The organism is Promicromonospora sp. NPDC019610, from assembly GCF_044389365.1.
GTDB lineage: Bacteria > Actinomycetota > Actinomycetes > Actinomycetales > Cellulomonadaceae > Promicromonospora.
This window is the reverse complement of record NZ_JBIRXX010000002.1, coordinates 682914-908245: the sequence shown is the minus strand read 5'-3', so window position 1 is coordinate 908245 and position 225332 is coordinate 682914. Positions and strand designations below refer to the sequence as shown.

Annotated in this window: 214 protein-coding genes and 1 riboswitch (1 of these 215 only partly in view); of the genes, 92 read left to right on the top strand and 122 right to left on the bottom strand. The window is 73.2% G+C overall.

Annotated features, from left to right (window positions below; genetic code table 11):
- From ACH45N_RS15740 to ACH45N_RS15730, 3 genes are all read left to right on the top strand, one after another.
- Nucleotides 1-262: the 3' portion of an NADP-dependent oxidoreductase gene (locus ACH45N_RS15740; protein ID WP_397395439.1), read on the top strand. It extends 644 nt beyond the left edge of the window; the window shows 262 of its 906 coding nt (coding positions 645-906); the start codon falls outside the window, past its left edge; it ends in the stop codon at nt 260-262.
- 36 nt (nt 263-298) lie between these two features.
- Complete coding sequence (locus ACH45N_RS15735; RefSeq protein WP_397395437.1) at nt 299-1036, top strand: alpha/beta fold hydrolase; 738 nt, start codon at nt 299-301, stop codon at nt 1034-1036.
- Between the two features lie 199 nt (nt 1037-1235).
- Nucleotides 1236-2378: a Gfo/Idh/MocA family protein gene (locus ACH45N_RS15730; protein WP_397395435.1), complete on the top strand. Its 1143-nt coding sequence runs from the start codon at nt 1236-1238 to the stop codon at nt 2376-2378.
- 116 nt (nt 2379-2494) lie between these two features.
- Here the strand turns inward: ACH45N_RS15730 and ACH45N_RS15725 are convergent, their stop codons facing one another.
- The gene (locus ACH45N_RS15725; RefSeq protein WP_397395433.1) at nt 2495-3598 is read right to left on the bottom strand and encodes an iron-containing redox enzyme family protein; all 1104 of its coding nucleotides are present in this window, start codon (nt 3596-3598) and stop codon (nt 2495-2497) included.
- A 278-nt stretch (nt 3599-3876) separates the two neighbouring features.
- On the opposite strand from ACH45N_RS15725, the gene ACH45N_RS15720 reads away from it, so the two are divergent.
- The 6 genes from ACH45N_RS15720 to ACH45N_RS15695 all read left to right on the top strand — a co-directional run bounded on the left by ACH45N_RS15720 (nt 3877) and on the right by ACH45N_RS15695 (nt 7532).
- On the top strand, nt 3877-4275 hold the full coding sequence (locus ACH45N_RS15720) for a CBS domain-containing protein (RefSeq protein WP_397395431.1): 399 nt from the start codon (nt 3877-3879) through the stop codon (nt 4273-4275).
- Nucleotides 4272-4790 carry a hypothetical protein gene (locus ACH45N_RS15715; RefSeq protein ID WP_397395429.1) on the top strand — a complete coding sequence of 173 codons (519 nt, stop codon included), beginning with the start codon at nt 4272-4274 and terminating at the stop codon, nt 4788-4790. The genes ACH45N_RS15720 and ACH45N_RS15715 overlap by 4 nt, the downstream gene beginning before the upstream one ends.
- Nucleotides 4787-6016: an NRAMP family divalent metal transporter gene (locus tag ACH45N_RS15710; protein ID WP_397395427.1), complete on the top strand. Its 1230-nt coding sequence runs from the start codon at nt 4787-4789 to the stop codon at nt 6014-6016. The genes ACH45N_RS15715 and ACH45N_RS15710 overlap by 4 nt, the downstream gene beginning before the upstream one ends.
- Nucleotides 6013-6390, top strand: a complete 378-nt coding sequence (locus ACH45N_RS15705; protein WP_397395425.1) for a hypothetical protein — start codon at nt 6013-6015, stop codon at nt 6388-6390. Before ACH45N_RS15710 ends, ACH45N_RS15705 begins: the two co-directional genes overlap by 4 nt.
- On the top strand, nt 6387-6797 hold the full coding sequence (locus tag ACH45N_RS15700) for a PRC-barrel domain containing protein (protein ID WP_397395423.1): 411 nt from the start codon (nt 6387-6389) through the stop codon (nt 6795-6797). Before ACH45N_RS15705 ends, ACH45N_RS15700 begins: the two co-directional genes overlap by 4 nt.
- A gap of 309 nt (nt 6798-7106) precedes the next feature.
- The gene (locus ACH45N_RS15695; RefSeq protein WP_397395421.1) at nt 7107-7532 is read left to right on the top strand and encodes a DUF6098 family protein; all 426 of its coding nucleotides are present in this window, start codon (nt 7107-7109) and stop codon (nt 7530-7532) included.
- A 120-nt stretch (nt 7533-7652) separates the two neighbouring features.
- Here the strand turns inward: ACH45N_RS15695 and ACH45N_RS15690 are convergent, their stop codons facing one another.
- From ACH45N_RS15690 to ACH45N_RS15665, 6 genes are all read right to left on the bottom strand, one after another.
- Entirely contained in the window at nt 7653-9824 is a 2172-nt protein-coding gene (locus tag ACH45N_RS15690; protein WP_397395419.1) for an alpha/beta hydrolase-fold protein, read from the bottom strand.
- Nucleotides 9825-10320: 496 nt separating this feature from the next.
- Nucleotides 10321-11028 carry a TetR/AcrR family transcriptional regulator gene (locus tag ACH45N_RS15685; protein WP_397395417.1) on the bottom strand — a complete coding sequence of 236 codons (708 nt, stop codon included), beginning with the start codon at nt 11026-11028 and terminating at the stop codon, nt 10321-10323.
- Nucleotides 11029-11176: 148 nt separating this feature from the next.
- Nucleotides 11177-11995 carry an SDR family NAD(P)-dependent oxidoreductase gene (locus ACH45N_RS15680; RefSeq protein ID WP_397395415.1) on the bottom strand — a complete coding sequence of 273 codons (819 nt, stop codon included), beginning with the start codon at nt 11993-11995 and terminating at the stop codon, nt 11177-11179.
- A gap of 68 nt (nt 11996-12063) precedes the next feature.
- A complete protein-coding gene (locus ACH45N_RS15675) occupies nt 12064-12816 on the bottom strand; it encodes an SDR family NAD(P)-dependent oxidoreductase (RefSeq protein ID WP_397395413.1) in 753 nt (250 codons plus the stop codon).
- Nucleotides 12813-13880, bottom strand: a complete 1068-nt coding sequence (locus tag ACH45N_RS15670) for an aldo/keto reductase (RefSeq protein WP_397395411.1) — start codon at nt 13878-13880, stop codon at nt 12813-12815. The genes ACH45N_RS15675 and ACH45N_RS15670 overlap by 4 nt, the downstream gene beginning before the upstream one ends.
- Before the next feature lie 176 nt (nt 13881-14056).
- Complete coding sequence (locus ACH45N_RS15665) at nt 14057-14698, bottom strand: TetR/AcrR family transcriptional regulator (protein ID WP_397395409.1); 642 nt, start codon at nt 14696-14698, stop codon at nt 14057-14059.
- Nucleotides 14699-14772: 74 nt separating this feature from the next.
- Here ACH45N_RS15665 and ACH45N_RS15660 point away from each other — a divergent pair, with 74 nt between their 5' ends.
- Nucleotides 14773-15654, top strand: a complete 882-nt coding sequence (locus ACH45N_RS15660; RefSeq protein WP_397395407.1) for an oxidoreductase — start codon at nt 14773-14775, stop codon at nt 15652-15654.
- 288 nt (nt 15655-15942) lie between these two features.
- A complete protein-coding gene (locus ACH45N_RS15655) occupies nt 15943-16701 on the top strand; it encodes a hypothetical protein (RefSeq protein WP_397395405.1) in 759 nt (252 codons plus the stop codon).
- Here the strand turns inward: ACH45N_RS15655 and ACH45N_RS15650 are convergent.
- On the bottom strand, nt 16698-17072 hold the full coding sequence (locus tag ACH45N_RS15650; RefSeq protein WP_397395403.1) for a TraR/DksA family transcriptional regulator: 375 nt from the start codon (nt 17070-17072) through the stop codon (nt 16698-16700). The two genes, ACH45N_RS15655 and ACH45N_RS15650, sit on opposite strands and share 4 nt — an antisense overlap.
- Nucleotides 17069-17803, bottom strand: a complete 735-nt coding sequence (locus ACH45N_RS15645; RefSeq protein WP_397395401.1) for an NUDIX domain-containing protein — start codon at nt 17801-17803, stop codon at nt 17069-17071. The genes ACH45N_RS15650 and ACH45N_RS15645 overlap by 4 nt, the downstream gene beginning before the upstream one ends.
- A gap of 48 nt (nt 17804-17851) precedes the next feature.
- Between ACH45N_RS15645 and ACH45N_RS15640 the strand changes: the two genes are divergently transcribed.
- Nucleotides 17852-18610, top strand: a complete 759-nt coding sequence (locus tag ACH45N_RS15640) for a DeoR/GlpR family DNA-binding transcription regulator (RefSeq protein WP_397395399.1) — start codon at nt 17852-17854, stop codon at nt 18608-18610.
- A gap of 26 nt (nt 18611-18636) precedes the next feature.
- On the opposite strand, the gene ACH45N_RS15635 is transcribed toward ACH45N_RS15640, so the two are convergent.
- The gene (locus ACH45N_RS15635) at nt 18637-19680 is read right to left on the bottom strand and encodes a zinc-binding dehydrogenase (protein WP_397395397.1); all 1044 of its coding nucleotides are present in this window, start codon (nt 19678-19680) and stop codon (nt 18637-18639) included.
- Between the two features lie 58 nt (nt 19681-19738).
- Nucleotides 19739-20941 (bottom strand): multidrug effflux MFS transporter, encoded by a 1203-nt coding sequence (locus ACH45N_RS15630; RefSeq protein WP_397397477.1) that lies wholly within the window; start codon nt 20939-20941, stop codon nt 19739-19741.
- 139 nt (nt 20942-21080) lie between these two features.
- Between ACH45N_RS15630 and ACH45N_RS15625 the strand changes: the two genes are divergently transcribed.
- Nucleotides 21081-21956, top strand: coding sequence for a helix-turn-helix transcriptional regulator (locus tag ACH45N_RS15625; protein ID WP_397395395.1), 876 nt, complete (start codon nt 21081-21083; stop codon nt 21954-21956).
- 18 nt (nt 21957-21974) lie between these two features.
- On the opposite strand, the gene ACH45N_RS15620 is transcribed toward ACH45N_RS15625, so the two are convergent.
- Nucleotides 21975-22700, bottom strand: a complete 726-nt coding sequence (locus ACH45N_RS15620) for an SDR family NAD(P)-dependent oxidoreductase (protein WP_397395393.1) — start codon at nt 22698-22700, stop codon at nt 21975-21977.
- 596 nt (nt 22701-23296) lie between these two features.
- Here ACH45N_RS15620 and ACH45N_RS15615 point away from each other — a divergent pair.
- The 16 genes from ACH45N_RS15615 to ACH45N_RS15540 all read left to right on the top strand — a co-directional run bounded on the left by ACH45N_RS15615 (nt 23297) and on the right by ACH45N_RS15540 (nt 44304).
- Nucleotides 23297-25048: an HNH endonuclease gene (locus ACH45N_RS15615; RefSeq protein WP_397397475.1), complete on the top strand. Its 1752-nt coding sequence runs from the start codon at nt 23297-23299 to the stop codon at nt 25046-25048.
- A gap of 163 nt (nt 25049-25211) precedes the next feature.
- Complete coding sequence (gene phnD, locus ACH45N_RS15610; protein WP_397395391.1) at nt 25212-26150, top strand: phosphate/phosphite/phosphonate ABC transporter substrate-binding protein; 939 nt, start codon at nt 25212-25214, stop codon at nt 26148-26150.
- A gap of 2 nt (nt 26151-26152) precedes the next feature.
- Nucleotides 26153-26932, top strand: coding sequence for a phosphonate ABC transporter ATP-binding protein (locus ACH45N_RS15605; protein ID WP_397395388.1), 780 nt, complete (start codon nt 26153-26155; stop codon nt 26930-26932).
- Nucleotides 26913-27806 (top strand): phosphonate ABC transporter, permease protein PhnE, encoded by an 894-nt coding sequence (gene phnE / locus ACH45N_RS15600; RefSeq protein ID WP_397395386.1) that lies wholly within the window; start codon nt 26913-26915, stop codon nt 27804-27806. The genes ACH45N_RS15605 and phnE overlap by 20 nt, the downstream gene beginning before the upstream one ends.
- The gene (locus ACH45N_RS15595; protein ID WP_397395384.1) at nt 27803-28636 is read left to right on the top strand and encodes a tyrosine-protein phosphatase; all 834 of its coding nucleotides are present in this window, start codon (nt 27803-27805) and stop codon (nt 28634-28636) included. Before phnE ends, ACH45N_RS15595 begins: the two co-directional genes overlap by 4 nt.
- Nucleotides 28637-29284 (top strand): TetR/AcrR family transcriptional regulator, encoded by a 648-nt coding sequence (locus ACH45N_RS15590; protein ID WP_397395382.1) that lies wholly within the window; start codon nt 28637-28639, stop codon nt 29282-29284.
- Nucleotides 29285-29383: 99 nt separating this feature from the next.
- Nucleotides 29384-29758: a YciI family protein gene (locus tag ACH45N_RS15585; protein ID WP_397395380.1), complete on the top strand. Its 375-nt coding sequence runs from the start codon at nt 29384-29386 to the stop codon at nt 29756-29758.
- Nucleotides 29759-29777: 19 nt separating this feature from the next.
- Nucleotides 29778-30371: a TetR/AcrR family transcriptional regulator gene (locus ACH45N_RS15580; protein WP_397395378.1), complete on the top strand. Its 594-nt coding sequence runs from the start codon at nt 29778-29780 to the stop codon at nt 30369-30371.
- A 37-nt stretch (nt 30372-30408) separates the two neighbouring features.
- Nucleotides 30409-31302: a universal stress protein gene (locus ACH45N_RS15575; RefSeq protein WP_397395376.1), complete on the top strand. Its 894-nt coding sequence runs from the start codon at nt 30409-30411 to the stop codon at nt 31300-31302.
- A gap of 136 nt (nt 31303-31438) precedes the next feature.
- Nucleotides 31439-33031 carry a pyridoxal phosphate-dependent decarboxylase family protein gene (locus ACH45N_RS15570; RefSeq protein ID WP_397395374.1) on the top strand — a complete coding sequence of 531 codons (1593 nt, stop codon included), beginning with the start codon at nt 31439-31441 and terminating at the stop codon, nt 33029-33031.
- A complete protein-coding gene (locus ACH45N_RS15565; protein WP_397395372.1) occupies nt 33028-34473 on the top strand; it encodes a lysine N(6)-hydroxylase/L-ornithine N(5)-oxygenase family protein in 1446 nt (481 codons plus the stop codon). Before ACH45N_RS15570 ends, ACH45N_RS15565 begins: the two co-directional genes overlap by 4 nt.
- Nucleotides 34470-36995, top strand: a complete 2526-nt coding sequence (locus ACH45N_RS15560; protein WP_397395370.1) for a GNAT family N-acetyltransferase — start codon at nt 34470-34472, stop codon at nt 36993-36995. Before ACH45N_RS15565 ends, ACH45N_RS15560 begins: the two co-directional genes overlap by 4 nt.
- 22 nt (nt 36996-37017) lie before the next feature.
- Entirely contained in the window at nt 37018-39669 is a 2652-nt protein-coding gene (locus tag ACH45N_RS15555) for a GNAT family N-acetyltransferase (RefSeq protein ID WP_397395368.1), read from the top strand.
- 9 nt (nt 39670-39678) lie between these two features.
- Nucleotides 39679-40446: a dimethylargininase gene (gene ddaH, locus ACH45N_RS15550; protein ID WP_397395366.1), complete on the top strand. Its 768-nt coding sequence runs from the start codon at nt 39679-39681 to the stop codon at nt 40444-40446.
- 106 nt (nt 40447-40552) lie between these two features.
- Nucleotides 40553-42448 (top strand): ABC transporter ATP-binding protein, encoded by a 1896-nt coding sequence (locus ACH45N_RS15545; protein ID WP_397395364.1) that lies wholly within the window; start codon nt 40553-40555, stop codon nt 42446-42448.
- The gene (locus tag ACH45N_RS15540; protein WP_397395362.1) at nt 42445-44304 is read left to right on the top strand and encodes an ABC transporter ATP-binding protein; all 1860 of its coding nucleotides are present in this window, start codon (nt 42445-42447) and stop codon (nt 44302-44304) included. Before ACH45N_RS15545 ends, ACH45N_RS15540 begins: the two co-directional genes overlap by 4 nt.
- A gap of 49 nt (nt 44305-44353) precedes the next feature.
- On the opposite strand, the gene ACH45N_RS15535 is transcribed toward ACH45N_RS15540, so the two are convergent.
- On the bottom strand, nt 44354-45682 hold the full coding sequence (locus ACH45N_RS15535; protein WP_397395360.1) for a PLP-dependent aminotransferase family protein: 1329 nt from the start codon (nt 45680-45682) through the stop codon (nt 44354-44356).
- A gap of 133 nt (nt 45683-45815) precedes the next feature.
- On the opposite strand from ACH45N_RS15535, the gene ACH45N_RS15530 reads away from it, so the two are divergent.
- A complete protein-coding gene (locus ACH45N_RS15530) occupies nt 45816-46607 on the top strand; it encodes a pyridoxamine 5'-phosphate oxidase family protein (RefSeq protein ID WP_397395358.1) in 792 nt (263 codons plus the stop codon).
- 130 nt (nt 46608-46737) lie between these two features.
- On the opposite strand, the gene ACH45N_RS15525 is transcribed toward ACH45N_RS15530, so the two are convergent.
- Nucleotides 46738-48603: an HNH endonuclease gene (locus ACH45N_RS15525; protein ID WP_397395356.1), complete on the bottom strand. Its 1866-nt coding sequence runs from the start codon at nt 48601-48603 to the stop codon at nt 46738-46740.
- A 429-nt stretch (nt 48604-49032) separates the two neighbouring features.
- Between ACH45N_RS15525 and ACH45N_RS15520 the strand changes: the two genes are divergently transcribed.
- Nucleotides 49033-49941 carry a DMT family transporter gene (locus ACH45N_RS15520; protein WP_397395354.1) on the top strand — a complete coding sequence of 303 codons (909 nt, stop codon included), beginning with the start codon at nt 49033-49035 and terminating at the stop codon, nt 49939-49941.
- A 9-nt stretch (nt 49942-49950) separates the two neighbouring features.
- On the opposite strand, the gene ACH45N_RS15515 is transcribed toward ACH45N_RS15520, so the two are convergent.
- Nucleotides 49951-50937, bottom strand: a complete 987-nt coding sequence (locus ACH45N_RS15515; protein ID WP_397395352.1) for a hypothetical protein — start codon at nt 50935-50937, stop codon at nt 49951-49953.
- A 250-nt stretch (nt 50938-51187) separates the two neighbouring features.
- On the opposite strand from ACH45N_RS15515, the gene ACH45N_RS15510 reads away from it, so the two are divergent.
- Nucleotides 51188-52102, top strand: a complete 915-nt coding sequence (locus ACH45N_RS15510) for a class I SAM-dependent methyltransferase (protein WP_397395350.1) — start codon at nt 51188-51190, stop codon at nt 52100-52102.
- Nucleotides 52099-52701, top strand: a complete 603-nt coding sequence (locus ACH45N_RS15505) for a DinB family protein (protein WP_397395348.1) — start codon at nt 52099-52101, stop codon at nt 52699-52701. Before ACH45N_RS15510 ends, ACH45N_RS15505 begins: the two co-directional genes overlap by 4 nt.
- Nucleotides 52702-52751: 50 nt before the next feature.
- Here ACH45N_RS15505 and ACH45N_RS15500 read toward each other — a convergent pair whose 3' ends face one another.
- Nucleotides 52752-53210, bottom strand: a complete 459-nt coding sequence (locus ACH45N_RS15500; RefSeq protein WP_397395347.1) for a hypothetical protein — start codon at nt 53208-53210, stop codon at nt 52752-52754.
- A 93-nt stretch (nt 53211-53303) separates the two neighbouring features.
- Nucleotides 53304-54224, bottom strand: a complete 921-nt coding sequence (locus ACH45N_RS15495) for a LysR family transcriptional regulator (protein WP_397395345.1) — start codon at nt 54222-54224, stop codon at nt 53304-53306.
- Between the two features lie 95 nt (nt 54225-54319).
- Between ACH45N_RS15495 and ACH45N_RS15490 the strand changes: the two genes are divergently transcribed.
- Genes ACH45N_RS15490 through ACH45N_RS15480 form a run of 3 tightly spaced genes read left to right on the top strand, consistent with a single transcriptional unit; the run spans nt 54320 to nt 57450 of the window.
- Entirely contained in the window at nt 54320-55402 is a 1083-nt protein-coding gene (locus ACH45N_RS15490; RefSeq protein WP_397395343.1) for a threonine/serine dehydratase, read from the top strand.
- Between the two features lie 10 nt (nt 55403-55412).
- Nucleotides 55413-56033 (top strand): L-threonylcarbamoyladenylate synthase, encoded by a 621-nt coding sequence (locus ACH45N_RS15485; RefSeq protein ID WP_397395341.1) that lies wholly within the window; start codon nt 55413-55415, stop codon nt 56031-56033.
- A gap of 10 nt (nt 56034-56043) precedes the next feature.
- Complete coding sequence (locus ACH45N_RS15480; RefSeq protein WP_397395339.1) at nt 56044-57450, top strand: UTP--glucose-1-phosphate uridylyltransferase; 1407 nt, start codon at nt 56044-56046, stop codon at nt 57448-57450.
- Nucleotides 57451-57553: 103 nt separating this feature from the next.
- Here ACH45N_RS15480 and ACH45N_RS15475 read toward each other — a convergent pair whose 3' ends face one another.
- From ACH45N_RS15475 to ACH45N_RS15450, 6 genes are all read right to left on the bottom strand, one after another.
- Nucleotides 57554-60151 carry an alpha-N-acetylglucosaminidase TIM-barrel domain-containing protein gene (locus tag ACH45N_RS15475; RefSeq protein ID WP_397395337.1) on the bottom strand — a complete coding sequence of 866 codons (2598 nt, stop codon included), beginning with the start codon at nt 60149-60151 and terminating at the stop codon, nt 57554-57556.
- Nucleotides 60076-61560, bottom strand: a complete 1485-nt coding sequence (locus ACH45N_RS15470; protein ID WP_397395335.1) for a Gfo/Idh/MocA family protein — start codon at nt 61558-61560, stop codon at nt 60076-60078. Before ACH45N_RS15470 ends, ACH45N_RS15475 begins: the two co-directional genes overlap by 76 nt.
- On the bottom strand, nt 61557-62405 hold the full coding sequence (locus tag ACH45N_RS15465) for a carbohydrate ABC transporter permease (protein WP_397395333.1): 849 nt from the start codon (nt 62403-62405) through the stop codon (nt 61557-61559). Before ACH45N_RS15465 ends, ACH45N_RS15470 begins: the two co-directional genes overlap by 4 nt.
- Nucleotides 62406-62427: 22 nt before the next feature.
- Nucleotides 62428-63432, bottom strand: coding sequence for a carbohydrate ABC transporter permease (locus tag ACH45N_RS15460; RefSeq protein WP_397395331.1), 1005 nt, complete (start codon nt 63430-63432; stop codon nt 62428-62430).
- Nucleotides 63429-64844 (bottom strand): ABC transporter substrate-binding protein, encoded by a 1416-nt coding sequence (locus tag ACH45N_RS15455; RefSeq protein ID WP_397395329.1) that lies wholly within the window; start codon nt 64842-64844, stop codon nt 63429-63431. Before ACH45N_RS15455 ends, ACH45N_RS15460 begins: the two co-directional genes overlap by 4 nt.
- A gap of 94 nt (nt 64845-64938) precedes the next feature.
- A complete protein-coding gene (locus ACH45N_RS15450) occupies nt 64939-65616 on the bottom strand; it encodes an IMPACT family protein (protein ID WP_397395327.1) in 678 nt (225 codons plus the stop codon).
- A gap of 89 nt (nt 65617-65705) precedes the next feature.
- On the opposite strand from ACH45N_RS15450, the gene ACH45N_RS15445 reads away from it, so the two are divergent.
- Nucleotides 65706-66311, top strand: a complete 606-nt coding sequence (locus ACH45N_RS15445) for a tyrosine-type recombinase/integrase (protein ID WP_397395325.1) — start codon at nt 65706-65708, stop codon at nt 66309-66311.
- Between the two features lie 110 nt (nt 66312-66421).
- Here ACH45N_RS15445 and ACH45N_RS15440 read toward each other — a convergent pair whose 3' ends face one another.
- Entirely contained in the window at nt 66422-67054 is a 633-nt protein-coding gene (locus tag ACH45N_RS15440; protein ID WP_397395323.1) for a GNAT family N-acetyltransferase, read from the bottom strand.
- 131 nt (nt 67055-67185) lie between these two features.
- Here ACH45N_RS15440 and ectA point away from each other — a divergent pair, with 131 nt between their 5' ends.
- The 3 genes from ectA to ACH45N_RS15425 all read left to right on the top strand — a co-directional run bounded on the left by ectA (nt 67186) and on the right by ACH45N_RS15425 (nt 69619).
- Nucleotides 67186-67704 carry a diaminobutyrate acetyltransferase gene (gene ectA, locus ACH45N_RS15435; protein WP_397395321.1) on the top strand — a complete coding sequence of 173 codons (519 nt, stop codon included), beginning with the start codon at nt 67186-67188 and terminating at the stop codon, nt 67702-67704.
- Nucleotides 67705-67808: 104 nt separating this feature from the next.
- A complete protein-coding gene (ectB, locus tag ACH45N_RS15430; RefSeq protein ID WP_397395319.1) occupies nt 67809-69224 on the top strand; it encodes a diaminobutyrate--2-oxoglutarate transaminase in 1416 nt (471 codons plus the stop codon).
- Entirely contained in the window at nt 69221-69619 is a 399-nt protein-coding gene (locus tag ACH45N_RS15425; RefSeq protein WP_397395317.1) for an ectoine synthase, read from the top strand. The genes ectB and ACH45N_RS15425 overlap by 4 nt, the downstream gene beginning before the upstream one ends.
- Before the next feature lie 118 nt (nt 69620-69737).
- Here the strand turns inward: ACH45N_RS15425 and ACH45N_RS15420 are convergent, their stop codons facing one another.
- From ACH45N_RS15420 to ACH45N_RS15390, 7 genes are read right to left on the bottom strand one after another with little or no spacing between them, the layout of a single operon-like run.
- Nucleotides 69738-70250, bottom strand: a complete 513-nt coding sequence (locus tag ACH45N_RS15420; protein ID WP_397395315.1) for a Dps family protein — start codon at nt 70248-70250, stop codon at nt 69738-69740.
- 50 nt (nt 70251-70300) lie between these two features.
- A complete protein-coding gene (locus ACH45N_RS15415; protein WP_397395313.1) occupies nt 70301-70930 on the bottom strand; it encodes a hypothetical protein in 630 nt (209 codons plus the stop codon).
- The gene (locus ACH45N_RS15410) at nt 70927-72297 is read right to left on the bottom strand and encodes a DUF58 domain-containing protein (RefSeq protein ID WP_397395311.1); all 1371 of its coding nucleotides are present in this window, start codon (nt 72295-72297) and stop codon (nt 70927-70929) included. Before ACH45N_RS15410 ends, ACH45N_RS15415 begins: the two co-directional genes overlap by 4 nt.
- The gene (locus ACH45N_RS15405) at nt 72294-73325 is read right to left on the bottom strand and encodes an AAA family ATPase (protein WP_397397473.1); all 1032 of its coding nucleotides are present in this window, start codon (nt 73323-73325) and stop codon (nt 72294-72296) included. The genes ACH45N_RS15410 and ACH45N_RS15405 overlap by 4 nt, the downstream gene beginning before the upstream one ends.
- Before the next feature lies 1 nt (nt 73326).
- On the bottom strand, nt 73327-73920 hold the full coding sequence (locus tag ACH45N_RS15400; RefSeq protein WP_397395309.1) for a hypothetical protein: 594 nt from the start codon (nt 73918-73920) through the stop codon (nt 73327-73329).
- Nucleotides 73917-74669: a DUF4129 domain-containing protein gene (locus ACH45N_RS15395; protein WP_397395307.1), complete on the bottom strand. Its 753-nt coding sequence runs from the start codon at nt 74667-74669 to the stop codon at nt 73917-73919. The genes ACH45N_RS15400 and ACH45N_RS15395 overlap by 4 nt, the downstream gene beginning before the upstream one ends.
- A gap of 20 nt (nt 74670-74689) precedes the next feature.
- The gene (locus ACH45N_RS15390; RefSeq protein ID WP_397395305.1) at nt 74690-75862 is read right to left on the bottom strand and encodes a DUF3866 family protein; all 1173 of its coding nucleotides are present in this window, start codon (nt 75860-75862) and stop codon (nt 74690-74692) included.
- 34 nt (nt 75863-75896) lie between these two features.
- On the opposite strand from ACH45N_RS15390, the gene ACH45N_RS15385 reads away from it, so the two are divergent.
- From ACH45N_RS15385 to lnt, 8 genes are all read left to right on the top strand, one after another.
- Nucleotides 75897-77027 (top strand): helix-turn-helix transcriptional regulator, encoded by a 1131-nt coding sequence (locus tag ACH45N_RS15385; protein WP_397395303.1) that lies wholly within the window; start codon nt 75897-75899, stop codon nt 77025-77027.
- Entirely contained in the window at nt 77020-78027 is a 1008-nt protein-coding gene (locus ACH45N_RS15380; RefSeq protein ID WP_397395301.1) for a helix-turn-helix transcriptional regulator, read from the top strand. Before ACH45N_RS15385 ends, ACH45N_RS15380 begins: the two co-directional genes overlap by 8 nt.
- A gap of 11 nt (nt 78028-78038) precedes the next feature.
- On the top strand, nt 78039-78371 hold the full coding sequence (locus tag ACH45N_RS15375) for a hypothetical protein (RefSeq protein ID WP_397395299.1): 333 nt from the start codon (nt 78039-78041) through the stop codon (nt 78369-78371).
- Nucleotides 78372-78523: 152 nt separating this feature from the next.
- Nucleotides 78524-78814 carry a Sec-independent protein translocase subunit TatA gene (tatA, locus tag ACH45N_RS15370; protein ID WP_397395297.1) on the top strand — a complete coding sequence of 97 codons (291 nt, stop codon included), beginning with the start codon at nt 78524-78526 and terminating at the stop codon, nt 78812-78814.
- Nucleotides 78815-78850: 36 nt separating this feature from the next.
- A complete protein-coding gene (tatC, locus tag ACH45N_RS15365; protein WP_397397471.1) occupies nt 78851-79591 on the top strand; it encodes a twin-arginine translocase subunit TatC in 741 nt (246 codons plus the stop codon).
- 72 nt (nt 79592-79663) lie between these two features.
- A complete protein-coding gene (locus ACH45N_RS15360) occupies nt 79664-82609 on the top strand; it encodes a DEAD/DEAH box helicase (RefSeq protein WP_397395295.1) in 2946 nt (981 codons plus the stop codon).
- 93 nt (nt 82610-82702) lie between these two features.
- On the top strand, nt 82703-84499 hold the full coding sequence (locus ACH45N_RS15355; RefSeq protein WP_397395293.1) for an amidohydrolase: 1797 nt from the start codon (nt 82703-82705) through the stop codon (nt 84497-84499).
- Between the two features lie 67 nt (nt 84500-84566).
- The gene (gene lnt / locus ACH45N_RS15350) at nt 84567-86312 is read left to right on the top strand and encodes an apolipoprotein N-acyltransferase (protein ID WP_397395291.1); all 1746 of its coding nucleotides are present in this window, start codon (nt 84567-84569) and stop codon (nt 86310-86312) included.
- 124 nt (nt 86313-86436) lie between these two features.
- Here the strand turns inward: lnt and ACH45N_RS15345 are convergent, their stop codons facing one another.
- Complete coding sequence (locus ACH45N_RS15345) at nt 86437-86781, bottom strand: RNA polymerase-binding protein RbpA (RefSeq protein ID WP_026365682.1); 345 nt, start codon at nt 86779-86781, stop codon at nt 86437-86439.
- 341 nt (nt 86782-87122) lie between these two features.
- Between ACH45N_RS15345 and ACH45N_RS15340 the strand changes: the two genes are divergently transcribed.
- The 6 genes from ACH45N_RS15340 to ACH45N_RS15315 all read left to right on the top strand — a co-directional run bounded on the left by ACH45N_RS15340 (nt 87123) and on the right by ACH45N_RS15315 (nt 93582).
- Nucleotides 87123-88277 carry an LLM class flavin-dependent oxidoreductase gene (locus tag ACH45N_RS15340; RefSeq protein ID WP_397397469.1) on the top strand — a complete coding sequence of 385 codons (1155 nt, stop codon included), beginning with the start codon at nt 87123-87125 and terminating at the stop codon, nt 88275-88277.
- Nucleotide 88278: 1 nt separating this feature from the next.
- Complete coding sequence (locus ACH45N_RS15335) at nt 88279-88974, top strand: FMN reductase (protein WP_397395289.1); 696 nt, start codon at nt 88279-88281, stop codon at nt 88972-88974.
- A gap of 196 nt (nt 88975-89170) precedes the next feature.
- Nucleotides 89171-90070, top strand: a complete 900-nt coding sequence (locus ACH45N_RS15330) for a hypothetical protein (RefSeq protein ID WP_397395287.1) — start codon at nt 89171-89173, stop codon at nt 90068-90070.
- A 500-nt stretch (nt 90071-90570) separates the two neighbouring features.
- Nucleotides 90571-91155, top strand: a complete 585-nt coding sequence (locus tag ACH45N_RS15325) for a hypothetical protein (RefSeq protein WP_397395285.1) — start codon at nt 90571-90573, stop codon at nt 91153-91155.
- A gap of 97 nt (nt 91156-91252) precedes the next feature.
- Nucleotides 91253-92056 carry a ChbG/HpnK family deacetylase gene (locus ACH45N_RS15320; protein WP_397395283.1) on the top strand — a complete coding sequence of 268 codons (804 nt, stop codon included), beginning with the start codon at nt 91253-91255 and terminating at the stop codon, nt 92054-92056.
- A gap of 14 nt (nt 92057-92070) precedes the next feature.
- Nucleotides 92071-93582, top strand: a complete 1512-nt coding sequence (locus tag ACH45N_RS15315) for an MFS transporter (protein WP_397395281.1) — start codon at nt 92071-92073, stop codon at nt 93580-93582.
- Here the strand turns inward: ACH45N_RS15315 and ACH45N_RS15310 are convergent.
- The 5 genes from ACH45N_RS15310 to ACH45N_RS15290 form a co-directional block, all read right to left on the bottom strand.
- Nucleotides 93572-95005 (bottom strand): CehA/McbA family metallohydrolase, encoded by a 1434-nt coding sequence (locus tag ACH45N_RS15310; protein ID WP_397395279.1) that lies wholly within the window; start codon nt 95003-95005, stop codon nt 93572-93574. The genes ACH45N_RS15315 and ACH45N_RS15310 overlap by 11 nt on opposite strands.
- Nucleotides 95006-95360: 355 nt before the next feature.
- Nucleotides 95361-97160, bottom strand: a complete 1800-nt coding sequence (locus ACH45N_RS15305; protein WP_397395277.1) for a DUF222 domain-containing protein — start codon at nt 97158-97160, stop codon at nt 95361-95363.
- Nucleotides 97161-97275: 115 nt separating this feature from the next.
- Entirely contained in the window at nt 97276-97701 is a 426-nt protein-coding gene (locus ACH45N_RS15300) for a VOC family protein (protein ID WP_397395275.1), read from the bottom strand.
- Nucleotides 97702-97809: 108 nt separating this feature from the next.
- Entirely contained in the window at nt 97810-98760 is a 951-nt protein-coding gene (locus ACH45N_RS15295) for a DNA-binding protein (RefSeq protein ID WP_397395273.1), read from the bottom strand.
- 330 nt (nt 98761-99090) lie between these two features.
- Entirely contained in the window at nt 99091-100332 is a 1242-nt protein-coding gene (locus tag ACH45N_RS15290; RefSeq protein WP_397395271.1) for an erythromycin esterase family protein, read from the bottom strand.
- A 92-nt stretch (nt 100333-100424) separates the two neighbouring features.
- Here ACH45N_RS15290 and ACH45N_RS15285 point away from each other — a divergent pair, with 92 nt between their 5' ends.
- Nucleotides 100425-101177: a TioE family transcriptional regulator gene (locus ACH45N_RS15285; RefSeq protein WP_397395269.1), complete on the top strand. Its 753-nt coding sequence runs from the start codon at nt 100425-100427 to the stop codon at nt 101175-101177.
- On the opposite strand, the gene ACH45N_RS15280 is transcribed toward ACH45N_RS15285, so the two are convergent.
- The 4 genes from ACH45N_RS15280 to ACH45N_RS15265 form a co-directional block, all read right to left on the bottom strand.
- The gene (locus ACH45N_RS15280) at nt 101143-102342 is read right to left on the bottom strand and encodes an RNA polymerase sigma factor (RefSeq protein ID WP_397395267.1); all 1200 of its coding nucleotides are present in this window, start codon (nt 102340-102342) and stop codon (nt 101143-101145) included. The two genes, ACH45N_RS15285 and ACH45N_RS15280, sit on opposite strands and share 35 nt — an antisense overlap.
- 35 nt (nt 102343-102377) lie before the next feature.
- The gene (locus ACH45N_RS15275; RefSeq protein WP_397395265.1) at nt 102378-102794 is read right to left on the bottom strand and encodes a YciI family protein; all 417 of its coding nucleotides are present in this window, start codon (nt 102792-102794) and stop codon (nt 102378-102380) included.
- A 156-nt stretch (nt 102795-102950) separates the two neighbouring features.
- Entirely contained in the window at nt 102951-104423 is a 1473-nt protein-coding gene (locus ACH45N_RS15270) for a tyrosine-type recombinase/integrase (RefSeq protein ID WP_397395263.1), read from the bottom strand.
- 105 nt (nt 104424-104528) lie between these two features.
- Nucleotides 104529-105782 (bottom strand): MFS transporter, encoded by a 1254-nt coding sequence (locus ACH45N_RS15265; protein ID WP_397395261.1) that lies wholly within the window; start codon nt 105780-105782, stop codon nt 104529-104531.
- 179 nt (nt 105783-105961) lie between these two features.
- Between ACH45N_RS15265 and ACH45N_RS15260 the strand changes: the two genes are divergently transcribed.
- Nucleotides 105962-106840 carry a redoxin domain-containing protein gene (locus tag ACH45N_RS15260; protein WP_397395259.1) on the top strand — a complete coding sequence of 293 codons (879 nt, stop codon included), beginning with the start codon at nt 105962-105964 and terminating at the stop codon, nt 106838-106840.
- A 48-nt stretch (nt 106841-106888) separates the two neighbouring features.
- Nucleotides 106889-107911 (top strand): UDP-glucose 4-epimerase GalE, encoded by a 1023-nt coding sequence (gene galE / locus ACH45N_RS15255; protein ID WP_397395257.1) that lies wholly within the window; start codon nt 106889-106891, stop codon nt 107909-107911.
- Between the two features lie 60 nt (nt 107912-107971).
- Here galE and ACH45N_RS15250 read toward each other — a convergent pair whose 3' ends face one another.
- A complete protein-coding gene (locus tag ACH45N_RS15250; RefSeq protein ID WP_397395255.1) occupies nt 107972-109390 on the bottom strand; it encodes a hypothetical protein in 1419 nt (472 codons plus the stop codon).
- Between the two features lie 205 nt (nt 109391-109595).
- Here ACH45N_RS15250 and ACH45N_RS15245 point away from each other — a divergent pair, with 205 nt between their 5' ends.
- Nucleotides 109596-109934, top strand: coding sequence for a hypothetical protein (locus tag ACH45N_RS15245; RefSeq protein ID WP_397395253.1), 339 nt, complete (start codon nt 109596-109598; stop codon nt 109932-109934).
- A gap of 79 nt (nt 109935-110013) precedes the next feature.
- Nucleotides 110014-110970 carry a ribonuclease Z gene (locus tag ACH45N_RS15240; protein ID WP_397395251.1) on the top strand — a complete coding sequence of 319 codons (957 nt, stop codon included), beginning with the start codon at nt 110014-110016 and terminating at the stop codon, nt 110968-110970.
- A gap of 138 nt (nt 110971-111108) precedes the next feature.
- Here ACH45N_RS15240 and ACH45N_RS15235 read toward each other — a convergent pair whose 3' ends face one another.
- On the bottom strand, nt 111109-111864 hold the full coding sequence (locus tag ACH45N_RS15235) for a hypothetical protein (RefSeq protein ID WP_397395249.1): 756 nt from the start codon (nt 111862-111864) through the stop codon (nt 111109-111111).
- Nucleotides 111865-112046: 182 nt separating this feature from the next.
- Between ACH45N_RS15235 and ACH45N_RS15230 the strand changes: the two genes are divergently transcribed.
- The gene (locus ACH45N_RS15230; RefSeq protein ID WP_397395246.1) at nt 112047-113195 is read left to right on the top strand and encodes a MerR family transcriptional regulator; all 1149 of its coding nucleotides are present in this window, start codon (nt 112047-112049) and stop codon (nt 113193-113195) included.
- Nucleotides 113196-113291: 96 nt separating this feature from the next.
- Nucleotides 113292-114044: a tyrosine-protein phosphatase gene (locus ACH45N_RS15225; RefSeq protein ID WP_397395244.1), complete on the top strand. Its 753-nt coding sequence runs from the start codon at nt 113292-113294 to the stop codon at nt 114042-114044.
- On the opposite strand, the gene ACH45N_RS15220 is transcribed toward ACH45N_RS15225, so the two are convergent.
- Nucleotides 114016-114570: a GNAT family N-acetyltransferase gene (locus tag ACH45N_RS15220; protein ID WP_397395242.1), complete on the bottom strand. Its 555-nt coding sequence runs from the start codon at nt 114568-114570 to the stop codon at nt 114016-114018. The two genes, ACH45N_RS15225 and ACH45N_RS15220, sit on opposite strands and share 29 nt — an antisense overlap.
- A 151-nt stretch (nt 114571-114721) precedes the next feature.
- Here ACH45N_RS15220 and ACH45N_RS15215 point away from each other — a divergent pair, with 151 nt between their 5' ends.
- Nucleotides 114722-116098: an NAD-dependent malic enzyme gene (locus tag ACH45N_RS15215; RefSeq protein ID WP_397395240.1), complete on the top strand. Its 1377-nt coding sequence runs from the start codon at nt 114722-114724 to the stop codon at nt 116096-116098.
- 127 nt (nt 116099-116225) lie between these two features.
- On the opposite strand, the gene ACH45N_RS15210 is transcribed toward ACH45N_RS15215, so the two are convergent.
- A complete protein-coding gene (locus ACH45N_RS15210) occupies nt 116226-116420 on the bottom strand; it encodes a hypothetical protein (protein ID WP_285104773.1) in 195 nt (64 codons plus the stop codon).
- 112 nt (nt 116421-116532) lie between these two features.
- On the opposite strand from ACH45N_RS15210, the gene ACH45N_RS15205 reads away from it, so the two are divergent.
- Both ACH45N_RS15205 and ACH45N_RS15200 read left to right on the top strand, forming a co-directional pair.
- Entirely contained in the window at nt 116533-117555 is a 1023-nt protein-coding gene (locus tag ACH45N_RS15205; RefSeq protein WP_397395238.1) for an LLM class flavin-dependent oxidoreductase, read from the top strand.
- A 91-nt stretch (nt 117556-117646) separates the two neighbouring features.
- The gene (locus tag ACH45N_RS15200) at nt 117647-118216 is read left to right on the top strand and encodes a carboxymuconolactone decarboxylase family protein (RefSeq protein ID WP_397395236.1); all 570 of its coding nucleotides are present in this window, start codon (nt 117647-117649) and stop codon (nt 118214-118216) included.
- Between the two features lie 34 nt (nt 118217-118250).
- Here the strand turns inward: ACH45N_RS15200 and ACH45N_RS15195 are convergent, their stop codons facing one another.
- Nucleotides 118251-118997 (bottom strand): AAA family ATPase, encoded by a 747-nt coding sequence (locus ACH45N_RS15195; RefSeq protein ID WP_397395234.1) that lies wholly within the window; start codon nt 118995-118997, stop codon nt 118251-118253.
- 435 nt (nt 118998-119432) lie between these two features.
- Here ACH45N_RS15195 and ACH45N_RS15190 point away from each other — a divergent pair, with 435 nt between their 5' ends.
- From ACH45N_RS15190 to ACH45N_RS15175, 4 genes are all read left to right on the top strand, one after another.
- Entirely contained in the window at nt 119433-120686 is a 1254-nt protein-coding gene (locus tag ACH45N_RS15190) for a hypothetical protein (protein WP_397395232.1), read from the top strand.
- Between the two features lie 147 nt (nt 120687-120833).
- Entirely contained in the window at nt 120834-121229 is a 396-nt protein-coding gene (locus ACH45N_RS15185) for a helix-turn-helix transcriptional regulator (RefSeq protein ID WP_397397467.1), read from the top strand.
- A 5-nt stretch (nt 121230-121234) separates the two neighbouring features.
- Nucleotides 121235-121666: a VOC family protein gene (locus ACH45N_RS15180; protein WP_377231276.1), complete on the top strand. Its 432-nt coding sequence runs from the start codon at nt 121235-121237 to the stop codon at nt 121664-121666.
- A gap of 183 nt (nt 121667-121849) precedes the next feature.
- The gene (locus ACH45N_RS15175; protein WP_397395229.1) at nt 121850-124321 is read left to right on the top strand and encodes an ATP-binding cassette domain-containing protein; all 2472 of its coding nucleotides are present in this window, start codon (nt 121850-121852) and stop codon (nt 124319-124321) included.
- A gap of 2 nt (nt 124322-124323) precedes the next feature.
- On the opposite strand, the gene ACH45N_RS15170 is transcribed toward ACH45N_RS15175, so the two are convergent.
- Nucleotides 124324-125013, bottom strand: coding sequence for a response regulator (locus ACH45N_RS15170; protein WP_397395227.1), 690 nt, complete (start codon nt 125011-125013; stop codon nt 124324-124326).
- 128 nt (nt 125014-125141) lie between these two features.
- Between ACH45N_RS15170 and ACH45N_RS15165 the strand changes: the two genes are divergently transcribed.
- The gene (locus ACH45N_RS15165; RefSeq protein ID WP_397395225.1) at nt 125142-126437 is read left to right on the top strand and encodes a sensor histidine kinase; all 1296 of its coding nucleotides are present in this window, start codon (nt 125142-125144) and stop codon (nt 126435-126437) included.
- A 62-nt stretch (nt 126438-126499) separates the two neighbouring features.
- Nucleotides 126500-127582 (top strand): fatty acid desaturase family protein, encoded by a 1083-nt coding sequence (locus ACH45N_RS15160; protein ID WP_397395223.1) that lies wholly within the window; start codon nt 126500-126502, stop codon nt 127580-127582.
- Between the two features lie 63 nt (nt 127583-127645).
- Here ACH45N_RS15160 and ACH45N_RS15155 read toward each other — a convergent pair whose 3' ends face one another.
- Entirely contained in the window at nt 127646-128515 is an 870-nt protein-coding gene (locus tag ACH45N_RS15155; protein ID WP_397395221.1) for an NmrA family NAD(P)-binding protein, read from the bottom strand.
- A 58-nt stretch (nt 128516-128573) separates the two neighbouring features.
- Nucleotides 128574-129497 (bottom strand): oxidoreductase, encoded by a 924-nt coding sequence (locus ACH45N_RS15150; protein ID WP_397395219.1) that lies wholly within the window; start codon nt 129495-129497, stop codon nt 128574-128576.
- A gap of 108 nt (nt 129498-129605) precedes the next feature.
- On the opposite strand from ACH45N_RS15150, the gene ACH45N_RS15145 reads away from it, so the two are divergent.
- The 3 genes from ACH45N_RS15145 (at nt 129606) to ACH45N_RS15135 (ending at nt 131170) form a co-directional block, all read left to right on the top strand.
- On the top strand, nt 129606-130265 hold the full coding sequence (locus ACH45N_RS15145) for a DNA-binding response regulator (protein WP_397395217.1): 660 nt from the start codon (nt 129606-129608) through the stop codon (nt 130263-130265).
- A 74-nt stretch (nt 130266-130339) separates the two neighbouring features.
- Complete coding sequence (locus ACH45N_RS15140) at nt 130340-130753, top strand: MmcQ/YjbR family DNA-binding protein (protein ID WP_397395215.1); 414 nt, start codon at nt 130340-130342, stop codon at nt 130751-130753.
- Nucleotides 130754-130762: 9 nt separating this feature from the next.
- Nucleotides 130763-131170 carry a YybH family protein gene (locus ACH45N_RS15135; protein ID WP_397395213.1) on the top strand — a complete coding sequence of 136 codons (408 nt, stop codon included), beginning with the start codon at nt 130763-130765 and terminating at the stop codon, nt 131168-131170.
- A 19-nt stretch (nt 131171-131189) separates the two neighbouring features.
- On the opposite strand, the gene ACH45N_RS15130 is transcribed toward ACH45N_RS15135, so the two are convergent.
- Together ACH45N_RS15130 and ACH45N_RS15125 are read right to left on the bottom strand one after the other, a co-directional pair.
- Nucleotides 131190-132227, bottom strand: coding sequence for an NAD(P)-dependent oxidoreductase (locus tag ACH45N_RS15130; protein ID WP_397395211.1), 1038 nt, complete (start codon nt 132225-132227; stop codon nt 131190-131192).
- Between the two features lie 72 nt (nt 132228-132299).
- Nucleotides 132300-132842 (bottom strand): GrpB family protein, encoded by a 543-nt coding sequence (locus ACH45N_RS15125; RefSeq protein WP_397395209.1) that lies wholly within the window; start codon nt 132840-132842, stop codon nt 132300-132302.
- 722 nt (nt 132843-133564) lie between these two features.
- Here ACH45N_RS15125 and ACH45N_RS15120 point away from each other — a divergent pair.
- Nucleotides 133565-134263 (top strand): TOPRIM nucleotidyl transferase/hydrolase domain-containing protein, encoded by a 699-nt coding sequence (locus ACH45N_RS15120; RefSeq protein WP_397395207.1) that lies wholly within the window; start codon nt 133565-133567, stop codon nt 134261-134263.
- A gap of 67 nt (nt 134264-134330) precedes the next feature.
- Here ACH45N_RS15120 and ACH45N_RS15115 read toward each other — a convergent pair whose 3' ends face one another.
- On the bottom strand, nt 134331-135377 hold the full coding sequence (locus ACH45N_RS15115) for an alcohol dehydrogenase catalytic domain-containing protein (protein ID WP_397395205.1): 1047 nt from the start codon (nt 135375-135377) through the stop codon (nt 134331-134333).
- Between the two features lie 41 nt (nt 135378-135418).
- Nucleotides 135419-136315: a TIGR03621 family F420-dependent LLM class oxidoreductase gene (locus ACH45N_RS15110; RefSeq protein WP_397395203.1), complete on the bottom strand. Its 897-nt coding sequence runs from the start codon at nt 136313-136315 to the stop codon at nt 135419-135421.
- Between the two features lie 216 nt (nt 136316-136531).
- Here ACH45N_RS15110 and ACH45N_RS15105 point away from each other — a divergent pair, with 216 nt between their 5' ends.
- From ACH45N_RS15105 to ACH45N_RS15070, 8 genes are all read left to right on the top strand, one after another.
- A complete protein-coding gene (locus tag ACH45N_RS15105) occupies nt 136532-137563 on the top strand; it encodes a tyrosine-type recombinase/integrase (RefSeq protein WP_397395201.1) in 1032 nt (343 codons plus the stop codon).
- 144 nt (nt 137564-137707) lie between these two features.
- Nucleotides 137708-138085 (top strand): response regulator, encoded by a 378-nt coding sequence (locus ACH45N_RS15100; RefSeq protein WP_397395199.1) that lies wholly within the window; start codon nt 137708-137710, stop codon nt 138083-138085.
- A gap of 37 nt (nt 138086-138122) precedes the next feature.
- The gene (locus ACH45N_RS15095; RefSeq protein WP_397395197.1) at nt 138123-141020 is read left to right on the top strand and encodes a response regulator; all 2898 of its coding nucleotides are present in this window, start codon (nt 138123-138125) and stop codon (nt 141018-141020) included.
- The gene (locus tag ACH45N_RS15090) at nt 141017-141580 is read left to right on the top strand and encodes a pyruvoyl-dependent arginine decarboxylase (RefSeq protein ID WP_397395195.1); all 564 of its coding nucleotides are present in this window, start codon (nt 141017-141019) and stop codon (nt 141578-141580) included. The genes ACH45N_RS15095 and ACH45N_RS15090 overlap by 4 nt, the downstream gene beginning before the upstream one ends.
- Complete coding sequence (locus tag ACH45N_RS15085; RefSeq protein ID WP_397395193.1) at nt 141577-142119, top strand: hypothetical protein; 543 nt, start codon at nt 141577-141579, stop codon at nt 142117-142119. Before ACH45N_RS15090 ends, ACH45N_RS15085 begins: the two co-directional genes overlap by 4 nt.
- A gap of 129 nt (nt 142120-142248) precedes the next feature.
- Nucleotides 142249-143478 carry a phosphatidylserine/phosphatidylglycerophosphate/cardiolipin synthase family protein gene (locus ACH45N_RS15080; protein ID WP_397397465.1) on the top strand — a complete coding sequence of 410 codons (1230 nt, stop codon included), beginning with the start codon at nt 142249-142251 and terminating at the stop codon, nt 143476-143478.
- A gap of 351 nt (nt 143479-143829) precedes the next feature.
- Nucleotides 143830-145626, top strand: a complete 1797-nt coding sequence (locus tag ACH45N_RS15075) for a polymorphic toxin type 24 domain-containing protein (RefSeq protein WP_397395191.1) — start codon at nt 143830-143832, stop codon at nt 145624-145626.
- Entirely contained in the window at nt 145623-146090 is a 468-nt protein-coding gene (locus tag ACH45N_RS15070) for a hypothetical protein (protein ID WP_397395189.1), read from the top strand. Before ACH45N_RS15075 ends, ACH45N_RS15070 begins: the two co-directional genes overlap by 4 nt.
- 92 nt (nt 146091-146182) lie before the next feature.
- On the opposite strand, the gene ACH45N_RS15065 is transcribed toward ACH45N_RS15070, so the two are convergent.
- From ACH45N_RS15065 to ACH45N_RS15025, 9 genes are all read right to left on the bottom strand, one after another.
- Nucleotides 146183-146872, bottom strand: a complete 690-nt coding sequence (locus ACH45N_RS15065; protein WP_397395187.1) for an MBL fold metallo-hydrolase — start codon at nt 146870-146872, stop codon at nt 146183-146185.
- 139 nt (nt 146873-147011) lie between these two features.
- Nucleotides 147012-147602, bottom strand: coding sequence for a MerR family transcriptional regulator (locus ACH45N_RS15060; protein WP_377229417.1), 591 nt, complete (start codon nt 147600-147602; stop codon nt 147012-147014).
- Between the two features lie 100 nt (nt 147603-147702).
- Nucleotides 147703-148209, bottom strand: a complete 507-nt coding sequence (locus tag ACH45N_RS15055; protein ID WP_377229424.1) for a bifunctional nuclease family protein — start codon at nt 148207-148209, stop codon at nt 147703-147705.
- A 165-nt stretch (nt 148210-148374) separates the two neighbouring features.
- Nucleotides 148375-149127: a MerR family transcriptional regulator gene (locus tag ACH45N_RS15050; protein ID WP_397395185.1), complete on the bottom strand. Its 753-nt coding sequence runs from the start codon at nt 149125-149127 to the stop codon at nt 148375-148377.
- Complete coding sequence (locus ACH45N_RS15045) at nt 149124-149597, bottom strand: FHA domain-containing protein (protein ID WP_020015374.1); 474 nt, start codon at nt 149595-149597, stop codon at nt 149124-149126. Before ACH45N_RS15045 ends, ACH45N_RS15050 begins: the two co-directional genes overlap by 4 nt.
- A gap of 223 nt (nt 149598-149820) precedes the next feature.
- The gene (locus tag ACH45N_RS15040; protein WP_397397463.1) at nt 149821-150792 is read right to left on the bottom strand and encodes a DUF881 domain-containing protein; all 972 of its coding nucleotides are present in this window, start codon (nt 150790-150792) and stop codon (nt 149821-149823) included.
- Between the two features lie 2 nt (nt 150793-150794).
- Complete coding sequence (locus tag ACH45N_RS15035; protein WP_285104718.1) at nt 150795-151127, bottom strand: small basic family protein; 333 nt, start codon at nt 151125-151127, stop codon at nt 150795-150797.
- Nucleotides 151124-152131, bottom strand: coding sequence for a DUF881 domain-containing protein (locus ACH45N_RS15030; protein WP_397395183.1), 1008 nt, complete (start codon nt 152129-152131; stop codon nt 151124-151126). Before ACH45N_RS15030 ends, ACH45N_RS15035 begins: the two co-directional genes overlap by 4 nt.
- Nucleotides 152128-152700, bottom strand: coding sequence for a CDP-alcohol phosphatidyltransferase family protein (locus ACH45N_RS15025; protein ID WP_397395181.1), 573 nt, complete (start codon nt 152698-152700; stop codon nt 152128-152130). The genes ACH45N_RS15030 and ACH45N_RS15025 overlap by 4 nt, the downstream gene beginning before the upstream one ends.
- Nucleotides 152701-153111: 411 nt before the next feature.
- Between ACH45N_RS15025 and ACH45N_RS15020 the strand changes: the two genes are divergently transcribed.
- Nucleotides 153112-155115 carry a DEAD/DEAH box helicase gene (locus ACH45N_RS15020; RefSeq protein ID WP_397395179.1) on the top strand — a complete coding sequence of 668 codons (2004 nt, stop codon included), beginning with the start codon at nt 153112-153114 and terminating at the stop codon, nt 155113-155115.
- A 75-nt stretch (nt 155116-155190) separates the two neighbouring features.
- Here the strand turns inward: ACH45N_RS15020 and ACH45N_RS15015 are convergent, their stop codons facing one another.
- The 10 genes from ACH45N_RS15015 to rpe form a co-directional block, all read right to left on the bottom strand.
- The gene (locus ACH45N_RS15015; RefSeq protein WP_397395177.1) at nt 155191-155679 is read right to left on the bottom strand and encodes a PH domain-containing protein; all 489 of its coding nucleotides are present in this window, start codon (nt 155677-155679) and stop codon (nt 155191-155193) included.
- Between the two features lie 5 nt (nt 155680-155684).
- On the bottom strand, nt 155685-156548 hold the full coding sequence (hisG, locus tag ACH45N_RS15010; RefSeq protein ID WP_397395175.1) for an ATP phosphoribosyltransferase: 864 nt from the start codon (nt 156546-156548) through the stop codon (nt 155685-155687).
- A 117-nt stretch (nt 156549-156665) separates the two neighbouring features.
- On the bottom strand, nt 156666-156929 hold the full coding sequence (locus ACH45N_RS15005; protein WP_108494143.1) for a phosphoribosyl-ATP diphosphatase: 264 nt from the start codon (nt 156927-156929) through the stop codon (nt 156666-156668).
- A gap of 115 nt (nt 156930-157044) precedes the next feature.
- The gene (locus ACH45N_RS15000; protein WP_397395173.1) at nt 157045-157734 is read right to left on the bottom strand and encodes a hypothetical protein; all 690 of its coding nucleotides are present in this window, start codon (nt 157732-157734) and stop codon (nt 157045-157047) included.
- Nucleotides 157735-158015: 281 nt separating this feature from the next.
- Complete coding sequence (gene ribH, locus ACH45N_RS14995; RefSeq protein WP_397395171.1) at nt 158016-158513, bottom strand: 6,7-dimethyl-8-ribityllumazine synthase; 498 nt, start codon at nt 158511-158513, stop codon at nt 158016-158018.
- Nucleotides 158510-159961: a GTP cyclohydrolase II gene (gene ribA / locus ACH45N_RS14990; RefSeq protein ID WP_397395169.1), complete on the bottom strand. Its 1452-nt coding sequence runs from the start codon at nt 159959-159961 to the stop codon at nt 158510-158512. The genes ribH and ribA overlap by 4 nt, the downstream gene beginning before the upstream one ends.
- On the bottom strand, nt 159958-160605 hold the full coding sequence (locus tag ACH45N_RS14985) for a riboflavin synthase (RefSeq protein WP_397395167.1): 648 nt from the start codon (nt 160603-160605) through the stop codon (nt 159958-159960). Before ACH45N_RS14985 ends, ribA begins: the two co-directional genes overlap by 4 nt.
- The gene (ribD, locus tag ACH45N_RS14980; RefSeq protein WP_397395165.1) at nt 160605-161786 is read right to left on the bottom strand and encodes a bifunctional diaminohydroxyphosphoribosylaminopyrimidine deaminase/5-amino-6-(5-phosphoribosylamino)uracil reductase RibD; all 1182 of its coding nucleotides are present in this window, start codon (nt 161784-161786) and stop codon (nt 160605-160607) included. Before ribD ends, ACH45N_RS14985 begins: the two co-directional genes overlap by 1 nt.
- A gap of 122 nt (nt 161787-161908) precedes the next feature.
- Nucleotides 161909-162045, bottom strand: a riboswitch (FMN riboswitch).
- A gap of 119 nt (nt 162046-162164) precedes the next feature.
- Complete coding sequence (locus ACH45N_RS14975; protein WP_397395163.1) at nt 162165-162899, bottom strand: DUF2306 domain-containing protein; 735 nt, start codon at nt 162897-162899, stop codon at nt 162165-162167.
- 284 nt (nt 162900-163183) lie between these two features.
- On the bottom strand, nt 163184-163846 hold the full coding sequence (rpe, locus tag ACH45N_RS14970; protein WP_020015391.1) for a ribulose-phosphate 3-epimerase: 663 nt from the start codon (nt 163844-163846) through the stop codon (nt 163184-163186).
- 35 nt (nt 163847-163881) lie between these two features.
- On the opposite strand from rpe, the gene ACH45N_RS14965 reads away from it, so the two are divergent.
- Together ACH45N_RS14965 and ACH45N_RS14960 are read left to right on the top strand one after the other, a co-directional pair.
- On the top strand, nt 163882-164310 hold the full coding sequence (locus tag ACH45N_RS14965; RefSeq protein ID WP_397395161.1) for a DUF1761 domain-containing protein: 429 nt from the start codon (nt 163882-163884) through the stop codon (nt 164308-164310).
- An 89-nt stretch (nt 164311-164399) separates the two neighbouring features.
- Entirely contained in the window at nt 164400-164924 is a 525-nt protein-coding gene (locus ACH45N_RS14960) for a hypothetical protein (protein ID WP_397395159.1), read from the top strand.
- Between the two features lie 45 nt (nt 164925-164969).
- Here ACH45N_RS14960 and ACH45N_RS14955 read toward each other — a convergent pair whose 3' ends face one another.
- The 27 genes from ACH45N_RS14955 to soxR form a co-directional block, all read right to left on the bottom strand.
- Nucleotides 164970-166487 carry an RsmB/NOP family class I SAM-dependent RNA methyltransferase gene (locus tag ACH45N_RS14955; RefSeq protein ID WP_397395157.1) on the bottom strand — a complete coding sequence of 506 codons (1518 nt, stop codon included), beginning with the start codon at nt 166485-166487 and terminating at the stop codon, nt 164970-164972.
- On the bottom strand, nt 166484-167455 hold the full coding sequence (gene fmt, locus ACH45N_RS14950) for a methionyl-tRNA formyltransferase (protein WP_397395155.1): 972 nt from the start codon (nt 167453-167455) through the stop codon (nt 166484-166486). Before fmt ends, ACH45N_RS14955 begins: the two co-directional genes overlap by 4 nt.
- A 48-nt stretch (nt 167456-167503) precedes the next feature.
- Nucleotides 167504-168469 (bottom strand): hypothetical protein, encoded by a 966-nt coding sequence (locus tag ACH45N_RS14945; RefSeq protein ID WP_397395153.1) that lies wholly within the window; start codon nt 168467-168469, stop codon nt 167504-167506.
- Between the two features lie 61 nt (nt 168470-168530).
- The gene (locus ACH45N_RS14940; RefSeq protein ID WP_397395151.1) at nt 168531-169166 is read right to left on the bottom strand and encodes an HAD family hydrolase; all 636 of its coding nucleotides are present in this window, start codon (nt 169164-169166) and stop codon (nt 168531-168533) included.
- A gap of 59 nt (nt 169167-169225) precedes the next feature.
- Nucleotides 169226-171805: a primosomal protein N' gene (locus ACH45N_RS14935; protein ID WP_397395149.1), complete on the bottom strand. Its 2580-nt coding sequence runs from the start codon at nt 171803-171805 to the stop codon at nt 169226-169228.
- A gap of 258 nt (nt 171806-172063) precedes the next feature.
- Complete coding sequence (gene metK, locus ACH45N_RS14930; protein WP_397395147.1) at nt 172064-173254, bottom strand: methionine adenosyltransferase; 1191 nt, start codon at nt 173252-173254, stop codon at nt 172064-172066.
- Between the two features lie 58 nt (nt 173255-173312).
- The gene (gene coaBC, locus ACH45N_RS14925) at nt 173313-174542 is read right to left on the bottom strand and encodes a bifunctional phosphopantothenoylcysteine decarboxylase/phosphopantothenate--cysteine ligase CoaBC (protein WP_397395145.1); all 1230 of its coding nucleotides are present in this window, start codon (nt 174540-174542) and stop codon (nt 173313-173315) included.
- Nucleotides 174543-174558: 16 nt separating this feature from the next.
- On the bottom strand, nt 174559-174894 hold the full coding sequence (gene rpoZ / locus ACH45N_RS14920) for a DNA-directed RNA polymerase subunit omega (protein WP_020015401.1): 336 nt from the start codon (nt 174892-174894) through the stop codon (nt 174559-174561).
- Between the two features lie 92 nt (nt 174895-174986).
- Nucleotides 174987-175583, bottom strand: a complete 597-nt coding sequence (gmk, locus tag ACH45N_RS14915) for a guanylate kinase (protein ID WP_397397461.1) — start codon at nt 175581-175583, stop codon at nt 174987-174989.
- A gap of 1 nt (nt 175584) precedes the next feature.
- Nucleotides 175585-175896, bottom strand: a complete 312-nt coding sequence (mihF, locus tag ACH45N_RS14910) for an integration host factor, actinobacterial type (RefSeq protein ID WP_020015403.1) — start codon at nt 175894-175896, stop codon at nt 175585-175587.
- Nucleotides 175897-176173: 277 nt separating this feature from the next.
- Nucleotides 176174-177034 (bottom strand): orotidine-5'-phosphate decarboxylase, encoded by an 861-nt coding sequence (gene pyrF, locus ACH45N_RS14905; RefSeq protein WP_397397459.1) that lies wholly within the window; start codon nt 177032-177034, stop codon nt 176174-176176.
- Nucleotides 177035-177096: 62 nt separating this feature from the next.
- Complete coding sequence (gene carB, locus ACH45N_RS14900) at nt 177097-180495, bottom strand: carbamoyl-phosphate synthase large subunit (protein ID WP_397395142.1); 3399 nt, start codon at nt 180493-180495, stop codon at nt 177097-177099.
- Nucleotides 180495-181817, bottom strand: coding sequence for a glutamine-hydrolyzing carbamoyl-phosphate synthase small subunit (gene carA, locus ACH45N_RS14895; protein WP_397397457.1), 1323 nt, complete (start codon nt 181815-181817; stop codon nt 180495-180497). The genes carB and carA overlap by 1 nt, the downstream gene beginning before the upstream one ends.
- Nucleotides 181818-181840: 23 nt before the next feature.
- Complete coding sequence (locus ACH45N_RS14890; protein WP_397395140.1) at nt 181841-182473, bottom strand: hypothetical protein; 633 nt, start codon at nt 182471-182473, stop codon at nt 181841-181843.
- Entirely contained in the window at nt 182470-183843 is a 1374-nt protein-coding gene (locus ACH45N_RS14885; RefSeq protein WP_397395138.1) for a dihydroorotase, read from the bottom strand. Before ACH45N_RS14885 ends, ACH45N_RS14890 begins: the two co-directional genes overlap by 4 nt.
- Nucleotides 183840-184907, bottom strand: a complete 1068-nt coding sequence (locus tag ACH45N_RS14880) for an aspartate carbamoyltransferase catalytic subunit (RefSeq protein ID WP_397395136.1) — start codon at nt 184905-184907, stop codon at nt 183840-183842. The genes ACH45N_RS14885 and ACH45N_RS14880 overlap by 4 nt, the downstream gene beginning before the upstream one ends.
- Nucleotides 184904-185572 (bottom strand): bifunctional pyr operon transcriptional regulator/uracil phosphoribosyltransferase PyrR, encoded by a 669-nt coding sequence (gene pyrR / locus ACH45N_RS14875; protein WP_397395134.1) that lies wholly within the window; start codon nt 185570-185572, stop codon nt 184904-184906. Before pyrR ends, ACH45N_RS14880 begins: the two co-directional genes overlap by 4 nt.
- A 150-nt stretch (nt 185573-185722) precedes the next feature.
- Entirely contained in the window at nt 185723-186253 is a 531-nt protein-coding gene (locus ACH45N_RS14870; protein ID WP_397395132.1) for an ArsR/SmtB family transcription factor, read from the bottom strand.
- Nucleotides 186247-186720 carry an SRPBCC domain-containing protein gene (locus tag ACH45N_RS14865; protein ID WP_397395130.1) on the bottom strand — a complete coding sequence of 158 codons (474 nt, stop codon included), beginning with the start codon at nt 186718-186720 and terminating at the stop codon, nt 186247-186249. Before ACH45N_RS14865 ends, ACH45N_RS14870 begins: the two co-directional genes overlap by 7 nt.
- A 122-nt stretch (nt 186721-186842) precedes the next feature.
- Entirely contained in the window at nt 186843-188156 is a 1314-nt protein-coding gene (locus ACH45N_RS14860) for an MFS transporter (RefSeq protein WP_397395128.1), read from the bottom strand.
- A 73-nt stretch (nt 188157-188229) separates the two neighbouring features.
- Nucleotides 188230-188646, bottom strand: a complete 417-nt coding sequence (nusB, locus tag ACH45N_RS14855; RefSeq protein WP_285104672.1) for a transcription antitermination factor NusB — start codon at nt 188644-188646, stop codon at nt 188230-188232.
- A 176-nt stretch (nt 188647-188822) separates the two neighbouring features.
- Complete coding sequence (gene efp / locus ACH45N_RS14850; RefSeq protein ID WP_285104671.1) at nt 188823-189386, bottom strand: elongation factor P; 564 nt, start codon at nt 189384-189386, stop codon at nt 188823-188825.
- A gap of 114 nt (nt 189387-189500) precedes the next feature.
- Nucleotides 189501-190154, bottom strand: a complete 654-nt coding sequence (locus tag ACH45N_RS14845; protein WP_397395125.1) for a hypothetical protein — start codon at nt 190152-190154, stop codon at nt 189501-189503.
- Nucleotides 190155-190244: 90 nt separating this feature from the next.
- Complete coding sequence (locus ACH45N_RS14840; protein WP_397395123.1) at nt 190245-191156, bottom strand: hypothetical protein; 912 nt, start codon at nt 191154-191156, stop codon at nt 190245-190247.
- 132 nt (nt 191157-191288) lie between these two features.
- Complete coding sequence (locus ACH45N_RS14835) at nt 191289-191747, bottom strand: type II 3-dehydroquinate dehydratase (protein WP_397395121.1); 459 nt, start codon at nt 191745-191747, stop codon at nt 191289-191291.
- Nucleotides 191748-191768: 21 nt separating this feature from the next.
- A complete protein-coding gene (locus ACH45N_RS14830; protein WP_397395119.1) occupies nt 191769-192404 on the bottom strand; it encodes a hypothetical protein in 636 nt (211 codons plus the stop codon).
- Nucleotides 192405-192584: 180 nt separating this feature from the next.
- Complete coding sequence (gene soxR / locus ACH45N_RS14825) at nt 192585-193073, bottom strand: redox-sensitive transcriptional activator SoxR (RefSeq protein ID WP_397395117.1); 489 nt, start codon at nt 193071-193073, stop codon at nt 192585-192587.
- A 135-nt stretch (nt 193074-193208) separates the two neighbouring features.
- On the opposite strand from soxR, the gene ACH45N_RS14820 reads away from it, so the two are divergent.
- On the top strand, nt 193209-194342 hold the full coding sequence (locus tag ACH45N_RS14820; RefSeq protein ID WP_397395115.1) for an alcohol dehydrogenase catalytic domain-containing protein: 1134 nt from the start codon (nt 193209-193211) through the stop codon (nt 194340-194342).
- The gene (locus ACH45N_RS14815; RefSeq protein WP_397395113.1) at nt 194339-195688 is read left to right on the top strand and encodes an MFS transporter; all 1350 of its coding nucleotides are present in this window, start codon (nt 194339-194341) and stop codon (nt 195686-195688) included. Before ACH45N_RS14820 ends, ACH45N_RS14815 begins: the two co-directional genes overlap by 4 nt.
- A gap of 92 nt (nt 195689-195780) precedes the next feature.
- Here the strand turns inward: ACH45N_RS14815 and ACH45N_RS14810 are convergent, their stop codons facing one another.
- Entirely contained in the window at nt 195781-196989 is a 1209-nt protein-coding gene (locus ACH45N_RS14810) for a DUF222 domain-containing protein (RefSeq protein WP_397395111.1), read from the bottom strand.
- On the bottom strand, nt 196953-197588 hold the full coding sequence (locus ACH45N_RS14805) for a DUF222 domain-containing protein (RefSeq protein ID WP_397397455.1): 636 nt from the start codon (nt 197586-197588) through the stop codon (nt 196953-196955). Before ACH45N_RS14805 ends, ACH45N_RS14810 begins: the two co-directional genes overlap by 37 nt.
- 250 nt (nt 197589-197838) lie before the next feature.
- Here ACH45N_RS14805 and ACH45N_RS14800 point away from each other — a divergent pair, with 250 nt between their 5' ends.
- Nucleotides 197839-198195, top strand: a complete 357-nt coding sequence (locus ACH45N_RS14800) for an iron chaperone (RefSeq protein ID WP_397395109.1) — start codon at nt 197839-197841, stop codon at nt 198193-198195.
- A 74-nt stretch (nt 198196-198269) separates the two neighbouring features.
- Here ACH45N_RS14800 and ACH45N_RS14795 read toward each other — a convergent pair whose 3' ends face one another.
- Nucleotides 198270-198647: a YrdB family protein gene (locus ACH45N_RS14795; RefSeq protein WP_397395107.1), complete on the bottom strand. Its 378-nt coding sequence runs from the start codon at nt 198645-198647 to the stop codon at nt 198270-198272.
- Between the two features lie 191 nt (nt 198648-198838).
- Here ACH45N_RS14795 and ACH45N_RS14790 point away from each other — a divergent pair, with 191 nt between their 5' ends.
- Entirely contained in the window at nt 198839-200050 is a 1212-nt protein-coding gene (locus ACH45N_RS14790; protein WP_397395105.1) for a sigma-70 family RNA polymerase sigma factor, read from the top strand.
- A 10-nt stretch (nt 200051-200060) separates the two neighbouring features.
- On the opposite strand, the gene ACH45N_RS14785 is transcribed toward ACH45N_RS14790, so the two are convergent.
- The 3 genes from ACH45N_RS14785 to ACH45N_RS14775 form a co-directional block, all read right to left on the bottom strand.
- A complete protein-coding gene (locus ACH45N_RS14785; RefSeq protein WP_397395103.1) occupies nt 200061-201524 on the bottom strand; it encodes an MFS transporter in 1464 nt (487 codons plus the stop codon).
- A 96-nt stretch (nt 201525-201620) separates the two neighbouring features.
- Nucleotides 201621-202955, bottom strand: a complete 1335-nt coding sequence (locus tag ACH45N_RS14780; RefSeq protein ID WP_397395101.1) for an alpha-hydroxy-acid oxidizing protein — start codon at nt 202953-202955, stop codon at nt 201621-201623.
- Between the two features lie 50 nt (nt 202956-203005).
- Nucleotides 203006-203968: an SDR family NAD(P)-dependent oxidoreductase gene (locus tag ACH45N_RS14775; protein ID WP_397395099.1), complete on the bottom strand. Its 963-nt coding sequence runs from the start codon at nt 203966-203968 to the stop codon at nt 203006-203008.
- Nucleotides 203969-204111: 143 nt separating this feature from the next.
- Here ACH45N_RS14775 and ACH45N_RS14770 point away from each other — a divergent pair, with 143 nt between their 5' ends.
- The 3 genes from ACH45N_RS14770 (at nt 204112) to ACH45N_RS14760 (ending at nt 206547) form a co-directional block, all read left to right on the top strand.
- Nucleotides 204112-204651: a TetR/AcrR family transcriptional regulator gene (locus ACH45N_RS14770; protein ID WP_397395097.1), complete on the top strand. Its 540-nt coding sequence runs from the start codon at nt 204112-204114 to the stop codon at nt 204649-204651.
- 111 nt (nt 204652-204762) lie between these two features.
- Entirely contained in the window at nt 204763-205734 is a 972-nt protein-coding gene (locus ACH45N_RS14765; RefSeq protein ID WP_397395095.1) for an alpha/beta hydrolase, read from the top strand.
- A gap of 39 nt (nt 205735-205773) precedes the next feature.
- Nucleotides 205774-206547, top strand: coding sequence for a glycerophosphodiester phosphodiesterase (locus ACH45N_RS14760; RefSeq protein WP_397395093.1), 774 nt, complete (start codon nt 205774-205776; stop codon nt 206545-206547).
- 42 nt (nt 206548-206589) lie between these two features.
- Here ACH45N_RS14760 and ACH45N_RS14755 read toward each other — a convergent pair whose 3' ends face one another.
- The 17 genes from ACH45N_RS14755 to ACH45N_RS14675 form a co-directional block, all read right to left on the bottom strand.
- Entirely contained in the window at nt 206590-207369 is a 780-nt protein-coding gene (locus ACH45N_RS14755; RefSeq protein WP_397395091.1) for an excalibur calcium-binding domain-containing protein, read from the bottom strand.
- A gap of 182 nt (nt 207370-207551) precedes the next feature.
- Nucleotides 207552-208487: a hypothetical protein gene (locus tag ACH45N_RS14750; protein WP_397395089.1), complete on the bottom strand. Its 936-nt coding sequence runs from the start codon at nt 208485-208487 to the stop codon at nt 207552-207554.
- A gap of 137 nt (nt 208488-208624) precedes the next feature.
- Entirely contained in the window at nt 208625-209782 is a 1158-nt protein-coding gene (aroB, locus tag ACH45N_RS14745) for a 3-dehydroquinate synthase (RefSeq protein ID WP_397395087.1), read from the bottom strand.
- On the bottom strand, nt 209779-210375 hold the full coding sequence (locus ACH45N_RS14740; RefSeq protein ID WP_397395085.1) for a shikimate kinase: 597 nt from the start codon (nt 210373-210375) through the stop codon (nt 209779-209781). Before ACH45N_RS14740 ends, aroB begins: the two co-directional genes overlap by 4 nt.
- A gap of 35 nt (nt 210376-210410) precedes the next feature.
- Complete coding sequence (gene aroC, locus ACH45N_RS14735; RefSeq protein WP_397395083.1) at nt 210411-211640, bottom strand: chorismate synthase; 1230 nt, start codon at nt 211638-211640, stop codon at nt 210411-210413.
- Nucleotides 211641-211842: 202 nt separating this feature from the next.
- Nucleotides 211843-212739, bottom strand: coding sequence for a shikimate dehydrogenase (locus ACH45N_RS14730; RefSeq protein WP_397395081.1), 897 nt, complete (start codon nt 212737-212739; stop codon nt 211843-211845).
- Nucleotide 212740: 1 nt separating this feature from the next.
- The gene (gene mltG, locus ACH45N_RS14725; RefSeq protein ID WP_397395078.1) at nt 212741-213766 is read right to left on the bottom strand and encodes an endolytic transglycosylase MltG; all 1026 of its coding nucleotides are present in this window, start codon (nt 213764-213766) and stop codon (nt 212741-212743) included.
- A 316-nt stretch (nt 213767-214082) separates the two neighbouring features.
- Nucleotides 214083-215222, bottom strand: a complete 1140-nt coding sequence (gene mltG / locus ACH45N_RS14720) for an endolytic transglycosylase MltG (protein ID WP_397395076.1) — start codon at nt 215220-215222, stop codon at nt 214083-214085.
- Nucleotides 215223-215229: 7 nt separating this feature from the next.
- Nucleotides 215230-215862 carry a Holliday junction resolvase RuvX gene (ruvX, locus tag ACH45N_RS14715; protein WP_397395074.1) on the bottom strand — a complete coding sequence of 211 codons (633 nt, stop codon included), beginning with the start codon at nt 215860-215862 and terminating at the stop codon, nt 215230-215232.
- 4 nt (nt 215863-215866) lie between these two features.
- On the bottom strand, nt 215867-218560 hold the full coding sequence (gene alaS, locus ACH45N_RS14710; protein ID WP_397395072.1) for an alanine--tRNA ligase: 2694 nt from the start codon (nt 218558-218560) through the stop codon (nt 215867-215869).
- A gap of 148 nt (nt 218561-218708) precedes the next feature.
- The gene (locus ACH45N_RS14705) at nt 218709-218963 is read right to left on the bottom strand and encodes a hypothetical protein (protein WP_397395070.1); all 255 of its coding nucleotides are present in this window, start codon (nt 218961-218963) and stop codon (nt 218709-218711) included.
- Nucleotides 218960-219412: a DUF948 domain-containing protein gene (locus ACH45N_RS14700; protein WP_397395068.1), complete on the bottom strand. Its 453-nt coding sequence runs from the start codon at nt 219410-219412 to the stop codon at nt 218960-218962. The genes ACH45N_RS14705 and ACH45N_RS14700 overlap by 4 nt, the downstream gene beginning before the upstream one ends.
- A 338-nt stretch (nt 219413-219750) precedes the next feature.
- Entirely contained in the window at nt 219751-220377 is a 627-nt protein-coding gene (rpsD, locus tag ACH45N_RS14695; RefSeq protein ID WP_182615637.1) for a 30S ribosomal protein S4, read from the bottom strand.
- A gap of 211 nt (nt 220378-220588) precedes the next feature.
- Entirely contained in the window at nt 220589-222004 is a 1416-nt protein-coding gene (locus ACH45N_RS14690; protein ID WP_397395064.1) for a replication-associated recombination protein A, read from the bottom strand.
- Nucleotides 222005-222013: 9 nt separating this feature from the next.
- Nucleotides 222014-222637, bottom strand: a complete 624-nt coding sequence (locus tag ACH45N_RS14685; protein WP_397395061.1) for a GNAT family N-acetyltransferase — start codon at nt 222635-222637, stop codon at nt 222014-222016.
- An 87-nt stretch (nt 222638-222724) separates the two neighbouring features.
- The gene (locus ACH45N_RS14680; RefSeq protein WP_397395059.1) at nt 222725-223918 is read right to left on the bottom strand and encodes an AI-2E family transporter; all 1194 of its coding nucleotides are present in this window, start codon (nt 223916-223918) and stop codon (nt 222725-222727) included.
- 79 nt (nt 223919-223997) lie between these two features.
- Entirely contained in the window at nt 223998-225251 is a 1254-nt protein-coding gene (locus tag ACH45N_RS14675) for an AI-2E family transporter (RefSeq protein ID WP_397395057.1), read from the bottom strand.
- Nucleotides 225252-225332: the final 81 nt, after the last annotated feature.

Here is a 225332-nt window from a genome sequence, read left to right as displayed (position 1 = left end):
TCCCGCCCTCGTCGATCTCCTCGGCGCCCCGGACCGGATCGTGACGCTCGCCGACCGTGATGCCGCACGGTACGGCGTCGCGTTCAGCCCGGGAGGCAGCGGGAATCGCGACCGCGGCCCTGTCCAGGAAGCCCTGAATCTGATCGCCGCCGGCGCATGGACCGCACGCATCGGCCGGAGCTTCCCGCTCGACGAGGCAGCGGACGCCCATCGCCTCGTCGCCACGGGCCACACCCACGGCAAAGTCATCCTTCTTCCCTGACCCGGCCGACCGGCCGTTCCACCACGACAACAATCAATGGGAGAGCTCGAAATGCCTGCAGTCCTCGTCCATGGTGTACCTGATACCCACCGGCTCTGGGACACCGTCCGTCCCTATCTTCGACGCGAAGATATTGTGACGATCGATCTCCCCGGGTTCGGCGTACCGCTACCAGCGGGATTCACGTCGACGAAAGAAGAGTATCTCGACTGGCTCATCAAGAAGATCGACGAAATCGGCGAACCCGTCGACCTGGTCGGCCATGACTGGGGGTCTCTGCTGACGGGCCGTCTCGCGTCCGTCCGACCAGATCTGGTGCGGACCTGGACAGGCATCAGCGGGCCGATCGACCCCGAGTATCCGTGGCACTACCTTGCCAAGATCTGGCAGACGCCGGGCGAGGGCGAGCAATGGATGGCGGACCTCGACCTCGAGGCGTTCGCAGCAAGCCTCAACGAGGCGCAGATGCCGCGCGACGCGGCAGACGAATCGGTCCGGCATCTCGATGCCACCATGAGGGCAAGCATTCTCGCCCTCTACCGCTCGGCGATCGAGGTCGGGGCGGAGTGGAAGCCAGATCTGAGCAACGTGACCGCACCGGCGCTGGTGATCTGGGGCCTGGACGATCCGTTCCTTCCTCACCGCTTCGCCGACGAGCTCGGTAATGCCACACGCGCACGCGCCGTCCTCAAGCTGCGCAGCTCGCACTGGCCGATGATAGAGCGCCCGGCCGATGTCGCGCGCGAGCTCGAGGCCCACTGGGCTCACGCGTAAGACCTGCGCCTGGGGCACTCGGGCTCAGACCCCGCGGCCGCTACGCGAACGGCAACAGTTGCTCGCCCGCCATGGCGAGCGAGCAATTGTTGCCGTTCGCCATGCGTGAGCCCGAGCGCTCACGCATCTGTTCGGAAACGAATCATCGTCACGCGGCCCGGAGAGCGTTGCCGGGGCTGCACAAGGCAGGAGCAACCTCATGACGAATTCAGCAGATACCCGGATCGGCGTCGGCCTTGTCGGGGCCAGCGCCGATCGGGGTTGGGGCGGAATCGCTCACGTCCCGGCGCTGCAGGCGCTCGACGCGTTCCAGATCCGCGCCGTCAGTACGACTCGTATGGAGAGCGCGAACGCGACCGCTCGTCGGCTGGGCGCCGATCTCGCCTTCGACACACATGAGGCCCTGGTCGTGCGACCGGAGGTCGACCTGGTGGTCGTCGCGGTCAAGGTGCCGGAGCACAAGCAGATTGTTTCCGACGCGCTGGCCGCGGGCAAGATGGTTTATTCTGAATGGCCGCTCGCAAGAAACCTGTCGGAGGCCGAAGCGCTGGAGGGGTTTGCCCGCGAGCGGGGGCTGCGGACGGTTGTCGGGTTGCAGGGCGGCCTGCACCCGCCGGTCCGCTTCCTTCGCGACCTCATCGCGCAAGGCGTGATCGGCAAGCCGCTCAGCACGAGCATCCGAGCGCATCTGGCCGACGACATGTGGGTCGGCCGATTTGACCCGCCGGTCGAGTACATGGCTCAGGCGAAGCATGGCGCCACGCTGCTGAGCATCATGCTCGGCCACGGGCTCGAACCGCTGGCGCGCGTGCTCGGCACGTTCGAGAGTCTGTCCGCCGTCGTCGCCAATCAGCGCGGTGACGGCGTCCGCCTCTCCGACGGCGCGCCGCTACCGAAGGACACGCCGGACGAGATCGTCGTCGCCGGCGTTCTCGAAGGCGGGATCGTCACCTCGCTGCACTACAGCGCCGGGCACTCTACCGGCACGGCGATGGTATGGGAGATCCAGGGCACCGAGGGCAGCGTGCGAGTGGAGTCGGCGTCGGGCTACCTCCATTTCACCGATTTCACCATCACGCTGCGCCGCGGCAGCGACCCTGTCCAAGTGCTACAGGTCCCTCCCGCTTATACGGCTCCCGACCGGCAGCTCGACGCACCCGCAGCGGGGGTCGCCCGCCTCTACGCCCAGCTCGCCGCCGACCTCCGCGACGGAACCGCCGATGCGCCGGATTTCGCGGTCGCGCTCGATCGCCACCGGGTGCTCGAGGCGATCACACGGGCGGCTGAAACAGGTCATCGACAGCAGCTGTCCCGCCCTGACCGAATGGACTCCGATCTTTGAACGTCGAAGAACACTGGCGACCGCGGGACCCCGCCCTCCATCCCTCTTTTTCGATGCGGCCCCGGCTTCCGGCCGTTGACCCGAACCTCGCGCCGGTCGCCCAACGCTGACCGGGGTCAGGGCCGTGCGCGACCCTGGTCCAGCAGGGCGGAGGCGCCCCTGGTCCAGTGGTCGAGGGCGAAGGTACCGACGTCGCCCTCGACCGCCAGGCAGGCGGTGGCGCCGAACAGGATGTCGTCCCGGATCCCTGGATCCTGCTCGGCCAGCCGGCCGGCGAGGTCGCGGCCGGCGATCTGCTCGTGCACCGCGTCAGCCTCGACGTGCTCGTCGAAGTACCGAGTCGTACCAGCATCGTGACCGAGGCGTCTGAACCCGTTGCCGTACAGCCTGCTGGGGATCGACGACGTCATCTCGTACGCGGCCAGGTGACCGACGATCGCGCCCCGGAGCCGGCGGTGCAGCCCGAACAGCGACATCGTGTTGAGCGCGACGAGTACCGGGGTGGGCACCGCGTCGACGTACCAGCCGTAGGTGTCGTCGAGCCCGGCTCCACGCATCGCACGCGCGAACAGCTCCGCGTGCATGTGGCCTGATTGCCCGCCGCCGTACTCATCGGCCTGAATCTCGACCAGCGCCGCCTTCGGCGCGCCGCTCAGCCGCGGTATGGCCCACGTGTGGGGGTCGGCCTCCCTGAGCTGGTAGAGCGACTTGAGCACGAGGTACTCGCGTGCCTGCTCGGCGTCGGCATGCTTGGCGACGTAGCGGGCCAGACTCGGCCCGTCGTCGCTCGCGGCGAGCTCGAAGAGGCGGCGGGCGACACCGGCGGCATCGCTCTCCGTGCAGGTGGGGTGGCCGGCGCGCGAGCGCAGGGCCGCCTCGAACGGGCGCTCCAAGGTGTGTCGGACTGCCAGCAGCGCCGGTTCCCACTCCCAGGCGTCGTCGACCTGGTGGACGCCCCGGTAGTGCAGTTCGTACAGCACGGTGAGCGCGAGCTGCAGGTCCGCATCCTGCAGCACGCCCGCCTCGTCGTCGCGTCCGGAGACGACATCCGCCGCAGCCTCGCGCGCACGGGCAAGGCGGTCATGCGTGTCGTCGGACGGAGGCCCGGCGACGAGTACCGCGAGCAGCTCGGCGCTCAACTGACCGCGAGGTCGTGGGAGCGGTAGCCGTTGCGTCCGGCGTGCCTCTGCCCGCGCGCCGTCGTCCGCCACGTCATGCATCCCCGGGGAAGTCGTCTCCGGAGAAGTCCTGGTGCTCGTGGAAGTCATCGAGGTTTCCCGTCGTGGTGAGGTGCGCGGCTGCCCATAGCGATGGTCGGCTCATCGTGTGCACGGAACCGTCAGCTCGCAAGGCGTTGCACGCCTGGTCGCGCCACGGTTGCGAGTGGCAGCCGTCGCCCTATGTTGGGCAGGTCGAGAGAGCGCGGCCGGAGCATCTCCGCACCGCGGTTCGACGGGCCTGCGTAGGCCGCGCCACCGCGACGAAAGAGAGAGGCGCCATGGATCATCCGTCCGTCGCCGACTTCATGACCCCGGCGCCGCCCGCGGTAGACGTGACCGACACGCTGCGGGCGGCCGCTCGCGCGATGGCCGAGCGGGACCTGAGAACGCTGGTGGTTCGCGCCGGGGCCAGGGCGGTCGGGGTCGTCACCGACCGGGACCTCGTGGTGCGCGGGCTTGCCGCCGGACTCGGCGCGGACGCCACCGTGCAGCGGGTCACGAGCGACACCGTCGTCACGGTCGGAGAGTCCGACCGCGTCGAGGCGGCGTTCGACGCGATGCGCGCCGCCAGGGTGCGCCGGGTCCCGGTCCTGGACGGGGACGAGGTGGTAGGACTCCTCACCTTCGGCGACCTCAACACCGAGCGCGACATCATGTCCGTCCCCACGACGTGGTGAGGAACATCGAGGTCATGTGGTCGACGTGGCGGCGGTGGGTGGTGCGAGGCGCTGTCGCCGCGGCCGTGCTCGCCGTGACCGCCTCGTGCACGGTCGCCAGCCGGCAGGAGCCGGGGCAGGCGAGCGCGGCGGTCGCCGACGCGTTGTCTCAGGCGGGCTCGGCGGCGGAGACCACGCGGATCGTCGTCGAGCAGCTCGCCCGCGGTCGGCTGACCGCCCCGATGGCCGACACCGCTCTGCTCGACCAGCTCCGCGTGCTGGACGACGCCGAGACCGCGCTGACCACCCTGGTCCCGCCCGACACCACGACGTCCGACCGGCGGGCGGCGGGGCTCGCGGCGATCGGCGACGTGACGGACGTCGTCGTGAGCGCACGGGAGTGGGACGCGGCGCGGGCCGGTGGTGACCTCGACGGTGCCGACTCGGTGCCCGCAACCGCCGACTCGCTGCTCGCTGACCTCGCGACGGCCACCGACGGGGTGGAGAAGGCGCTGGCCGAGGCGGGTGGGCCGTGAAGAAGGTCCTGGGTGTGGCCCTCGGCATCCTGACGGCCATCGGGGGCTTCGTCGACATCGGTGACCTGGTCACCAACGCCGTCGTCGGGTCCCGGTTCGGGCTCTCGCTGGTCTGGGTCGTGGCACTCGGCGTGGTCGGGATCTGCCTGTTCGCGAGCATGGCGGGTCGGGTGACCGCCGTGAGCGGCCGCGCGACGTTCGAGATCATCCGGGAGCGGCTCGGCCCCAAGGCGGCCGGTGCCAACCTCGTCGCGTCGTTCGCCATCAACCTTCTGACGCTGACGGCCGAGATCGGCGGCATCGCGCTCGCGCTCCACCTGGTCAGCAGCGTCGAGCCGCGGCTCTGGATCCCGGTGGCTGCGCTGGCGGTCTGGCTGGTCCTGTGGCGTGTGAAGTTCCAGGTGATGGAGAACGTCGCGGGGCTGATGGGACTGCTGCTGGTGGGCTTCGGCGTCGCGCTGTTCCTGCTGGGCCCGGACTGGGGCGAGCTGATGCGGCAGGCCGTGCCGCCCTCCCCGCCGTCCACCGAGCACCCGGCGGCGTACTGGTACTACGCCGTCGCGCTGTTCGGTGCCGCGATGACGCCGTACGAGGTGTTCTTCTTCTCCTCGGGCGCGGTGGAGGAGCGCTGGACGGCGAAGGACCTGACGATGAACCGTGCGAACGTCCTGATCGGGTTCCCGCTCGGCGGCCTCCTGTCGGTGGCGATCGCGGCGTGCGCGGCCGTGGTGCTCCTGCCCGCGGGGATCGAGGTCTCGTCGCTCTCCCAGATCGTGCTGCCGGTGGCGCAGGCAGGGGGAGTGCTCCTGGTGGCCCTGGTCATCATCGGCATCGTCGCGGCGACGTTCGGCGCCGCCCTGGAGACCGCGCTGTCCAGCGGGTACTCCCTGGCCCAGTACCTCGGCTGGTCGTGGGGCAAGTTCCGCAGGCCGGCCCGCGCGGCGCGGTTCCACGTCACGATGATCGTGGCGATCCTGCTCGGCGTCGGCATCCTGATGACCAGCGTGGACCCGATCGCGGTGACGGAGATGTCCGTCGTCTTCTCGGCCGTCGCCCTGCCCCTGACCTACGTGCCGATCCTCGTGGTGGCGAACGACCCGCAGTACATGGGCCGCCACGTCAACGGCCGGGTGGTGAACGCCCTGGGCACGGTCTACCTGGTGATCGTGGTCGTGGCGGCCGTCGCCGCGATACCCCTGATGATCGCGACGGGAGCCGGCTCATGACACGCGAGCGGATCGTCGACGCCCGGCTGCACCTGCTCAGCCGGCAGGTGCTCGACGCGGGCGGCGAGCCCGTCCGGGCCGTCGACGACCTGGAGCTGACGGGGCCTGACGGGGCGCCGGCCCGGGCCGGCGCGGAGGTCCGCGTCGGGGCGATCCTGGTCGGCCCGGTCCTGTTCGTCCGGGTCTTCGGCGGGGCGGTCCCCGCCTCCCGGCAGCCTCGGATCGCGTGGGAGGACGTCGGCCATGTCGGCACGGCGATCGAGCTCACCGTGCCGTCCGACCGCCTGGACGCCGACTGGGTGGAGCACTGGCTGCGCGACCACGTCGTGGGCCGCATCCCCGGGGGACGCCACGACCCGGAGGCGGACGGATGAATGTGGGTGACCTGCTCGACGCGCGCGTCCTGGGGCCCGACGGCGCCACGCTCGGCGTCGTCGTCGACGTGCGGTTCGCGCTGGAGGTCGTCGACGAGCCGGACGACCAGGCGCGGGAGCAGGACCGGGAAGACCCGGGAGCCCCGCTCCGCGCGCAGCTCGGCCGGGACGCGGTCGGTGGGGCCCGGCTGGTCGGGTTGCTGGTCAGCCCGCACAGCGGGGGCTCCTTCATGGGGTACGAGCGGACCCAGGTGCGCTCGCCCTGGCCGATCGCCCAGCTGGTCCGCCGCCGCCATCGCGGCACGTTCCTCGCCGACTGGTCGGACGTCACCGAGGTCAGCACCGACCGGTCACCGGCAGTCGTGCGGCTTCTCGCCGGCTTCACGAGGGGATCGCCCGAGCTGTGAGCTGCTTCGCCCAGCCCTTGTCCGTGCCCTGCGGCGACGTCGCGGACGTTCCCTCACCTGCCCGAAGAAGTTGGCGATCTCGTCGGTGCCCGCGTTGCGGGCGTCACGTACGTACTCGCCGTGGTCGTGGCCGGTGAGGATGCCCGCCGGGCGGACAACGCTCCTGCTGATGCGGGTCGTTGCGCCCGGGGCGAGGCTGGGAGGGACGCTCGACGATCGGACGAGGAAGATGAGACACCTGGGTGGCGGGACCGGGACGGATCCGAACCTGACAGGCCCCGAGCTGGTCGTGCGACCGGGACGCGTGTCGTGACCGGTCTCCCGCCCGAGGTGCCGCGGTTGGGGTCGCTCGCCGAGGCCACCGAGCTGGTCCAGGTGCTCGCGCCCGCCTACGTGCGGTTCAGCGCGGGACCGGAGGCAGACCGTGTCGCGGTCAGCCGGGACCACGAGAGCGGGTGCCTGATGCCGGGCCTGAGCGTCAACCCGATGACGCCGGAACCCTGGTGGACACGGCCCGTCGAGCACTGGGTCGCACGCCAGCTCCGCCAGTACGCCCACCTCATGGTGCGCGACCGCTTCCCGTGGCTGCTGACCGGCGAGATCTCCGCGCGTGGTCCGGACTGCGAGCCGCTGCTCGTCGAGGTCACCCCTCTCGCGTTCCTCGCCCCGTCCGTCGTGCAGGAGGCGGGGTCGCTCTACCGCCAGGTCTTCACACCGGGGGACGACGGCACCTGAGAGCCGCCGGTGGCCACGGGACGTGCGGTCCCAGGCGCGGGACCTGATGGCTTGACGGCGTCCGGGCCGTGGCGCGGCCGACGGGACGGACCCGTCGGCCGCACCGGGTGCGAGGCTCCGCTACGCGGCGTCCTCCGTGAACAGCCGGGGGAGGAAGTCGATGAGCGACTTCTGCCACACGTCCCAGCTGTGCGGACCCGGGACGATCGGCGCGAACTCGTGGTTCACGCCTCGGCTCTCCATGGCGGCGACGAGCTGCAACGTCGCGCCGTAGGTGAAGTCCTGCACGTCGCCGGAGTAGACCCGCAGCAGCTTCGTACCCTCGTTGATGGCCTCGACGTCGGCGGTCGCCGGCGGCGCGCCGAACGCCGACATGGCGCCGATGTACCCGAACTCGCCCGGGTGCGCCCAGAGGGTGTTGAGCGTGTGGCCCGAGCCCATGGAGAGGCCTGCCAGGGCGCGCTGGTCACCTCGGGAGCTGATGTTGAACTGGTCCTCGGCGGCCGGGACGATGCGCGTCGTGATCTCCGTGGGGAAGTCCACGCCGTTTCCGTTGGCCATGACCACCACCATCGGCACGATGTCGCCCCGCAGGTAGCTGTTGTCGAGGATCCGCTGGACGTAGCCCACCTCGACCCAGTCGGTCCACGTCTGCCCGCCACCGTGCTGCAGGTAGAAGACCGGGTACTCCTCGGCCCGGTCCGCGTCGTAGCCCGGGGGCGTCCACACGTACGCCGAGCGCTGCTCCCCGCCGCCCGCGGTGCTGGTGTAGCCCATGACGCTGACCTCGCCGCGTGCCTGCGGCGGCACCTGCGCCGTGTACTGGGCGCGGATCGTGTCGCCGGCGGCGGTGAAGGTGCTCCACGTCGGCTCCGAGAGCACCCTCGTGGGGTTGTTCGCGTCCTTGCGGTCGACGCCGTCGACCACGAACTTGTAGTAGTACGACCCCCCTTCCAGGGCCAGCGAGAGCCGCCACGAGCCGTCGTCCTGCCGGACCATGTGGGTGCGCGGCCAGCTTCCGGCCGGGCCGAAGTTGCCCCAGACGGTGATGTTGTTCGCGTCGCTGAACTCGGGGCCGAGCTCGAAGGTCACGACGCCGTTCTCGTCGACCCACGGCGTCGGGGTCGTGCCCGCCGGCGGAAGCTCGTGCCGCACGAACGGCAGGTGCCCCTCGCTCGGGCCCTCGTCGTCGACCTCCTGGAAGATGCGCCCGGCGAAGTCGTGCAGGTTCTTCTGCCACGTGTCCCAGGTGCCGCCCGTCTCGGGGTCCGACCCGTCGGGCTGGAACTCGACGCCCGCCGCCGTCAGCCTGGCGGCCAGCGCCACCGTCTCGTCGTACGCGGGGTCGGTCACGTTGCCCGCATACAGACGGACGACGTCCGTCGCGTCGTTGATCTGCTTGGCCTTGCCGCGCGAGATCGGCTTGTCGTAACCGGCCGAGAACGAGCCGACGTTCGCGAAGTCCCGCGGCTTGGCGGCCACGGCGTCCAGGGCCAGCTCCCCACCACGGCCGATGCCGGCGACCGCGCGACCTGACCCCTTGTCGGAGACGTTGAACGCGCGCTCGACGGCGGGCAGCAGCTCCTTCGTCACGCCGCCCGGGCCCGGCGTCCCGGCGTCTCCCATGACGACCACCATCGGCTCGGCGTCGCCGTCGAGCGTGAGGTTGTCCATGATCTGGCCGAGCCGGCCCAGCTCCACCCACTCGCGGTAGCTCTGCCCCTCGTCCTGCAGCAGGTACAGCACCGGGTACCGCTCCGCGCGGTCCGCGTCGTAGCCCGGGGGCGTCCACACGAGCGCTTCCTTCGTGTGCTTCGGTCCCTTGCCGTACTCGATCGTCTCGAGCTCGCCGCCGTCGGCGACGTCGTCGAGCCACTCCGCACCCGGACCGGGGACGAACAGGGTGCTGTAGGTGGGCTTCGACGTCACCTCCTGGGGTGCGGCGGGGTTGCGGAAGGCGATCGCGTCCTGGTCCGCGGCCGGGCGGGCGGCGTACTGGTAGTAGTACAGGCCGGGTTCGAGGGGCCCGAGCGTGGCGGTCAGGTTCGACCCGCTCGCCCCCATGTTGAGGTCGGTCCATGCCTTGCCCGGGCCGAAGTTCCCCTGCACCGCGACGGGGCCGTCCCCGAGGCCGGTCTGCTCGGTCACCGCCGCGCGGGGCACCGTGAAGCGGTAGACGTCGGAGATCGGGTTGTTCGGCACCTCGCTCACCCACGGGTCGGCGCTCACCGCTTCCGCGGCGGCGGGCGGCGCCACGAGCACCACCCCCGTCACCACCGCGCTCGCGGCCACGGCCGCGAGCGTTCGTCGTCCCCGTCGGATCGCACGGGCGGGGCCTGTCTGAGATACGGACGTACGAGCCATCTACGTGCTCCCTTGCACGAGCGGAATCGGGTCGAGGTGGACTTTAACGTTAAATACGAGGGCGGACAAGGGTCCGTCGGGGTGAGGAGCGCAGCGACTCCGCGACGGCGCCAGGTCTCGTCCGGCGCCGCGGGCACCGTTTCACCCGCAACGGGTGAGGGCGCCGTCCCGCGGGGCCACGCAAGGTCACGGGGCCAGCTCGAGCCGTGGCCCACCCTTTTCTCCACCTCACGTGTCCGTGACGACGACTGCCGGAGACGTTCCGCGGTCGGTGCGACCACGTGGGCCGGGCCGTTCCACGCCGCGGTGCGACCGGTCTGCAGGTGCGACTGGGTCCCCTCCGTGGACCGGGCCCGTCCTGCGGGGCTGGTCACCTGGACAGGGTGACGCTGCGGCGGGTGGTGCCGTCAGCCGCTCGCAGCGGTCACGGGGCGTCGGCTCGGCGTGCCGTGGGGCCGAGATCCGACAGGCCCGCCACGGCGACCTGCAGGATGCGGTCGAGCCGGGCGGCGAAGTCCACCTTCGTGGGGGCGAGGCGCGAGTCCCGCAGCGCCTCGGCGACTGCGTCCGAGGGCTGGGCGAACGGCCACAGCCCGGCGGTGTACACCACGGTCAGGGACGCCAGCTCGCGGGCCTCGGTCCGGGTGAGCGTGGTGAGATGGCGCCGGAGCAGGTCCGCCACGTCGTCGAGCAGCCGGACGTGCGTGAGCTTGAACTCCAGCACGGTCTCGGTGGAGATGTTCCGTTCGAGCTCGGGTCCGAGCGCACTGAGCAGTCCGCACAGCAGGGGACGGGCGGCCAGGGACCGCGCGACGGTGCCGGTGACGGCGGCGGTGTCGACCGCGGTGTCGGAGGGGGTCTCCAGGGCGGACAGCTCACCCGCCAGGTCCGCGGTCCACTGCGCGAGCGAGCGGTTGAGCAGCTCGAAGAAGACGGCTTCCCGGGTCTCGAAGTAGCGCACGACGTTCGTCTTCGACAGCCCGACGCGGCGGCTGAGCTCGCGGAGGCTGATCTCGGCGACGGGCATCTCGCGCAGCAGCTCGGCGGCGGCGTCAAGGATGGTCTGCTGGCGTATCTCGCGCTGCTCGGCGCTGCGGGCGCGCTGGAAGCCTGTGGTCGCGCTCTCTGTCATCTGTGGTTCCTCGGCGAAGGTCTCCGGTGGTCGGCTCACGGCGCCGCCTGCGAGCAACCTTAAGCCTCTCGTCGACGCCGCTCGCCTGGGCGGCGCCCGGGTCCGGACCCATGTCGCGGGTCCGGACCGGTGGGCGCCGACCCGTGGGTCAGACGGACTCGCTCACGTGCCGCCATGCGGCGTCGCCGGCCGCGAGGGTCTCGGCCACGAGCTGTCCGACCCGCACCGCGTCCTTCCCGAGGAGCAGGCGCAGCGGCGGCTCGTCGGCCTCGACGACGTCCAGGAGGATCTGGGCGACCTGCCGCGGGTCGCCGGCCTGCTTGCCGTCCGCCGCGCGCTGCCGCGCGATCGCCGGCTCGACGACCTCCTTGTACGGTGCGCTGACCGCAGGGGTGGCCATGGACGAGCCGGCCCAGTCCGTGCGCATGGCGCCCGGCTCGGCGACGGTGACCTTGATGCCGAGGTGGGCCACCTCCTTGGCCAGGACCTCCGAGAAGCCGCCGACGGCCCACTTGGCGGCCTGGTAGGCGCCGAGGCCGGGACCGCCGACCCGCCCGCCGACGGACGAGATCTGGATGACGTGGCCCGCGCCCTGCTCGCGCAGGACCGGGAGGGCGGCACGGGTGACGTTGACGACGCCGTAGAGGTTGGCGTCGATCTGGGCTCGGAAGGCCCGCTCGGACATGTCCTCGATGGCCGCCATGTCCGCGTAGCCCGCGTTGTTGACGACGACGTCCAGGCGGCCGTAGGCCTGGACGGCGACCTCGACGGCTCGTCGCGCGGCCTCGGCGTCGGTGACGTCGAGGGTGACCAGCCGGATCCGGTCGCCGTACGTCTCGGCGAGGTCGGTCAGCGGTTCGGTACGGCGGGCCGTGGCGACGAGGTTGTCGCCGTTCGCCAGGACGGCCTCGGCGACGGCGCGGCCGAGCCCGCGGGAGCTGCCGGTGATCAGCCAGGTCTTGCTCATGATGATGCCTCTGTCTCGTTCTCGTGGGTGTGGGTGTGGGTGTTGGTGCGGGACGGCGTCGGGACGCGTCAGACGAGGAAGCCGCCGTCGACGGCGAGGTGCGCGCCCGTGATGTAGGAGGCCTCGTCGGAGAGCAGGAAGGCGACGGCCTGCGCCACCTCCGTCCCGGTACCGAGCCGGCGTGCCGGGATCTTCGCGGCGACCTGGGCGACCTCCTCCGGGTTGCCCTGCTGCCGCGGGACGGGGATGACGCCGGGCTGGACCTCGTTGATGCGGATGCCGTGCTGCGCCCAGTCGGCGGCGGCCGCGCGCGTCAGCCCGCGCAGGCCGTGCTTGCTCGCGCTGTAGGCGGCGCGGTGGGACAGACCGCGGTCCGCGAAGACGCTGGAGATGTTGACGACGGCGCCGCCGCCGGCGGCCCGGATGGCGGGGATCTGGTACTTCAGCCCGTAGAAGGTGCCGGAGAGGTTGGTCGCCAGCGTCGCGTCCCACTCGTCCTCAGGGAGGTCGGGGACGTCGAAGTGGGCGCCGGAGGTACCCGCGTTGTTGACGGCGAGGTGCAGGGCGCCGAAGCGGCGGACGGTCGCCGCGACCGCCTGCTCGACGGCGCGCGGATCGCCCACGTCGGCGGGCAGGGCGAGTGCACTGCCCCCGTTCCCGGTGATCTCGTCGGCGAGCTGTTCCAGCGGGGCGCGCGAGCGGCTCACCAGGGCGACGTCGGCGCCGCGGGCGGCGAGCAGCCGCGCGATGTCCGCCCCGATGCCGCTGCCCGCGCCGGTGACGAAGGCGGTCCTGCCGGCGAACTGGTCGTCGTAGTTCATGAGCTGCTCCTGTTCGTTGCTGTGGGGGTGTCGAGCGATGGGCGGGCGTTGAGCGTTCCGTAGCGCGTGCCCGCCACCTGCGCCGGGTCGAAGAGCGCGTCCAGGCAGGCCGTGTCGTCCGCGCTGAGCCGCACCGAGGTGGCGGCGACGTTCTCCCGGACGTTCGCGATGCGTGTGGAGCCCGGGATGGGGACGACGTCGTGGTGCCGGGCGAGCAGCCAGGCGAGGGCCGTCTGGCCGGGCGTCGCGCCAAGGTCGGCGGCGATCCGTTCCAGCCCGTCCACCAGGCGTCGGTTGCGCTCGAAGTTCGCGCCCTGGAACTTGGGCAGGGTGGAGCGGAAGTCGTCCTGGCCGAACGCGGGCCGGGCGAAGGCCCCGGTCAGCATGCCGCGCCCGAGCGGGCTGTACGGCACGAGGGTGACGCCCAGGCGCCGGCACTCCGCGAGCACCTCGGTCTCGACCGCGCGTTCCCAGAGGGAGTACTCGCTCTGGAGCGCCGCCACGGGGTGGACGGCGTGGGCCCGGCGCAGGATCTCCGGCGTGACCTCGCTCAGCCCGATCGCGCGGACCTTGCCTTCGGCCACGAGCTCCGCCATGGCGCCCACCGTCTCCTCGACGGGGACCGCCGGATCGAGCCGGTGGTAGTAGTACAGGTCGATCCGGTCCGTGCCGAGCCGCTCCAGGCTGGCCGCGCAGGCGGCCCTGACGTACTCGGGGCGGCCGTCGAAGATGCTGCGGCCCTCGGGGGTCGGCCGGGCGGAGAACTTGGTCGCGACGACCGCCCAGTCCCGGCGGCCGCGCAGGGCCCGGCCGAGCAGCCGCTCGTTGTGCCCGAACCCGGCGACCGGCGCTCCCGGGCGGGCGCTGCTCGCCCCGTAGTAGTCCGACGTGTCGAACAGCTCCACGCCGAGCTCGATCGCGTCACGGATGGTGCCGACCGACGCGTCCGGGTCGGCCGGCCCGTAGAACTGCGACATGCCCATCAGGCCCAGACCGATGGGCCGCACGGCGATGTCGGAGCTGCCCAGCCTGGTGCGGGCGACAGATGCTGCGTCGTCGTCCATGGTGCGAACCGCCTTCCGTGGGTGCTGATCCGGCGGCCCTAAAAGGCCACTGGAACTTTACGGTTCGAGATTAAAGGGCCAGTGGCCTCTTGTCGAGGGGCGCGGGTGTGGGCCCCGTCACCGGGGGATCGTGGCGCTCGACCGGGACTCCTGGAGCGACGCCGGCGGTGCGCGTCCTACGCGCCCTGCCGGCTCCCGGCGTCGACCGGCAGGCCCAGCGTGGTCAGCCAGACGTGGGTCAGGGTCGCGGCCGTCTCGTCCGCCGAGCCCCCCGTGGCGGTCGCCTGGTAGAAGGCCCGTTCGGTCATCCAGACCAGCGCGGCGACAACGGCGGCGGCGTCGTGCGGCCCTGGGCCGGCCGGGACGCCGGCGCGCTCGGCGACTCCCCGCATCGTGTCCGTGAGCGCGACGACCGCCGACCGCCACAGCTTCTCGACCGCGGGAACCGACGGGGAGAGCTCCACCGCGGCCCGCATCACCGTCCCGTGCTCGCGCCACATCCGGGCGGTCCAGGCGATCCCCTCGCGTACGGCGTTCTCGGGGGGCACGCCGTCGTCGGCGCCGTCGATCTCCGCGCGGAGCCGGGTGACCGTCCGCTCCACCAGGGCGGCGAGCACCTCGTTCTTGCTGCCGAAGTAGAAGTACAGGGCCCCGCGGGTGATCCCGGCGGCCTGCGCGATGGTCGCGACGGTCATGGCGTCGTACCCGTCGGCGGCCAGCTGCTGCTCGGCGGCGTCGAGGATCGCCCGCTCGCGCCGGTCGCCCTTGGTCGGTGTCGCGCGGCGTCGTCGGCCGCGTGCCCCTTCGTCGTCGTCCACGCCGTCACCCTACCCGCCGTCGAACATATTCTGCACTGTGTCGAGTATTATCGACGCGATGTAGACTGGGTGTCATGACTGAGCACAACAGCGCTGACAACCACGGCACCAAGACCTTTCTCGTCACCGGCGCGAGCTCCGGGCTCGGCCGGGCGATGGCGCAGGCGGCGCTCGACGCCGGCCACACCGTCGTGGGCACCGTCCGCCGGCCGGTCGACGCCGAGGCGTTCGAGGCCCTGGCCCCGGGGCGATCGGTCGCCCGCCTGCTCGACGTGACGGACGACGATGCGGTCGCCCGCACCGTCGACGAGGTCGAGAACACGGTCGGGCCGGTCGACGTCGCGATCGCGAACGCCGGGTACGGGCACGAGGGGATCTTCGAGGAGTCGACGATGGCCGACCTGCGCCGGCAGTTCGAGGTGAACGTGTACGGCACGGTGGCGTTCGTCCGGGCCGTGCTGCCGCACATGCGGGCCCGCCGCCGCGGCCACATCCTCGGCATCACGTCGATGGCGGGCCTCATCACCGTTCCCGGCACGTCCTTCTACCAGGGCAGCAAGTACGCCGTCGAAGGCATCCTGGAGACCGTCGGCAAGGAGGTCGCGCCGTTCGGGATCCACGTCACCGCCGTCGCGCCGGGATCGTTCCGCACCGACTGGGCGGGCCGGTCCATGGTCCGCGCGGAGCGGTCCATCGGGGACTACGACCAGGTCATGACGCCGGTGCGGGAGCACCGGCTGGCGGCGGACGGCCGTCAGCTCGGCAACCCCCGGGCTGCCGCCGAGGCGGTCCTGGAGATCGTCGGCGTGCCGAACCCGCCCGCGCACCTGGTGCTCGGTTCGGACGCGCTGCGCCTGGTCACCGCCGGCCGTGCCGCCGTCGACCGGGAGATCCAGCAGTGGGCGGAGCTGTCCCGCAGCACGGACTTCCCGGACGGCGCACAGCTTCCCGGCTGAGGGCGGGGGAGTGCGGCACGTCGGGGTAGCGGCAGAACGCCGGCCCAGGTGATGAGGCCTGAACCACCGGCGGGATGGCGGTCGGGCGACCGGTACCCGGCGGGCGGTCGTCCGAACGCTTTCGTAGTCTGGAGGGGCGTGCCCTGGCGTCGCGGGGAGGGCCTCTCAAGGTTGAGACCGCACGCGATCCCCGCTGCAGCCGGGGATGCCCAGTACGGCGGCAAGGGCCCCGCCTCCCCAGAGGGCGGGGTTCCTTGTATCGGGGCGCAGGTGCCCTATGTTTCTCCCGTGACGATCCCACCGGTTCACTCTCCCGAGTTCTGGGCGCGGTACACCTTCGCCCACGAGGACGGGCCGGGCGTGGACCGGCTCGGAGCACTCCAAGACCTGCTGGACGCGGAGGACGACGAGGACCTCGACGACGAGGACCTCGACGACGAGGACCTGGACGACGAGGAGGACGCGTCGCTCGACGTGGCCTTCGAGGTCGGCCCCGGCCACCACGTCGTGCTGAGCGTCGACGTCTCCCTCGACCTTCACAGCCTCGGCGTCACCACTCCCGGTACGACCGAACCCGCCGAGCTCGGCTGGGACGACATGGCGCACTGGCACCCGTACGCGCTGCGCTGGTCGGAGCTCGACCTGATCTGCCGGGCCGTCGCCGCGCGGAGCCCCGAGCTGCCGCCGGGCGCGGCACTGGCCCTGCTGTGCCGCTTCGCCGCCGTCTTCGCCGACGACGACGTGGACCAGGCCCTCGCCGCCGTCGACGAGGCGTACGCCGCCCTGCGCCCCGCGGACTGGGAGGGCTACTGGCCGCGTGGCACCGACTGGCTCGACCGCGCCGACTTCCGCGGCCAAGGCGTCACGTGGCAGCGCGACGAGGCCGGCAACCTGTGGGCCGGAGAGCGTGACGTCGACGCCGAACCCTTCTACAGCACCCGGATCGGGCCGGACACCGGCGCGAGCGATGGCTTTCCGCACGCTCAGCTCCGGGCCGTGCTGGACGCCGCGCGCCGCACGCTCGCCGAGCCCGTGGGACCCGTCTAGCCCGGGGGACCCGTCCCGCCCGCGGCCGCGCAGACGATGCAGGTGCGGGCCGTCGGCCGGGCCAGCAGGCGCTCCCGGGCGATGGCCTGGCCGCATCGCTCACAGCGGCCGTACGTGCCGGCGGCGATCCGGGCCAGGGCCGCGTCGACGTCGGCCAGGTGCTCCGTCGCCGCGGCGAGCAGCGTGCTCGCCTGCGAGCGCTCGAAGGCGATCGTGGAGCCCTCCGGGTCGTGCTCGTCGTCGGACGCGGACAGCTGCGACGCCTCCACCATCGAGGCGATGCTCCCGGTCAGGGAGGCGATCAGCTCCGCAGTGCGCTCGCGGTCGGCGACCAGCAGCCCCCGGACCTCGTCGGTGAACGGAACCGTCACGCCGTCGTCCTCCTCACGTCGAGACCTCCTGATGATGATGCGGCCTGGGCGAACGGGCCGTCCAGCGCCGCCCAGTGCAGCAGCAGGATGGTCTTGCCGTCTACGATGCGGCCGTCGCGGGTCATGGCGAGCGCCTCGGCGAACGGTACCTCCAGCACCTCGATGTCCTCGCCGTCCTCCTCGAGCCCGCCGCCGGCCCCGGTCCGGTCGGCCGGCGTGTAGGGGGCGGCGTAGTAGTGGAGCCGCTCGGTGACGGAGCCGGGGCTCATGTAGGCGTCGAGCACGTGGGTGAGCTCCCCGAGCGTGACGCCGAGCTCCTCGGCGGCCTCCCGGCGGACGGCGGTGTCGGGGTCGTCGGTGTCGAGCAGCCCGGCGGCGGCCTCGACGAGCATGCCGTCGGGGTGCCCGTTGACGTAGGCCGGGTAGCGGAACTGCCGGGTCAGCAGGACGCGGCCGCGCCCGACGTCGTAGGGCAGGACGACGGCCCCGTTGCCGCGGTCGTACGTCTCGCGCTGCTGGGTCTCCCACCGCCCGTCGCGGCGTCGGTAGTCGTACGTGGTGCGGCGCAGGACGTGCCAGCCCTGGGACGTGAGCTCGACGTCGCGCACCACGACGCCGGGGTTGCGGTCCAGGTCGCGCCCGGCCTGGTCGAGGCCCGTGCGCCCGCGGCGGTCCGGGACGTCGACGCCGGGGAGGTCGGTCGGGCGAGGGGGCAGGACGTTGTCGGTCACGACTGCTACCGTACATGCAGAAACGTGCAACAACGGGAGAGAATACGGATGCTGGCTGCGGAACGCCGGGACCACCTGCTCGGACTACTGGCTCGTCAGGGCAAGGTCGTCGCCAAGGACGTGGCCGCCGACCTGGGGATCTCCGAGGACAGCGTGCGCCGTGACCTGCGGGACCTGGCCGCCGAGGGCCTCGTCCAGCGGGTCTACGGCGGCGCCCTGCCGGTGTCGCCGGCGGTGGTCGACTACGCCGCCCGGCAGTCCGTGGCCCCCGACGGCAAGCGCGCGGTCGCCGCGGTCGCCGCCGGGCTGGTGCGGCCCGGCGGGGCGGTGATCCTGGACGGCGGCACCACGGCCCTCGCCGTCGCCCGGGCGCTCCCGCCGGACCTGGCATGCACCGTGATCACGCACAGCCCGACGATCGCCGTCGCGCTGCTCGACCACCCGGCCGCCGAGATCTACCTGCTCGGCGGCCGGGTCTTCAAGCACTCGGCGGTGGCCTACGGCGCCGCCGCCGTCGAGGCGGCCCAGAACGTCTCCGCCGACCTCTGCCTGGTCGGCGTCACGGGCGTGCATCCCGAGGCGGGCCTGACCACGGGGGACGCGGAGGAGGCGGCGATGAAGCGGGCCCTGTCGGCGCGGGCCGCGGAGACCTACGTCCTCGCCTCGGCGGAGAAGATCGGGACGGCGTCGCGGTTCCGGGTGCTGCCCTGGGGGCGGGTCACCGGCGTGATCACCGACGCCGACCCGCGCGACGCCGTCCTCCGGCAGGTCCGGGAGCTGGGCGTGGAGGTCCTGACCGCCGGCTGAGGCGGGGCGGTCAGGAGACGGGGCGGTCAGACGGTGACGAGCACCTTCAGCGCCTCGCGCGCGTCCATCGCGGCGTACCCCGCGGGGACGTCGTCGATCGGGACCGTGCGATCGAACACCCGGCCGGGCTCGATCGTGCCGTCGAGCACCAGCGGGATGGCCTGCTCGATGTAGGCGCGGACCGGGGCCGGACCACCGGTGAGCGTGATGTTCCGGCCGAACAGCGACCCGAAGCCGACCGGCGCGTCGTCGTACTGCGGCACGCCGACGCGGGAGATCACGCCCCCGGCCCGCACGACGCCGACCGACTGCGTGTAGGCGGGCATGTGGCCCACGGCCTCCAGGACGACGTGGGAGCCCTCGCCCCCGGTCAGGTCGACGACCCGCGCGATGCCCTCCTCGCCGCGCTCGGGGACGACGTCGGTCGCGCCCCACTCCCGGCCCAGGTCGGTGCGGGCCTGGTGGCGGCCCATGAGGATGATGCGCCCGGCGCCGAGCTGCTTCGCGGCGAGCACCGCGGAGAGGCCCACGGCGCCGTCCCCGATCACGGTGACCGTCTGGCCCGGCCGGATCCGCGCGAGATGCGCGGCGTGGTAGCCGGTGAGGTACACGTCGGAGAGCGTGAGGAGCGACGGCAGGACCGCCTCGTCCTTCTCGGTGACGCCGGGCACGGGCACGAGGCTGCCGTCGGCGAGCGGGATGCGGGCGAGCTCGGCCTGCAGCCCCGGGGTGTCCGGGGTCGCGTAGAAGCCGCCGTGCGGGCAGGCGGTCTGGAAGCCGTCCCGGCAGATCGGGCAGGTGTTGTCCGCGAACGCGAACGGCGCGATCACCAGGTCGCCCGGGCGGACGGCGGTGACGGCGGAGCCGACCTCCTCGACCACGGCGAGCAGCTCGTGCCCCATGGTCTGCCCGTGCTCGGTGCCGGGCATCGAGTGGTACGGGTGCAGGTCGGAACCGCAGATGCACGTGCGCACGGTGCGCACGACGGCGTCGGTGGGCAGCAGGAGGGTGGGGTCGGCGACGGTTTCGACGCGGACGTCGCCCGCGCCGTACATGACGGTGGCCTTCATGGTGTGTTCCTTCGGTCGGTGCGTGTGGTGCGTGTGGTGCGGGTGGTGCGGGTGTCGGTCAGATCTCGACCACCACGGTCCGGGCCGTGCGGCCGGACGCCGTCACCGGACGGCGGGCCAGGAGCAGGCAGGACGCCGCCGCGAGCAGCACCGCCACCGACGTGACGGCACCGAGCGGGAGGATCGGGGCCGCTCCCGCGACCCCCACCAGCGGGGCCGCGACCCCGCCGAGCCCGAAGCGGACCATGCCCAGCAGCGACGAGGCCGTGCCCGCCGTCCGCGGATACCCGGCGAGGGCGAGTGTGGTGGCCGGCGGCGACGAGACCGCCACGCCGCTCGCGAGCGTGAACAGGGCGGCGACGACCACCCACAGCGGCATGTCCACCAGGCCGGCGAGCAGCAGGGCCGCCGCGCCGAGCCCGGTGGCCACGACCCCGATCGCGAGCGTGCCCGGGACGCTCCAGCGTTCCGCGAGGCGGCCGGCCACCCACCCTGCGGTCATGAAGCCCGCGGAGTTCAGGCCGAACGCCGCCGCGTACCACTGCGGCGAGAGGCCGTAGCCGTCCTGGAGCACGAACGTTGCGCCGGCCAGGTAGGCGAACAGGGCGGCGTAGAGGAAGCCCTGGTTCAGCAGCGCGCCGAGAAAGGCCCGGTCGGTGAGCAGCGTGCGGTAGTCGCGCACGGTCTGCCCGAACCCGCCCGTCACCCGCCGGTCGGCCGGCAGCGTCTCGGGAAAGGCCAGTGCGGCGACGGCCAGGATCGCGGCGCCGACGACGGCGAGGAACACGAACAGCCCACGCCAGTCGACCCACGTGCTCAGCAGGCCGCCCAGGAGCGGTCCGACGACCGCCGCGAACCCGCCGATCACGGTGAGGCGGCCGTAGAAGCGGATCAGGGCGCCCCCGGAGTAGACGTCGCGCCCCGCGGCACTCGCGATCACGATGCCGACGCCGCCCGCCAGCCCCTGCACGAACCGGGCGGTGACCAGCGTCTCGACGGTCGGGCTGAGCGCGCACAGCACGGACGTGACCACGTAGGCGGTGACGCCGACCAGCAGGACGCCGCGCCGTCCGAAGCGGTCCGAGAGCGGGCCCGCGACGAGCTGGCCCAGGGCGAGCCCGACGAGGCACGCCGTCACGGTCAGCTGCGCGACGGACGTCGCCGCGCCCAGCTCCACGGTGAGCGCCGGCAGGGCGGGCAGGTAGAGGTCCATGGAGATCGGGCCGAAGACCGTCAGCAGCAGGAGCAGGGAGGGCAGCATCCGTCCGGTGACGGTCCGCGGGTTCAGGGTGGCTGGCACCCCCTCAGTCTTGGCCGCCGTCCGCGGGGCAGGGAGTCCCTGGCGTGGGGTGTACCGACAGGGCACCCCGCGCCCCGGGCGCCCGACCTAGCCTGGAGGCATGGACAACCGAGCAGAGGTCCGCGAGTTCCTCATGACCCGCCGCGCCCGGCTCACGCCCCAGGAGGCAGGCCTGCCCGCGGGTATGCACCGCCGGGTCGCGGGCCTGCGCCGCAGCGAGGTCGCCGGGCTGGCCGGGGTCAGCGTCGAGTACTACGCGAAGCTGGAGCGCGGTGCCCTGGGCGGCGCGTCGGCGGCGGTCCTGGACGCGCTGTCGCGCGCCCTGCACCTCGACGACGCGGAGCACGCCCACCTCCTCGACCTCGCCCGTGCGGCCGACGGCATCCCGTCGTCGGGGCGCAGCCGCCGCCGGGCCGCCCGCCCGGGGGCGCCCCGGCCGAGCCTGCAGTGGATGCTCGACTCGATCACGGACTCCGTCGCCATCGTCCGCGACCAGCGGCAGGACCTCGTCGCGGTCAACACCCTCGGGCGCGCCTTCTACTCGCCGCTGATCGGGGACGGCGGCCGGACGCCGAACCTCGCGCGCTTCCAGTTCCTGGACCCCGTGTCCCGCGAGTTCTACCCGGACTGGGACCTCTTCGCCGGGATGTGCGTGGCGATCATCCGCGCCGAGGCCGGCCGGGACCCCCACGACAAGGGCATCCAGGACCTCGTCGGCGAGCTCTCGACGCGCAGCGAGACGTTCCGCGCGCTGTGGGCGGAGCACGACGTCCGCACGCACGGCACCGGCACCAAGCGGTTCCGGCACCCCGTCGTCGGCGACCTGACCCTGGTCTACGAGGAGCTGGCCCTCACGGCCGAGCCGGGCCAGGTGATGCTCGTGTACAGCGCCGAGCCCGGGTCGCCGTCGGCCGAGGGCCTGCGCCTGCTCGCGTCCTGGTCCGCGGCTCGGCCGCGGTCGACGGCGACACCGTAGCCCGGCGGCCCGGCGGGCTCAGAGCGTCGTCCCGGTCTCCCGCGCCAGCGCCGCGAGGAGCCGGTCCTGGAACGTCACGTCGAGGGCTGCGGGGTGCGGCTGCTGCCGCTCCTGGTGGTACCAGTAGCCGCCGGTCGTGAGCGCCTCCGGGTCGTCGCTGGTGACGAGCCACTCCTGGGTGCGGTGCCCCAGCTCCAGGTCGTCCGGGGCGCCGGCCCCGCCCATCCGGGTGGGGACCCAGCCGGGGTCGACGGCGTTGCTCGACGCCCCGGGGCGCAGGCGCGCGACGGCGGCCGCCAGTGCCGTGACGAACAGCTTGCTGTCGCCGTACGAGCCGGGCGTCCGCCCCTGCCAGTCGACGCCGTCGAGCACCGGGCGGCCGCTGAAGTGCGAGCCGCTGCTCAGGTACACCAGGCGGCGGGGCCCGGGCAGCAGCGCCGTGAGCAGGTACGGGGCGACGACGTTGACCGGCATGACAGCGCGCCCGCTCCACACCCCGGCGTTGTGGATCACCGCGTCCGGCGGGGCATCCGCGGCCAGCGCGGCGGCGAGGTCGCGGACGGCGTCGCGCTCGCCGAGGTCGCCGACCACCAGCCGCGCGCCGCGGTCGACCAGCGGCCGCAGCGTCTCGGCGCGGCCCGGATTCCGGGCGTGCACCACCACGTCGTGGCCCTGGTTCAGGAGCGTGTCCGCCGCGAGGCGGCCCAGGCCGTCGGCGGAACCCGTCACGAGAATTCGGCTCATGGATGCATCATCCTCCGGGAGACGTCGAGCGGACGGAACGGGCGGGCAGCGCCCTCTCCTCCGGCTGAAGCGCGCTGGTGGGTGTGCCGGAGCTGTCGGCCCCGACGTCGCCGTGACGCGGTGGCCATGGGTTTGGCGACCTGGCGCGGTCGGGGCTGCGGTGGGGGCCGCGGTCGGCGTGACCGGGACGTCACCACCGAGACTTGTGTACCGGTGCCACGGCGTCAACGCGCGCCGACGGGCGTCGTTTACGCGCCGGGCAGAAGAACGGGCGGGTGTCAGTGACCCGGCCTAGGATCGAACAAACGTCCGCTGGAATGGTGTTGTTGACTCGCGTTGGAGTTCGAGGGGGTGGCGGTATGGGTGGGCAGTGGTGCGACGACGGAGGTCGAGCGGCCGCGACGTCTCTGGGCGGTCGCAGCGGTGGTTCGGTGGCTGTGCGCGACGGTGCTTCCGCGCGACGGGCCGGTGGTGTCGCAGGTGCGGCGTCTGGTGCACCTCTGGTGGGCGCCGCGGCGTCCGGGTGTGCGGTGCCCTTTGCGCATGCCGTGCCGTCCCGGCGTGCCGTCTCCGACGACGATCTTGCGGACGGCACCATGCCCGACGACACCTGGCTCGCCGCGCTCTTCGCCGAGGGAGAGGCGCTGTTCGGCGAGCGTGACCGACTGCGTGCCTCGGGGGCGCCGGTCGAGCCGGAGCGGTGGCCCGTCGAGGCGCTGGCCGGCGCGCCGGGCGCCGAGCTGGCGTGGGTGGTCGCGGAGTACACCGGGCTGGGCACCGCGCTTGGCGTCGGGCAGGCTGCCATGGCTGCCGGCGGACCCGTCGTCGCTGAGGCCGGATCGGCCCCGCTCGACGCGCTGTCCGACGACCTGCTGGGGGAGCTGGTGGTCGCGTGCAACCGGCTGCAGTCGTGGGCGGCGGGTGTGCAGGCGCGCGTCGTGGGGGAGTTGGCGGCGCGGGAGACGAGTCCGTTGGCGCACAGCTCGTTGGTCGGGCAGGTGACGGCCGAGCTGGTGATCACTCAGGCTGAGGGGTCGGAGGTGGTGGTGCGCGCGGAGTCGGGTGCGGAGCATCCGTCGGTGATCACGGCGCTGGTCCAGGGGCGGATCGATGTGCGTAAGGCGCACACGTTGTTGCGGTCGGCGGCTGATCTGACGGTGGTGGAGCGGGCGGAGGCGGTCGAGCGGTTTCTGCCGCAGGCTCCGTTTCGGACGTGGCGGTGGTTGCGGAGCAAGTTGCTGGCGTTCGCGAAGGCGCGGCACGGCGCGGAGGAGTCCGCGAGGGCTGCGGCCCTGGACCGGAGCGTGCAGGTGGATCGGGCGGAGAACGACATGGGCTGGGTGTCGGCGTATCTGCCTGCGGTGGATGCTGCGGCGGTGTGGGGTGTGGTGGACGACATGGCGCATCAGCTGCGGTACACCGCGGGTGAGGAGCGGACGTTGGGTCAGCTTCGTGCGGACTGCCTGACCGGGATCGTCACGGGCCGGCTGGTGCCGGGGAACCGGTTCGCGGCGACCACCCAGGCCGAGGGCGGTTCGGGGGAGACGTCCGGGAGCGTCGACGAGTCGGTCTGTTCGTGTGGTGGCGGGGCGTCTGTGGTGCGGGAGCCGGTGGTGCGGGTGACGCCGACGCGGCCGGTGGTGCGGGTGACGGTTCCGGCGAGCACGCTCCTGGGCCTGGATGATGGCCCGGGTGAGCTTGATGGGTTCGGTCCGATCCCGGCGGAGACGGCGCGGCTGATCGCTCAGGACGCGACGTGGCAGCGGCTGGTGACCGACCCGGTCACCGGAGTGCTCATCGACTACTCCACCACCAGCTACACGCCGGGCAAGGTGCTCCGTGCGGCGGTGGAGGCCAGGGACGGGACCTGCACGTTCATCGGGTGCGACACCCCGGCGACGACGTGCGACCTGGACCACATCGAACCCTTCGACCATGACCGTGATCGCGCCCGCGACGCCGGTGCTGGACCTGCTGCCAGGGGTGAGGGTGCGCGTGGGCAGACCAGCGCGTCGAACCTGCATGCCCTGTGTCGTCGGCATCACCTGCTCAAGACGCACGCGGGCTGGGGCGTCGAGCGTGACCCCGTCACAGGCGTCACGACCTGGACCACGCCCGCGGGCAGGGCGCACACCCGGCAACCATCGGTGCTGGACACCGGGATCGACCTGGACCAGGTGGACCCCGGTACCAGCCAGGACCTGACGTTGCGTGCCCTGGCCGGACGTCGGCTGCCCCGCGTCTACATCGAGACAGCACCGAGGGCTGTGCCCACAGCCGCACCCACGGCGGAACGCGCACCGGCCGCCCGCGGCGTCTCACCCGGACCCGGCGTCCCGCCGTTCTGAGGCGCGCCCACCACACGATGCCGCCGGACACCCGATCTTCATCCGCGCTTCCGTTACAGGACCGCGGTCTCGTAATTCGCGGCCATCTGCGGGGAGTTCCATATCGATATCGCCAGTCGCGATATCCCGCCGGCCACCGGTCGGCCTCCCGAAAGGAACGCCCATGCGCGCCCGCGCACTCCCGGCTCTGGGCCTGCTCGCCCTCGGCACCACCGTCCTGCTCACCGGCTGTTCCGGCACCACCTCCGACGGCACCGCCTCCGCCGACGCCGCGGCCTCGGACCCCGACGCCCCCATCACCTTCGCCACCACCCCGCTCGGCGACGACCCCGGCGCCGAGAACCCCATCAAAGCGTTCGCCGGTCTGGTCGAGGCCGAGACCGGCCGCGAGGTCGAGATCGTCGACGTGCCCGACTACACGGCCGTCGTCGAGGCCCTGCGCAACCACCACGTCGACATCGGCTTCATGAGCGGCTTCCCGTCCGCGCTCGCGGTCAACACGGGGGAGGTCGACTCGCTGGTCGCGTGGCCGGGCAACGACGACCCGGTCTCGACCTGCCTCGTGCTCGACGGCTCACCCCTGAAGTCGCTCGCCGACATCACACCCGAGACCGTCGTGGCGTTCGCCGACCCGGCGTCCAGCTCCGGCTACTTCATGCCGGTCGCGATGCTGCACGACGCCGGCCTGGAGCAGGACACCGACTACACCCCGATGTTCAGCGGCGGGCACGACATGAGCTTCACCGCCCTCAAGGAGGGTCAGGTCGACGTGGCCTGCACGTCCACGATCTTCCCGGCGATGGCGGGCCTGGGCGAACCGATGTTCCCGTTCGAGAAGGGCGAGACCCGCTCGATCGGCGAGAGCGCCTCGATGCCGGTCGCCGTCACCGTGCTCGCCGACCAGGAGCTCGCCGACGACAAGCGCGAGCTCCTGAAGCAGGCCCTGCCGAAGGTGTTCGTCGAGGAGAACGCCGACGCCCTCGGCGCGATGTTCGAGGCGATGCAGGGTACGGAGCCGATCGTCGACCCCGACCCGTCGATCTTCCAGCCCTTCGTCGACATCGCCGCGATCGCCGACGTCGACATCTCGGACCTGGGCTGAGCATGACCGGCCCAGCACTCGTCTCGGTGCGCGACCTGCGGGTCGCCTACGGCGACGGTCCGCTCGTGCTCGACGGCGTCGACCTCGACCTGTTCCCGGGCGAGATCGTCGCGCTGCTCGGCTCGTCCGGCTCCGGCAAGTCGACCCTGATGCGCAGCCTCACGGGCTTCGCGCCGATCACCGGCGGCTCGGCGAACGTCGTCGGGCACGACCTGACGAACCTCCCGCGCCGCCGGCTGCGCGACGTGCGCGCGTCGGCCGGCCAGGTGTTCCAGCAGTTCAACCTGGTCGGCCGGCTCAGCGTGCTCACCAACGTGCTGACCGGGGCGCTGCACGACGCCGGCCCCCTCAACCTGGCCGGCGGGTTCACCGGCGCGCACCGACGACGCGCGCTGGAGCTGCTCGACCGCGTCGGCATCGCCCACAAGGCCACCGAGCAGGCGCGCTCCCTCTCGGGCGGCCAGCAGCAGCGCGTCGCGATCGCCCGCGCGCTCATGCAGGAGCCGCGGATCATCCTCGCCGACGAGCCCGTCGCCTCGCTCGACCCGAGGATGTCGCACGCCGTGCTGGAGCTGCTGCGCGACATCGCGCACCAGGACGGGATCCCCGTGCTCGTGAGCCTGCACGTGCTCCCGCTCGCGCTGGAGCACTCCGACCGCATCGTGGGCCTGCGGCACGGCAAGGTGCTCGTCTCGGCCCCGACCGACCGGCTCGACGCCGCGGCGCTCGACGTGCTGTACAGCCACGACGAGGAGGCCCACCGTGTCGACGGTCTCGTCTGATCCCGCCGCCCCGGCCGCACCCGGGCGTGGTCCGAGCCGCGGGAGTCGACCGAGCCGCCGGACCACCTCGGAGCCGCAGCTCGACCCGCGCACCCGCGCCCGTCTGGAGCGTGCCGTCAACGTGCCCCGCGCGCGGTTCCTGCTCGGCCTGCCCGTCGCCGCCGTCCTGCTGGTGTGGTCGTTCGTCGGCGCGGAGTTCGACTTCGCGAAGCGCGGCGAGGGCACCGTGAACATGGGCGACTTCCTGCTCCGGCTCTTCCCGCCGACGTGGGACAGGTTCGGCACCATCGTCGAGCTGCTGGTGGAGACGCTGCAGATGGCGATCGTCGGCACCGTGCTCGGCGCGGTCCTCTCACTGGTGGTCGCCTTCGGCGCGGCGTCGAACATCGCGCCGCGCTGGCTGTACTACCCGACGCGGTGGGTCATGAACGTGATCCGCTCCCTGCCCGACCTCGTGTTCGCGCTGATGTTCGTCTCCGCCGTGGGGCTGGGGCCGTTCGCCGGCATCCTCGCCATGACCGTCGGCTCGATCGGCTCGATCGGCAAGGTCTTCGCGGAGGCCATGGAGGCCGTGGACGACGGCCCGGTGACCGCCGTACGCGCCGTCGGTGCCTCCCGGCGGCAGGTCGTCCAGTACGGGGTGCTGCCCCAGGCCGGCCCGCTGCTGGTGTCGTACACGCTGCTGCTCTTCGAGGGCAACGTGCGCGGCGCGACCATCCTCGGCATGGTCGGCGCCGGCGGCATCGGCCTGGAGCTGACCACCGCCATGCGCATGTACGACTACGGTCATCTCAGCGCGATCGTCATCTGCATCATCGTGCTGGTCACGGTCATCGACCAGGCCAGCGCCGTCATCCGAAGGAAGATCACATGACCACCACCCCCGCGCTCACGCTCAGCGCGCCCGTCAACCTGCGCGACCTGGGTGGCATCCCCGTCGCCGGCGGCGTCGTCCGCGAGGGCTTCGCCCTTCGTGCCGACGACCTCGCCCTGGTGACGGGCGACGTCGCCCGCGGCCTGGTCGACGGCGGCGTGCGGGCGATCATCGACCTGCGCTCGACCGACGAGCTCGGCGTGACCGGCCGCGGCCCGCTCGGCACGCACTCGAACGTGACCTACCACCACGTGCCGCTGCTGGCCGACATCGGCGTGGCCGCCGGCGAACCCGGGGCGCGCCCCGCCGGATCCGGCGCGACACCCGCCGGGATGGCCGCCGAGATGATGGACCAGACCAGGTTTGGCCGGATGTACCTGCGGATGTACGAGGGCGCCGCCCCGCAGATCGTCACGGCCCTCGCGATCATCGCCCACGCGCCGGGCACCGTCGCGTTCCACTGCGCCGCGGGCCAGGACCGCACCGGCGTGCTCGCCGCGTCGCTGCTGCTCGCGCTCGGCGCGGACCAGGACCACATCGTGGCCGACTACGTGCGCACCGGCGAGAACTCGGCCGCCGTCCTGGCCCGCATCTCGCCGGTGATGCGGCCGCTGATGAGCCGGTTCGGCATCGAGCTGGACGCCGCGGCCCTGGCCGCCGTCGGCACGGAGTTCTCGCCGGCCCCGATGCGCGAGCTGTTCGCGGCGCTCACCGAGCGGCACGGCGACCCGCTGGCCCCGCTGCGGGCCGCGGGGCTCACCGACGGGCTCGTCGCCCAGCTGCGGGCCCGGGCCCTCGCGGGCACGGGTGCTGCGTCGGGCGCGGCGTAGGTGGCCGACGACGCCCAGCGCGGCCCCGGCCGCCCCCGCGCCCAGGGGCACGACGAGCGGATCGTGGACGCCGCCGTCGAGCTGCTGGAGCGCGGGGAGGAGGTCACGGTGAGCCGCGTCGTGGAGCGCAGCGGCGTCAGCCGCGCGGCGATCTACCGCCGGTGGCCCAGCATGACCGACCTCGTCGCCACCGCCCTGGACCGGGGTCGCGCGCCGCACACCATCCCGCTGGAGGGCGACCTCCTGCAGAACGTGCTCGACGCGTACACCACCTCGTCGTACGCCACCTCGTCGTCCACCACCTCGTCGTACGCCACCTCGTCGTCGGCGGCGCGCGAGACGTACTCCGAGGAGCGGTTCCGGCTGCGCATGCGGCTGGCGATGACGGACCGCAAGCTCGCCCAGGCGTACTGGCGGTCGCACGTCTCGCGGCGGCGCGCCGGCATGGTCGCGGTGCTGCGGGCGGGGATCGAGCGGGGCGTGCTGCGTCCCGACATCGACGTCGACGCCTGCATCGACCTGGTCAACGGGGTCTTCTACTACCAGTTCGTGGTGCGCGGCGTGACCCTGGACGACCCCGAGGCGCTGGCGCGCTGCCGTGAGGGTATCCGGGTCGCGTGGCGCGGTATGGCGGCGCAGGCCGGGTGATCTCCGGGCCGGTGCTCCCCGAGACGGCTCGTTTTCCTTGCGGCGTCTTGCTCAGGTGACCTAACTTCTGCTCAACCGAACAGAAACGGAGCACGTCTCATGCCCCAGTTCTTCCTGACCATGCCGCACGACACGGCCGACGAGCCGACGATGGAGTCGATGCAGGAGATGGACCCCGCCGAGCTCGAGGCGATGATCGCCGCGGTCGACGCGTTCAACACCGCGCTCAACGAGTCCGGGTCGTTCGTCACCGCGGGCGGGCTGCACCCGCCGTCGACGGCGGTCACCGTCGACGCGACCGGCGCGGAGCCCGAGCACGTCCCAGGGCCGTTCGTGGACGCGCCGCAGTACGTCGGCGGGTTCTGGATCGTCGACGTCGCCGACCAGGAGGCCGCGCTCGGCTGGGCCGAGCGCGCGTCGGCGGCCCTGCGGTCCCGGATCGAGGTGCGGGCGCTGCAGGAAGAGCCGCAGTAGCCCGGCTAGAGTCCTGGTCATGCAGACAGGCCGGTCCTTCACGACCACGGCGCGCCGCGCCCAGATCGTCGAGGCGGCGGTACGGGTGATCGCGCGCGAGGGCCTGTCGAAGGCGACGTTCGGGCGCATCGCCGCCGAGGCCGGCCTGTCCAGCCCGGGCATGATCAGCTACCACTTCGCGGACAAGGACGAGCTGCTCACGGTGCTCTGCGACACCGTGCTCGGCGACTGCGTGGCCGCGATCGAGCAGGCCGTGGCGGCCGCGGGCTCTCCCGAGGGCGGGCTCGCGGCCTACCTGACGTCCTTCGTGCGGTGGCAGGACACCCATCGCGACGGCGTCAACGCGCTGTGGCGGCTGTCCGCGGGGTGGAAGCGCCCGGGGGAGCCCGCCGCCTTCGACGAGGCGCTGCTTCGCGACCCCCTCCTGGGCGTCCTGCGGGTGGGCAGCGCGGCGGGCACGGTCCGCCCGGTGCAGGTCGAGTGGACGGCGCACGCGATCCTCTGCGCGGTCGAGGGTTACCAGCAGGCGCGGGAGGACGACCCGGGGCTCGATGCGGACGCCTTCGCGCAGGCGCTCGTCGACCTCTTCGAGCGGGGCCTGACGCCGCGCTGACCTGCCCGGCCCTCGATCCGGTGTCACGATGGCGCGTATGAGCGAGACGAGAGATCTTCCGGTCCTGGTGGGCGTGGACGGTTCGGAGTCGGCCACGCAGGCCGTCCGCTGGGCGGCTCGTGAGGCTGCCGGGCGCGGCGTGCCGCTGGTCCTCGTCAGCGTGTGGTCGCCGGTTCCGCCCGGCGTCCCGCACGCGGCCCCGCTCGGGTCGTACGAGGACGCGCTGATCGAGCAGGGCACGCTGTGGCTGGACGACGCCGCCGCTGCGGCGGCCGAGGCGGCCCCCGGTGTCCCGGTGACCACGCGGCTGGCCGTCGGCTCGGTGGCGGGACAGCTTGTCGGCAGGTCGGCGTCGGCCGCCCTGGTGGTGCTGGGCTCGCGCGGCCTCGGCGGGCTCACCGGGCTGCTGGTCGGCTCCATCGCGGTGGCCGTGGCCACGCACGGGCACTGCCCCGTCGTGGTGGTGCGCGGCACGCCCGCGCAGGAGGGTCCGGTGGTCGTCGGCGTCGACGGGTCGCCCACGAGCCGGGAGGCGATCCGCTTCGCCTTCGACGCCGCCGCCCTCCGCGGCGCGCCCCTGGTCGCCGTGCACGCCTGGAGCGACGGGCCGGGCCTCGGCCGGCGGAGATCCCAGGACCTGGGCACCCAGGACCTGGGCACCCAGGATCAGGCCACGCAGGAGCACGGCGCCCAGGCCCTGGACCGCTGGCTCGCCGACGCGCGGGCGGACCACCCGGACGTGCGCGTCGAGCGGGTCGTCGCCCCCGACGGTCCCACCGCCGCCCTGCTCGACCGGGCCAAGGACGCCCGGCTCGTCGTGGTGGGTTCCCGTGGGCGCGGCGGCTTTCGCGGCCTGCTGCTGGGCTCCACCAGCCAGGCCCTGATCTACCACGCCCCCTGCCCGGTGGCGGTCGTGCCGCCGGCGGAGTGACGGGCGCCACGTACCGGGTTCCCCGCATGGCTTGACGCGGGTGCCCGAAGGATTAAGTTAGGTCAGGCAAACCTAAGTTGCACCACGCCGTCCGGTCCGGGCGGCGTTCCTTTCGCCTGCACGAGGAGCCTTCCGCATGCCCTCACACCTGCCCGCAGTGACGCAGCCAGTGCCCACCGCACCCTCGGGTCCGCGCCACGACACGACCGCGCTCCTGCGCGGGGCCACCGCGAGCACCTATGCGGACACCGTCCGCGCGGTCTCCGACGACATCGCCGCCCGGCTCACCTCCGTGACCCAGCCGTTCTCGGGCGCCAGCCGCTCGGAGCTGCAGGGCCTGGTGGACGCCGTCGACCTGGACGGCCCGCCGTCGGGCACCCGGGAGGCGCTGCGCGAGGCCGCGGACCTGTACGCGCAGCATGCGATCTGGTTCCACGAACCCACCTACGCCGCCCACCTGAACTGCCCGGTCGCGCTGCCCGCCGTCGGCGCGGAGACGATGCTCGCCGCGATCAACACCTCGGTCGACACCTACGACCAGTCCACGGTCGCCACCCTCATGGAACGGCGCCTGGTCGAGTGGACGGCGGGCCGCATCGGCTTCGCGCTCGACGGCGACCTGCCCGACGGCGGCCGCCCCGGCGGCGCGGACGGCATCTTCACCTCCGGCGGCACCCAGTCCAACTTCCAGGCCCTGTTCCTGGCGCGTGAGCGCGCACGCCGCGACGGCGTCCGCCTGGAGTCCATGCGGATCCTCGCCACGGGAGCGAGCCACTTCAGCGTCGCCAAGTCCGCGCTGCTGCTGGGCCTGCCGCGCGACGCCGTGGTCGAGGTCGGCACCGACGCCGAGGGCCGGATGAGCCCGGACGCCCTCGGCCAGACCCTCGTCGACATCGAGCGCACGGGCGACACGGTGGTCGCCGTCGTCGCGACCGCCGGCACCACCGACCGCGGCCGCATCGACCCGCTGGTCCCGATCGCCGACCTGTGCGACGCCGTCGGCACCTGGCTCCACGTCGACGCCGCCTACGGCTGCGGCCTGCTGGTCAGCCCCACACGCCGGCACCTGCTCGACGGCATCGAGCGGGCCCGCAGCGTCACCGTCGACTTCCACAAGTCGTTCTTCCAGCCCGTCTCCTCCAGCGCCCTGATCGTGCGCGAGCGGCCCGACCTCGCCCCCGTCACATGGCACGCGGACTACCTCAACCCCGCTGAGAACGCGGAGCTGAATCAGGTCGACAAGTCCCTGCAGACCACACGCCGCTTCGACGCGCTCAAGCTCTGGGTCACGCTGCGCGCCCTCGGGGCGGACGGCGTCGGCGCGCTCGTCGACGCCGTCTGCGACCTGGCCGCCGCCGTGCACCAGGACCTCGCCGGAGACGCCGACCTCCGCCTCGTCGGGGGCACCGACCTGTCCACCGTCCTGTTCCGCTACGAGCCCGACGGCCTCGACCCCGAGCGTGCCGACGCACTCGTGCCCCAGGTGCGGCGCGTGCTGTTCGACTCCGGCCGCGCCCTGGTCGCCAAGACGGTGATCGACGGCCGCCCCTGCCTCAAGCTCACCCTGCTCAACCCCGACGCCACGCTCGCCGACATCCGCGGCGTCCTGGAGCTCGTCCGCTCCGCCGCCCACGGGCTGCTCGCGGGAGAGGCGCTCGCGGACACGGACGAGCCGCCGTGCCGGGACGTGCACCCGCGGCTGGCGCGGGGCGAGGGGGAGGCCCGATGAGTACGGATCACGCCAAGGTCCACGACCTGCTCGGCATCGGCATCGGCCCGTTCGGCCTCGGCCTCGCGGCGCTCGCGCAGCCCCTGGACGACGTCGACGCCGTCTTCCTGGACCAGCGCGACGGCTTCTCCTGGCACGCGGGCATGCTCATCGAGGGCACCACGCTGCAGGTCCCGTTCCTGGCCGACCTGGTGACGATGGCCGACCCGACGTCGCCCTACTCGTTCCTCGCGTGGCTCAAGGCGACGGGGCGGCTGTACCCGTTCTACATCCGCGAGTCGTTCTACCCGCTGCGCGCCGAGTACGACCAGTACTGCCGCTGGGTGGCCGGGCAGCTCCCGACGCTGCGCTGGGGGCGGCGCGTCACGGGCGTCGTCCGGGTGTCGGACCCGGCGGGCGCCGGTGACGACGGCGCCTACCTGTTCGAGGTGACCGCGGAGACCGCCCACGGTGTCGAAAAATACTGTGCCAAGCACCTCGTGCTGGGCACCGGCACCCAGCCGCGGCTGCCCGCCTTCCTTGCTGCCCTGGAGGCCGGTCCCGGCGGCACGGCCGGTCCCGTGGTGCACACCAGCGAGTACCTCCCGCGCCGGGACGACCTGCGCGCAGCGGGCTCGGTCACGGTGGTGGGCAGCGGGCAGTCCGCGGCCGAGGTGTACCGCGACCTGCTGGAGGGCTGCGGCACCGGGCCGGGGGAGCACCGCGTGGACTGGGTGACCCGCTCCCCGCGGTTCTTCCCGATGGAGTACACGAAGCTGACGCTCGAGATGACGTCGCCCGAGTACACCGACCACTACGTCTCGCTGCCGATCGAGCAGCGCGACGTGCTCGGGCGCGAGCAGCGCAACCTCTACAAGGGCATCAGCGGCGACCTGATCGACGACATCTACGACACCCTGTACCGCAAGTCCGCGCTCGGGGCCGAGGTGCCGACCACGCTGCTGTCCGACACGGAAGTGGTCGCGGCGCGGTTCGACCCTGCGGGCCCGGGCGCCGGCGGCCCCGACGGTGGCGGCGAGTACGTGCTCACCCTGCGCCACGCCCAGCTCGGCACGACGGCGGAGCACCGCACCCGCGCGATCGTCGCCGCGACGGGCTACGCCGCCTCGGTGCCGGCCTTCCTGGCGCCCGGCCTGGTCAACCTCGACGCGCACGGCCGCTACGCCGTGGCCCGCGACTACACCGTGGACGACGACAGGCGCATCCACGTGGTCAACGGCGAGGAGCACACCCACGGCGTCACCGCGCCCGACCTCGGCTTCGGCGCCTGGCGCAACTCCGTGATCCTCGCGAACGTCACGGGCCGCGAGCCGTACCCCATCGAGCGCCGCATCGCCTTCCAGCAGTTCGGCCTGCCCGACGGCGGGGCCGTGCGACCGCAGGCCGAACCCCGCCCGGCCGAACCCCGCCCGACCGACAACGAGATGGAGGCCGCCCGGTGAGCGCCCCGACGACGGTCCACACGTTCGCGACCCCGACCCGCCTCGGCGAGGTGACGCTCGAACCCGTCGACCCCGTGCGCGACGCCGAGCTGGTGCAGCGCTGGCTGGCGCACCCGGCGTCGTCGTTCTGGCAGATGAGCGAGCTGCACGTCGACGACGTCCGCGAGTACCTGGCCGGCATCCAGGGCCGCCCCGGCGAGGACGCGTGGCTCGGCCGCCTCGACGGCGAGCCGGTGTTCCTCACGGAGACGTACGACCCGCGCGTGCCGCTCGACGGCGTCCACGACACGCAGCCCGGCGACCTCGGCATGCACCTGCTGGTCGCCCCGCCCGCGACGCCGCGGCACGGGCTGACCGACGCCGTGATGACGGCGGTGATGCGGTTCTGCCTGTCGGGATCCGGCACCGACACGGACTCCGGGGCGGGCCGCGGCGCCCTCCGCGTCGTCGTCGAGCCCGACGTCGGCAACCGGAAGATCGCCGCCAAGAACGCGGCCGCCGGGTTCCGTGTGCTGCGCGAGGTGGACCTCGGCCGCGGCGTGCACGCCAAGCGCGCCGCCCTGAGCGTCGCGACGCGCGCCGACTTCGCCGCGTCCGCGCTGGGCGGCGGGTTCGCGGCGGACGGCGGCGGGGACGGCTCGCGCCGCCAGCCCGCGACCCACCGGCCCGACCCCATGATCGCGACGCACCTCACGGCGCCGCTCATGGAGCACGCCCACCGGCACCTGGCCGCCAAGGCCCTGGCGGAGCTGGCCCACGAGCGGCTCTTCGCGCCGGAGAGCGACGGCACCTCGAACGAGAGCACGGCAGCCGGCGCCTACCGCCTCGACCTCGACGGCGTCACCTACCGGTTCACCGCCCGCCGCTACGCCCTGGAGCACTGGGTCATCGACCCGGCGTCCATCCGCCGCACGGCCGACGCCGGTGTGCGGGGCGCCGTCGTCCTGCCCGTGGACGCGCTGGAGCTGATCGCGGAGCTGCAGCCGCTCCTCCAGGTACCCGACGCCCTGCTGGCGACCTACCTCGAGGAGCTGTCCGCGACCCTGGCCAGCGCGGCCGCGAAGCGGGAGCGCGAGCTCGACGGCACCACGCCCTCGGTGGCCGGCCTGCTGGAGGCCGCCCGGACGGCGTCCGGCGCGCACGCCACCGCCGAGGCGTTCCAGCAGGTCGAGGCCGCGATGTCCGAGGGGCACCCGAGCTTCCTCGCCAACAACGGCCGCATCGGCTTCTCCCTGCGCGACTACCGCGCCTACGCCCCGGAGCGCGGCGAGCGCCTGCGCATGCTGTGGCTCGCCGCCCGCCGCGAGCACACCCACCTCGCGCTCGCGGCCGACCAGACCGAGGCCGGGCACTACGGCGCCCCCGGCACCCCCGGCGAGCTGTCCGACGCCGAGCGCGCCGCCTTCGCCGACCGCCTCGCCGCCCGCGGCCACGACCCCGCCGACTACCTCTACCTGCCCGTGCACCCCTGGCAGTGGGAGCACCGCGTGGCCGTCACGTTCGCGGCCGACGTCGCGCGCGGCGACCTCGTGCCGCTCGGCCCCGGCTCGGACGAGTACCAGGCCCAGCAGTCGATCCGCACCATGTTCAACCGCACGCGCCCCGAGCGGCACTACGTCAAGGTGGCGCTCGCGATCCAGAACATGGGGTTCCTGCGCGGGCTGTCCCCGGCCTACATGCGCGCCACCCCGGCGATCAACGACTGGGTCGCCGACCTGGTCGGCGGCGACGCAACCCTGCGCCGCGCCGGGTTCGGCGTGCTGCGCGAGCTCGCCTCGGTCGGCTACACGGGCGACGTCTACCACCGCACTCCGCAGCCCAACCCGCACCGCAAGATGCTCGCCGCCCTGTGGCGCGAGTCGCCCGTGCCCCGGCTGGCGGACGGCGAGCGCCTCGTGACCATGGCGAGCCTGCTGCACCGCGACGCGGGCGGGGCGTCGTTCGCCACGGGCCTGGTCCGCGAGTCGGGTGTCGCGCCCGAGCAGTGGCTGCGCGCCTACCTCGACGCCTACCTCTACCCCCTGGTGCACTGCCTGCTGACCTACGACCTCGCGTTCATGCCGCACGGCGAGAACCTCATCCTGGTGCTGCGCGACGGCGTGGTGCAGCGCGCGATCATGAAGGACATCGGCGAGGAGGTCGCCCTGCTGGGTCACGGGCCCCTGCCGGGCGGTGTCGAGCGCATCCGTGCAGCCGTGGACGACGACGAGAAGGCGCTCGCGATCTTCACCGACGTGTTCGACGGCGTGCTGCGGCACCTGGCGGGCATCCTCGCCGAGGACGGTGTGCTGGCCGAGGACCGGTTCTGGGCCCTGGTCGCCGAGACGATCGACCGGCACGCGGACGAGCACCCCGACGTGCGGGCCCGGACGGGGATCGACCTGCGGTCCGCGCGGTTCGCGCACTCGTGCCTCAACCGGCTCCAGCTGCGCAACACGCTGCAGATGGTGGACCTGACCAACCAGTCCGCGTCGCTGATCTACGCGGGTTCGCTCGCGAACCCGGTGCGCAGAGAGAGATGAACCCGGAGAGATGATAGAGAACGTGGACTTCGACCTGTTTCGTGACGACCTCGGCATCCCGCACGTGCGGGCCGCGACCGAGACGGCGCTGGCCTACGGCCAGGGCTGGGTGACCGCCCAGGACCGCGGGCTGCAGGTCGAGGCCGACCGGATGCGCGCCGAGGAGCGGTACGGCGAGCTCGCCGGCGCGGCGGGGGAGGCGTGGGACCGGTTCGCCGCGAGGGAGCGGCTGGCCGCCACGGCCCGCGCGATCCACGACGCCCTGGCCGGGCCCGAGCGCGCGTGGCTGGCCGCGTACGCGGACGGCGTCAGCGCCGGGCTGCTGGCGGGCGGCCGGGACGTGCCGGAGCTGGCGGGGGTGCCGTTCCGGCCCTGGGCGCCGTGGACGCCGATCGGCGTGTTCCTGGCGAGCCACGTCCTGTTCAACGGGTTCCCGGGCGTCCTGTGGCGGGCGCACGTGGCCCGGCACCTGCACCTCCCGGGCGTGCCGCTGGACCGGGTGCTGGGCCTGTTCGTCGCCGACGGCGGCTCCGGGTCCAACGCGTGGGCGGTGCACGGCCGGTTCACGGAGTCGGGCAGCCCGCTGGTCGCGGGCGACCCGCACCGCACGCTGGAGCTGCCCGGCCCGTACCAGCAGGTCAGGCTCGCGTGCACCGATCCGGCCGCGCCCTACGACGTCGTCGGCCTCGCCTTCCCGGGCGTGCCCGGCGTGCCGCACTTCGGGCACGCGGTGGACGGCGCGGCGGGGCCGGGCGGGCGCCCGGCGTCGTCCGTGGCCTGGGGCATCACCAACGCCCTGGCGCACCACGTCGAGGTCGTGTCCGACGGCGTGGACAGCCGCGGGGCCGAGAGCTGGCGCCTGCACTGGCCGGCCCGCGAGCTGTCCGACGTCGGCGTGGGCGCGTGGCGCGCGCTGCTGCACGCCCGCACCGCCCGGGACGTCGCCGACGCGTTCGGCGGGTGGGTCGACCCCGTCAACCGCGTGCTCACCGCCGACAGCACCGGCGAGGTGCTGAGCCTGACGGCGGGCAAGGTCCCGGCGGTGCCTCAGGGTGCGCCGGAGCGGGCGCTGCCGACCGCAAAACCGGCGGACGGCTACGTGGACCTCCCGGCGCCCGCCCGGGTGACCGAGATCGCCGTCGACGCGAACGAGCGGCCCGTGACGCAGCGGCCCGCCGCGCGCGACGGCCGCCCGGGCACCGGCCCGCGCGACCTGCGGCCGGGACGGGAGGCGCACGACCTCGGCTGGTCCTACCCGCCGTACCGCGCCGAGCGCATCCGCCAGCTCCTCGCCGCGGCCACCGGCCCGGAGTCGCCCGCCACGCAGGCCCGCATCCACGGCGACACCCGCGACCTCGGCGCCGCCGGGCTCGTCGAGCACCTGGCGCACGACACGTCCGCGGCCGCCGTCCGCCTGCGTTCCTGGGTGGCCGACGGCGCCCACGTGGACGCCGCCTCCACCGACGCGGCCCTGTACATGCGCTGGCGCGACGCCCTGGCCCGCCGGCTCGCCGCACATCCGGTGTTCGCAGCGCTGCACGAGCCGCACGGGCAGGACCCGGCGCTGATGCCGGTGCTCGGCGGCGTCTTCGACGTCCCGACGGCGGTCGGGGCCGGTCTCGGGCGGATCCTCGCGGCGGACTGGCTCGTCGTCGAGGGCCCGGGCGGGCGGCGGCTGCGGATCGACGCCGACGTGGAGGCGAGCGGGGCGCTGGCCGAGGCGGCACTCACGGACCAGACCTGGGGCGACCTGCACGTCCCTGCTCCGCTGCTGCCGGTGCCGGACCTGGTCGCGCCCGCTGTGCCGGGCCCTCCTCCCGGAGTGACGCCCGCGCCGGTCTCGGGCAACAACGAGACGGTGCGCTGCACGGGCGGCGCGCCCGGGGTGTCGCCCACCGCGTACCGGGCGTCGGTGGCGCGGTACGTCTGGGACCTGTCGGACCGTGCGAACAGCCGGTGGGGCGTGCCCTTCGGCGCCGACGGGCACCCCGGCAGCCCGCACTTCGACGACCAGCACGCCACGTGGGCCGACGCCCGCACCGCCGCCGTCGTCACCGACTGGGACCGGCTGCGCCCGGTGGACACCAGCCTGCGGCTGCTGAACGGGCCCCGCGGCGCGGAGGTGTGGCGTCGCGACTTCGGCGCGGACGGCGTCGTCACCGTGCACGTGCTGGACCCGGACGCCGATGCCGACCTGCTGCACGGGTGGTTCACCCAGCCGCGCGCGGCGTTCTGGGGGATGGGGGAGCACACGCGCGACGAGGTGCGCGACACGTACGCGTTCGTGGACTCCCTGGAGACCCACCACGCATACCTCGTGCGGTGGGACGGCGAGCCCGTGGTGCTCGTGCAGGCCTACCACCCGGAGCACGACCCGATCGGCACCGCGTACGACGTGCGGGAGGGCGACCTGGGGCTGCACTTCTTCCTGGGCAGCCGCGGCCCGGTCGCCCGGCACGGGGCGCCCGCGGACCCCTGGTCGGTGCTCGGGCCCGCGGTGCGCGGCTTCCTCTTCGCCGGGGCGGGCACCCGCCGCGTGGTCGGGGAACCGGATGCGCACAACGAGAAGGCCCTGCGCAGGATGCTGGCGATGGGGTTCACCGCGGGCGAGGTGGTCTCGTTCGAGTCGCCGCACGGGCCGAAGACGGCGCGGATGGCGTACCTGACGCGGTAGCGTCGCGCCATGGTCACCGCACGCACCCTGCTCGTCCGCCCGCCGTCGCCCGCCCTGGCCGATGGCGAGCTGACGCACCTCGAACGCGTCCCCGTCGACGTGGGCCTGGCCGCCCGGCAGTGGGCGCGCTACGTGGACGTGTTCCGCGACCTGGGCTGGGCGGTGCGGGAGCTGCCCGCGGCCGCCGCCCACCCCGACGGCGTGTTCGTGGAGGACACGGTCGTCGTGTTCGACGGCCTCGTCGTGCTGACGCGCCCCGGGGCCCTCTCCCGGCGGGGCGAGGTCGAGTCGATGCGGCCGGTGGCCGGTACGACGGGCCGCGAGGTCGCCGAGATCGCCGCGCCCGGCACCCTGGAGGGCGGCGACATCCTCAAGGTCGGCCGCACCGTCTACGTGGGGCGCACGACCCGGACCGACGCCGAGGGCGCCGCGCAGCTGCGGGCGCTGCTCGAACCGCGTGGCTGGCGTGTCGTCGAGGTGCCCGTGACCCGCGCGCTGCACCTCAAGTCGGCCGTGACCGCCCTGCCGGACGGCACGGTGATCGGGTACGAGCCGCTCGTCGACGACCCGGGCGTGTTCGACTCGTTCCTGGCCGTCCCCGAGGCCGAGGGCACCGCCGTCGTCGTGCTGGACGAGACCACCGTGCTGCTGTCGGAGTCCGCGCCGGCCACCGCGGAGCTCCTGCGGGGGCGCGGGCTCACGGTGCTCACCACGCCGGTCACCGAGTTCGAGAAGCTCGAGGGCTGCGTCACCTGCCTCTCCGTGCGGGTGCGCTGACCGGCACGTGACCCGGTTTCCGGGCCCGTTCGCCTGTGGTGCAGGTCACAGGAAAGAAGGTGCTTACCGAAACTAACAACTTGCGCCCGGCGGGATAATGGCTGTGATGCCTCCCACAGACGAACGCTCGAATCGATCCGATCCTTCTTCTGACCCCAGCACTCCGCCCGGCGACGAGCGCAGCACCTTCGCCTCGATCCGCCGCCTGTACCCCTACGTCCGCCCCGCGCTGCCGCGGCTGATCGGCGGCCTGCTCGCCTCCCTGGGCGCCAGCCTCATGGCGCTCGCCATCCCGCGCGTGCTGCAGTGGGTCACCGACGGCCCGCTCACGGCGGGCGCGCGCGAGCACGACTGGACAGGCCTGATCTGGTCCGTCGTGCTCGTGGCCGTGCTCGGCGTGGGCGAGGCCGGCCTGATCCTGCTGCGCCGCACGCTCGTCATGTTCCCCGGCACGCGCGTCGAGGCCGTGATGCGCATGGCCCTGTTCAAGCACCTGCAGGACCTCCCGGTCGCGTTCCACGACCGCTGGCCCGGCGGACAGCTGCTCAGCCGCATCATGGGCGACCTCGGCCTGCTGCGCCGCTGGCTCGTGTTCGGCATCCTGCAGCTCGTGGTCAGCTTCGTGACCATCGTCGTCGGCGTCGGCCTGCTCGTGGCCACGGGCGGCTGGCTGGGCATCATCTTCCTGTGCGGCGCGATCCCGGTGACCATCCTGGCGTTCCGGTTCTCGCGCAAGTACCGGAAGATCTCCCGGCTCTCGCAGGACCAGTCAGGCGACCTCGCCACCACCGTCGAGGAGTCCGTGCACGGCATCCGCGTGCTCAAGGCGTTCGGCCGCGGCCCCGACGCCCTGGACTCTTTCACCGACCAGGCGTCCGAGCTGCGCGAGACCGAGATCCGCAAGGCCACCACCGACGCCGGCCTGACCACCGCGCTGCGCGTGATCCCCGAGGTCACACAGGGCGTCGCGCTCGTGGTCGGCGTCTACCTGGTGGCCCAGGGCGACATGACGCTCGGCGCCCTGGTCGCGTTCTTCACCACCACCGCGGTGATCAACGGCCCGGTCGTCGACCTCGGTATGACGCTGTCGATGACGCTGAACGCACGCACCGCCGTCGACCGGTTCTTCGAGGTGATCGAGACCGTCAACCCGCTCACGGACCCGCCGCGGCCCGCGGACCTGCCGCCCGTCAGCGTTGGACCCGGCGCGGGCGGCGGGGGCGGGCACGTCGCCTTCCGCAACGTCACCTTCCGGTACGACGACGCCGAGCGCCCCGTGCTCGACCAGGTCGACCTGGAGCTGCCGCCCGGCACCACCACCGCGCTGGTCGGCCTCACCGGATCCGGCAAGTCCACCCTCGCGATGCTCCCGCCCCGGCTCTTCGACGTCACCGCGGGCGTGGTCGAGGTGGACGGCGTCGACGTGCGCGACATGACCCGCGCCCAGGTGCGCGAGCGCGTCGCCGTCGCCTTCGAGGACCCGACCCTGTTCTCCGCCTCCGTCCGGGACAACGTGCTGCTCGGCGTGTCCGACGACGTGCCGGAGGCCGAGCGCGAGGCCCTCCTGACACAGGCCCTCGACGTCGCCCAGGCCCAGTTCGTGCTGGACCTGCCCGACGGCGTCGGCACCCGCATCGGCGAGGAGGGTATGTCGCTGTCCGGCGGGCAGCGGCAGCGCCTCGCCCTGGCCCGCGCCATCGCCGCCCGGCCGCGCGTGCTCGTGCTCGACGACCCGCTGTCCGCCCTGGACGTCACCACCGAGGAGGCCGTCACCGCCCGCCTGCGGGACGTGCTGCGGGACACGACCAGCCTGGTCATCGCGCACCGCCCCTCGACCGTGGCCCTGGCCGACCGGGTCGCCGTGCTGCAGGGCGGGCGCATCACCGCCGTCGGCACGCACCACGACCTGCTGGCCACCGACCCGCACTACCGGTACATCATCTCGAGCCTCGAGGAGGACTACGAGGCGCACGAGCCCGAGAGCCAGGAGGCGCTGTCATGACCGCGACCACGGAGACCACCCCGGAGGCAGCGGGCCGCCGTCGGCCCACCGACGCCGCCGCGGACGACGAGACACGCCTCGGCACGGAGGCGTCGCACGCCGTCCGGCGCCGCTCCATGCAGCTGCTCGGCGACCTGCTGCGCCCCCACAAGCGGGCCCTGGCCTGGGCCGCCGTGCTCGTGGTCGCGTCCACGCTCGGCCAGGTCGCCGGGCCGTGGCTCGTCGCCGTGGCCATCGACAAGGCGGTGCCCGCGCTGCAGGACGGCTCGGTCACGCCCCTGGTCCTGACGGGCGCCGGGTACCTCGCCGCGGCCGTGCTCGGCGGCGTCGCCGCCGGCGCCTACGTGCGGGCCGCGGCCCGCATCGCCCAGGCCGTGCTGCTCGACCTGCGCCGTCGCGTGTTCCGCCAGACGCAGCGGCTCTCCCTGGAGTTCCACGAGTCGTACACCTCGGGCCGCATCATCTCCCGGCAGACCTCCGACCTGGAGGCGCTGCGCGAGCTGCTCGACGGCGGCCTGACCGGCGTCGTCTCCTCGCTGCTGCTGATGGTCTTCACCTTCGTCAGCCTGCTGCTCATCGACTGGCGCTCCGGCCTGGTGCTCGCCGTCGCGTTCGTCCCGGCCTGGCTGCTCACCCGCTGGTTCCAGCGGATGTCGCAGCGCTACTACCGGGAGCAGCGGACGGCGTCCGCCCGGCTCATCGTCAAGTTCGTCGAGACGATGACCGGCATGCGCGCCGTGCAGGCCTTCCGCCGCGAGCCCACCACCGAGGCGGACTACGGCAAGCTCGGCGAGGACTACCGCGACGCCAACCTGCAGATCTTCGGCGTCAACGGCCGGTTCCAGCCGGGCCTGATCCTCATCGGCAACCTGACGGTCGTGGCGGCGCTCGCCGTCGGCGGCTGGCGCGTGCTGGACGGCGCGATGGAGGTCGGCGTGCTCGCGGCCGTGCTGCTCTACTGCAAGCGGTTCTTCCAGCCCGTGCAGCAGCTCGGCATGTTCTACAACTCCTTCCAGTCCGCCACGGCGGCGCTGGAGAAGGTCTCGGGCCTGCTCGCCGAGGAGCCCACCGTCGTCGAGCCCACGCACCCGACGCCGCTCGCGGCCGTGGGCGAGCGGGCGCGCGGCGAGCTGCGGCTGGACCACGTGCGGTTCCAGTACGGCGACGGACCCGTGGTGCTGCCCGACCTGGACCTCACGATCCCGGCCGGCCAGACCGTGGCCGTGGTCGGCACCACCGGGGCCGGGAAGTCGACGGTGGCGAAGCTGGTGACGCGGTTCTACGACGCGTCCACGGGCGCGGTGCGGCTGGACGGCATCGACGTGCGCGACCTGGCGTCCACCGACCTGCGGCGTGCCGTCGTCATGGTCACGCAGGAGGCGTACCTGTTCAGCGGGTCCGTGCGGGAGAACATCGCGCTCGGCCGGCCCGGGGCGAGCCAGGCCGAGATCGAGGCGGCGGCCCGCGCGGTGGGCGCGCACGAGTTCGTCATGGAGATGCCCGATGGGTACGACACCGACGTGAACAAGCGCGGCGGCCGGGTCTCCGCCGGGCAGCGGCAGCTCCTGTCGTTCGCCCGGGCGTTCCTCGCGGACCCGGCGGTGCTCGTGCTCGACGAGGCGACGTCCTCGCTCGACATGCCGGGCGAGCGGCTCGTGCAGCGGGGCCTGCAGACCCTGCTGGCCGATCGGACGGCGATCATCATCGCCCACCGGCTGTCCACCGTGGCGATCGCCGACCGGGTGCTCGTCATGGAGCACGGCCGGGTGGTCGAGGACGGCACGCCCGCCGAGCTGATCGCCGGTGACGGCCGGTACGCGCGGCTGTACGAGGCGTGGCAGGACTCGCTGGTCTGAGCTGGTCTGAGCTGGTCTCGCTGACGCGGCCTGGCCGGGCCGGGCCGCGTCAGTGGCCGCGCAGGCCCGCGGTGATCGCGGCCAGGGCCTGGTCGAGCTCGGCGTCGGTCACGCCGCCGAAGCCGAGCACCAGGCCCGTCAGGTCGGCCGTCCGGCAGTACAGCTCCAGGGGTCGCACCTCGAACCCCGCGGCGCGGGCCGACGCCCGCGCAGCGGCGGCCGCCTCCGGTCCGGTCAGCCACGTCGAGTACATCCCGGCCAGCGGCCCGGCGAGCTCGGCGTGCGGTGCCATCGCGGCGGCGACCCGGGGTGCGCGGTCGGCGTAGACGCGGCGCGCGGTGCGCACCACCTTGTCGACCCAGCCGTCGCGCAGCAGCGTCAGCAGGGCGCGCTGGTTGGGCCAGGGCGGGGTGTCGTGGGTGATCGCGCGGCGTTCGAGAAGGCGCTCGTGGGCCTCCGGCGGCGCGACCAGCCAGCCCAGCCGCAGGCCGGGGCTGACCGACTTCGACGCCGTCCCGACGTAGGCCACGCACGACCGGTCGAGGGCCGCCAGGGCGGGCACGGGGGCGACGTCGTACCGGAACTCGGAGTCGTAGTCGTCCTCGACCACCACGGCACCCGCGGCGCGGGCCGCCGCCAGCAGCGCGAGCCGGTCGGCGGCAGGCATGACCCGGCCCAGCGGGTGCTGGTGCGCGGGCGTCACGTACGCGGCGGCGCAACCGGCCAGGTCGGTGACGGGCTCCAGCGCCGGATGGTCGACGACGCCGCGCCCCGCCGTCCGGATCGTCTCCACGGCGGCCCGGTACCCCGGGTCCTCGACCAGCACGTCGCCCGGCCCGAGCGCCCCCAGGAGCTGGCGGAGGGCGTCCGTGGAGCCGCTCGTCAGCAGGATCTCGTCGGGTCCCACGGTCAGGCCGCGGGTGCGGGCGAGGCGCTCGGCGAGGGCCTCGCGCAGCTCCGGGAGCCCGCCCGGGTCGGGGTAGCCGCGCGGCGGCGTCGTCGCGGAGACCTCCCGCCAGGCCCGGCGCCAGCCCGCGAGCCGGCGCGGGTCGATCCAGGGCGTGCCCGCGTCCAGGTGCGTGTACGCGGTCGCCCGGGTGGCGGGCCGGTTCGGCCGCGGCTGCGCCGGGAGGGTCTCCCCGGAGGCGACGAACGTGCCGGCGCCGCGCCTCGTGGAGACCCACGCCTCGGCCAGGAGCTGGTCGTACGCCTGCTCGACGACGGCGCGCGCCACACCCAGGTCGGCCGCCAGGGCGCGGCTGGAGGGCAGCCGGTCGCCGGTGCTGAGCGTCCCGTCGGTCACGAGGGCGCGGACGGCCGCGGCGAGCTGGGCGGGGAGGGGCTCGGCGCGGGTGCGGTCGAGGCGGACGGGGAGCATGGTGCGGCTTTCGGGTCGGAGCGTGGTGGTAGGCGAGTGGGGGTCCGGCGGTTTGTCCATGACAGGAGTGGCTTGTTCAAGTAGGAGAGAAATGGCCCGTGTCGGTAAGCCACTCCGGGGAGAGGCTAACCGTATGACGACACAGCAGCTCACGCCGGGACCCGCCGCACCTGGTCGCCCGCAGCTCACTCGGAACACGTCCGACCTGCCCGCGCCGGACCCGGCCGCGTCCGACCAATCGCCCCCCGCCCAGCCCTCAGCCCCGCTGTCACCCACGGACCGGACCACGCCGACCCGCGGCCGCAACCGGCAGGTCGATGAGCGGGACCGGCTCATGGCGCTGCTCTCCGACGCACTGATCGCACACCTGGGGGTCGTGGCCGGGGCGCACCCGGTGGTGCTGCCCACCGCCTTCGCGGTCGACCCCGCCGGACCGGACGCCGGCGGAAGCCTGTACCTGCACGGCTCCGTCGCGGCCGGCTGGCTCGCCCCGGCGCTGGAGCAGGACGTGTGCGTCACGGTCACGGAGCTGGACGGCCTGGTCCTGGCCCGGACCGGCTTCCACCACTCGATGAACTACCGGTCGGCGGTGGTGATCGGGCGGCCCCGCCGGGTGACCGACCCGGGGGAGCGGCGCCGGGCGCTCGACCTGATCGTGGACCACATGGTGCCGGGGCGCGCCGCGACGCTGCGACCCGCAACCCGCAAGGAGCTCGCGGCGACCGTCGTGATCGCCCTGCCGCTGGCCGAGGCCTCGATGAAGCAGCGCGCGGGCGGGGCAACGCTCGAACCGGGCGACCTGGAGCTCGACGGCTGGGCCGGCGTCGTGCCGGTCCGCCGGACCGCTTCGGCGCCCGTGACCGAGGACTATGTCGCCGACCCGGTGCCGGAGCTCGTGCTACGCCGCGCCGCTGAGCTGAGCTGAGCGGGGACGGTGGGCGCTGACGGGCGGGATCGGTTCCGGCCGTTCAATCATCCGGTCGCATGGCCGGGTGTGCGGTCCGCGGCGGGTCCCGTCGTTCTGTGCCCGTCGCTCTGCTCGGTGACCTGCCTGATCAGAAAGGCGGCTCCCCAGGATCAGGCCGGCGCGCTCCGGCCGTTCCGGGTGTCCCGTGAGCGTCAGTGATGGACCGGGCGCCTGTTCGGCCGCCCAGGGCTCGCCGTCCGAGGAGCTGGCGCATGTCCTCAGCGAGGCTCGTGATCTCGCTGTCGTCGGTGTCTGTGTCCCCGGGGTCAGCCAGGTCGGTGCGGTGAGCGGTGGTGGTGCTGTCGGCGACGTCCGCGTCGTGGGTGGCGCCCGTGTGATCCGTGGTGACCGGGCCGGTCTGGGTGGGTGGTCGGGTGTAGGTGTGGCCGGTGGGTGCCGTCCATGTGGTGATGCCGGTGTCGGGGTCGCGGCTGACGTCCCAGCCGTGGTGCGTCTTCGCCAGATGGTGGCCGCGGCACAGCGGTTGCAGGTTGGTGGCGCGGGTCTGTCCGGGTGCCTCGGGTGATTGGCTCGCCAAGTCGAGCTGGTGGTCGAAGGCCTGGATGTGGTCGAGGTCTGTCCAGCGCGCCGATCGGTCGCACTGGGGGAAGCAGCAGGTCTGGTCCCGCGCGATGACCGCGTGCCGCAGGGTCTTACCAGGCTGGTAGGTGGTGGTGGAGTAGTCGGTCAGGATGCCGGTGACCGGGTCGGTGAGCAGGCGTTGCCAGGTCGCGTCCGTCGCGATGCGTGCAGCCTGGTCGGCGGGGATGGGTCCGTACCCGTGCAGGTGGCCGGGGGTGTCGTCCAGGCCGAGGAGCATGGTGGCCGGGACGGTGACGCGGACCTGGGGCCTGACCGTGATGACCCGGATCGCGGTTCCGCCGCAGGCGCAGCCTCCGCAGGTGCACCCGGTAGCGGGCACCGTGGTGCGCGGCATGGTCTGCGCGCCCGTGTCCGGCGTGGCGCCGCTGCGCAGGGTGCCCGTGCCTGGTGCGGCGCCGGTGCTGGCCCCGGTCCCGCTGGCGGGGGTGCATTCGGGGTGTGGGGGAACGATGATGCGGCCTGTGGTCAGGGCGACGAGAGCGTCGGCGCGGGCCTGGGCCAGGGTGCGGGTGTTGCCAGGCGTGCGGCGCAACGTGTGGGCGGTCTGTTCGACGGCGTCCCACACGGCGGCCGCGTCAGTGGCCGGCAGGTGGGCGCTGAGCCAGGCCATGGCGTTGTCGGCGGGGTCCAGGAACACGGCGCGGCGGGTGGTGGCGTGCTTGGCGACTTCGGTGGTGCCGTGCAGTCGGGTGGCGAACTGGTTCATCGTGTCGCGCAGCCAGCGCCGGGTGTGGTCGGGGGCCTGGGGGAGGTAGAGGGTGATGGCCTGGTCGCGTTCCTCGATGGTCAGGGGGTTGCCGGCGCGCAGCAGGATGTCGGCCTTGACGGTGTCGACGTGACCCTGGCGCAGGGCGTTCATGACCCGGGGGTGGTCGGCCAGGCCGGTGCCGCGGGCCATGAGCTTGTTCGCGTCGGTCTGGGGGATGTGCAGGCGGGCGCTGATCTCGGCGGCGGCGGCGTTGTGCTCGGCGGTCCAGCCGCGTCGTCGGGCGATCTCGCCGGTGGCGCGCGACTGCATCGCGGTGGCCCAGGAGATCATGTCCTGCCACCGGGCCGCGACATCGACCAGGTACCCGTCGTCCGTGTCCGCCACCTCGATGCTCGTCAGCGCGGCCACCAGATCTGCGCCCACGGGCAGCGCGGCAAGGTCGGGCAGGTCAGCGGGCGCGGCAGCACCCACCCGGCCGGTCTGCTCGCCGGCAGGGTCCGTCGTCGTCGGAGGTGTGGTTCCGGCGTGCTCGTTCCAGGTGACGACGACCTCGGGCGCCGGCCCCCTGCCGTCCGACGGCAGCGCGGTCCAGCTCAGGCACGGAGTGGCGGCGCGAAGAAGCGTGTGCGAACCAGTCGTCATGTGCCTCCGCAACGACCGTTCGACAGCCGTGACGGGTCCACCGCTCACGTTCAGGATCTCGTCCACACCCGGTCCCTTCAACTGCTCCAGCCCATTGTTCCCAAGCATTGCTGACACATCGAATATATGTTCGATGACTGGGAGTCGCATCTCGAGATCCAAAGTTGTGGACAACGCCCTGCACGCCCGAGAACCGCTGCTAGCATCCCGATCGTGACTCCGAACTTCTCCGTCCTGCCGCCCCCGGTCGTCTGACCGGAGCGGCACCACGACCGGCCCGCAGCGGCCGGTCATGCGGCGTGCTCCGAGACGTTTCCCCACCCTCCCGGAAGCCCGACGGAACCCCAGGTACCTGCCTGTGCGAGCTCCTGTCGGCTCACGGGACCCCTCGGAACACGCCGGGACCTGCGGTCCCGGTCAGGAGCACACATGTCATCACCTCGAACCGGGCTGCTGCTCGTCTGCCTCGCCGGCGTCCTCTGGGGCACCGGCGGCCTCGCCCTGGAGATCCTGCGCGACCACTCGTCGATGTCCGTCCTCACGGTCAGCGCGTACCGCATGCTCATCGCCGCCCTCGCCCTGGTCGCGGCGTCGTTCGTGCTGCGCAGGGGGCGGCAGCTCGTGGCACTGGTGCGCGCGCACCCGGTGCGCGCGTCCCTCGTGGGCCTGGGAACGGGCGCCTACCAGGCGCTCTACTTCGGGTCCGTCGCGACCGCGGGGGTCACCGTCGCCACGGTCGTCAGCCTGGGCCTCGCGCCGGTCCTCCTCGCCGCGGTCGACCTCCTCCGGGCCCGACGGCGGGCGACGGTCCGCGCCCGCTCCGGCCTGCGGCTCGGGCTGGTCGTCGCCGCCGCGCTGTCCGGCCTCGTGCTCGTCAGCGCGGCGTCCGGCGCGGACGCCGTCGGCAGCCGCCCGGTGCTCGGTCTGCTGCTGGCCGTCGCCTCGGGCTCGGTCTACGCCGCGACGACGGCGCTCGGCGGCACCCTGCTCGCGTCACCGGGCGTCGACCCGCTCGCGCTGACCACGGTGGCGACGACGGCGGGCGCCGTCGGCCTCGTCCCGGCCGCGCTGGCCGGGGGCGGGACGTTCGTCACGAGCGACCCGGTCGCGCTCGGCACCTTGGCCTACCTCGGCGTGTTCACGATGGCCCTCGCGTACGGGCTGTTCTACGCCGGGCTGCGCACCACCCGGAGCGGCGCGGCCGTGGTCGCGACGCTGCTGGAACCCGTGACGGCGGCGGTCGCGGCCGCGGTCGTGCTGGGCGAGCGGCTCGGCCCGGCCGGGATCGTCGGCTCGGTGCTCATCCTGGCCGCGGTGGCCGGGCTGGACGAGGCGTAGCCGGCGCGCTCAGGCGTACGACCAGCGTCCGTCCTGGCGCGGCTTGCGCTGCGCCGGGGCGGACGCGTCGTACTCGACCGCGGTCATCTGGCCGGTGTTGTACTGGTCCGCGATGTACTGGCTGAACTGGCCCGAGTCGAGCGTGTGCGCGTTGTCCTCGTAGTCGTACTCGTTGTAGCCGCCCTGGGTGCCGTAGCCGCCCGGCGCGGCGGGAGCGGGGGCCGGCGCCGCCGCGTGCGTCCCCGCGGGCGCGGCGTACGCGGGCGGCGCGGACTGCGCGGCGGGCGCACCCGGGTAGGAGCCCGAGCCGTACGCCTGCTGGCCGGCCCCGTAGTCCAGCTCGGAACCCGCCGCGTACTGCGGCTGGTAACCCGCCGGCTGGTAACCCGCCGGTTGGTATCCCGTCGGTTGGTATCCCGTCGGCTGGTACCCCGTCCCGTACCCGGGCTGGGCGCCGGTCTGCGTCCCGGCGTCGGCGGCCGGCAGGTAAGACGGGTAGGCGCCCGTGTTCACCTGTTGCGGGGCGGGCTGCCAGAGGTCGGCCGGGGGGTTCGGCGAGTCGAACGACGGCGTCGCGCCGGCCAGGCTGTGCGCCGCCTGGTTCTGTGCGAACTGATCGTGTGCGAACTGATCGTGTGCGAACTGGTTCTGCGCCGCGAACAGCGCCGACGCCCCCGCGTCCGGCTGGACGCCGTTCAGCTCGCCGTGGATCCGGCCGGCGAGGTTGGCGGCGATGGCGAACCGTAGCGGGGCGAGGGAGTCCACCGACATCGTGCCCGTCACCGCGGGCGGCGGGAGGAACGCGAAGACCTCGTCGTCGCCGAGCCGCATCCCCTGGTCGAGCGCCGCGTTGAGCGTCTCCTCCAGGAGGTACTCGGCGCGCCCGTCCTCGCCCTCCAGGTCGGCGAACATGTCGTCCATCGAGCTCCAGCGGCGTTCCAGCGTGCCCTCGACCGTGTCGAGGAACCACCACCCGTCCTGCGACTCGAGGAACATGTCGCCGAAACAGGAGGCGAAGCGTGGCGTCTTGCCACCTGTCCCTATCCACGACCAGGACGACAGCGCGAACTCGTAGGCGTCAGGTGCGAATTCTCGGATCAGGTGCACCTTGCGAATGTTGCCACGGTCACACTCCGAGCAAAAGGGGCGTACTGGATATGTAACGATTCGGCTCGGGCGAATCACCCAGTATTTTCCTCCCGGAAACACTTGGCGCTCGTCGACCGGCGATCGCTAGCGTCGGGCCATGGAGCGCACCGACAGCAATACCAGCGAGAACGCCCCGGAGAACGCCCTGGAGTACGCCCCGGAGAATGTCCAGGAGAATGCCAGTCGAGCCCCTGGCGGCGATCAGCTCGCACTCGACGCGCGGGTCCAGGAGTACTACGCGGGCCTGACCGGCTGGGACGAGCACGCCCGGCTCACCGCCCGCTCGGCGCAGGGCCCGCTCGAGCACCGCAGGACGCAGGAGCTGGTGCGGCAGCGCCTGACCCCGGGCGCGCGGGTGCTCGACGTCGGGGGTGCCACCGGCGTGCATGCCGCACCGCTCGCGGCGGACGGCTTCGACGTGCTGCTCGTGGACCCCGTCGCCGAACAGGTCGCGCGGGCCGCGGAGCACGGCACCTTCGCGGCGCGCGTCGGCGACGCCCGTGACCTCGCCGCACCGGGCCTGGCCCTGGCGGACGACACGTTCGACGCCGTGCTGCTGCTGGGCCCGCTCTATCACCTCGTGTCCCGCGCCGACCGGCTGCGGGCGCTGCGGGAGGCCGTGCGCGTGACCCGGCCCGGCGGCACGGTGGTCGCCGCGGGGATCACACGGCTCGCGGCGCTGGTCGGCGGCGGGTACGAGGGCTTCCGGCCGCCCACCTGGCAGGCGATCCTGGAGCACGGCGCGGCGCCGTCGGACATCGCGTTTCCCGCGGCGCACTTCCACGACGCCGCGGAGCTCGCGGGGGAGGCGACCGAGGCGGGGCTGTCCGACGTCGTCGTGCACGGGGTCGAGGGACCGGCCGGCGGGGCGCTGGAACGGGTGCCGCTCGCCGACCCGGAGGCGCCCGCGCTGATCGACGCCGCGCTCACCCTCGCCCGCGCCCTGACGACCACACCCGGGGTCACCGACATGAGCCAGCACGTGCTCGCGATCGGTACGGTGGCACCATGAGCGCAGGGACGAGCCCGCAGATCAGCCCTGCGACGAGCGCCGATACCGGCCCGGGGACCAGCGAGATCCCCCGGGCCGACCCGCCCCTGGCCGCCGACGAGGTCACGATGCTGCGCTCGTTCGTCGACTTCTACCGCGCCACGATCCGGCGCCAGTGCGCGGGCCTGACGGCGGAGCAGCTCCGCACACCGCACCCGCCGTCGACCATGACGCTCGCCGGGATGCTCAAGCACCTGGCCTACGTCGAGGACTTCTGGTTCTCCGTGCGGCTCCTGGGGAACGATCCCGCGCCGCCGTGGGACACGGTCGACTGGTCCGCCGACCGCGACTGGGACTGGAACAGCGCCCTGACCGACTCCCCGGAGCGCCTGACCGCGCTGTTCGACGGCGCCGTCGCCGCCTCCGAGCGGATCCTCGACGAGGCAGTGGGCCAGAGCCAGGGCCTGGACCAGGAGGTCGCGCGCCCGGCCGGCCATGCCGGGCACGGCGGACGGGTCACGCTGCGCTGGATCCTGGTGCACATGGTCGAGGAGTACAGCCGGCACGCGGGGCACGCCGACCTGCTGCGCGAGGCCCTGGACGGCGCGACCGACCTGTAGGGCCGGGGCCAGCAGGACGAACGCGGAGGGACGAACGCGGAGGGACGAGCTCAGAACAGGAACCACGCGTAGTCGGCGGCCTCGAGCACGATCCAGAAGCGCAGGAACCGCCCGACCAGCCCCGTGCTCAGGAACAGCCACATCCGTACGCGCAGCACGCCCGCGACCACGGACATGACCATGAACGGCGGGAGCCCCGCGAACGCCGAGGCGAAGAGCACCACGCCGAGGTACACGGGGCGCCCGTCGGTGCGGTCGCGCCAGCGCGTCATCGCTGCCGCGACCTTGGGTGAGTCCAGCTTGCTGCGCAGCCACGGCAGGCGCGTGGTCCCGGCGCCGGCCCAGTACCAGAGCAGCTTGCCGGTGATCTGGCCGACGGCGGCGACGGCGGCCAGCACGACGCTCGGGTACGTCTGGTCGGCGGCGGCGACCGCGAGGTAGGCCTCCAGGGCCAGGAACGCGGCGACGGCGGCACCGGCCGAGTAGAAGAAGGTGGACAGCAGGAGCATCGGGCCGGGTCTGTCCTCAGCAGGAGGGTCGCGAGCCGGACGGCCGCGAGGCGGGTGGCTGCGTGACGGTGGGGCTCGGCCGAGTGGCCGGCGTCACAGCGTGACGGTAGCGCCTACGGCCACGAGCTGCCGAATCAGGGCCTCCGCGGGCGGCGCGGGCGGGCCGACGGTGAGCGCCATGACGCGCCGCAACGCCCCGGGCAGGGGAGCGGAGGCGATCCCCGGGTGCCGGTGCGCCAGGAGGGTCAGACCCGGCAGCAGGCTCACGCCCGCCCCGGCGGCGACCAGCGCCTGCACGGCCACGTAGTCGTCGGTCTCGAACGCGATGCGGGGCGCGAAGCCGACGGCGGCGCAGCGGGCGACCATGTCCGCGCGGCAGCGTTCGCAGCCGGCGATCCAGTCGGCGTCGTCCAGGGCCTTGAGGTCGGGGGCGACGCCGGGCCCTGGCGCGGCGTCGAGGTCCGCGGCGGTCACGAGGTTGACCGGTTCCTCCAGGATGGTCGTCGACTCGAACCGCGACAGGTCGTCCATCGAGCGGGCGTGCCGCACGTCGACGTGCTCGAACACCAGCGCGACGTCGACCGCGCCGGACTGCAGCGCGGCCACGGCGTCCGGCGGCTCGTGCTCGACCAGGCCCACGGACAGGCCGGGGTGCTCCTGCACCAGCCGGGCGACGGCGTCGGGCACGAGCGTGGCCAGCGCGGAGGGGAAGGCGGCCAGCCGGGCCCGGCCTGCCCGCAGCCCGGCCAGGGCGTCGAGCTCGCGGCGCGCGCCCTCGACACGCCCCAGGATCTCCTCGGCGCGGTTGGCGAGCAGGCGGCCGGCCTCCGTGAGGCGGACGCCGCGGCCGTGCCGCTGCAGCAGCGGGAGGCCGGCGTCGGCCTCCAGGCGGGACAGGTGGTGGCTCACCGACGGCTGGGCGTAGTGCAGCTCCTTCGCCGCGGCCGTGACGGAGCCCGTACGGGCCACCGCCGCGAGCACCCGCAGCCGGGTGAGGTCGAGCTCTGCGGTCATGAGCCCAGGCTAGCGCAGAAAGATAGGTGCTATCGATCGAAAGTCGAAGTAACAAGTATTGGACCTATGGGTCATGGGCGGGTCACGCTGGATTCATGATGGTCGCGCCCGCCCCAGACGCCGCCCACGCCGAGGCCACCCACGCCAACGGCCCCCACACCGATGGCCCCCGCACCGATGGCCCCCGCACCGATGGCCCCCGCACCGCCGTCTCGATCGCCGACGTGCTGGCCGCGCAGTCGCGCCTCGACGGCACCGTCGTCCGCACCCCGGTGGGCCAGTACCCCGACGTCGACCGGGCGGCCGGCACCACCGTCGTCGTCAAGCACGAGAACCAGCAGCGCACCGGAGCCTTCAAGGCCCGCGGCGCCAGCAACCTCCTGCTGTCCATGTCCGACGCCGAACGCGCCCACGGCGTCGTCGCCTACTCCACCGGCAACCACGCCCAGGGTGTCGCCTACGCCGCCCGCCTGACCGGCACCGCCTGCACCATCGTCATGCCCGACGACCCCAACCCCGTCAAGCTCCGCGCCGTCCTCGACCAGGGCGCCGACGTGCTGCTGCACGGCGCCACGTTCGACGACGCCCGCGCGCAGGCCACGGCGCTCGCGGCCGCCTCGGGGGCCCGGCTGGTGGGCGCCGCGAACGAGCCCGCGATCATCGCCGGCGTCGGCAGCCTCTACCTCGAGCTGTTCCAGCAGGCGCCCGGCCTCGACGTCCTCGTGGTCCCCGTCGGCGGCGGTTCCGGCGCCGCCGCGGCGGGTCTGGTCGCCTCCGCCGTCGCGCCCGGCACCGAGGTGATCGGCGTGCAGTCCTCCGCGTCGCCCGCCGCGCACGACTCCTGGCACGCCGGGACGCTCCTGGAGCGCGCCAACACGACTCGTGCCGAGGGGCTCGCCGTCGGCTGCGGGTTCGAGGTCACCCAGGGGCTGATGCGCCGGCACCTGGCCGACTTCGTGCTCGTCACCGACGAGCAGATCAGCGACGCCCAGCAGCTCTACCTCACCGGCGCGCACACCGTCGCCGAGGGCGCCGGGGCCGCCGCGCTCGCCGCCGTCCTCGCCGACCCGGAGCGCTTCGCGGGCCGCCGCGTCGGCGTCGTCTGCACTGGTGGGAACGCGAGCGGCGACGAGCTGCGGCGCGCCCTGGGTCGCGCCGAGGCACCCACCCCCGACTAGGCTCGGCCGCATGGCCCGCTACTTCGACGTCCACCCCGTCGACCCACAGCCGCGCGCGGTCGCGCAGGTGGTCGCGATGCTGCGCGACGACGCCCTGATCGCCTACCCGACCGACTCCTCGTACGCGCTGGGCTGTCGCATGGAGTACCACGACGGCGCGGACCGCATCCGGGGCATCCGCCGGCTCGACGACAAGCACCACTTCACGCTGGTGTGCGCGGACTTCGCCCAGCTCGGCCAGCTCGTCAAGCTGGACAACTCCGCGTTCCGCGCCATCAAGGCCGCCACGCCCGGGCCATACACGTTCATCCTGCCCGCCACCGCGGAGGTGCCGCGCCGGCTGGCGCACCCCAAGAAGAAGACCGTGGGCGTGCGCATCCCCGACTCCGCCGTCACCCAGGCGCTGCTCCGCGAGCTCGGCGAACCGCTGCTGTCCTCCACCCTGATCCTGCCGGACCACGCCGAGCCCCTGACCGACGGCTGGACCATCAAGGAGGAGCTCGACCACGTGCTCGACGCGGTGGTCGACGGCGGCGACGCCGGGACCGAGCCGACGACCGTCGTCGACTGGTCCGACGGTTATCCACAGGTGGTCCGAGAAGGTGCCGGCGACCCCGCCCGTTTCGAATAGCCTGGGGGTCATGACCGACCCCACCGGGCTCGAGCAGGCCCGCACCAAGATGACCCAGGCAGGCGTGGCCCCCGCCGCGATCGAGACGTTCACGCGCTTCTACCACCTGCTGGAGTCCGGCGAGACCGGCCTGATCCGCGAGAACGACATCGACCCGCTGGTCGACATCCCGAACCGGGCCGAGCTCACCATCAGCGACGACGACGCGGCCGCCGCCCTGGCGCAGACTGCGATGCTCAAGCTCAACGGCGGTCTCGGCACGTCCATGGGCATGGACCAGGCCAAGTCGCTGCTGCCCGTCCGCGAGGCGCCGGACGGCGACGGCGAGCTGCTGACCTTCCTCGACATCATCGTCGGTCAGGTCCGCGCCGCCCGGCAGGCCACGGGGGCACGCCTCCCGCTGCTGTTCATGAACTCCTTCCGCACCCGCGACGACTCGCTCGCCGCCCTGGAGCGGTACGCCGACATCGCGGTGGACGGCCTGCCCGTCGACTTCCTGCAGAACCGCGAGCCCAAGCTGCTGGCCTCGGACCTCACGCCCGTCACCTGGGAGAAGGACCCCGACCTCGAGTGGTGCCCGCCCGGGCACGGCGACCTCTACCCGGCGCTGCACGCCTCGGGCGTGGTCACCGCCCTCCTGGACGCGGGTTTCCGGTACATGTGCGTCTCCAACTCCGACAACCTCGGCGCCACTCCTGACGCCACCATCGCCGGCTGGTTCGCCGCGTCCGGCGCCCCCTACGCCGCCGAGCTGTGCCGCAAGACCGCCGCCGACGTCAAGGGCGGCCAGCTCGTGGTCCGCAAGGCCGACGGCCGCATCGTCCAGCGCGAGACCGCGCAGACCCACCCCGACGACGTCGCCGCGTCCCTCGACGCCACCCGGCACCCGTTCTTCCACACGAACAACCTCTGGTTCGACCTCCAGGCGCTCTCGGACGAGCTGGAGCGCACCGGCGGTGTGCTCGAGCTGCCGCTGATCCGCAACGACAAGACGGTCGACCCGTCCGACGCGTCGTCGCCCGAGGTCGTCCAGATCGAGTCCGCGATGGGCGCCGCCGTCGCCGTCTTCGAGGGCGCGACCGCCATCGAGGTCGAGCGGTCCCGGTTCCTGCCGGTCAAGACGACGAACGACCTGCTGGTGCTGCGCTCGGACGTCTACACGTTGACGGCCGACTACCGGCTCGAGGCCCAGGCGCCCGCGCCGCTCGTGGACCTCGACAAAGCCCACTACAAGCTGATCGACGGCTTCACGCGCCGGTTCGCCGCGGGCGCGCCGTCGCTGCGCGACGCGGACTCCCTCACCGTCCGCGGCGACTGGACCTTCGGGTCGGGCGTGCGGGCCGAGGGCAAGGCCGAGCTGTCGGGCGAGGGCGGCACGGTGCCGGACGGCGCGACGATCGGCGCCGAGGGGTTCTGACGCCGGCTGCGTGGTCGGTAGATCGTGAGGCGGTCGGTAGAAGGTCAGGTGATCGGCAACTCGGAATGCCGATCACCTGACGATCTACCGACCGCTCGCCGGTTTACCGATCATCTGCCGCGCCGGACGTCGTCGAGCGCCACGCCTCCTCGAGGGCGACGATGCGTGCGCGCAGGGCTGTCGGGTCGGCGTCCGGCGGCACGGGTCCCGTCGCGGCGGCGTCGGCGAGCCAGTCGGCCCAGGCCTGCCAGCGCGGCAGGTAGAGGTCACGGACCAGACCGTGCCAGTGCCGGCCGGAGTAGTCGTGCAGGCCGTTGTGCTGGCCGCCCCAGACGCTGACCAGGCTCCGCGCCTCGCGTTCCATCGCGTCGCGCTCGGCCGCGGTGTCGCCCCAGCCGCGGGCCGCGTCGATCCACGTCGATACCCGGGTCTCGGGGCGTCCGGCGGCCAGGGCGTCCAGCACCAGCAGGTCGGCGCGCAGGCGTCCCATGTGGCCGCGGACGCCGTCGGGGTCGCCGTCCCGCGCCGCCGCGAGGATGCCGCGCACGTGCGCCCGCGTGCCCTGCGCGAGGACGTACCCGGTGAGCTCGGCGATGTCGGCGGCCAGGATGTCGGGCGCGGTGGGGCGGGCTGGGTCGCCGCGGGGAATGCTGTCGCCCGCGGCGCCGTCCGAGGACCCGCCGGACAGCGCCCGGTGGACCGCGGCCAGGTCCCGGATCGCGTCAGCCAACCGGGGGAGGGCGGCCGCGGTCGCGGGGTCGTTCTCGGCGTCCACGTCGGACGACGGTGTCGGTGGCCGGGGGCCGGCGATCGCCTCGCCTGCGCTGCGCTGGGCGGGGAACGGCAGGCCCGCGCTCCACGGTCGGGCGATCACGGGCGTCGGGACGGATCGGGTGCGCCCGGCACCGTAGAGCATCGAATAAATAGTGTGCCAAGCGCGCAGCGCCACGTCAGCGGGTCCCGGCACCACGCCAGGGAACAGCCCCGACGACCGGGCCGGTTCTGGAGATCTGGCCGGTTCTGGAGATCTGGCCGGTTCTGGAGATCTGGCCGATTCCGGCAAGAGCTGCGGTTCCGGCGGTCGAGTCGGTTCCGCCGGATGGGGCAGGTGTGACACCTCGGCCAAGCCGGAGTGCTCGGGCTGACCCGGCCCGGGCAGGCCTGTCGGCTCAGCCAGGCCCGGCGACCGGGGCAGCCCGTACCGGGTCAGCACGAAGCTCTCCAGCCAGGCGTCGAGGTCGGCGGGGGAGCGCGGGGCGTCGTCCCAGGCGAGGTCCGTCGCGAGCTCGTAGAAGACCTCGTTGTTCTCGATCGCCTCGGGGGCGAGGCCGACGCCCCGCAGGTGCGCGACGCCGTCGGGCAGGGCGCGCACGTCCCGGACGAGCCCGGCGAGGTCGCCGAACAGCGCGGGCCGGCCGCCGAAGTTGTGCAGCGCGCACCAGACCCAGGGCCGACCGGCGAGCGGCCCGCCGTCGGCGAGCAGGGCCGCGTGCAGCGGCACGTGCTCGCCCCAGAGGTCGAGGACGAGCGTCCGGTCGACGGGGACGTCGCGCAGGTACGCAGCCACGCGGTCCGGCGTCCAGAACGCGCCCTTGTAGTGGAACGGCCAGCCCTGGAGCACCCAGACGGGGTCGGGTTCCGCAGCGGCCCGGGCGCCCTCCGCGAGGGCGCGGTACATTCCGCGTCCCGCGGCGCGCAGGTACCCGACGTCGCCCGACGGCGGGACCGACTCGATGTACGGGTCCACGGCGTAGAAGCCCGTCCCCGGACCGAGCAGCTCGCGCTGCACCGCCGCGAACGTCGCGTGCAGCTCCTGGAACCGCGGGGACTCGGGGTGCAGCAGGGGGATGTGCCAGCCCTGCCACTCGATCTCGTCGACGGGCGGCCCCTGTGCTGCACTCTGCTGTCCCGGGACCTGTCCGGCGAGGGCCGGCGGCACGTGCCCGCCGAACCCGGGCAGTACCGGCGTCATGCCCAGCTCGCGCATCCGCGCCAGGACGCGCCGGGCGAGGTCCACACGGCGTTCTGCCCACCGGGCGGGCAGCGGGCCGCCGAACGAGTGCATGCCGCCCATGAAGGTCCACGGGAAGTGCGCGGCGCCGCCGATCCACTCGGCGGTCCCGGCGTCCGGCAGGCCGGCGCGGCGGAAGGTCTCGGCGAGCACCGCCTCGTGCGCCACCAGCATGAGCGGGTGCGTGACGCCGTGCAGCGCCATCCAGTCGATCTCCCGTTCCCAGCGGGACCAGCCCCAGAACGGGGTCGAGTACCCGAACGTGACCACGTTCAGGTAGTACCGCACGGCGTGCGGTGACGAGACAGCGGTGCGCGGGGCGTCGGGGAGGTGTCCGTCGCTCACCTGCGGGCGCGACCACGTGATCCGCGTGCCCAGGTGTGTGCGCACGTACCGGCCCAGTGCCACCGACGCCGCGACGGGGTCGGTCGCCCGGATCGTCAGGCGGCCGCCCTCGGCGCGAAAGTCGGCCGCGCTCGGCCCCGCGCGCTCCGGCCCCTCGTCCGATGACGCGCTCGAACCCCGTTCGGACAGCAGCTCCACCGCGACGCGTGCGGGTTCGAGCCCCGCGCGTCCGGCGACGCCGCGGACGGCGTCGACCCACGCCGGGCCCGTCATACCGGACCCGCCGGACCTGCTGAACCCGCCGGACCTGCTGGACCCGCCGGACCCAGCGCCGTCCTCGCCCATGCCGGGAAGTCCACCACACCGGCCCCGGTGCGCGACTCCTCGGCGGCGAACGCCATGAGGTGACTGTCCAGCGCGGTGGCGAACGACAGCTCGCCCGTGCCCACGGTGCCGTCCGCGACGGCCCGGCAGAACGCGTCCATCAGGCCGTCGTCGCCGCCCGCGTGCCCACGGTGGTCCGCGGCCACGGTGTCGGCGCGGGCGACCAGCGTCCAGGTCGGGTGCCCGAGAGGCCCGGCGACGCCGGAGGACACCACCTCGATGTCCGGCCCGGCAACCGGCGGCGTCTCGGCAACCGGCGGCGTCCCAGCGGCTGACAGCGACCCGGCGGCGAGCAGCGCCTCCGGCAGCTCGCCCGACGGCGAGAACAGGTCGACCCGGATCTCGCCCGACCCCAGGTGCCCGTGGAGCTGCCCGCGCGTGCCGGTGATCGCGAGATGCCGGGTGTTCTCGGCGGTGAACGCGCTGGCCGTGAGCGTGGCGGTCAGCCCGGAGGCGAACCGCAGGAGCGTCTGCTGGTGGTCGGCCACGTCGTTGTCGCAGCGGTAGACGCAGCGCCCGTACGGTCCGCGGCGCAGGGCCGCGAGCCGGCCGGCGGGGGAGAGGTCGTCGCCCAGCATCGCGACGGGGTGGCTCGTGACGTCGCGCAGGGCGTCCACGTAGTAGCGCGGCGCGTAGAACGGGCAGGACGCCGCCGCGGGGCAGCCGTCGGTGCAGCGTTCGGGCGCGCCGGCAGGCGCGTTCTCCGGCCGGAAGTGCAGCAACGAGCCCTCGCTGGAGACAGCCTGGGGCGCTGCGCCCGCGAGCCAGCGGATGAGGTCGAGGTCGTGGCAGGTCTTGGCCAGCACCATGGGGCTCGACTCCGCGGCGTTGCGCCAGTTGCCCCGCACGAACGAGTGCGCGAAGTGCCAGTACCCGATGTTCTCCCGCACCTCGATCGTCGCGAGGTCGCCCAGCGTGCCGGACGCCACGATCGCGCGGACCGCCCTCCAGAAGGGTGCGAACCGCAGCACGTGCCCGACGGCGATCCGGGCGCCCGTCCGGCGCACCGTCTCGGCCAGGTCGGTCAGCCCGGTCAGCGTCGGGGCGGCGGGCTTCTCCAGCAGCATCGGCAGGCCGGCCTGCGCCACCGCGGCGGCCGCGGTGACGTGGAGGGCGTCCGGCAGCGTGATCAGCACGGCGTCGGGGCGCAAACGGCCGAGGTCGGCGACGAGGTCGCGCCAGTCGGGGTACCGGGCCGCCGTCGTGCCCGCCAGGGCGTCCAGCCGGGCGGGCGCCGGGTCGGCGACGCCCACGATCCGGGCCCGGTCCGGGTGCGCCCGTACCCACCGGCCGTAGGCGTCGGCGCCCCGCCCGCCCGCGCCCAGCACGGCCAGGCGCAGCGGGGCGGGCAGACGATGCGGCGCCGTCATCGTTCTGCCCCCTGGACCAGGCCCGACACGATGTACCGCTGGGCGAGGAAGAACACGATCACCACGGGCACCGTCACCGCGATGGACCCGGCCAGCAGGACCGTCACCGGCACCTGGAAGTCGCCGAGCTGCGCGATGCCGAGCGGCGCCGTCCACAGGTCGCGGTGCTGCACCAGGAACAGCAGCGCGTAGAAGTACTCGTTCCAGGCGATCATGAACACGTAGATGGCGGTGGCCACCACGCCCGGGACGGCGATCGGCAGCACCACCCGGACCAGGAGCTGGCCGAGCGAGCAGCCGTCCATGATCGCGGCCTCCTCGACGCTGGCGGGCAGCGCCAGGAAGAAGTTCCGCATCATGTACAGCGCCACCGGCACGGTGGCGGCCACGTAGACGATCAGCAGCCCCACCAGGGAGCTGGTCAGCCCTAGCCGGGACAGGATCACGAACTTCGGCACCGCGAGCACGATCCCCGGGAACAGGTAGACCGCCAGGATGATGCCGTTCGTGACGGCCCGTCCCCGGTACCGCAGCCGGGCCGCCGCGTAGGCGCCGAGCACGCAGACCACGATGCTGAGCACGACGGTCCCCAGGGCGACGCCCAGGGAGTTGAGCACGAACCGGCCCAGCCCGAACCCGCCGTCGGCCTCGTCCCGCATCGCCGTCCCGAACGCGGACAGGTCCAGGGTGGTCGGCAGGCCCAGCGGGTCGCGGGTCACCTCCCCGTACGGGCGCAGGGAGAGGACGACGCCGTACGCGACCGGGCCCAGCGACCACAGCAGCGCGACCGCGACGACAACCGCGCGGCCGGCGCGCGCCGCGGGGGTGGGGCGGACTCCGCTCATGACTTCTCCCTCAGGACAGGCCTCATGACTCCTCCGTCCGGCGCGACAGCACCACGTACCCGACCAGCAGCGCGCCCAGGACCAGGCTCATGAGCAGCCCGAACGCGGCCGCGCTGCCGATGTCGGCCTTGGTCACGAGCTCCGTGTAGACCTGGATGGCCATCACCTGGGTGCTCCCGGCGCCCTCGGTGAGCAGGTAGACGTCGTCGAAGCTCTGGAACGACCAGATGAACCGCAGCAGCAGGAGCAGCAGCGCCACGGCCCGCAGCTGCGGCAGCAGGATGAAGCGCAGGTTCTGCCGGCGGTTCGCGCCGTCGAGCGCCGCGGCCTCCTCGATCTCCCCGGGCACGGACTGCAGCCGGGCGGTGAGGAAGAGGAACGCGAGCGGCGCCGACTTCCAGATGTCGAAAAGCACGACCACCAGCAGCGCGACCGGCACGGGGATGCCCCAGACGTCGGCGGAGGTGGTGCTGAGGAAGCCCACCGGCGTGTCCCAGCCGAGGTAGGCCCGCCCGAACGCGTTCACGACGCCGTACTGCGGGTTGAGCATCGTCTTCCAGATGGTCGCGGCGGCGACGACGGGCAGCACGTACGGGACCAGCAGCAGGGCGCGGACGAGCCCGCGGCCGGCGAACGGGCGGCGCAGCGCGAGGGCCAGCACGAGGCCCACGGCCAGCGACCCGGCCGCCGTCAGGCCCGCGTACAGGACCGTGGTCCCGAGGGCGCCCCAGAACGCCTGCGACGCCGCCGCGCGGCGGAAGTTGTCCAGCGACCACTCGATCGGCTCCGTGCCGAGGAACGGGATGTCGACCAGCCGGATCTCCGAGAAGCCGAACACCACCACCAGCGCGAACGGCAGGAGCACGACCAGGGCGACGACCGCCAGGGACGGCGAGACGAGCAGCCACCCGGAGCGGTTCTCGCGCCGGGCGCGCCCCGTCGCCGTCCGGCGCGTCGCGCGGTGCGGGGGCGCAGGGGACGGGCGGGCGGTCCTGGCGCGGTCGGGCGCCGGGCGACCGGGCGTCACCGGTCCTGCTGCAGCGCCGTCACGTCGGCGGCCATCTGCCGGGTCACGTCGGCGGGGTCGGTGCCGCGGTACAGCGGGTCGAGCTGCTGCGCGAGGGTGCCCTGCGTGGCGACGAGGCCGGCGAGCGTCGCGTCCGGTGTGCCCTGGCCCCAGCGCGCGACGGCGGACATGCCCTCGCCCATGGCGGTGACCAGGTCGTCGCCGTACACCTCGGCGACCGACGACTCGACCTTCGGCCCGAAACCGAGGCCGCCCCAGGCGTCCAGGTACGCGGTCGGGTTCTCGGGCGTGCCGGTCCGCAGGGGGAGGCGGCCCTCCGTGGCGACCGCGAGCGTGTCGGCGTAGCCCTCGCCCAGCACGTACTCGACGTACTGCCGGGCCGCGTCGGCGTTCGCGTGGGCCGGCACCGCGTAGGCGAGGGTGGCGCCGAACTGGGCGGGCGCGGCGTCCGCCCCCGCGCCGGAGCCGGCGGGCGGGTCCAGCACGGTGATGAAGCCCGAGTTCTTCGCGAGGAACTCGGGGTCGTCGGCGCACTGCTCGCACGACGGCGGCACCGCCTCGTCGAGGTTCGCGAGCTCGTCCAGGATGTGGGTCGAGAACAGCAGCATGGCGGCGTCGCCCGCGAGGTAGGCGGCGCGTGCCGACTCGACGTCGTGGTCGCCCGCGACCGACGAGTCGCGCAGCTCCTTGAAGAGCCCGGCGGCCTCGGTGCACTCGGGCGAGTCGATGGTCACCTCGCCGTCGGACACGAGCCGGCAGCCCGCGGACTGGAAGATCGACTCGATGCCCTCCGTGCCCGACGCGGTGCCGGACTGCGTGCCCAGGGCGATGCCGGTGACGTCCAGCTCCTTCTTGACGGTCGTGGCGGCCTGCGCGAGCTCGGCGACCGTGGTCGGCACCTCGACGCCCGCCTCCTGGAGCAGGTCGGTGCGGTAGGCGATGAGGTGCACCCAGCCGTCGCTGGGGACGGCGGCGATCGTGCTCTCGCCGGTGGCAGCGTCCTGCACGGTGACCGCGCCGAGCGCGTTCTCGTTGAACGTGGCGGGGTCCAGGGTGTCGAGGGTCTCCTGGACGACGTCGGTGTCCAGCAGGCCCTGGGACTGCCAGGAGGTGACCTGCGAGGCCCCGGCGAGGATCACGTCGGGCACCTCGCCCGAGGCGGCGCCGGTCACCAGGGCCTGGTCCTGGTCGGCGGCGGCGAGCGGGACGACGTCGACCTCGATGCCGGTCTCCTGCGTGAACCGTTCGGCGACCGCCTCCTGGGCGGCGACCCGTTCGGGCGTGGACTGCGGCGTCCAGAAGGTGATGGACCCGGACTGCTCCTCGGCGCGCGCGCCGCACGCGGCGAGCAGCGCGGCGGTGGCGGTCAGTGCGACGACGACGGCGACGGACGGGCGGATGCGACGGTGCATGGTCGTTCCCTCCACGGTGCGGGCCTTGCTGGGCGAGCCTTGCGTGCGGGCACGTGCTGGGTGCCCCAGAGACTTCACCCCGTCGTGGGACCAGTCAAGGACGACGCGCCGGGGACGCCGGGACGGGCACGTCCACGACACGGGCGTCGCCGACGACGGGGGAGACGGCCCCCGCGGAGGCGGCCGCCACGTCGGCGGTCAGGGCTTCGACCTGGCCCTTCGGCACGAGCAGGCGCAGCCGCGCGACGGCGTCGTAGGCGGGGGGTTCCATGACCGCACCGTGCGTGGACGCCCAGTCGCGCAGCATGTTGTCGATCCGGCCGGCGTCGGCGTGGGGGACCGGGACCTCGGTCTCCAGGAGCAGCTCGCGGCGCAGCAGGACGCCGGTCGCGGCGGCCTCGTCCAGGGCCGCGGCGACCGCGCCGGAGTAGGCGCGCACGAGCCCGCCCGCCCCGAGCTTCACGCCGCCGAAGTACCGCGTCACGACGGCGACGAGGTCCGTGAGGCCGCGGTGCCGCAGGACCTCCAGCATCGGCACGCCGGCGGTGCCGCTGGGTTCCCCGTCGTCGGAGGAGCGGGCCTGGTCGGCGCGCGTGCCCAGCACCATGGCGACGCAGTGGTGCCGCGCGTCCCAGAGCTCCTTGCGGCGGCGCGCGATGACGGCGTCGGCCTCCGCGACGCTGCGGGCGGGAGCGAGGTGGGCCAGGAACCGGGACTTCTTGATGACCAACTCGTGGTCGACGGGGCGGGCGATCGTGCCGGGGAGGTCCACCGTCAGAGGGTACGCACCGCGCTGCTGTTGTCGGGCGTCGTACGGTGCTTCCCCTTGATTAATAGTGTGCCAAGCGTATATTCAGACCCATGACCAGTGCCGATGCCACGTCACCACCAGCCTCGATCGGGGAGCCCGGCCGCTACCCGCGCCCGCCGGTGACCCTCGAGGAGGCCGAGTGGGTGTGGCGCGAGCTGTCCACGGAGGCGATGCGGCCCGGGGCCAAGCCGGAGGCGGCGCGCCTGGCGGTGATCACGGGGCTGGTGCGGGCGACGGGCTCCCGGTACGGGGACCTGCTGCGCGTGCGGGTCGAGGACATCGACCTCGGGCCGGCGCGCGCCAAGGCGACCGAGGGCAGCGTGCTGGTGCGGCACGGCAAGCACCGCACGCCGCGCCGGCACCTGCTGCCGGCCGACCTCGTGGTGCTGCTCAAGCACTGGATGGTGGTGCGCGAGGAGCTCGCGGCCGAGCTGGAGGGGTCGGTGCCGCGGGCCCTGCTGCTCACGGTGCACCACACCCACGACAACGGGACCACCGTCGCGTCCGGCCTGCCGATCACACGGCAGGGGCTGGTGCTGTCGTGGCGCCGGTTCGTGCACCGGACCAACGCCCGCTACGGCGCGCTGCGCCCGCCGCTGCCGACCCGCTTCGAGCAGGTCCGCCGAGCCTGGACGGACGCCGCCCAGGAGGGCTGACCGGAACCGCGCCGAGCAGAACACCGCTGAGTGCTGGGTATGTGCGCCTCTGACCCACGAAAGAGCGCAGATACCCAGCACTCAGCGTGGTCTTTGAGGCGTGGAGGGCGTCAGGTGGTGGCGATACCTACCAGCGGGGCGGTCGGGGTCGACGACGGGAGCGGCTGGAAGCCGTAGCGGTCGTAGAACTTCGCGGCCGAGGTGTTCTCGGCGGCGTAGCCGAGGTGCACACCCGGTACGCCCCGTTCCGCGAGCGCCGCGCGGAGGGTGTCGATGAGCTGGGAGCCGAGGCCGCGGCGCTGGAGCACGGGCAGGAGGTCGATGTGCAGGTGGGCAGGGTGGGTCTCGAGCTCGCCGTGGCGCAGGCCGCGGACCATGCGCTCGGGGTCGGCGCCGTCGCGCAGGAGCTGGGCCTCGGTGTAGCCGGGGTGGTGCCCGGTGTCGGGGCCGGGTGCGGGGTGGCGCTCGACGAAGCCCGGTGTCCACTCGCGTGCCCACCACTGGGCGAAGGCGCGGGTGTCGGCGACGGCGACGATGTACCCGGCGGCGCGGCCCTCGTGCTCGACGACCCAGGCGAGGTCGGGGGAGTGGTCCACGTAGGGGAGTGCGTAGACGTCGGGCATGATCAGGTCGGAGGAGTAGACGCCGCGCGCGTCGGTGCCGGCCGCGGCGGTGCGGACGCAGATGTCGGCGACGTCGGCGCGGTCGGCGACGTGGTACTGACGGATGAAGGGCTCGCTCACCGCGACAGACTAGCGTGCTGGTGCGCGCTGCTGGCGTTGCCCCGAGTTTGCCGCGAGAACATGCCGGTCACGGGATCGTCATGGGTTCGCAATGTGCAATTATCGCCCAAGTTCGTTACGGTCGATTTGTCATGCAGAACCTCGAAGAGGAACTCAAGCACATCCATCCGACCGAGACCACGGTGGCGCTGAGGGAGCCCACCGTCGATGACGGAGCAGCGATGTGGCGCCTGGCGCGCGACAGCAAGACGCTGGACCTCAACTCGTCCTACGCGTACCTCCTGTGGGCACGTGACTTCGCCCGGACGTCGGTCGTCGTGACCGTCGACGGCGAACCCGCCGGGTTCGTCACGGGGTACCTCCGGCCCGACGAGCCGACCACGCTGATGGTCTGGCAGGTGGCCGTGGACCACGCCTACCGCGGACAGCGGCTGGCGTCCCGGATGCTCGCGCACCTCGCGGGGCAGCATCCCGGGTGCACCCACGTCGAGACCACCATCACCTCGGACAACACGGCGTCGATCGCCCTGTTCATGTCCTTCGCGTCGGCCCAGGGTGCGCCCGTCGACGTGCGGACCGTCTTCCCCACGGAAGCGTTCCCGGACGGCCACGACGCGGAGCTCGTGTTCCGCATCGGGCCACTCTCCTGACCTGGTCCCGGTCAGACACCCCAGCAGGACCCAGCACGACCGAGCAGCACACACGATCGACCCCAGCCGAACCCGGCCGGCAGCGCCGGATCGCAGAAGGAGCCATGCGCCCGAACACCACCATGCCCACCGGCCCGTCGACCAGCAGCACCAGCAGCAGGACCAGCAGCACCAGCATCTTCGAGGAGCTCGAGTCCCAGGTACGCAGCTACTGCCGTAGCTGGCCCACGACCTTCACCACGGCGTCCGGCAGCACGATCCAGGCCGAGGACGGGCGAAGTTATCTCGACTTCTTCGCCGGAGCGGGCGCCCTGAACTACGGGCACAACCACCCGGTGCTGCTGGACGCGCTGGTCGACTACCTGCGCAGCGGTGGGATCGTGCACGCGCTCGACATGCACACGGCGCCCAAACGGGAGTTCCTGACGACGTTCCGGGACCGGATCCTGGCGCCCCGCGACCTGGACTACAAGGTGATGTTCCCCGGCCCGACCGGCACCAACTCGGTGGAGAGTGCCCTCAAGCTGGCCCGCAAGGTGACCGGCCGGCAGCACATCCTGTCGTTCACCAACGCGTTCCACGGCATGACGCTGGGCGCGCTGTCGGTGACCGGCAACTCGATGAAGCGCAACGGCGCGGGCCTGCCGCTCACCAACAGCTCGAAGATCCCGTACGACGACTACTTCTCGGGTGCCACCGAGGACTTCCTGTGGCTCGAACGGGTGCTGGGCGACAGCGGCTCCGGCGTCGACAAGCCCGCGGCGATCATCGTGGAGACCGTGCAGGGAGAGGGGGGACTCAGCGCGGCGCGGCCCGAGTGGCTGCGTGCGCTGTCCGAGCTGTGCCGCGCCCACGGGATCCTGCTGATCCTGGACGACGTGCAGGCCGGCTGCGGCCGCACGGGTGAGTTCTTCAGCTTCGAGGAGTCGGGCATCGTGCCCGACATCGTGTGCCTGTCGAAGTCGATCTCGGGCTTCGGGCTGTCGATGGCGCTCACGCTGATCCGCCCCGAGCTGGACCAGTGGGAACCCGGTGAGCACAACGGTACGTTCCGCGGCCAGAACACCTCGTTCGTCACGGCCACCGCGGCGCTCAACCAGTTCTGGGCGAACGACACCTTCGCCGAGGGCGTCCGGGCCCGCGCCGTCGCGCTGCACGACGGCCTGGCCCGGATCGCGGACGGGTACGACGGCGCCGTCGTCAAGGGCCGGGGGTTCCTGACCGGCATCAAGTTCCCTGACCCGTCGGCGGCATCCAAGATCGCGGCGGCGTCCTACGAGCGGGGCCTGCTGGTGGAGACGTCCGGGCCCGAGGACGAGGTGCTCAAGACGATGCCCGCGCTGACCGTCGGCCCGGACGAGCTGCGGTCCGGGGTGGACATCATCGCGGCGGCGACGGCGGAGGTGCTGGGCGCACCGGCCGTCCACGACAGCGCTGTCCGCGATGGCGCTGTCCGCGATGGTGCGGGACCAGCCGGACACGAGAACGGAACCGACCCCCGAGGAGAGGACACCAAGTGATCGTCACGCGACTGGCCGACCTGGAGGGCACCGACCGCGACGTCCGGTCCGAGACCTGGCGGAGCCGCCGCCTGGTGCTCGCCAAGGAGGGGGTGGGCTTCTCGTTCCACGAGACCACGATGTACGCCGGCACGGAGACCGAGATGTGGTACGCCAACCACATCGAGGCCGTGTACTGCGTGGGCGGCACCGGTGAGCTGGAGAACCGGGAGACCGGCGAGCGCCACCAGATCTCGGACGGGACGATGTACCTGCTGGACGGCAACGAGAAGCACACGATGCGGCCGACGACGGACCTGCGGCTGATCTGCACGTTCAACCCGCCCGTCACGGGGCGTGAGGTGCACGACGCCGACGGCGTGTACCCGCTGGTGACGGAGGAACGGCAGGCCTGACCCCGCCCCGCGGAGAAGCCGCCCCGCGGAGAAGAGCAACGCCCAGGTCACCGAGGTGACCTGGGCGTTCTCCGTCTCGGGCGCAGCGGCTCGCGTCGGCTGGCCGCGGCGTGCTGGTTCACGTCTCCGTGAGCGCTCCGGAGGTCGACTCCAGGTGGGCGCGGACGAACCAGTGGAACTGCTCGAGGTCGTGCAGGTGCCCGATGAGCAGGTCGTTGGTGACGTCGTCGAGCTTCTCCGTGGCCTCCGCGGCGTTGCGGTGCGCGGTGATGACGCCGGCGTACACGTCGTCCAGTGCCGCGAGGTGCTGGATGGCGGGCGCGCGGCCGAGCGCGTAGTCGTCCCACGTGCGGGAGGCGACGAGCGCGCCGGGGGTGCCGACGGGGACGACGCCGAGGGTGGCGATGCGTTCGGCGATCTGGTCGACCATGGCGCGGACGGCGTCGACCTGCGGGTCGAGCATCTCGTGGACGCCGATGAAGTGCGGCCCCACCACGTTCCAGTGCACGTGCTTGAGGGTCAGGTGCAGGTCGTTCAGCGCGTGCAGTCGCTGCTGGAGGATCTCGGCGACCTCCGCTCCCTCCTCCGGGGTGAGGGACGGGACGGTGTAGCGGGGCAGCTTCGGGGACATCGGGGGTCTCCTGTTCCGGCCGACGATGGGACGCGTCCATCGTCACGCGGTCAGCGGCGAGTCGCCAGCGCGACAAACGCGAGCACGAGCACGGCGAGGGCGGCCAGGAGGACGGCGCCCGGTAGGGCGGCCCCGGAGACGAGCATCGCGAGCGCCGCGAGGAGCGCGGTGCCGCCGAGGACGACGAGGTCGCGTCGCCAGCCGGTGAGCAGGGCGGCGATCTCGGCGCGTCCGCGGGGTGGGACGTGGGCGGCCCACCAGGTGAGGCGGGCGACGAGGTAGCCCTGGAGCGCGACGAGCAGGGACCACGGGTCGAACGCCGGGCCGGAGCCTGTGCCGGGGTCCGGGCTCGGGGCCAGGCCCCAGAAGAGCACGGCGGCCAGGACGAGCGCGCCGGCTGCCGCCGCGGGCGTGGGGCGTGTCGTCAGGAGGATCGCGAACAGGGCGGCCAGGATCCAGACGATCCCTGTGGACAGCTCGGGTGTGCGGGAGGCGGCGGTGAGGAACAGCGCGGGGACGAGGACGAGGAGTGCGACGCGGAGGGTCCAGCCGCGCAGGGTGGGGCCGGTCTCGACGGTGACCTCGGGCAGGGGGCGCGCGGTGGGGTCGTCGGTCAGGCGCAGGCGGGCGCGGGTGAGCTGCAGGAGGTGGGACCAGTCGGCGGGGCGGGTGGGGTTCATGGGGTGCCCGTCCGTCCGGGGACGTGCCGTTCGGCGGCGCGGGCGAGCGTCTCGAACCTGATGGTGGCCTGGTCGCGTTCGGAGCCGGCCCAGCGGACCACGGGTACGCCCTCCCCGGTGAGGGCGGCGAGCCGGTCCTCGCGTTCCAGGCGGGCGATGCGCCAGGCGATGCGGAGGTGGTTCTCGGTGACGGGGTGGACGTCGGGCAGGGTGTCGATGACGACGACGGGGTGGCCCTTGGTGCGCCAGGTGCGCACGAGGTGCAGGGGCTCGTCGTCGAGCACGGTGGTGAAGAGGTAGACGACGGCGTCGGCGGGGACCTGCGGCGGGCGGACCCGGTGGACGGAGGCGCGGTCCTTCGGGTGGGCCAGGGCGAGGCCGTGCACGACGCGGCGCAGGTGGCGGCGGCCGGAGGCGGGCGGCAGGGGTCGGCGGCGTCGGGCGAGGTCCTCGAGGCCGACGCGGTCGCCGCCCTCGACGAGGGCGCGCGCGACGGAGGCGGCGGCGTGCCGGGCGAGGTCGAGGGAGGTGGGCTCGTCGACGCGGAGGGTGCCGTAGCCGCGCCAGGTGTGCAGGTCGGGTCCGACGTCGTCGCGGGAGTCGACGACGAGCACGGCGGTGGCCTCGGCGGTGGCGTAGGTGCGGCGCACGTAGAGGGTGTCGAGGTCGGGGGAGCGGCGGGCGGTGGTGCGCCAGTCGATGCGGCGCAGGCGGTCGCCCGGGGTGAAGGGGTGGATGTCGCGCAGCTCGGCGCCGTCGCCCAGGCGGCGCGACGAGTGGGGGCCGGTGAGGCCGCGCAGGCGCTGCGGGAGGGGTAGCCGGCCGAGGGGCGCTGCGGCGGGCAGGACGAGGCGGCGGGTGCCGTCGACCTGGACGGGCTCCTGCTCCCAGGTCGTGTGGAGCGAGCCGCGCAGGTCGATCGCGAACGTGTCCTGCGGCCCGGTGCGGACGGACGACAGGCGCAGCGCGACGTCGCGGGCGGTGGCCTCGTGGGTCGGCTGGGTCGGCTGGGTCGGCTGGGTCGCGCGCAGGGCCACCTCGGTGGTGCGGTGCCCGGCGGCCCCGATGCGCAGGTGCACGACGTCGGCGGCGCCGGGGACGACGCGCAGCGTGGCGGTGAGCTCGCCGGCGGTGGCCGAGCCCTCGGGTTCCTGCAGGCTGCCGCGCGGTTCGGCGTCCTCACCGTCCGGGCCCGGGCCGGGGCGCCCGGCCCGGGCCCAGGCCGCGGCGAGCAGTCCGGGCACACCGATCAGCGCGAGGTCGGCCCGCCCGCCGAGCACACCCAGGGCGAGCAGGACGACGCCCGCCACGACGGCCGCGGTGTACGCGGACGTGAGCTGCCAGCCCGGGGCGCGATCAGCCGTCATCGCGACCGGACGGTGGCCGGGGTCGGCACGGCCCGCAGGAGGTCGGAGACGACGCTCTCCGGGCGGGTCGCGGAGGCCCACGCGGTCGGGGTGAGCGTGATGCGGTGCGCGAGCACGGGGACCGCGACGCGCTTGACGTCCTCAGGCAGCACGTAGTCGCGGCCGTCCAGGACGGCGACGGCGCGGGCCAGGAGCACGAGGTTCTGCGACCCGCGGGGTGAGGCGCCGACCTCCAGGGCGGTGTGCCCGCGGGTCGACGCCGCCAGGTCGACGCAGTAGCGCACGACGTCGGGGTCCACGGCCACGGCCTCGGTGCCGGCCTGCATGGCGAGCACCGTCGCGGGATCGACGACCTGGCGCACGGGCGCGGCCTCCTGCCGGCGGGCGAGCCGCCGGGTCAGGACCTCGGCCTCCTGGTCGGCGTCGGGGTAGCCCACGGCGAGCCGCACCATGAACCGGTCGAGCTGCGCCTCGGGCAGCGGGTAGGTGCCCTCGTACTCGACGGGGTTGGACGTCGCCAGCACGTGGAACGGGCGGGGCAGCGGCCGGCTGGTGCCCTCGATGGAGACCTGCCGCTCCGCCATCGCCTCCAGCAGCGCCGACTGGGTCTTCGGGGCGGTGCGGTTGATCTCGTCGGCCAGGAACAGGCCGGTGAACACCGGGCCGGGCCGGAACTCGAACGTGCGGGTGGCCGGGTCGAACACGGACGACCCGGTGATGTCGGCCGGCAGGAGGTCCGGGGTGCACTGCAGGCGGGCGAAGTCGAGGCCCAGCGCTGCGGCCAGCGACCGGGCCGCGAGCGTCTTGCCGAGCCCGGGCACGTCCTCGAACAGCACGTGCCCGCCCGCGAGGATGGTCGCCAGCGCGATCTGGAGCGCGTCCCGCATGCCGACGACGGCCGTACCGACCTCGGCCAGGACCCGTTCGCCGAGCTCGGCGACGTCGGCGACGGGCAGAGGGCGCGCGGCTCCCGCGCTCGTGCTCGCGCTCGCGCTCGTGCTGGGACCGTCGTCCGGGGCTTCGTTCAGGTCAGGCACGGTTCTCCTCGGGGGTGGGCACGGAGTTCGGGGTGGGCGCGAAGCCGGGGGCGGCGGTACCGGAGGCGGTCGCGGCGGGCGTGGTCTGAGCGGTGGCCGAGCGTGCCGCGGGAGCCGCCCCCAGGCGTTCGATCGCGTCGAGCCAGGACTGCAGGGTCCGGGCCGTCGGCGCCTGGCGGGAGGTGAGCCCCCGGACCACGCGTGCGCCGAGCAGCCGCTCGACGTCGGGCGTCGCCGCGGGATCGGAGGGGTCCACGCCGTGGGCACGGACCCGGTCGGCGGCGAGCGCCCGGACGCGGCGCACGACACGTTCGGTGACGCGTCCGTCGCGGGTGAAGGTGGACCAGCTCAGGTCGGAGACGTCGTGCCGTCCGCCGGCGCGGGCCTCGGTGACGACGCGGGGCCACTCGGGGTCGGGGTCGGCGTTCTCGGTCCTGGACCAGAGCGCGGCCAGGGCGACGACGACGGCCGCGGCCGCGGCGGCGTGCCAGGGGTCGATGATCTGCCAGAAGGCGAGCCCGGCGGCGACGACGACCGCGGTGACCGTGATCGCGGTGAGGCGCCGCCAGTTCCAGTGCCGGTTCATCGGGGTCCGCGCTCCTCTCCGGGGCCGGCTTGTCCGACGTCGGGCCCGTCGACGTCGAGCGTGCGGGCGATGTCCGCGAGCGCCGTGCGGGCCTGGGCGACGGTGGTGGTGTCGATGGGGCGGTCGGTGAAGCGGGCGCGCTGGTAGAGGGTGCGCAGGCGGGTGACGGCGTCGGGTGGGGCGGGGGTGGCGGCGAGGACGGTGCTGGTGAACTCGGTGGGGGTCTGGGCGGGGTCGCGGCGGGTGCCGGCGCGGGCTGCTGCTTCTTCGAGGGCTACCCAGGCGGCGACGACGGCGTCGCGGGGGCGGGCGTGTCCTTCGAGGTGCTTGAGGGCGCGGGTGACGGCGTCCTGCAGCTCGGGGAGGTCGATGTCGTCGCCGTGGGTGTCGGTGGTGGTGCCGGCGGCGAGGTGGTCGGGGTCGGTGTCGGTGGGTTCTCGGCGGATGGTCAGGAGCTTGCGGACGGCGAGGGTGATGAGGGCGGCGATCAGCAGGCCGAGGAGGGTGGCGAGGACCAGGACGACCCAGCGGTTGTCGGTGGGGTCGGGCTGTTGGGCGGGTGGTGCTTGGGGGGTGCCGGAGGGTGCGGGCTGGGACTGCGGGGCCTGGGAGATCTCGACGGTGGGCAGGCGGGGGGTGCTGAAGGTCCAGGGGGTGGCGGTGGCCGCGCCGAGCACGGCGACGACGACGAGCGCGCAGATCAGGGCGAGGCGTGCTCGGGGCGCTGTGCGTGGTGTCGGCTGTGGCATCCGTCGTTGGCTCTCGTGCGTCATCCGGTGGTGAGCCGGTGGGCGTGGACGCCGGCGACGGCGGCCGCGACGAAGGAGGCGGGGTCGGCGTCGAGGCCGCGGCCCATGGTGCGCAGCCCGCCGGGGGAGGTGCGCAGGGTGTCGAGGAGGGTGGTGTCGGCGGGGACGTCGACGAGGGTGTGCGGGGTGGTCCCGGCCAGGGCGCGGGCCTGGTCCTGGACGCGGGCGGTCAGGGGGGCGCCCCAGGCGGGCAGGTTCTCGACGTCGGCGGTGGGGACGGGGACGGGGACGTCGGCGGGGGCGAGGGCGACGCGCCCGTAGGCGGTCAGGGAGTGGTGGGAGACGCCGAGGTGGCGGTCGCGGGGGTCGGCGCCGGAGACGCGCAGGGAGGCGACGGCGCGGCCGCCGAGGGTGGCGGTGGCGTTGACGGCCTCGCCGGCGGCGACGCCGGAGTAGCCCCAGCGGGTGCCGGTGCCGAGGTTGCCGGGGCCCTGGGTGACGACGGCGACGTCGCACCCGGCGACGTGCCGGGCGGCGAGGAGGCCGGTGTGCACGGTGACGGCCTCGAGGTCGCCGCCGTAGGCCTGGCCGACGGTGACGCAGGTGGTCAGCCAGTCGGTCTCGCGCAGGGCGGCGACGGTGCGGGAGAACGCGGCGGGCAGGGCGCCGCCGTCGGTCATGACGTAGGCGACCTTCAGGTCGCCGGGTGCGCGTCCGGCGGCGGTGGCGGCGTGGCGCAGCCCGGCGACGACGGCGGGCAGCGCGGAGTGCAGGTCGGCGACGACGACGGGCATGCCGTCGAGGCTGTCGGCGTCGGCCAGGGTGGTGTGGTGGGGCGACTCCTGCTCGTCGACGCCGAGCACCATGGTCTGCAGGGGTGTGTACCGGGCCTTGACGAGGTGGCCGGGGCCGACCACGGGGTCGGGCGGCAGCGTGGTGCCGGGTGCGGCGGGGCCGACGACGAGGGCGTACCCGCCGGTGCCGAGGCCGCGGGCCAGCGCGGACACGTTCAGCAGCAGCGTGTCGCCGGCGGCGGGCTCGCCCACGAGGTCGGTGTAGGCCAGGGCGCGGACCGTCAACGATCCGGACGCGTCGTCCCCGGGCAGGGGCCGGTCGAGCGTCACCTGGAGCTCGAGGGCTCCCGGCCACGACTTGCCTGTGGAAATCACGGTCCCGATCCGCCACGTCATCACACGGTGGAGGTTACCGCCCGATACCGTTGTCCTGATGTCCAGCGACCTGCCCCCCACCTCGTCTCCCACGGTGCCACCCGGTGCGTCATCCGGCACGCCGTCGAGCCAGCCCGCCACCCCCGCGCTGAACCCGGCCGAGCGCCTCCTGAATCTTGTCATCGCGCTCGTGAACACGAACGCGGCCATGACCAAGCAGCAGGTGCGCACCGCCGTGGCCGGCTACTCGGACGCGCCCAGCGACGAGGCGTTCGAGCGGATGTTCGAGCGGGACAAGGACATGCTGCGGGCCCTGGGCATCCCCGTGGTGACGGTCGGCACCGGCGGGCACACCGACGAGCTCGGGTACCGCATCGACCAGGACGCGTACGCGCTGCCGTCGATCGACCTGACGCCCGCGGAGCTCGGCGTGCTGTCGCTGGCCGCGCAGTTCTGGCAGGACAAGACGCTGCAGACCGACATCACGCGTGCCATGGTCAAGCTGCGCGCCGCGGGGGCGGGTGACCCGTCGGCCGACGCGCTGGCCGGGCTCGCGCCGTCCGTGCGCGCCGTCGGCGACGCCTACGGGCCGCTCATGGAGGCCATCGAGGCCCGCCGTGTGGTGACGTTCAGCTACCGCGCCGCGTACAACGGGGCCGTGCTGACCCGGCACGTCGAGCCGTGGCGCATCGCCGCGCGCGACGGCGGCTGGTACCTCATGTGCTTCGACCGCGACCGGCAGGCCCCGCGCGTGTTCCGCATGTCGCGCATCGAGTCGCGCGTGCGCGTCATCGGCCCCGCGAACGCCTACGAGGTGCCCGACTTCGACACCGACGCCATGCTGGGCGGCGGGCCGCACGGCGAGATGCGGGAGGCCGTCGTCGCCGTCCGCCCCGAGCGCGCGAGCGCGCTGCGTGCCCGCGCGAAGGCCGTGCCCGACGGCGAGCGCAGCGCCTACGACGCGCGCCTGGCCCGCACCCCCGCGGCGCGGGCCGGTGAACCCACGGGGTGGGACATCCTGCAGGTGCCCTACCGGTCGCTGACCGGCCTGGCGTCCGAGGCGGCCGGGTACGGCGCCGCGCTCGTCGTCCTGGAGCCCGAGTCCGTGCGGGAGGAGACCGTGCGCCGGCTCGCCGCGGCCGCGGCACTGGGCGTACAGGGCGTCGGGATGGAGGTGTCCCGTGGCTGAGCGCGCCGACGACAGGCTCCTGCGCCTGCTGGGCATCGTCGCCTACCTCGACGGCGCCGGGCCCGTGTCCGTGGCCGACCTCGCCGGCCGGTTCGGCACCACGCCCGCCCAGATCCAGAAGGACGTCGACGCCCTGTGGGTGTCCGGCACCCCCGGGTACTGGCCCGACGACCTCATCGACTTCGACGCCGCCTCCATCGACCGCGGCGTCGTGCACCTGACCGAGGCGCGCGGCATGACCCGGCCCCTGCGCCTCGGCACCCGCGAGGCCGTCGCCCTGGTCGCGGCCCTGCGGGCGATGAAGGCGACCGGCGCCGTCCAGGCCGACCCCGCGCGGTCCGCCGTCGTCGAGTCCGCGCTGCGCAAGCTCACCGACGCCACCGGGGAGGCCGCGAGCGCCGTGGACGTGCGGCTCGCGCCGGGCGGTGACAAGCAGGTCGTGGCCGCGATCTCGTCGGCGCTGGCGAACCGGCACCGGTTGCGGATCCGGTACGTGACGTCGTCGGACGTCGTCAGTGAGCGGGACGTGGACCCGGTGCGCCTGCACACGCAGGACGAGTTCGCCTACCTCGCGGCGTGGTGCTACCGGGCGCAGGCGCCGCGTACGTTCCGGGTGGATCGCATCCTGGAGGCCACGGAGACGGACGTGCCGGTGCAGGCGCACCCGGGGCAGGAGCCGGAGATAGATTTCGGTGCGCTGTTCGCGGGTGGTTCCTCGCCGCTGGCGACGATCCGGTTCGCGCCGCGGGCGCGGTGGTTCGCGGAGGAGGTGCCGGTCGAGTCGGTGCGCAACCTGCCGGACGGCGACTTCGAGGTGACGCTGCGGGTGACGAACCCGGGGTGGCTGCGCAGCACCCTGATCCGGCTCGCGCCGCTGGTGCGGTCGGTCTCGCCGGAGGCCCTGGCCGCGGACGTCGCGGGTGCGGCCACGGCCGCGCTGGCCCTGTACGGGGACGATGACGGCGCGGGCGACGCAGCCACATCGGCCGATCAGCACTAGGCTGGGCGACCATGTGGTTCTGGGTATGGACCCTCTTGATCGTGGGCACCCTCGTCGGGGCGTTCTTCCTGGCCCGTTCGCTGTGGCGTTCGGCCAGGGGGCTCCTGGAGGAGCTGGGGCGGGCCTCGCAGCGGTTCGGCGAGTCGGCCGACCGGCTGCAGGAGGCGTCCGACCGGGCGCGGGAGGCGGCGGGCACGCAGCACGCCGGGCCGAGCCTGTTCGACGACGTGACGATCCACTACCAGCGCGTCCACGCGCAACGGGTGGCGCGCGCGGGACGCAGGGACGCGCGCCGCGCACGGAACGTCGCGACCTGGCAGAAGTGGAAGCACTTCAACGAGTAGGTGCCTGTTGGTGCGGCAATTGGTGGTGGGTCGGCCGGATTCCGGGGCCGCGCTACCCTCCGTCCACCGGGGGGCTACCAACAGGCCCCCCGGATCCGCGTAGGATCGGGCATATCCGCACCACAATCAGCACCGCACCGTAAGGAGTCACCATGGGCGCCATGCAGCCGTGGCACTGGATCGTCCTGCTCGTCGTCGTCCTGCTGCTCTTCGGGTCCACCCGTCTGCCGGGTCTGGCCAAGAGCGTGGGTCAGTCGATGAAGATCTTCAAGAAGGAGATCAAGGACATGCGCGACGACCGGTCGGACGCCGACGGCAACGCTGCCGACAACGCACCGGGCGCCTCGACCACCACGTCCACCACGACCACCGGTTCGACCACCGGCTCGGGTTCGACCCCCGGCTTGATCGACCCCAAGGACCGCGACATCCCCAAGGCCTGATCGGTGGCGCGTACGAGACGGGCGTCCGACGGTCGGATGCCGCTGCTCGAGCACCTGCTCGAGCTCCGCAAGAGGTTTGTCCTGATCGCCGTCGGCCTGGTGGTGGGTGCCATCGCCGGGTGGTTGCTCTACGACCCGCTGCTGGTCCTGCTCCAGCGTCCGCTCGTCGTGGCGGAGGAGATGCGGGGCAACGAGATGACCCTGAACTTCGCCGGGCCGATGGCGGCGTTGGACCTGAAGATCAAGTCGTCGTTGTTCCTGGCCGTGTTCCTGACCTGCCCGTGGTGGCTGTACCAGGTATGGGCGTTCATCACGCCGGGTCTGAACAAGAACGAGAAGAAGTACGCGTACGGGTTCGTCGGCGCGGCGTTCCCGCTGTTCCTCGGCGGCGCGTACATGGCGTGGCTGGTGTTCCCGCACGCGATCCAGATCCTGTCGGGGTTCCTGCCGGACGACGCGACCGCGTTCACCAACGCCCAGGAGTACCTGTCGCTGGTGATGCGGCTCCTGATCGCGTTCGGGCTCGCGTTCCTGTCGCCGGTGCTGCTGGTCGGCCTGAACTTCGCCGGCCTGCTGTCGGGCAAGGCGCTGCTGGGCGGCTGGCGGTGGGCCATCCTCGTGGCGTTCACGTTCGCGGCGATCATCACGCCGACGCCGGACGCGCTGACGATGATCCTGGTGGCACTGCCGATCTGCGTGCTGTACTTCGCGGCCGTCGGCGTGTCGTTCCTGCACGACCGGCGTGTCGAGAAGCGGTTCGCCGACGCCGAGCTCTGACAGCCTGCGGTCCCTGTGTGACACACCCGGTGTCATACCGGTGTGTCACACAGGGACCGTAGGCTGTGCACCATGAACGACCTGAGCCCCGCCGAGCGGTACTCGGCCTTCCGGTCCCAGAGCCGTTCGGCGGCCGAGCACCCGGAGCTGACCCTCTTCCGGGAGGTCATCGGCTTCGAGCTCGACGACTTCCAGGTCGCAGCCTGCGAGGCCCTCGAACAGGGGCGTGGCGTGCTGGTCGCGGCCCCGACCGGGGCGGGCAAGACCGTCGTGGGCGAGTTCGCCGTGCACCTGGCACTGGCCTCTGGACGCAAGGCGTTCTACACGACGCCGATCAAGGCCCTGTCCAACCAGAAGTACGCCGACCTCGTGCGCCGGCACGGCCCCGAGAACGTGGGCCTGCTGACCGGCGACTCCACGATCAACGGCGAGGCACCCGTGGTGGTCATGACCACCGAGGTGCTGCGCAACATGCTCTACGCCGGGTCCTCGACCCTGGACGGGCTGGCGTACGTCGTCATGGACGAGGTGCACTACCTGGCCGACCGCTTCCGCGGCCCCGTGTGGGAAGAGGTCATCATCCACCTCTCCGACGACGTGCAGCTCGTCTCCCTGAGTGCCACCGTGTCCAACGCGGAGGAGTTCGGTGACTGGCTGGAGATGGTGCGTGGCGACACCGCTGTCGTCGTCTCCGAGCGGCGGCCCGTGCCCCTGTGGCAGCACGTGCTCATGTCCTCGCCCGAGCCGCGCGGCAAGCCTCGCATGCTCGACCTGTACGCCGGGCACGTCGACCCGACCGACCCCGGCACCAACCCGCCCATCAACCCCGACCTGACCGCCGCGTTCCGGTCCGGGCGCGGCGGCAACCGCCCCGGCGACCACGGTGGACCCGGCGGCGGACGAGGCCGCGGGCGCGGCCGGGGCGACCGCGGGTACCGCGGCGGCAACGGGCGCCGCATCGACGGCCCGAGCGGCGCCGTCGGGCCCGGACGGCGCACCCCGCCGCGGTTCATCGTCATCGACGCCCTGAACGCCGACGCCCTGCTGCCCGCGATCTACTTCGTGTTCTCCCGCGCGGGCTGCGAGGCCGCCGTCGACCAGTGCCTCAAGGCCGGGCTGCGGCTGACCACCCCGCAGGAGGAGGCCACGATCCGCTCGGTCGTGGAGGAGCGCACCGCCGCCATCCCGCCCGAGGACCTCGACGTGCTCGGGTACTGGGCCTGGTCCCAGGCGCTGGCGCGCGGCATCGCCGCCCACCACGCCGGCATGCTGCCCGTGTTCAAGGAGACCGTCGAGGACCTGTTCGAACGCGGCCTGGTCAAGGTCGTGTTCGCCACCGAGACCCTCGCGCTCGGCATCAACATGCCCGCCCGGTCCGTCGTGCTGGACAAGCTCGTCAAGTGGGACGGCTCCAGCCACGTCCCCGTCACCCCCGGCGAGTTCACGCAGCTCACCGGCCGCGCCGGGCGCCGCGGCATCGACGTCGAGGGCCACGCCGTCGTCGTCGACCACCCCGCCCTGGACCCCGTGGCGCTGGCCGGCCTCGCGTCCAAGCGCCTGTACCCGCTCAAGTCCAGCTTCCGGCCCACGTACAACATGGCCGTCAACCTCGTCGCCCAGGTCGGCCGCGACCGCGCCCGCGAGGTCCTGGAGACCTCGTTCGCGCAGTTCCAGGCCGACCGCGGCGTCGTCGGCCTGGCCAAGCAGGCCCAGGCGCACGCCGAGGCCCTCGACGGGTACGCCAAGGCCATGTCCTGCACCGAAGGCGACTTCGGCGAGTACATGGACCTGCGGCGCGCCATCAAGGACCGCGAGCGCGAGCTGTCCCGTGCGGCGTCGGGCGCGCGGCGGGCGGAGGTCGTGGCGTCCCTGGAGAACCTGCGGCGCGGCGACGTCGTCGAGGTGCCGTCCGGGCGGCGGCGCGGGTACGTGCTCGTGCTCGACCCGGGGGAGCCCGGCGGGTTCGACGGGCCGCGGCCCACGGTGCTGACCCAGGAGCGGCAGGTCAAGAAGCTGACCCTGGCCGATGCGCCCGACGGCCTGGAGACCGTCACCACGGTGAAGATCCCCAAGGCGTTCAACCCCCGCAAGCCCGACGCGCGCCGCGACCTGGTCTCGTCCATGCGCAACGCGCTGGGCGTGCTGGCGGACGACGTGCCGTCGGCGCACTCCACGACGTCGCCGTCGCGCAGCGCGGCGAGCCGGGCCGCGCGCGGCGGCCGGCCCGCGATCGGCCGCCGGTCGGACGCCGCCACCGACACCGAGCTGGCGCGCCTGCGCAAGGCGCTCAAGGCCCACCCGTGCCACGCCTGCCCCGAACGGGACGACCACGCCCGGTGGGCCGAGCGCTGGAACAAGCTCAAGCGGGAGCACGACCAGCTCGTGCGCCGCGTCGAGGGCCGCACCGGGTCGATCGCCCGCACCTTCGACCGCACCCTCGACGTGCTGCTCACCCTCGGATACCTGCAGCGCACCGGCAGTGACACCAGCACCGCCGGGCGGATCCGCGTGACCGACGACGGCCGCTGGCTGCGCCGCCTGTACGCGGAGAACGACCTGCTGCTGGCCGAGTGCCTGCGCCGCGGCGTGTGGGACGGGCTCGACGCCGCGGGCCTGGCCGCCGTCGTGTCCACGGTCGTCTACCAGGGGCGGCGCGACGACGCCCCCGACCCGTACATCCCGGGCGGGCCGACCGGCCGGCTCGCGGGTGTCCTGGACGACACCCAGCGGGTGTGGTCCGAGGTCGACGACCTGGAGGAGGCGCACGGCATCGACGCGACCGGGCCGCTCGACCTGGGCCTCGTGGGTGCGATGTACCGGTGGGCGTCGGGCAAGGGCCTGGACAGCGTGCTGCGCGGCTCCGACCTGGCCGCCGGCGACTTCGTGCGGTGGTGCAAGCAGGTGGTCGACGTGCTGGACCAGCTCGGCGGCGCCGCGCCGTCGGACAAGCTGCGCGCCACCGCGCGCAAGGCGCAGGACGCCGTGCTGCGCGGGGTGGTGGCCTACTCCAGCCTCTGAACAGGCCCTGTGCCGGCCCAGAGCGGGTGACTGTGCGGGTCCACGCCCCGCTGACCAGGGCGTGGACCCGCCGCATCGCATACAGTTCCCACCGTGAGCCAGCCTGTCCGATCCATCCTGTACCGCAACGGCGTCGTCCACTCCGGGGCGGACCCGTTCGCCGAGGCGATCCTCGTGGACGACGGCGTGGTGGCGTGGCTCGGCGCCGACGACACCGCTGCCGGGCTGGCGGCCCGCGCCGACCGCGTGATCGACCTCGACGGCGCGCTCGTCACCCCCGGGTTCGTCGACGCGCACGCCCACGTGCTGGAGACCGGCCTGTCGGCCGACTCCGTGGACCTCACGCCCGCCGGCGGCGTGCACTCCCTGGCCGACGCGCTGGCCGCCCTGCACCAGCGCGCACGCCACCTCGCGGCGGCCGACCCGTCCGGCGACCAGGTGCTGCTCGCCTTCGGCTGGGACGAGCAGGCCTGGCCCGAGCGGCGCGCCTTCACGCGCCAGGAGCTCGACGCCGTGTGCGCCGGCCGCCCTGTGTACGCGGCGCGCGTCGACGTGCACTCGGCGGTCATCTCGTCCGCGCTGGCCGCACGTGCGGGCATCGAGCGGGACCCCGCCTGGACCGGCACGGGCGTGGCCGGCTCCGGCTGGTCCGACGCGCCCGCCGACACCGGCCTGGTCACCGCCGACCTGCACCACACCGTGCGCGACGTCGCGCACGCCCTGTCGCCCGAGCGTCGCACCCGCCTGTACCGGGAGACCCTGGCGGCCTGGGCCGCCCGCGGCGTCGTGTCCGTGCACGAGATGAGCGGCGAGCACCTCGACACCCGCGCGGGCCTGGCCGAGCTGTACGCCCTGTCGGCCGGCTCCGTCACCGACGACGCCCTGGCCGACCCGGACGCGCTCGCGCTGCCGCACCTGGCCGCCTACCGCGGCGAGCTGTGCGCCACGGCCGACGACGCCCGCGCGCTCCTGGAAGAGCTGCCGTTCCTGACCGGGATCGGCGGGGACCTCAACGTCGACGGGTCGATCGGGTCGCGCACCGCGGCCATGCGCAGCCCGTACTCCGACCTGCCCGCCGACCCGTCCTCCGGCTCCTTCACCGGCGCCCTGACCAATCCCGACGGCACGCCGTGGACCGGCAACCTGTACCTGACCGCCGACCAGATCGCGAACCACCTGAGCGCCGTGCAGAGCGCGCGGCCGCAGGGCTCGGGCGTGCAGGCCGCGTTCCACGTCATCGGCGACCGCGCCATGGACGAGATGGTGCTCGGCCTGCAGATCGCCGCCCAGACCAGCGGCGAGTCCGCCCTGCGCGCCGGCCACCACCGCATCGAGCACGCCCTGTTCGTGGACGCCGTCACGCTCGCCGCCCTCCTGGTGCACGGCATCGGCCTGTCGGTGCAGCCCGCGTTCGAGTCCTCGTTCGGCGGCGCCAAGGGCGTCTACGCCTCCCGGCTGGGCGCCATGCGTGCCGGGTCGATCATGCCGTTCGCCGACCTCGCGCAGGCGGGCGTGCCGCTCGCGTTCGGCTCCGACACCCCCGTCACCCCGGTCGACCCCTGGCAGGGCGTGCGCGCCGCGACCCGCCACGAGGACCCCGACCAGCGCATCTCCGCGGGCGCGGCGTTCCGCGCCCACACCCGTGGTGGCTGGCGCCTGGCGGGCCTGGACCACACCGGCGCCGGACAGCTCCGCGTGGGCGCCCCCGCCCACCTCGCCGTCTGGCGCGCCGAGCACCTCGGCGTGCAGGCCGCCCCCGGACGGCTCAGCTCCTGGAGCGAGGAGGCCCGTGCGGGGACACCACTCCTGCCCGACCTCTCGCCCGACGCCGTGCAGCCCGAGTGCCTGCACACCCTGCGCGACGGCGTGGTCCTGCACGACACGCTCTGATCTGTACGACGCTCTGGCCTGTCCGACACGGCTCTTCGGGGCCCCTGCGCGCCGGTAGGCTGCGATCGTGCGCCTGCGTGAGCCGTCCCGGCTGCTGTCCTTGTTCCTCGCGGTGGCCGGTGGCCTCGTCCTCTGGTCCGCGTTTCCCGACGCCGGGGTGTGGCCCGCCGCGTTCGTCGCCGTCGCGGTCCTGTACTGGGCCCTCGGGCGCGACAACGCCTGGTGGAACCTGCTGATCGGGTTCCTGTTCGGCGTCTCGTTCTTCCTGCCGCACCTGTGGTGGGCCCACGAGTCCACCGAGGCCGCGCCCTGGATCGCGTTGTCCGCGCTGGAAGCCCTGTTCATCGGCGGCTTCGGCGTGCTGTGGACCTGGGCGCGCCGCGCGCGGTTCCTGCGCCGGCGCGGCTGGCGGCTGGCCGCCGCGTTCGCCGTGCTGTTCGTCGCCGTCGAGCAGTGGCGTGCCGAGATCCCCTTCGGCGGGTTCCCCTGGGGCCGCCTCGCCTGGACGATGGCCGGCACCCCGACCGGCCGCGCGGCCTGGCTCGGCGGCACCGTCGCCGTCAGCCTCCTGGTCGCCTTCGCGGGCGCCCTGCTCGCCCTGGCCGTGGCGGGCCTGGTCCGGGCCGTGCGTATCGGCGCCGCGGCCCGCGCGGCGCGGGTGACGCCGGCGGAGCAGCCCGCCGGCGCGGCAGAGAACGGTGCCGTCCGAACAGCGACTGGCCCGGCAACGACTGGCCCGGCAGCGACCGTCCGGTCCTCGGTGGGCCGCTCCGTCGGAGCCCTCGCGCTGGGTGTCGCGGTCGCCGTCGTGCCGCTGGTGCTGCCGCTGCCCACGTCCGCGAGCGCCGGTCCGGTCGAGACGCCGGAGGGTCAGCAGGTGTACGACGCCGGGAGCGACCTGGCGGAGGACGGGCAGCTGTGGGCGGGTGCCGTGCAGGGCAACGTGGGGGAGCCGGGTCTGGGGGCGTTCGCCAACCGGGCCGAGGTGCTGAACAACCACCTGGAGGGCACGTACGTGCTGGCGGAGGACTTCGCCGGGGAGCTGGACGTGGTGCTGTGGCCGGAGAACGGCAGCGACCTGGACCCGCAGACCACGCCGGACGTGGCGCGGGGGCTGGACAACGCGTCGACGGCGGTGGGGGCGCCGATCCTGGTGGGGGCGCAGGAGTTCCCGGAGACGGGCGGCCGGTACAACGTGTCGCTGCTGTGGCAGGCGGGGCAGGGGGTGATCGCCCGGTACGCGAAGCAGCACCCGGCGCCGTTCGGGGAGTACATCCCGCTGCGGTCGATCCTGCGGCTGTTCTCGGACCAGGTGGACCGGGTGACCACGGACATGATCCCGGGCGTCAACCCGCCCTACGTGGACGTGCCGAGCCGGCTGGGTCAGGACGCGTACCGGCTGGGCACCATCATCTGCTTCGAGGTGGCGTACGACGAGATCATCCGGGACGCGGTGCTGGAGGGCGCGCAGGTGCTGGTGATCCCGACGAACAACGCGTCGTTCGGGTGGACGGCGGAGTCGACGCAGCAGCTCGCGATGTCGCGGCTGCAGGCGATCACGACGGGGCGGGCCGCGGTGCAGATCTCCACGGTGGGTGTCTCGGGGGTCATCACGCCGGACGGCACCGTGGTGCGCGACACGGAGCTGTTCACGGCCGACCAGTTCGTGGTGGACCTGCCGCTGCGGTCCTCGATCACGCCGGCGGTGGCGGCGGGGTACTGGCCGGGCTGGATCGTCGGTGGTCTCGCGTTCGTGCTGGTGGTGGCCGGCGTCGTGGGCGGGATCGGCGCGCGGCGTCGGGCGCGGGGCTAGGGGCTGAGGGCTAGGGGCCAGGGCGCGAAAAGAGACCGCCGGCTCGAACCGTGAGGTTCGGGCCGGCGGTCTCTGTTGTTTACTGCGTGCTCGCTAGCTCAGGCTGCGTGCACAGGCTGCCTGCTCAGGCCGAGCGGCGGAGCTTGCCGGCGCGCAGCAGCTCGAGGCGCTCGTCGAGCAGGTCCTCGAGCTCCTTGACCGTGCGGCGCTCGAGCAGCATGTCCCAGTGGGTGCGCTGCGGCTTGGTCGCCTTCGGCTCGGGCTTCTCGGCGTCGCGCAGGAGCGCCTCCTCGCCGCAGCGGCACTCCCAGATCGGGGGTACGTCCGCGTCGGTGGCGAAGGGCAGGATGATGGTGTGGCCGTTGGGGCAGTCGTAGTAGGCCTGGAACCGAGGGGCGAAGTCCACGCCCTCGTCGGACTCCATGCTCTTACTACCGATGCTCATACCGCGCAGGGACCGGTCAGGCACGATGTCCTCCAGAGGGTTGTCGGGATAGGTGGCGGAAAAAGGTCCGTATAGCCAACGCAGGGACCCTCTGTGATGTTCCAGCCCATGTTTCAGCGGTCTGACGACCAGCCGTGCCAATCCAGGCTACCGACCGGACGTGCGCTCGCAAGCGCACTCCGGGCAAACTGGGTGTGGATGTGCGCGATCTCACGTACGTCGCAGCAGGTGGGAGCATTCGGCCCGGGAACAATCGGCACGAGCCGCGGGTTAGGACCCATGTTCATGCAGATGCATGAAGAGCGTGGGTGGCACACAGCACGTGCGGCAACCAGCTCAGCACCACGATCGAGGAGCGCAGCATCATGCAGTTCGGGATCTTCAGTGTCAGCGACGTGACGACGGACCCGACCACCGGGCACACCCCGGACGACACCGAGCGCGTCCGGGCCATGCTCACCATCGCGAAGCACGCGGACGAGGCAGGCCTCGACGTCTTCGCCACTGGTGAGCACCACAACCCGCCGTTCGTGGCCTCGAGCCCGACGACGATGCTCGGCTACCTCGCGGGCGTGACCAAGGACATCACCCTGTCCACGGCCACCACGCTCATCACGACCAACGACCCGGTCCGCATCGCCGAGGAGTACGCGATGCTCCAGGTCATCAGCAACGGCCGCATGGACCTCATGATGGGCCGCGGCAACACCGGCCCCGTCTACCCGTGGTTCGGGCAGGACATCCGCCAGGGCATCCCGCTGGCCATCGAGAACTACGCCCTGGTGCGCCGCCTGTGGACCGAGGACGTCGTGGACTGGGAGGGCAAGTTCCGCACCCCGCTGCAGGGCTTCACCGCCACGCCACGCCCGCTGGACGGCGTGCCGCCGTTCGTGTGGCACGGGTCGATCCGCAGCCCCGAGATCGCCGAGCAGGCCGCCTACTACGGTGACGGGTTCCTGCACAACAACATCTTCTGGCCGATGAGCCACACCAAGCAGATGGTGCAGTTCTACCGCCAGCGGTTCGAGCACTACGGCCACGGCCGCGCGGACCAGGCGATCGTCGGCCTCGGCGGCCAGGTCTTCATGCGCAAGAACAGCCAGGACGCCGTCAGTGAGTTCCGGCCGTACTTCGACAACGCGCCCGTCTACGGGCACGGCCCCACCATGGAGGACTTCACGCGCGACACGCCGCTGACCGTCGGCTCCCCGCAGGAGGTCGTCGACCGGTACGGCTCGTTCATCGACGAGGTCGGCTACTACCAGCGCCAGATGTTCCTCATGGACCACGCCGGGCTGCCCCTGAAGACCGTCCTGGAGCAGATCGACATCCTCGCCTCCGAGGTCGTGCCGGAGCTGCGCAAGATCGCCGACGCCAAGCTCCCCCAGGATGTGCCGGCCAACCCGCCGACGCACGCCGAGCGGGTCGCCGCGGCGCAGGCGAAGGGCGCGGCCGGCGCCACGCACGTGGGTGACGGCGGCGACGAGTACACCGGCACGCTGGCCGAGGAGGCTCTCTGAGATGACAGAACGCGAACTCACTGACCGGACCGCTTCCCTGGTCCCACCCGTCGAGGACCGGCCCCGCCGCACGATCGCCGTCGTGCACGCGGGGCTGGGGCAGCCCTCGTCGACGCGCCTGCTGGCCGACCGTCTGGCCGACGCCACGGTGCGCGAGCTGGAGGCTCTGGGCCACGAGGTGACCGTCGAGGTCGTCGAGCTGCGCGACCACGGTCACGCCATCATCGACGCGATGCTCACCGGGTTCCCCTCGGGCGACCTGGCGAGCGACATCGAGACGATCACCCAGGCCGACGGAGTCATCGCCGTCACGCCGTTGTTCACCACCACCTATTCGGGGCTGTTCAAGTCGTTCGTCGACATCCTCGACAAGGAGGTGCTCACCGGGATGCCCGTGCTGCTCGGCGCGACCGGCGGCACCCCGCGGCACTCGCTCGCCCTCGAGTACTCGATGCGCCCGCTGTTCACGTACCTGCGGGCCGACGTCATCACGACGTCGGTCTTCGCGGCCACGGACGACTGGGCCCAGGCGGGTGACCGCACCCGGCACGACGACGGTGCGAGCTCCCTCCCGGAGCGCATCGAGCGGGCCGGCCGGTCGCTGGCCGCGATCGTCTCCGCACGCGGGGAGCACGCCAAGCCGGACGACCCGTTCGCCACGACGCCCAGCTTCCTGGACATGCTGGGCGGGGACTGACCCGGGGGCACGCGGGCCGGCCGCGGCTGAGCCCGGCTGATCTGATCTGGTCTGGTCTGATCTGGTCTGGTCTGGTCTGGTCTGATCTGGTCCTGCGTGCCAGGCCCGGGGCTTGCACGCCCGGGGCCTGGCAGGGAACATATGGGACAGCCACCGCAACGGGTCGTGGGCAGGTCGATGGTGAGGGAGCGCGGTCATGGCGGACGACACACAGGACCAGGTCTCGGACGACTCGAACGGCACCGACGCGCCTCAGGCGGCTGTCCCGGAGGCGGACGCTCCCGCCGCCGAAGCCGTGGCAACCGAAGCCGTGGCAACCGAGGTCGTAGCACCCGACGACGCGGCATCGGCGGACGCGACTGGTCTGCAGTCCGACACCGGGCGGGTCGCCCGCATCGTCGCCGCACTGCGGAAGGCGCACGCCGAGCAGGCTGCCCGTTCCGTCGAGCGGACGGCTGATCAGACCGCCGGGCAGACATCCGGACAGACCGTTCAGCAGAACGCCGGGCTGAACGCCGGGCTGAACGCCGGGCTGAACGCCGGGCTGAACGCCGGGCTGAGTGTTGAGCAGACGGCCGAACCGGCGGATGCCGGCACCGAGACGGTCGCACCGGAACCCCCGGCGCCGCGCCGCGCGACCAGCGGGGTGCGCTTCACTGCGCCGCGCACGCCGACCCTGCGCTGGAACCCCGGCGCCCGCTACCGCGCCTCGCAGCTCGCGAACCAGCCGGTTCCCGTGTCGCAGGCGCCTGTGCCGCCGGTGCCTGCCTCCCCGGCGCCCGTGTCGTCTCCGCCCATGTCGTCAGCGCCTGTGTCTTCGGCACCCCTGCCGCCCGCACCCCTGCCGCCCGTGCCTCCGCCGCCGGGACCGGTACCTCCCGTGCCCCCGCCGCCGGCGCTGGCCGGACGGCTGTTCCGCGGCCCGGCCCGGCGGACCGCCGTCTTCGAGCGGGAGATCTGGTACCCGTCGGCGCGGTCCTCGCGCGTGCCGAGCGACGTGGGCGAGGCACTCGCCGCCGCCGTCGAGCGGTATCGCAAGGGCTCGATCTCGACGTCGGGCCTCGTGCGGGCGATCGGCAGTGCCCACGCCGCCTGACGACGGCCGGGCAGCGGAGCCTTCGGCGCCCGATCCTTAAGCACCAAACCCGCAAGCAGCCGGCAGCCGGATCTCCTGAGACGGCCGGGTGACTCCGCGCATCCGCGGCGCCACCCGGCCGTCTTCTCGTCTGTCGACCGGCCGAGTCCGGCCGTCGCCCGGCTGGCGCTCGTCTGCGGACCAACCGCCGTCCGCCGCTTGCCCGGCTGCCGACTGACCGGCGGCCTCTTGCCCGGCGGCCGACTGACCGCTGTCCGCCTGGTGGTGGTTGTTTCCGCGGTTCGTCGCCGAGTTTCCAGATGGCGGCAAAAAAAGAGACCCGGCCGCATGGGTTCGCCCTGGTGGGACCTTGTCCTGGGTTCTTGCCACAGTGGAGCATTCGTTGCACTGCAAGCGAGTACATGAAGCAGCCGCACCACGCGCCGCGACCTGTCGCTCTCTCTCAGTGGGTGCCGACCAGACATCCGACGACCAGGACGACGAGGGGGCGGGAGCGGCTGATGCCTACGCGCACGCGGTCCAGGATCGGCCTCCTCGCTGTGCGCGGGGTGCTCCTGAGCGCCGTCGTCGCCGGCCTGCTCGGCGGCTGCGGTCCGGACGCGAGCGTCGCCAACTTCACGGTGCCGGAGGAGTACGGCTCGGTCGAGCAGCTCGTCGCGGACGCCGACGTCGTCGTGCTGGCGCAGGCGGGCCGCTCCGGGGTCGATGTCGTCGACCAGGTGCCGTACACCCGGACCGAGCTGGAGCCGCGCAAGGTGCTGCTCGGCGCGCTCGGCCAGGACGCCGTCCTGGCCGTGACCCAGGTCGGTTCGGCGTCGTCGCCCCCGGGCGGCGAGCTGCCGTCCATCCTGCGCAGCGGTCGCGAGTACGTGGTGGTGCTGCACCGCAACGACGCGGGCGAGTTCGAGGTGGTGGGGCCCGGCGTCTGGCGGGCGGACAGCCTGGGCACCAGCCTGACTCTGCACACGGGCAAGCCGTCCTGTGTGACGTCCGACATCCCGCACGTGACCACGCCCTGGGAGCTCGAGGTGGCGCTCGGCAAGGCGCGTGCGGTGCTCGGCACGAGCGTCGTCGGCGAGACCTGACCCGGTTCGTCGGGCGGAGCAGCCCGAACCGAGAACGTTCCAGGTCAGACGCCGGGGACAGGGGCTGACTCCCGGTCCGCTGGGCCAGACTGGGCGTATGACGCGCAGCCTCGTCCTCACCGCCGACGACGCCGGGACCGACCCCGACGCGGACCGCGAGATCGCCGCCCTGCTGGCCGGATCGCCGTTGACGGCGGTAGGGGTGATCACCACGGAGCCGGACGACGAGGTTCGATCGAGCCCGGGGGCGGTCCGCGCCGTCGAGCTCATCGCCCGGTCCGCACCGGACGTCGCGCCCGGGGTGCACGTGGTGCTCCCGACGCCGGGTCCGGCGGAGGGCCTCGACGACGTCGTCGACCGCATCACGACCCAGGTCGACGCACTGACGCGGGCCACCGCCGCCGTCGGCGCGCCGGCGCCACGGCGGCTCGACTCGCACCAGGGCAGCCTGTACGGCCTCCAGGGCCGGTCCTACCTCGGTGAGGCGATCGGGTTCTGCGCGAGGCACGGGCTGGCGTTCCGCCTGCCCCGCAGCCTGGACCTGTACGGCGACGGCGACCCGGTGCTGGCCACGGCCGGCGTCCGGGCGCGGCACGCGAGCGCCGTGGTCGCCGCCGACGCGGCGGGGGTGCGGCTGCCCGAGGTGATCGCCACCCATCGGGGCGGGGACGCGGAGGCCCGGGACTACGGGTCGTTGCGGGACCATTACCTGCGTCTGCTGGGGCGGCTGCCCGAGGGGACGAGCGAGATCTTCCTGCACCCGGCGCCCGACACCCCGCGGCTGCGCGAGGCGTCGGCGACCTGGTGGCGCAAGCGGACGTGGGAGCTGCGGCTGCTGGGCGACCCGGTCTTCATCCGCGAGATCGAGCGGGAGGGCATCGACCTGGTCAGCGGGTGGTGAGTAGGCTCACCCGCGTGGAGGCCGAGGACGCCGTGGACGCGCCGCAGGCAGGAGCCCCGTCGCGGTCCGCCGGGCGGGACGGGGCGTCGGGCAGCGCTGGGAGCCGTGCTGGGGGCGGCGGCACGGGCCCTGGCGCGGGCAGGACGTCGCCGCTGCGGTACGGCGCCGGCATGTTCGGCACCTCGCTGCCGATCAACCTGGTCAAGGGCTCGATGCTCTACGTGTACGTGGAGCTGCTGGGCCTGGACGCCGTCGTCTATGCGACCGTGTACGCGATCTACGGGGTGCTGGACGCGCTGGACAACCCCGTGTTCGGCTACCTGTCGGACCGGACGCGCTCGCGCTGGGGGCGGCGTCGGCCGTACCTGGTGGTGGGCGCGCTGGTGCTGACGGTCACGACGATCGCACTGTTCTCCGTGCCGGGGGCCGTGGCGGACTCGGCGGTGGGGCTGGCGGTGTGGTTCGCCGTCTTCGCGATCACCACCGAGATGGCCGACTCCCTGATCAACGCCAGCTACGGCGCGCTGCTGCCGGAGCTGTTCACCGACGAGCGGCGGCGCGCCACCGCCAACGCTGTGCGGCAGGGTGCCCAGCTGATCGCCCTGGTGGTCGCCCTGGCGCTGACGCCGGTGCTGGCGCGCAACGTGCTGGGCACCGAGGGGTCCGCCGTCGGGTACGGGCGGCTCGCGGTGATCTTCGGCGTGGTCGCGGCCGCGGTGATCCTGTGGACCGCGTTCGGCGTGCGGGAGGACCCGGCGCTCGACGCAGAGCCCAAACCGCAGTTCTTCCGGTCGGTGGGGCAGATCCTGTCGACGTCGCACTTCTGGACGGTCGGGCTGGTCAACGCCTGCTACGGGGCAGCCATGGCGCTCGTGCTGGGCGGGCTGCAGCTGTACGTGGAGCACACGCTGGGCGGCTCGGCGCTCGACGCGAGCATCCTGCAGCTCGTCGTGATCGCCGTGTCGATCGGGATGCTGAGCGTGTGGGCCGCCGTCGTCCGCCGCAGGGGCGCGGCCTGGACGTGGCGGCTCGCGCTGCCGGTCGCCGCCGTCGGGTTCGTGCCGCTGTACTTCGCGACGGACCTGCTCACGGGGATCCTCGCCGGGCTCGCCGTCGCTGTCGGGTACTCGGGCGTGCTGGCGACGAACGACCTGGTGATCGCGCGCGTGCTCGACGCCGACGCCGCCCGCCACGGCACTCACCGCAGCGGCCTGTTCCTGGCCGCGTTCGGCGTGCTGGGCCGGCTCAACGGCCTGATCACGGCGGCGGCGCTGGCGTCGCTCGCGGTCTGGTTCGGCTACCGGTCGGGCGCGGACCCAGGCCCCGACCCGGGCCAGGCGTTCCGCGTGTACCTGTCCGTGTACCCGTTCGCGCTGCTCGTCCTCGGCACGGCGGTGTCGCGGTTCATCCGGCTGCCGGCGGCGCCCGAGGAGTCGGACGGCGGCGGAGGAGACGGCAGTACCCCCGACGGCGAGCCGGACGCCGGGCCGGACGCTGAGCCCAGCGCCGGGCCGGTCACGCGCTGATCGCGAGCAGCGTCCGGTCCGCGGCCTCCAGCCGGTAGGGGCCGTGCTCGGGCGGCGCGGGGAACGTCACGCGGTCGCCGCGCACCCGCCGACGCCGGTCCGTGCCGCCGTCCGGGAGGCCCTTGACCAGTACCGTGCCGTCCGCGTCGACGGCGACCAGGTCGTCGCCCACGCGCACCAGCACGGGCTCGCCGGGCCCCGGGAACCGGCTGATGGCGGTGCGGCCGTGCCGGATCGCGTCGAGGATTGCCTCCGGCGTGCGGTCCTCCGCGGCGACCCAGGTCGTGGGCGTGCCCGGCGGGAAGCCCTGGTCGGGAGTGTGGAAGTCGCTGCCGCCCAGGAACACGGGGTTGCGGGGTGCTCCGGCATCCGACCCTCCGGCATCCGGCGCTCCCCACAACCCGGCGGCCGACCCGGCGTCCGTTGGATCAGGCGAGCCGCCGAAGCCCCGCAGGTAGGCCCACGGTCCCGTCGCGGTCAGGTCGAGGAACCACGAGATGTGCCACAGCTCCAGGAAGCCGGTGCGGACGGGGAACTGCCAGCCGCAGTCGTCCTGGAGAGGGTGGTTCACGGACAGCAGGCCGCCCCGCTCCTCGACGTCGGACAACCACTGCGCCGCCGGACGGCGGAAGTCGACCCAGCCGATGTCGCCGAACGCGTTGGCGTGCCCCGCATGGGTGGTGACCTCCTGCCCGGGCAGGAGGCAGAGGTCGTACGCGGCACCGACGCCGGGCAGGTGCGCGTGGTGCGAGACCGTGTTGTGGTCGGTCACGGCCAGAAAGTCCAGCCCGCGGCCGACGGCGGCCGCCGCGAGCTGGGCGATGCTCAGCGTCCCGTCCGAGTGTGTGGTGTGGGCGTGCAGGTCGCCGGCGAACCAGGTCAGGCCGTCGGGCGCGGGCAGGTCGCGGCCCAGGCGGGTCCCGCCGAGTTTTCCAGGGCCCGACTCGGCGGGGGCGCCCGACGGCGGCTGCGGCGCGGGCGGCTCGTCCTCGACGGGGCCGGCGTCGGAACCGGTGGCGATCGTCACCGTGACGTCGACCGGCTCGGCGGGCAGCTTGTGCAGGCCGAGCACCACGGCCCAGGGGCCTGGGACGAGCTCACCCGGCTCGTACCCGGGAGTCGCGCGGCCGCCAGTGCCGGCGCTGTCGCCGGATACGGCTGACCCGCGCCTGCCCGGGCCGGTCCCGCCGGATCCCGGCCGCGCGTCGATCACGAACCGGGACCTGGCGCCGCCCGACCAGCCGCGCCAGCGCTTCGGGTCGCGGCACCCGAGGTCGATCACGGCGGCGTCGCGGTCGTAGGAGAGCGTGACCTCCAGGGCGTCGACGTCCCGCCCCGGTGGCATCTCGAACGGCACCTCGAGGTACCGGTGCTCGATCTGGTCGTCGACGGACAGGCGAAGGCGGCGTTGCTCGCGGGTCACGTCCCGAGGGTAGCCGTCTGCCCTGCCGTCCTGACGCCCTGCCGCCTGACGTGTCGTCGCCGCCGGAGCACTGGCACTGAAGTCAAGGGCACTGACGTCGGAGGCACTGACGTCGGAGGCACGGCGTTCGAGGGCACGGCAGATACGGGTGCGGAAGTCACTCCGGCCAGCTGGCGGGGGACGAGGACCGTGTCCTGGATCGCCGTACCTCGGTCCAGGCCGCCGGGTGCGCAGACGGCCTGCCCCTGTGACCAGCCGCTACCAAGACGGCGCACCTCCACGGCCGCGCACCTCCACAGCCGTGCATCTCCACGGCGGTATCCAGCACGCAGGAGAGATCAGCACGTGGGACAAATCAGGCAGCCCGGTCCCGTGCCCACGGCAGCCCGATCCGCCGACCGTGGCGACTGGTGAAGCTCCACCGCCCCGGCTGGTCCGGTGTCGGGCCCGCCTTCCACGCCATCGTGATCCCGGTGGTGTCCACCAGTGTGTGGTGATGCCAGCACAAGAGGGCGGAGTTCGCGACGGACGTCTCGCCGCCGTCGGCCCAGTGCCGCAGCGCATGGTGCACCTCGCACCGGCTCGGAGGCTGATCGCAGCCGGGGTAGACGCAGTGCTGGTCTCGGGCGATCACGGCCTTGCGCATCTGCCCGGTCACCGTGCGCTGGGACCGTCCGACGTCGATCGCGGTGCCGTCGGCGCCGAACACGACACGCGTGACCTCGGCATCGCACAGAAGCCGGCGCAGGAGGTCGCGCGGAACGACGCTCCCGGTCGTGGACGCCCCCGTGAACGTCGCGGGCTGAGCGGTCAGCGCCGTCAGGTCGCCGGGACGGAGGGCACCGACGTTACCGGCGTTACCGCCGGCGAGATCGAGAGCAGGTCCACCGAGCCCGTGCCGCGACCCCGTCGCGTCAGAAATCAGGCTCGTTCCGGTACCGGTCGGGCCAGCATCCGTCGTGTCGGCATCACCCAGGTCAGCACCGCTCGATCCGGCGTCCGACGATCCGGCATCCGACGATCCGGCATCGCCCCGTCCGCCGTGGCTGTTCGACCGGCCGCTCCGGAGCAGCTCCGTCAGCGACACGGTCACGTGGACGTGCGGGCGCACCGCGGCACCCGAGCCGACGCGGCCGTTGTCCAGGACGTCCCGCGCCAGGTCGGCGAGTGCCTGCGCCCGGCGCTGGGTGGGGGTGCGGTCGTCGCCGGCGGCCGGGGCACCCATCATCGAGCCGAGCGCCGTCGACAGCAGGTGCCCGTGCTCGTCGGTGAGGAAGCCGTTGACGTGCCATCCCCCGAACGTCGGTGAGACCTCCAGGTGCTCACGTTCGGTCGCCTGCCGGTATCCGCGATCGTCCGCGTCGGGGTCCGCGACCTGCCCGAACCGCTTCAGCACCCGACGAAAGCGTGCCGGGTCGCAGGCACCGGCCAGTCCGGTCAGGTACCCCTCGCCGGTGATCACCGGGGGAGCGGTTCGAGTGTCACCATTCGTCGCCAGGTCTACGTCGATGGCGGCCGGATCGACAGGAGCCTTGCCGCCGACGGGGTCGTCATCCAGCCCGGCGCCCGTGCCGTCCGCGGTGCCGGCCGCACGACCCCCGCCGTCGTCCGGCGCCTCCGGTGTCCCGGCGGGCGACGGCGGCAGTTGCTCCGGCTCGATCGGCGCCGCCAGCGCCGCCCTGCGTGCCTCGCTGGTGGGGGCGACATCCACCAGGGCACGGACATGGTCGACGCCGATGCCGCCCGCGAGCGCCGCCGCACGGGTCGTGGGCAGGTGATCGCGGAGCACCCGGCCGGTGCGGGCCTCCCGGTTGGCGGTGGTGGTGCTGACGTTCTCCGTCCTGGCCAGCCAGGCCGAGAACGTCCGCGCACCCGTGGCCTGCCAGGGATGCCGGGCCTCGATCACCGGTAGCCAGGTCAGCCGCACCGTGTCCAGGCGGGCGGTGAGCGCACGCAGCCTCGGCGCGGCGTCCACGAGCCGAGGGACTGCGACGCCACCGGCGCCGGCGGACTCTCCGCCGCCGGCGACCGCGTCCGGACCTGCCGAGGTGACGAGCTCGTCGGCGAGCACGTCCAGCTCGTTCAGCACGGTCTCGAGGGCGCGAGGACCGCACACCGGTCCGGGTGTGGGCGGAGGCAGTGGTGTGTAGTCCATCGCTCCCCACCCCCCGCTCTGATCCGCTCCCGTGCTGACCTTCCGATTCTATCGAACAGACATTCGATCTGCCGGACCGCGATGGAATCTGTGGACAACTCTTGGGGCGGGCGCGCTACTTCGTCGGGGCGGTCGCGCCGAACTGCTCGATGTAGTGCGGGTTGTGCATCACGCCGAGCACGTTGCCGAACGGGTCCACGACCGCGGCGGTGACGAAGTCGTGGCCCCGCTCGGTGACGGGCTGGTACTCGGTGGCGCCCAGCTCCAGCAGGCGGGCCACCGTGCCCTGCAGGTCGTCGACGTGCCAGTACATGAGCGCGCCCCCGGGCTGGTCGGGCAGCCCCGGGGGCGCGTAGGCCCGGCTGACGAGGCCGAGCTCGGCCTCGTTGTCCCCGATCCGGAACTCGGCGTAGGCCGGCGTGCCGTCCGGTCCGGAGCGCTGGAAGTAGGGCTCGACGCCGAGCACCTCCGTGTACCAGGCGGAGGCAGCGGCGACGTCGTCGGCCCAGTAGTTGATGGTCGAGAATCCTCGAAGGCTCATGCCGCCATCTCAGCACCGGACACTGACACTCGCCGGAGATCGCGGGTGTTCTTGGTGCTCAGGGGCGCTTTTCAACCGCCGTTTCGCCCTCCGTTCACCCCGTCTGGTTCACCCCGCCCGCGCCGGGGAGGCGGACTCGGTCCCGGACCGATCGACCCGCTGGGTGGCCGCGCTCAGCGCCTCCCGCAGCCCGGCAGCGGTGCCCTCGGCCTGGGCCTGGCCGGCGATCGCCGCCACGCGCGCCAGCTCGGCGTCCGCCGCCTGCCTGCGCGCGGACTCCAGCGCGTCCCGAGCCGCGGAGAGCTCGCCCTCCAGCCGGGCCACGGAGGCCTCGGCGCCGGCGCGCGCGACATCGGCGGCGGCCCGGTCCCGGTTCGCCTGCGCGACGTCGCCCCGTGCGGCCTCCAACGCTCCCCGCACGTCCGTCAGGGACTCGCGCAGGCCCACGGCGGCGCCGTCCGCCTGGGCGCGTGCCGCCTCCGCCTCGGAGCGCGCGCGTTCGGCGACCGCAGCGCCCGCCCGGGCCTCGGCGAGCTCGTCGCGCACGGCCTCCAGCGCCCGCCGCGCGGCGTCGAGCTCGCCCTCCAGCCGAGCGGCCGACGCCGCGGCGGCGCCCCGGGCCTCCTCGGCCGCGTCGCGCTCGTCCTGGACCGACCGCGCGTGCTCGCGCGCGGTCTCCAGCAGGGCGCGGAACTGCGCGAGCTCGGCGTCGGCCTCGTCCACGCGCGCGGCCAGGGTGTCCGCCTCACCGACGACGGCGCTCAGCGCCTCGTCCGACGCCGCCGTTGCCGCCTCGTGCTCTGCCCGTGCCGCCTCGACGGCCGCACCCCACAGGGCCTCCAGACCGCGGTCCGCCAGCGCGCTCACCGCGGCGGGCAGGTCGGGGAGCGCGGTGCGCGCGTCGTCCTCGGCGGCCTTCGCGTCGCGCCACTCCCGCAGGTACTTCGTGGCCGTGGCGTTGGAGCAGCCGGCGCGCTCGCGCACGTTCGTCACGGTCAGCGCCGCGCCCTCGGCCGCCAGTGCGTCTGCTGCCTGGAAGACCCGTTCCTTGTCCCGCACGTCGTTCCCCGCTCACGTCGTCGTTGCGACCGTCCCGGCTTCCGCAGTCCCCGGTTCTGTCGGTCGTTGTTTCCACCCGTAGTAGTACGAGTAGTAGCGCAATCCTACTCCTACTTTCGCTCCACACACTGCGCACCCGCTTTCCTGAAGCGGGTGCGCAGTACCGGCACGATCGGCTAGATAGCAGGGCTCGACGGGATCAATCGAGGCACTACTCGGCTCACGGAGAGCAGATAGTGAGCATCGAATCCGCGCGGGATCGGCCTCAGATCCGCGACGCCCCAGCCTGACGGCCCGACGGCCCGACGGGACCGACGTGCCGACGCAGGATCACTCCTCAGGAACGTCCTGGAGAAACACGATCCCGTCCAGGTCGGCGAGCTGAGCCGGGTCCAGCGGCGCGTACCCGAACCACGGAGACACCCGGGCCGCGAGCGCCGTCCTGCCGGACGCCGCGAGCAGCGCGGCCAGCTCCGGCGCGTCGACGACGGACCGGTCCGCACCCAGCGCGGACAGCACGCCCTCGACGCTGTCGGTCGGCACGTCGTCCACGCCCTGGTGCGCGATGGTGCCGACCGCGGAGGCGAGAAACCCGTACCGCTCACCGAGCCGGGCGCTCACCAGGGCGCCGGCGCCCCACCACTCCAGCCGCGGGTGGTCCCACATGCGCATCGTGCTCATGCCGCGCTGCAGGTGGCTGTTGTGCGCGTTGACCAGCACGGGGCCGCGCTCCGCGAGGGCCAGCAGGTTGCCGGCCATCATGGCGTCGCGCGCCGCGAGCAGCCGGGTCATGCGGGCGGGCGAGGGGTCGGCCATCCAGAAGTGGTAGCGCAGCAAGCCGGTGGCGGTGCGTCCGTAGGTCCGCGCCCGGTCCCACTCCTGCGTCGTGGAGGAGGCGACGAGCTGGGGTGCGTGCGTGTCGAGGAGCGTCGCCAGGTCGTCGGCGAGCAGGCGCAGCTCCCTGGCCTCGGCGGACTGCCCCACGGACCGGGCCGGGTCCATCATCGCGGCGGGTTCGGTCCACCGGGCGTCCGCGCCGATCATGCGGTCGAGCACCTGCGCGGTGCAGGGCAGCAGGTCGGGGTCGACACGCGCGGACAGGTACTCGTACAGGGCCGTGAGCGCGGCCCGGGGGCTCGCTGCGGCCTGGATCTCCAGCGGCCCGTCGATGCCCGCGAACCGGAGCCGTCCGGGGTCGGTCCGGCCCTCCGCGTCGGCGCGTTCGTTCCAGGCGCGCATCCAGCGCACCAGCTCGCGGTTGCCGGGGAAGCCGCCCCACTCGTGGCTGAACCCGCGCGCCATGACGTCGTCCAGATCGCCCTCGCCGGTGGTGACGTAGTCGTCCACGACCTGCCCCGCGAGGCAGTCGGTCTCCAGGGCGATCGTGCGGTACCCCTCCTGCTCGACGAGCTGCCGGAACAGCTCGTTGCGCAGCCTCAGCAGGGCGCCCGCGCCGTGGGTGGGTTCGCCCAGGGCGAGGATCCGTGGCCGGCCCGGGAGCAGGCCCGGGAACAGGCGCAGGACGGCGGCGGCGTCAAGGGGATGAACGGTGTGCTGGAGGTCTCTCACCATTCCCTCAACGGTATCGTTGACGTCTCGGTTGAGACCTGGGCCCGGCGCTCTCCGGAATGAAGCGCAGAAGGCCAGGCAGGAGGGGTGGGTGGATGCGGCAGAACCTTCAAAGCACCGGTCGACTGCGGCCTGTCGACCTGGCGCGGGAGCACGGGCTGTCCACGCAGGCGGTCCGCAACTACGAGGACGCCGGCATCCTCCCCGCCGCCGTCCGCACGCCGTCCGGCTACCGCGCCTACTCGCCGCGGCACGCGGGTGCCCTGCGCGCGTTCCTCGCCCTGGTCCCCGGACACGGGCACCGGACGGCGGCCGCGATCCTGCGGGCGGTGCACGACGGCGCGGCCGGGGAGGCGTTCCGTCTGATCGACGAGAGCCACGCCCAGCTCCTGGACGACCGCAGGACGCTCCGGGCCGTCGAGGACGCGCTGCGGGATCTCGACTCCACCGCCCCGACCAGGCCGGCACCGGACGCCCCGCGACCCGGCGACACCTTCATCGGCCCGCTCGCCGCCGCGCTCCGGATCCGGCCCGCGACCCTGCGCACCTGGGAACGGGCCGGCCTGGTCCGTCCGCGGCGCGATCCGCAGACCGGCTACCGGGTCTACGACGAGGCCGCGCAGCGCGACGCCCGGCTGACCCACCAGCTCCGGCGCGGCGGATACCTCCTGGAGCAGATCGCCCCGCTGATCAGGCAGGTACGCGCGGCCGGCGGGCTGGAGCCCCTGGAGGCGACCCTGCGCGAGTGGCACGGGCGTCTGACCGACCGCGGGCGGGCCATGCTGGCGGGGGCCGCCGCGCTGGACGCCTACCTCAGCGAGCCGCCCGCAGCCGCGCCGCCCGCTTGATGAGGTGCGTGCGCTCGGCCGAGCTCGCCGCCCGGTCGGCCGCGGCCGTGTAGTGGTCGATCGCCGCGGCGGCGTCGTCGGCGCGCTCGTACAGGTGGGCCGCCACGGCGTCCCACCGAGACAGCCCCGGATCGATCTCGGCCAGGGCCGCCAGGCCCGCCCGCGGACCGTCGACCTGCCCGACGGCGACGGCCCGGTTCAGCGCGACGACCGGGTTGTCGGTGAGGCGGGCCAGCTCGTCGTACCACTCGAGGATCTGCGGCCAGTCGGTCTCCTCGGCGGTGGGGGCGTCGTCGTGCAGCGCCGCGATGGCGGCCTGCACCTGGTACTGCCCCGGCGAGTCCTGCCCCGGCGAGTCCTGCCCCGACCGCCCCCGAGCCAGGGCGTCCTGCAGCACCTCCACCCCCTCGCTGATCATCGCGGTGTCCCAGCGGGAGCGGTCCTGCTCGTCGAGCGGCACCAGCTCGCCCGAGGCGGTGTACCGGGCGTTGCGGCGGGCGTGGTGCAGCAGCATGAGGGCCAGCAGGCCGGCGATCTCGGGATCGGCCCCTTCGGGGCGTGCCGCCGAGGCGACCGCGAGCTGCCGGGTCAGCCGGATCGCCTCGTCCGCGAGCGGGATCTCGCCGGTGAACCCCTCGTTGAAGATCAGGTACAGCACGTGCAGCACGGCGCGCACGTCGCCCGGTGTGTCGAACCGCTGCCCGGTGAGGGTGCGCTTGGCGCGCGAGATCCGCTGCGCCATCGTCGCCTCGGGAACCAGGAAGGCCCGCGCGATCTGCGCCGTCGTCAGCCCGCCGACCGCCCGCAGCGTCAGCGCGATCGCCGACGCCGGGCTCAGCGCCGGGTGGCAGCAGCGGCTCAGGAGCAGCAGCGTGTCGTCCGACTGCTCGGTGGGCCCGGGCGGCGGCTCGTCGTGGACCCGCTCCTCCCGCCGTCGTCGGGCGGCCTCGGAGCGCTGGGCGTCGATGAGCTTGCGGCCGGCCACGCGCAGCAGCCACGCCTTCGGGTCGTCCGGCGGGTCCTCGGGCCAGTGCCGCACGGCCTCGATGAGGGCCTCCTGGACGGCGTCCTCGGCCGTCGCGAAGTCTGCTCCGCGACGGACGAGGACGCCGAGGACCTGCGGCGCCAGCGTCCGCATCTGGTCGTTCACCGCGTCGTGGTCCACACCAGGCCTCTCACGCGACCGTCACTCACCGACGGTCACTCGCTGATCGTCAGGTCCTCGCCGAGGAACGGCCGCACCTCGAGCCACTCGTAGAGGGGCCGGCCGCCCTTGCCGGGCGCCGCGGACAGCTCGGCCGCCGCCTCGTAGGCCCGCTCCTGGGACTCGACGTCGATGATCATCCAGCCGGCGATGAGGTCCTTGGTCTCGGCGAACGGGCCGTCGGTCACGGGCGGGCGCCCCTCGCCGTCGTACCGGACGAACGTGCCCTCCGGGGACAGCGCGCCCTCGCCCACGAACTCGCCGGACGCGGTGAGCTTGTCCGCGAACCGGCGCATGTAGTCGATGTGCTCCGTGATCTCCTCGGGCGTCCACTGGTCCATCGGGACGTCGGTGCCCGGCACCCACTCGGGGCCGCCGCGCCGGTAGTGCTTCAGCAGCAGGTACTTCGCCATGGTTCTCTCCCTGGGTCCCGGGCCCCGTGGGGCCCGTCCTAACTCGGTACGGACGCGGTCTCGCGCCCTCGACCCTAGGACGGAGCCCTTCCCGCGTTCTCGACATCAGGATCGTCGATCCACGAGAAAGACGTCGGGGACGTGCGGACGAGCAGGTCAGCCCACCCGGCTCCGCACGGCCCGGATCGGCGTGACCGCCGCCGGCCCCGCGCCACCGTGCGCATCCCTGTCAGCTCCCGGCACGACGGCGGCCGCCTGGAACGCCGCGCTCATCGTCTCGCCCAGCGCGTCGAGGTCGTCCTCGAACAGCCCGGCGTAGGTGGACAGCGTCAGGACCGGCGACTCGTGCCCCAGCATCCGCTGCACCGCCTTGACCGTCGCGCCGCCCGAGATGGCCAGGGACGCCGCGGTGTGGCGCAGGTCGTGCAGGGTGAGCGTGTCGAAGTCCTCCGCGCCGGGCCCCAGCGTGGTGCGCGACAGCGCCGCCAGCAGGCGGGTGCGGCTCACCTTCTCGCCGCGCGTCATCGTCTCGCGCGCCTGGTCCGCGTCCGCCACCAGCGACCACGTCGCGGGGTCGCAGATCCCGGTCGCCTCCCGGCCGGCGTCCGACTGGAGCCGGCGCACCGCGGCGACCACCTCGTCGTCGTACAGGCCCGTGGGGCGCCGGCCGGCCTCGAACAGGCCCAGGGCCTCGCGCAGGGTGCGGACGGCGCGGCCGGCCGCGAGGACGGCGGGCCGGAACGCCGACCGGTCGAAGCTCTCGCGGCGCAGCGGGGTGCCCCGGGTGCCGGTGAAGAGCAGGTCTCCGCGGGCCCGACCCGCCGTCTGCTCGGCCACGGCCGGGGCCAGGGACGCCGGCAGGGGCACCTCGCGACGCGCGTGCGTCTTGGTGTCGCCGAGCAGGAGCGTGCCGTCGTCCAGGCGGGTGTACGCCTTGGTGACGTGCACCCGGCGGCGCAGCGGGTCGACGTCGGCCACCGTCAGCGCGCTGACCTCGCCCCAGCGCAGGCCGGTCAGCGCGGTGAGCAGCACGAGGGTGCGCGTCTGGGCGGAGGTGGTCGCGTCCGCGACGCGCCGGAGCTGCTCGTGCGACAGGTACCGGTGCGGCTTGGTCTTCGGGGCGCGGGGCAGGGCGGGCACCTTGCCCGACGGCGTCCGCGCGGGGTTGGTGCGCAGCCGGCGCGCGTCGACGGCGGCGTCGAGCAGGGCCACCAGGAGGCGGGCCGCGTCGCGGCGGCGGGCGGGCGAGGCGGTCTGCCCGGTGGTGGGGGAGGCCATGGTGGCGGCCCAGCGGGCGACGTCCTCGTGGCTGACCTGTCGCAGCGGCCGGTCGCCGAAGGCCGGGGCGACCAGCGAGCGGAACCGCTCGCGCTCGGCCTCGATGGTGCGGGGCGCGCGGTCGACGCGGGACTCCTGCCAGGTCGTGAACCACTCGGCGACGGTGACGCGGCCCGCGGACGGGTCGACCCACTCGGCGTGCTTGCCCGCCTCCTCCTGCCGCCGGGCCTCCGCGAGCGCCTCGCGTCGCACGGTGAAGCGGCGGGTGCTGCGCAGGCGGCCGTCGACCCGGTATCGCCCGATGTAGCCGGTGCGGCCCTCGGAGTCGGTGCGCTGCTCGGTGTACGCCACGGGGGCAGCGTAGTCGGGGCGTTCCGCCTGGTCATGGTCGCGCAGCGGTGTGTCGAGCAGTGTGTCGAGGACCGGCGGGTCGGGACGCGGCGCGTCGTGCCCGGCTCACGCTGCGGCGCGCTGCGGCTCGCGCTCGTAGTCCTCCAGGTTCCGCAGGCGTCGTACCGGGCTCGCCGCGAGGATCGCGGGGCCGGCGAGCAGCACGACGGCGGACCCGAGCAGCACCGCGCGGGTGCCGGCCGTCTCGGCGACCGCCCCGGCGATCAGTCCGCCGAGGGGGATGCAGCCCCAGGACACGAAGCGCACGGTGCCCATGACGCGGGACAGCAGCTCGGGCGGGCTCGCGACCTGCCGGTAGGTGCGGGTGACGACGCTGCCGGGGACCACGCTGGCCGCGAAGGCGAGGTTGCCGAGGGCGAAGCAGAGCCAGCCCCAGTGCCCGGTGCCGGCAGGGATCAGCAGCGCCGCCGCGAACCCGACGAGCCCGTCGAGCAGCACGACGCGCGCCGAGCCGAACCGCCGCACGAGCCAGGGGGTCGCCCAGGCGGCGAGCAGCGCCCCGACGCCCTCCGTCGCCAGCAGCAGCCCGACCACGGCGGCGGGCGCGTGCAGCTCCCGGACGAGGTAGATCGCGAACAGGGCGAGCTGGGCGCCGCAGACCGTGTTGACCACGCACGCCCACCAGGTGCACGGCGCCAGGACGGGGTGGGTGGTGACGAACCGCCAGCCCTCGGCGATCCGGCGGCGCAGCGGGGTCGGGTCGTCGTCGCCCGGCTGGCGGCGTTCGGGCAGGGTGCGCAGCAGCGCGGCGGAGGCGACGTAGGACACGGCGTCGAGCAGCAGCGCGGGTGCGGCGCCGACGAGCTGGACGAGCAGCCCGCCCAGCGAGGGACCGCTGAGCTCGGTCACCGCGTGCGTCCCGGACATGAGCGAGTTGCGGCTGGTGAGCTGGTCGCGGGGCACCACGGAGGTGATGAACGTCGTGCTGGCGCTGAAGAACAGCACCTCGGCGAGGTTGAGCGCGAGCGCCACGGCGAAGAGCTGGGCCAGGGTCAGGTGGTCGGCCCACCAGGCGAGGGGGACCGACGCGATGGCGACGGCCCGGACGAGATCGGTGCCGATCTGCGTGGCGCGCAGCGGCCAGCGCTGCACGATCGCGCCGGCGGGCAGCCCGATGACGATCCAGGCCAGGTAGGACGCCGCGGCGAGCAGCCCGGTCTCGAACGGTCCGGCGTCGAGCACGAGGACGGCGGTCAGGGGCAGGGCGATCTTCGTGACCGCCGAGCCCATGTTGCTGGTCGTCGTGGCCGCCCAGAAGGTCCAGAAGGAGCGTGCGGCGGTCGGGGCCGTCGTCGCCATGGTGTGCCTCCGTCGTGACGGGTCGGGTGGGTGGGCCGGGTGGTGGGTCCACGGCAGTGAGTTCCAATATGGAACGCACCGCGCGTACAGTGACAGAAGGACGGCGGCGGGCGCAACGCGGCCGGGTGGCACAGCCCGGCGACGCGGCCCGGGCGACGACGTGCGAGAGGATGGCGCGCATGCGCAAGGAGGACCTGGCCGACGCCGACTGCGGGATCGCGCAGTCGCTCGGCGTCGTGGGTGACTGGCAGAGCCTGCTGATCGTGCGCGAGGCCGCGGCCGGCGTCTCACGCTTCGACGCCCTCGCCCACGAGCTCGGGTTCAGCCGGCGCGCCCTGACCGAGCGGCTCGGCCGACTCGTGGACGACGGCGTCCTGGAGCGGGTCCCGTACTCGGCGCACCCGCCCCGGTTCGACTACCGGCTCACCCGCCGCGGCGAGGGGCTCGTGCCCGTGCTCGTGGCGCTGCAGGAGTGGGGGACCCGCTACGTGATGGGCGACGGCACCGTCTCGGGCGCCGTCGGCGACGCCGAGGCGCGGCGCGTGCACACGCTCGTGGGGACGCGGGTGCCGGACGTGACACTCACGGCCCACGACGGCGGCGCCATCGCCCTCGCGGACCCCGACCGCTGGACCGTGCTGTTCTTCTTCCCGGGCGCCTACGCCCCCGACACTGACGGGTACCCCGCCGGCTGGGGCGACATCCCCGGCACCCGCGGCTGCACGCTCGAGTGCGTCACGTACGCCGGGCGCACCACCGCGCTGGCCGACGCCGGCGCGCGCGTGCTCGGCGTCTCCACCCAGCGACCCGACCAGCTCGCGGCCTTCGCCGCGCACGCGGGGCTGCCCTACCCGCTGGCCTCGGACCAGGACGGCCTGGCGGCGTCCGCCCTGCGCCTTCCCGTGTTCCGCGCGGCCGGGACGGACCGCCTCAAGCGCACCACGCTCCTGATCGCGCCCGACGGCACCGTGCGCCGGGTCCAGGCGCCGGTGACCGACCCGGCGGGTGCCGTGGACGACATGCTCGACGCGGTGCGCACAGAAGCCGCACGCGCCTAGCCGTCTCACCGCGCCCGGCCCGCGCGAGCGAGCCGGTATTTTGGAGGCATGCGCGTTCTCGTCTCCGGTGGAGCCGGCTACATCGGCTCACACACCGTCCTTGCCCTGGTAGCCGCCGGTCACGACGTCATCGTCGTCGACGACTTCTCGAACTCGAAGCCCTCGGTGCAGGGCCGCCTGGAGGCGCTCGCGGGTCGCGCGATCCCCTTCCACGGCTTCGACCTGACCGACGCCGACAAGACCGAGCGGCTGTTCGCGCACGAGCGGATCGACGCCGTCATCCACTTCGCGGGCTTCAAGGCCGTGGGGGAGTCGGTGACCAAGCCGCTGGAGTACTACCGCAACAACCTCGACTCGACGTTCGCCCTGGCCGCGTCGATGGCGAAGTACGGGGTGACCAAGCTGGTGTTCTCGTCGTCGGCAACGGTGTACGGCGAGAAGGCTCCCGTGCCGTACCGGGAGGACTACGAGCACCTGTCCTCGTCGTCGCCCTACGGGCAGACCAAGGTGATGATCGAGCGCGTCCTGTCGGACATCGCGCAGATCTCCGAGGGCTGGAAGGTCGCGCTGCTGCGCTACTTCAACCCGGTCGGCGCGCACCCGAGCGGCGACATCGGCGAGGACCCGCAGGGCATCCCGAACAACCTGATGCCGTTCATCGCGCAGGTCGCGGTGGGCAGGCGCGAGCGACTGACCGTCTTCGGGGACGACTACCCGACGGCGGACGGCACGGCCGAGCGCGACTACCTGCACGTCACCGACCTCGCCGCCGGGCACGTCGCGGCGCTGGAGCACCTGGACGACATGGCGGAGCCCGCCCGCGCGTTCAACCTCGGGACCGGCACCGGCACCTCGGTGCTGCAGCTGCTCAAGGCCTTCGAGCGCGCGGTCGGCCGCGAGCTGCCGTACGAGATCGGTCCGCGCCGCGCCGGCGACCTGCCCGCCTTCTGGGCCGACCCGACGCGCGCCAACACCGAGCTCGGCTGGCACGCGACCAAGACCATCGACGACATGTGCGCCGACACCTGGCGCTGGCAGTCCCAGAACCCCGAGGGGTTCCCGGGCAGCTGAGCCCGGCCGGCACCGCCAGACACGGGTCCGGCCCCGGCGACGTCGCCAGGGCCGGGCCGGTCAGACCAGCGGGTTGCCGATCGGCGGCGTCTCCAGCCGGTCGAAGTCGAGCTGGGGCACGCCCTCGTCCGGGTCCGGGCCGAGCGGCGACCGGGAGTCGGCGCGGTGACCCGCCCGGGAGTCTGCCCGGGAGTCTGCCCTGGAATCGGCTCTGGAGTCCGCACGGGCATCGGTCCGGGGAGCCGGCATCAGGATCGGCCGCAGCTCCTGGCCGAGCGCGGGCCGCGAGTCGGGGCGGGAGGCGCGCTCGTTCGCCGCCGGCTCCTCGCGCACCGCCTGGCGCATCGTGCGGTCCACCGGCTCGGCGTGCGCCTCCTCGAAGGCCCGCACGATCGACCAGGGCAGGCGGATGTAGCCCTCGACGTCGAACCCGTTGGCGATGGCCCAGGCGCGCATCTGCGCGGGCGTCGCCCGGCCGCGTCCGTCGGTGGGCTTCTTCGACCCCGACTCGTCCACCAGCTTCGGGAAGTCCACGGGCGTCGCCTCGACGATCGGCTCGATCACCGAGTCCCGGGGGCACCCGATCGTGTCGGCGACCCGCCACAGCTCCTGGCGCGCCTCCAGGTGGTAGCGGTCGGCCTCGATCGCCTGGCGCACCAGCGCGTCGAAGAAGGCCTTGCGGGCGGCGGCCGCGGCCTCGGGTGTCAGCCGGTACAGCGCCTCGGCCTCGGCCAGCCCCGGCGCCGTCTCCGGCGTCAGCCGCCCGTCCTGGAGGGCCTCCGCGAGGAGCGAGAGGTAACCGTTGGTCCGCACGTCGGCCACGGCCGCGATCGCGTCGGCCAGCGGCTGGCCGCCGAGCGTCGTCAGGACGCCGGGACCCCGCCGGCCGGGCCACGGTCGCGGGGCGCCGGCCGCCCGGGTCGGCCCCTCCGGCCACGGGTAGACCCAGGCGCGCAGGGTGACCTGCAGCAGCTCGGGCAGGTCCGGCAGCCCGGTCGCGCTCTGCACGAACCGGGCCAGCAGCCCGGCCACGGCCCGCGCCTCGCTGAGCGGGCTGGAGCTCGGCAGACCACCCTCGTACGGGACCCCTGCGGCGGTGCAGCAGTCCGACAGTCGGCGGTGCACGAGGCCGGGCAGGTAGTGGTAGCTGGCGTCGATGATCGTGAGCTGGGCGAGCGTGGGCAGCTCCCAGCCCAGGTGGGACAGCTCGTTGCGCAGCACCTCGACGCCGAGCCGGCCGTTGTGCGTCACGATCGCCATCTGTGACAGGCGTTCGCGCAGGGTGGCGGCGACGTCGGCCAGCGCGATCCACGCGCCGTCGGGGTGCAGCACGGCCGACCACTCGTCGACCACCCCGCCGCGCTCGTCGACGCGCACGACGGCTATCTCTCGCAGGCGTGCCCCAGCAAGCTGGATCCCGGTGATCCGGGTCGACACCGCTGCGTACGCGGGCTTGCCCACGCGTTCGTCCCTCGCCATGCGCGTCCTTTCTCGACAGCCGTGCCGCCGTTGGCGCTACGACGCGCCACAGGGTGCCATCTGCGCGAGAGTCCTGAAAGTGGAGATCGTACGAATATGTCGGATTCTGTGAAAATCACTACCAAAGATAGCGGACCGCCCCCCGATTATTAACACTTACGGTGGGTGTTTGGCCACCGTCCGGGGCAGGGCAAAAGGGGAGGTCATGATGCTGGCGAAGCTTTCGGTCATGGACTGGCGCGCCATCGCGGCGCTCGCGTTCGCTCTTCCGTACGTCGCGCTGACACTGCTGGGTGATCGGTTCGGGTGGCTGCAGCTCTCGGCTTCCGACGCTCTGACCAGCCCCGTCACCATTGTGGCACTGGGCTGCCTGCTTGCTGGAGCGGGCCTCGCGCTGACCCCGGCGATCCAGGGCGGGGCATACCCGGTGCTGAACATCCTGGTGGGCGGAGTCATGCTGGCGGGCTTCTGCTGGGCCGTGCTGGTGCTCGCCCAGGCGCGGTACGGCTGCGACCCGCTGAACGTCTTGCCCGGCTGCGGGTGATCTTTAGAAAGTTAAGGACCTAGTCGTTATCGGGAGTTCTTCCCGTGCTGACGGCGGCCCGCCGGGACACAATGCGAGCGTGTTCCAGCGTCCAGCCCACCACCGCGTCTCCAGCCGCGAGCTCGTCGCGCTCGGCACCGCGAGCCAGGTGCCCACCAGGACCCGCAACCACAACGGCTACGTGCTGTTCTGGGACGACGAGGTGATCCTGTTCGACCCGGGCGAGGGGTCGCAGCGCCAGATGCTGTACGCGGGGATCTCCGCGACGGCGCTGACCCGGATCGCGATCACGCACCTGCACGGCGACCACAGCCTCGGCCTGGCCGGCGTGGTGCAGCGCATCAGCCTGGACGCGGTGCCGCAGACGGTACCGGTGGTGTTCCCGGCGTCGGGCCGCCGCTGGGTCGAGAACCTGTGCGACTCCACCGCCTACTACCACCAGGAGCGCCTCGCGCTGCAGGGACTGAGCCGGGACGGCGTCGTACCCCGTGTGCCGGGGGAGCTGCACGGTCCCGCGGTGCTGCGGGCGGCCCGCCTGGACCACTCGCTGGAGGCCTACGGGTACCGGCTCGACGAGCCCGACGGCCGCCGCATGGTCCCTGAGCGCCTGGCCGCCGCGGGCATCTCGGGGCCCGACGTCGGGCGCCTCGCCCAGGAGGGCACGCTGCGGACCGAGCGGGGCGTGGTCCGGCTGGAGGATGTCAGCGAGCCGCGGCCCGGCCAGTCGTTCGCGTTGGTCATGGACACCCGGATGTGCGACGCCGTCGAAGACCTGGCCGACGGCGTGGACCTGCTCGTCATCGAGTCGACCTACCTGGACCGCGACCGGAACCTCGCACACGACCACGGGCATCTGACGGCGCTGGAGGCGGCGACCGTCGCCGCGCGGTGCGGGGTCCGGAGTCTCGTGCTGACCCACTTCTCGCAGCGGTACACCGACCCGGACGAGTTCGCGAAGGAGGCCCGCACGGTGTTCGACGGCGACCTCACGGTCGCGGCCGACCTGGACCGGGTGCCGGTACCGCGGCGGGTGTGAGGGGCCGCCGCCCTGCCCCGGTCCGAGCCGGGCCGGGCCGGGCCGCGCCGTCAGCGGTGGCGCCGGCCATGTGGGTGATCTAGTCTTGGCTTGCAAGCCAGGGCAGGTCTCCTGGTTAATAGTTCGGCCGCGGCCCTTTCAGTTCTCACTGAGGGGGCCGTCAGGCATTTCTGGGACAAGTGCAGGCCGCTGCGCGGCGACGCTCGAGACGTGCTGATGGGATACCAGCCACATCTCCGCGGACGGCTCGATCTCCCGCAGCACCCGCCGGGCGGCCTTCAGCTGCACGATGACGACGGCGACGACGAGCAGCGGTTCCAGGTGTGCGACGCGGTTGCGGAGGCGGTGCAGACGGTCGATGTCCCGGACAAGGTCCCGCACGGGCCGGCGCAGGCCCGGGAACGCCTCGCGGATCGCCTCCTGCCACAACAGCTGCCGCCCGGGATCGCGGCCGGGGAGCAGAAAGCGCCAGGTACCGAACGTCAGCTGGGCGAGGACATCGTCATGCGTCACCGTGCGTTGGCTCGCGGCCGAGTCGTTGACGGCGAGCCTTGCCCGTCGGGTCGCCTTGTCGATCTCGTCGCGACGTACGATCCGCTCGATCAGGCGGGACGGATCGAGCAACCACTCCTGGCTGTGGGGGCGGCCCGACCTCGGATCGACCTGGGTCGCGTTCCACACGCGCAACCTCGCGTCGATCGCATTGCGCAGGAAAACCTCGACCAGGTGCAACATCTTGTAGACCGCCGAGGACATCTCGACGTTCCACTGGTACAGCGTGAGTGCCGCACGTACGTTGCCGCCGCCCGCACGCAGGTACGGGGCGAGCCGGGGCGCGCTGAGCAGAGTGGCGACCGCGCGATGATGGGTCGCGGTCAGGGTGGGGACGGCCATCGATGACTCCTCGGAGCTGGAACTGAACGCTTCCAAGGCTTGCAGAGTTGAGATCACTTGGCCTCCGTTGGCGCGCCTTGTTGCTTATACGCAACAGCACTTCGACCCGCTTGACCTTCACCCTGGGGCAACCAGCAGTCTCCTGAGCACCGGCGACCCGCGCCGGGGACGAGGATGACGACGTGGGCGGCAATGTGGACGACGACGTGGACGACGACGTGGAGCACCTGAGCATCGGCGAGTTCGCCCGGACGTCCGGCCTGACGCCGAAGGCGTTGCGCCTGTACGACGAGCTCGACCTGCTCCGGCCGGACCGCGTGGACCCGCTGACCGGGTACCGCTGGTACGCGCCCGCCCAGCTCGACCGGGCCCGTCTGGTCGCGCGGTTGCGCCTGATGGGCATGCCCCTGGCCCGCATCCGCGGGGTCGCCTCCGCGCCGGCGGGCGTCGCGGCCGACCAGGTGCGGACGTACTGGCGTCAGGTCGAGGCCGACACGGCCTCCCGCCGCGACATCGTCGCCTCCGTCGTCGAACACCTGCGTACGAAGGAGACCATCATGCAGAATCTAGGCCCCACGCTCACGGCCCGCAGCGCCTGGCGGCTCGGCCAGGGCGCCCGCGCCGCCCAGCAGGACGCGCTCTACGCGGGCGGTTGCCTGTTCGTCGTCGCCGACGGGTTCGGGCCGCACGGCAGCCCCGTGCCCGCCGGTCTGGCCGTCGACGCGTTCGCCCCGCTGGACCACCCGCTGAACACCCCGCTGAACACCCCGACGGACAGCCCCTGGTCAGCGACGGAAGGCGACCCCGCCGCCGCGCTCCTGGCCGCGACCGGCGAGGCCGGCCGCGCGATCACGGCCGAGGCCGCCGGCCTGGCCGACCCGCACCACTTCGGCTCCACGGTGACCGCGGCGCTCCTGGTCGGCTCGACGCTGTTCAGCGCCCACGTCGGCGACTCGCGGCTGTGGCTCGTGCGGGACGGCCGGGCCGAGCAGCTCACCCGGGACCACACCGTGGTCGCGGCGCTGATCGAGGAGGGCCGGCTCACCGAGGACGAGGCGCGCTCCCACGAGGACCGCAGCCTCCTGAACCGGGCCCTCGTCCCGGCCGGGACGGGCGGGCACTCCGACGCCGGGCCCGACCTGGCCACGACCGAGGTCCGGCCCGCGGACCGGCTCGTCCTGACCGGCGACGGCGTCCACGCGGTCCTGGCGACCGACCACCTCGCGGCCCTCCTGACGCGCGAGGGCGACCCCGACGCCGTGGAGGCGGCGGGCGCGCCCGACAACTACGCGCTCGTGGTCGTCGACCTCGCCGACCCGGCGGACGCCTGAGTCGGACGCTCGACCTGGACGCCTGACCAGGTCCCGCTGTCCACGGGCAGTTCTACCCGTTGACCTGCCCGCGGACCCCCAACCACGATGCCGCTCATGAGCAACCCGGTGAACCTCCAGGTCTGGGACGGCGCCGTCAACCTCCGCGATCTCGGCGGCCTGCCGCTGGAGGACGGCGGGACCACCGCGGCGGGCCGTGTCTGGCGCTCGGGCACTCCCGAACCCATGACGCCGACCGGGTGGGCGGAGGCCGTCGACGCCGGGCTCACGACCGTCGTCGACCTGCGCAACCCCGCCGAGGTCAAGCAGGCGCACGACCTCATGCCGGACGCCACGCGGCCGTGGGAAGTCGTCACGCACCACACCCCCACGGAGGACCCGGGCGACCCGCACTTCCTGGAGACCTGCGGGCCCTGGCTGGACCACCCGCGCTCCTACGCGCCGAACATCGCGATGTACCCGCACCTGTTCGCCGGGGTGTTCCGGGCGGTCGCCGACGCCCCCGGGCCGGTGCTGGTGCACTGTGCGGCCGGCCGCGACCGCACCGGGATGATCACCGCCCTGCTGCTGTCGCTGACCGGTGTGGAGCACGAGGCGATCGCGCAGGACTACGAGCGCGCCTTCCGCGGCACGACGCACCGCGGCGGCGGCGTGGCCTACGACGTCGAACGCGGCGCCTGGGTACAGCACCGCGGCGAGACCTGGACGGCCCGCCAGCTCGACGAGCGGGTCGGCGAGCGCCGCGCGGCCCTGCTGGAGTGGCTGGCGGACCTGGACCCGGTCGCCTACCTGCGGTACGCCGGGCTGGACGAGGCCCGCATCACGAACCTGCGGGAGCGCCTGCGCTAGCCGAGCCGGCAGCCGGCTGCCCGGAGGACGAGGCAACGGGCAGCTCCAGCGTCATGAACACGCTGTGCGGGTCCAGGGTGTAGTTCCCGAACGGCCCGCACTCGACGAACCCGTGCCGGGCGTAGAGCCGGCGGGCGGCGGCGAAGTAGTCCTCCGTCCCGGTCTCCAGACTCACGCGCGCGTACCCGCGCCGCGCGGCCTCGGCCAGGACGACGTCGAGCAGTGCCGACGCCACGCCGCGGCCGCGGGCGTGGCCGGCGGTCCGCATGGACTTGATCTCGCCCGCGGGCCGCACGCCGACCTCGTCGAGCTCGCTGGTCCCGGCGAGCTCGCTGAGCGCGCAGCACCCCAGCAGGGTGCCGTCGTCGTCCCGGGCGGTCCAGAAGGTGATCGTCGGGGCGAGCAGCGCCGCATGGTCCAGGGCGTGCACGCTCTCGGCCGGGGAGGTGGCGAACATGTCGGTGAGGTGCTCGTCGAGCAGGCGGCGGACGTCGTCGCCGGCGGGGGAGTCGGGGCAGATGCGCACGGCACCATCCTGCGGGGCGCTCGCGGGTGCGCCGTCCGTATGCCGGGCTCGTGTGGCGCACGTCACGTCGCGGGGGTAGGAATCTCCAGGTGCGCGCACGCCCGTGCGCCTGTGCCGGCCGACGAGGGCCGGAGGACCGAGGAGAACAACGATGTCGCTGCCCAGCCCGAGCTACACGATCACCCTGCGCGTGGAGGTGGCCGCGTCGCAGCGCGCCACGAGCACGGTGGTAGCGGCGGTAGCCGACGCCGGGGCGGCGGTCATGGGCGTGGACATCGCGCACTCGACGTCGCACGGCCCGGTCGTGGACGTCACGTGCGACACGATCGACGCCGAGCACGGTGAGCGGGTGGTGGCGGCCGTCAACGCCGTCGAGGGCGCGGAGGTGCTCAAGTCCAGCGATTCGACGTTCCTGATGCACCTGGGCGGCAAGATCGAGGTCACCAACAAGGTGCCGCTCAAGACGCGCCGCGACCTGTCACGCGCGTACACGCCGGGGGTGGCGCGGGTGTGCCTGGCGATCGCGGACAAGCCGGAGGACGCCCGGCGGCTGACGATCAAGCGCAACACCGTCGCCGTGGTCACGGACGGCACGGCGGTGCTGGGCCTGGGCGACATCGGCCCGGCCGCGGCGCTGCCGGTCATGGAGGGCAAGGCGGCGCTGTTCAAGGAGTTCGGCGGGGTGGACGCCTGGCCGGTGTGCCTGGACACGACCGACACGGACGAGATCGTGCGGATCGTCAAGGCGATCGCGCCCGTGTACGGGGGCGTGAACCTGGAGGACATCGCCGCGCCGCGCTGCTTCGAGATCGAGGCGCGGCTGCGCGAGGAGCTGGACATCCCGGTGTTCCACGACGACCAGCACGGCACGGCGATCGTGGTGCTGGCCGCGCTGGTCAACGCGCTGAAGGTGGTGGGCAAGGACCTGGCGGACGTGCGGATCGTGGTCTCGGGCGTCGGCGCGGCGGGCAACGCGATCATCCGGCTGCTCAAGGCGCAGGGCGCGCGGCACATCGTGGCGTTCGGCCGGGACGGTGCGCTGCACCCGGGCGTGGTCACCGACGACCCGCACCGGCGCTGGCTGGTGGACAACACCAACGTCGACGGCTTCTCGGGCACGCTGCAGGAGGGCCTCAAGGGCGCCGACGTGTTCGTCGGGGTCTCGGCGGGCGGCATCCTCTCGGGTGCGGACGTCGCGCAGATGGCCGAGGACGCGATCGTGTTCGCGCTGGCCAACCCCACGCCGGAGGTGGACCCGCTGGAGGCGGCCGAGTCCGCGGCCGTGGTCGCGACCGGGCGCAGCGACTACCCGAACCAGATCAACAACGTGCTGGCCTTCCCGGGCCTGTTCCGGGGGCTGCTCGACACCGGCGCCACGGACATCACCACGGAGCTGCTGCGCGTGGCCGCCGTGGCGATCGCCGAGGTGGTCGCTCCCGACGAGCTGAACAGCGCGTACATCATCCCGGGCGTGTTCGACCACCGGGTCGCGGAGGCCGTGGCGGACGCCGTGCGCAAGCAGGCCTGAGCCCGCACCTCCGCGAAACGAGAGGGCTCCGGACACGAAAGGACCCTGTCGGACGGCGGCTACCGCCGTCCGACAGGGTCCTTCGTCTCTGCCGGGCCACGCCCTCAGGGGTGGCCGGTCAGGAGTGTCAGCCGATGCTGCCGATCGTCGAGTTCACGATGCCGCTGACGACGGCAGCGGTGCCCAGGACGAGAACGAGCAGCGCGCCGGTGGAGGCCACCAGGGGGATCCACCAGCGCACGGTCTCCGGCTGGGTGCGACCGTAGAAGTGGTCGGGCTGCGCGGAGGTGGTGCGGTCGAGGAAGGCGTCGTTGTTGCTCACACTGGTAAAGACGTTCGACGGGCACGAAACGATGCCCGCGTGCCGATAACGGTTCGGGAACGGTCGTACCGTCCCGGGACGGGACGAGCACCCCGGGGGAGTTGAGGTCAGCGTGAAGAACATCGGGTTCCTGTCCTTCGGTCACTGGACACCGCATCCGCAGTCGGGCACCCGCTCGGCGTCGGACGCGCTCCTGCAGTCGATCGACCTGGCCGTGGCCGCCGAGGAGCTGGGTGCCGACGGCGCCTACTTCCGGGTGCACCACTTCGCGCGGCAGCTCGCCTCGCCGTTCCCGCTGCTGGCGGCGATCGGGGCGCGCACCAGCCGCATCGAGATCGGCACGGGCGTGATCGACATGCGCTACGAGAACCCGCTGTACATGGCGGAGGACGCCGGTGCGGCGGACCTGATCTCCGGCGGCCGGCTCCAGCTCGGCATCAGCCGCGGGTCACCCGAGCAGGTGATCGAGGGCTACCGGCACTTCGGGTACGAGCCCGCGGCGAAGGACGCCGGCGGCGCGGACCTGGCCCGCGAGCACACCGCCCGGTTCCTGGAGCTGCTCGACGGCGAGGGCTTCGCCGAGCCGAACCCGCGCCCCATGTTCCCCAACCCGCCGGGCCTGCTGCGGGTCGAGCCGCACTCCGAGGGGCTGCGGCGGCGCATCTGGTGGGGGGCGGGCTCCCGCGCGACCGCCGAGTGGACGGCGGCCCAGGGCATGAACCTCATGTCGTCCACGCTGCTGACCGAGGACACCGGCGTGCCGTTCCACCGGCTGCAGGCCGAGCAGATCCAGCGGTTCCGCGACGCCTGGGCCGAGGCGGGCCACGAGCACGAGCCGCGGGTGTCCGTCAGCCGCAGCATCTTCCCGATCACCGACGAGCGCGACCGCCAGTACTTCGGCATGGAGGTCTACAGCGAGGACCAGGTGGGCCACCTCGACACCGGCCCCGCCCGGTTCGGCAAGACGTACGCGGGCGAGCCCGACGCGCTGGTCGAGGACCTGCGCGAGGACGAGGCGGTCGCGGCCGCCGACACGCTGCTGCTGACCGTGCCCAACCAGCTCGGCGTCGACTACAACGCGCACGTCATCGAGAACATCGTCAAGCACGTCGCGCCGGCACTCGGCTGGCGGTGACCCCGGCGCGGAGAGCGGGTCCGGTGGGCGGGTGGCGATCTCACCCGCCCACCGGCTGTCGGGCGGACGACGGCGGTGGGACGCTGCGAACATGACCATCATCAGGACGCCCGAGCCCGCCGAGGCCACCGGCGCCTGGGCCGAGGGGTACGCCGGAGACCTCCGCGAGCTCGGCTACGTGCCCAGCCACACCCGTGTCATGGCCGTCAACCCCGAGGCGCAGCGCGCGTTCGAGGACCTGACCCGCGCGATCGCGCCCAGCATCGGCCTGCGCCTGTACGAGCTGGTGACCCTCGCCGCCGCGGGCGCCCTGCGGTCGCAGGCCTGCCGCCTGGCCCACGGGCGCAAGTCCCGCACCGTGTTCGACGACGCCCAGCTCGAACGCATCGCCCTCGACTACCACGCCGCCGGGCTCAGCGAGCTCGAGGTCACCGCCATGGAGCTCGCCGAGCGCATCAGCCGCGACTCGACCGCGCTGACCGAGCAGGACACCCGACGGCTGCGCGACCTCGGGCTCACCGACCGGCAGATCGTCGACGTCGTGCTGGCCGCGGCCGCCCGGAACTACTTCAGCCGTGCGCTGCACGCCCTCGCCGTGCCGCCCGACGTCCCGCCCGACCTGCCGGACAGCCTCCGAGAGGCGCTGCTGACCGGCATGTGAGCACCGGACCGGCACGCCCGGGTCGGCCCGTCGGCTACGCCGCGCAGGGGTTGGCGACAGCCCGGGTACCGGCCGACGCCGCCTCCGGGCGGCTCGTCGCCACCACCACCGAACGGCGCCGCACCAGATCACGCACCTGCCCGAACGCATCGCACCGCTCCATCAGGTGCACCGCCGACCACGGACCCCGCGGCCCGCCGGCCGCCGCCGCGAGCAGCGAACGCTGCGCCGTCCACCGCTCCCAGTGCCGCACGAACTCGTCCGGCTGCACCACGCGGCCCCGGTCCAGCTGCCCGTCCAGCGCCTCCGCCAGCGACACGTCCACCGCCACCAGCACCGGGTCCCACCCGCACAGCCGCGCCACCAGGCCCAGGAGCTCCCGACGGCGCTCGCGGGTGGCGGTGTCGTGCACCAGCAGGGGCCGGCCGGAACGCGGCCCGGCCAACAGGTTCAGCACGGTCGCGACCGCGTGCAGGGTGTGCGCCACCCACCGGTAGGCGCCGTACGGCACCCAGGACGGCAGCCGGTCGGCGATCCGGCGCCGGTAACGGTCGGGGTCGAGCACCACCGCGCGCGGCATGTCCGCGGCGACGTTGGCCAGCAGGGTGCTCTTGCCGGCGCCCGGGACCCCGCCCACGACGATCAGCAGCGGGCCGACCGCGCTCCCTGCGGAGCGGCCGACGGTGCGGTCAGGAAGGGGCTCCCGGGCACGGCCGCGAGCGCCGTCCGCGGGGTCGGGGGAGTCGGGGACAGGACGCAGGAGTGGGGCGGGTGTTGTCACGTGGTCCTCCATACGTAGGGGGCCGGGTGAGCAGCATCGCGCGAGCCGATCCAGGATCACCGGGAGCGCCCTGAGAGGGTGCTGGACCGGGTTCGCGGACCGGGATGTCGAGCCAGGGAGTTTCGGGTGGGCCGACGCACGTCAAGGGTTGGGGAGAGCCCTGGGCCACAGACATCGGACAGTTGCTCATTGCTGCTTCCACAACGCGCGACGAGGCCCGATTTGTTCCCGATCGGGCCCTCCGACCTGCGGCGTTCCCACGGAGCTGGTGTGGTGTTCCTGCGGTGGACCCGCCGGGTTCACGTCGCCGAGTTCATGTCACCGAGTTCACCCGGTCGCTTTCGTCCGTACGCGTGCCCGGCGGGCTAACCTCGGCTGGGAAGCCGCAGAGCAGACCGCCACAGGACGACGAGGCCCCGAGGAGGGCGAGCCCGGATGCGACGACGAATCGTGGGCGCCCTGGCAGCAGCGCTGGCGCTGGCGGCGACACCCCTGCCGGCGTATGCCGCGCCCGGCGACCCCGCCCCGGGCTGGCCCACGCAGCACAGCGGTGGCTCCTGGTCGACGGCTGTCTCCACGTCCGGGCGGGTGCACACGGTCGCGCACCCCGTGCCGGGCGAGGGTCTCGAGGTCCTCAGCCTGGGCTCGACGTACAACGGGACCTGGCCCGCCCCGACCGAGATCCCCGGGTACGGCGGCAGCGTCCGTGCCGGGTCCGGCGCGTACGGGATCGCCGTCTCCCACGGGCCCGACTCGTTCCTGGTGTCCCGGGAGTTCGTCGGCGGCCGGTGGACCGCGCCGGAGACGATCGGCGAGCTCGACCAGGCCACCAGCTTCGTCACCAACACCGACGGGGACGCCGTCGTCGTCTGGCGTGCTCCCGACGGCCTCATGGCGGGCCTCCACCCGCGGGGCGCGACCTGGACGACCCTCCCGGTCACCGGTGTGCCCGATGGCGGGTACTTCGCCGCGACCATCAACGACGCCGGCAAGGTGACGGTCGTCTGGGCCGAGGCCACCGGCACCACCACCCAGGCAGTCCGGCGCACCGTGCTCCGCCCCGGCGCCACCACCTGGACCGCACCACAGACCCTCGGTACCGTCTCGCCGGCCGGCGGGGCGCCCCGCATCGTGACCGACGGCCAGGGCCGCGAGACGATCACCGCGGGCGACAAGCTCTGGCGCCAGCAGACCACCACGTCCACCCCCGCCTACGCGTTCGCGGTGGGGCAGGACGCCCAGCTCGCCGCGGGCACCACCGACACCCGCGTGGTGTGGCCCTACCGGAACGGGCGCTACCTCTCGGTCCGCACCCGCCACTTCGCACAGACCTCCGCCGGCGAGGGCTGGGGGTCCACCACCACCGTGTGGGCCAAGACCTACGCGGCCGGCGTGCCCCTCCTGTGCCGGGAGCTCGTCAACACCGGCGTCGGTATCGCACCCGCTGGACGCTCCTACGTCGCGTTCGGCGTCGTCGCGCGCGGCGGCTGCCCCCGGAGCACGCTGCGGCTGGTCACCCTGGACCGCACCAGTACCCCGCTCAACGACGTCGTCGTCAGCTCCTACGGCTACGGCACGACACCCGAGGTCGCCGTCAACGCCCGCGGCCCCGTCGCCGTCAGCTTCCAGGCCGACGGCGCCGACAACGGCTGGGGCGACACGAACTACCTCCGGTTCTTCAGCCGCTGACACCTGCCTCAACACCTGCCCCGGCCTCCTCGACGTGGCACCATCACGAACGTGACCAGCAACCCCGCGACCGGCACAGCAGCCGGCACGACGGCCGACGCCGAGCACCTGCGCACCCTCGCGCTCCTGCGCCGCGTCCGCGACCGCATGGACCGCGAGTACACCCAGCCCCTGGACGTCGCGGCGCTCGCGGCCGGGGTGCACATGTCGGCCGGGCACCTGTCGCGCCAGTTCAAGGCCGCCTACGGGGAGTCCCCGTACAGCTACCTGATGACCCGGCGGATCGAGCGCGCCATGATGCTCCTGCGCCGGGGCGACCTGAGCGTGACCGAGGTCTGCTTCGCGGTGGGCTGCTCGTCGCTGGGCACGTTCAGCACGCGCTTCACGGAACTGGTCGGGGTGCCGCCGAGCGTGTACCGCGCCGACCCGGTGCTCGCGGGCGCGCAGGTCGACACCGCGGGTCTGCCGGCGTGCATCGCCAAGCAGGTGACCAGGCCCGTCAGGAATCGAGAAGCGCGACCCCCGGGTCCGGACCTAGCGTGACCGTCATGAGCACACAGACGAGCAAGAGCACGGGCCTGACGATCCACCAGACGTTCCTGCCGCACACCGACCCGGAGGCGTCCCTGGCGTTCTACCGGGACGCGCTGGGCTTCGAGGTCTTCCTCGACGTCGGGCAGGGCGCGATGCGCTGGATCACGGTCGGCCCGGCGGACCAGCCGGACACCTCGATCGTGCTGACCCCGCCCGGGGCCGACCCGGGCGTCACCGAGGACGAGCGCCGCACGGTCGCCGAGATGATGGCCAAGGGCACGTACGCCGCCGTCATCCTGGGCGCCACGGACCTCGACGCGGCGTTCGAGCGGGTGCAGGCCAGCGGCGCCGAGGTCATGCAGGAGCCGGTCGACCAGCCCTACGGGTTCCGCGACTGCGCGTTCCGCGACCCGGCGGGCAACACCGTCCGCATCAAGCAGCTCTGAGCGACGCACCATGTGCGTCCCCGGACTGGCGGCCTACCTCCGGGCGGCCGAGGCCCACCTGTCCGACACCGAGCCGCATCCCATCAAGCTGTCCGACACCCCACCGTCCGACACCCCACCGTCCGAGGAACCCCGGCCCGCGCTGGTGTCCGCCTCCGGTACGACTGACACGGAAGGCCGAGCATGAACACGGCGAGCACAGCCACCAGCACCACCGCCCGCACGGACACGCCGTCGGCCGGTGTCCACCCGGCGGACACGCACGACCTGATCCGGGTGCACGGCGCGCGGGAGAACAACCTCAAGGACGTGGACCTGGAGATTCCGAAGCGCCGGCTGACGGTGTTCACCGGGGTCTCGGGCTCGGGCAAGAGCTCGCTGGTGTTCGCGACCATCGCCGCGGAGTCGCAGCGGATGATCAACGAGACCTACAGCGCGTTCGTGCAGGGCATGATGCCGTCGCTGTCGCGGCCGGACGTGGACCTCCTGGAGGGGCTGACGACGGCGATCGTCGTCGGGCAGGAGCGGCTGGGCGCCAACCCGCGCTCCACGCTCGGCACCGTGACCGACACCAACGCGCTGCTCCGGCTGCTGTTCAGCCGCCTGGGCACGCCGTCGGCCGGCCCGGCGGTCGCGTACTCGTTCAACGTCCCGGCCCGCACGGCCAGCGGCGTGATGACGTCGTCCACGGGCGAGAAGCAGATCGTGCGCGAGGCGACGTACCACGGCGGCATGTGCCCGACCTGCGAGGGCCGGGGCACCGTCTCGGACATCGACCTGAGCGAGCTCGTCGACGAGGACAAGTCGCTCAACGAGGGCGCCATCACGGTGCCCGGGTACAAGGCGGGCGGCTGGTCGGTGCGGTTCTTCACCGAGTCGGGGTTCCTCGACGGTGACAAGCCGATCCGCGACTACAACGAGACCGAGCGGCACGACTTCCTGTACCGGGACGCGACCAAGCGCAAGATCGGCGGCGCCAACCTGACCTACGAGGGCCTGGTGCCGCAGGTGCGGCGCTCGATGCTCACCAAGGACCGCGACGCGCTGCAGCCGCACCTGCGCGCCTTCGTGGACCGGGCGGTCACGTTCATCACCTGCCCCGACTGCGGCGGTACCCGTCTGGCCCAGGCCGCCCTCGCCTCCCGGATCCGGGGCATCAACATCGCCGACGCGTGCGCCATGCAGATCGGCGACCTGGCCGACTGGGTGCGCGGGCTGGACGAGCCGTCCGTCGCGCCACTGCTGGCCAACCTGCAGCACCTGCTGGACAAGTTCGTCGAGATCGGGCTGGGGTACCTCTCGCTGGACCGGCCCTCGGGCACGCTCTCCGGCGGTGAGGCGCAGCGCACCAAGCTGATCAGCCACCTCGGCTCGGCGCTCACGGACATCACCTACGTGTTCGACGAGCCCACCATCGGCCTGCACCCGCACGACATCCGGCGGATGAACGACCTGCTGCTCCAGCTGCGGGACAAGGGCAACACCGTGCTGGTCGTGGAGCACAAGCCGGAGACCATCGCGATCGCCGACCACGTCGTCGACCTCGGGCCGGGCGCCGGCAGCGACGGCGGCACCGTGTGCTTCGAGGGCATCGTCGAGGACCTGCGCAAGAGCGGCACGCTGACCGGCCGGCACCTGGCGGACCGGGCCTCGCTGAAGGAGTCCCCGCGGGCCGCCACGGGCGCCCTGGAGATCCGCGGCGCGAGCACGCACAACCTGCGCGACGTCGACGTCGACGTGCCCACGGGCGTGCTGTGCGTCGTCACGGGCGTCGCGGGGTCGGGCAAGAGCTCCCTGATCCACGGTAGCCTCGCGGGACGCGACGGCGTGGTCGTGGTGGACCAGTCCGCCATCAAGGGCTCGAGCCGCTCCAACCCCGCCACCTACACCGGGCTGCTGGAGCCGGTCCGCAAGGCGTTCGCCAAGGCCAACGGCGTCAAGCCCGCGCTGTTCAGCGCCAACTCCGAGGGCGCGTGCCCCACCTGCAACGGCGCCGGCGTGGTCTACACGCAGCTCGGCTTCATGGACACCGTGGCCACCACGTGCGAGGAGTGCGAGGGCAAGCGGTTCCAGGCGGCCGTGCTGGAGTACAAGCTCGGCGGTTCGACTGGTGGTCCGGCCGACGGCTCGGCCGACGGTTCGGCCGACGGCGGGAAGAACATCGCCGAGGTGCTGGCGATGTCGGTGGCCGAGGCCGAGGAGTTCTTCGGGTCGGGCCCCGCCCGGACGCCGGCGGCGCACAAGATCCTGCAGCGCCTGGCCGACGTCGGTCTGGGGTACCTGAAGATCGGGCAGCCCCTGACCACGCTGTCCGGGGGTGAGCGGCAGCGCCTCAAGCTCGCCACGTTCCTGGGTGAGGACGGCGGCGTCTACGTGCTGGACGAGCCCACGGCGGGCCTGCACCTGGCCGACGTCGAGAACCTCCTGGCCCTGCTGGACCGCCTGGTCGCGTCCGGCAAGTCGGTCGTGGTCATCGAGCACCACCAGGCCGTCATGGCGCATGCCGACTGGATCATCGACCTGGGTCCCGGCGCGGGGCACGACGGCGGCCGGGTCGTCTTCGAGGGCACGCCCGCCGACCTGGTGGCCCGGGCCGAGGCGGGCGAGCCGACCCTGACGGGCCAGCACCTGGCGGAGTACGTCAGCACCCCCTGACGTCAGCGGCCGACGCGCACCAGGCCCGACTCGTAGGCGCAGACCACCATCTGCGTCCGGTCGCGCAGGGCGAGCTTGTTCAGGATGCGCGAGACGTGCGTCTTGACGGTCTGCTCGGCGAGGTGCAGGTCGGTCGCGATCTCGGCGTTGGACCGTCCGGCGGCCACGGCCTTCATGACGTCCAGCTCGCGGTCGGTCAGCCCGCCCAGGGTGCCCGCCACCGAGGCGGGCGTGGCCGGGCGCGCGGCGTAGTCCGCGATGAGGGCCCGGGTGATCCTGGGGGACAGGAGGGCGTCGCCGGCCGCGACGGTCCGCACGGCGTGGGTCAGCTCCTCGGGCGGGGAGTCCTTGAGCAGGAACCCGCTCGCGCCCGCGCGCAGCGCCGAGAACACGTACTCGTCGGCGTCGAACGTGGTCAGCATGATCACCTTGGGCGGGGTGCCGGGCATCGCCAGGATCGTGCGGGCGGCGTCCAGGCCGTTGACCTTGGGCATGCGGATGTCCATCAGCACGACGTCGGGCTGCACCCGCCGCACGACGTCGCTGATGCCCGCGCCGTCGTCGCTCGTGCCGACCACCGTGATCCCCTCGTGCGCGTTCAGGAGGGCCTCGAACCCGGCACGGATCATCGACTGGTCGTCGACGATCAGGACCCGGATGTCGCGCCCGACGGCGTCGGGAGGTGGTGGCATGGGGACAACCTAACCTGGGAGGGAGCGCCGCCCTCTGCCCCGGGGGCCGACGCGACCCGAAAGTATGACACCGGGGTCCGTCGTACGGGTGACGCGCCACGGGCGCACGAGCGCATAACCTGCGAGTGATGACGGATCACCCACCCGAGACGCCGCCGCGGCCGCGTTCCCTCAACCGGCTGCGCTCGCTGACGCGACTGGACGTCAGCGCCGTGTCGATCGCCCGACGCGAGGTCGTGTGGCTGTGGTCGCTGGTGTCGGTCGCGGCCGTGACGCTGGTCGCCGTCGGCTGGCCGGTGACCGCGTCCGGCTACGGCACCCACCCCGCGGCCGCGATGGCCTTCACGCTCGTCAACTGCGCCGCCGCGATCCTGGCGGTCCGCTGGCCGTGGGCCGGGCTCGCCGCGTCGGTCGCGGGCGCCCTGCCCCTGATGATCGTCACCGCCGGCGCCGGCCCCGAGTGGCCCTGGCCGTGGCCGGTCACCGTGCTGCTCGCGCACTGCCTGACGGTGTTCGTCCTGGCCCTGCGCCACTCCTGGTACTGGGCGGCCTCCCTGTGGTCGGTCGGGGCGATGCTGACCGTATGGGCGCCCGCGGTCCTGAGCGACGGCGGGCACCCGTCCGCCTTCGCCAACGGTGTCGTCCTGGTCTCCCTGAGCGGCGGGTTCGCGCTGGTCGGTGTGATCGTGCGGCTGTGGAGCCTGAGCGTGCTGCGCATGGAGCAGGCCGAGCGGCTCAGCGCCGCCGAGAAGAGCCGGCGCCGTGAGCTGGAGGAACGCAACCGGATCGCACGCGAGCTGCACGACGTCGTCGCGCACAGCATGTCGGTCATCACCGTCCAGGCGTCCACGGCGCGCTACCGCCAGCCGGGCCTCGACGAGGCGGTGCAGCGCGAGTTCGAGGAGATCGCCGCCTCCTCGCGGCGCGCCCTGGGGGAGATGCGCGGGCTGCTCGGCATCCTCCGCGGCCACGACACGGCACCCACGGCGCCCCTGCCGGGCCTGTCCGACGTCACGGGGCTGGTCGAGTCCACCCGGGCCTCCGGCGTGGCGATCACGTACAACGCGGACACCGGCCCCGACACCGGCCCTGACAGCGAGGCCGCAACGGAGGTACCCGAGGTCGTCGGGCTCACCGCGTTCCGGCTGGTCCAGGAGGCGCTGAGCAACGCCCTGCGGCACGCCCCGGGCTCCGCGATCGTCGTCACCATCACCGACGACGGGCACGAGCTGCGGGTCAGCGTCACCAACACGCCTCCCGACCGCGACGACGAGCCGACGCCGGGTGCCCGCCTGGGCCTGGCCGGCATCCGGGAGCGTGTCGCGGCGCTCGGCGGCACGGTCACCGCCGGTCCCACGCCCGACGGCGGCTTCGAGCTCGCCGCGACCCTGCCCGTCGAGGACCCTGACCCGCTACCTGCGTAGGGGGTGAGATTGGCTCCTGCGGGGGACGCGCGGTGCACGACCGAGTTCCTAGGTTGACGCCCATGACGACCGAAGCCCCGCCCCGCCCGGCCCGCCAACGACGCACGGCCCGCAACGCGCAGACCAACGACTACTTCGAGCTCGTCGAACGCGCCAACGCCGCGGGCCTGATGGGACGTCGGGTCGGCTGGTACATCGGCCGCACCATCGGATTCACCGTCGCCCTCGGGGTCGCGTTCGCGCTGCTGCTCACCCTCGGCGACACCTGGTGGCAGCTCGCCGTGGCGGCGCTGTTCGGCGTCGTGTTCACCCAGGGCGCCTTCCTCGCCCACGACGGCGGCCACCAGCAGATCTTCAGCACCGGGAAGCACAACGAGTGGTTCTCCCGCATCATCGGCAACCTCGGCGTCGGGCTGAGCATCGGCTGGTGGAACCGCAAGCACAACAAGCACCACGGCAACCCCAACGTGATCGGCAAGGACGGCGACATCGCCACGGGGGCGCTCGTGTTCGTCCCGGGGGAGGAGGCCGGGCGCACCGGGTTCCTCGGCTGGGTCACCCGGCGGCAGGGCTGGCTGTTCTTCCCGATGCTGGCGCTGTTCGGCCCGGTGCTGCACGCGAACTCGGTCCAGACGCTCGCCACGACCCCGGCGATCAAGCACCGCGGGGCGGAGAGCGTGCTCCTGGGCATCCGGCTCATCGGGTTCCCCACCGTCGTCCTCCTGACCCTCGGGCCGGTGCTCGGCACGGCGTTCATGCTGGTCCAGCTCGCCACCTTCGGGCTCTACATGGGCGCCACGTTCGCCCCCAACCACAAGGGCATGCCGCTGCTGCCCAAGGACACCAGCATCGACTTCCTGCGCCGCCAGGTCCTCACCTCGCGCAACATCCGCGGCGGACGGTTCGTCGCCTGGGCCATGGGCGGCCTCAACTACCAGGTCGAGCACCACGTCTTCCCGCGGATGCCCAGCGTCAACCTCCGCCAGGTCCGCCCCATCGTGCAGGAGTTCTGCGCCGAGCGCGGCATCCCCTACACCGAGACCGGGCTGTTCGAGTCCTACGGGATCATCGTCGAGTACCTCAACCGCGTCGGCCTGGGGTACGCCGACCCGATGGACTGCCCGATCGTCGCGCAGTACCGGTGACCCACCGGGCAGCTGACCCAGGCCGGTGACCCAGGCCGGTGACGCCGGGCAGGACGGGCCGGCTCAGGCGGACGCGCGGACGACGACGTCCAGCGCCGCCGGGGCCTGGCCCGTCAGCCGCAGCACCTCCCGCGACACCCCGCTCCAGCGGTCCTCACGGACCGAGGCGAACATGCTGCAGTACGCGTACGTCCACCACGGGTCCTCGCCGGCCCTGGCCAGCTCCTCCGCCAGGGCCGGCGGCGGCACGTCGGTGTACCGCACCGGCCGCCCCGCGACCCCGCTCAGCACCCGGGCCACGGCCTCCAGGGACGACGACGCCGGTCCCGTCAGGTCGTGGGCCCGCCCGCTCGGCGGCAGCACCGCCAGCGCCGCCAGGCACCGGCCGACGTCCGACCGCGAGACCAGCGACACCCGACCGGCCCCGGCGGGGACCCGCAGCTCACCCGAACGCAGCGCCGGACGCAGGAACGCCGCGAAGAACTCCGTGAACAGCGACGCCCGGGCGAACGAGAACGCCAGCCCGCTGCCCTCCAGCAGCCGCTCCGTCCACCCGTTGGTGAACGCGTAGCAGAACGGCGAGGCCAGGTCCGCGTCCACCCCGCTCAGGTACACCACGTGGCCCACCCCGGCGTCGACGGCGGCCCGCACCACGTTCTGGTGCTGCACCAGCATCCGCGCGGCCTCACCGTCCCCGGACACGAACACCAGCACGTCGACACCGCCCAGCGCCGCCACCAGCGACCCCGGCTCGTCGTAGTCCGCCCCCACCGCCGTCACCACGCCCGACCGCCGCACCCGCTCGGACAACCTCGCCGGCACCGCCGCCGGACGACGCGCGAGCGCCACGACCTCGTGCCAGGCGCTCGCGGCCAGGAGGTTGACGACCTGACTGCCGAGCGCGCCGGTCGACCCGGTGACCGCGATCCTCACGCAGGTCAGGGTACGCGAGCCGCGGCGACGGCCCGACGGCACGGCTCGCGTCCAGGGACTACGCGATCCCGTCCAGCACCGCCAGCTCCTCCTCGGTGAGCCGCAGGGCGCTCGCGGCGACGTTCTCCTCGAGGTGCGCCACGCTGCCGGTCCCGGGGATCGCCAGGACGTGGGGGCCGCGGTGCAGGGTCCAGGCGAGCCGTACCTGCGCCGGGGTGGCGTCGTGCGCCGCGGCGATCGCCTCCACCTCGGCCCGGCCGGTGTCGTCGGCGCCGCCCGCAGGGGAGGCGCCCGGGACTGCCGCCCCCACGGCGAAGAACGGGACGAACGCGATGCCGCGCTCCCCGCACAGGGTGACCAGGTCGTCGTCCTCGCGGTGCGTGAGGCCGTACTGGTTCTGCACGCACACCACGGGCGCGATGGTCAGCGCCTCGGTCAGCTGCTCGGCGAGCACGTTGGAGACACCCAGGTGGCGGACCAGGCCCGCCTCGCGCAGCTCCGCGAGCGCCCCGAAGTGCTCGGCGACCGACTCGGGTGCGCGGCCCTCGCCCGCCATCCGCGTGCCCCAGCGCAGGTTGACGACGTCGAGGTGGTCGCGGCCGAGCTGGCGCAGGTTCTCCTCGACCTGGCCGCGGAGCTGGTCGGGTCGCGCCATGGGCTCCATCTGCCCGTCGCGTGACCGGGCCGGACCGACCTTCGTGGTGATGACCAGGTCGTCGGCGTAGGGCTGCAGGGCGGTGGCGATCAGCTCGTTCGCCGAACGCGTGGGGGTGAAGTAGAACGCCGCGGTGTCGATGTGGTTCACGCCGAGCTCGACGGCCCGGCGCAGCACGGCGAGCGCCGAGCCGCGCTCCCGGGGCTTCTCGTCCCAGGGCATGCCCATCAGCCGCATGGCGCCCAGCCCGATGCGGTGGACCGTGCGGTCGCCGAGCTGCCACGTGGTGGGGGTAGAGGCGGAAGTGGTGGTCATCTCTGTGGTCATGAAGCCAGCCTCGCGCCGCGCCCGCCCGATCCCGCGGCGCTGGCAGGTTGTTGCCGTCTCCCGGGCCGCGCCTGGTGCCGCCTCGCGCCGCCAGGCATGATCGATGTCATGCAGACGGGCGAGATGGTCACCATCGTGCACGGCGAGCGCGAGCTCATGGAGCGCACCGCGCACCTGATGGCCTCCGCCACCGACGTCGCCTGCGCCGCCAACGACCTCGCCACCTGGGCCAGGGCACAGGCGTCCGGCGAGCTCGCCGAGGCGATCCGCACCCGCCGGCCCGGCGACGTCCACATCCGCAAGGTCTACCGCTCCGCCCTGCTCCTGGACCCGGTCGCCGCCCAGGGCCTGGCCCGCGACCGCGACCGCCACGGCGCACAGATCCGCATCACGAGCGACGAGATCAACGAGACGATCATCCTCGACCGCCGCCTCGTCATCCTCGCCGGCGACGTCCGCGCCGGGCAGCGCAGCTACAGCGTCATCACCCAGCGCGAGACCGTCCAGGGCGTCACATCCCTGTTCGACGCCGCCTGGCGCTCCGCCACCGACCTGGACGTCTACGACAGCCGGATCGCCGAGATCCGCCAGCTCGCACCCCAGGTCCTGGACCTCCTCAGCCAGGGGATCAAGGACGAGACCGCCGCCCGCACGCTCGGGCTCGGCGTGCGCACCTACCGCCGCCGCGTCGCCGAGCTCATGGACGCCCTCGGCGCCGGGTCACGCTTCCAGGCCGGGGTCCGCGCCCGGGAGCTCGGCCTCGTCTGACGCACCCCGACCTCGTCCGACCCACCGAGCCGCACCCCGCGGGCGTGTCAGTGGCGGGTGCAAGACTCACGCACGTGACCGAACGCGCACCCGTCCCCGCCGACGCCGTCCAGCGGCTCGCCGCGATCCTCGAACGCCTGCCCGAGTGCCACGAGCACGACGCCTGGACAGGCGTCGCCTGGAAGACCCGGGACGCCACCGTCGCCCACGTGTTCGGCGGCGAGGACGGCCAGGTCCGGATCACCTTCCGCGCCGACCCCGACGAGGTCGCGGCGTTCCAGCACCTCGGCCCCCAGTACTTCAAGGCCGACTGGGGCACCAACGTCGTCGGCCTGATCCTCGACCAGCACACCGACTGGGACGAGCTCACCGAGCTGCTCACCGACTCCTACTGCATCCAGGCCCCGCAGCACCTCGCCGACCAGATCGACCGACCCGAACCCACCACCCCCGGCGCACCCCAGGCCACGACGGCACCCACTGAGTAACCTCGAAAGATGACCCAGCGAACCACCGTCGAGACCTGGATCCGCGACTACGAACGCCTCTGGCGCACGGCCGGCACCGACGGCCTCGCCGAGCTCTTCACCCCCGAAGCCACCTACCTGCCCTCACCCTGGGCACCACCCGTCGTCGGGCTCCCGGCGCTCGCGGAGTTCTGGGAGAGCCACCGCGACGGCCCCGACGAGGAGTTCACGCTGACGGCGCAGGTGCTCGCCGTCGACGGGCCGACCGCCGTGGTCCGGGTGAACGTCGAGTACCTGGAACCAGGGGACCGGTGGCGCGACCTCTGGATCCTGGAGCTCGACGACGACGGGCGGTGCAGCGCGTTCGAGGAGTGGCCCTTCGCACCCGGCCAGGACAGCGCGGCAGGCCAGGACAGTGCAGGCCAGGACAGCCAGTAGGGGACGTCAGCAGGGTCGGTCAGTAGCCGCGGTCCCGGGCGACGGCCGACGCCGGGCGGGACCCCGCCCGGATCGCCGTCAGCGCGACGTCGAGGCCGGCCACGACGTCGGACGGGAGGGTGAGCCCGGAGACGTGCGGCGTGATCGTGACGTCGGGCCGCCGCCACAGGGGTGACGACGCCTCCAGCGGCTCCTGCTCGACGACGTCCAGCGTGGCGTGCCGCAGCCGGCCCGTGTCGAGCGCGTTCAGCAGCGTCGTGGTGCGGACCGCGGAGCCGCGACCGATGTTGACCAGGTGCACCCGCTCGAAGGCCCGCAGCAGCGCGGGCGTGACCAGCCCGTCGGTCTGCGGGGTGTGGGGGAGTGCGAGCACGAGGACGTCGGTGCACGCCGCATCGAACGCCTGTTCGGTGGTGGCGGGAGTGGCGGGAGTGGCGGCGCCGAACGCCTCGGCAAGGGGGAGGACGGCGTCGAAGGCGTCGTCGGGACGACCTGTCCGGCTCAGACCCACGACGCGGTACCCGAGGGTCGCCAGGGTCCGGGCGATCGCCGCGCCCATGGCGCCGGTGCCCACGACGGCGGCCTCGCGACGTTCGGGCGACGCGGGCGGGTTCGACGCGTCCCAGGTCGCCGTCGTCGACAACGCGAGGTACCGGGCGGCCTGCCAGCGCTCCGCGAGGACCCAGGTCAGCACGTACTCGGCGATCCGCCCGGGCATCGTGCCAGTGGTGCGGGTCAGGACGACGTCGTCCGGCAGGGCCGGTGCCAGGTGCTCGACGCCGGCGAAGGGGGAGTGGACCCAGGCGGCGCGGACCGCCTGCGTCGGATCCGTCGTGACCGCGAGCGTCGCGTCCGTGTCGGTGACCTCCAGCCCGTTCGAGCGCGCCCATCGCGAGAGCGCGTCGTGCCAGCCCGGATCGACGTCCGCACCGAGGCGCACGGTGGGACGGCGGCGGAGCGTCGCGGCGAGGTCAACGATCTCGGGGTCAGTGCCGACCGTGTGATTGCCGGCGGGGTCAGGTACAGCGGGGTCAGGTGCGGCGGATCGAGAGGTCACGCGGTGATTCTGCCGGTACGGACACGCTGGTTCTGATGCGAGGCGCGCCCAGCGGACGAGGGCTTCGTTATGTCAGAACGCCCGCGCCTGCGAGCTCCAGGCGCGGGCCTGGTCCATCAGCTCGCCGATCAGGGGCGCCTTCCCGGACCGGTACCGCACACGGTCCCGCCGGTCCTGCGCCGCGAGCTCGGTCTTCAGCGCGGCGCACCGCCGCGCCGCCTCGGGATGAGTCCGCAGGTAGTCGCGGAACAGCAGCCAGTCGCGCCTACCGGCGGACGCGTGCTCCACGACGTGCAGGTGATGCGTGCGCAGTTCCGCCGACGGGAAGCAGACCGACCACGTGCGCCGTTCGACGTCTCCAGGTTCCGGGGCGTGCACCCAGCCGATCCTGAGCAGCCCAGGGAGCGCCCGAGCGAAGGCTCCGTGGTCGTGGACGAGGGCGAGCATGTCGATGATCGGCTTGGCCGGGAGCCCGGGCACCGACGTGGACCCGATGTGGTCGACAGGTGCGACCAGGTAACCGGCCAGCACGCGCTCCAGGGCGCGCCGCTGGGCGTCGAAGTCGTGCTGCCAGCGCGGGTCGTGAGGCTGGATGACGATGGGATCCTGACGCACGAACACAGCGTGGCACAGCGCCGTGCCTGACCCGTCGTGTCGAACCCGGGGATCGCGGCAAGTGTTGAGATCTGCCACTTCCAGGCTAGATCCGATAATGCACATTATGTCATTACGGCGTGAGAACGGCCCGGAGAGCAGGTCCCCCGGACGCGACGCATCGAGTCGCAGCACGAGCGTCAAGTCGCACAACGAGCCAAGGGCGGCCATGAGCGGCGGTCGCCATGCCCCGCGCCGACCCTCAGACGGCCAGGCCAGTCCATCACCTTTGAGGCCCGGCTTTCTTCGCTTTGACTCGGCTCAAAGCGAAGAAAGCCGGGCCTCAAAGGTGATCGGACGACGGGGCCACACCGCGCCGCCGCTTGTCCGAACGGTTGATCACCACGCTGCCGGCCGCGAACCGGTCACCGAGCCGCCGCCTGCGAACTCTTCACCGCCGAACCGGTCACCGCCGAACCGGTCACCGCCGAACCGGTCACCGTCGCGCGGGCGGAACCGCGTGCAGATGTCGGCTCGACTGCTCGAGCGTCTGCGCGGTCGCGCTCCTCGGCTCACCCATGCGGCCCCACCCCCTACCCAACACCCAGCACGACCACCCAAGAAACTTAAAGCATTGTGTATAGAGCAACACAACTGTCTTTCACCATCAAACAGGATCATCACGATACCAGGACCGATTTTCCGCGGCGCCGCCCCGCACCGCGGGCATACGCTCCGAGACGATGAACCTCGCCGGGATACTCGCCGCCTCCACGAGCACCGCCGTCCTCGTGGAGGGTGAGAGCGACCGCGTCGCCGTCGAGGCCCTCGCCGCACGGCTGGGCCTCCCCCTCGCCGACCTCGGCGTGCAGGTCGTCGCCATGGGCGGGATCACCAACATCGGCCACCACCTCGTCGCCCTGTCCGGTGAGCGCCCGGCTTCCGAGCAGGCTTCCGAGCAGGCGTCTGGTCAGTTGCCAGGTCAGCCATCTGGTCGAGCACCCGGTCAGCCGCCCGGCCTGCCGGGCATCAGCCCACAGGACGCCGTCCGCGCCTTCCGTGTGGGCGGCCTGTACGACGCTGCCGAGGAACGCTTCGTGATCAAGGGCCTGGACCGCGTCGGGCTCCGTCCGGAGGCCGACACCACTCCCCTGTCCGACCACGGCTTCTTCCGCTGCGAGCGGGACCTCGAGGACGAGCTCATGCGGGCGGTCGGCACCGACGGGTTCCTGGCCCTGATCGAGGCGGAGGGCGAGCTGCGCAGCTTCGAGCGGCTGCGGGGCCAGCCCGCACAGCGCGAGCGCACCACCGCCCAGCAGCTGCACCGCTTCATCGGCTCCAAGGGTGGCCGCAAGGAACGCTACGGACGGCGCCTCGCCGAGACACTCCCCCTGGACCGGGTGCCGGCCCCGCTCGACGCGCTCCTGCGCTGGGCCACCTGACCCGAAGCCCCGCGAGCGGGGCCCGAGAGCAGAGCCCCGCGAGCCGCCCGACCCCCGAGCGCCGTCCTCACGCCCGCCGCGGGTCGAGCACCACCATCCCGGCGCGAGGCGCGGTGTCCATCGTCGGCACCAGCGCGGCCGCCTCCGCCATGCCCACGACACGGTCGAGCAGGTCCTGGGGCCGGAGCGCGCCGGAGCCGACGAGGTCGAGCATCTCCGGGTAGTCGACGGCGGCCATGCCGTGGCTGCCGAGCACGTCGAGCTCCCAGCCGATGACGCGGCCCATCGGTACGCGCGGTCCGCCGTCGACGGGCGGGAAGAGCCCGACCTGGACGTGGCGGCCGCGTCGGCGCAGGCTGAGGATCGCGTCGGCGCACGTCTGCTCGCTGCCGACGGCGTCGAGCGCGACGTGGGCGCCGCCGTCGGTCAGCTGGTGGACGGCGGCGGGGACGTCGAGGCCGTCGGCCAGCACGGCGCGCTCGGCACCGGCACGGCGGGCGGCCTCCAGCGCACCCTCGGACCGGTCGACGGCGATGACGTGCGCCCCACGGGCCACCGCGATCATGACGGCGCTGAGCCCGACGCCGCCCGCGCCGACGACCACCACCCACTCCCCTGCCCGGACCCGGGCGCGGCCGGCCACGGCCCGGTAGGCGGTGGCGAACCGGCAGCCGAGGCTCGCGGCCGCCTCGAACGTGACGCCCTCGGGGATGGCGACGAGGTTGGCGTCGGCGGCGTGGAGCACGACGAGCTCTGCGTACGACCCCCAGTGCGTGAAGCCGGGCTGGGTCTGGACGGGACACACCTGCGCCTGGCCGCTGCGGCACCACTCGCAGGTGCCGCAGCCGCTCACGAACGGCACCGTGACGCGGTCCCCCTCGCGCCACCGGGTGACGCCGGCGCCCACCTGCGCCACGGTGCCCGCCAGCTCGTGCCCGGGCACGTGCGGCAGGGCAGGGATGTCGGGGTCGTGCCCGGCCCAGGCGTGCCAGTCGCTCAGGCACAGCCCGGTGGCGTGCACGCGGACGACGACGCCGCCGTCGGGCGCGCTCACGTCGGGGACCTCCCGGACGGAGGTGGGGCCCTGGAACTCGTCGAAGAGGATCGCTCGCACGAGCGGATTCAACCACGCGGGACCGACACCCCGACGCCCCCTCACTCCCCCGCGAGGATCCGCAGCACCGGGGTGAACGCGTCGACCAGCTCCTCGGAGACCACCAGGTAGGAGATGCCGAGGCGCTCGCGGCGGTCGCGGAGCTGGTCGGCCATGTCCTGGGGCGAGCCGCTCACCACCGAGACCGCCCCGGAGGCCGCGAGCGCCGTCGGGTCGATGCGGTCGGCGAGGTAGCGGGGTACGGCGTCGCCGACGGCCATGAGGTTGACGTTCAGCTCCAGGGGTGCGGGGCCGGGGCGTGCGGCGTCGCGCAGGTGGTCGATGAGTGCGGCCGCGGTGTCCGCGTCGGCGTCGAGCGGGATGCCGAGGGCGACGGCGTCGGCGTGCCTGCCGGCGAGGGTGAGCATGCGGGTTCCGCCGGCGCCGATCAGAAGCGGCACGTGGGGCGGCTTCGTGCCGTACGGGGTCACGGTGGCGTCGGTGGTGGTGTAGTGCTCGCCGGTGGTGGTGACGGTCTCGCCGTCGAGCAGGCGGCGGATGATGTCGACGGACTCGGCGAGGCGGGTCACGCGGACGCCGGGCTTGTCGAAGGGTCGGCCGAGCATGGCGTTGTCGGGTCCGGTGCCGGGGTGTCCGGCGCCGATGCCGAGCTCGAAGCGGCCGTCGGACAGGACGGCGACGGTCATGGCGTCCTTGGCGACGAGCACGGGGTGGCGGAAGTCGTTGGCCAGGACGTAGGTGCCCAGGTGCAGGTGGGTGGTCGCGGTGGCGGCCGCGGCGAGCATGGGCAGCACGGACAGGCCGTGGGCGATGCTGTCGGGCAGCACGAGGGTGTCGAAGCCGAGGCGCTCGATGTGTCGTGCGTGGTCGAGCCAGGCGGCACCGGTGGGTGCCGGCGAGGCGACGACGCCGAAGCGGAAGGGTGCTGTGCTGTTCACGGGTCTCTCCGTCCTGGGCGTGTCCCTTGGTCCAGGTAACGGGGCGCGCCGGGTGGGCGCAAGCACATTCGTCGGTGGGCGAAGCCGCGTGTGCGCAAACCTGCGTCGTCGGGTGTCGCCGCTCCCGGGCGGATGCCGGGGTCGAGGTCCCGTCGCAGGTCAGCGGCATATTCCGGCATATCGGGAGTGTCAGTGGTCCCGCTTAGGGTGGCGGTCATGGTCGCTCCTCCGCGCCTCGAGCGCATCACTGTCGACGAAGCCGCACGCCGTTACCTGGCGGCGGTCGAGGTCGAGACGATCCGTGGTGTCCTGTCCCCTGCCACGGCGCGCAGCTACACGCGTGACGTGACGGAGTTCGGGCGGCTGACGGGCCGTGAGCGCATCCTGGACGACGTGACGGGTGCCGACGTCGACACGGTGCTGGTGCGGTACCAGTCCGCGCCCGACGCCCGGTACACCGACCCGGACCGCAAGGCGGGGCCGGGTCGCAGCACGGCGACGGTCAACCGGTTCCGGCAGTCGGTCACCCGGTTCTTCGCCTACGCCGCGCGGGAGTGCTGGGTGCAGGCCGACCCGATGCAGTGGGCGGCGCCGCCGGCGAAGGTGCGCGGCACCCTGCGCACCGCGCGCACGGCGCTGTCCGCGAGCGCGGCGCGGAGCCTGCTGACCACGCCGCCGTCGGACACACCCGTGCGCACGGACCAGGACCTCGCGCTGCGTGACCGGCTCGTGGTCGCGCTCCTGCTGGTCCTGGGTCCGCGGGTCTCGGAGCTGGCGCGCACCGATGTCGACGACGTCGCCCGGGAGCCGGAGCGCACGACGTGGCGCATCCGCGGCAAGGGTGGCAGCACCCGCACGGTGACGCTGTCCCCGCCTCTGGCGCGCGCCCTGGAGGACTACCTGACGAACCTGCGGCCCGCCCTGGCCGCGAAGCGCCCGCAGGACGCGGACGCGCAGCGGGCGCTCCTGCTGTCGTGGCGTGGACGGCGTATCGACACGCAGGCCATCCGCGCCCTGCTGGCCCGTGCCGTGCGTCGTATGCCGGCGCCCTACCGGCGGGAGGCCACGCCGCACGCCCTGCGGCACACCACGGCGACCCTGCTGGTGGCGGACGGGTGGGACGTGAAGGTCGTCGCGGAGCTGCTCGGGCATGCGTCGATCGCCACCACCGGCGTCTACCTCGACCGCATCGAGGGCGAGCTGGCCGCCGCCATCCGGTCCCACCCCCTGGCGGCCGCGATCGAGTGACGCGGGACCTCGGTGCGAGGTCACCAACCGTGGCACGATGAGAGCCGCGAGAGGGACCACGGCACACGGACGAACGCTGCAGGAGCGCACGGTGAGCACACTCGACCCGAGGACGTCCGGCACGGCCGCCCCGGCGGCGGCCCGGTGACCCGCCGGATCCTGGTCGTCGACGACGACGAGGCGATCCGCGAGGTCGTGCGCACCGGACTGGAGGTGGTCGCCGGGTGGCAGGTGCGCGTGGCCCGCAACGGGGAGCAGGCCATCACCCTGTGCGGCACGGACCCGCCGGACGCCGTCCTGCTGGACGTCATGATGCCCACGATGGACGGACCGACGACGTTCGCGCGGCTGCAGGACGACCCTCGCACCCGTAGCGTGCCGGTGATCCTGCTGACCGCCAAGGTGCAGCCCGTGGAGCGGCGGCAGTACGACGACCTCGGTGTCGCCGGTGTGCTCGCCAAGCCGTTCGACCCGCTCACGCTGCCCGACCAGATCGCGGGGCTCCTCGGCTGGCGCCGCTGACCTGCAGCCCCGGCACGGGTGAATTAGTGTCTGGCTCATGGTGTCGCAGCGCGGTGCTGCGCAGTCACGAGACAGATTTCTGCGCTGGTGCTGGGTCTCCGGCACCGCAGTGGTGCTGCTCGTCCTCGCGCTCCTGAGCCCCCTGGACCAGTCCACGCGCGAGCAGATCGCCATGGCGGCGATCGCCGCCGCCGGGGTCGCCGCGGCGATCAGCTGCGCACAGCGCGCGGCCCGGTCCACCGGCCGGCGACGGCGGGCCTGGTTCCTGCTCTCCCTCGGTGGGGTCGTCGGCCTGGCCGGCAACGTCTACTCGGGGCTTGTCGGCGACCCCGAGACCGGCGACGCCGCCTACATCGCGGCCCTGCTGCTCGGCGTCGTCGGCCTCTCGCTCTTCCCCGCCGTCCGCCCGCGCGGCCAGGAGCTCGTGCGCATGCTGCTGGACAGCATCGTCGTCGGCGGCTCCGTGCTCTACATCGCGCTCTTCGCCGTCGCCCTGCAGGCCGACACCCCGTACGCGGAGCCCGCCCTCACCGCCTACGCCCTGCCCGTCGTCGACGCCCTGCTCGCCACCCTCGCCGTCCAGGTCATGACCCGCTCGAACATCGCCGAACGCGTGCCGCTCGTGCTCGTCGGGGGTGGGTTCGTGCTCTACGCCGTCGCCGACGTCGCGTTCGCGCTGCTGTCCGCCGCGGGCGGCTTCACCTTCGGCAGCCCCGTCGACGCCGCCTGGGCCGGCGGCTACATCGCGATCGCGCTCGCCGCCCGCCACCCCGCCGCGTCCGGCAGCCCCGTCGTCGACCGTGCCGAGCACGGCACACCCGTGCTCGGCACCGTCGTGACGTTCTGCCTGTTCCTCGCCGCGGCCCTGGTGCGCGTCATCCAGTCCGGCAACCAGACGCTCCCCGCGGTCGCGAACGCGCTCTGGGTCGCCGTCCTGGTCGCGGTCGTCGCCCGCCAGATCCTCGTCGTCGTGGACAACGAGTCGCTGCGCCACGGCCTCGAACGCCGCGTCCAGGAACGCACCACCCAGCTGCGATCCCTCGCGAGCGAACGGGAACGCACCCTCGAGTCGGTCGCCGACGGCATCTACGGCGTCGACCCGGACGGCCACGTCACGTTCGTCAACGCCGCGGCCGCCTACACCCTCGGCGCCCCCGCGAGCGACCTCGTCGGACGCGACGCCCACGCCACGTTCCACGCACCCGGCAAGGACGGCACCCCGCTGCCCGCCGACCGCTGCTACATCGCCGAGGCCCTGCGCGACGGCGTCACCGTCACCGCAGAGCAGGACGTCTACCTCCGCCTGGACGGCAAGGAGGTCCCCGTCGAGGTCACCGCCAGCCCCCTGCGCGACGACGACGTCATCCGCGGCGCCGTCGTCGTCTTCCGCGACGTCACCGAACGGCGCGAGATGGAACGGATCAAGGACGAGTTCGTGTCCGTCGTCAGCCACGAGCTGCGCACCCCGCTGACCGCCATCCGCGGAGCACTCTCCCTGCTGGACAGCGACGCCCTGGACGACTCGCCCGAGCAGGCCGCCCGCATGGTCCGCGTCGCCCTGACCAGCAGCGAACGCCTCGGCCGGCTCGTCGACGACATCCTGGACACCGAACGACTCGAAGCCGGCACCACCCAGCTCGAGCTGGCCGAGCACCCGCTCGGCGACCTCGTCGCCGCAGCCGTCGACCAGGTCGCCGTCCTCGCGGACGACGCCGGGATCACGCTCGAACCCGCCGGCACCACCGAGATCGTCCGGGCCGACCCCGAACGCATCGTGCAGACCCTGACCAACCTCCTCGGCAACGCCGTCCGGTTCTCCCCGCCCGGCAGCACCGTCCGCGTCACCGCGGCCCCCGTCGGCGACCTCGTCGAGATCCGCGTCGACGACGAGGGCCGCGGCATCCCGCCCGACAAGCTCGAAGCGGTCTTCCGGCGCTTCGAACAGGTCGACGCCTCCGACACCCGCGAACGCGGCGGCTCCGGGCTCGGCCTGACGATCGCCCGCAGCATCGTCGAACGCCACGGCGGCCGGCTCTGGGCCGTCAGCGAGGGCGAGGGCACCGGCACCAGCTTCCGCTTCACCCTGTGGCGCGCCACCCCCCACGCGGCCCAGCCCCCCGAACGGGCCGACGACGCCGCCACCCGCGTCGTCGTCGTCGACGACGACCAGTACGTCGTCGACGTCCTGCGCACCGTCCTGGAGGAACGCGGGTACGACGTCATCGGCCTCACCGACGGACGCGCCGCGCTCGCCGCCGTCGAGGACGAGCACCCCGCCGCGATCGTGCTCGACCTCGCGATGCCCGGCACCAGCGGCGCCGAGGTCCTCAGCCGGCTGCGCCAGTCCGCCGCCACCGCTGACGTCCCCGTCGTCGTCCTGTCCGGCACCCGCCCCCACGACGCCCTGGAGACCGCGGCGCTCGCGGACGACTGGCTCGTCAAGCCCGTGGACCCCGACCGCATCGTGGCGACCGTCCGGGACGTCATCCGGCGTCAGCCCCACCACGGCCGGGTCCTGCTGGTCGAGGACCACGAGGAGCTGCGGACCGTCGTGGCGACCGTCCTGCGCAACGCCGGCCTGGTGGTCACGACCGCCAGCTCCGTGGACGCCGCACGCGAGGCCCTGGCCCAGGGCGCCGACCCGGACCTCGTCGTCCTCGACCTCACGCTGCCCGACGGCAGCGGGCGCGAGCTCGTGGCCGACCTGCGCCGGGACGGCCGGCTGCGGCGCGTGCCGCTGGTGGTGTACACGGGCGCGGAGGTCAGCCGGTCCGACCGGGCGGACCTCCGCCTGGGCCGCACCGTCTTCCTGACCAAGGGCCGTGCGGCGCCCGACGCCGTGCTGCGCTCGGTGCTCGATCTCCTGGACGTCGCGGCGGGCCGCGCCGGCGACGTCGGCCGGCCCGGACAGAACCCCACGGTGAGGAACCCATGACGCGACCCCTTGCGGGACCCCTGACGGAACCCGGTACCGGGCCGCTGACGATCCGGGTGAGCGCGGGCAGCGGCTCGGGGCGCACGCCCCTGGCCGCGTTCGACGCCGCACTGGCGGCGGCGGGCGTGAGCGACTTCAACCTCGTCCGGCTCAGCTCGATCGTGCCCGCCGGCAGCCAGGTCGTGGAGGTCGAGGGCCCCGCACAGCTGCGTGGCGATCACGGCGACCTCCTGTACTGCGTGTACGCGAGGGCGCACACGTCGCTGCCGGGGCACGAGGCCTGGGCCGGGGTCGCATGGTCACGGCGCGACGACGGCACCGGCGCCGGCCTGTTCGTCGAGCACGAGGGCCCCTCCCACGAGCAGGTCCTGGCCGACCTCACGCACAGCCTGGAGGACCTCTCGGCGACACGCGGCGACCGGTACCGGGCCGAGGGCCACCGCGTCACGGGCATCACCTGCGTCACGCTGCCCGTGTGCGCCGTCGTCGTCGCGACGTTCCGGCGCACCGGCTGGCAGGAGACCGGCTGGCAGGAGACCACGGCCGGAGACCGCCCGTGAGCGCCGACGTCGCCTTCGAGCAGGTCGTCGACGGCGACGACGCCGAACGGTTCTGGGCCCTCTACCTCGACGCCTTCGAGCCGCTGCGCACCCGGGCCGCCGCCCGCCACGTGCTGCACCGGGAGGAGTTCGACGCGGAGATGGCCGACCCGCGCGTGACCAAGCTCCTCGTACGCGACGACCAGGGGGATGCCGTCGGGCTGACGACGCTCGCGACCGACCTCGCCGCCGTCCCGTGGGTCAGCCCCGAGTTCTTCGCCGCCCGCTACCCGGAGCACGCCGCGCGCGGGGCGCTGTGGTACATCGGGTTCACGCTCGCGCACCCCGGCCGGCGCGCCACGCGCACGTTCATGGACATGATCGACGCCCTCGTCGGCCACCTCGCCGAGCACCGGGTCGTGTGCGCCTACGACGTGTCGCGGTTCAACGACGACTCGATGCGGTTCGCCGACAACCTGCGCCGCCACCTGGAGCGCACGCAGGACGTCACCGTCGAGACCGTGGACCGCCAGTCGTACTACGCGACGACGTTCCACTGACCTGCCCGGCACCCGCCCCGTTCGATATCCCAGGTCCAAGCACGTGCGACCGGGTACCGTGAGCGGGTGGCCTCCCGTAAGATCCCTGGCAATTTTCCGAAGCTCACGCTGGACATCCCGTCCGACTTCATGCAGCGTGCCCGCTCGCTCGCGACCCGCGCGGCGATCGTCGCGGCCGCCGTCCCGGTCGGTGCAGCCCTCGCCCTGACCGTCACCGACATGGTCCGCCGCCGCATCCACCCGCTCACGTCGAAGTTCCCCACGGAGAAGCCGCTCACCGAGAACATCGACGAGACGGCCACCACGGTCTACACCTACGGGGCAGACCTGTACGAGGCGATGCTCGACGCCGTCCGCGGGGCCCGCAAGTCCGTGATGCTGGAGTCGTACATCTGGAAGAACGACGAGGTGGGGCAGCAGTTCAAGCAGGAGCTGATCGACGCCGCCGCCCGCGGCGTCGACGTCTACGTCATCTACGACGGCTTCGCCAACCTCGTGGTGCCCTACTCGTTCTACCGCTTCCCGCCCAGCGTCCACACGCTGCGCTTCCCCGCGCTGCGCCCCGGCATGACCTACCTGAACATCCGCAAGTCCGGGCGCGACCACCGCAAGATCCTCGTGGTCGACGACGAGATCGGGTTCGTCGGCGGGTACAACATCGGCTCCCTGTACGCCACGCAGTGGCGCGACACCCACGTACGGCTGGAGGGCCCGTCGGTGTGGGAGCTGCGCAACGCGTTCGTCGACTTCTGGAATCGGCACCGCAAGCCGCGCCACCCCATCCTGGCCGACGTCGGCTCCGGGACCTGGCTGCCGCACCTGAAGGCCGCCCGCAACGCCCCGTCCGAGCTCGTGTTCCCGATCCGCGGCATCTACCTCGACGCGATCGACCGCGCCACGCACCACGTCTACATCACCCAGGCCTACTTCATCCCGGACCACGACATCCACGCCGCGCTCCTCGCCGCGGCCGCCCGCGGCGTCGACGTCCGGGTCCTGGTGCCCCACCGCTCCAACCACGTCGTGGCCGATTGGCTCGCCCGCGGCCAGTACGCCTCCCTGCTGCGCGGCGGCGTGCGGATCTTCCTGTACCAGGGCGCCATGGTCCACGCCAAGACCGCCACCATCGACGCCCGCTGGACCACCATCGGCACCGCCAACATCGACCGCCTCAGCCTCACCGGCAACTACGAGGTCAACCTCGAGATCGTCGACCCCGGCCTGGCCGCCCGCATGGAGGACGTCTTCGCGATGGACCTGTCCAACGCACAGGAGCTGACCCTCGCCCAGTGGGAGGAACGCGGCGCGCTGGCCAAGATCGGCGAGTACCTGCTCATCCCCCTCCGGCCCCTGCTGTAGCCGCCGTGCCGTAGCCCGCCGCAGTCCACCGCGGCGTCCGCCAGCCCTCGCCCACGGCGTGCAGCACCGATAGCGTGCTCCCACGGACACGGGGCGGGTGGACGAGGGGTCGGGGCATGGCAGCGGCGGCGGGACAGGACGTGCTGCACGAGACGTCGGCAGGCCACGACGGGTCGGCACAGTACGAGGCCCCGACACGTGAGTGGTGGCAGCACCTCGCCGAGCGCCGCTCCCGCTGGCTGACGACGCACCCCCGGCTCGCACGCACCTGGGCGGTGACCCGCACGGTCGTCCTGGCCATGTCCCTGGTGTGGCTCGCCGGACTTCGGCCCCCTGCCGATCCCCAGCACGATGAACACCGACGACGCCCTTCTGGCGCCCACGACGGCCGCCGAGTTCGGCGGCCACGCCATCATCACGGCCCTGGTCACCGCCCTGTTCGGATTGGCGCTCGCGACCTGGCAGGCCCGGCGACGCCGCACCGGGCTCGCGCTAGCCGTGCTGCCCGCAGCGGCCCTGTGGTCCGCGATCGCCGACCACGCGATGTACAACGCGGGCCTGGACCTGTTCAGCGCCCTGCCTGGTGACGACGGCACCCCCGCCTGGCTCGACCCCCACACCACGACCATCCCGTGGTGGCTCCGCGTGCCCTGGTCGCTCCTGGGCCACGGGCACGGCCGGGTCGCGTTCTTCCTCGCCCTGGTCGTGGTGTGCCTCCTGGTCGACGCCGCCCGGCTCGCCACCCGCCCCGCAGCCGGCCTCACCGGGCGTCCCGCGCCCCACTGGGTCGCCCGGCCCGTCCCGACGGCGCCCAGGGCCGTCCAGGCGGTGCTCGGCGCCGTCACGGCGCTGGTGTGGGTCGTGGCGCGCGACCTGGCACACACGCTCGCGGGCTTCGCGCGGCGGCCTGTGCGGGCAGGCGGGGAACCGTCCGGCGGGCAGCCGGTACTCCCGCAGTCGGCGCTCCCGGAGCCGCGCCGTGCCGCCGCGGCACGAGGTGCAGCGCTCGTCTCCGGCCAGCGCGCACTGCGCGAGCTTGCCTACGAGCACGCCTCCGCACACATTCGCCCCTGGGCGCGGCGGCTGGCCTCCGTCGCCGTCCTCGCCGGGCTGGGCTGGCTCGTGTTCGCCGCCGCGCCCGCCACCGCGCGCGAGATCGGGACCACGACCAACGACGTCTTCGACCTTGGTCCCGGCCCCGGCGAGCTGCCCGCGCTCCCGTCGGACCCGCCCGGCAGCCTGCCGACCGATCTGCCCAGCGGCATGCCGACCGATCTTCCGACGACGCTGCCCAGCGACCTGCCGACGTTCGACCCGGAAGACTTCCCGTCCCTCGACCCGGACTTCGAGTTCCCCAGCCTTGACACCACCAGCGGTCCGGAGATCGGATCGAGCACAGGTCCCGGCAGCGGCGACTGGCTCGCCGGCATCCTCGACTCCTTGGCCGACTGGTGGCACGACCAGCCCCTGCTCACCCAGCTCGCCATCGGTGCCGGCATCGCGGCCCTGGTGGTCCTGTCCGGCGGTTCCCTCGGGCTTGCCCTCGGCATCTCCGGCATCCTGACCTGGGGCCTGGACAAGTCCGCGGGCATCGCGACCTTCGTCCGCGACCCCCACCAGGCCACGCGCGACTACTTCGCCACGGCCACACCAGCCCAGCTCGCCGCCGACACCGCCGGCGTCGCCCTCACGTTCCTGCCGGGCAATTTCGCGGGCGCCGCCACGGGCCGCGTCCTGCGCACCACGGCCGACGACCTGATAGCCGACCCGGCCGCCTGGCTGGCACTCCGTCGTAAGAACTTCACCCCGAGAGCAACAACCGACAAGGCTGCGTCTTCGACCGCACACAACGGCGGGTCCGCGCTCACCGGGGCCACCGTTGTCTCAGGACGATTCCCTCGTTCCGCCGGGGCTGGAGAAATACTCGCGAGACGTGGGGCCGACGGTAAGGTCACCAATTACCAGGTGTACGGATCAGACGGCCTTCCACTCAAGCGGGTCGACGTCACCGGAAAGCCACACGCCGGCGTCGCAACACCGCACGTCGTCGAGTTCGAGCGCCACATCAACCCCACGACCGGCGAGACATTTATCCGACCCTCCGCGACGGTGCGGCCAGCCACTCCCGAGGAGCTGATGGGCCTTTGAGTGAACTTCGAGCGACTGACCTCCCTGCATTCCAGCAATGGAGCAACAGCTTCGAACCACCTGCGAACGCGACCGCGTACCTGAGCCAGAACCTGAGCGTCACGAGCGCCGTGCTCTTCGCGGATCTCCTCTTCCCCCGCATGGTGGAGGTGCGCGACTGCGTGATTCTCGAGGACCGTTACGAACCAGCGAACTTCGACCAGTGGTGGGAAAGCACTGGAGGTGACCCCGTCGCCGTCGAAAGGCTGCTGAACCATTTGCACCTGTGGGATGTCTTCGAGCCAGACGGCGAACCCGAGGAGCGTGCGCTGGAACAGCTGGCACACCACGTGGCGCGAACCTGGAGGATGCATGCCGAACGGCAGTTCCCGAACCGCGCATTTGTCAGCGAAGTCACCGACGAGTACGGCCCGACCGTCGTACTGACGACGCGACCACCTGCGGATCCCGTCTCATTCCCCTGAGTGAACGCAGACCTGGTTGCGTCATCCGCCCGCTGACCGCCACCAGGTCTGCGCTCACCCGCCGAGTCAGCCCGCTGGTGGCCCAGCGCCCGTCACACCGTCAGCGACTCCCCCACCGCCATCCGCGTGTACGTGTAGTCCCCGCCGAGCCGCGCCGTGTCCAACCACCGACCCACGGCGCCGTGCCCGATCTCCGACAGGAACACGTCGTGGATCGGCACCGCCACCCGCGCCGGGACCGACCGCGCGAAGTCGATGAACTCCCCCGTCTTCAGCCACGGCGCCGACACGGGCACCAGCAGCACGTCCAGACCACCCTCGGGCTGCGCAGCCGGCGCGTCGAACGAGTCACCCGGGTGGTACACGCTCCCGCCGTCCACCTCCACCAGGTACGTCACGTTCACCGCACGCGGGATCTCCCGGTGGATCAACGCATGCTCGCCACCACCCACCGTCACCCGCGCACCCTCCACGTCGAGCACCTGCCCGGGCGTCACCTCGTGCACCCGGTCCGCTGGCGCGCCCGCCTCGCGCAGGGCGCTCGCGGCCGGCCCGGTGGTCCACACCTGGGTGTCGGGGGCGGCGGTGAGGTGGGTGACGACGGCGGGCGCGTCGACGTGGTCGAAGTGGTCGTGCGTGATCAGGACGGCCCGGGCGCCCGCCAGGGCGGTCGTGGTGTCGGCGAAGGTGCCCGGGTCGATGACGATCGTGCCGGTGTCACCGGGCTGAGCACCAGGCAGGCCGAGGGTGACGCACGCGTGTCCGTGGAAGGTGAGCTGCATGCTCGCAGGCTACGCCCGTGCCGGACGGCAGGCCGCGGGAATCCGGGAGGGACAACAGCGAGCCGTCTGGTCGGGGTGCGGTGGCTACCCCGTGCCGGACGGCAGGGTCAGGAGTGGGTCGGGATCTTCAGCGAGAGGTTCAGACGGCGGACCGGGCGGCCCTGCGCTGGGCGAGCTCGTCGCCCTCGACCTCGGGGACCTCGCCGGTCTCGCCCGGGTCGAGGGTCTCGGTGGGCATCTCGGCCAGGGTGCCCTCGATCTCGCGCCAGACGCGCCCGACGGCGATGCCGAAGACGCCTTGGCCGCCGGCGACCAGGTCGACGACCTCGTCCGGTGAGGTGCACTCGTAGACGCTGGCGCCGTCGGACATCAGGGTGATCTGGGCCAGGTCCTCGACGCCGCGTTCCCGGAGGGCCGTGACGGCGGTGCGGATCTGCTGGAGGGAGACGCCGGTGTCGAGGAGGCGCTTGACCACCTTGAGCACGAGGATGTCGCGGAAGCTGTACAGCCGGTGGGTGCCGGACCCGGTGGCGGGCTTGATGCTCGGCTCCACGAGTCCGGTGCGCGCCCAGTAGTCGAGCTGCCGGTAGGTGATCCCGGCGATGTGGCACGCCGTGGTGCCTCGGTAGCCGGTCGTGGCGTCCTGTTCCGTCAGGTCCTCACCGAAGAGGAGACCCTGCGCGCCGTGCGGGACCGTAGCGCGTGTGGCTCTCTCACCGCTGGTGTTCACTGTGCCTCCTGGGGTGTCGTGACCACGCTATGGCGCGTCGAAGGTGATTTCAAAGATGCGCGCCGTGAAACGTCTCGGCGTGTCGCGGTTCAGCCGCCTTTCAGCCGGTCCGCCCACCTCCCTGGGACCCTCCGCCGGGTGGGCCGGAGAAGTCCTCGGGGGTGACGTGGTCGAGGAAGTCGCGGAACCGTTCGACCTCTGCCTGCTGGTCGACGTCGACGATCTCGACGCCGGCGAGGGCGACGATCTCGGCCGAGCACAGGACGGGGCTGCCGGTGCGCACGGCCAGGGCGATCGCGTCGGAGGCGCGCGAGTCGAGGTGGACGCCGTTGCTCAGGACGAGCTCGGCGAAGTAGATGCCGCCCTCCAGGGCGACGATCTCGACCCGTTCGAGCGCCACCCCGACGGCGCCCAGGACGTCGCGCAGCAGGTCGTGGGTCATGGGCCGGGGTGTGGCGAGGCCTGCCTGCGCCATGGCGATGGCGCTGGCCTCGCGCGCGCCGATGACGATCGGGATCGCCAGGTCTGCGGCACTGTCGAGCAGCAGCACGACGATCTCCTGATCGCGTTGCTGCTGTCGAACGCCGAGGATCTCCACGGGGACCATCGGCACGTCGTCCGGCCTCACGCTTTCACCGTACGGCGTCCTGCCACCACTCGTCGCGCGCTCGGGTCAAATTCCTGGTCACGGCCGGGTGCGCCGACGGCAAAACTTACGGTCGGCGTCTGTCGGCGTCTGCCCTCGGGCCCGACTCCGCACTGCGCCTCCGGCTCAGCCGAGGTCGTCGATGCCCTGCCGGACCCACGCGGTGTGCAGGCGGGTGAACAGCTCGCCCATCTCGCCGGCCATGCTGGCGGCGCGGCCGCGGCCGGCGCTGGCCTGCTGGCTGCGCAGCGGGGCGACGACCTGGTCCACGAGGGTGACCTGCCGGTCGGCGGCGGTGCGGAAGGTGCGCAGGTGCCGGGGCTCGACGCCGAACTCGGCCAGCGCTCCGGCGATGCGGGCGACCTCGACGGCGCCGGGCCCGAACGTGCTGCCCGACGCGGGCAGGAGCCCGGCCTGGGCCAGGCTCTGCACGAACTCCTCGGTGACGCCCGCCGCCTCGGCGACCGCCGGGGCGGTCCAGCGGCGGCGTGCCGGTGACCCGTTCGCGGCGAGCCGTGGTGCGGGGTGCTCGGCCGAGTCGGGGTCGGCGTCCATCGCCGCCAGGCGTTCCTTGATGACCTTCAGCGGCATGTAGCTGTCGCGCTGCTCGGTCAGGACGAACCGGAGGCGTTCCACGTCGGCCTGGCTGTACTGGCGGTAGCCGGACGGCGCCCGCACGGGCTCGATCAGGCCCTGCTCCTCCAGGAAGCGAAGCTTGGAGTGCGAGACGGAGGGAAACTCCTGGCCCAGGGCACGCAGGACGTCGCTGATCCGCATCGTGGCCTGCCGGGAGATCCCCCGGGGCCAGGGCGCGTCGAGGTCCGCGTCATGACCGTGCGCACGGTCACGGTCATGGTCGCGTGCGGCGCCGGCGGTCACGGGGCGGGCGTCCCCGGGCCCCACTGAGCCGGCGACTGCGGGCTGGCGTGGAAGGTCAGGCGGAACTTGCCGATCTGTACCTCGTCGCCCGTCACGAGCGTCGCGGCGTCGATCCGGCCCCGGTTGACGTAGGTCCCGTTGAGGGAGCCGATGTCGCGCACCACGAACGAGTCGCCCTCGCGGACGAACTCGGCATGCTTGCGCGACACGGTGACGTCGTCGAGGAAGATGTCCGCCTGCTCGCTGCGGCCGGCGACGGAACGGCCGGTGTCCAGCAGGAACCGGGCACCGAACCCGGGGCCGCGCTGCACGATGAGCAGTGCGGAGTGCCGGGGCAGTGCGGCGACCGCAGCCGCTTCCTCCGGGCTCAGGGCGGTGCGGGGCGCCTGCTCGTCGGAGGTCGGGAACGCGATGCGACCCAGGTTGGCCGTGGTATCGGGCCCGACCGGATGGGCGCTGGGGTCCGTCATCAGGTCTCCTCGGGTGCGATGTTGATGGAACAGGGTGACTACGTGGGGACAACGGCCGGGGCATCGTCCGGGTTCCACTCAACCTACCCCGATCGGGGTAGCGGCGAAAACCAATGTCGGGAACCAACCCGGATAAAACTACCTACCTCCGGGCGGTTCCGCATGCCGGTTCAGCAGGTTGGTCCGCAACCGGTGTCCGAGCAGGTCAGGAACGTGGTGGGGGTCACTTCTCGTCGTCCGGCGCGACGGGTTCGGCGTGCTCGGGCCGGCCCGGGATGCGGACGGCGTCGACCAGGACCTCGTCGGAGGTGGTGGTGGTCGCCTCGCCGCCCTCCTCGCGGATCCGGGGCAGTGCGCCGCCGGGGATCTCCAGGGCCCGGTCGATCGTGTCGGGGTCGCCGATCGCCGTCCACTCGTACGGGGACGCGATCGCGGCGCCGTCGAGCACGATCCCGCCGCCGGAGTCCACGAAGTAGCTGGTGGTGACCAGGCGGACGCCGTTGACCTGGATCGCCTCGGCGCCGGCGTTGCGCAGCTCCTCCAGGAGGTTGAACAGCACCTGCGCCTCCAGGGGCTTGGCGCCGTCGGCCACGTGGATCTGCACGCCCGGCCCCTGCGCCGGCAGACGACCCGACAGGATGCCCTCCTGCTCGGCACGCTGCTGCGCGAGATCCCGCGCCGCCTGGTCGCGCCCGTCCTCCGACTGCAGGTCGTCCCGGATCTCCTCCAGGTCCGAGACCTCGGCGTCGAGCTGGTCCGCGCGCTGCGTGACCTCGTCCAGGAGCCGCACCAGCTCGTCCTGCCGCAGGCTGCTGAGCTGGTCCCCCGTCGACTGCCCCACCTGCACCGCCAGGGCGAACCCCAGCGCCAGGCACAGCAGACCCGTCAGCAGCTCCGAGCGCGTACCGCGCGGACGCAGCAGCTGCGCCACCCGCTTCCAGCCGGACGCCGGCTCCTGCCCCGGTTCTGGTTCCGGCTCAGACTCCGGGGTCGGGGCTGCGTCCGGGGTGGGGTCCACCGGCTCGTCCACGACGGGCTCCGGCTCGACCGTCTCCGGCTCGGAAACCTTGCGCTCGGAAGCTTCCGGCTCGGAAGCCACGGGCCCGGAGACCTCTGCCCCAGGGTGCCTCGGCCCCGGCTTGTTCGACCCGCTCTTGTCGGGCTTCGCGCCCGCCCCGTTCTTGTCCCGGCCCATGCTCACGCCTTGAAGATGTGCCGGCGGATCGAGGCGGCGTTCGAGAAGATCCGGATCCCGAGCACCACCACGACCGCCGTCGACAGCTGGCTGCCCACGCCGAGCTGGTCGCCGAGGAACACGATGAACGCGGCCACCACCACGTTCGACAGGAACGACACCAGGAACACCTTGTCATCGAACAGCCCGTCGAGCATCGCGCGCAGCCCACCGAACAGGGCGTCCAGCGCGGCCACGACCGCGATCGGCAGGTAAGGCTGCAGGAACAGCGGAACGGTCGGCTGCAGCACCAGCCCCGCAACCACCCCGATCACCAGCCCGACGATCGCGATCATCCGTTGCCCTCCTCAGATCGGTCCTGCTCCGTGCCTGCTGATTCCGTGCCCGCCGAACTGCCTGCCGTCGCGCTCGGTGTCGCGCTCGGTGTCGTGCTCGCATCCGGTTCCGTGCCCGAAGGCACCCGCGCGAACCGCAGCGTCGGGGAGCCCGCACCCGGCAGGTACATCCCGTCGCTCGTGCTCACGTCGTTCTTGATGTCATACTCCGCGCTCAGCAGCTGCAGGAACCCCAGCCCCGCCGACCGCGCGAACTCCACCTGCATGTCCTCCGGGTCACCGATCGCCTCGATCCGGTACGTGGGACCGTTCAACGGCTGCAGGTCCACCAGGATCGCGTCCCCCGCGTTCCGGATCGCCGACAGCGACGTCAGCCGCTCGTCGTTGACCGCCACCGCCTCCGCCCCCGCCGCCCACAGCTCGTTGACCACGAACTGCACGTCCGCGTCCCGCACCCGCGACTCCGCCGGCGCGTCACCCGGCTCCACCAGCCCACCACCCGAACCGTCGGTCAGCGACACCACCATGCCCGGCCCCTCGACCGGCACCGCACCACTGACCAACCGGTCCAGCTCGTTGACCTCCTGCAGCGCCGACGGCAGCAGCCCACCGCTCTGCAACCCGTCCACCTGCGCGTCCAGCGCCGCCGCCCGCGCCGACAACGCCTCCACCTGCGCACTACGGTCCTGGATCTGCTCGATCAGCACCGACCGCCCCTTCGTGACCGTCGGCTGCGGCGCTCGCAGGTCACGCACCGCCACCGCCGTCACCGCACCGAGCACGATCGCCACCAGCAGCATCGTCACCACGCTCGACACGCGGCGTCCCCCCAGCGGGCCGGACGCCTCGCCCGCCTCCGCGCGCCGCCGCGCCATCTCCGCGTACCCCGGGTCGAGCGGCCGCTCGGTGACCTCCCGCAGGAGCGTCATCGACTCGTCCGGACGACGCGGCGCCGTGCGGACGGCAGGGCGGTCGGACGGGCCGCCCGCCATGGGCGCCGTCATCCCTGCGCCACCAGCCGGCGCACCTGCGCCACGTACTGCAGACCCGCCAGCCAGTACAGGCCCACACCCCACCAGGTGAACGCCCAGCCCACCACGTGCGCACCCGCACCCACCCAGCCCGGCACCTCCGCGAGCAGCAGCAACGGGAACGCGTACAGCAACGCGAACGTTGCGACCTTGCCGACCGTCGTCACGTTCAGCGTCCCGTACCCGAGGCGGGCCAGGACCGGCACCGTCAGTGCCAGCAGCACGTCACGCGCCACGATCACCAGCACCAGCCACAGCGGCACCACCTCACGCCAGGCCAGACCGATCAGGGTCACGAAGATGAAGAGCCGGTCCGCGAAGGGGTCCAACATCTGCCCCAGCCGCGTGACCTGGTTCAGGCGACGGGCCAGCACACCGTCGAGCCAGTCCGACGCACCCGAGACGGCGAGCACCACCAGCGCCCAACCGTCCTCGCCCACGACGATCAACACGGCGAAGACCGGCACGAGAGCCAGCCGCACCATACTGATCACGTTGGGCACGGTCAGCACCCGGGAGCTCATCTCCGCCCCAGTGGACACGCACACCGCCCTTGCTCACGCCGGTTCGTCTCGGCCGCCATCCTACGGCGCGACCGTTGCGTATACGCACGGGCACGCCGTCCGCACGGGCAGGACCACCCCCCACACCACCCGCCGACACGCCCGGGACCACACCCGTCAGCCGCCCCCAGACCCCGCCCACAACGCCCTCACCACGGACGACATCACCCGGGTGCTGCACGTCACGCCCCCAGCCTCTGTGCTCAGGGCGCCCGCAACCGATACAGTGGTGCCACATCCCCTTGGAGTTCGTCGTCTTCCCGTGTGTGCACGCAACGTGCGAGACAGGCCCGCAGCCTCGGCTGCGGGGAAGGTGTGTCGGGAGCGAGCGACGCGAGGGCCCTCACCTCGGCCCTGACTCCCACCCGACGACGAACGGTGCAGCACTGCATGTCTATCGACACCCCTGACCTGATCGCGCCTGCCGAGCAGGAGACCGACCAGGTCACCGCCGACTCCGGCGACCGGACGGCCCCCGCGGCCGCCACCTCTGAGACCCCGACCGAGCAGACCCGGACCGAGCAGACCTCGACCGAGGCGCTCGCGGAGACCACGGCCGAGCCCACCCCGGCGCAGCCGGCCGAGCCCACCGGCCCCACCTTCGCGAGCCTCGACCTGCCCGCGCCGCTGATGGCCGCCATCGCCGAGCTCGGCTTCGTGACGCCCTCGGCCATCCAGGCCCGCGCCATCCCCGAGCTCCTCGCCGGCCGCGACATCACCGGCGTCGCCCAGACCGGAACCGGCAAGACCGCCGCGTTCGGCCTGCCGCTCCTCGCCGCCGTCGACCCCGCCCTGCGCAAGGTCCAGGCCCTCGTCCTGACCCCGACGCGCGAGCTCGCCATGCAGGTGGCCGACGCCATCGAGTCGTTCGCCAGCAAGATGGACGACGTCCGCGTCCTGCCCGTCTACGGCGGCTCCCCCTACGTGCCCCAGCAGCGCGCCCTGCGCGACGGCGTCCACGTCGTCGTCGGCACCCCCGGCCGCATCAAGGACCACCTCGAGCGCGGCGCCCTGCGCCTGGAGGACATCCGCTTCCTCGTCCTCGACGAGGCCGACGAGATGCTCCGCATGGGCTTCGCCGAGGACGTCGAGGAGATCTTCGGCCAGGCCCCCGCCAAGCGCCAGGTCGCCCTCTTCTCCGCGACCATGCCCCCGGCCATCCGCAAGGTCGCCGACCAGCACCTCACCGACCCGGTCCAGATCGCCGTCACCCGCCAGGCCTCCACCGTCACCGCGGTGCGCCAGACCTACGCCGTCGTGCCCTTCCGCCACAAGGTCGGCTCCCTCGCCCGCGTCCTGGCCACCTCCGACGCCGACGCCGCCATCGTCTTCACCCGCACCCGCGGCGCCGCCGAGGACGTGGGCTCCGCCCTCATCGAGAAGGGCATCTCCGCCGCCACCATCTCCGGAGACGTCGCCCAGAAGGAACGCGAGAAGATCGTCGAGCGCCTCCGCTCCGGCGCCCTCGACGTCCTCGTCGCCACCGACGTCGCCGCCCGCGGCCTCGACGTCGACCGCATCGGACTCGTCGTCAACTTCGACGTCCCCGGCGAGCCCGAGGCCTACGTCCACCGCATCGGCCGCACCGGCCGCGCCGGACGCACCGGCGAGGCCCTGACCTTCGTCACCCCCCACGAGCGCGGCAAGCTCCGCTCCATCGAGCGCACCATCCGCGCCCAGCTCGAAGAGGTCGAGATCCCCTCCCCCCGGGACGTCTCCGCCCACCAGGTCAAGCGCACCCTCGGCAAGGTCGCAGCCCGCCGCGAGGCCGGCCGCCTCGAGCTCTACACCGAGCTCATCCGCGCCTACGCCGACGAGACCGGCACCGACCCCATCGACATCGCCGCCGCCATGGCGGCGCTCGCGGTGGGCGACGACGGCCCGCGTGCGCGCGCCGAGCAGGAGGAGTACGAGCGCGAGCGGGCCGAGGCGAAGGCCGCCGCCGCACGGCGCAACACCCGCGAGGGCGACCGGCACGACCGGTCCGGCGACCGGCCCGTGCGCGGCCGCTCCGAGGGCGACCGCGGCATCCGCCGTCCGGCCCGGGGCACGCGCTACCGCATCGCCGTCGGCCACACGCACGGCGTGCAGCCGGGCGGGATCGTCGGCGCCCTGACCGGCGAGGGCGGCATCACCGGCGCCGACGTCGGCAAGATCGACATCTTCGGCAACTTCTCGCTGGTGGACATCATCGCGCCGCTGGACAACGAGGCGCTCGACCGCCTGGGCCGCGCCCGCGTGGCCGGCAAGCCGCTGCGCATCACCCTGGACCGCGGCGCCCCGCGCGGCGGCGAGCGTGGCCCCCGCAGCGGTGGCGACCACCGCCGTCCGGACGGCGAGCGTGGCCCCCGCGGCCGCGGCCCGGCCCACTACGAGGCGCGCAGCAGCCGCTGACACACCCGACTGACAAGCAGAGCGCCTGCCCCCGACCCGGGGGCAGGCGCTCTGCTTCGTTCCCTGCGGCTTCTGCTACCGCTGCTCCGGCTCCGCCGCCTCGCCCAGCTCCGCGATCAGGGCCACCAAACGGCGCGCCTCCGCCATGCCGTGCTCGCCGTCGGCCCGCTGGATGCCCATGACGGCGAGCACGTCGCCGTCCGCCAGGTCGAGGTGCACCCACGGGTCGTTGGGCCCGAACCGGACCGTCACGATCTCGGGCCAGGCGAGCCGCCGGCTGGTCGCGTAGTTGACCACGGTGAGCCCGGACGGGTCGGGGACGGCGCGCACGGCGCCGAACCGCCAGGCGACCAGGGCGCCCAGCAGCCCGAACACGATGATCGCGACGCGGTTGGCGGCGTCCGCCCCGGGACCGCTCGCCGCCAGCGCCACGAACGTGCACCCGCCGGCGAACAGCAGCGCGATGCCGTACGCCGTGGGCGTGCCGAAGCGGCCGCGAAAGGTGCGGAAGTGGTCGTCGCGCCGGCCGCGGCCGATCGCGCTGCTCCCCGACCCGGCGGCCATCGGTCCTACAGCCGCGAGGCGTGGATCGAGGTCACGATGATGGCGCGCGCCCCGACGTCGTAAAGCGCGTCCATGATCCTGTTGGTCTCGCTGCGCGGCACCATGACGCGCACCGCGCGGGCGTCGCTGTGGTGCTGCGCGGAGACCGTCGGGGACTCCTTGCCGGGCGTGATCGCGACGGCCTGCTCCAGCCGGGACTCGGGGACCACGTAGTCCATCAGCACGTACTCGCGGGCGGTGATCACGCCCTCGAGACGGCGGGTCAGGACGTCGAGACCGGCGGGCGGCTCGGCGTCTGACTGCCGGATCAGCACGGCCTCCGAGCGCAGGATCGGGTCGCCGAAGACCTCCAGTCCCGCGGCCCGCAGGGTGGTGCCGGTCTCCACGACGTCCGCGATGACGTCCGCGACGCCGAGGCGCACGCTCGACTCCACGGCACCGTCCAGGTGCACGATCGCGGCGGGCTCGACACCCTGTTTCGCCAGGTGCTGAGCCACGAGCGTGGTGTACGACGACGCCACGCGGCGCCCGGCGATGTCCGCGATCTCGGTCACGGGGTCGGCCTCGCCCGGTCCGGCGGGTGCCGCGTACCGGAAGGTGGAGCGGGCGAACCCGAGGCCCAGGTGCTCGACGGCGTCCGCACCCGAGTCGAGCATCAGGTCGCGGCCGGTGATGCCGACGTCGACCGTCCCGGTCCCCACGTACACCGCGACGTCGCGCGGGCGCAGGAAGAAGAACTCGACGTCGTTCTCGGGGTCGGCGAGCACGAGCTCGCGGGTGTCCCGGCGCTGGCGGTAGCCCGCCTCGCTCAGCATCTCGGAGGCGGGGCCGGACAGGGCACCCTTGTTGGGGACGGCGATGCGCAGCATGTGGTTGGTTCCTCTCTGGGTGTACGACGGATCTGGGTGCGAGGTCCGGGGTCTCGACAAGCTCGACCGGCGGTCAGATCGACCAGGGGCCGAGCCTGCCGAGACCCGGAAGCCTCGCTACAGATGCGTGTACACGTCCTCGAGGGTCAGTCCCTTGGCGACCATCAGGACCTGCAGGTGGTACAGGAGCTGCGAGATCTCTTCCGCGGTCTCGCTGTCCGACTGGTACTCGGCCGCCATCCAGACCTCGGCGGCCTCCTCCACGACCTTCTTGCCGATCGCATGGACTCCCGCGTCCAGCTGGGCCACGGTGCCCGAACCCGCGGGGCGGGTCTCGGCCTTCTCGGTCAGCTCGGCGAACAGGGTCTCGAAGGTCTTCACCTGCTCAGCCTAGTCGGGCGAGGGGGGCACCACCGCCTGCCGTCCCACGTTGTGGCCAGACTCTCGTTCGATCGCTCGCCCGGCCGCTCGCCCGGCCGCTTGCCCGGCGACCCGTTCACGGGGTCGCGGGCCACTCCGCCGGCAGCGATCCGTCGGCCTCCGGGGACACCACGCCCTGGTACGGCGTGATCAGGTGGAAGCCCACGGGATCGTCCGTCGACCCGTCGTCCGTCGCGCCGGACAGCAGCACGATCACGGAGCGGGCGCCGGTGCTGGTGCTGGTGGCGGTGGCGGTGGCGGGGTCGAGCGGGTCGCCCCCGGGGTACGGGTTGTCCGCTCCCCCGCACGTCTCCGGCGTCGAGACGACCGAGATCTGCTCCCCCGGCGAGACGTCCAGCTCGGGCGGCGGCTCCGCGGCCGGGTTCGCGCGTGAGCTCCCCGAAACGGGCCGCTCGAGCACCTCCTCGACGTCGAACAGCCAGCGGTGCGCCTCGACGCCGAACATCTGCGCCGCGCCGTCCCGCTCCACCACGGTGCCCAGCAGCACGGCCCCGGCGTCCGCCGCGGCCTCCTCCGGGGTGGCGAAGCGCACCCAGTCGACGCACGCCACGCCGCCCCCGGGCAACCCTCCGAGCAGGTCGTCGGACGTCTCCTCGGCGGCTCCCTCGGCCGGTTCCCCAGCCGGAGCCGGCGAGCCGCCGGTCGTCCCGGCGTCCGCGCAGCCCACCAGGCCGCCCACCATCGCTCCCGTCAGAGCCGTCGCCACCAGTACCGCCGCTGCGCGCCGGGCGCCTGAAGTCCTCATGCCTGGTCAATGTGCCGACCGAGCTGTCCCTTTCGCATCCGCCCCGTTTTTTCAGGCCCTTTCTCGGGGCTGGTTGGTGAGTTGTCCTACCCGGCCATGGGTGGTTTTGAAGCGCTTGGCACACTATTAATTCATGACGGGAACGGTGTGCGGAGAGATGCCGTGGAACGAGCCACGGGTGCCGTCCGAACCTATCGGACGGCACCCGTGCGCCTCGTCTGCTGCCCCGGCCCGCTGGGGCCGTGCCAGCCACATGGAGCTGTCAGACGGCTCGTGCCGTGTCAGACGGCTGCGGTGCCCGCCTCGAGGCTCCGCAGCGTCACCGCCGTCGCGATCGCCGCCTCCGCGGCCTCCGCGCCCTTGTCCTCGCTCGACCCCTCCAGCCCTGCGCGGTCCAGCGCCTGCTGCTCGGTGTCGCATGTCAGCACACCGAAGCCGACCGGCACCCCGGTGCGCACGCTCACGTCCGTGAGGCCCGACGTCGCCGCCGAGCACACGTACTCGAAGTGCGGCGTGCCCCCGCGGATCACGACACCCAGCGCGACGACGGCGTCCGCCGCCGGTCCCCCACCGATGCCGGCCGCCCGCGCCGCCGCCACCGGCAGCTCGAACGAGCCCGGGACCCGCAGCTCCGTCCACTCCGCGCCCGACGCCGCCAGGGCCCGTCGCGCACCGGCCAGCAGGCCGTCCATCACCTGCTCGTGCCAGCTCGCCGCGATCACCACCACTCGCAGCCCGGTACCGTCGACCGTCACCTTCGGTGCTCCTGCCCCGCTCATGCGCATGCTCCTTCGTGCTCGTGCTCGTACTTGTTCTGGCTCTGGCTCTGGCTCGTGTGGTCGCTCGTGTAGTGCCCCATCACCAGCCGCTTGGTCTCCAGGTAGCGGTGGTTGTGCACCCCGTGCCCCACCACCAGCCCACGCCGCCCGACGACGTCCGTGCCCGCCGCGCGCAGGCCCGTCACCTTCTCCGGGTTGTTCGTCAGGAGGGTCACGCCGTCCAGGCCGAGGTCGGCCAGGATCGCCGACGCCGCGCCGTACTCGCGCGCGTCCACCGGCAGCCCGAGCTCGACGTTGGCCTCCACGGTGTCCAGCCCGACGTCCTGCAGCGCGTACGCCTGGATCTTGGCCGCCAGGCCGATCCCGCGGCCCTCGTGCCCGCGCAGGTAGACGACGGCGCCGCCCTCGGCGGCCACCGCACGCAGCGAGGCCTGGAGCTGCGGACCGCAGTCGCAGCGCAGCGAGCCCAGGCCGTCGCCCGTGAGGCACTCGGAGTGCACTCGCACCAGCGGCGCCGCAGTCGCCGGAGCCAGATCCGGGGCAGGGACCGCGTCCACCGGCGTCAGGGCCAGGTGCTCCGCGCCCGAACGCAGGTCGCGGTACGCCACCACCCGGAAGTCGCCGTACTGCGTCGGCAGAGCCGCCTCCGCGACCCGCTCCACCCGGGGGTCCGTGGGCAGCGTCGTGCGCGGGTCCGCGGCCGGCGCCTGCGCAGCCGCGTCCTCCGCGCCGGCGCCCACGGGAGCCCCGTCCTCGTCGGCGACGGCCACAGGAGCCTCGTCGTGCGCCCGCCGCCACGCGACCAGGTCGGCGACCGTCAGCACCACGAGCCCGTGCTCCTGCGCCAGGGCCTGCGCCTCGGGCAGGCGCATCATGGCGCCGTCGTCCCGGACGAGCTCCGCGATGGCGCCCACCTCGCCGAGGTCGGGGGCGGCAGCCGCACGGCCGGCAAGGCGCACCAGGTCCACGGCGGCCTCGGTGTGCCCCGCGCGCTCCAGCACGCCCCCGGGTCGGGCCCGCAGCGGCAGCACGTGCCCGGGCCGGATCAGGTCGCGCGCGCCCGAGCGCGGGTCACCGAGGACCCGCAGGGTCAGCGCCCGGTCGGCGGCCGAGATACCGGTCGAGACGCCCACGGCGTCCACCGACACCGTGTACGCCGTGCCGCGCGGGTCCTCGCTGTGCTCCACCATGAGCGGGAGCTCCAGGGCGTCGGCCCGGTGCGCCGGCATCGGCGCGCACAGGTACCCGGACGAGTGCCGCACGGTCCAGGCGACCCACTCCGCCGTCGCGACGCCGGCGGCCAGGACGGCGTCCACCTCGTTCTCCCGGCCGGCGTCGTCGGCCACCAGCACGGGACGCCCGGCGGCGAGCTCGGCGAGGGCACGCTCCACGAGCCCCGTGCCCGGCGTGTCCGTGCCGGCGAGTTCCGCCGCCCGCACGCCGCTCATCGGGCGACCCCGCTCGCCATGAGGCGTTCGACGTACTTCGCGAGCACGTCGACCTCCACGTTGACGACGCCCCCCAGGGCCAGCCCGCCCAGCGTGGTGGCGGCGAGCGTCGTCGGGATGAGCGAGACGCCGAACCCGTCGTCCGACACCCACGTCACCGTCAGCGAGACCCCCGACAGCGCCACCGAGCCCTTCTCCGCGACGTACCGGGTCAGGGCCGTGGGCGCGGAGAACTCCAGGTCGTCCCAGCGCGGCCCGGGTGTGCGCCGCACGAGCGTGGCCACGCCGTCGACGTGCCCCTGGACCACGTGCCCGCCCAGCCTGCCGTTCGCGGGCAGCGCCCGCTCCAGGTTGACCCGGGCTCCGGGGACCAGGCCGCCGAGCGACGTGCGCCGCAGGGTCTCGGGCATCACCTCGGACACGAACGCGCCGTCGGCCACGGAGGTGACGGTCAGGCACACGCCGTCGACGGCGATCGAGTCGCCGGGGCGCGCGTCGGACGTCGCGAGCGGCCCCGCGACGGTCAGGACCGCGTCGGGCGCGACGGCGTCCGTGCCGGGCGGGGTGCCGGGCGTGGCGCCCGCGCCGTCGGGACGGACGAGCGCGACGACGGAGCCGAGCTCCTCGACGATTCCGGTGAACATCAGATCTCCTCCTGGGTGCGCCGGCCGGGGCGGCCGTCCTGTGCGGAAAGGGCTGCGGTCTGCTCTGCTGCGGTGCTGTCTTCAGCGGACTGGTTTTGAGAGGGCTCGGCCTCAGCGGGCTTGAGGCGGCGCGCCACCAGTAGCACGTCGTCGCCCAGCCGGGTGACGTCCGCGGTGGCGAAGCGCGCGGCCTCGCCGATGGTGGTCACGCCGAGGTCGCCGACGGCGGTGGCGCCCGCGCCGAGCAGCACCGGCGCGACGTAGGCGTGCAGCTCGTCGACGAGGTCCGCGGCCAGCAGGGCCGTGGCCAGCGTGGGACCGCCCTCGACGAGCAGGTGGCGCACCTCCCGGCCGCCGAGGTCCCGCAGCGCGGCGTCGAGGTCGTGGGTCGGCAGGTGCAGCAGCGGGCCGCCGGTCCCGCGCAGGCGGGCGCCGTCAGGCACCGCGCGACGCCCGAGGACCACGCGGAGCGGCTGGTGCTCGAAGAGACCGCCGTCGGCCCGCCGGGCGGTCAGCGACGGGTCGTCGACGAGAGCGGTGCCTGACCCGACGGCGATCGCGTCAACCTGCGCGCGGACCGCGTGGGCGTGGGCGCGGGCCCGGTCGCCGGTGATCCAGCGGCTGGTCCCGTCCACGGCGGCGACCCGGCCGTCGAGGCTGGTGGCGAGCTTGAGGGTCACGTAGGGCCGGCCGGTGCGGACGGCGTGCAGCCAGGGCCGCAGCAGCTCCTCGCCGTCGTGGGCGAGCAGGCCGACGGACACCGGGATGCCCGCGTCGCGGAGCTTGGTCGCGCCGCCCGTCGCGACGGGGTTCGGGTCGCCGACCGCCACGTGCACCGCGGCGACGCCCGCCTCGATCAGGGCGTCCGCGCAGGGGCCGGTGCGGCCGTGGTGCGCGCACGGCTCCAGGGTCACGACCGCCGTCGTGCCGCGCGGGTCCACGCCGCGCGACCGGGCGTCCGCCAGGGCGGCGGCCTCGGCGTGCGGGGTGCCGGCGCCGCGGTGGTAACCCTCCGCGACGGTGCCGCCGTCGGGGCCGAGGAGCACGCAGCCGACGCGCGGGTTGGGCCCGTACGCCGGGCCCAGCCGCGCCAGCGCGAGGGCGCGGCGCATCGCCTTCTTCAGCTCAGCGGCCTGGAGACCGTCCGGTCCGATGGATGCCTGATCCTTGCCGTCGTTCATGCCGTCCTCCCCGAGCGTCGGCGCTCCGGGGGTGGACGACGGGTGCGCGAGTCAGGAGCCGGAAGGCCCTGCTCGCGCGCACGACGTCACGACGTCGCACGCCCCGGGGGGACGGCTCCGCCGCACGTGCTTCCTCCCATCCGGACTTTCACCGTCGGTCCTGGAGTTCCACCAGGTCAACCGGCCCGTCCTTGCGGACGGACGCGGGTCGCGGACTGTCACCGCCGGCTCGGAATTACACCGACCCCGGAGCACGTGTGTGCGTACTGCTGCTCGTCAGCATGCCACAGGTCGCGGCGCGTGCGGCCATGGTCTGCGTCACATGCGGGCCCGTCACCCGCGGTCCCGTCGTGCGTGGTCCCGTCATCCGTGGTCCCGTCATCTGCGCGCCCGGAGCCGGCGCCGGTGGATCACCCACTCCGCCACGGCGAGGTTGATCACCCACCCCGCGGTCAGCCCGATCGAGTTCGTCACGGGGTCCAGGCGGCCGGTGACCAGCACGAGGGGCCCGAGCAGCAGCCCCTGGGTCCCGGCGCCCATGGCCAGCGCGTACGCGCGCGTCATCCACGCGGAGTGGGTGGCGTAGTCCCGGCGCAAGGCCGCCCGGACCCCCAGCACGAGCGCGACCAGCATGGTGGTGCCCACCAGGTACCGCATGCCGTTGACCACGACCGTGTCCCTGACCGGCAGGTCGTAGAACGCCGTCATCCAGAGCCCGGTGAGCGCGACGCCGGCCCCGGCCGGGACGAGCACCCGCCCGGCCCACCGGTGCCAGCGGCGACGGCGCAGGCCCGGCACGAACTGGAAGGCGCCCAGCATGCTGTAGACCGTCACGCACACGATGTGCACGACGACGGGCAGCGGCTGCGTCACGAACCGCGCGTTCTCCTCCGTGAGCACCGGGCCGGAAGCAAGCTCGGCGAGCCGCGCGGAGCCGCCGATCGCCGGGATCACCGACAGCAGGAGGAGGCCGGCGGGAACGAGCCAGGCGCGGCGGCGGGTGCGCCGGGGCGGCGTCGCGGACGTCGTCCCGGTCGTCGCCTCGGGTGCTGCGGTCCCGGAGACTGCTGCGGCCTGGGGTGCAGCGTCAGGCGCCGCGTCGGGTGTCGTCATGTAACGAGCATCCCGGCCGGTCGGAGCAAGGTCATCGGCCCACGGACCAGTCTTCGGACTGGCCGAAAGTACGAGCCGTCCTCCCCCACCGGGGCGGGTCGGTGAGCTGGCCGCGGACCCGGTGCGGGTGACTCGGCCCGCTTGGCACACTATTTCCAACAGGAAATCAAGCGAGACCGATCGCTGAGTGCTGGGTATTTGCGCTTCTGGGACGTGAAGATGCGCGAATACCCAGCACTCAACGGCCGCGGCGGTCGGGTGCGGCCGGGTGCGACCTGGGTCGGTCAGTGGGTGTGCTTGTCCGCCAGCTCGCGGAGCGTCGCGATCTCCGCCGGGATGTCCTCGGCGCCGTACACCGCCGAGCCCGCCACGAAGACGTTCGCGCCGGCGTCGGCCGCACGCTCGATCGTGTCCCGGGAGACTCCCCCGTCGACCTGGATCCACACGTCCAGCCCGGACTCGCTCACGGCCTGCCGTGCGCGCCGGATCTTGGGCAGCGTGCCCTCGATGAACGACTGCCCGCCGAACCCCGGCTCGACCGTCATCACGAGGATCATGTCGATCTCGGCCAGCAGGTCGAGGAACGGCTCCACCGGCGTGGCCGGACGCAGCGCCACCCCGGCGCGCGCCCCGAGGCGGTGCAGCTCCCGGGCCAGGCGGACGGGCGCCTGTGCGGCCTCGGCGTGGAAGGTGACGGACGCCGCCCCCGCCTCCGCGAACGCCGGGGCCCACCGGTCCGGGTTCTCGATCATGAGGTGGGCGTCGAGCGGGATCGGCGACACCTTCGCGAGCCGCTCGAAGATCGGCAGCCCCAGCGTCAGGTTCGGCACGAAGTGGTTGTCCATGACGTCCACGTGCGCGTAGTCCGCGGAGGCGATCCGGCCGAGGTCACGCTCGAGGTTCGCGAAGTCGGCGGACAGGATGCTGGGGGCGATGAGTGCTGCCATGATGCCAGCCTAGAGGCCGACGGAACGGAGCGACGATGATCCCCGACGTGAACTACTGGGCCGTGATCGTGGCCACGCTGTCCACGCTCGTCGTGGGCTCGGTCTGGTACACCCCGCGCGTGTTCGGCACCCGCTGGATGCGGCTGGCGAAGGTGGATCCCGACGCCGCCCGGGCCGCCGGCGTCTGGCCCATCGTCGTGACGGTGATCGTCAGCTTCCTGACGGCGTGGGTGCTGGCCGGCGCCGTCTACATCTCGTGGGTCTTCTACGAGGGCAGCTTCTTCACGGCGTCGGTCGTGACGGCCGTGCTGCTCTGGGTCGGCTTCACCGCGGCCCGCTTCATCACCCACGACGCCTTCGAGGGCCGCCCGCCGCAGCTCACCACCCTGAACCTGGCGCACGAGCTGGTCACGATCCTGGTCATGGCCGTGATCCTCGGCGTATGGCCGCCGGCGGGCGTGTAGGCGTACCACCAGAGACCAGGCGAAAGTTCACCCGTGCGGCGCACGGAACCCGCTGACCCGGACCGCGGACGGCGCGCTAACGTCCGGCCATGGTCAGCAAGCCGGACGGCAGCCACGGAATGTTCCGCAGGTTCTACGACGAGACCTACAACCTCCGCACCATCAGCACGAAGCGACTCTGGTTCAACGCGTTCCTCTTTCCGTGCGTCATCGTGCTGGGCATCCTCCTCATCGCAGACGTCTACGGGTCCCAACGAGTTCTGGAGTCGAGGGGGGTCGTCGTCGATGCAGTTGTCGTCGAGCGCGGCGACAGTCTGAAGCTGGAGATCCCCGCGGGCGACGGCGGACGAGCAACGTACGTGAACAACCCCGACGATGCGCTTGCCGTCGGCGACGTCGTCACCATCCGCTATGACCCCAGGGATCCCACGAACTTCTCTCCCACCATGGAGAGCGGCCTCGGTGGCGCCATGGCAGCCTTCGGCGCCATTCTGATCATCATGGCTGGGCTGTGGTCGTTTCAGGTCGTCGAACTGATCGGGCGCCTGACAGGACGCCGACGACGCCAGCCTCGAAACGTCGGCTTCAACTTCACTCCGCACTTCACCGACTGACCCAGCCGCACACAGACAGGGTCGAACACGCCGAGCGGGCTGAGGTCAGGCCGTCCGGCGCAGCAGCGTCAGGTGCATCGCGTCCGTCCCGTGCACGTGCGGCCAGAGCTGCACGTCGTCGCGATCCGCCAGCGGGATGTCCGCACCCGGACGCACCGCGGACCGCACCGCGGCCGGGGTGTCCAGCCGCTCGACGTCGGCGCGCTTCTTCAGCACGTCGGCGACCACGAGCTGCGTCTCGGCCAGGTGCGGTGAGCACGTCACGTACGCCACCACTCCCCCGGGCCGGACGGCGTCCAGCGCCGAGGCGAGCAGCTCCCGCTGGAGCGCCGTGAGGGCGGCCAGGTCCGACGGCGTCCGCCGCCACCGGCTCTCCGGCCGACGGCGCAGCGCGCCCAGCCCGGTGCACGGCGCGTCGACCAGCACGCGGTCGTAGGCCCCGGGTTCCTCCGTGCCGACCTCGCGGCCGTCGCCGGTGCGCACCTCCTCGACCACGCCGTCGGGCAGCGCGGCGAGGGCCCCCGCGACCAGGCGGGCCCGGTGCGGCGCCACCTCGTTCGCGACCAGGGTCGCGCCGCGCTCGGCGGCCAGGGCGCCGAGCAGGGCGGCCTTGCCGCCCGGGCCCGCGCACAGGTCCAGCCAGCGCTCGCCCGCACTGTCATCGGCGTCGCCCTCGACGGGCACGCCCGCGAGGGCGAGGGTGACGAGCTGGGAGCCCTCGTCCTGGACGCCCGCGAGGCCCGCCCGGATCGCGGGGATGCCGGACGGGTCCGAGCCCTCCAGGCGCAGCGCCGTGGGCGCCCAGCGCCCGGCGACCAGGTCCACGTCGCCCCAGGCGTCCTCGTCGGACGCCTCCACCAGGCCCGGCCGCGCAACGAGGGTGACGCGCGGGGCGGCGTTGTCGGCGGCCAGCAGGTCGCCAAGCTCGTCGACGCCGCGCCCGTTGCCCGCCAGCGCCTCCCGCAGCGCGCGGGCGATCCACAGCGGGTGCGACTCGGTGGTCGCGAGGCCGCTCAGGGCGTCCGGCGCCTCCTTCTCCAAGATCGACAGCCACTCGTCGAGCGGCCGCTCGGACACCCGGCGGAGCACGGCGTTCACCATCTGCGCGGGCCCCGCGCCCACCCGGTTGCGCGCGAGCCCGACCGTCTCCGAGACCGCGGCGTGCCCGGGCACGCGCATGCCGAGGAGCTGGTGGGCGCCGAGCCGCAGCACGTCCAGCAGCGCCGCGTCCAGGCCCGACAGCGGGCGGTCGACGCACGTCGCCAGGATCGCGTCGTACCGGCCGCGCATCCGCAGCGTGCCGTAGGTGAGCTCGGTGGCGAAGCCGGCGTCGCGACCGCGGATCCGCCGCTCCCGCAGCAGCGGGGGCAGCACCAGGTTCGCGTACGCGTCGGACTCGTCGACCTCGCGCAGGACGTCGAAGGCGGCCATGCGCGCCGGGTCGGTGCCCTTGCGGCGCTCCGAGGGCGCCTGCGACGTACGCGACCGGTCGCCCCGGGACCGCGACGCGGAGCGCTGCCGCCCCGCTGAGCTGCGGCGCTCGTCGCCCTCGTAGGCGCTCATGCGGAGGCACCCGTCGTGCTCGGGGTCGACGCCCCGCCCAGCACCAGACCCGCCTCGACGAGCGCGCGGCCACCGCCCCGGGCCCAGTCGGGCGCGGGCATGGCCTTCTTGCCGACCGGCCGCACCTCCCCCAGCGCGACGGCGTGCGTCGCCGTCCCGACCAGCACCTCGTGCTTGAGCGCGCGCACCTCCCCCGCCCTCAGGTCGGTGACGTCGGGGCGCGGCGAGACGGGCCCGAGGCCCAAGCGGGAACCGTCCGGGAGCACGGTCCACGCGCCCGGCGCGGGCGTGCAGCCACGCACCAGGCGGTCGACAGCGAGCGCCGGGTCGGTCCAGACGACGCGGGCGTCGTCGGTGGTGAGCTTGGCGGCGACGGAGACGCCGTCGGCGGGCTGGGGCTGGGGCTGGAGGGTGCCGTCCTCGAGGGCGTCGAGGGTGGCGACGAGCAGCTCGGCGCCGGAGACGGCGAGGCGGCCGAGGAGGTCGCCGGAGGTGTCGGTGGGGCGGATGGTCTCGGTGGCCGTGCCGAGCACGGGGCCGGTGTCCATGCCCTCGTCGAGCAGGAAGGTGGTGGCGCCGGTGACCTCGTCGCCGGCGATGAGGGCGCGCTGCACGGGGGCGGCGCCGCGCCAGGCGGGCAGCACGGAGAAGTGCAGGTTGATCCAGCCGAGGCGGGGTACGGCGAGCACGGCGGGGCGCAGGATGTGGCCGTAGGCGACGACGGGGGCGGCGTCGATCTCCAGCTCCTGCAGCATGGTCACGAACTCGTCGCCGCGTGGGACGTCGGTGATGACGCGGATCCCGGCCTCCTCGGCCCGCGCCCGCACGGGGCTGGGCGTGAGCTTGCGGCCGCGGCCGGACGGCGCGTCGGCACGGGTCAGGACGGCGACGACCTCGTGGCGCGAGGCGAGCAGGGCCTCCAGGGAGGCGACGGCTGGTTCGGGGGTTCCGGCGAAGAGAAGACGCACCGGGTCAGTCTAGGTGTGCACCAGGTGTGGGGCTCTGTCGGGCCGGCTCTACCGGGGCCTTCGCGGTACCTCCGTCGGCACGGCGCGACGTCGGGCGCCGAGCACCACGCTCCCCGCTGCGGTCAGGGTCCCGAGCGCGATCGCAGCGGCCGCGGTGAGGGTCAGGGTGTCCGGGCCCGTGAGCGGCTGCCCGCGCAGGGCCTGCCAGGCCAGCAGCAGGACGACCGCGAGCGCCGTCCCGGCGGCGACGAGCACGAGCCGGGTGCGGTCGCGGATCGTGAGCCAGGTCGCGGGCAGGACGGCGAGCAGCCAGGCCACGAGCGGCAGCGCCTGCATGGCGTGGATGCCGACGAAGTGCGCGGCCCGCAGGTCGCCGGCGACGGTGGACCAGCCGAGCACGGGCAGGCCGGGCCCGCCGTCCGGCGGGCCCACGGTATGGGCGCCGATCAGCACGCGGTCCCCGCCGGCGCGCAGGGCGTCGAGCTGGGCGGGGGTCGGGTCGGTCATGAGGAAGGCGACGGCCATGCCGACGACGGCGACGACGAGGCCGCCGCGCAGGCCCCAGGCGAGCACGGGGTCGTCCAGCCGCTGGGCGAGCAGCACCACGGCGACGACGACGTTGGTGGCCCAGAGTGTGGCGATGGCGCCCGCCATGGTGAAGTACACCGTCTGGTCGAGCGGGGTGCTCACGTTGAAGTGGCTGCGCAGCCCCCGCGCCGACTGGAGCACGATCAGTGCCAGCTCGATCAGCAGCGCGGCCGCGACGATCCAGGAGACGGTCACCACGAGGCGCCGTCGGCCGCGGACGTAGGTGAGGAACCAGACCAGCGTGACGCTGTACACGCAGATCGACACGGCGAACTTCGTGGGCTTGAGCCAGGTGGGCTCGCCGAGCACCTGGCGCGGGTCGGCGGCCAGGCCCACGAGACACACCAGCAGCACCACGGCCGTCAGCAGGGTGGTGACTGCCAGCGGCGGGTTGGTGCGCACGGCGCGCGCGAGCAGCGAGGTCATCTCCGAAGCGTGACATCGCCCGGAGCGGTACCGGGAGGTGATTCGCCCGTCGCCGAAGACCTCAGGTCGCGACCGGGAGGCCCAGGGCTCGCAGGTCCTTGCGCAGGGCGGCGGTGTCGGTGAACACCACACCGTGGAAGCCGACCCCGCGCGCGGCGTCCACGTTCACCTGCTTGTCGTCAATGAAGACGGCGCGGGTCGGGTCCACCCCGAACCGCTCGACGACCAGCTCGAAGATGCGCCGGTCCGGCTTGGCCATGCCCTCGCGGCCGGACACGATGACGTCCTCCATCAGCCCGATCGCCGGCGCCGCGGGCTCGGCGCTGTGGAACGTCTCGGTCTGCCAGTTGGTCAGCCCGTACAGGCGCAGCCCGAGCCCCTTCAGCTCCGCCACCAGCTCGGCCGACCCCTCGACGGGTCCGGTCAGCGACAGCTCGTAGTGCTCCACGTACCGGCGCAGGTCCTCGACCTGCTCGGGGTGGGTCCGGCCCACCCGCTCCAGCAGCACGGCGTACGACGTCCCGGCGTCCGCGGCGTGGTTGATCGACCCGAAGTCGACGGCCTCGAAGAACGCCTCGATCTCTGCCCGGGGGCGCCCCTCGTACGGCCCGAAGGGGTCCCACCCGACGAGCACGTTGCCGAAGTCGTAGACGACGGTGTCGATCACGAGCGCGCCGGGCACGGGAACATCGGGCACGGGAACATCGGGCGCAGAAACGTCGGTCACAGGGACGTCGGTCGCTGGGTCGGCTGGGGTCACAGCATCTCCTTCGGGTCGAGCTGTACACGGACGGTCCCACCCTCGCGGCGCGCGGAGCGCACGGCGAGGCTGGCCTTGAGCCTGCGGGCGAGCTCGTCGCCCTGGGCGAGCGGTACCCGCAGCACGGTCCGCACGGGCAGGTCGAGCGCCTGGAACCCGGTGTCCCGGCTGCCTCCCGGGCCGTTTCCCCCACCCCCGCCCCGGCGGCCCGACGGCGCCCCCGTGCCCCGGCCGCCCGGTCCGCGCCCGGGGGTCTCCGGGTCGATCTCGACGGGGCCCAGCACGCCCGAGCCCGCGCCCAGGTCCTCGCGCAGCCCGACCCGGCTGACGACCGCGTCCACCGCCGTGCGGTCCCCGGTCACGGCGGCGACCCGGACGGCGGGCGGCAGGTGCAGCTCGGCTCGCTCGTCGAGCTCCCGCCCCGCGAAGCCGGCGGGGTCCCAGCGCACCAGGGCCTGGGTGGGTCCGGGCGCCCCGTCGCCCACGAGCAGCACCTGCCCCCCGGGCCCGGGGCGGACCAGCGACGACGCCGCCAGCCAGCGGTGCAGAGCCTCGGTGCCCGCGGCGAGGCCGGTGCCGCCGGTCATCACGGCGGCGTCGAGCAGGAGCGCGATGGCGTAACCGCCGTCCGCGACGGGCTCGGCGCCGGGGGTCGCCACGACGAGCGCGGGAGTGGCCGGGACGGCGTCGAGCACGCCGCCGGGGGCGGACGCCGCCGACAGCCGTACCGGCACCCCCGTGAACGCGCGGCCGAGCTCCTCGGCGGTGCGTGCGGAGCCGACGCGCACCGATCGCAGGCCCGTCCACCCGCACTCCTCGCACCGCCAGCCCCCGGCCAGACGCCCGCACCAGGTGCACTGCGGGGCGCCGTCGGCGTGCGGCAGGCCCAGGGGCCCGTGGCAGTGCGCGCAGCGGGCGGCGACGCGGCAGCGGGAGCACGCCACGACCGGCAGGTAACCGGAGCGGGGCACCTGCACCAGCACCGGGCCCCGCTCCAGGGCCTCGCGCGCGGCACGCCACGCGGTGGACGGGAGCCGGGCCGCGGCGGCGGCGCCCTCCCGCGCCAGCTCGACGGACGTCAGCGCCCGCACCCGCGGCGCCCGGGCCCGCACCACGTCCCGGGGCGCGGCGAGCTCACGCGCCCAGCCCGAGGCGAGCAGCGCCTGCGCCTGCACGGTGCGGCCCGGCGAGCCCAGCAGGAACGCCGTGTTCTCCCGCTCGGCCCGCAGCGCCAGCACGTCGCGCGCGTGGGGGTAGGGGGCGTGCGGCTCGGCCAGCGTCTCCTCGCCGTCGCCCCACAGGACCACCAGGCCGAGGTCGGCGACCGGCGCGAACATCGCGGCCCTGGTCCCCACCACCACCCGCGCGTCGCCCCGCAGGGCCCGGAGGAAGGCCCGGTACCGGGGCGCGGGGCCGTCGTCGGCCAGCAGCCGCACCACGTCGTCGGCCCCGGCGCCCTCCGACACGTCTGACAGGGCGGCGGTCACGCGCGCCACGTCCCGCGCGTCCGGCACGACGACGAGCACCCCGCGCCCGCCCGCGGTGCACGCCCGCACGGCCTGCGCGACGGCCGCGGCCCAGTGCGGGGTCCGCGTGCCCGAGTCGGAGCCAGAGCCAGTGCCCGTGTCGGAGCCCGCCCCTCCACCCACGCCCGGCAGCGCCGACCACACGGCGCGCGGCGCCTCGCCCGCGACGATCCGGCGCAGGTACGCCTCACCCCCGCGATACGGGGTCCAGGCGGACGACGGCGGCGCGACGGCCGGCTCGCCCACCACCGGCACCGCGACGGCAGGAACACCCGCCAGAGCGACGTCTCCGGCTGCGGGGTCGGAGGCTGCCCCCTCGGACAGCGCGGTGTCCGACGCCGTCTCCTCCGAGGTCCCGGTTCCCGAGGCCGCTGTGCCCGGCGCCTCTGTGCCCGGCGCCTCTGTGCCCGAGGCTTCTGTGCCCGGCGCCTCTGTGTCCGGCGCCTCTGTGTCCGAGGGGCCCGGACCGGGGCTCCCGTCGCCGGCCCTCGCCCCGCCGGTTGCCGGCTCCTTCTCGACCCGCGCGTGCCGGGGTGGCAGGGCCAGGCGCAGGACGTCGGCGAGCGTGCCGGCGTAGCGGTCGGCCACGGCGCGGCACAGGTCGAGCACCTGCGGCGTCAGCACGCGCTCGTCGGACACCACCTTGCGCAGCGGGACGAGCCGGCCGTCGTGGTCCGACGTCTCCTGGCGCGCGACGACGTAGCCCGCCACGTCCTGCCGCCCGAACCGTGCCTTGATCCGCACGCCGGGCTGGGCGTCGTCCGTCATCGTGGCGGGGACGAGGTAGTCGTACGGCTGGTCGAGGTGCGCGGGCTGCAGGTCCAGCACGACACGCGCGACCGGCAGCGTCTGCGCGATCGGGATGCCGTTGGTCTCGGCGTTGTCGAGCGGGCCCCGGGAGCCCCTCTCTCCCCGTCCGGCAGCGGGAGCACCGCCCACCTCGTCGAGCCCGAGCAGCGCCCCGTCGTCCCCCACGTTGTCGTCCACCGCCATGCCGTCCACGGCGCTGCCGCCCACCGCGCTGTCGTCCACCGGCCTGTCCCCGTTCACGCACCTATCCCACCACGGGCCACCCACACCCCGCGGCGCATGCCGACCTCGTCCGGCTGTCCCGCGACGTCGGCAGGACGCACCGCAGTCGGCACTCTGCGTCGAGGTCGGCACAGGCCTGTGCCGACCTCGACGCAGAGTGCCGACCTCGTGGGCGACCCGTCAGCCGACTGCCGACCTCGGCACCCGGAACACCAGCATCCAGAACGCCAGTTCTCAGAGAATCAGCCCTCAGAACATCAGCATCCGGAACGAGCCTCAGAACAGGCTCAGGAGGTCCTCGACCCGGTCCGTGCGCTCCCACGTGAAGTCGGGCAGGTCGCGGCCGAAGTGCCCGTACGTGGACGTGGCCCGGTAGATGGGCCGCAGGAGGTCGAGGTCGCGCACGATCGCGGCGGGGCGCAGGTCGAACACCTCGTGGATGGCCGCGGTGATCTTCGAGACGGGCACGGTCTCGGTGCCGAAGGTCTCGACGTAGAGGCCCACGGGGTGCGCCTTGCCGATGGCGTAGGCGACCTGGACCTCGCAGCGCCGCGCGAGCCCGGCGGCCACGACGTTCTTGGCCACCCAGCGCATGGCGTACGCGCCCGACCGGTCCACCTTCGAGGGGTCCTTGCCGGAGAACGCGCCGCCGCCGTGCCGCGCCATGCCGCCGTAGGTGTCCACGATGATCTTGCGGCCCGTCAGGCCGGCGTCGCCCTGCGGCCCGCCGATGACGAACTTGCCGGTCGGGTTCACGAACTGCCGCGCGCCGGCCCAGTCGAGGCCCGCGGACTCCAGCACGGGGGCGATCACGATCTCGGCGACCTCGACGTGCAGCTTCTCCTGCAGCACGTCGGCGTCGTGCTGGGTGGAGAGCACCACGGTGTCGACGGCGACGGGCCGGTCGCCGTCGTACCCGATGGTCACCTGGGTCTTGCCGTCGGGGCGCAGGCCCAGCAGCTCGCCCGACTTGCGGACGGCGGCGAGGCGCTCCGACAGCCGGTGCGCCAGCCAGCCGGCCACGGGCATGTAGGCGGGCGTCTCGTCGGACGCGTAACCGAACATCAGGCCCTGGTCGCCGGCGCCCTGGGCGTCCAGCGGGTCGAGGTCGCTCGTGTCGTCACGCATCTCCAGGGCCTTGTCCACGCCCTGGGCGATGTCGGGCGACTGCTGCCCGATGGAGACGGACACGCCGCACGAGTCGCCGTCGAACCCGATGGCGGACGACGTGTAGCCGATGCCGCGCACCACGTCCCGGACGATCTGCGGGATCTCGACGTACGCCTCGGTGGTGACCTCGCCCGCGACGTGGACCAGCCCGGTGGTGACCATGGTCTCCACCGCGACGCGCGACGTCGGGTCCTGCTCCAGCAGGGCGTCGAGGATGGCGTCGCTGATCTGATCACAGACCTTGTCCGGATGACCCTCGGTCACGGACTCGGACGTGAAAAGGCGCAGCTCGCTCATGGGCACCAGCCTACGGTCTCGCACAGTGGGAAGTCGATCCTGGCAGGTGAGACGGGGGTCACGACAGCAGCTTGGCGACGGCGTCCCACAGGGCGTCCGCCACCTCGCGCTTCGATCCGGAGGCCAGTCCGACGACGTCGCCGGTCCCGTCCAGGATCGTGACCTCGTTGCTCTCGGTGCCGAAGCCACGCCCCCCACCGACCGCGTTCACCGCGATGAGGTCGGCGCCCTTGCGCCGGGCCTTGGCCCGGCCGTGCTCCAGCACGCTGCCCGACGCGTCGCCCGTCTCGGCCGCGAAGCCCACCACGACCTGGCCGGGACGCAGCCGGTCGTGCGCGATCTCCGCGAGGATGTCGGGGTTCTCGACGAGCTCGATCGGTGCGGGCCCCTGCCCCGGCACCTTCTTGATCTTGGCGTCGGGCGTGACGGCGGGGCGGAAGTCCGCCACGGCAGCGGCCATCACCACGACGTCGGCCTCCGCGCCCACGGCCCGGACGGCGTCGCGCAGCTCCATCGTGGACTCCACCTGCACGACGGAGCAGGCCCGCGGACCGGCCAGGACCTGGTCGGTGACGTCCTGTGCGAGGTTGGCCGCCACGAGGGTCACGTCGGCGCCGCGTGCGGCGGCGGCCTGCGCCAGGGCCACCCCCTGCCGGCCGCTGGACCGGTTGCCGATGAACCGCACCGGGTCGATGGCCTCGCGGGTGCCGCCCGCCGAGACGACGACGCGCCGCCCGGCGAGGTCGAGGTTCTCGGCCAGCGGTTCGGTGACCAGCGAGAGCGCCTCACGCGCGATGTCCTCCGGCTCGGGCAGCCGCCCGGGGCCGGTGTCCTTGCCGGTCAGGCGGCCCGAGGCGGGCTCGATCACGTGCACGCCCCGCTCGCGCAGGGTCGCCACGTTCGCCCGGGTGGCCGCGTGGTCCCACATCTCGGTGTGCATCGCCGGGGCGAGCACCACCGGGCAGCGCGCCGCCAGCAGCGTGGTGGTCAGCAGGTCGTCCGCGAGCCCCGCGGCGGCACGCGCCAGGAGGTCCGCGGTGGCCGGCGCGACGATCACGAGGTCGGCGTGCTGCCCCAGCGACACGTGCTGCACGCCCGGGACGTCGTCGAACACCTCGGTGCTGACGGGCTCGCCCGACAGCGCCTCGAACGTCGGTGCGCCCACGAACTCCAGCGCCGCGCGCGTGGGGATCACGCGCACGGCGTGCCCCTGCTCGCGCAGCAGCCGCAGCAGGAGCACCGCCTTGTACGCGGCGATCCCACCGGAGACGCCGAGCAGGATCCTCATCGGTGGTGTGGTGGGATCAGGCCGGGAACTCGGGCAGCGACTGCTCGGCCTTCGCGGCGGCAGCGGCGTCAGCCTGCGCCTGCACCTCGGCCGGGTCGACCTCCTCGATGGTGAGGAGGCCCTGGGTGATCTCGCGCATCGCGATGGAGAGGGGCTTCTCCTGGTTGCGGGTCTCGACGAGCGGGCCCACGTTCTCCAGGAGGCCCTCGTTGAGCTGCGAGTAGTACGCGTTGATCTGACGGGCACGCATGGACGCGTACAGCACGAGGCCGTACTTCGAGTCGATACGCTCGAGCAGCTCGTCGATCGGCGGGTCGGTGATGCCCTCAGGGGCGGCGACGGTTCCGGCCATGGTGAAGCTCCAGAAGTCTTGGGTGACGGGGGAAAGTCCGAGAACTGAGTCTACCTGCTCTGTCACCCGGAGGTGGCAGGCAGCGCGCCGGGTCAGCCGACCGGTGTGGTGGAACCCACACCCATCACGGCGACGAGCGCGTCCGTGGCGCGGTGCACGTCGTCGTTCACGATGGTGACGTCGAACTCCTTCTCGGCGGCGAGCTCCACGCGCGCCGTGGCGAGCCGCCGCTCCCGCTCCTCCGAGTCCTCGGTGCCACGACCGACGAGCCGCCGGACGAGCTCGTCGAAGCTCGGCGGGGCGAGGAAGACGAACCGGGCCTCGAGGCCCGAGGCCGTGACCGCGTCGCGCACCTGGCGCGCGCCCTGGAGGTCGATCTCCAGGAGCACGGGGACCCCGGCGGCGAGCTTCTGCTCGACCGGTCGCCGTGGCGTCCCGTACCGGTTACGACCGTGCACCACCGCCCACTCGAGCATCTCGTCGGAGGCGACCATGCGGTCGAACTCCTCCGGAGACACGAACAGGTAGTGCACTCCGTCCACCTCGCCCGGGCGCGGCGACCGGGTGGTCGCCGACACGGAGAGCCAGACCTGCGGATAACGGTCCCGCACGTCGGCGGAGACCGTGCCCTTGCCCACCGCGGTGGGACCTGCGAGCACGGTCAGCCGTGCGGGTTGTGTCGTACTGATCTCAGCCAAACCTCTCGATGAGCGCCGCCGACTGGTGCGGTCCGAGGCCTCGGACGCGGCGGGTCTCGGCGATCCCGATCTCTTCCATGATCGCCCTGGCCTTAACCTTACCGACCCCGGGCAGCGACTCGAGCAACGAGACGACCTTGAGCTTGCCGACGACGTCGTCCTTCTGGCCCTGCTCGATGACCTCCCTCAGGGAACCTTGCGAGTACTTGAGCTTGTTCTTGATCTCTGCCCGCGCGCGTCGCGCCTCGGCTGCCTTCTCGAGTGCTGCCGCACGCTGCTCGGGTGTGAGGGGTGGTAGTGCCACGCAAGTCACCTACTCGTGTCTCGACCGGTCTTCTGACTCGGGACGTCCGGTCCTCGCTCGGGCCCGATGCCCAAGTCCGTGACCTGGCCCGCAACCGGTCTGGTGTGAACTGCTGCATCGAAAGTAGCCATCGCCTCAGAGGTCGGCAATCGCAGAACGCCACTTCGTGAAAACTCATGCACATGCGCTTTTAGGCAATTAGTACATTCCACAACAAAGCGCCCCCGATCCGTAGGGATCGAGGGCGCTTTGTCCAACCCGGGCTTCAACGCGAGAATCAGCCTCGCAACGCCTCCGTCGCCTCCCGCGCGGCCGCGCGCGCGGCGCTCACCAGCGCCTGCGGGTCCGGTCCTGCGGCGAGCACCCCCCGGGACGACGACGCCAGCACGTTCCGCCGGGCGCCGCCGAACGTCGTGGCGAGCTCGCGCTCCCCCGCACCCTGCGCACCGACGCCGGGGGCCAGCAGCGGGCCGTTGACGGCCACCAGGTCCGTGCCCGTCGCGGCCACCGCGTCGCCGATCGTGGCGCCCACCACGAGGCCCACGGAGCCCATGGGCTCGACGCCCGCGTTGAGCACCGCGGCGTGCGCCGCCATGAGGGCGGCGACGGAGACGCCGCCGCTCTCGCCCTCGCCCTCGGCACGGCGCACCGCGTGCTGCACCTCGAAGCCCTCCTTGTTGGAGGTGAGGCACAGCACGAACAGGCCGCGGCCCGTGGCCGTCGCGAGCTCGACGGCGGGCTCCAGCGAGCCGAAGCCGAGGTACGGAGAGACCGTCAGGGCGTCCCCGGCCAGGGGCGAACCGTCCGCCAGGAACGCGTCGGCGTAGGCGCCCATGGTCGAGCCGATGTCGCCGCGCTTGGCGTCGACGATCGTCAGCGTGCCCGAGCTGCTGCCGGAACCGCCCGAACCCGTGGCCCGGGCCGCCGCCAGCACCTCCTCCAGCACCGCGAGGCCCCGCGAGCCGTGACGCTCGAAGAACGCCGCCTGCGGCTTGAACGCCGCGACCCGGCCCCCGAGCGCGTCCACGACGCGCAGGGAGAACTCCCGCAGGCCGGCGACGTCGTCGGACAGGCCCCAGGCGTGCAGGAGCGACGCGTGCGGGTCGATGCCGACGCAGAGCGGCCCGTGCTCGTCCATGGCGGCCGCGAGCCGGGCGCCGAACGGCGCGACGCCGGCAGCACCGGCGTCAGGGCCCGCGGTCACGCGTGCACCCCCGCCGTCGGCGCCACGACACCCACCTGCGCCGCCGCCCGGCGCGCCGTGGTGGCCGCGGTGTGCTCCTGGAGGCTCGCCACCTCGAACGGGCCCGCCAGCACGGCCTCGATGCCCTGCACCGCTGCCGCGAGCTGGTCCACCGTGGTCGCGATCGGCTTGTCGGCCGCCGTCGTCGCCGCCCGGATCTCGTACCCGTCGGCGCGGGCGCCCTGGCCGGACGGCGAGTTCACCACGAGGTCGATCTGCCCCTCGGTGATGAGCCCGACGACGGTGAGCTCGCCGTCCGGCCCGCGACCCTCGGTGTGCTTGCGCACCTCGGTGGCCTCGATGCCGTTGCGGCGCAGCACGTTCGCGGTGCCGGCCGTGGCGAGCACCTTGAAGCCGAGCTCCACCAGGCGCTTGACCGGGAAGACGACGTGCCGCTTGTCGCTGTCGGCCACGGAGACGAACACCGTGCCCGACGTCGGCAGCCCGCCGAACGCCGCCGCCTGCGACTTGGCGAACGCGTGCGGGAAGTCCTTGTCGAAGCCCATGACCTCGCCCGTGGAGCGCATCTCCGGGCCGAGCACGGAGTCGACGACCAGGCCCTCGCGGGTACGGAACCGCTTGAACGGCAGCACGGCCTCCTTGACGGCCAGCGGCGCGCCCAGGTCGAGCGTGGCGCCGTCGTGCTCCGGGAGCACGCCCGCCGCGCGCAGGTCGGCGATGGACTCGCCGACCATCACGCGGGCCGCGGCCTTGGCCAGCGGCGTGCCCGTCGCCTTGGAGACGAACGGCACGGTGCGCGACGCGCGGGGGTTGGCCTCCAGGACGTACAGGACGTCGCTCACGAGCGCGTACTGGACGTTGAGCAGGCCGCGCACACCCACGCCCTTCGCGATGGCCTCGGTGGAGCGCCGGATGCGCGCGATCTCTGCCTCGCTGAGCGAGACCGGGGGCAGCACGCACGCCGAGTCGCCGGAGTGGATGCCGGCCTCCTCGATGTGCTCCATGACGCCGCCCAGGAACAGCTCCTCGCCGTCGTACAGGGCGTCGACGTCGATCTCCATCGCGTCGTCCAGGAAGCGGTCGATCAGGAGCGGCGCGGCCAGGGTGCCGGGCGCCCCGTTCAGCGCGGCGGCGGCCGCGCTCTCGGTCAGCGCGCGCTCGACGTAGCCGGTGAGCTGGTCCTCGCTGTAGACGATCTCCATGCCGCGGCCGCCGAGCACGTACGACGGGCGCACGAGCACCGGGTAGCCGATGCCCTCGGCGACGTCGCGGGCCTGGGCCAGCGAGCGAGCCGTGCCGAACGCGGGAGCCGGCAGGCCGGCGTCGAGAAGCACCTGGCCGAAGATGCCGCGGTCCTCCGCGGCGTCGATCGCCTCGGGGCTGGTGCCGAGGATCGGCAGCCCGGCCTCGGCGAGGCGCCGCGCGAGGCTCAGCGGCGTCTGCCCGCCGAGCTGCACGATGATGCCCTTGACCGGACCGGCCGCGAGCTCGGCCTGGTAGACCTCCAGGACGTCCTCGAAGGTCAGCGGCTCGAAGTACAGGCGGTCGGACGTGTCGTAGTCCGTGGACACCGTCTCGGGGTTGCAGTTGACCATGACGGTCTCGTACTTGTCCGCCAGCGCCAGGGTGGCGTGCACGCAGGAGTAGTCGAACTCGATGCCCTGGCCGATGCGGTTGGGCCCGGAGCCGAGGATGATCACGGCCTCCCGCTCGCGGGGTGCGACCTCGGTCTCGGCGTCGTAGCTCGAGTAGTGGTACGGGGTCTTGGCCGCGAACTCGGCCGCACAGGTGTCCACGGTCTTGTAGACCGGGCGGACCCCCAGGGCGTGCCGGATCTCGCGCACCGTGGACTCGCCGGAGGCACCCATGCCGCGCAGGCGCGCGACCTGGGCGTCGGACAGTCCGTGCCGCTTGGCGTGGCGCAGCAGGTCCTCGGTGACGGTGGGCGACGCCGCGACCTCGGCCGCGACCTCGTTGACGAGCTGGATCTGGTCGAGGAACCAGGGGTCGATCTTGGTCGCGTCGAAGACCTGCTCGAGCGTGGTGCCGCCGGGCTGCCCGACCGACCGCAGGGCCTGCTGGACCTGGACGAGGCGCTGCTCGGTGGGCCGCTCGATCTCCTTGAGCAGGGTGGCGAGCTCGTCGCCGCTCGGGGCGTCGCCGTCCCAGTGGAACTGCACGCCGCCCTTGTCGATGGAGCGCAGGGCCTTGCCGAGCGCCTCCGTGAAGTTGCGGCCCAGCGCCATGGCCTCGCCCACCGACTTCATGGTGGTGGTCAGGGTGTCGTCGGCGGCGGGGAACTTCTCGAACGCGAACCGCGGGACCTTGACCACGACGTAGTCGAGCGTGGGCTCGAAGCTCGCGGGGGTCACCTTGGTGATGTCGTTCGGGATCTCGTCCAGCGTGTAGCCGACGGCGAGCTTGGCCGCGATCTTCGCGATCGGGAAGCCGGTCGCCTTGGAGGCCAGCGCCGAGGAGCGGGAGACGCGGGGGTTCATCTCGATGACGATGATGCGCCCGTCGGCCGGGTCGATGGCGAACTGGATGTTGCAGCCACCGGTGTCGACGCCGACCTCGCGGATCACGGCGATGCCGATGTCGCGCAGCTTCTGGTACTCGCGGTCGGTGAGCGTCAGCGCGGGCGCCACGGTCACCGAGTCGCCGGTGTGCACGCCCACGGGGTCCACGTTCTCGATGGAGCAGACGACCACGACGTTGTCGTCCTTGTCGCGCATGAGCTCCAGCTCGTACTCCTTCCACCCCAGGATGGACTCCTCCAGGAGCACCTCCGTGGTGGGCGAGTAGTGCAGGCCCTGCCCGACGATGCGGTGCAGGTCCGCCTCGTCGTAGGCCAGGCCGGAGCCGAGGCCGCCCATGGTGAACGACGGGCGCACGACCATCGGGTAGCCCAGGACCTCAGCGGCCTTGAGGGCCTCGTCGATCGTGTGCACGATCTCGGAGCGCGCCGACTCGCCGCCGCACTTCTCGACGACGTCCTTGAACTGCTGGCGGTCCTCGCCCTTCTGGATGGCGGGGATGTTGGCGCCGATCAGCTCGACGCCGTACTTCTCCAGCACGCCGGCCTCGTCCAGGGCGATGGCGGCGTTCAGCGCCGTCTGTCCGCCCAGGGTGGGCAGCAGGGCGTCGGGGCGCTCCTTGGCGATGATCGTGGTCAGCACCTCGGTGGTGATCGGCTCCACGTAGGTCGCGTCGGCGAACTCGGGGTCCGTCATGATCGTGGCCGGGTTCGAGTTGACCAGGATGACCCGCAGGCCCTCCTCCTTCAGGACCCGGCAGGCCTGGGTCCCGGAGTAGTCGAACTCGCAGGCCTGGCCGATGACGATCGGGCCGGACCCGATGACCAGGACCGAGGAGAGGTCGTTACGGCGAGGCATCAGTGGTTCTCCTCGGTGTTGTTCTGTGCTGCTGCGGAAGGCTGGGTCTTGAGGGCGGGCGGCCACGCCGCCGGGTTCGTCAGCAGGCCGACGAACCGGTCGAACAGGTACGCGGCGTCGTGCGGGCCGGCGGCCGCCTCGGGGTGGTACTGCACCGAGAAGGCAGGCAGGTCGAGGCAGGTCAGCCCCTCCACGACCTGGTCGTTGAGCCCCACGTGGGAGACGACGACGCGGCCGTAGCGGCCGCCGTCGTCCCTGCTGTCGTCGTACGGCGCCTGCGAGACGGCGGGCGCGCCGGCGTCGTCCACCACGGGCGCGTCGACGGCGAAGCCGTGGTTGTGCGCGGTGACCTCGACCTTGCCGGTCGTGCGGTCGAGCACGGGCTGGTTGATGCCCCGGTGGCCGTAGCCGAGCTTGTACGTGCCGTAGCCGAGCGCGCGGCCCAGGAGCTGGTTGCCGAAGCAGATACCGAAGAACGGGATGCGGCGGTCCAGGACCGCGCGCAGCAGCTCGACCTCGTGCGCGGCGGCGCCGGGGTCGCCGGGGCCGTTGGAGAAGAACACGCCGCGGGGCGCGTCGTCGGGCAGGCCCGCGAAGACGCCCAGGACGTCGTCGATCGTCGAGGACTGGGGCACGACGACGACGCGCACGCCGCGCTCGGCCAGCCGCGCCGGCGTCATGGACTTGATGCCCAGGTCGACGGCGACGACGGTCGCGACGGGGGTGCGCCCGGGGGCGTTCTCCAGCCACTCGGCGGCCGGCTCGACCGTGTAGGCCTCCTGCGTGGAGACCTCCCCGGCGAGGTTCGCGCCCGCCATCTGCGGCGAGGCCTGCACCTCGGCCACGAGCTCCTCGACGGGGCGCGGGTAGCCGCCGCGCACCAGGTCGTCACCGGAGAAGATCCCGGCGCGCATCACGCCCTCCTCGCGCAGGCGGCGGGTCAGGGCACGGGTGTCGATGTCGGAGATGCCGACGACGCCCTGCGCGGCGAGCTCCTCGCCGAGCGAGCGCTGCGCGCGCCAGTTCGAGACCCGGCGCGCCGGGTCGCGCACCACGTAGCCGGAGACCCAGATGCGGCCCGACTCGGGGTCCTCGTCGTTCACGCCGGTGTTGCCGACGTGCGGCGCCGTCATGACCACGATCTGCCGGTGGTAGGACGGGTCGGTCAGCGTCTCCTGGTAGCCGGTCATGCCGGTGGAGAAGACGATCTCGCCGAACGTCGCGCCGGTGGCACCGTAGGCGCGGCCGCGGTAGGTGGTGCCGTCCTCGAGGACCAGCGCTGCGGAAGTTACGGACGGCTGTGCTGCCGCCTCTGCGGACATCTCTGCGGACGTCGTCGGGATGGTCACCGGGCCTCCTGCTGGTGCGGGTACTGCTGGTGCGGGTACTGCTGTTCGGGGTGCTGCTGGCTCTGCTGGCCGTACGGGGTCTGCTGGGACGCGAGCAGGTGGCGGACGGCGTCCACCAGGCCGCCGCGGTCCTCCGCGCGCCGCGGGCGCAGCCCGGTGTCGACCAGGGCCGCCGGGACGCCGTCGGCCTCCGGGACGGCCCAGGTGAGGACCACGAGCCCGTCCGCGCCGACGTACTTGCCCGCCATGCCCGGGGCGAGCCCCGCGCTGCGGATGGAGCTCACGGGGAGCCACAGGTCGTCGGTGCCGTCACGCTCGATGAGGACGCCGTGCCGGTGCACCGTGACGACCGCGTGCGAGCGGTCGCCCAGGCCGTGCGCGCCGACGCGGGCGAGCCAGTCGCCGTGCAGCGTGGTCGAGACGTAGATCGCCTCCACGGGACCGGAGCGCACGTCGCCGAGAGAGTCTGCGCCCGGAGTCTCGCCCGCCGTGGCACCGGCGGGCGGGGACGGCGGCACCGGCACGACCGTGGTGGTGCGCTGCGCGAGCCGGCGGCGGCCGATGAGCGTCACGTACAGCACGAGGAAGACCGCCAGGGCGGCCAGCAGGACTACGGCCAGGGTCGTCATCGGGCGGCTCCTTCCAGGGCGCCACCGAGCGGGGCACCGTCGACGGGCGCCCCGTCCAGGACCGTCGCGCGGCCCCGGAGGAACGTGGCGACCACGCGGCCGGGGAGCTCCATCCCCTGGAACGGCGTGTTCTCGCTCGCGGTGACCTGGCTGCGGCCGTCGACCGCGCGGGTCGCGGCCGGGTCGACGAGGACCAGGTTGGCGGGCTCGCCGACCGCGATCGGGCGGCCCTGCGTGGCGCTGATCCGGCCGATGCGCGCGGGGTTCTCCGACAGCACGCGAGCGACGTCCGCCCAGGTCAGGCGGCCGGTGTCCACCATGGTCTGCTGCACCACGGACAGCGCCGTCTCCAGGCCCGTCATGCCGAACGCGGCCGAGGACCACTCGCAGTCCTTGTCCTCGACCGGGTGCGGGGCGTGGTCGGTGGCGACGATGTCGATGGTGCCGTCGGCCAGGCCCTCGCGGACCGCCTCGACGTCCTTGGCGGTGCGCAGCGGCGGGTTCACCTTGAACACCGGGTCGTAGTCGCGGGCCAGCTCGTCCGTGAGCACCAGGTGGTGCGGCGTCACCTCGGCGGTGACGTCGATGCCGCGGCCCTTGGCCCAGCGGATGATCTCCACGGAGCCGGCGGTGGACAGGTGGCACACGTGCAGGCGCGAGCCGACGTGCTCGGCCAGCAGCACGTCACGGGCGATGATCGACTCCTCGGCCACGGCGGGCCAGCCCGTCAGGCCGATCTGCGCGGAGACGATCCCCTCGTTCATCTGCGCGCCCTCGGTCAGGCGCGGCTCCTGCGCGTGCTGCGCGACGACGCCGTCGAACGCCTTGACGTACTCCAGCGCGCGCCGCATCAGGACCGGGTCGTGCACGCACTTGCCGTCGTCGGAGAAGACGCGCACGCGGGCGGCGGAGTCGGCCATGGCGCCCAGCTCGGCCAGCTTCTCGCCGCCCAGGCCCACGGTGACCGCGCCCACGGGGTGCACGTCCACCCAGCCGGCCTGCTCCCCCAGCCGGTGCACCTGCTCGACGACGCCCGCGGTGTCCTGCGTCGGCGTCGTGTTGGCCATCGCGTGCACCGCCGTGAAGCCGCCCGCCGCGGCGGCGCGGGTGCCGGAGAACACCGTCTCGGCGTCCTCCCGGCCGGGCTCACGCAGGTGGGTGTGCAGGTCGACGAGGCCGGGCAGGAGCACGTGCCCTGCGCCGTCGTCGCTGCCCCCGCCGCGGATCTCCTGCGCGCCGGCGGGCACCTCGACCGTGCCGGGCGCCCCCAGGGCGGCGATCACGCCGTCCGCCAGCACGACGTCGACCGGGTCCGTGCCGTAGGGACGGACCCCTCGCAGGACATAGGTCTGCGGTCTCGCGGTGCTCACAGGACGTTCCTCTCGTCGGTGCTGGTCTGCGGGGTGCTGGTCTGCGGGGTGCTGGTCTGCGGGGTGCTCGTGCTGTCGTCGCCGGACAGCAGCAGGTACAGGGCGGCCATACGCACGGCGACGCCGTTGGCCACCTGCTCCACGATCACGGAGCGGGGGTGGTCGGCGGCGGCCGCCGAGATCTCCAGGCCGCGGTTCATCGGCCCGGGGTGCATCACGATCGCGTGGTCCGGCAGGACCGCGAGTCGGCGGGCGTCGAACCCGAACTTGCGGCTGTACTCCATCGGGCTCGGGAAGAACGCCCCCGACCCGCCCGACATCCGCTCACGCTGCACCCGCAGCATCATGACCGCATCCGGCTGCCACTGCTCGAGCGTCTCGTCCAGGTGGTACGACACCCGGCACGGCCAGGTCTCCACGCCCACCGGGACGAGCGTGGGCGGCGCGACCAGCGTGACCTCGGCGCCCAGGGTGTGCAGCAGGTAGACGTTGGAGCGCGCGACGCGGGAGTGCAGCACGTCACCGACGATCGCGATGCGCAGGCCCGCCAGGTCCGCGCCGACCGAGGTGTCCGTGCCCTGCTTGCTCCCGGGACCGCCGTGCCCGACGTTGCCCACCAGGTGGCGGCGGATCGTGAACGCGTCCAGCAGCGCCTGCGTGGGGTGCTGGTGCATGCCGTCGCCGGCGTTGAGCACGCCCGCGTCGAGCCAGCCGGCGTGCGCGAGCTGGTGCGCCGCGCCCGACGCCGAGTGGCGCACGACGACGGCGTCCGCCCCCATGGCGTGCAGGGTCAGCGCGGTGTCCTTGAGCGACTCACCCTTGGACACGCTCGACCCCTTGGCCGAGAAGTTGATGACGTCGGCCGACAGGCGCTTGGCCGCCGTCTCGAACGAGATCCGGGTGCGCGTGGAGTCCTCGTAGAACAGGTTCACGACGGTGCGGCCGCGCAGCGTCGGCAGCTTCTTGTTCTCGCGCGACTGGGTCGCGGCCATCTGCGCGGAGGTGTCCAGGAGCAGGATCGCGTCGTCCTTGGACATGTCCTGGGTGGTCAGGAGGTGCTTCATCGGGCGCCCCTCTCGGTGCTCGAAGGGGTCGGCGTCGCCTCGCTGATCACGACGGCGTCCGCCCCGCCGTCGACGTCGGCCAGGCGGACCCGGACGCGCTCGCTGCGCGACGTGGGCAGGTTCTTGCCCACGTAGTCGGCGCGGATCGGGAGCTCACGGTGCCCGCGGTCGACGAGGGCGGCGAGCTGCACCACCCGGGGGCGACCGAGGTCGTTCAGGGCGTCGAGCGCGGCGCGGATGGTGCGCCCGGAGAAGAGGACGTCGTCCACGAGGACGACCACCTTGTCGTCGATCGTGCCGTCGAGGCTGCCCGGCAGCACCGTCTGGCCGACGGCGCGCGTGGGCTGACGACGCAGGTCGTCGCGGTACATGGTCACGTCCAGCGTGCCGTGCTCGCCGCTGAAGGTGGGCTCGATCTGCGCGAGGCGCTCGGCCAGCCGGCGGGCGAGCTGCACGCCGCGCGTCGGGATGCCGAGCAGCAGCAGGTCGGCGGCGCCCTTGTTGCGCTCCACGATCTCGTGGGCGATGCGGGTGAGCGCCCGGGCGATGTCGGCCTCGCCGAGCACCGTCCGCTCGGCGGCGGTGCCGGGGGCTGCGCTCGTCCCCGGGTCAGGGGCGGCGCTCGGGGTATCGCTGGATTCGGGCATGCGGGTGCCAGGGTTCATCTGGCGACCTCCTTCTCCGCCTCACGGGACGGGATTAAAGGGAGTCTGACAGCCACCACCATAACGCGCCGTCCCGGTGCCGGATGCCGACGTCGGCGCCCGCCGGGAGGGGCGTTGCTCACATCCCGGGCACCGACGGCGCACGAGGCGTCAGCCGCGTTCCAGGCGCTCCGCGATACCGGCGATGCGATCCAGCCGCGCCTCCCAGGCGTCCCCGATGCGCTCGAGCCGGCGCCCCAGCGCCGTCAGCTCCGCGCCGAGCGCGCGATACCGGCGCTCGCGCCCGACGACCCAGGACTCGACCAGCCCGGCGGCCTCCAGCACCGCGAGGTGCTTGGCGATCGCCTGCCGCGTCACCGGGAGGCGCGCGGCGAGGAGGGAGGCGGTCAGGCCGGAGACGGGGTCGGCGGGGTGGTCCGCCGAACGCCCCGCTACCCGCTCGCCGGGCTGTTCCCCGGGCTGCTCGCGGGATTGCTCTCCGGATCGCTCTCCAGGCCGCTCGCCGGCCGGCTCCCCGCCCGACAGCGCCTGGAGCACGGCCCAGCGGGTCTCGTCGCCGAGCGCCGCGAACGCGGCGACCGGCGACGGCGCCGGTGCCGATGCCGGTGCCGATGCCGATGCCGGTGCCGATGCTGATCCCGGTGCCGCAGGCGGTGCGGCCGCCGCCCCCGACGTCACCACGACCGCGACTCGACGTACTCGACGAGCTCGTCCAGCTCGACGTCCCAGCCCTCGCGGTTGCCGTCCAGCGCGGACCGCACCGCGTCGTCGGTGTCGCCGGTGAAGCCGGTCTCGTGCACGGTGAGGTACGTACCGGCGCCGTCGGGCTCCAGGGTGAACGTGGCCTCCGTCATGCGCTCGGGCTCGTCCGCCGACTGGCCCCAGCGGTAGGCGAGCACCCGGCCGGCCTCGGACCGGGTGACCTCGAACGCGAACCAGCCGTAGCCCTCGAAGTGCAGCCGGCCGCGGGTGCCGGTGGTGAGCGGTCCGCCGTCGTCGGTCTCGCAGCCGTCGCCGAACCAGCCGGCGACGTGCTCGGGCTCGGAGATCGCCCGCCAGACGGCATCGGGTCCGGCCGCGACCCGGACGGTGCGGGTGACCGACCGCGCGGCGAGGTCGATGCTGGCGCGGGGCTGGGTGGTGGTCATGGCGTCCTCCGGGAAGGCTCGATGGATCGAGGATAGCGCAACCATCTGATTGCACTTCTACGATGCACCCTCACTCCCCAATGCGCAACCCTTCGGTTGCATTACCCGCGTCGCGCCACTGGCTAGTCCCGGAGCACCGCCGCCGCCAGGCCCGCCGCGACCGCGACCAGCGTGAGCACCATCCCCACTGTCCCGGGCCAGCCCGCCAGCGCGAACCCGATCCCCCCGAGCCAGCCGAACAGGCTGGATCCCGCGTAGTAGGCGAGGTTGTAGACGGCGGCGGCCTGGGTCCTGGCCTGGGGCGCCGCGACCGGCGTCCACCCGCTGGCCACGGCGTGCGCGCCGAAGAACCCGGCGGTCAGCACCACCAGCCCGGCCAGCACCAGCGGCAGCCAGGCCGACAGCGTGGCCACCACCCCGAGCGCCATCACCCCGGTCGACACGATCAGCACCCGGCGCCGCCCGTCCCGCAGCACGAGCCGGCCCGTTCGCGCCGACGACCAGGTCCCGGCCAGGTAGGCGAGGAACACGAGGCTCACCAGGCCGGGCGAGAGGTCGAAGGGCGGCGCGGCGAGGCGGAAGCCCAGGTAGTTGTAGACGGCGACGAAGCCGCCCATGAGCAGCAGCCCCTGCGCGTCCAGCACGAGCAGGCGCGGGTTCAGCAGGGCACGGAACCGCCCGAGCCGGCCGCGGGGAGCACCGCGCTCGGGGAAGGCCGGGTCGGGAGCAGGGCTGTCGGGAGCAGGGCTGTCGGGAGTGGGGCTGTCGGGAGTGGGGCTGTCGGGAGCAGGGCTGCCGTGAGCGGCGCCGTCGGGCAGCCCCGCCCCCGCCGCCGTCCACGGCCCCCGGTCCCGTGGCGCGAGCCAGATGAACGCACCCGTGGCGACCAGGCACGCCACCGCGACGGCGCCCACGCCCGCGCGCCAGCCGAACACCTCGGCCACGCCGCCCGACACGATCCGCCCCAGCAGCCCGCCCATCGACGTCCCCGCCACGTACGTCCCGGCGGCGCGCGGGACCGCGGCCGCGGCCCCCGACTCGATCAGCATCTCCGTCAGGTAGGCCATCGCGACGGCGGGCACGCCCGCGACGAACAGCCCCTGCGCGGCGCGCCCGGCGACGAGCAGCTCGAACGACGGCGCGAACGGGACCACGAGCCCGATCGCGGTGGCACCGAGCATCGCGGCGGTCATCGCCCGGACCCGCCCGACACGGTCGGCCACCCACGCCCAGGGCAGCACGCCCACGGCCAGGCCGAGGGTGGCGGCGGAGACGAGGAGCGACGTCGCGGACGCCGACGTCGCGAGCTCACGGGCGGCGTCCGGCAGGACGGACTGTGGCGCGTAGAGCTGGGCGAACGCAGCGGTCCCGGCGCCGAACAGGGCGACGAGCAGACGTCGCTCGTCGAACCGTCCGGCGCCGGGACCGATGCTCACAGTGCTCGCCCGCTCGCGTGCCGGCTCGCGTCCGGGCCTGCGTACTGGCTGGCTTGCCGGCCTGCGGTGCGGGTCACGCCAGCAGCGTCGGCTTCAGGTCCTTGACCCGGCCGAGCAGGCCGTTCACGAAGGCCGGGGAGTCGTCCGTGGAGAGGTCGCCGGCGAGGTCGACCGCCTCGTCCAGCGCGACGGCGTCAGGCACGTCGTCGTTGAAGAGGACCTCCCAGGAGCCGATCCGCAGCAGGGCGCGGTCGACGGCGGGCATCCGGTCGAGGGTCCAGCCCTGTGAGTAGGTCTCCAGCACCTCGTCGATGCGGTCGCGGTGCGCGACCACGCCCTCCACGATGTCGACGGCGTACTGCGGCACGGCCGCCTCGGTGTGCGGCACGGCCACACGGTCAGCGAGGAGCGTCAGCGGGTCGATGCCGCGCTGCTCCGCCTCGAAGAGGATGTCGGCGGCGCGCTTGCGCGCCTTGGTGCGTGCGCCCATGGTCTCTCTCTGTCGCGGAAATCTCTGTCGCAGAAAATCTCTGTCGCCGCGGAAGATCTCTGTCGTCACCGGAGATCTCTGTCGCGGACAGCTCAGCTGGGGAACTCGTGTCACACGGCTCGGCGACGAACCACGACACGAACCGCGGCGGGCCCGGTAGGACCCGCCGCCGGTGATCACTCGGTGACGCGACCGAGGTAGTCGCCCGTGCGGGTGTCGACCTTGACCTTGACGCCCTGCTCGAGGAACAGCGGGACCTGGATCTCGGCGCCCGTCTCGAGCGTCGCCGGCTTGGTGCCACCGGTGGAACGGTCGCCCTGCAGGCCCGGCTCCGTGTAGGTGATCTCCAGCACGACGGACGCCGGCAGCTCGATGTACAGCGGGGTGCCGTCGTTCGAGGCGAGCATGACGCTCATGCCCTCGAGCATGTAGTCCTTCGCGTCGCCGACGGTCGCGGCCGACACGTTGATCTGGTCGTACGTGTCGTTGTCCATGAAGACGAAGTCCTCGCCGTCCATGTACAGGTACTGGAAGTCGCGGCGGTCCACGTTGGCCGTCTCGACCTTGATGCCCGCGTTGAACGTCTTGTCGACGACCTTGCCGGACAGCACGTTCTTCATCTTCGTGCGGACGAACGCTCCACCCTTGCCCGGCTTGACATGCTGGAACTCGATGACGGACCAGAGGTTGCCGTCGATGCGGAGCACGGTGCCGTTCTTGATGTCGTTGGAGGTAGCCACGTTCGTCTTCCTGTGTCGGGTGAGGGGTGTACCCCGGGGCACACCGACGAGAGGCCGGCGGCTGGGGTGATCAAGCGAGGTGTCAAGCAGCAGCGGTCAAGTCTACCGGACCGGTCAGAGGACGAGCGCATTCAGCACGACGAGTCCCAGCAGACCGGTGGCGACCGACCAGATCAACGAGGCGAGCGTACCGACGACGAACCGCTCCGACGCGACAGGCTGGTCGCGCAGCTCCGCATACCGCCCCAGGCCCTTGATCGCGACGACGATCGCGATGCCGTACGGGTAGCCGGCCAGGAGGGAACCCGTGATCGCCAGGCGCTCCAGCACGCCGAGCCACGCGCCGCCCCGGAGGATCGCGACGGCGTCCGGGTGCATCGTGCCGGTGGGCGACTCCTCGCCGGTGTGCCCGCCCTTGACCGACCCGGACCCGCCGTCGGCTCCGGAGCCGGAGCCCTTCTCGGCCTTCTCGGACTTCCCGGCCTTCTCGCCCTCGGCCTCGCCGGTTTCTCCCGCCGCGCCCTCACCGGCTGCAGCGCCCTCACCGGCTGCGCCCCCGGCGCCCTCGCCCTCGCCCGACTCCAGGGCCTGCGGGTACACCGGCGGCTTGTAGCGCGCCCAGGGCAGGTCGCCGCGCCCCGCGCGGCGCAGCACCCAGGGCACCACCCACGAGCCGACGATGACGCTCAGCGCCAACGTGATCAGCCAGGTCGCGACGGCGGCGACCCACTGCAGTCCGTCGAGGTAGTCCAGCATCTCCCAGGTCACGGCGTGACGTTCCCCTCAGCTCGTGGCGCCTCGGCTCTTGCGTCGGCTCTTGTGTCAGTTCTTGCGGCAGGTCTTGCGGCAGGTCTTGCGTCAGCTCTTGGCGCGCTTCTTCGTGGTGCTTCGACCGGCGGGTTGCGCGGAGCCGGCAGGACCGTCGGCGGACCTGCCGGCAGGTCCGGGTCCGGGGACCAGGTCCGGGCCCACCGTGCCGCTGAGCTCGGCGAGCAACCGCACCACCACCGGCCGCACCGCCTCCTCCTCCTGCCAGAGCGCCGCTCGGACCCGCTGGCTCACCGCCTGCTCGCTGATGTGCAAGGACTGGGCGACGATCCTCTGTCGTCCCGGTTTGTCCGCCAGCGAGGCGAGCGTATCGGCGACCTCCCACCCTTGGGGCGTACGGCGCGCGCGAATCGCCGCGAGGAGACGCAGCAGTGCCTCGACCTCGGCGGCGAGGTCCGGCCGGTCGGCGTCGGACTGTGCGGCGCCGGACTGTGCGGCGTCGGACTGTGCGGCGTCGGACTGTGCGGTGGCGGGCTGCGCGGCGCCGAGGTCCGGGGCCGCCGCGTCCGGAACAGACCCGCCCGGGGCAGCCGTCGCGGAGATCGTGGTCCTCAGGTCGGGCGCACCCGGCGGCGGACCCTCCACCGCGACCGACGTGCCCCTGCCGCGCGTCTTGGCCCGCTCGACGGCGTCGCGGGCGCGGTAGAACGCGAAGCCGCGCGCCTCGCGGGACACCGTGGGCAGCGGCCCCTCAACCTGGCCGACGCCGATACCGACGCTCCAGCCCTGGTCCCGCAGCAGGTGCAGGGACAGGTCGACGGCGAGCTCGGCGCCCGCCCGGCCGGACGCCAGGATGCCCTGGACCTCGTCACCCACAGTGCGCTCGAACCCCACGACGACCCCCTCGCGGAAGCGCGTCAGCCGCGCGAGCTCCGCGAGGACCTCGGGAACGCGGTCGGCCGCGTAGGTCGAGCCTCGCTGGTCGACGGTCAGGACGATCATGGCTCAAGCCTAGAGCCTTAACACAAGGTGCTCAAGGTTTAAGACTTGAGGAGCCCAGGTCAAGCCATGAACCTTGAGTTGAGCATTCCGGGCGGGCCGCTTCCGCACCCGCTTCCACACCCACTCCCCCAGTTACTCCTCCAGCCGGGTCGCGATCGCCGAGAGCGCGAGCCGGTAGGAGTCGAACCCGAATCCGGCCACGGTCCCCGTCGCGATCCCGGCGACCACCGAGTAGTGCCGGAACGACTCGCGCGTCGCGGGGTTCGACAGGTGCACCTCGACGAGCAGCAGCCCCGCCGTGGTGACCTGCGCCGCGGCGTCACGCAGCGCGTAGGAGTAGTGCGTGAACGCGGCGGGGTTGAGCACCACGTGGGCGCCGGCGTCCACCGCCTCGTGCAGCCAGCCGACGATCTCGGACTCGTCGTCGGTCTGCCGCACCTCGACCGCCAGCCCGAGCTCGTCGCTCCACTTCGCGGCAGCGACCTCGAGGTCCGCCATCGAGGCGTGCCCGTAGATCTCGGGCTCGCGGACGCCGAGCCGGCCGAGGTTGGGACCGTTGAGCACCAGGACGCTGGGCAGTGCAGAAGCCATGGCCGCGAGCCTAGCGGGCCCTCACACCTTGCCGCTGCCGCCCACGATCCGATGGCCGCCCGTCGCCTCGGAGATCCAGTCGGCGACCTCGGGGCGCAGCTCGTCCCACTCCCAGAAGGTGAAGCCGAGGCAGGCCAGCGCAGCACCCTCGGCCGACCACTTGGTCACCGGGGACGCGGCGCCGCACTCGCGGCACACCAGGTCGGTCGTTCTTTCACCGGGCCCGTTGCCGTCAACGCCCACGTCGTCGCCCTCCCGCCAGGCGGCGGCCGCGTCGTAGAACCAGCCCAGCCCGTCCTCGTCCGAGCACGTGGGCCCGAACTCCTCGGGCGGCCCGAAGAACGACCTGCGGACCGAGCACCGGGGGCAGGTCACCGTGTCGACGCTGCCCTGCCCGCCGTCGTACACCTCGCGACCCACCCCGACCGCCATGCCCCACGGGACCTCCCCGGAGACCGTGCCTGCGCCGGAGCCGGCGAGGGTGTCCGCCCACGCCGGACCCGGCGGGTGCCCGGAGCCGCCCAGCGCCGCGTTCGGGGACAACTCCGGCAACAGCACCCCACGTGTGACGAGCACGTCCACGACGCGTTGCCCCAGGTCGCGGGCCTCGGCCTCGGTCGCGTCCAGGTCGGCGAGCCACTCGAAGTACGTCCCCACGGTCTTCCCTTCGGCTGGTGCTGCTGATGTCCGGCGTGGCGCACGCTACTCCGCGCCACTGACATCTCAGCTCGGTGCACTCGAAAGCAGTGACACGTACCGACCGACACCCGACCGACACCCCGACTGACACGCCCCAACCGACACAGCCCCGCCGGGACCCCTAGACCCCGGGGTCGCTCACGCCCCGTCGGGTTCCAGCCCGTCCACCAGCAGGGTCCGCGGACCGGGCCCGCCCTCGGCCAGGGCGTCGTGCGGGTTGGTCAGCGCGCAGCGGCGCAGCGAGAGGCAGCCGCAGCCGATGCAGTCGGTGAGGTGGTCGCGCAGGCGGGAGAGCTGCTCGATCCGCGCGTCGAGGTCGTCGTGCCAGGCCTGCGAGATGCGGCGCCAGTCCTTCGCGGTGGGCGTGCGGTCCCCCGGCAGGGTGTCGAGCGCCGCGCCGATGTCGGCGAGCGGGATCCCGACCCGCTGGGACACCCGGATGAACGCGACCCGGCGCAGCGTCTCGCGCCGGTAGCGCCGCTGGTTGCCCGACGTCCGCCGGCTCGTGATCAGGCCCTTGCGCTCGTAGAAGTGCAGCGCGGACACCGCGACACCGCTGCGGGCGGCGAGATCGCCGACGGTAAGCTCGTCACGATCCCAGGGAACGGCGGGGTTGGGCGCTTCCATGCGTGGCCTCCAACGACTCACGAGAACTCGGGTACACCGGCCAGGGACACCGACCAGGGGGTCGCGCGCCGGGTTCGCCGGCACATCCCAGGTCGGTGTTGACCTCAACTTTGGTTCAGGTTAAAGGATGAGCGCATGGACGCGATCAGACACCACTCCTTCGGACCGCCCGAGGTCCTCGTGCTCGAGCAGGTCCCGGACCCCGTGCCCGGCCCCGGCGACGTGCTCGTCGACGCCGTCGCGCACGGGGTGCACCTCCTGGACACCAGCCTGCGGCGCGGCGAGGCGGGCCCGCCGCTCCCGCTGCCGAGCCTGCCGACGGTGCCGGGCCGCGAGATCGCCGGTACCGTGGCCGCCGTCGGGCCGGGCGTCGACCCCTCGTGGATCGGTCGTCCCGTGGCCGCACACCTCGGGCCGGTGCCCGACGGCGGTGGGTACGCCCGGCGCGTCGTCGTCGGCGCGGAGAAGCTGCACGCCGTACCCGACGGCGCGGACGGCGCACCGCTCGATCCGGCGGACGCGATCACCATGATCGGCACCGGCCGGATGGCCGTCTATACCCTCGACCTTGCCGCGGTGACGGCGGACGACTCGGTTGTCGTGACCGGCGCCGCGGGTGGGCTCGGCACGCTCTTCGTCCAGGAGGCGCTGCGCGCCGGCGCGCGCGTCGTCGCGCTCGCCGGCGGCACCGAGAAGCTGCAGGTGCTGCGCGACCTGCTGCCGGACGCGGACCGGCTCGCCCTGGTCGACTACTCCGTCCCCGACTGGCCCGACGCGGCGCGCGCCGCGCTCGGCGACTCCCCCGCCACCCTCGTGCTCGACGGCGTGGGCGGCGAGCTCGGCACGGCGGCCACGGGTCTGCTGCGCGGGGCGGACGGCGACTCGGGCGGCGGACCGGACAGCGGTGCGGGCGACGGCAGCGCGAGCGGTAGTTCGGGCAGCATGTCGGGCAGCAGCTCGGGCGCAGGCTTGGGTGACGGCGCCGCGCCGGGCCGGCTCGTCGCGTACGGCTGGGCGTCGGGGACGGCCAACCGGTACACCTCGTGGGCCGAGGCCGACCGGATCGAGTCGCCGGTCGAGGTGCGCTACGCCGTCGGGCCCGAGGCTCCGCCGATGGGCGACCAGCGGCCGTACCAGGAGCGGGCGCTGGCGAACGCGGCGTCGGGCCGCTGGCGGGTGGCGACGCACCGCGTGCCGTTCGCGGAGGCCGCCCGCGCCCACCGCGAGCTCGAGGAGCGCCGCACCACCGGCAAGGTGGTGCTGGTGTGACCGCGGCGGTCTCCACCGCGCGGACGGTCGCGGCGCCGGGCACCCTGAGCCCCGGTGCGCAGCGCCTGGTGCTGATCGGGATGGTTGCGCTCTGCTCGCTCGGGGCGTTCGAGGCCCTCGCCGTGGCGACGGCGATGCCCACCATCGCCGTCGACCTGGACGGGCTGCGGCACTACACGTTCGCCTTCGCGGTGGTCTTCGCCACCAGCGTGGTGGGCATGCTCACGGCGGGACGCTGGTGTGACCGCACCGGTCCGGCGCCGGCGATGTGGACCGGCGTGGCACTCTTCGTGATCGGCCTGGTGGTCGCGGGGACCGCCACCGGGATGGGCGCGCTGATCGCCGGACGCGCGGTCCAGGGCGTCGGCAGCGGGCTCTTCGGCGTCGCGCTGTACGTGCTGGTGGCACGCGTCTTCGTGGCGGAACGACGTCCGGCCGTCTTCTCGGCGTTCGCCGCCGCGTGGGTCGTACCCGCGATCGTGGGCCCGGGGCTGGCGGGGCTCGTCGTCGACCACCTCGGCTGGCGCTGGGTCTTCCTCGGCGCGGCGGCCCTCACCGTCCCGGCTGCGATCCTGATGCGCCCCGGGCTGACGGCGGCGCAGGGCGCGGGTCGGGGGTCCGACGACGAGCGTGCGCCGGACCACGGCGGCGTCGCCGAGGCTCCCGCCGGCGCCGGCCCGTCCTCCGACGTCGGGCACGCCGATCGACCGCTGCGGCACGTGCTGCGCCTGGCCCTGTCCGTCCTGCGTGCCGGACGCGGGCTGCCCGCCGTCGTGTCGGTGCGGGCACTGGTGTCGGCGGCGTTCACGGGTGCCGAGGTGCTGCTGCCGCTCCTCCTGGTGCACGAGCGGCACCTGAGCCCCGGCGGCGCCGGGCTGATCCTGACGGTCGGGGCGCTGGGCTGGTCCGCGGCGTCGTGGGTGCGCGGGCGCAACCTGCTGCGCCTCAGCCACGCCGGGTACGTGCGGCTGGGCGGCGGCCTGCTCGCCCTCGGGATGGTCGGCGCGGCGATGCTCGTGCTCCCGGACGTGCCGGCCGGGGTCGGCATGGCGTTCTGGGTGCTCTCGGGCAGCGGGATGGGTCTGGTGTACCCGACGCTGTCGGTCCTCACGCTGGAGCTGGCGCCGCCGCACGAGCAGGGCTCGGCGTCGTCCGCCCTGCAGGTGGCCGACGCCGTCGCGGCCGCCGTCGCGTCGTCCGCGACCGGCGCCCTGCTCTGGACCCTGTACGACGTCGCCGGGCTGCCCGCCTACGCCGTCGTGCTGGGGCTCACGGGGCTGCTGGCGGCGGCCGCGCTCGCGCTCGCGGGCAGGACCCGCGTCGCAGTTCCGCAGGCCGTGCCGTGAATCGGCAGCGGCGCGCTCCTGGCCCGCGGCGCCGGTGATCGAGCCACGGCCGCTGGTGGTGACAGCGGCCGTGGCCGTGGAGGTCGTGGGCATCATGCGGCGGTGGCTGGTGGCGTGGCGGTGGCTGGTGGTGCGGCGGGTGGGTCGATGGGTTCGGGGACTCGGATGCGGTGACCCCGCGGATCAGTGAAGACCCACCCCGTCTCGACCAGCGCACCCGCGGCGTTCCCGGGGGTGGGCTTGCCCGCCCAGGACATGGTGATCCCGCGGGCGTCGACGAGCTGGTGGTGGAACCAGCACAACAATGCACTGTTGGCTACCGACGTGCCACCACCCTGGGCCCAGTGCGTCACCGCATGATGAACCTCGCACCGCGACGGCGGCTGATCACACCCCGGGAACACACAATGCCCATCCCGAGCGATCACCCCACGCCGCATCTGCCCCGACACCGTCCGCTGCGCACGACCGACGTCCAGCACCGCGCCGTCCGCACCGAACACCACCCGGGTGACCGCACTGTCACACGCCAACCGGCGCAACAAGCCCCGCGGGATCCGACCACCGGACTCCGTGAACACCCCACCACCTGCACCCAACAGGCCAGGACCAGGACCCGCACCGGGCCCAGCACCCACGCTGGTGAGGTCGCCGGGCGGTCCCGATGCACCAGCACCACCGACACCACCACCACCCGACACACCACCACCCGGCACACCAGAACCCGGCACGCCGGTGCTCGACGCTCCCGGGCGCGACCCGCCCAACCCCGCCACGACCACGTTCGATCCACCCACCGTTGCTGCGCCCGACCGGCCCGGGACGGCCTGCCCGCAGGTCAGGCACAACCCCGCACGCGTACGAGTGACCTGAGCGACCAGCTCCGACCACGACACTGTCACGTTCAGATGCGGCGCGATCGCCGCGCCCGGAGACACAGCGTTCATGTCCAGGGTCAGACGGGCCAGGTCCGCCAGACCCTGCGCACGACGCTGCCCTGGGGTGCGGTCGTCCCCCGCGGCCGGGGCACCGACCAGCGCCGTGACCGCCGCCGTCAGCAGCAGACCGTGCTCATCGGTCAAGAACCCCGCGACATGAAACCCACCCAACGTCTTGGACACGTCCAAGAACTCACCCCGGGCCGCCTTGTCATCGTCGACGTCGTCCGTGTCCGGGTCCGTCACCGTCGCGAACCGGCGCGCCACCACCCGGAACTGATCCGCGTTCAACACCGGCGCCTCACGCAGCACCAGGGCCTCCCCCGTCACCAGGGTCCCCGCGGCGATCGCCTCAGCCAGCACCTGCGTGAACCGGTCGCGGTGTGGGTACCGTCAGGGTCGTCAGCCGGGTCCGGCAGATCCACAGCGACCATGTCCACGAACACCTCCGGCGTCGTCACCTCCCCCGTGCGGGTCTCGACCAACCACGCCAACGCGTCCTGCCGGGTCCGGCTCGTCGGCGCGACCTCCGCCATCACCCGCGCATGGTCCACACCCAGAGTGCCCGCGACCAGACGCTCACGCGTCCCCGGGAGAGCCTGCGCCAACCGACGCGCCGTCGTCACATCCTTCCGCGCCGTAGACGCCGAGACACCCTCGCGCAACCGCAACCACGACGCGAACGTGCGCGACATGCCACCGCTACGCCAGGAACCGTCGTCCTCGATCCGCGGCAACACCGTGAACCGCACACCCTCCAGGCGAGCGGTCACCTTACGGATCCTCGTATGGGCCTGCATCAACCGGGTGATCGTCGGAGCGCCCCAACCCTCCAGGACCTCCGGAGCGACCAGACCCGCCAGCTCCCCCACCGCGGCCTCGATCCGGTCCAACACCTGCTCCAACGACGCCACGCCACCCGCACCCGCTAAGGGCGCACCCTCAAAGCCCGTTCCCTCCATCGAGTCCACCGATGCCACCCCCTGCCCTCGTTGTCCGCCTGACACCATTATCTCGAACATTTATACGCACCGCGAGGTGCACTTGTAATCTGTGGATAACTCTTCATCAAGCCCGGCGCGGCATACGCTGGCCCGAGAGCCACGCTGCAGAGGCTCGTCACCACTCAGCAGAAGGGACCGGACCCGGTGAGAACAAACTCAGGATCCGCTTGCCCCCGCGGAACCCGCCCGACCTCGCGAGGCTGTGCTCATGGGTGAGTTCACCGAGTACATCGCCGGCCTCGACGGGCCGGCCAAGGACGCCGTCGAGCACGTGCGGGCGCGGGCGCTGGAGCTCGTGCCGGACGCCGAGGAGGGCATGAGCTACGGCATGGCCGCCCTGCGCTACCGGGGCAGCCCGCTGGTCTCGGCGCGTGCCACCGCGAAGCACATCGGGCTGCACCCATTCAGCCCGCCCGCGATCGACGCGCTCGCGCCCGACCTGACCGACTTCTCGACGTCGAAGGGCACCGTGCGGTTCACACCGGACCAGCCGCTGCCGGACGACGTCCTGGACCGCCTCGTGCTGTTCCGCCGCGACGAGATCGACGCCATGCGGTCACGCTGAGCGGTCGCGTCGAGCCGTCACGTCGCGCCGCCGCCCCCTCCGGGGGTCGCACTCAGCGCCCCGGCGCCCACGCCTCAGCTGGCCCGGCGCGGCCCGGGGTCGCGCTCGGGCTCCAGCACGCTGCGCTGGTTGCGGGTCAGCCACAGCACCAACCGGTCGACCGCCCACACGGCCGCGAGCGCCACGCCGGCGGAGGAGGCTCCCGCGCGCCAGCACAGGTACCCGACGCCGCCGAAGAGGGCCGCCTCCAGGACGACCTGTGCCCATGCCGGGATAGACACGGGTGCCTTCGGCGAGAGGAATGACGCCCAGAGGGCGATCACGACGGCCGGCGCGAGGAGGACGGCGGCGACGCGCCATGCGCCGTCGGCGAGGTTCCAGGCGGCGTAGCCCGCGCCCGCGGCGAGTGCGAGCTCGAGCAGGAAGCGCACGACAAGCGCAGTTGTTCTCACGCGCGCCAGCGTACGCACCCTGTGACCAGGGCTCACGCGTCGTCCCGACGTCTGCCCTGTCCCCGTCCCCGTCCCTGCTCCTGCCCCTGTTGTCCCCGTCGCGGCTCCTACTCCTGCCCCTGTCCGGCGCGGAGGTGTCACGTCTGCCGCCCCCGTACCGTCAGAGGGGTATGACGCGAGAGCATGTCCGCATGACCGAGCCCCCGACCTCGCCGTCCGCCGCGACAACCGGCACGACGCCGCCCGACACCGCGTCCGACACCGCTCCAGGGACCGGCACCTACCTGGACGACGCCGCGCTCGGCCGGCTGCGGCCGCTCTCGTTCGCCGTCGCCTACCGGATGCTGGGCAGCGTGGCCGAGGCCGAGGACGTGGTGCAGGAGGCGCTGACGCGCGTCGCGCAGGCGCCCGACGTGCGCAACCCCGACGCCTTCGTCACCACGGTGACCACGCGCATAGCCATCGACGTGCTGCGTTCGGCGCGGGTGCGGCGGGAGCAGTACGTGGGCGAGTGGCTCCCGGAGCCGCTGGTCGGTCCTGTCCCGTCGCTACCGGTTGCGATGGCGACGCCGGCGCCCGACGTCGCGCGGCACGCCGAGCTCGCCGACGACCTCTCCACCGCGTTCCTGGTGCTGCTGGAGACCCTCACGCCGTCCGAGCGCGCGGCGTTCCTGCTGCACGACGTGCTCGGCTTTCCGCACAGCGAGGCCGCCGACGTGATCGGCACCAGCGAGGTGGCCGCGCGGCAGCTCGCCTCACGCGCCCGACGGCGGATCGCGCGGCGCGTGGGGCCGCAGTCCGCAGCACCGCCGGCGGGGACACGACAGTCCGAAGCAGAGCACCCCGGAGCGCCCCAGCACCCGGACCAGGACGCGCCCGCACCCCACGCCCCGAATCCCGGGCGGCGTACCGCGAGCGACCGGGCCCGCGCCGAGGAGCTCGTGTCCCGGTTCCTCGCCGCGTGCGAGGAGGGTGCGGTGGACTCGTTCCTGGAGCTCCTGGCCGAGGACGTGGTGCTCACGGGTGACGGCGGCGGGAACGTGCCCCAGGGCATGTCGATCGCCCGGCCGGTCGCGGGCCGTGTCACGGTCGCCCGGATGCTCGCGGCCTTCATCGGCCGGGGCGCGCCGCTCCACTTCGAGCGCGCGCTCGTGGGCGGCGAGCCCGGTCTGCTCATCGTGGCGGACGACGTCGTGGGCGGCGGCCTCATCGGTACCTGGTCGTTCGAGGTCTCGGGCGGCCTGCTCGTCGGTATCCGCGGCGTGATCAACCCGGACAAGCTCGGGCACCTGGGGCAGCTCGCGGATCTCGACCGGCTCCAGGCCGCCCTGAAGAGCGCGCTGGCCGCCCGGACGGCGGCCCGTCAGGCTGCTGCCCGACAGGCCGCCGACCACATCAGCTAGACCCCACCCGCTAGACCACGCCCGTCGGGTCCGGCGCCGCGCCCGGCGTCGGCTCGCCGGTAGTCCCGGCGTCGGCCACCGGTGCCTCCTGCACGAACCACATCAGCACGAGCCCGACGAGCACCACGGCGATGATCCCGAGGGTGCCCCAGATGGTCGCGCCCGTGACGGCGATGATGACGGTCCACAGGCCGTGCGACATCCACGACGTCGCACGGCCCGTGGTGGCGTAGAGGCCGAAGATCTCGGACTCCTTGCCGGCGGGCGTCACGCGGGCGAGGTAGGACCTGGACGCGGCCTGCGCCGGTCCGACGCACGCGGACAGCAGGAGGCCGCCCACCCAGTACACGATCGGGCCGAGGTCGCGCAGGAACACGACGCCGAGGCCGGCGACGACGATCACGCTCAGGGTGGCGAGGATGACGGAGCGGGGGCCGAAGCGGTCGTCGGCCCGGCCGACCAGGATGGTGCTGGCGCCGGCCACGAGGTTCGCGGCGATGCCGAAGATGATGACCTGGTCCGTGGTGAACCCGAAGCTCGCCTTGCCGATGATCGCCCCGTAGGCGAAGACGCCGGCCAGCCCGTCGCGGAAGACCGCGCTCGCCAGCAGGAACCAGAACGTGCGCCGCGACGTGCGCCACAGGCCCTGGATGTCCCGGAAGAGCACCACGTAGCTGGCGAAGAAGCCGACCTTCGGCCGCCCGCTCGACGGCGGCATCTCGGGGACGAACGCGAAGATCGGCCACACGAACGCCAGGGCCCAGATCGCGCAGAACACCGCGATGATGCGGTAGGCGAGGCCGTTGTCGGTGGGCATGCCCCACCACGACGAGAGGTTGGCGACGACCACGAGAGCCAGGACCAGGATCCCGCCGACGTAGCCGAGGCCCCAGCCGAGCCCGGACACCCTGCCGACGGTCTTGGGCGTGGCGACCGAGACCATCAGGGCGTTGTAGTTCACCCCGGCGATCTCACTGAGCACGCTGCCCAGCGCGATCATGATCGCGCCGAACACGAAGTAGGCCGGGTCCTCCTCGACGAACCACAGCGCGAGCATGCACAGCACCAGGGCGGCGGTGGCCCCGCCGAGCCAGGCCTTGCGGCGGCCGGAGACGTCCGCGCGCTGGCCCAGCACCGGGGCGAGGAGGAGGATCGCGAGTCCGGCGATGAAGTTCCACAGCCCCAGGCCGGCGGTCAGGTCCGCGATCCCGCGCACGAAGGCCGGGTCGTCCTCGCCCAGCGCGGCGACCGACGGGTCGAGGAACGACTCCGTGGTCAGGTACAGGGCGGTGAACACGAACGTGAGGATGACCGTGTTGAACGGCTGGGTGCCCCAGTCCCACAGCGCCCAGGAGAACACCCGGCGTCGCGGGATCCGCACACCTTCCTGCAGCTCCAGGCCCATCCTCGGGGGCGTCGGTGTCTCGCTCGCCGAGGAAGGCTGCGCGTCGGGTCCGGGTACGGCGTCGGTCATGGCCGCAGTCTGCCCGGGTCGCATGAATCGTGGGTGCTGGAGCGGTCACGATCTCATACCGACGCACGGGTCGGACGCGCCGGTCAGACGTAGGGGTCAGAGCGCCAGGTTGTGCCGGCCGATCTGCTCCGTCCCCGAGACACCCGCGAGCGCCATCGTGAGGTCGAGCTCGGCCAGGACGTGCTCCGCGACGGCGCGGACGCCGTCGGCCCCGGCGAGCGCGAGGCCGTAGACCCAGGGGCGGCCCAGGAGGACGGCGTCGGCGCCGAGGGCGAGCGCGGTGAAGACGTCGGCTCCGGTGCGGACGCCGGAGTCGAAGAGCACGGGGACAGAGTCGGGGACGGCGTCGACCACGGGCCCGAGGGCGTCGATCGAGGCGACCGCGTTGTCGATCTGCCGGCCGCCGTGGTTGGACACGACGATGCCGTCGACGCCGTGGTCGAGGGCGGCGCGGGCGTCGTCGGGGTGCTGGATGCCCTTGACGAGGATCGGGAGGGTGGTGCGCGCGCGCAGCCAGGCGAGGTCGGCCCAGGTGAGGGTCGAGCGGGAGAACACGTCCAGGAAGGTCTCCACGGCCGCGCGGGCGTGGGGCTGGGTGAGGTTGCGCAGGGTGGGGCCCGGGTGGTGGCGCGCCATGGACAGCAGCGAGCGGACGGCGGCGGCCGTGGGCCGGTTGGACGGCGCAGATCCCGACGCCGCCGCCTCAGAGGACGCCGCCGCGACCCGCGCCTCGACGAGGCCGCGGAACACGGGGTCGCTCAGGTACTGGGCGATGCCCTCGGCGCGGGCGAACGGGAGGTAGCCCAGGTCGAGGTCCGCGGTGCGCCACCCGAGCACGTGGGTGTCCAGGGTGACGACGATCGCCTCGCAGCCGCCGGCCTCGGCACGGGAGACGAAGGACTCGACCAGGGCGTCGTCGGACGACCAGTAGAGCTGGAACCAACGTGGGCTGTCGCCGAGGGCGGCAGCCGTGTCCTCCATGGGGGTGGACGCCTGGGACGAGATGACGACGGGCAGGCCGAGGTCGCGGGCGGCGCGGGCCAGGGCGGGCTCGGCGTTGCGCGGCGCGGCGGCCCGGCCGCCGCGCTGGTGCTGCACGGCGAGCTCCAGCGCACCGACCGGCCCGAAGAGCACGGGGGCGGGCAGCTCGCGGCCCAGCAGGGTCGTGGCGAGCGACCGTTCGCCGACGTCGACCAGCTGGCGCGGCACGATCGGGTACCTGCCGAACGCCTCCCGGTTGGCGGCGACGGTGCGCTGCGCGCCGGCGCCGCCGGCCACGTAGGACCAGCCGGTGCGGGTCATGCGGCGGCGGGCGGCGGCGGCGAGCGCGTCGGGGTCGGTGGGCACCGTGGGCCGGCGGCCGTAGACGCCGTCGCGGTAGATCGCCGACTGCACCGTCCGGCCGATGTTGATCCCGCCATCAAGAGGCATGTCGGACATCCTGCCATCTCGTCATCGGCAGGTCGGTGATCGGCGGGCGCCTACTTCCGGGCTCGCTGTTCGGCCGCGCCGGCGGGGATCCGCAGCGGCGTCCCCGTGAGCGCCTCGACCTGGTCCCAGACGCGCGCCGCGAGGTCGCCCTCGGGCGACGCCGTCCGGGCGGTCGGCTCCACCCGCACCGGCAGCCCCTTCAGCCGCCCGGCGGGCGCGAAGTAGTCGCCGTTGCCGGCCTGCGGGTCCGTCAGGGCGCGCACCGCCGACCAGGCGGCGGTGTCCTTGCCCTGGGCCCAGGGCGTGTAGGGGTTGCGCTGGTACGGCGTGGTCGAGTCACGGATGCCGGCACGGTGCGGCGTCCGGGCGTCGACCCCGACACCCGGCCGGGTGACCAGCGAGGCGACCGGCGTCCCCGCGGCCTCCAGCCGGCGCGCCAGCTCGAACGCGAACACCTCGGTCACCGTCTTCGCCTTCGTGTAGGCGAGGAGGGCGACGCGCGGCACCCGGCGGACGTCGTCGACCGACGTCGGGAACTGCGTGACGAAACCCGTGGAGGTGTGCACCACCCGTGCCGGCGTGCCGGTCCGGTCGCCCGTGGCCGCGAGCGCCGGGAGCGCGCCCGCCAGGAGCGCCACCCCCGCGACCACGTGTGTGCCGAGCATCAGGGGCAGCCCGTCGGCCGTCGTCGCGTCGCGCCTGAGGGCCACGGAGCCGCCGTTGAGCAGCAGGCCGTCCACGCGGGGCAGGGCGGCGATCCGTGCGGCGGTGTCGGCCACGGACACGAGGGATGCGAGGTCCACGACGACGGTGTCGAGGCGTGCGCCGGGCACCTCCCGCTCGATGGAGGCGACGGCGGTGGCGAGCTTGCCCGCGGAGCGGGAGGCGAGCACGACGTGCGCGCCGGCCGCGGCGAGCTGTTCGGCGGCGAAGTAGCCGATGCCGGCGGTGGCGCCGGTCACGACGTGCGTGCGGCCGGTCTGGTCGGGGAGGCGGGCGGGGTCCCAGGTCATGTCGGTCCTCGGTTCTCTGTGGTCTCGTGCAGCGGGTTCAGGGCAGGGCGACATCACTTCCACCAGCCCATCCGGATGATGTATCCGCTTGAGCGTAGCACCTGAAACGGATCTTCCATCCGCTTTTGCGGTAGGCTCACCCCATGCCCGCACTCCGGTCCGACGCCGCCCGCAGCCGCGCGCGCATTCTCGAGGTCGCCCGGCGCCACGACCCCGGCGCGCTCCGGCTCAACGACGTCGCGCGAGAGGCCGGTGTGGGGGTCGGCACGGTCTACCGCCACTTCCCCACCACGCACGCGCTCGTGGAGGCGCTGACCCGCGACACGCTCGAGCGGCTGCGTGTACTGGTGCGCGAAGCCGTCGCGGAGCCCAGCCCCGAGACCGCGATCACGAATCTCCTGCACGCCGCGCTGGACCTCCAGCTCGAGGAGGGCGGCCTGCAGCCCGTGCTCCTGTCCGCCGAGGACGAGGACGACGACGTGCGCGCCGCCAAGCAGGAGATCGGCACGGGGTTCGAGCAGGTCCTGGTCCGGGCCCAAGCCGCCGGCGTCGTCCGGCGGGACCTGTCCACGCAGCAGGTGGAGCACCTGGTGTGCGGGATGGAGCACGCGGTGCGGCTGGGCGCGGCGTCGGACCGCGGGCCGTACCTGGAGATCCTGCTGGCCGGCCTACGACCGGACTGAGAGCACGGCCGGACCGAGAGCACCGGCCTGAGAGCACGGCCGGCCTGTGCACCGGCCGTCCCGGAACGTGGCGACCTGCGACCAGGGCCGTCCTCGACATACGATCCCCAGGTGCCTGGTTCCCCGGAAGACGCGCTCGACTGGCGCACCGACCACCTGCTCGGTGAGCCGTTCCAGGAGGCCCCGCTCGGCCCGGCGACCCTGGTGCGCTACCCGTACCCGGCCGACCGGCCGGCGCCCCGGGCCGCCGTGATCCACGTGCACGGCTACAACGACTACTTCTTCCAGGAGCACCTGGCCCGCACCTTCACCGCGGCCGGCTACGCGTTCTACGCCGTCGACCTCCGGGCCGCCGGACGCTCCCTGCAGCCGGACCAGATCCCGCACTTCGTGCTCGACCTGCGCGAGCAGGCGAGCGACATCGCGGCGGCCGCCCGTGCGGTACGCGGCCTGGAGCCGGGGCTGCCGCTCGTGGTGCACGCCCACTCGACGGGCGGGCTGACGGCCTCCCTGTGGGCGCATGCGCACCGCAACGCCGCGGGGGCCGACGCCGGGCCGGACGTGCTGGTCCTGAACTCACCGTTCCTCGACCTGCGCGCGCCGCACTGGCAGCGCACCGTCGGCACCCGCGTGCTCGACACCGTGGGGCGGCTCGCGAGCACCGCGATCATCAGCGACGGTCCGTCCCGGTACGCCGAGCATCTGCTCGCCGCCAACGGCGGGCGCTGGGAGTTCGACACGACCCTCAAGCGTCCCGAGGGTCTGCCGGGCCGCGTGGGGTGGTTCGTCGCGATCCGGCGGGGACAGGCGCGCGTCGCCGCCGGGCTGGAGATCGCGTGCCCCGTGCTGCTCGCCCGGTCCGACTCGTCCGGGCCGGACTCGCTCGACAACCCGCTGCTCGACGCCCAGGACACCGTGCTCGACGTCCGGCAGATGGCCGCGCTCGCGCCCGGCCTGGGGCTGGACGTCACCGAGCTCGTGGTGCCGGGAGGTGTGCACGACCTGTCGCTGTCGGCCCGTGGGCCGCGCGAGACGTACCTCGACGGCATGTTGAAATGGACCGACAGCAGCATCGATGCTTGAGATCCAGTTCGTGAGGTTCGACTTCGTGAGGGACAGCCAGTGACCTACTTCGAGGGGCCCTTCCAGGCCCTCGCCCACCGCGGGTTCGCGCACGCGTCAGCCGGCACCGAGGGGCTGGAGAACTCCCTGGCGGCGTTCGGCGCCGCCGTCGACCTCGGCTACCGGTACGTGGAGACGGACGCGCACGGGACGGTGGACGGCGTCGCGGTCGCGCTGCACGACGAGTCGCTCGACCGCACCACGGACGGCACGGGCCTGGTCGCCGAGCTGCCGTGGTCCGAGGTCGGCGATGCCCGCATCGGTGGTGTGGAGCCCGTGCCGCTGCTGGAGGACCTGCTCGGCGGGTGGCCCGACCTGCGCGTGAACATCGACGTCAAGCACTCCTCCAGCGTCGGGCCGGTCGCCCGGGCGATCGAGCGGACCTCCGCGTGGGACCGCGTGTGTGTCACCTCCTTCGAGGTGGCCCGACGGCGGGCGACGCTCACCAAGCTGTCCCGCCCGGTCGCGACGTCGGCCGGGCGCAAGGAGATCGCGAGCTTCCTGACCGGGGTGCGCGTCCGCGTGCCGGCGCTGTCCCGGCGGGCGCTGCGCGACGTCGACGCGCTCCAGGTCCCGGTGCGCGAGGGCTCGATCACGGTCGTGGACCCGGCGTCGATCGCCGCGGCGCACACCCTGGGCAAGAAGGTCCACGTCTGGACCATCGACGACCCGGACGAGATGCGGCAGCTCATCGACGACGGCGTGGACGGCCTGATCACCGACCGCGCCGACCTGCTCAAGGACGTGCTGATCGAGCGGGGGCTGTGGGAGTAGCGCGGTTGGGAGCAGCGCGGTCGGGAGCAGCGGCGTCCGGCACTACTCGCAGCCGACGCCGTCGCCGTCCCGGTCCAGGTGGGAGCCGTAGCCAGGGTCACCGCTGTACACGGGCGCGGCGCCTGCGGCCCGCGCGGCATCGCAGTTCTCGTAGTAGGTCGTGCCGCCGGAGTCGGCCGTCCCGCCGCCCCCGGTGTCTCCACCCACCAGTCCGGCTGCCTCCGCCTCTTCGACGGCCGACTCCCGCTGGGCCACCTCGGACTCCCGCGTGTCGACCTCGGCCTCGGCGGTCCTGACGTCGGCCTCACGCGTCCGGAGCTTCTTCTCCTTCTTCGCCAGGTCGTCGGCGCGGCTGTCCAGGCTCTTGCGGTCGTCGGCCAGTGCGGCCTCGTCGGCCTTGAGCGCTGCCTGGGCCTCGGCGAGGTCTGCCCGCTCGCTCTCTAGCTCCGCGCGCTCCTCGGCCACGGCCGCGAACGCCGCCGCCGCAGAGGCGGACGCCGATGCCTCCGCTCCTGCGACCGGGCCGTCCCCCTGACCGCCACCGGCGCCGCCGATGCCCACGCCCAGGAAGAAGATCAGCAGGGCCGCGCCCGCTCCGCCGACCATCGCCCATCCCCTGCGGTTCCGGGTGGACGTCGACTGTTCGTCCGGGACGTCCACGGCCACGGCGTCCGTGCCGATCAGGGCCGTGTCCGGCACATCGACCCACAGTCGCCAGCCCACCGGGACCGACCACTGAGGATTCGGTTGCCACTCAGGATCCGGCTTCCAGCCCTCGGGCGGGACCGGCCAGCCGGGTGGAAGGTTGTAGACCCTGCGCATGTCGGGGCACCTTTCGGTCGGCACGCGGCCGAACCACGCGCGTTTGTGCACCCCTGCCCTTCGGACGCTAGGCGCCCACCGCGCGCATTGCACAGAAAACGGGACAAGATCACCCAAGAATCGCCCGCCCGGGGTCCGGCCCGACGCCGTCAGGAACCGTCAGGCGCCACGCACCGACGCCGTCAGGAGCTGCCGCCGCCCGAGTCGCCGCCACCGCCGCCGGAGTCGCCGCCGGACCAGCCGCCGCCCGAGTCGCCGCCGCCGAACCAGCCGCCGCCGTCGCCGCTCCCGCCGGGACCGCCGTGGCCGGCGCCGCCGCCGTCCGAGCCCGTCCAGGTCGAGTCGCCGCCCCAGGAGCTGCCGCCGGTCCAGCCGTCGCCGCCCGACCACGTCGCGCTCGCCGACGGGTCCGCGGAGGGCACGGCGCCGCCTGGCATGTCACCCGGTCCGTCACCGCCTCCGTCGTCACCCCGTCCGCGGTCGCCGGGCGCTGCCGGAACGGACGTCGCCGGAACGAGCAGGGCCGCGCTCCCGTCGGACGCGGTGCCGGTCAGGCCGGACGTCGTGCCGGACCGGGTCGCCCGGGGCTTCGGCTGCGCCCGCGTCCCGAGCTGTGACGTGAAGGCCCACAGCGTGCGGCCGTCGGCCAGCAGCAGGCGCGCCGGGCCCTCGACGGTGTCGCCGGCGAAGAGCTCGACCGTGACCCGGCCAGGAACGATCGTGTCGACGGGGGCGTCCTGCGGGAACAGCAGGTGCAGGTACTGCTGGTGCCCGCGGTGCTCGACCACCACGGTCCGCATCGGCCGGCCGGACACCTTGCGCTGCGCGGCCACGGCCTCGCCGTTCAGGGTCAGGGACACCGCGCCGCGCGCGGCGCGCGACCAGGCGCCACGGTTGCGCGCCCAGCGCCGGGCGCCCCTGGCGAAGATCCACAGCACGATCAGGGCCGCGATCCCGGCGACCACGAGGAACGGCGTCGGCGTACCGGCGCCGTCGGCGGACGAGAACGGGCCGGCGAACAGGACCAGGAGGCCCAGGAACACCAGCGGGAAGAGCAACCGGAACACGCCGGGCGAGCCGGCCTTGCGGGCGGCCCGAAAGCCGGGATCGGTGATCATGAACCGAGGCTAATGTCGGGTTCGCCTCACGCGCATGGAATGTCGTCACCTTTGAGGCCCGGGTTTCTTCGCTTTGAGCCGGCTCAAAGCGAAGAAACCCGGGCCTCGAAGGGGAGAGCTCGGGCTGGGGGGAAGAATCAGCCCAGCGTCAGCGTGACCGGGGTGCCCGGGCCCCTCGTCGGCGGCTCCTTGGACACCTCGGCGTAGGCCGCGGCCAGCAGCGTCGGGTCGGGGCCCTCCAGCCGCACCGGCTTGGCGACGTCGTCCAGCACCACGAACCGCAGCAGGTCGCCCCGCGCCTTCTTGTCGCGGCGCATCGCGGCGAGCAGCTGGTCCCACCGGTCGCCCCGGTAGTGCACCGGGAGCCCGAGGGAGTCCAGGACGGCGCGGTGCCGGTCGGCGACGTCGTCGGGCAGCTTGCCGGCCATCCGGGCGAGTTCTGCGGCGAAGATCATGCCCACGCTCACCGCGGCCCCGTGGCGCCACTGGTAGCGCTCGACGAGCTCGATCGCGTGGCCCAGGGTGTGCCCGTAGTTGAGGATCTCGCGCAGGCCGGCCTCCTTGAGGTCCTCGCCCACCACCTCGGCCTTGACCCGCACGGACCGCTCCACGAGCTCGGCGATCACGGCCCAGGTCTCGTCCGTGGCGTCCGCGCCGGCCCAGTTCCGCAGCTCGTCGACGTGCGCCTCGACCAGGTCGAGGATCACCGGGTCCGCGATGAAGCCGGTCTTGACCACCTCGGCCATGCCCGCGACGAGGTCCCACTTGTCCAGCGAGCCGAGCGCCGCGAGGTCGCACAGCACACCCGCCGGCGGGTGGAACGCGCCCACGAGGTTCTTGCCCTCGGCCGTGTTGATGCCCGTCTTGCCGCCCACGGCCGCGTCGACCATCGCGAGCAGCGTGGTCGGCACGTGCACCACGCGGATGCCGCGCAGCCAGGTCGCCGCCACGAAGCCGGCGAGGTCGGTGGTCGCTCCCCCGCCGACGCCGACGATCGCGTCCGACCGCGTGAAGTCGAGCTGCCCGAGCAGACCCCAGAGGAAGGCGGCCACCTGCGGCGTCTTGGCCGACTCGGCGTCCGGCACCTCCGCGACGAACGCCTCGTAGCCCGCCGCCTTGAGGTCCTCGGCGATCGCGTCCGCCGTCGCCGACAGCGCGGCCGGGTGGATCACCATCACCTTGGCGGCCTTGCCCACCAGTCCGGGCAGCTCCCCCAGGAGGTGGCGGCCGATGACGACGTCGTAGGGAGCGTCTCCCCGGACCGTGATCCGGGTGGGTGCGCTGTCGGTGCTCACGTGACGTTCTCCTCGCTCGTGTTCTCCTGGGCGTGGTCCTCGGCCCTGTGCTCCTCGGCCCGCTTCGGGTCGATCAGCTCCGGCACCCGCAGCTCCAGGCCGAGGGCCTCGATGATCTCCGCCGCGACCTGCTCGCCGGGCCGGTCGCTGGAGACGATCGTCAGCGTCGCCAGGCGCTCGTACGTGGGACGCCGCTCGGCCATCAGCTTCTGCCACTGCGCCCGCGGGTTGCCCAGCAGCAGCGGCCGGGCCTGGTTCATGCCGACCCGCTGGGCCGCGATCGCCAGCGGCACGTCGAGGAAGACGACGTGCCCGCCGTCGGCCGCGTACCGCGTCAGGGCCGCCTGTGTGGCCAGGCTCATGACGGCGCCGCCGCCGAGCGACAGCACGCCGTCGTGCTCCGCGAGCGCGGCGAGCACCGCCGCGGACTCCAGCTCGCGGAAGTGGGGCTCGCCGTCGTCCACGAAGATCTCGCTGACGGGCTTGCCGGCGCGCTCCTCGATGTCCGCGTCGGTGTCCCGGATGGTGACGCCCAGGCCGGCGGCGAGCGTGCGGCCCACCTTCGACTTGCCGGAGCCAGGCGGTCCGATCATGACGGCGACCGGGCGGGTCGCGTCGGCGGAGCGCCTCACTGCAGCAGCTCCGGGATGGCGGCCACGTACGACTCGAGGTTGCGCCGCACCTCGGCCACGGAGTCGCCGCCGAACTTCTCGACGGCCGCCTCGGCCAGGGTGAGGGCCACCATCGCCTCGGCGACGACGGCGGCGGGCGGCACCGCGCACACGTCGGACCGCTGGTGGTGGGCCGTGACGGGCTCGCCCGTGGCGGTGTCCACGGTCGGCAGCGCCCGCGGGACGGTCGAGATGGGCTTCATCGCGGCGCGCACGCGCACGATCTCGCCGTTCGACATGCCGCCCTCGATGCCGCCGGCCCGGTTGGTGGTGCGCTCGATGCCGGGGCGCCCGTCGGGGGCGGTGCCGCGGACGATCTCGTCGTGCGCGGCGCTGCCGCGGCGGCGCGCGGTGCGGAAGCCGTCGCCGACCTCGACGCCCTTGATCGCCTGGATGCCCATCAGGGCCGCGGCCAGCCGTGCGTCGAGCCGGCGGTCGCCCTGCACGTAGGTGCCCAGGCCGGAGGGCACGCCGTAGGCGAGCACCTCGACGACGCCGCCGAGCGTGTCGCCGTCCTTCTTGGCAAGGTCGATCTCCTCGACCATGAGCTTCGAGGAGGCGGCGTCGAAGCAGCGCACCGGGTCCGCGTCGAGCGCCGCGACGTCGTCGGGGGTCGGCAGCGCCGCGTCGTCGGGCGCCTCGGCCTCGCCGATCGCGACCACGTGGGAGACGAGGCGGATGCCGAGCGCCTGCTCGAGGAACTTGGCGGCGGCCACGCCGAGCGCCACGCGGGCCGCGGTCTCGCGCGCGGAGGCCCGCTCCAGCACGGGCCGCGCGTCCTCGAAGCCGTACTTGCGCATGCCGATGAGGTCGGCGTGCCCGGGACGCGGGCGCGTCAGCGGCCGGTTGCGGGCCACCTCGCGCTCGTCGCCGGTCCCGGCGTCGACCAGGAGCGCCTCGGCGGGCACCGGGTCGGCCGACATCACGTCGGTCCACTTGGGCCACTCCGTGTTGGCGATCTCGATCGCGAGCGGCCCGCCCTGCGTGAGGCCGTGGCGCAGCCCGCCGAGCACCCGCACCTGGTCCTGCTCGAACTTCATCCGGGCGCCGCGGCCGTAGCCGAGGCGGCGGCGCGCCAGGGCGCCCTGGATGTCCGACGTCGTCAGCTCCACCCCGGCGGGCAGACCCTCGATCATGCCCACGAGTGCGGGACCGTGCGACTCACCCGATGTCAACCAACGCAGCATGGTCGGATTGTTTCACGCGCGTGACGGGGTCGGCGCACCGGTCCGGTGGGCGACACACCGACGGGCACGACGATGCGGCCCCGGCGTGTCGCGCCGGGCAGAGACGTGGCTCCCGAGGAGGTAACGGAGACGTAGCAATGCTCACTCTCCGTCACCCTCCCGGGAGGGTGACGTCGTCCCCGAGAGGCCACCGCCTCCGCGGTCAGGCCGGGACGGCCAGGGCCGAGCGGAGCGCTTCGTCCATGGCCGCCAGCGGCGCCACGTGTCCCGTCATCAGGCGCACCTGCTCGGCGGCCTGGTGCAGCAGCATGCGCTCGCCGCCCACCGCGCGGGCGCCCAGCGCCGTCCACGCGGACTGCAGGGCGGTGGGCCGGGGGTCGTAGACGACGTCGAGCAGGACGCCGCGGGGCGCGCGGTCGCCGTCGGTCAGCAGCTTGGCCCAGGTGTCGGCGGCGTACCTGGGCGTCGTGGAGACGACGGCGTCCGCGGTCACCAGGGCCGACGGCGTCGCCGTGTCGTCGAACACCTCGAACGACGGAGTCACACCCATCCGGGCCACAGCCGCGCGCAGCGGGCCGATGCGGTCCAGGGAGCGCACGAAGACCCGCGCCGAGGCGCAGCCGAGCTCGGCCAGGGCCGCCAGGGCCGACGCCGCGGTCGCTCCGCCGCCCAGGACCACGGCCTCGGCGACGGGGCGTGCGCCCGCGCCCAGTCCCTCGCGCAGCGCCGCGACGATGCCGTGCACGTCGGTGTTGGTACCGGTGGTGGTGACCGCGCCGCCGACCGCCGTGAACAGCACCGTGTTCACGGCGCCGACCGCCTCGGCGAGCGGCTCGACGTGGTCGAGCAGCGGGATGACCGCCTGCTTGAGCGGCATCGTCAGGCTCAGCCCAGCCCAGGCCTGCGCCGGGTCGCCCTCGACGTCCGCCAGGAAGGCCGCCAGGGTGTCCTCGGTGACGTCGTGCACGCCGTAGTCCCAGCCGGCCAGGTCGAGGGCCCGGTAGGCGGCGGTGTGCAGCACCGGGGACAGGGAGTGCGCGACGGGGTGGCCGAGCACGGCGGCGCGCCGCGACGGCACGGGGTCCGTGGTGATGCTCATGTCAGTAGCCGTTCTCCGCGGCCCAGGCCTGGTACTCGTCCTTGAACGCCAGGAACTCGTCGTAGTTGTCGGTGAACTTGGTCTCCTGCGTCTCCAGGTTCACGGTCACGTACCACCGCCAAGCGCCTTCCGGCGGGTTCATGACCGCCTCGAGCGAGGCGTTGCTGGGGGCGCCGATCGCCGTCGGCGGCAGCCCCGCGACCACGCGCGACGCGTACGGGAACGACTTGTCCTGGAACTCCTCGGTCGTGATCAGGTGCGACGGCTTCTTGCGCCCGTAGGAGTCGATGGCGTCCAGGCCGAGCGGCTCGCCCGTCGCGAGCCGGTTGTCGATCACCCGCGCCACCTCGCCGCGGTACTTGTCCGGCGCCTCGCGCTCGACCAGCGACGCCTTGATGATCAGGTCGTTGCGCTGGTCGGCCGGAACATCGAGCGCGTCGAGCTCCTGGACGGTCAGGGCGACCATCTGCTTGAGCACGTCGGACGCGCTCACGGTGTCGGGCTTGGCGTCGTAGGTGCTCGCCGCCAGCCAGCCCTCCAGCTCGCCCCCGGCCTCGGCGGGCAGGCCGAGCGCCGCCGGGTCCGCGAGGGCCGCGTCGACGTCCGCCTCGGGCCAGCCCTGCTTGACCATCGTGTCCTTGATCTGCGCCACGGTGTGGCCCTCGACGACGGTCAGGCCGCCGCGGTCGACCTTGTTCTCCGCGAGCAGCGCCACCGCCGACTCCGCGCTCATCTGCAGCTTCAGCTGGTGCGTGCCCGGCTGGATGCCGCCGGCGTCCGGGTTGGCGTTGAACGCCCGGACGAACGCCTCGGCGCTCGCGACGACGTCCTTCGCCTCGAGCTCCGCGCCGATCGTGTACCCGTTGGCGTTCTCGGGCACGTCGACGGCGACCGGTTCGCCACCGGTGCCGTCGTAGTCGGCGGCCGCGAGCGGCGTCTCGATCCCGAAGAGGTAGCCGTCGTTCTTCACGGTCCACGCGCCCAGGCCGCCCACGACGACCAGCGCGGCGACGACGGCGATCACCACCGGGCGCAGCGGGCCGCGCCCGCCGCCGCCCCGGCTACCGCTCCGACGTCCTTGGCGGTGGCTGCCGTCACGGTCCCCCCGGCGCCCGCGCGAGCCGCTGGCGTGCCTCGGTGGCCCCTGATAGTTCACTCCCGGAAGGGCCTGGGTCACGCGCTCGCTCCATCCTCTACGGTGCGCGGATCACTGGACGAACCACGCTGGTCACCAACCGGGAACACGACACTGCAACCGCACGTCACGATCGCATCACGGGCCGGGTGCCGCGAACGCTACCCCGATCCGTACATTCCCGGCCAACTCCGGGGATTCGTCACCCTCAGCCGTTGGCCGCCTGCCAGTCGCGGAGCTCCTGCTGGTAGGCGAGGTGCTGCTCGTAGGTCTCCGAGAACTTGGTCTCGCCCGTGTCGAGGTTGACCGTGATCCAGTACTTCCAGTCGCCGGGCGTGGGGTGCAGCACGGCGTCGATCGCCGTCTCCCCCGGGCTCGCGATCGGCCCCGGCGGCAGCCCCGTGTGCTCGTACGTGTTGTACGGGTTCTTCTCGTTGCGCAGGTCCTCCTTGGTCAGCTCGGTGCCGGGCTTGCCCGCCCCGTAGGCGACCGCGGCGTCGATCTGGAGGATCATGCCGTCCTCGAGCCGGTTCTCGATCGCGCGGGCGATCTTCGGCTTGTCCTCCGCGTGCAGGCCCTCGCGCTCCACCAGCGAGGCCTTGGTCAGCACGTCCTCCCAGTCACCGCCGGGAACGTCCTTCTTCCGCAGGGCCTGCTCGGTGCGGTCGACCATCTGCGTCAGCAGCCCGACGGCGGTGTCCTTGTCCGGCTCGAGCGCGTACGTGCCCGCGTAGAGCCAGCCCTCGGCGTCGCCGTCGGCCTGCTTGGGCAGACCGAACGTGGCGGGCTTCTTCAGCGCGGCCTCGAAGTCCTCGGCGGGCACGCCGGTGACCTGCACCGCGCGCTCGACGATCTGGTCCACCGTGTAGCCCTCGGGGATGGTGAGCTGCAGGTCCACCATCTCGTTCTTCACGAGCAGGGCGACGGCGTCCCGCGCGGGCATCTCCTCGAGCATGGCGTGCGTGCCGGGGCGGATCGACATCGAGTCCGGGTTGGCCTCGAAGGCCGCGGTGAACGCCGACACGCTGGCGACCACACCGGCCTTGTACAGCTCCTGGCCCATGACCGTGCCGCTCGCGCCCTCGGGGATCTCGACGTCGACCTGCTCGCCACCCGGGCCCGGGAAGTCCTTGGACTCGAGCGGGTTCGTCAGGCCCATCAGGGAGTCGAGGTTGCTCCAGATCGCGTAGCCCGACCCGCCGACCAGCACGAGGGCGACCAGCAGCACGATCAGGGCGCGGCCACGCTTGTTGCGGCGACGCCGTCGCTGCGCCCTCCGGCCTGATCTCGGCCCGGGGAACGAGGGATCTGCCTGGGAGCGCGGGGGCGCCGTGAAGAGGTCCGTCACCGGAGACTCACTGTCCTTCGTCGGGGGGTGTCCTTGGGGGGTGGCGCTGAGCTCGGTCGTGCGTGTCGTGCACGGTCCGCACCTCGACGAGCTCGCCGGCGCGCTCCCCCTTCGCCCGCTCCGCGTCGAGTGCAGATTGCAGAATGATAACGGCTGCGGCCTGATCGATCACGGACCTGTGCTTCTTGGATTTTCTGCCGGCGGCATGGAGCGCCTGGTGCGCCGACACGGTCGTCATCCGCTCGTCCACGAGACGCACCTCGGCGCGCTCGCCCGCGGCGGCCAGGGCGGCGGCCAACCGGGCCGCGAACCGGCGGGCGTCGGCGGTGGCCGTACCCTCCTTGCCGGACAGGTGCCGGGGCAGCCCCACGTAGACGACGGCGGCGAACCGCTCGGCCGCCTCGTCCACGATCCGCGCGACGTCGGCCGTGGTGCCGCCGGCGCTCGGCGCCCCCTGCTTCGGTGAACCCTGCTTCGGTGAACCCTGCTTCGCGCCTGCCAGCACCCGCGGCACGGTCTCCACGGGGGTGGCGACCAGCCCGTCGGGGTCGCTCGCGGCCAGCCCGATCCGCGCCGTGCCGACGTCGACCCCGAGCCGGGCCCCCCGCGGGAGGCCCGGCTCGGTCCCGGTGTCCGTCACGACGTCAGGCACCCACCGCGGCCAGGCGCACGCCCTCGGCGATGCCCGCCAGGGCCTCGCCCAGCTTGGCCGGGTCGGTGCCGCCGCCCTGGGCCATGTCCGGCTTGCCGCCGCCACCGCCACCGAGGGTCTGGGCGGCGGTGCGCACCAGGTCGCCGGCCTTGTAGCCGGCCGCACGGGCGGCGGCGTTGGTCACGACCACCACGACGGGGCGGCCGCCCGACACGCCGCCGGCGGCGGCCACGACGGGCTCGGCCTCGCCGAGGCGGCCGCGCACGTCGAGCACGAGGGCGCGCAGGTCGTCGGCCTGGGCCTCGCCGGCGTCGTGCGTGACGACGCGGACGTCGCCGACGCGCGGGGCCTCGGCGGCGAGCTTGCCGGCGACGGCCAGGAGCTGGCCCTGCCGCAGCGCGGCGAGCTCCTTCTCGGCCTCCTTGAGGCGCGTCACGAGCGAGCCGACCCGCTCGTGCAGGTCCTCGGGGCGCGTGTTGAGCAGGCCGGTGAGCTGGCCCACCAGCGCGTGCTCCTTGGCCTGGAAACCGTAGGCGCCGTCACCCACCAGGGCGTCGACGCGGCGCACACCGGAGCCGATCGACGACTCGCCGAGCAGCGTGACCCGGCCGAGCTGACCGGTCTGCTTGACGTGCGTGCCGGCGCACAGCTCGCGCGACCAGTCGTCGCCGATCGAGACCACGCGCACGACGTCGCCGTACTTCTCGCCGAACAGCGCCATGGCGCCGGCCTCGCGGGCCTTCGCGATCGGCATGAGCTCGTCGGTCACGTCGAGGTTGTCGGCGAGACGCACGTTGACGCGCTCCTCGATCTCCGTCAGGGCGGACGCCGAGACGGCGGTCGGCGAGCGGAAGTCGAACCGGATGCGGCTCGGGGCGTTCTCCGAACCGGCCTGGGTGCGGTCCGGGCCGACGAGCTCGTGCAGCGCCTTGTGGATCATGTGCGTGGCCGAGTGGGCGCGGCTGATGGCCTTGCGGCGGGCCGTGTCGATCTGGGCGGTGCCCGGGTCGCCGAGCGCCACCGTGCCCTCGATCAGGCGGCCGCGGTGCACGTTCAGGCCCTTGATGGGGCGCTGCACGTCGTCCACCTCGATGGTGGCGCCGCCGTCGAGCACGATCGTGCCGTGGTCGGCGAGCTGGCCGCCGGCCTCGGCGTAGAACGGCGTGCGGTCCAGCACGACCTCGATCTCGGCCGGGGCCGTGACGGCCGGGGCCGGGACGCCGCCGGTGAGCAGGCCGGCCACGCGCACGGAGGCGTCCGTCTGCGTGTACCCGAGGAACTCGACCGGGGCGGTGAGCTCCTTCTCCAGGGCCTCGTAGGCGGCGACGTCGGCCCCGCCGGTGCGCTTGGCCAGCGCGTCGGCACGGGCGCGGGTGCGCTGCTCCTGCATGAGCGAGCGGAAGGCCTGCTCGTCCACCTGCACGCCCTGCTCGGCGGCCATCTCGAGGGTGAGGTCGATCGGGAAGCCGTAGGTGTCGTGCAGCTGGAAGGCGGCCTCGCCGGGCAGCACCAGGTGATCGCCGCCCTGCTTCTTCAGGCCGGCGACGGCGCTGTCCAGGATCGTGGTGCCCGAGGCCAGCGTGCGGCGGAAGGCCTCCTCCTCGGCGTAGGCGACGGCCGAGATCTGCTCGAAGTTGGTGGCCAGCTCCGGGTAGGAGGGGGCCATCGCGTCCTTGGAGACCGGCAGCAGCGACGGCAGGGAGACGCCGTCGACGCCGAGCAGGCGCATGGCGCGCACGGAGCGGCGCAGCAGGCGGCGCAGCACGTAGCCGCGGCCCTCGTTGGAGGGGCGCACGCCGTCGCCGATGATCATCAGCGCCGAGCGGACGTGGTCGGCCACGACGCGCATGCGCACGTCGTCGTCGTGGTTCTCGCCGTACTTCTTGCCGGACAGCTTCTCGGCGGCCTCGATGACGGGGAAGACCTCGTCGATCTCGTACATGTTGTCCTTGCCCTGCAGCAGGAAGGCAACACGCTCCAGGCCCATGCCGGTGTCGATGTTCTTCTTGGCGAGCTCGCCCACGATGCGGAAGTCCTCCTTGGACCTCACGTCGTCGATGGCGTACTGCATGAACACGAGGTTCCAGATCTCGACGAAGCGGTCGCCGCCCTCGTCGACCAGCGGGCCGCCGTCGGGGCCGTAGGCGGCGCCGCGGTCGTAGAAGATCTCCGAGCACGGGCCGGCCGGGCCGGGCTGGCCGGTGGACCAGTAGTTGTCCTTCTTGCCGAGGCCCTGGATGCGCTCGTCGGGCAGGCCGACGATGTCCTTCCAGAGCTGGCGGGCCTCGTCGTCCTCGTAGTAGACGGTGACCCACAGCTTGTCCGGGTCGATGCCCAGCTTGCCGTCCTCCAGGGAGCCCGTCAGGAAGTCCCAGGCGAACCGGATGGCGTCGGCCTTGAAGTAGTCGCCGAACGAGAAGTTGCCGTTCATCTGGAAGAACGTGCCGTGCCGCGTGGTCTTGCCGACGTCGTCGATGTCGAGCGTGCGCACGCACTTCTGCACGCTGGTGGCGCGCGTCCACGGCGGGGTCTGCTGGGCCGTCATGTACGGGATGAACGGCACCATGCCCGCGATGGTGAACAGCGTCGACGGGTCCGGGGAGATCAGCGACGCCGACGGCACCACCGCGTGGCCCTGAGCTTCGAAGTAGTCGAGCCAACGCTTGCGGATCTCGGCGGTGCGCATGAGGTCAGTGGTCCTTCTTCTCGGGTCGTACTGATGGGGCGAACTGGAGGGTGCACAAGTTCTGGTGCGGGACGGATGTCCGGGCACGTACCTATTCTGCCGCCGGGAGCACGGCAGACGGAAACTGAATGATCAGGCCGGGCGGACGCTACCGCTGGTGGTCCTGCAGCTCGCCCCGGAGGGAGGCCATCAGCTCCGCCTCGCGCTCAGCGCGCGCCGTCGTGAACTCCGACCGGAACGTGCGTGCCATCCGGCCCAGGCGCATCCCGGCGTCGTCCACCGCTGCCGCGGCGCGCTCGCTGACGGCCTCGGGCGTGTAGCGCGCGACCACCTGGCGGCCCTTGCGGATCACGACGACGGTGACTGCCACGCCCACGCCGACCCAGAAGAGGCGGCGGATCATGCGCCGGCCCCGCTGGTGCCGGTGCTCGTGGTGCTGCGGGTGCTCGTGGTGCTGCCGGTGCTCGTGGTGCCGTCGGTGTGCCGGCCGCCGCCGCTCCTGGCCTGCCCGAAGGCCTGGCGGACGCCGTAGGAGAAGGCCGCGACCTTGACGAGCGGCTTGCCCAGCGTCGCCGCGTACAGGCCCGTCAGCGCGGACACGTTCTCGCTGACCGACGCCGCGGACGTGGTGATCGTGTCGACCTTGACGAGCTGCGTGTTCGCGGAGGCCACGGTGCTGGCGGCCTCGTCGAGGATCGGCACCGAGTGCTCGGTGACGTCACGGACGCTCAGCCGCGCCTCGTCCAGGAGCTTGCCCAGCTTCCACAACGGGACGGCGAGAAAGCCCACGAGGAGCACGAACGCGATCGCCGCGATCAGTCCCGCCACGTCTCCGATGTCGCCGAGGGTCATGCGCAAGCTCCTGCCTGGAAGGTTCGCAGATGTCCGGCGCCGCTGGCTGCCGGGGGACGTCGATCACCCTATCCCGCCCCCGGCCCCCCTCGCCCGTCGCCCCGCCGCACACCCGCCCGGCTGGCCTGCTGCCCGCCCGCCCAACCGACAAGCCCGCTCGTCGAACGTAGGAGTAGTCGCACTCTGGGGGCTCAGAGAGCGACTACTCCTACGTTCGGCCGCCCCTACGCTCGACCGCCCCTACGTTCGACGGTGGTGCCGGGCAGCTGGTCCAGGACAGCAGACGGCCCCGTCCGCGCCAAGGCGCGGACGGGGCCGTCCGGTACTGCTGGGTGCGATCAGCGAGCGTAGAACTCGACGACCATCTGCACGTCGCAGGTCACGGGGACCTCGGCGCGCTTCGGTGCACGGGTCAGCGTGGCGGTCAGCTTCTCGAGCTGCACGTCCAGGTAGCCCGGGAGCGTCGGCAGCACGTCGCGGTGCGCGCCCGCGGCGGCGACCTGGAACGGCACCGTGGTCTGGCTCTTCGGCTTGACCTGGATGGTCTGGCCGGGCTTCACGCGGAACGACGGGCGGTCCACGATCTTGCCGTCCACCAGGATGTGACGGTGGGTCACGTGCTGGCGGGCCTGCAGGATGGTGCGGCCGAAGCCGGCACGCAGCACCACGGAGTCCAGACGGGTCTCCAGGTCCTCGACCATGACCTCACCGGTCAGGCCGGCCTGCTTGCGGGCGTTCTCGTAGACCTTGAGAAGCTGCTTCTCGCGAAGCATGTACTGCGCACGCAGACGCTGCTTCTCGCGCAGACGCACCGCGTAGTCCGACTCGGTCCGACGGCGGGCACGACCGTGCTCACCGGGCGGGTACGGACGCTTCTCGAAGTGCTTGACGGCCTTGGGCGTGAGCGCGAGGCCCAGCTTGCGGCTCAGGCGCACCTGACGGCGCGCACGGGTCACAGAAGTCACTGTGAATGTCCTGTCCTGTAGATAGTGAAGGTCACACCCGGACACGGCTCCCCCACGAAGGGGGACCACACCGGGTGCGGGACCAGCCGATGGAGCAGGTGCGTGAGCACCGAGCTCGCGGGGCCGAGGTCCCAGGGCGTCGCCATGGGCAACCTGAAGATCTTACCGCACGTCGGTGTTCCGGCTCGCCGTGGGCCTGGTCACGCGTTGCTCACTTCCCGGCGCCGCCCGGGCCGCCGTCGCTGCCCAGGATGCCCCGGATGCGCTCCAGGCGCTCCGCCACCTGCCGCTCGTAGCCGCGGTCGCTCGGGTCGTAGTAGCGCGAGCCCGCGAGCACGTCCGGCAGGTACTGCTGCGGCGCGACGCCGTGCGGCCAGTCGTGCGCGTACCGGTACCCGTCGCCGTGCCCCATCTGCTTGGCGCCGGAGTAGTGCGCGTCGCGCAGGTGCGGCGGCACCGTGCCGACCTTGCCCGCACGGACGTCCGCCAGCGCGGCGTCGACGCCGAGGTAGGCGGCGTTGGACTTGGGGGCGGTGGCCAGGTGCACCACGGCCTCGGCGAGCACGATCCGCCCCTCGGGCATGCCGATGAGCTGCACGGCCTGGGCGGCCGCGACGGCGGTCTGCAACGCGGAGGGGTCGGCCATGCCGACGTCCTCGGCCGCGGAGATGACCAGGCGCCGCGCGATGAACCGCGGGTCCTCCCCCGCGGCGACCATGCGGGCCAGGTAGTGCAGGGCGGCGTCGACGTCGGAGCCGCGGATGGACTTGATGAACGCCGAGATGACGTCGTAGTGCTGGTCGCCGTCACGGTCGTAGCGGACGGCGGCGACGTCGACGGCGCGCTCGACGTCGGCCAGGCCGATCAGCGGGGTGGTGCCGTCGGCGCCGGTCGCCGGGTCGTCATCCGAGAGCACCGCGCCCGCGGCGGCCTCCAGGATGGTGAGGGCCTTGCGGGCGTCGCCGCCGGCGAGGCGCAGCAGGTGGTCGGTCGCGTCCTCGTCGAGCTCGACCGATCCGCCCAGGCCGCGCTCGTCGGTGATCGCGCGCTGGACCAGGGCCTGCACGTCGGCGGTCTCCAGGGGCTTGAGCGTCAGCAGCAGGGAGCGGGACAGCAGCGGGGAGTTGACGGAGAAGCTGGGGTTCTCGGTGGTCGCGGCCACGAGGGTGACCCAGCGGTTCTCGACGCTGGGCAGCAGGGCGTCCTGCTGCGACTTGGAGAAGCGGTGCACCTCGTCGACGAAGAGCACGGTCTCGTCGCCGCCGGTGGCGAGCCGGCGCCGGGCGTCCTCGACCACCTGGCGCACGTCCTTGACGCCCGCGGTCACCGCGCTCAGCTCCACGAAGCGGCGACCCGACACGGTGGCGACGAGGTAGGCGAGGGTGGTCTTGCCCGTGCCGGGCGGGCCCCAGAGGATGACCGACGACGGCGCAGAACGGGTGGAGCCCAGGCCCTCCGCTGGTTCGATGAGCCGCCGCAGGGGCGACCCGGGGACCAGGAGGTGCTCCTGCCCCGCTATCTCGTCGATCGTGGCCGGGCGCATGCGCACGGCAAGGGGTGAAGACGCGCGCGCGGTCGGGGTACCCGCGGTGTCGGTCGTCACCGTACTGAAGAGGTCGTCGAACACCGCCCCAGCCTACGGATGCTCACTGACACTCACGTGACGGACCGGTGCCCCGGCGGGCCACGGCTCGTTGGGCTCGCGCGGGTCCTCGGGCAGCAGGGTGCCCACCCAGGCGTCCCGGCGCACGCCGCGCTGCAGCCCGTGCCGGCGCAGGGTGGCCTCGTGCCGGAAACCGAGCCGCCAGGCGACGCGGCGCGACGCCCAGTTGCCGACGTAGGCGACCCAGCTCACCACGGACAGGCCGAGCCCCTCGGGGTCCAGGGCCCAGTCGACCACGAGCCGGGACGCCTCGGTGCACAGCCCCCTGCCCCGCGCGTCCGCCGTCATCCAGAAGCCGAGCTCGCCCGCGCGCTCCTCCGCCGGGGTGCCCTCGCACGTGAGGCCGACCATGCCGATCAGCGGCCCGTCGGCGTCGCCCGGGGCGCGGACCGCCCACGTGTACACCGAGCCCTTCGCCCAGCCCTCAGCGACGTGGTAGCGCACGAAGCTCTCGGCGTGCCGCCGCTCGTAGGGCACGGGCACCACCGTCCACTCGGCCACGGCGGGGTCCTGGCAGGCCGTGGTGATCGCGTCCACGTCCGAGTAGGTCGGGACGGACAGGCGGACGTGCTCCGAGGCCAGGACGAACGGTTCCATCCCTCGATGGTGCCACAGAAATAGGCCCCCACCTGCAGGTTTACTGTTTCGGGCGGCACCTCGCACGAGTCGGGCGGGTGACGTCGGTCACGCCTTCGCGGGGCCCCCGGGCCGGTCGGCGGCCGCCTCGTCACCAGGCGGGCCGATGTCGCCGTCCGCCCCTTCGCCGTCCGCCCTCCCGCCGTCCGCCCGCTCGTCGGCGGCGCCGTCGTCGACCGGCTTGCGCAGGGTGCTGTACACCGCCCAGGCCACCGCGATGAGCGGGACGGCGACGATCGCGCCCAGGATGCCGCCCACCACCGTGCCGCAGGTGACGCCCAGCGCGACCACGACGGGGTGCAGCGAGACCTGCTTGCCCATGATCAGCGGCTGGAGCACGTGGCCCTCGAGCTGCCCGATGCCCGCGATGCCGAGCGTGACGATCAGGGCCGTCAGCAGACCGTCCGCCGCGAGCGCCACGACGGCCGCGATGATCATGGCCAGCGGCGCGCCGATGAGCGGGATGAACGTGCCGATGAAGACGAGCACGGCGAGGGGGGCCGAGAGGGGCACGCCGAGGATGGTGAGGAAGATCCCGGCGAGGATGCCGTTGGTGATGGCGACGAGCACGGTGCCGCGGGTGTAGCCGGAGAAGGTGTACCAGCCGACGTCGGCGGCCTCGCTCCAGCGGCCGCGGGTGCGGGCGGGGACCTGCTGCATGAACCAGCGCCACATCGCGCCGCCGGAGGCGAGGAAGAAGACCGTGCAGAAGATCGCGAGCGCCAGCACGGCGATGCCCTCGACGATGGAGCCGGCGCTCTCGGCGGCGCGGCTCACGAGGGTCTGGGAGTTCTCCTGGATCCAGTTGGCGGCGTCGTCGATCCACTGGTCGCGCCGGTCGAGCTCGACGTCGAACGGGAACCGGTTGTTCTCGATGAGTCCGACGATCTGGTCGATGCCGGTGTTGAACTCCCCCGCGAGCCGTTCCCACTGGCCGGCCACGGAGACGACGACGTACGTCACGAGACCGCCGACCACGAGGATGCCGGACAGGATGGCGGCCGCGGTCGCCAGGGCCCGGGGCATCACCCGGTCGTAGAGGTCGGTCAGGGGGTTGAGCACGGCCGTGAAGACCAGTGCCAGGAAGACCGCGACGAACACGAGCAGCACCTGGGTGACGGCCCAGAACACCAGGGCGACCCCGGCGACCACCAGGATCAGGCGCCACGACCAGCCCGCCGCGGTGCGGAGCCAGGGCGGGGGCGCGGAGTCGCGCTCCTCCGGGCCGGCCGACTGCGGCACGGCTGGTCGTGGTGCGGGGTGCGGTGCACCCTGGGGTGCAGGGTGTGGTGCGCGGTGCGGTGCGGGGTCAGGCACCGAGTCAGTCTGCCTCATGGGGGGCCGCTGTGCTCTGTACGGACGTCGTGCTCTGCTCCGGCACCTCGCCCTGCGCGGGTGCCTTGCCCCGCAGCGTGCTGAACACTGCCCAGGCCACCGCGGTGAGCGGGACGGCGACGACGGCGCCGAGCAGGCCGCCGAGGACCGAGCCGGCGGCGACGACGAGCGCCATCACCACGGGGTGCAGCGAGACCTGCTTGCCGGTGATCAGCGGCTGGAGCACGTTGGCGTCGAGCTGCGCGACGACGACCATGCCGATGAGCACGACCAGCGCCAGCACGGGGCCCTTGGCAGCCAGCGCGACGAGCACGCTGATCACGATGGCGGCGACCGGGCCGATCATGGGGATGAACGCGCCGAGGAACACCACGACGGACAGCGGCAGCGCCAGGGGCACGCCGACGACGGACAGGAAGATCCCGGCGAGGATGCCGTCGGACAGCGCGACGAAGAACATGCCGCGGGTGAAGCCGGAGAACGAGTTCCAGCCCGCGGCGGCGGCCGCCTCCCAGCGGTCGTGCCGGTCGGCGGGCACGAAGTCGAGCGCCCAGCGCCACATGCGGGCGCCCTGGGTCAGGAAGAACACGGTGCAGAAGATCGCGAGCACGACGGCGGTCGCGCCCTCCGCGATCGACCCGGCGCTCTGGGCCGCCGTGCCCGCGTAGTCGCCGGCGTGGGCCTGGAGCCACGCGCCGCCGTCCTCCAGCCACTTGTCCGGGCCGCCGAGGCCGGCCAGCATCGGGATGCCGGTGAGGAGCCCGGCCAGGTCGGTCAGGCCGGTGGCGAACTCGGTGGCGAGGTCCTCCCACCGGCTGACCACGGACGAGACCACGTAGGTCACGAGCGCGCCGACGGCGAGCACCGCCGTCAGCAGCGACGCGGCCATGGCCAGGCCACGCGGCATGACGCGGTCGTAGAAGTCGCCCAGCGGCAGCAGCACCGTGGTGAAGACCAGGGCCAGGAACAGGGCGACGAACACGACCTGGATGAGGCCCACCACGTAGAACACGATGGCCACGGCCGCCACGATGCCGACCAGCTTCCAGGCCAGCTCGCCGGTGGTCCGGATCCACGGTGCGCCGAAGGTGCTGGGCGGCGAGGCCTGCCCGGCGGGCTGTGCCGGGGCCTGTTCCGGAGCCTGCTCCGATGCCTGTTCCGGGGCGGCGGGCCGCGGGGTGGTCGGCGGCTCCGCCGCTGTCGTCGGCGCTACCGTCGGCGCGTCAGCCGTCATCGCCATGCTCCCAATTTTGTTATGGGCGAATTGTCCAGGGCGGACCCTAGCGGCGCGGCGCTTCTCTCGACAACTCCCCCCTCCGTC

What these genes read in the sequence shown, in the direction of transcription:
- ACH45N_RS15495 (WP_397395345.1), bottom strand. Translation starts at nt 54,224, where the DNA reads ATGACCGCAGAGCTCGACCTCACCCGGCTGCGGGTGCTCGCGGCGGTG.
- ACH45N_RS15525 (WP_397395356.1), bottom strand. Translation starts at nt 48,603, where the DNA reads ATGACGACTGGTTCGCACACGCTTCTTCGCGCCGCCACTCCGTGCCTG.
- ACH45N_RS15055 (WP_377229424.1), bottom strand. Translation starts at nt 148,209, where the DNA reads ATGGTCCCCGTGGAGATCCTCGGCGTTCGACAGCAGCAACGCGATCAG.
- ACH45N_RS15290 (WP_397395271.1), bottom strand. Translation starts at nt 100,332, where the DNA reads ATGGTGAGAGACCTCCAGCACACCGTTCATCCCCTTGACGCCGCCGCC.
- ACH45N_RS15020 (WP_397395179.1), top strand. Translation starts at nt 153,112, where the DNA reads ATGTCTATCGACACCCCTGACCTGATCGCGCCTGCCGAGCAGGAGACC.
- ACH45N_RS15530 (WP_397395358.1), top strand. Translation starts at nt 45,816, where the DNA reads ATGACGACACAGCAGCTCACGCCGGGACCCGCCGCACCTGGTCGCCCG.
- ACH45N_RS15680 (WP_397395415.1), bottom strand. Translation starts at nt 11,995, where the DNA reads ATGAGCAAGACCTGGCTGATCACCGGCAGCTCCCGCGGGCTCGGCCGC.
- ACH45N_RS14770 (WP_397395097.1), top strand. Translation starts at nt 204,112, where the DNA reads ATGCCCGCACTCCGGTCCGACGCCGCCCGCAGCCGCGCGCGCATTCTC.
- ACH45N_RS15625 (WP_397395395.1), top strand. Translation starts at nt 21,081, where the DNA reads ATGGACAACCGAGCAGAGGTCCGCGAGTTCCTCATGACCCGCCGCGCC.
- ACH45N_RS14965 (WP_397395161.1), top strand. Translation starts at nt 163,882, where the DNA reads ATGATCCCCGACGTGAACTACTGGGCCGTGATCGTGGCCACGCTGTCC.
- phnD (WP_397395391.1), top strand. Translation starts at nt 25,212, where the DNA reads ATGCGCGCCCGCGCACTCCCGGCTCTGGGCCTGCTCGCCCTCGGCACC.
- ribD (WP_397395165.1), bottom strand. Translation starts at nt 161,786, where the DNA reads ATGAACGACGGCAAGGATCAGGCATCCATCGGACCGGACGGTCTCCAG.
- ACH45N_RS15730 (WP_397395435.1), top strand. Translation starts at nt 1,236, where the DNA reads ATGACGAATTCAGCAGATACCCGGATCGGCGTCGGCCTTGTCGGGGCC.
- ACH45N_RS15615 (WP_397397475.1), top strand. Translation starts at nt 23,297, where the DNA reads ATGCCCGACGACACCTGGCTCGCCGCGCTCTTCGCCGAGGGAGAGGCG.
- ACH45N_RS14975 (WP_397395163.1), bottom strand. Translation starts at nt 162,899, where the DNA reads ATGACGACACCCGACGCGGCGCCTGACGCTGCACCCCAGGCCGCAGCA.
- ACH45N_RS15580 (WP_397395378.1), top strand. Translation starts at nt 29,778, where the DNA reads ATGCAGACAGGCCGGTCCTTCACGACCACGGCGCGCCGCGCCCAGATC.
- ACH45N_RS15330 (WP_397395287.1), top strand. Translation starts at nt 89,171, where the DNA reads ATGGCGGACGACACACAGGACCAGGTCTCGGACGACTCGAACGGCACC.
- ACH45N_RS14805 (WP_397397455.1), bottom strand. Translation starts at nt 197,588, where the DNA reads ATGGAGGGAACGGGCTTTGAGGGTGCGCCCTTAGCGGGTGCGGGTGGC.
- ACH45N_RS14705 (WP_397395070.1), bottom strand. Translation starts at nt 218,963, where the DNA reads ATGATCCGCCGCCTCTTCTGGGTCGGCGTGGGCGTGGCAGTCACCGTC.
- pyrR (WP_397395134.1), bottom strand. Translation starts at nt 185,572, where the DNA reads ATGAACCCTGGCACCCGCATGCCCGAATCCAGCGATACCCCGAGCGCC.
- ACH45N_RS14750 (WP_397395089.1), bottom strand. Translation starts at nt 208,487, where the DNA reads ATGATCACCGATCCCGGCTTTCGGGCCGCCCGCAAGGCCGGCTCGCCC.
- ACH45N_RS14840 (WP_397395123.1), bottom strand. Translation starts at nt 191,156, where the DNA reads ATGATCGTCCTGACCGTCGACCAGCGAGGCTCGACCTACGCGGCCGAC.
- carA (WP_397397457.1), bottom strand. Translation starts at nt 181,817, where the DNA reads ATGTCCGCAGAGGCGGCAGCACAGCCGTCCGTAACTTCCGCAGCGCTG.
- nusB (WP_285104672.1), bottom strand. Translation starts at nt 188,646, where the DNA reads ATGGGCGCACGCACCAAGGCGCGCAAGCGCGCCGCCGACATCCTCTTC.
- ACH45N_RS15000 (WP_397395173.1), bottom strand. Translation starts at nt 157,734, where the DNA reads ATGAGGACTTCAGGCGCCCGGCGCGCAGCGGCGGTACTGGTGGCGACG.
- ACH45N_RS15410 (WP_397395311.1), bottom strand. Translation starts at nt 72,297, where the DNA reads ATGACGGCTGATCGCGCCCCGGGCTGGCAGCTCACGTCCGCGTACACC.
- ACH45N_RS15630 (WP_397397477.1), bottom strand. Translation starts at nt 20,941, where the DNA reads ATGCTGCCCTCCCTGCTCCTGCTGCTGACGGTCTTCGGCCCGATCTCC.
- ACH45N_RS15660 (WP_397395407.1), top strand. Translation starts at nt 14,773, where the DNA reads ATGACTGAGCACAACAGCGCTGACAACCACGGCACCAAGACCTTTCTC.
- ACH45N_RS14740 (WP_397395085.1), bottom strand. Translation starts at nt 210,375, where the DNA reads ATGATCGGACCGCCTGGCTCCGGCAAGTCGAAGGTGGGCCGCACGCTC.
- ACH45N_RS15720 (WP_397395431.1), top strand. Translation starts at nt 3,877, where the DNA reads ATGGATCATCCGTCCGTCGCCGACTTCATGACCCCGGCGCCGCCCGCG.
- ACH45N_RS15095 (WP_397395197.1), top strand. Translation starts at nt 138,123, where the DNA reads ATGGTGTCGCAGCGCGGTGCTGCGCAGTCACGAGACAGATTTCTGCGC.
- aroC (WP_397395083.1), bottom strand. Translation starts at nt 211,640, where the DNA reads ATGCTGCGTTGGTTGACATCGGGTGAGTCGCACGGTCCCGCACTCGTG.
- ACH45N_RS14880 (WP_397395136.1), bottom strand. Translation starts at nt 184,907, where the DNA reads ATGAAGCACCTCCTGACCACCCAGGACATGTCCAAGGACGACGCGATC.
- ACH45N_RS15200 (WP_397395236.1), top strand. Translation starts at nt 117,647, where the DNA reads ATGACCATCATCAGGACGCCCGAGCCCGCCGAGGCCACCGGCGCCTGG.
- ACH45N_RS15175 (WP_397395229.1), top strand. Translation starts at nt 121,850, where the DNA reads ATGAACACGGCGAGCACAGCCACCAGCACCACCGCCCGCACGGACACG.
- ACH45N_RS15275 (WP_397395265.1), bottom strand. Translation starts at nt 102,794, where the DNA reads ATGGCGAAGTACCTGCTGCTGAAGCACTACCGGCGCGGCGGCCCCGAG.
- ACH45N_RS14835 (WP_397395121.1), bottom strand. Translation starts at nt 191,747, where the DNA reads ATGGCTTCTGCACTGCCCAGCGTCCTGGTGCTCAACGGTCCCAACCTC.
- ACH45N_RS15040 (WP_397397463.1), bottom strand. Translation starts at nt 150,792, where the DNA reads ATGGGCCGGGACAAGAACGGGGCGGGCGCGAAGCCCGACAAGAGCGGG.
- ACH45N_RS15480 (WP_397395339.1), top strand. Translation starts at nt 56,044, where the DNA reads ATGACCGACCCCACCGGGCTCGAGCAGGCCCGCACCAAGATGACCCAG.
- ACH45N_RS15325 (WP_397395285.1), top strand. Translation starts at nt 90,571, where the DNA reads ATGCCTACGCGCACGCGGTCCAGGATCGGCCTCCTCGCTGTGCGCGGG.
- ACH45N_RS15030 (WP_397395183.1), bottom strand. Translation starts at nt 152,131, where the DNA reads ATGACGGCGCCCATGGCGGGCGGCCCGTCCGACCGCCCTGCCGTCCGC.
- ACH45N_RS15605 (WP_397395388.1), top strand. Translation starts at nt 26,153, where the DNA reads ATGACCGGCCCAGCACTCGTCTCGGTGCGCGACCTGCGGGTCGCCTAC.
- ACH45N_RS15080 (WP_397397465.1), top strand. Translation starts at nt 142,249, where the DNA reads ATGCAGCGTGCCCGCTCGCTCGCGACCCGCGCGGCGATCGTCGCGGCC.
- ACH45N_RS14700 (WP_397395068.1), bottom strand. Translation starts at nt 219,412, where the DNA reads ATGACCCTCGGCGACATCGGAGACGTGGCGGGACTGATCGCGGCGATC.
- ACH45N_RS15705 (WP_397395425.1), top strand. Translation starts at nt 6,013, where the DNA reads ATGACACGCGAGCGGATCGTCGACGCCCGGCTGCACCTGCTCAGCCGG.
- ACH45N_RS14685 (WP_397395061.1), bottom strand. Translation starts at nt 222,637, where the DNA reads ATGGAACCGTTCGTCCTGGCCTCGGAGCACGTCCGCCTGTCCGTCCCG.
- ACH45N_RS15165 (WP_397395225.1), top strand. Translation starts at nt 125,142, where the DNA reads ATGACGGATCACCCACCCGAGACGCCGCCGCGGCCGCGTTCCCTCAAC.
- ACH45N_RS15455 (WP_397395329.1), bottom strand. Translation starts at nt 64,844, where the DNA reads ATGCACCGTCGCATCCGCCCGTCCGTCGCCGTCGTCGTCGCACTGACC.
- rpe (WP_020015391.1), bottom strand. Translation starts at nt 163,846, where the DNA reads ATGGCAGCACTCATCGCCCCCAGCATCCTGTCCGCCGACTTCGCGAAC.
- ACH45N_RS15725 (WP_397395433.1), bottom strand. Translation starts at nt 3,598, where the DNA reads ATGCATGACGTGGCGGACGACGGCGCGCGGGCAGAGGCACGCCGGACG.
- ACH45N_RS15285 (WP_397395269.1), top strand. Translation starts at nt 100,425, where the DNA reads ATGCGGCAGAACCTTCAAAGCACCGGTCGACTGCGGCCTGTCGACCTG.
- carB (WP_397395142.1), bottom strand. Translation starts at nt 180,495, where the DNA reads ATGCCTCGCCGTAACGACCTCTCCTCGGTCCTGGTCATCGGGTCCGGC.
- ACH45N_RS15620 (WP_397395393.1), bottom strand. Translation starts at nt 22,700, where the DNA reads ATGAGCCGAATTCTCGTGACGGGTTCCGCCGACGGCCTGGGCCGCCTC.
- ACH45N_RS15340 (WP_397397469.1), top strand. Translation starts at nt 87,123, where the DNA reads ATGCAGTTCGGGATCTTCAGTGTCAGCGACGTGACGACGGACCCGACC.
- ACH45N_RS15065 (WP_397395187.1), bottom strand. Translation starts at nt 146,872, where the DNA reads ATGCAGCTCACCTTCCACGGACACGCGTGCGTCACCCTCGGCCTGCCT.
- ACH45N_RS15250 (WP_397395255.1), bottom strand. Translation starts at nt 109,390, where the DNA reads ATGGCGAGGGACGAACGCGTGGGCAAGCCCGCGTACGCAGCGGTGTCG.
- ACH45N_RS15305 (WP_397395277.1), bottom strand. Translation starts at nt 97,160, where the DNA reads ATGGACTACACACCACTGCCTCCGCCCACACCCGGACCGGTGTGCGGT.
- ACH45N_RS15400 (WP_397395309.1), bottom strand. Translation starts at nt 73,920, where the DNA reads ATGAACCGGCACTGGAACTGGCGGCGCCTCACCGCGATCACGGTCACC.
- ACH45N_RS15360 (WP_397395295.1), top strand. Translation starts at nt 79,664, where the DNA reads ATGAACGACCTGAGCCCCGCCGAGCGGTACTCGGCCTTCCGGTCCCAG.
- ACH45N_RS15415 (WP_397395313.1), bottom strand. Translation starts at nt 70,930, where the DNA reads ATGAACCCCACCCGCCCCGCCGACTGGTCCCACCTCCTGCAGCTCACC.
- ACH45N_RS15540 (WP_397395362.1), top strand. Translation starts at nt 42,445, where the DNA reads ATGACCGCGACCACGGAGACCACCCCGGAGGCAGCGGGCCGCCGTCGG.
- ACH45N_RS15465 (WP_397395333.1), bottom strand. Translation starts at nt 62,405, where the DNA reads ATGAGCGGAGTCCGCCCCACCCCCGCGGCGCGCGCCGGCCGCGCGGTT.
- ACH45N_RS15490 (WP_397395343.1), top strand. Translation starts at nt 54,320, where the DNA reads ATGATGGTCGCGCCCGCCCCAGACGCCGCCCACGCCGAGGCCACCCAC.
- ACH45N_RS14865 (WP_397395130.1), bottom strand. Translation starts at nt 186,720, where the DNA reads ATGACCACCACCCAGCCCCGCGCCAGCATCGACCTCGCCGCGCGGTCG.
- ACH45N_RS15700 (WP_397395423.1), top strand. Translation starts at nt 6,387, where the DNA reads ATGAATGTGGGTGACCTGCTCGACGCGCGCGTCCTGGGGCCCGACGGC.
- metK (WP_397395147.1), bottom strand. Translation starts at nt 173,254, where the DNA reads ATGAGCGAGCTGCGCCTTTTCACGTCCGAGTCCGTGACCGAGGGTCAT.
- ACH45N_RS14790 (WP_397395105.1), top strand. Translation starts at nt 198,839, where the DNA reads ATGACCGAGCCCCCGACCTCGCCGTCCGCCGCGACAACCGGCACGACG.
- ACH45N_RS15235 (WP_397395249.1), bottom strand. Translation starts at nt 111,864, where the DNA reads ATGGCCGTCCCCACCCTGACCGCGACCCATCATCGCGCGGTCGCCACT.
- ACH45N_RS15585 (WP_397395380.1), top strand. Translation starts at nt 29,384, where the DNA reads ATGCCCCAGTTCTTCCTGACCATGCCGCACGACACGGCCGACGAGCCG.
- soxR (WP_397395117.1), bottom strand. Translation starts at nt 193,073, where the DNA reads ATGGAAGCGCCCAACCCCGCCGTTCCCTGGGATCGTGACGAGCTTACC.
- ACH45N_RS15510 (WP_397395350.1), top strand. Translation starts at nt 51,188, where the DNA reads ATGGAGCGCACCGACAGCAATACCAGCGAGAACGCCCCGGAGAACGCC.
- ACH45N_RS15105 (WP_397395201.1), top strand. Translation starts at nt 136,532, where the DNA reads ATGGTCGCTCCTCCGCGCCTCGAGCGCATCACTGTCGACGAAGCCGCA.
- ACH45N_RS14820 (WP_397395115.1), top strand. Translation starts at nt 193,209, where the DNA reads ATGGACGCGATCAGACACCACTCCTTCGGACCGCCCGAGGTCCTCGTG.
- ACH45N_RS15090 (WP_397395195.1), top strand. Translation starts at nt 141,017, where the DNA reads ATGACGCGACCCCTTGCGGGACCCCTGACGGAACCCGGTACCGGGCCG.
- ACH45N_RS15385 (WP_397395303.1), top strand. Translation starts at nt 75,897, where the DNA reads ATGTCCAGCGACCTGCCCCCCACCTCGTCTCCCACGGTGCCACCCGGT.
- ACH45N_RS15470 (WP_397395335.1), bottom strand. Translation starts at nt 61,560, where the DNA reads ATGACGGCGCCGCATCGTCTGCCCGCCCCGCTGCGCCTGGCCGTGCTG.
- coaBC (WP_397395145.1), bottom strand. Translation starts at nt 174,542, where the DNA reads ATGAGGATCCTGCTCGGCGTCTCCGGTGGGATCGCCGCGTACAAGGCG.
- ACH45N_RS15135 (WP_397395213.1), top strand. Translation starts at nt 130,763, where the DNA reads ATGACCCAGCGAACCACCGTCGAGACCTGGATCCGCGACTACGAACGC.
- ACH45N_RS14730 (WP_397395081.1), bottom strand. Translation starts at nt 212,739, where the DNA reads ATGAGCATCACCACGGACCCCGTGCCGTCGCGGCGCGCCGCCGTGCTC.
- ribA (WP_397395169.1), bottom strand. Translation starts at nt 159,961, where the DNA reads ATGAGCGGCGTGCGGGCGGCGGAACTCGCCGGCACGGACACGCCGGGC.
- ACH45N_RS15035 (WP_285104718.1), bottom strand. Translation starts at nt 151,127, where the DNA reads ATGATCGCGATCGTCGGGCTGGTGATCGGGGTGGTTGCGGGGCTGGTG.
- ribH (WP_397395171.1), bottom strand. Translation starts at nt 158,513, where the DNA reads ATGAGCGGGGCAGGAGCACCGAAGGTGACGGTCGACGGTACCGGGCTG.
- hisG (WP_397395175.1), bottom strand. Translation starts at nt 156,548, where the DNA reads ATGCTGCGCATCGCCGTCCCCAACAAGGGTGCCCTGTCCGGCCCCGCC.
- pyrF (WP_397397459.1), bottom strand. Translation starts at nt 177,034, where the DNA reads ATGGACGAGCACGGGCCGCTCTGCGTCGGCATCGACCCGCACGCGTCG.
- ACH45N_RS15120 (WP_397395207.1), top strand. Translation starts at nt 133,565, where the DNA reads ATGAACCTCGCCGGGATACTCGCCGCCTCCACGAGCACCGCCGTCCTC.
- ACH45N_RS14890 (WP_397395140.1), bottom strand. Translation starts at nt 182,473, where the DNA reads ATGACGACCCTGGCCGTAGTCCTGCTGGCCGCCCTGGCGGTCTTCCTC.
- ACH45N_RS15685 (WP_397395417.1), bottom strand. Translation starts at nt 11,028, where the DNA reads ATGACAGAGAGCGCGACCACAGGCTTCCAGCGCGCCCGCAGCGCCGAG.
- ACH45N_RS15190 (WP_397395232.1), top strand. Translation starts at nt 119,433, where the DNA reads ATGCGACGACGAATCGTGGGCGCCCTGGCAGCAGCGCTGGCGCTGGCG.
- ACH45N_RS15225 (WP_397395244.1), top strand. Translation starts at nt 113,292, where the DNA reads ATGAGCAACCCGGTGAACCTCCAGGTCTGGGACGGCGCCGTCAACCTC.
- ACH45N_RS15420 (WP_397395315.1), bottom strand. Translation starts at nt 70,250, where the DNA reads ATGTCCCCGAAGCTGCCCCGCTACACCGTCCCGTCCCTCACCCCGGAG.
- ACH45N_RS15535 (WP_397395360.1), bottom strand. Translation starts at nt 45,682, where the DNA reads ATGCTCCCCGTCCGCCTCGACCGCACCCGCGCCGAGCCCCTCCCCGCC.
- ACH45N_RS14985 (WP_397395167.1), bottom strand. Translation starts at nt 160,605, where the DNA reads ATGTTCACCGGAATCGTCGAGGAGCTCGGCTCCGTCGTCGCGCTCGTC.
- ACH45N_RS15545 (WP_397395364.1), top strand. Translation starts at nt 40,553, where the DNA reads ATGCCTCCCACAGACGAACGCTCGAATCGATCCGATCCTTCTTCTGAC.
- ACH45N_RS15475 (WP_397395337.1), bottom strand. Translation starts at nt 60,151, where the DNA reads ATGGGCGAGGACGGCGCTGGGTCCGGCGGGTCCAGCAGGTCCGGCGGG.
- ACH45N_RS14955 (WP_397395157.1), bottom strand. Translation starts at nt 166,487, where the DNA reads ATGAGCGCCTACGAGGGCGACGAGCGCCGCAGCTCAGCGGGGCGGCAG.
- ACH45N_RS15675 (WP_397395413.1), bottom strand. Translation starts at nt 12,816, where the DNA reads ATGAACTACGACGACCAGTTCGCCGGCAGGACCGCCTTCGTCACCGGC.
- ACH45N_RS15245 (WP_397395253.1), top strand. Translation starts at nt 109,596, where the DNA reads ATGATGCTGGCGAAGCTTTCGGTCATGGACTGGCGCGCCATCGCGGCG.
- ACH45N_RS15320 (WP_397395283.1), top strand. Translation starts at nt 91,253, where the DNA reads ATGACGCGCAGCCTCGTCCTCACCGCCGACGACGCCGGGACCGACCCC.
- ACH45N_RS15215 (WP_397395240.1), top strand. Translation starts at nt 114,722, where the DNA reads ATGTCGCTGCCCAGCCCGAGCTACACGATCACCCTGCGCGTGGAGGTG.
- ACH45N_RS15185 (WP_397397467.1), top strand. Translation starts at nt 120,834, where the DNA reads ATGGACCGCGAGTACACCCAGCCCCTGGACGTCGCGGCGCTCGCGGCC.
- ddaH (WP_397395366.1), top strand. Translation starts at nt 39,679, where the DNA reads ATGGTCACCGCACGCACCCTGCTCGTCCGCCCGCCGTCGCCCGCCCTG.
- ACH45N_RS15640 (WP_397395399.1), top strand. Translation starts at nt 17,852, where the DNA reads ATGCTGGCTGCGGAACGCCGGGACCACCTGCTCGGACTACTGGCTCGT.
- ectA (WP_397395321.1), top strand. Translation starts at nt 67,186, where the DNA reads ATGCAGAACCTCGAAGAGGAACTCAAGCACATCCATCCGACCGAGACC.
- ACH45N_RS15505 (WP_397395348.1), top strand. Translation starts at nt 52,099, where the DNA reads ATGAGCGCAGGGACGAGCCCGCAGATCAGCCCTGCGACGAGCGCCGAT.
- ACH45N_RS15445 (WP_397395325.1), top strand. Translation starts at nt 65,706, where the DNA reads ATGACCAGTGCCGATGCCACGTCACCACCAGCCTCGATCGGGGAGCCC.
- ACH45N_RS15520 (WP_397395354.1), top strand. Translation starts at nt 49,033, where the DNA reads ATGTCATCACCTCGAACCGGGCTGCTGCTCGTCTGCCTCGCCGGCGTC.
- ACH45N_RS15735 (WP_397395437.1), top strand. Translation starts at nt 299, where the DNA reads ATGGGAGAGCTCGAAATGCCTGCAGTCCTCGTCCATGGTGTACCTGAT.
- ACH45N_RS15335 (WP_397395289.1), top strand. Translation starts at nt 88,279, where the DNA reads ATGACAGAACGCGAACTCACTGACCGGACCGCTTCCCTGGTCCCACCC.
- ACH45N_RS15515 (WP_397395352.1), bottom strand. Translation starts at nt 50,937, where the DNA reads ATGTTCCTCGAGTCGCAGGACGGGTGGTGGTTCCTCGACACGGTCGAG.
- ACH45N_RS15570 (WP_397395374.1), top strand. Translation starts at nt 31,439, where the DNA reads ATGCCCTCACACCTGCCCGCAGTGACGCAGCCAGTGCCCACCGCACCC.
- ACH45N_RS15375 (WP_397395299.1), top strand. Translation starts at nt 78,039, where the DNA reads ATGTGGTTCTGGGTATGGACCCTCTTGATCGTGGGCACCCTCGTCGGG.
- ACH45N_RS14785 (WP_397395103.1), bottom strand. Translation starts at nt 201,524, where the DNA reads ATGACCGACGCCGTACCCGGACCCGACGCGCAGCCTTCCTCGGCGAGC.
- ACH45N_RS15265 (WP_397395261.1), bottom strand. Translation starts at nt 105,782, where the DNA reads ATGGCGACGACGGCCCCGACCGCCGCACGCTCCTTCTGGACCTTCTGG.
- ACH45N_RS15500 (WP_397395347.1), bottom strand. Translation starts at nt 53,210, where the DNA reads ATGCTCCTGCTGTCCACCTTCTTCTACTCGGCCGGTGCCGCCGTCGCC.
- ACH45N_RS15595 (WP_397395384.1), top strand. Translation starts at nt 27,803, where the DNA reads ATGACCACCACCCCCGCGCTCACGCTCAGCGCGCCCGTCAACCTGCGC.
- rpoZ (WP_020015401.1), bottom strand. Translation starts at nt 174,894, where the DNA reads ATGGCCGGAACCGTCGCCGCCCCTGAGGGCATCACCGACCCGCCGATC.
- ACH45N_RS15170 (WP_397395227.1), bottom strand. Translation starts at nt 125,013, where the DNA reads ATGCCACCACCTCCCGACGCCGTCGGGCGCGACATCCGGGTCCTGATC.
- galE (WP_397395257.1), top strand. Translation starts at nt 106,889, where the DNA reads ATGCGCGTTCTCGTCTCCGGTGGAGCCGGCTACATCGGCTCACACACC.
- ACH45N_RS14780 (WP_397395101.1), bottom strand. Translation starts at nt 202,955, where the DNA reads ATGCCTCTTGATGGCGGGATCAACATCGGCCGGACGGTGCAGTCGGCG.
- ACH45N_RS15670 (WP_397395411.1), bottom strand. Translation starts at nt 13,880, where the DNA reads ATGGACGACGACGCAGCATCTGTCGCCCGCACCAGGCTGGGCAGCTCC.
- alaS (WP_397395072.1), bottom strand. Translation starts at nt 218,560, where the DNA reads ATGCGCACCGCCGAGATCCGCAAGCGTTGGCTCGACTACTTCGAAGCT.
- tatA (WP_397395297.1), top strand. Translation starts at nt 78,524, where the DNA reads ATGGGCGCCATGCAGCCGTGGCACTGGATCGTCCTGCTCGTCGTCGTC.
- ectB (WP_397395319.1), top strand. Translation starts at nt 67,809, where the DNA reads ATGCGCCCGAACACCACCATGCCCACCGGCCCGTCGACCAGCAGCACC.
- ACH45N_RS15160 (WP_397395223.1), top strand. Translation starts at nt 126,500, where the DNA reads ATGACGACCGAAGCCCCGCCCCGCCCGGCCCGCCAACGACGCACGGCC.
- ACH45N_RS15075 (WP_397395191.1), top strand. Translation starts at nt 143,830, where the DNA reads ATGAACACCGACGACGCCCTTCTGGCGCCCACGACGGCCGCCGAGTTC.
- ACH45N_RS15180 (WP_377231276.1), top strand. Translation starts at nt 121,235, where the DNA reads ATGAGCACACAGACGAGCAAGAGCACGGGCCTGACGATCCACCAGACG.
- ACH45N_RS15045 (WP_020015374.1), bottom strand. Translation starts at nt 149,597, where the DNA reads ATGACGGACCCCAGCGCCCATCCGGTCGGGCCCGATACCACGGCCAAC.
- ACH45N_RS14945 (WP_397395153.1), bottom strand. Translation starts at nt 168,469, where the DNA reads ATGACCTCGCTGCTCGCGCGCGCCGTGCGCACCAACCCGCCGCTGGCA.
- ACH45N_RS15145 (WP_397395217.1), top strand. Translation starts at nt 129,606, where the DNA reads ATGCAGACGGGCGAGATGGTCACCATCGTGCACGGCGAGCGCGAGCTC.
- ACH45N_RS14675 (WP_397395057.1), bottom strand. Translation starts at nt 225,251, where the DNA reads ATGGCGATGACGGCTGACGCGCCGACGGTAGCGCCGACGACAGCGGCG.
- ACH45N_RS14775 (WP_397395099.1), bottom strand. Translation starts at nt 203,968, where the DNA reads ATGACCTGGGACCCCGCCCGCCTCCCCGACCAGACCGGCCGCACGCAC.
- ACH45N_RS15015 (WP_397395177.1), bottom strand. Translation starts at nt 155,679, where the DNA reads ATGGCCGCCGGGTCGGGGAGCAGCGCGATCGGCCGCGGCCGGCGCGAC.
- ACH45N_RS15635 (WP_397395397.1), bottom strand. Translation starts at nt 19,680, where the DNA reads ATGAAGGCCACCGTCATGTACGGCGCGGGCGACGTCCGCGTCGAAACC.
- ACH45N_RS14755 (WP_397395091.1), bottom strand. Translation starts at nt 207,369, where the DNA reads ATGCGCAGGGTCTACAACCTTCCACCCGGCTGGCCGGTCCCGCCCGAG.
- ACH45N_RS15300 (WP_397395275.1), bottom strand. Translation starts at nt 97,701, where the DNA reads ATGAGCCTTCGAGGATTCTCGACCATCAACTACTGGGCCGACGACGTC.
- ACH45N_RS15565 (WP_397395372.1), top strand. Translation starts at nt 33,028, where the DNA reads ATGAGTACGGATCACGCCAAGGTCCACGACCTGCTCGGCATCGGCATC.
- ACH45N_RS15575 (WP_397395376.1), top strand. Translation starts at nt 30,409, where the DNA reads ATGAGCGAGACGAGAGATCTTCCGGTCCTGGTGGGCGTGGACGGTTCG.
- ACH45N_RS15485 (WP_397395341.1), top strand. Translation starts at nt 55,413, where the DNA reads ATGGCCCGCTACTTCGACGTCCACCCCGTCGACCCACAGCCGCGCGCG.
- ACH45N_RS14800 (WP_397395109.1), top strand. Translation starts at nt 197,839, where the DNA reads ATGGGTGAGTTCACCGAGTACATCGCCGGCCTCGACGGGCCGGCCAAG.
- ACH45N_RS15260 (WP_397395259.1), top strand. Translation starts at nt 105,962, where the DNA reads ATGCGCAAGGAGGACCTGGCCGACGCCGACTGCGGGATCGCGCAGTCG.
- ACH45N_RS14960 (WP_397395159.1), top strand. Translation starts at nt 164,400, where the DNA reads ATGGTCAGCAAGCCGGACGGCAGCCACGGAATGTTCCGCAGGTTCTAC.
- tatC (WP_397397471.1), top strand. Translation starts at nt 78,851, where the DNA reads ATGCCGCTGCTCGAGCACCTGCTCGAGCTCCGCAAGAGGTTTGTCCTG.
- ACH45N_RS15150 (WP_397395219.1), bottom strand. Translation starts at nt 129,497, where the DNA reads ATGACCACAGAGATGACCACCACTTCCGCCTCTACCCCCACCACGTGG.
- ACH45N_RS15395 (WP_397395307.1), bottom strand. Translation starts at nt 74,669, where the DNA reads ATGCCACAGCCGACACCACGCACAGCGCCCCGAGCACGCCTCGCCCTG.